A 230,686-nucleotide genomic window follows, 5' to 3' on the forward strand; every position below is an offset into this window, starting at 1 on the left:
TGTGCAGCTTATGACCGAAACGGGTTTGCAGAATGGAGATATAGTGGCGGATATAAGCCAGCTCCTCTGCAAGCTGTACCCTGTCGTCACTTGTGTTCATGGAGAAGCGCATCATTTTGCCCAGATCCTCAATAACCTGAACCGTATCATTTGTTCGGCGCTGCATGGCAAGACTGCTTACCAGTTCCAGCGTGTTAAACATAAAATGGGGATTAATCTGCATGAGCAGTGCTTTATATTCCGCTTGTTGACGGAGCAGCTTCAACTCGAACTCGTTCTGGATATGCTGACGCAATCGGCTGATCATGTAGCGGAAAGTGGAGATGACATAACTGACTTCGCTTTTTACGTTTTTGTCCGGGGGCAGAAGGGACTCTGCCTGATCGAATGCACCGCGCTGTACCTGTCTCATAGCTAGTACCAGTCGAGTTAAAGGTTTGGTGACGCCATAAGAGAGCCATGCAGCGGCAAACAAAGAGACGATAATTAGAACAATTGTGACCACCAAAATGGTACTCTGAAGCTTGTGAAGAGAGGAATATAGCTCTTTTTCCGGTGCCAGACCAGCCAGCATCCAGCCGGTACGCCCCAGCTTTTTGTATACCAGAATGTCACGCTGTCCTTGCTCGTTGTTCAGATACACCACACCCGATTTGAGCGAGTTGTTCCGAATTTGATCGATTTCCGCTAAAGCTCCGGCGCTAAGCTGATTTGTCTGCTGTGAGAGAATAGGGTTTCCTTGTTCACCCAGCAGAAAAATAGTGCTGCTCTCGGCCAGATGGATTCGGTTAAGCGGTTCCAGAAAGTAAGATTCGCTGACATTAATTTTCATCACATTCTGGGCTGTAGCATGGTGAAAGGTCCCAATGGGCATCAGCAGACTAACCACCGGGTTGCCATGATCCCTAATGTTTTCATGTTGATCGGTATGTGCAGGCAGCCAGTGATTCCCTGAGATGAAGAAATTTCTGTACCATGATTCTTGCAAAAAGAGAGGGTCGGTCGCTACTTGATTCTCACTGCCAATCCGCAGCCCATTCCGTCGATAGATGGATACATCGGAGATACTGGTGTAACTGTTCGTAGCCTGGGTCAGAAAACGGCTCATTGCCAGATTGACAAGCATCTTTTCCCCTTCAGGAAGGTCGGGGTCACTCATTGCGTTATCCCAGTTCTTGGCTGTATCGCTGTTGAAGACAAAAGAGGCCACATCATAGATCTGCATTTGAACCATATCGACATAAGAACCGTATTCCTCCATTTTCTCCAGAGCAGAGGATTCAATATAGGAGCGGATCACGGTACGCGACTCCTTGAAGAGCAGGAAGGAGAGCGTGCCAAAACAGAGGACGAAGAGCACAACGATAAAGGCGATCAGGCGACTTTTTAATGAGAAAAACATAGGGTCCTCCTTACGTAAATAGACTTCAGGGGCGACGTCAAATGTGAAAAAAGACTGCGTAATATACGCAGCCTTGGATGGGAATGTGGTTGGAGCGGCCTTGTGTTCCTAGAAACGAACCAGATTGTTGATGCGAACAGGCAAGCCAGTTGCGATGGCGCGATTGGCTGCAATTCCGGTGAGGATAGATCTTGCTCCATCTAATTGATTGGCAGCACGGTGGTATGGATCTTCCGCAGGCTCTCCGAACAGATCATTCAGAAGAACCGGATCGCCTCCGCCATGACCGCCTTCTTTTTCCTCCACTTGAACCTCGTACGGGGCATCAAACATGGGAAGTACTCGCAGTGTTTTCCCAATCAATGCACCTTCGAGACTTTTGTCACCCAGCGAATTAACGTAGGATTGTTCCACAATGTTCATCTCAATCCGGCCTTTGGTACCGTTAATGGCGATACGATAGCCTTCCCACGGCTGGTATGCAACAAGCGAATAGGTCAAAATAGCTCTGTTCTGATACTGAACGAGCACGCCCATCGTATCCTCGATGTTGATGCCATCTCCGAATACGCTTTGATCCCGCTGATAGCCGTCTTCCGGCTCGGCATCCAGATACATGGCTTTGAGATGTGCATCCGAATCCAGGTGCAGGGCAAAAGGGTCCTCTTGTGCAAGTGGGTTGCCTGTTGCGCGAGTGTAAAACTGGGTCAGGCCTCGCTCCTCGGCGTTCTCTCTACCATAGTACATGAGATCCCCGAAAGCGAAAACGGTCTCAGGCTGCGAACCGATCCAGAAATTGACCAAGTCGAAGTGATGGGTGGATTTGTGTACGAGCAGTCCGCCACTATTACGCTTGTCCCGGTGCCAGCGGCGGAAGTAATCGGCACCATGGCGTGTATTCAGCAGCCATTCAAAATGGACCGAAGTCACTTTCCCAATCGTGTCATTCTGAATTAGTTCCCGTATTTTGGTGTGGTGTGGTGCGTAACGGTAGTTAAAGGTGACGCGTATATTTTGTCCGGTCCGCTTGGCGGCATCAAGAATATCCTGACATTTGTACTCATCGATGGTCATCGGCTTCTCAGTTACGACATCACAGCCAAGCTCCATTGCGCGAATGATATATTTGTGATGGGTGCGGTCGATGCTGGTTACTATGACAAAGTCCGGCTTCTCATTCTCAATCATCTGATCGAACTGATTCGCAGGATAAGTAGGCACCTCATTGTATTTATATTTTTCCCTCAGCAGCTGATTGGCATAATTCATGCGGGTCTGATTAATATCGCAAAAAGCTGCCAGCTCGGATGTTTCCCTGAAATTTTGAGCTAATGCTCCATAGAAAAATTCAGCACGGCCGCCTGTTCCGACCAATACGTAGCGTTTTTTGTTACTCATGTCTATCGCCTCCTTGAATATAGCTCTAGACTATAACAAGGGAGCACTTCTTTCGCCGCTTTTTGTGCGTAATCGCTTTCAAATGCCGCTTATTTTGCTATAATTCAAGCAAAGGGGGCAGCTGCATGGCACAGACATTTCGAGCGGATTACAATGATCCCACCGGTTATTTGAATATCGAATATGATCGTCGCATTGGATATTTCTCCATGACGGATGACCACCTGCATGACCATTATGAGTTGTACTATCTGTTATCCGGTGAGCGCATTTACTTCATCAAGGACCGTACCTACCAGGTCAAGGCTGGTGACTTCGTATTTATCAACCGGAATACCGTTCACAAAACGATGGAGAGTGGAAGGCCAGACCATGATCGAATTGTTCTGTATATCAAGCCGGAGCTGTTCACGGAATTGGCTATTTTACCTGAGTTGGCTGAGGGGCTAAAGGAGCCATTCGGCTGGGATACTCCCATTCTCAGACTTCCTTCACAGGTAAGTGAGGCAGCAGATCGAATGGTCAGCGAAATGATTGATGAGATGGTTCATACGAGAGATGGAAGCAGCCTGCTGCTGCGTCACCGATCCATTGAATTGCTGCTGTTCGCTTATCGTAACAAACATCTGGGCACCGTGCATTCGGCCGACAGTGAGCCGGTTCTGCATCCCAAGGCTCAGGCAGTGGTCCGCCATCTTAACGAAAACTATCATCAATCTTTAGCGCTGCCTGAGGTTGCAGCAATGTTCCGAATCAGCCCGCATTATCTCAGCCGTCTGTTCAAACAGACCACTGGTTTCACGTTCAGTGATTATCTTAATCTGCTTCGGGTGAAGGAAGCGCAGCGTTTGCTGCGTGAAAGCGAGGATTCCATAACGGAGATCGCTCTGCAAGCGGGATTCAGCAATTTTTCACATTTTGGAAAGATGTTCAAGCGGACGGTTCAGGTGTCCCCCAGAACATATCGGCAGGAGTACAGAGAAGCAGGTTCGATGGGAGCAGTGAGATAGGGTGAACTACGAGATAGAAATACGTATAGATGTAGATCTGGAACAAGTCGTATCATGTTTATTTCAATCGTTGGAGTTCCTTAATAATGATGTTTGTTTTGTCACTTACCTTTTGAAGTTCTTCTAATGTAAGTTCCGCATAGTCCGGGGGAAACAAGTGCCAGTACTGATAGTAAAAATCACTTCTCTCAGTATATAACCTTTGTGTCGTTCCATCGACCATAATCGTAATGAGCCCATAGTGGTCGAAAGCGTTTTTAATATTGTTTGTATAAAGAGTCAGTTTTGTTTTATCTGTTGTCTTGTTGCTTTTGATATATCGATCAAGCTCTTTTTTATAATGAATACTTTCCAGTATAACACTGCGGTATGCTGAGTCAGCAGAGGACTCGATGGGATGTTTGAGTTCACGATACTTATGAAAAAAGATGGATGCAATAATTAGTATGATGGTGAATAAAATCAAAATAATATGCCGTGTTTTTGTACTCATAAGGTGTCCTTTTTATGTATTTGGGTCATTTCCATTTTGAGAATGGAGTCCTATATTATAACATAAAAGGACACGCTAAGCCTATAGGTAAATACAACAGGTTGGTATTAGATATCTGGGAATCAGAAGCCAAACATATAAAAAAGAACCTGAGAAATCTTGCCTGGGAGACAGTGGATCAGGTCCTTTATTATGTTTCCCTTTTTATATTGCAGTTCAAGAGGAACCGGCGTATATTGAGATTTATCTAAATTAGAAATAAATGGATAGATTGCAAGGACATTTTTATACATAAAGGAGATGCTGATGATACAGACCAGATTGGAAGAATTGGGCATTGTACTACCTCAGGCAAGCGCGCCATCAGCGAAGTATGCGAATGCCGTAATAGTAAACGGAATCATGTATGTGGCTGGTAAAGGGCCGGATACGCAAGAACGCGGTAAACTCGGGGATGATTTTACAACGGAGCAAGGATATGATTTTGCCCGAAATGCTGCCATTGAGGTACTGGCTGTCGTTCAGGAAGTGCTCGGTTCGCTGGATCGGGTGAAGCGGGTGGTCAAAGTGCAAGGATTCATCAATGCCACCGCCTCTTTTCAGGAGCACCATAAGGTGTTAAACGGTTGCTCGGATCTGATGCTGGATGTATTCGGAGAACAGGGTGTACACGCCCGCTCCGTATTTGGTGCTGTATCCGTGAGGGATAACTTGCCGCTGATCATTGATTCGATATTCCAGGTGGAGGAGTAGGTTTCATGACCAATTCGGATTCATTTAATCCGTTAATGCTGTCTTTTCCTGAAAGTTTTGACACACCACGTCTGACCATCCGTGCCCCGAGGTGGGGAGATGGAGCCGCAGTGAATGAGGCAATTCGTGAAAGTGCGGAGCAATTGCGTTTGTGGCTGCCTTTTGCCGAGAACATACCTTCACTGGAGGAATCGGAAGCGAATGCCCGCAAAGCCAGGCTGCAATTTCTGGAGCGGACCGACATGATGCTTCATTTACGTGACAAATTTACGGATGAATTCGTGGGCAGCAGCGGATTGCATCGAATAGACTGGAATGCACGCTGTTTCGAGATCGGTTATTGGATCAGAACTTCACGTACCGGTGAGGGTCTGATGACGGAAGCAGTCAAAGGCATCGAGCAGTTCGCAATAAACTATCTGGAGGCCAACCGACTGGAAATCCGCTGTGATGCACGGAATGTCCGAAGTGCCAAAGTGGCTGAGCGTGCAGGCTATACCCTTGAAGGTATACTGCGCAAGATGCGGCGTGACAGTACAGGTGAGCTGGTGGATATGATGGTGTTTGCGAAGGTGAGAGGCAATGAGTTTGAATAGAATAGTTTGAAATGAGATCAAAATGAATTGGAAAATGGCTTATAAAGAAAGGATGGCTTGTTGAGGAATAAGCGAATGGGCTGTTCTTCCGGGCCATTTTTTGTGTGCACATTTTCTGGTTACTGTCCAGAAGCACATGGGTAACAAAAAATTTGAAATGGAAGCAGGAAGTGTATCATTTTAGGGGGAATGAAAAGTGAGACGGATTGGGCAAGGAAGAACGGCTGAGATCTATGAGTACGCATCAAATCAGATTATGAAGTTATACCATGCCGATTTTCCAGCCGAAGCTGTCCAGAATGAGTTTCGAATTACTGAGGCAGTATTCCAAAAGGGCTTACCGGTGCCACAGGCAAGGTTGTTTATGGATGATGGATTGCGTAAAGGGATCATATTTGAACGGATTGAAGGCAACACGATGTTATCCCTCATGTTTCAGGAGCCCGTGTTGATCGAAGAACTATCTCGTCAAATGGCAATCTGTCATCATAGCCTACACGTCGAGCAGGATGATGCAGGAGCACTCCCCACACAAAAGCAGATTCTTACTGGAGCCATTCGAAATACCTCTCTATTATCGGAAGAGGATAAGACGCAGGTAATTGCTTATCTGTCGTCTCTTCCAGAGCGAAAGCAAATTTGTCATGGCGACTTTCATCCCGACAATGTTATGTTGAATGAAATGAGAGATCAATATTGGGTTATAGACTGGATGACAGGCATGTCGGGTGATCCGGCGGGTGATGTGGCACGCAGCTGGGTAATATTAATGAGCGGCACGTTGCCGGAGGATATGGACCCGGCTGTTCATAGGAAATTTGAATTGGCTCGCCATGTAATGCTGGATCATTATATTCAACATTATATCCAGATTTCCGGGATATCCCGCCAGGAGTTGGATGCTTGGATTCTGCCTGTCGCGGCTGCACGTCTGGACGAGAGGTTACCTGCAGTGGAAGCGGATCAGTTAATCAAGCTTGTGCAGGATCGTATTCGTCTGCTGAAATGACATATTTAGCTTAATAAACAAGGATAACGAGGTGAAGAGATCCATGCTGCACTCATTAAAGTCCATACAATCTTACAAGTCAGGCCAGCTACCGGAGGCGAAGCAACCACAGTGGCTGCAGCTGCTGGCAGCGGCGGAACAGCCGAATATTAACCTGGAACGTATTCATTCCATAGCAGAGTTGGAAGGTACGAACCCGGTACTGGATTATGTAGAACGCACACTTCAGGTGCTGGATCAGCTTGAGGTTTCTTTTTGGATTCGAGAAATTTTGGAGGATGTGCTGGTCTGGTCGGAAACGGCAAAGGCGGGATCACTGAAACAGCGCAGAAGTTGGCAGAAACAGGGGGTTAACCTGTTCGTGCACAATGTGGGTTCAGCACAGTTGTACGACATGTATGGAAGTGTTGGAGATTTGCAAGGCAAGCAAGGTAATTGTGAAGAGAACGATGCATCACGATCGGAATCCCCGAGTGATTTTTTAAATGATCTTCCAAGTGATAGTACACAAATTGCACAATCAGCACATAGTTCACCCACACCACGGGATGAGATCATTCGCACCCTTATTGCCACACACGGGCTTATTGGTCAGTACATAAGAGGAGAAATCCCGTTTGCTGAAAATGCTCCGCTGCATTCGTTCATAACGCAAGGGTGGCTGACCTCTGATGAATTGCAGGCCATCCTGATGGCGCTGAATGAATGCGTCATTGCAGGCGTTGACCCGGCACTGTGGAATCAGGTTCAGCCTGAAGTGCAGCTTATCGTGGGCTGGATCATGGCAGCTCCGGATCATACCGACTGGAATGTGAAGGAGCGGCTGTCACGCTTGCGGAGCTCGTCTATACGTCAAGGAGAGGCGATGGATGAAGCATATGCCAAACTTCAAGCCCAGATTGAGATAGAGAAACTTCTCGCTCCTCTGGCTCATCGGACCTTATGGTATGTGGAGTCAGCGATGCACGATTTTTCGTTGCAGGAGATGGTTAAGATCTTCCTTTTGACGCTGAGCAGTGAAGCTATGGTGCTATCTGTAGATGATTCGATGACGAACAGCACTGGCAGAACAACGGAAGAATCAGACAGAAATTCGACTTCGCGGGAGCAACGATTGGATGTAGTAAGGCATATCAGCTTTGAACCATTAATGAACACGATGTATTACGACTACAAGGGTGTCAAGAAACTGAATATTTACAAGAAACGAATGATCGAAAAGTATTTGGAGCAGTATTCGTGGGCGCAGATTGAAGCAGGTGGGACGATCACTTACCCTCACTTGACACATCGAATTAAACGGCATCCCAATTTGCGGGATACGGTATTTGTAACATTTGAATTTTCCCCGGCGGCGGAGAAGCTCATAGTGTTCTGTATTGAGGCAGAAAAGTCTCCATTATATGAGAAGGCTGTGCTGCTGTTATTTGACCTGTTCGGATTGCGACGGGATGCGTATGATCGGTTCCATAATGAAGAGACGTATCTGGCGGACATGAACAGCTCAGGAGATTACAAGAAAGTGCTGCTGGATTATATGGTTGGCAAACGTGTGCTCGATATCGGTCCCGGCGGTGGAATCTTGCTTGATCTGATTGAGCAGGAACGACCTGAGATGGAGCCAATTGGCATTGATATTTCAGCGAATGTCATTGAAGCGCTGGAGCGTAAAAAGCAGCGTGAGGCACATCGCTGGCAAGTATTGAAGGGGGATGCTCTTCAACTGGATCAATACGTGCAGCCAGGCACGGTGGATACGGTTATTTTTTCATCCATTCTGCATGAACTGTATTCGTATATTGAACGTGATGGCCGGAGGTTTAACAGCGATACCGTCGCTGCTGCACTGAGAAGTTCGTTTGACGTGTTGTCCCCAGGGGGCCGAATTCTGATCCGGGATGGCATTATGACCGAACCCGAAGCACAGAAGCGCCGGGTTCGTTTCCTTGAACCGGATGGGATGCGGTGGCTGGAGCGGTACGCACAGGATTTCCAGGGACGCAGCATTGAATTCGAGCGGATCTCCGGGAATGAGGCGATACTGGATATCAACGATGCGATGGAATTTTTGTACACGTATACTTGGGGTGAAGAAGCATATGTCCATGAGATTCAGGAGCAATTCGGCATATTTACCCCGTCGGCATATAAGGACTGCATTCGCAAAGCGCTGGGTGATCAAGCAGAGATCATTACGTTCCGGCACTTTCTTCAGGAAGGATATACGGAGGCGCTTGGAGAACGAATTATCTTTATGGAGGAAAACGGTCAACCTGCACCTTTGCCAGACAGCACCTGCCTGATCGTCATTGAAAAGAAGAAAGGAATGGCGGACAGATGACGAATGAAGCCAACACGGCTTTATATTTTGTAAGGCACGCGGAGTCTGAATATATGGAAGGGCAAGAACGCGAGCGTGGTCTGACGGAACAAGGCAAAAGGGACGCGGCCACCGTCGCGGGTTTGCTACATCGGGAGCAGATCCAGTTGTTTTATTCCAGCCCGTATAGACGGGCCGTGGATACGATTCAAGGATTGGCCGAAGTGTCAGGCGGCATTGTGGTCACCGAAGAGGATTTACGGGAGCGTGAGCTGTCAGGTCCTGAAGTGAAGCATGAACATTTTCGGAAAGCTAAACAAAGACTCTACGATGATCCTGCGTTTGCTTATGCAGGTGGAGAATCCGGTGAAGTCGCCGTGTCACGGGCAATCACTGTAATACAGCGAATTCTCGATAGGCATCCGGGGCAAAAAATAGTGATTGGCACCCATGGGGATATCATGACGTTGATTTTCAATTATTATGATCCGTCCTATGGTTATGACTTCTGGGTAAATACAACGATGCCGGACATTTACAAACTGGAGTTTGATCGTGAAAGCAGGTTGGTTCAGGTAACACGATTGTGGGAAGAACAGGTTTAGTTTCTCTAGGTAACACGTTCTAACGACGATAGGAGGCGATGATACTGAACCTCAAGTTGATAGGGTCCGTTTTGGAGCAACAAATCCGTTTTAATGACAATAAAAGTTTATTTTATAATCGGGGCAAGTCTGCATTAGGGCCATCTCCGCGAACGTTGTGCTGGATATTGGAATATCGCGCTCAAGTGGCAAAAGCATTAGAACGTATTATTGCAGATGGATTATTGAATCATTATACAAATAAACTAGCAGAGCAAGGAATCCGCCAATTTATCCAGGTGAACCAGTTTATGCAGTTTACGAGCAAAGACAAGTTGCAACTGGCAGAATTATATAAAGATCAATTTATGGGGATCTGGTCTCTTTTAAAGGACGAAGAGGCTGAGGAAGAGGTAGTGCAGCAATTTTTCCAGAAGCATTATCAACAGTTAAGAACATTTCTAATACAGACCAACGGCGAGGAATTGTTTAAAAAATATGCGATGGATCCACATCTGTTCTGGGTGCCTTGTGAGGCGTACTCGGCGGATCTGCAGGTATCCTGGCTCGGCTTGGATGTAGAGGACCTGCATCCGCCTGTGCTTGATCTTGGTTGCGGTCCGCAGGCCAATTTGGTCCAATTTTTACGTGGTAAAAAGATAGAAGCCTATGGGATGGACAGACAGGTGGAGGAATCGGAGGATCGGCCGTTTTTGCGACGTATGGGCTGGATGGAATCTTCTTTTGAAGAGGAACAGTGGGGGACAATAATATCCCATTTGGCATTCTCCAACCATTTTACACATCATCATCTCAAGGCAGACGGCGAGCCAGAAGCATATGCTCAGAAATATATGGAGCTATTAAGAGCGCTAAAACCAGGAGGTTCCTTCTTCTATGCGCCGAGTGTTCCTTTCATAGAGTCATTCGTAGATCAACTACCCCAGTATTTTGTATGTCGAACCTGGATAACACCAACACAGCAAATGACGAGAATTACGCGGCTGGACTAGATGAAAAAGGGGACAAAGCGCCAAATGAAGATTACGTTTATGCCGGATACGTATACTGTTGGTGTGATGAAGCGTTTTGTGATTCCCGAGATGTATTTAACAGCACCGGTTGGAGGAGAGAGGCCAGATGAGTAGGATTGTTATCAACAAGGTACATTGCCCCTGCGATAAGCGGGGGTGACGGTTGTACATCCTTTTCGTTTGTATAAAAAAATAGCCTCGAATGTGTATTGTGAGTCTTACACAGCATAAGGTACAATTCATCTAAGCATTGAGTGAGAATGATAATCATTATTTATAAAAATGTGTTCTCACCGATACAACAACAGATTACATAGGGGTGAAGAGTATTATGGTAAGATCCAGTAGGGGTTTCAAAGGGTGGACGATCATCCTGCTACTCATGGTTGTAGTTATAACAGGATGTGGGGCAAACTCCGAGTCAGAGGCAGAACAGGCTCCTGCATCTGGGACCGCAGTATCGGATGGAAGTACATCTGAAACAACAGAAAAAGAAGCAGAGACGCGTGTCGTTCAGGATGAATTCGGTGATGTGACGATTCCGGTGCATCCGCAGCGGATTGCTGGTATCTATGTGGAGGATTATCTCAAGGCTCTTGATATCGCACCTGTAGTACAGTGGTATAATCCGATGTGGGGTGTGCAGGAATATCTGGACCTGGATGTGCCACAATTTGATACTACAGGTAGCATTGAGGCTTTGCTGCAGTATGATCCGGATCTCATCATTGTGGATGGTGGAGTGGACATGGAGAAATATGAAATGTATTCAAAGGTGGCGCCCACGTACCGTTTGCCAGAAGACATTTTGCAGGATTCCAATCAAATCTTGACGACCATTGCCAATGTTGTTGGTAAACCGGACAAGGGTAAAGAAGTTGCTGCGGCATTTGAGGCCAAGATTGCAGACGCTAAGGCGAAGCTTCAGGAAGCAGTCGGGGATGAGACCGTAGCGGTTGTCCGACTGAATATTAGCAATAATACATTGGCATTGTTCGGCGTGAAAAATCGATTTACCGGATTTATTTATTCAGAGCTTGGTCTAACGCCTCATCCACTGGTCGGCAACATGGAAGAATATCAGGAGATCCTTTCTGAAGAGGCTTTTCCAGAGCTTGATGCGGATCATATTATTGTATTTCCATCCAATGGAGAATGGTCATCCCCCGAGAACAAGGAAGCTTTGAAGGTGCTAGATAGCAAGTTGTGGAAATCTCTTCCGGCAGTTAAAAACAACCAGGTGTACATGATGGAAAGGTCATATTGGCAATCAGGTGCGATTACGGCAAACACAATGAAGATTGATGATCTCTTGCAAAAAATGACACCATAAGCCTTCTCCATAAGAAAGTTCTTCCCTCAGGGTTGAAGAGCTTTCTTTTTTCGTTTACACTAATTCAAATGATAACAATTCTCAATTAAGGAAGATGAATATGTGTCCCACGATTGTACAACTAATTCCCAAGCCCTGGTTATGCTTACTTCGACATATAGAATACGTAGATGGCAATAAGCCCAATATACTGAAACGGCTCGCATACCCGATGTCTGACTCATATTCCTTATTCGTTGTGACGTGTGGAAATGGTTCAATGGCCTGCTCGGACAGGGAAATCCGTATGGAAAAAGGAATGATTATATTTGTTCCCGTTGGAAAATCCATAGTAATCGAAGATTCTACTGGGACTGAAAATGAATTGCAATTTTATAAACTGGATCTGACGGTGGCTGAGGTGAAAGAGGATACTTCGAACCGTATGAATATTGGAGACACTACTGAGCAGCATGGATTCGTTAAAGGGATAGATATCCAAGGATCGTTATCTCTTATCGAGCTGAATTACAGTCCATGGAGTTCCTGTTTGGAACCCTTGGCACAATTATTACGCCAACAGACAACTTGTGATTGGCTGGAACAGTGGGAGGTACAACTACGCTTCCAGGAATGGTTCAGGACCTTGCTTCGGCAAAGTGTTCCCGAGAACGAGGAACCGAATGATCGCGTACGGCTTCAACGTTCCATTCGTTATATTCGCGAACACTATAATCAGGCCATAACGGTTGACGATTTAGCGGCTGATATCCGGCTCACCAGAGCCAGTTATACTCGACAATTCAAAGAAATTACGGGTAAACTTCCGCTTGACTATGTGAATGCTGTTCGGTTGGAACGCTCCAAACAGCTACTGCAACTGACGGATGATCGTATGCATGATATTGCTCAGAATGTGGGATTTAATAACGAGTATTATTTCGGCCGTCGCTTTAAGCAGTATGCTGGCATTTCACCAGGATTGTATCGGCGTCATCATCGTCAAGACGCGCGTGTATTTGCACCTTATCTGGAAGACTTCGTACTGGCCCTTGGAGTAAGGCCGATGTTGCAATATTCCCATCGTTCCTGGGGCAGACAACACTATTTAGGATTGGATGATGTACCGGAATTCGATGTGAGCCAGCACGATGCCCAGTTTAATGTGGCGAATACCCCCGAATTTATTATGCTGAACAAGGGCTTTGAAAGATGGAATCTGGGGCGCTTCGAGCAGGTAGCACCGACGTTTTATCTAGAACATTGGGGTGAGGACTGGCGTTCCATTTTGAAATCCACCGCGGATGTGCTGGGAAAGGTAAGCCGGGTGCAGGATGTAATAGGTGATTATGAGGAAAAGGCGCAGGAAGCCAAGAAACTTTTGACACGACATATGCGTGGAAAAACCGTCGCTTTTTTGCGTATTTCTGCATCGGAAATTACACTCTATGGGAACCAGTTTGGTTACGTAGGTCCTGTATTGTATCAAGATCTAGGATTAACTCCGCATTTCTGTGTACAACAATGGGCAAATCAAAGTAGAAGAATCAGCATTGAGCTGGAGCAGCTGAGACAGCTTGAGGCAGATCATCTCTTTATCACATTTGACAATATGGATTCTGCCTATCCCCGAGAGGAACGGAAGCTCTTGGAAAGTGATGAGTGGAAGCGGCTGCCTGCAGTGAAATGCGGTCACGTATACGAGGTGGATTTTATGACCTGGATGAATTATGGTGTCATCTCCCATGGGAAGAAAATCGACGATATACTGCGGTATTTGGGCTGAATTAGATAAGACGGGAGGACTAAATTATTCTTAACTGACCTCTTTGATCAATTCCTCGTTATTATTTCGCACATGACCTACTGCAGAATCCACCTTGTATGCTATCATTTCATCGGCCTTATACGGGCTGAGAAACCTCAGAACGCTTTCCTTGTCCGATTCCTTGTTTAGCCAATCCGCTTCATCTTGCGGCCGGAGAATGACTGGCATACGATCGTGGATGTCCGCCATAAGACGGTTAGGTTCAGTAGTAATGATAGTGCAAGTTGAAAGCTTTTTACCTTCTGGATCAATCCAAGTATCATATAGGCCAGCAAGCGAGAAGATGGAGTCATCTTTCATTAGAATCCGCATGGGTTGCTTTACGGATCCATCCTTTTTCCATTCATAAAATCCCGAGCATGGGATAATACAACGCTTGGAATTGATTAGGCGTTTAAAGGCTGGTTTCTCTGTGAGTGTTTCTGCACGGGCGTTAATCATCTTATTGCCTATTTTTTCATCCTTGGCCCAATTAGGAACTAGACCCCATCGGAGCGCCCCCAATCGATTACCGTCTTTGCTACCGATAATTGTGGGGATGAATTGCATAGGCGCAGCGTTGTAATTAGGTTTGTACTCAAATCCTTCAGCAATAGAAGCATAGTACCTGTCCATAATTTCTTCGATTGGATCTGTAATCGTGAATCTTCCGCACATATCGAAGCCTCCTTTAAAACGCTATAGTATGTAATTTAACTCAAATCTTTAACGTTAGAAACGGGTAATATGTGGTGCTGCATAGCCAATAAAAGTGAATATGCAATAAATTAGATGATTTTTATAAATTAGCATAAAACTGGATGCAGGTAGGTTTGCATTTAAGCAAAATATATAGAAAAAAAGCCTGTTCACTACTGAACGGGCTTTTTGGTGTGGCATCACTTCGGTAAGCCAGAAGATTTAGTTTTTCTCCATAACCGCAAAATAATTGTTTTCGTCATCTGCAAAGTTGAATACTCTTCCGCCAGGCATCGTTACAATCTCGCCAACCGTAACTTGTTTATTGGATAAGTGAGTGTAAAGTTGATCCAGGTTATCTGTGAAAAGCATAAGAGATGGCGTGCCAAGGTTTAATTCAGGGGACATTTTGGCAACGAATTCCTTGTCGTGCAGGATGATTGTGGTTTGGGCATCCTTCACAGGAGCAATCTCGATCCAGCGCATGCCATTCCCATTGACTTCATTAACAACATGGAAACCTGCTTTTTCCGTCCAAAATTGAAGAGCCTTGTCCTGATCGTTTACATACAACATAATTTGCCCGACTTGAGTAAACATTGATTTACACTCCTTATATACGTAGTTGAATCATGGGTGAAGCAGGTATATCTTTGGGTGAAGCTTTTTAGATTGAGTCAAGCTTTATATTACCATATATGAGCACCCACCATACAACTTCAATTCAGGCACAAAAAGAGGAAGCAAATGTCCTTGACTGCCGCATTGCGACATACCATTAGATTAAGGATAATTCGAGCGACCGAATTGCCTTTTAAGCACAGCCATGTATTGGCAGATGGGAGCGCTGTAATGACGAAACGGGTAGTTCTATTGGAAGAAGGTACGGCAGAGATGAAAGGGCTGATGGGCAGTAAAGGGGCTGGACTTGCAGCGATGCTCCAGGCAGGTTGGCCCATTCCGGCCGGGTTCATTGTAACAGAGGAAGGCTGTCGCGCGTTCTGTGCCCGTCGTGCACCTCTTTCAGCTGAAGGAGCCCAAGAGATTGGCAGCGCAATTCAGCATCTTGAGCAGCAATCCGGCCAATTCTTCGGCGATTCCTTAGCACCACTGCTGCTTGCCGTCCGGTCAAGTGAAACGTGTTCCCGTAATACAGCTTCTCAGGATTTGCTTCATGTAGGACTGAATGATGTGACGGTGGAGGGGCTCGCAAGGCAAACCAATGATCGTCAGTATGCCCTGAATTGTTATCGGATTTTTTTGCAGGATTATGGTCAGCTGGTACACGACATTCCGTATGCCCTTTTTGAAGAAAAATTGGAAGACATCTCGATACTCGATGAAGCGAACCTGGAATTCGCCATCGCTGAATATAAACGTTTAATAGAAGAGAGAGGATATCATCCTTTCCCTCAGGATGTACAGTTACAGTTAAAAAAAGCGATGCGGGTAATCTCTGATGCACATCGTGTTCTTCGGCCCAATTCCCAACAAGAGCTTCTTCGGAAATCCTCTCATTTCTCGGATGAAACTCAAGGAGCAGCTGTTCTTATACAGATGATGGTCAATGGCGAGTGTGGTGACCACAGCGGGATCGGCACGGTATATTCCCGTCATCCGGGTACCGGGGAACGAGGCATGACAGGTGATTACGTTTCATCTGCTGCATCCGAAGGTTTTAATGAAGGACTGGATGAGTTACGGAGAGAAGAGCCCGAAATGTATGCACTTCTGCAGGATGCTTGCGGTTATCTGGAGTCACGCACGAATGAGGTACAGGAGATCCAGTTTGCTGTGGATTCAGGGGCGCTGTATCTGGTGGAAATTAGTGAAGCGAGGCTAACCTCGAAGGCTGCACTGAGGAGTACTGTAGATCTCGTGGATGAAGGGATTATTACCAAGGAGGATGCAATATTACGTATCCAGCCCTGGCATGTGACGGAAATGATGAAAACATCATCAACTTTATTACCAGAGCTGCAGCTTCTGCTCGAATGGGCTGATGAAATAAAGGCACTTACAATACTATCCAATGTGGATCATCCCAAGGATGCCTTGAAGGCCCGCGCGTTAGGGGCTGAGGGCATTGGCTTGTGTCGGACAGAACAACTGTTGTTGTCTGCTTCGAGATTTCCTTTTGTACAGAAAATGATTCTGGCAGACAGTGAAGCTGAGCGCAAGCGTGGACTGGAACGTCTGCTGCCGATGCAGCAGGCTGATTTTGAACAACTCTTCGAAGCGATGGATGGTTATCCGGTAACGATTCGATTGCTCGATCCGCCGCTGCATGAGCTGCTGCCTGATATTGAAAGGTTAAACGAACGAGGTGAGCATTTGGCTCTCAGCAAATTAGAGGAAAATAACACCGAAGTGCAGGAGCTTGATCGCGTCATCCGCAGAGTGCTGGAATTGCATGAACAATATCCGTTGCTAGGACAGCAGGACTGTCGACTGGGAACCGTGTTCCCGGAAATCTACGATATGCAGCTTGAAGCAATCTTTCGTGCAGCGGTGAAGGGTATCCGCCAAGGGCTGTGGGTGCGGCCCGAAATTATGATTCCTTTGGTGGGGAATGCCAATGAACTTCAGGATATGAGAGAGCTGGTGGATCATGTAGCGGACCAGGTGCTTGGAGAGGAGAAGCGTCACTGTCTCTACAGAGTAGGCGCGCGAATAGAAGTACCACGAGCGGCACTGACCGCAGCACATATTGCCCGACATGCGGACTTCTTCTCGTTTGGCACCGATGACCTGACACAGATGACATTCGGTTACAGCCGTCACAATACGGAGAAGTCATTCCTTCATTTTGCCGAGCAGCAACGTTCAATGCCCAGCAATCCATTTCAGGTACTGGACATCGACGGGGTGGGGCAACTAGTGGAGATGGCTCTCGTTCAGGGCCGAATTCGGAAACCGCATCTAAAAGCAGGCATCTGTGGTGAGAATGCAGCCGATCCGGCTTCCATTGCTTTTTGCCACCGCATTGGTCTGGATTATGTGAGCTGTCTGCCAGAACAGGTGCCGCTTGCCCGTATCGCTGCCGCCCAGGCGGCACTCCTTACCGAGAAGCAGGATCACAACGAAAACAGGCAGGACGTAGATATATCGACGATTGCGTAAGCTTTCTATATCCCCTCATGGAATACAAACCATAAAACTGTTATACTGAAATATGCGTTTTGTAAAATGAACGTAAAAATTTCAGATAAGGGTTGAAAGCGACCATGTTTAATTCCAAAAATGAGCGGACCTCATCACGGACCTTATTTATCGTGTTATTTATTCTTATGCTGCTGAAGTTGTCGCTTTTGCGGTATTTCTTTTTCCAGGGACTGTCCGGCATCGGTTTCGTTACTGACGCATTGGGGGCCCTGACCGTGGTATGTATCCTCGATCTGATCGTGCCAAAAGGCTGGAAGCGTGCAGTGTACGGAGGCTTCAATGTGTTGTTCTCGCTGGTATTGTTCGCGGCGACACTCTATAACGTACATTTCAGTTCGGTTCCCACTTATACGGCACTGAGCGAGATCGGCCAGGTTGCTCAGGTGAGAGGAAGTATCGGACCTTTGGTACGACCTGAGCACTTCCTGTTTTTTGTGGACATCGTACTGGCTGTACCGGTATGGTTTATCCTCCGCAGTCGTCGTACCTCAGGCCGCAATAGCAGCTATCGCGACAGTGGACTCCATTTCGGCAGAAGCCGGAGACGGTACTGGGGCAAGTTGGGAGTAGCCCTGACCGCTGCGTTCTGCATCACGCTGTCAGGCAGTTTCATTGTCAAAGGGGAAACGATTGATAATGAGCTGGTTCGTGCCGAAAACCTCGGTTTCCTGAATTATCAGGTGTCATCAGCGATACTGACGAGCAAAGAGAATGAAGCCATTGCGAATGGCAACATTAATGAAACGATCGACAAGATTAATCAACTGGTTAGCAAGTATCCGTACCAGGAGAAGCCCAGTCAGGGCACGGCGATTAAAGCCAAATATTTTGGTCAGGCCAAGGGAAGTAACCTGATTGTCCTCCAACTGGAGTCATTTCAAAATTTCCCAATCAATGCTTCCCTGGACGGTCAAGTATTAACCCCGGTTCTGAATGATCTGGCTAAAGAAAGCTATTATTTTTCTCATTTTTTCCAGCAGATCGGACAGGGAAATACATCGGATGCCGAATTCATGTCGAACACTTCCATCTATCCAACCGGGGTTGTACCCATGTCAGCAGGGTATAGTGACCGTGATCTGCCAAGTCTGCCAAAACTGCTTGGTAAAGAAGGATATGAGTCGGAGACGTTCCACGTCAATGACGTCACCTTCTGGAACCGGAACAAAATGTATCCGGCGCTTGGATTCAATCGGTATTTCGACAAGCCCAGCTTCGAGAATGATAAGTTTAATGATTTTGGACCATCGGATGAGGAGCTATATCGTGTAGGTATGGAAAAAATGAATGCGCATCAGGCTGCTAATCAGCCATTCTATGCTCAGTTCATTACAGCATCCAGTCACTCGCCGTTTACGGTTCCTGCGGACCGAGCTAGAATTACCATTCCGGCCACAATCACCAATACGTTGCTGCACGATTACTTGCAAGCGATCAATTATACGGACTATGCGGTAGGTCAGTTGATCAATGAACTCAAGGCGAACGGATTATGGGATAACACAACACTTGTGATATACGGGGACCATTTCGGTTTGCCAGCAAACGATGAGATTACAGAGCAGATCCAGACCAATCTGGGCGTGCCATATGACGGTAAAGTAAGTCGTTTCAACATCCCGCTCTTGATCCATACGCCAAAACAGGCAAAAGGGCAAATCATTGAACAGCCTGGCGGTCAGTTGGATATCATGCCAACGGTGTTGAACCTGATGGGAGTTTCCTTGAAGGAAGAGAAATTTACAGCCTTTGGCCACGATCTGCTTAACATGGACCACAATGCGTTCGGTATCCGGTATTACTTGCCGACAGGTTCATTTGTGAATAATGACATTATGTTTATTCCGGGTGCGGGCTTTGATGATGGAACAGCCTACTCGTTAAAAACGTATGAACCCGTCACGGATCTGGAGCCGTACCGTTCGGATTACGAGCACGTGCTCAGCTTGATGAAGCTGTCTGACGAGTATGTGAAGCTGCTGCCCAAACGTGCACCGTAAATAAAATTTTTTATGTATGAAACACCATAACGTCACTGGCTCAGGAGCTGGTGGCGTTATTTGTTTATTCATTGTACATCCTAAACGTGTAATGAAAAAGGAGATGTTCTTTGAAACTGTAATTAATAATGTTACAATGGAAGCTGCAGCCATTAACGCAGATAACGAAAGGAATGAATATAGATGAAACTTAGTGTACTAGAACATGGACATATTAATGAAGGACGGACGGTACAGGATACCCTTCAGGAAACCGTAACTCTTGCCAAGCATGCAGATGAGCTGGGCTTCTCCCGCTTCTGGATGTCGGAGCATCACGGCAGCGGGGCACTGTCATTTTCCAGTCCAGAAGTTATGATTGCGCACGTTGCAGCACATACAGATCGAATTCGGGTAGGTTCAGGTGGCGTGATGCTGCCTCATTACAGTGCATATAAAGTCGCCGAGAATTTTCGTTTGCTGGAAGCGCTGCACCCCGGCCGAATCGACCTTGGAATTGGCAGAGCACCAGGAGGAATGCCTATTGCAAGCAGAGCCCTGAATGAAGGAAAGTCATCGAATGTACAGTTCTTCCCGCAGCAAATTGCCGATCTAGGTGGGTATTTTCATGAACAGCTTCCGGAGGATCATCGGTTTGCTTCCCTGGTTGCCGGACCATCCGTACCCACTGTTCCGGAAGTATGGCTGCTCGGCTCCAGTTCCGAAGGTGCCCGAATTGCTGCGGCACAAGGGACCGCTTATGCATTTGCCCAATTTTTCGGAACGCCGGGTGGGGAGGAAGCGATGAAGCATTATCGCAGACATTTCAAGCCATCCATCCTGAATGACCAACCTCATTCCATGATTGCGGTGTCGGCATTCTGCGCGGAGACTGAGGAAGCAGCCGCTGAACTGGCTCGCAGCAATGAGCTCTTCTTCCTGCGGCTTGGGCGGGGTCTGGAGCAGAACTCCTTCCCATCTCTGGAAACGGTGAATAACTATCCATTTACGGCCATGGAGATGGAACAGATCCGTCAACGTCGTTCTTTTTCCATCGTGGGTACACCGGATCAGGTGAAGGACAAAATTACGGCAATGGCTGAACGCTATGAAGCGGATGAGGTTATTATTGCGTCAGCGATTCACTCCTTTGAGGATCGTTTGCGTTCATTCAGTCTGATAGCGGAAGCCTTTGGTTTAAAGCAGGATTAATTGGTACTGAACGGGAATTAGTATTCTGAACTAGCTGGAGCCTTGTCTTACAAGGTTCCGGTTATACTCTTGCGTGATCAGGGAGAGGAGAGATTCATATTCGCAGATGTGTCATTAGTGATATTCATGGCTGTTACGACGAATTCAATACGCTGCTTGAGCTTGCAGAATACGATCCAGAGCAGGACGAGCTGATTTTGTTGGGTGATTATGTGGACCGCGGGCCGAAGAGCAAAGAGGTCGTGGAACAGATCATGCAGATGCATGAGAAGTACAACATTATTACGATCAAAGGAAATCATGACGCGATGATGTTCAAGGCGCTGAACCATGATGTCGAGGAGTATGACAAACACTGGATTCGTAATGGCGGCTTACAGACGCTGGCTAGCTATGTCGAGGTCTCTTTGGATCATGAGCAGTTAGACTGGGGTGCTTATACTGAAGCCAAGCATAGGCTGCGTACACACTATGAGCATCATCTTCGTTTTTTGGAACAGCTTCCCCTTGTATACGAAATTCCTGGTTATATCTTTGTACATGCCGGAATTAATCCGGAGGTGGAGGATTGGCGGACCCAGTCAGAGCGTGACTTCATTTGGATTCGGGAGCCATTCTATTCAAGACCAACCTCGCTCAAGGAGACGGTGGTATTCGGTCATACGCCAGTCAAAAATTTGCATACTGAGCCAGGTGTCTGGTTTGACCCCAGTGGGGACAAAATTGGCATTGATGGTGGTTGTGCTTATGGTGCTCGATTGAACTTACTGGAGATCAGTGAAGACGGAAGTGTACAGGTCTTTTTTGTGAAAAGAGGAGAGACCCGTCAGGGTCCCGAGGCTTAATCTACGTTGCGAATTTCAAATAAATCATTGGGTGTAATATCGAAGTATACACAGAGTTTCACAATGAGGGATGCAGAAATCTTTTTCTTATCCATATTGGTGTTGTGCAACAGTTCCATAATGGTTGTTCTACGATGTCCAATTTCTTCTGACAATTTGAGGACAGACATGTTGTTGTGCTTTTTCAAGATCTCATCGAGTTTGCAGTGTAGTGTGACTTTATCGAAATCCATAGTGATCCTCCAGCAAGATTATTTAAAAGTTTTAGTTGGAGATGCATATCATATTAAATACTTTGGATCGACGCAATGAGTTTGTCCAGCGGATTCTGGATATAAATGAACATAGCATTTTTATACTGTTGTATGAGTTGAAGGCGGAGTATTTGGTGCAGGACTCGATGCCAGAGATTACCTTTAAACAAAAGTATAAATCAAATCCTTTTGAAGCTCTGACCTTTTACTTTTTGGAGAATGTGGATTGGTATACATACCGGCAATGGATCGAGGCTGGGGGGACGGCAGAGTTGTGCATTCGTTTTCGGAATGATAATCCGTACATAAGCCTAACTGAAGCTATCGAAAGGGCGGAACAGCATTTATGCTCACTGTGAGTATAAAGGCAAGACATTGACATGAATTTGTAATTAATTCGCTGTAAAGGGATTGGAATTAAGCCTTATTAACGCTATAATCAGTAAGGGTATGATTGAAACATTACATTTTATTCATCTAAATCAGAATTGACGGAGGGCTATTAATATGGAAAAAGCATTAATCTTCGGTCACAAAAATCCCGATACGGATACGATCTGCTCGGCCATTGCCTATGCAGACTTGAAAACAAAATTGGGTCAAGACGTTGAGGCTGTTCGACTCGGCGAAGTTAACGGCGAAACTCAATTTGCATTGGACCAATTCAAAGTGGCAGCGCCACGTCTGATTAAAACAGCAGCCAATGAAGTAAACAAGGTCATCCTGGTTGACCACAACGAACGTCAACAAAGTGTCAGCGATATTGAGGAAGTGACTGTTGTTGAAGTTATCGACCACCATCGGATCGCAAACTTTGAGACAAGCCAGCCTTTGTATTTCCGTGCAGAACCTGTAGGTTGTACAGCAACCATTTTGAATAAATTGTACAAAGAAAACGGCGTGGAAATCAGCGCACCGATTGCTGGTTTGATGCTGTCTGCGATTATTTCGGATTCTCTGTTGTTCAAATCCCCAACATGCACAGAGCAGGATGTAGCAGCTGCGCGTGAACTGGCTGCTATTGCTGGTGTGGATGCAGACAGCTATGGTCTGGATATGCTGAAAGCGGGAGCGGATCTGAGCCAGAAAACGATTGCTGAACTGATTTCCCTGGATGCCAAAGAATTCGTAATGGGTCAAGCTAAAGTGGAAATTGCACAAGTGAACGCGGTTGACGTGAATGATGTGCTTGTGAAGCAACCTGAGCTTGAAGCAGCGATTGAAGCGATTATTTCCAGCAAAGGTCTCGACCTGTTCGTATTTGTCGTAACGGACATTCTGAACAACGATTCTGTTGCATTGGCATATGGTGCTTCCACTCAAGCTGTAGAGAAAGCATACAATGTAACATTGTCGGATAGCAGAGCGGTGCTCAAAGGCGTAGTATCCCGCAAATCGCAAATTGTGCCGGTTCTGACCGAAGCTTTCAACTCGTTGTAAGATGAACAAAACCGACGTATAACCATTACGTCCAGATATACGATGAATATTCAGTTACAACATCCAAGCCTGCTCTTGATCTGTCATAGGTCAGGACAGGCTTTTGTTGTAGAGGAGGATGTACCATGATCAAAAATGAAAAGATTAAAGCGACTGAAGTCCAACTGACCGGCTTGAACGGTGAGGATCTGGGCATCATGTCTACCCGTGACGCGCTCGCACTTGCGAAGCAGTACAAAGTGGATCTGATCTGTATGTCCCTGATGAGCATCATTGTCCGACACATAAAAACGTCTGTAGATTCTATACAGGCGTTTTATGTTGTTATAGATTGTACTAGACTTAACTAAAATGAGAACATACATTCCTACTCGTATCGACTATAATTTATAGTTGAGTTGCTGTGAGTAAGTGTTATCACGATCAACTTAGCTACTTAACTCTTTCAGACTGTTATGTACTCCCGTAATTGAATGTAGTAAATTACAAATGAATCCCATCCCGCTTCCTTTTAAATAATAATTGCTGAACTAACGGGCAGTTTAATTGAATAAGAGACACGTTTTGATTAGGCAACTCCATAGTTGCTTACACTTGACATGCAACCCAAGGGTTGCTTATACTCGGTATATGACTTGGAATAAAGATGTTATATTCAAAGCACTTGGCGACTCGACTCGGCGGCTTATATTAGACGAACTTTCTGAACGCAATGAGCAAACGTTGTATGAACTTACGGTGCGTCTCATTATGAAACACGACCTTTCTATTACGCGACAGGCAGTAGCTAAACATATTTCCGCATTGGAGGATGCAGGGCTCGTAAAATCAGAAAAAAAAGGAAAATATCGAGTGCTTTTATTCAACAACGAACCACTTAAAAATTTGTTGAAAGGATGGGTAGAATAATTTTTAGTTTCTGAGCCAGATGGTTAGCAGAGCACTAGCACCGCAAATATCAAAGGAGGCAAAAACATTATGAAAATCATTGTTACCAGTATATTCGTTCAAGACCAAGACAAGGCATTGGAGTTTTATACGCAAACGCTTGGCTTTGTAAAAAAGCATGACGTTCCCGTCGGAACCTTCAGGTGGATAACACTTGTATCCCCCGATGAGCAAGACGGTACCGAGCTTTTACTCGAACCGAATGACCATCCTGCTGCCAAAGAGTATCAAAAGAAGATATTTGCCGATGGCATCCCGGCAACAATGTTCGGCGTTGCGGATATTCATAAAGAGCATAAACGATTATTGGAAGCCGGCGTGAAGTTTACAATGGAGCCGACAAAAATGGGGGAAAACACAATAGCTGTCTTCGACGATGCTTGCGGCAACCTCATTCAAATAATTCAAAAGTAACTTTGTGAAGATTCGGTACTTAAAAAATAGCCATGGTTTTTATGCTAACGGAGAACGATAGTTAAACTAACAACCTTTTCAGAGGGCGGTTTTCTTTTGGGGTAAAAACAACATTGCAGTTTAGGGCGTAACTTGTTTTACAGGTTTAAAATGTTTGAGCATCTGCCCGAAGTAAAGCATTATGAGTATAAAGACATGAGACTGCCATCAGATTATTAGGTTGGACAGAGTAACTTTCATGTCGGGATGTGAATGGGAGGGAAATCCATGTTGATAATGGATGAACAAATCAAAGCGTCAGAGGTTTTGCTAACAGGACTCGATGGTGAAGACTTAGGCATAGTATCAAGAGAAGAAGCACTGCGAATGGCGAAAGAACGTAGGGTTTCGCTAGTATGTACCTCCCTGATGACCAGCCCGCCGCCATGCAAACTGATTGGTGCTGGAGCAGCGAGACAGGAAAAGCAGCAAGAGAAGAAGAAAACTGCGAAATCACCCGACAAACGCAAAGTGAAGGAGATTCGGCTGACCCTGCAGATGGAAGACCACGACCGGGAAACCAAGCAATCTCAGGCAGAGCGCATCCTGACGAAGGGTGACTCGGTGAAGTTCGTCATCCAAGTGCATGGAGCCAAGGAAGGAACAGCAGGCAAGGAATGGGCAGAACAGCTGTGCAAATCTCTGGCTGAGTATGGTAGTAAAACGACGGGGGTTCAGGTAAGCGGCAAACAGGTCGTTGTGCAATTGGACCCCATTGGATAATAACGATGAATGAAATTAGCTAAATAACAATGGAACGGTGGGGCTATCCAGTCGTTAATGAATTGGCTGTCCCAAATGCTCCAAAAACCCCGTGAAGCAACAGTGGAACTGCTGCTTCACGGGGTTTTCAGCATGGAATGTCGTTAAACCCTGCTGAACGAACTTCTAATGACCAATACACTTCAAGCTATGTTAGGTTCGCAAGTAACGGCTGCCGCCAATGCGCACATACAACTGTCCCGGCAAGACCGGGGTAGACGAGGCTGTCTGTGAATTTCCGTTGTTACCGTTCTTGGCATATCGGGACAGATATAAAAAGTCTGGATAAATGACCGTATCCATTAAATAGGCTGATACTGTACTTCCAGGAATACGGTTTTGGTTCAATGAACGAATGATTTCTTCCCTGCTTGCAATCCCGATTCCATGTCCATAATATAAATCTTCACGCAGCATAATGGCATTCTCTCCCTGCCACTCTGGTGTTTCAGGGGAAACGTCCGGATTTTTGAAGTACAATACATCTCCAGGAAGCGCAGAGTTGCTTCCGTTCTTTTCCGTTAATCGCAGATCGCTGTCATAGTGCCAGTCATAGAGCAGCAGGTTGCGAAACAGGGAATTGAAATCCTCTTCCCGAATGCTGTTCAATACACCGCCATACAGAACAATTACAGTCGCTGTTGCGCATTCAAAGGCATACAAATGACCATTCTTCCAAATGTCCCGGATTCCCTGCGCAGGCGTCACCTCAGCCCGTAGCTCAAAGCCTCCTTGAGCATTTCGGTTCCAATAGGCCGGGTTACACCTGGATTTCTCGAATGAGGCAAAGCTGACCCCGCTTCGATCCAGCGCTTCCGCAGCGTCTACCAGAGACTCCCGCAGCGTCCATTCAAAGTGAAGATGATCCATGGATTGATAGGTGTATACTGTGGGACTGTTCTGTAGTCGCTGTAACCAGTGCCATGCAAAAGCAGACCAATCCGAACGCACCAGCTCAATCGGTTGATTCGCAACAATAATCATATTCATAACCTCCAGTATCATTGGGATGTTCAGCCTTGTACAAACGGGGATGCACGCGTTATTCTGTAGTATATGACGCCAGTTGTGCGGTTTTGTATGTCTGCAGGTGCAGACAGCATGAACACACGATAAGAATGTCGATTATGGCCTGGATTTTTTGTTCAACTCGTTTATAAATCATTACATTTGGGGTACATCTCTTATAGATGAAGTTATGTTCAGGTCGATCTGTTCATACGGAATATATTCAGATTCCTAATAAAGGAGGATATGCGGTGTCGAATCTAATTGCAGAGAATCGCTCTCTGTTCGAACAGTTATACACACATGCACCGATCGGCATTGCTGTTGCCTCGCATGTGAACGGACGTTGGCTCCAGCTTAATCCGGCATTTTGCGAGATGCTGGGATTCAGTGAAGATGAATTGATTAACGCCCCTCTCGTACATATGATTTATGAGGAAGACGTGGAAATGGGGGAATTTAGATCCCACTTCTGGGATATGACCAACGGATTAAGTCTGATGTATGAAACCGAGCTACGGCTTAAGCGCAAGGATGATTCTCTTCTGTGGGTGACGGTAAGAGCCTGTATCGTCAGGGACGAAGCGAGCGGTAAGCCGCTTTATTTGCTTGTGCAGGCAGCGGATATTTCGAAGCAGAAGGACGCGGAGAATCGACTGATAATACAGCGTGAGCAGTTGGAGGAGAGCAGCCGAATCTCAAGATTACTGGCCGAATCCTCGCTTGACCTGATTGCCATACACCATGCCGACCCGGAACGAACGTTTAAGTACGTATCTCCAGCCAGCACAAGCATGTTGGGATATGATCCGAAAGAAGTTATTGGTCAATCTGGCCTGTTCTGCATTCACCCCAACGATGTGGCTCTGGTCGAGGCTTACGTGGCTGGTCAAATCCAGGGCCTTGCCCCTGACCGAATCAGCTATAGGCTCCTGCATAAGGATGGTTCGGTTGTATGGGCGGACACCATCTCTCATTATTTATATGACAAACAAGGAAATCTGCAGGAAATAATCGCGGTGACCCGTGATATTACAGCGAGTAAGCAGCAGCAATTAAGTCTTCAGGAATACCAGTCATTGTTTGACTGCAACCCTCTAGGCGTTGCTTCATTAGATTTGGACGGAAACTTGCTAAAGGCCAACGCAGGACAGGAGCAATTGACAGGCCATACCAAGGAGGAGCTGCTCAGCAGACCCTTTGATCATCTCATTGACCCGGTTGACCTGGATAAGACGAGGTATCACTTTGAAGAGACTGTAAAAGGAACCGCACAACGCTATGAAGTAGGGCTGATTCACAAAGACGGGCAGCGCATTGAAACGAGTGTAATTAATGTTCCGATTTTGCTCGAAAATCGCGTTGTTGGCGTCTATGGAATAACCAGCGATATTACGGAGTCCAAAAGGTATGTAGAGGAAATCGAAAATCTCAGTTACGAGAGGGCATTGATTCTCGATGCCATGTCTGAGGGAGTTATTGGCCTGAATCAGAACGGAAATCTGATATTTGCCAATCCGATTGCAACGCAGATGATGGATTTTTGTCCGTCTGAAATGAATGGAAAGCCCCTTGAAGAGATTATGTTACAAATGCAAAGTGAGGGTATTCCTTATCCGTCCAATGGTAATCCGATTCTCCAAGCGGTACGTGAAGGGCGAAGCCTGCCGCGATCAGAGTCAGTATTTTGGAAGCAGGATGGCTCCAGCTTTCTTGCGGAGTTCCAACTGAAACCAATTATGGATCAGGGAGACAATCGTGGGGCCGTACTCGTTTTTCGCGATATGACATCGGTGAAGGACATCATTCGTGCCAAGGAAGTGGCAGAGCATGCGGACCGGGCCAAGTCAGAGTTCCTGGCGATTATGAGTCATGAGCTTCGTACACCATTGAATGGGATCATGGGCATGGCTCATCTGTTAAAAGAAACAGAGCTGGATGAGGAGCAGAACGGATTTGCCGATATCATCATCGACAGTGGTGAATCACTGCTGCATATTCTGAATGAAATTTTGGATTTCAGCAAGATTGAAGCAGGTAAAATGGATCTTGAACGCCAGCCAGTTGATATCAAAGCCCTTCTTGGCGGGGTCATGGAACTATTCGCGCTTAGAGCTTCCGAAAAAAATATTGAACTCTACTGTGAAATGTCAGAAGAAATTCCCGAACGTGTAAGAGGCGATGAAACACGGATTCGTCAGATTTTAATTAATCTGGTAGGCAATGCCGTCAAATTCACGGAGAAGGGAAGCATTCAGGTTCACGCGAACGTTAAGCCAGCGGAATTTTACGATGAGAATCACCTTCTCTTGTCAGTTTCAGTCAAAGATACCGGGATTGGCATTCCGTTCAACAAGCAGCATCAACTGTTCCAGTCCTTCTCTCAGCTTGATCCGGCTATCAATCGCAAATATGGAGGCACAGGCCTTGGACTGGCCATCAGTAAGAAGCTGGTAGAACTGATGGGCGGCGCCATTGGTGTACAGAGTGAGACAGGTGAGGGAGCAGATTTCCATTTCACTTTGTTACTTGAACGATGGCAAGATGAGTCGACGGATCGGATTGAAAAGGTGGTTGATCACGACCTGAAGCTGGATCGAACAAGTCTGGCAGCGGGCATCAAAATACTTATAGTTGAGGATCAGTCATTAAACAGTCATTTGCTGGAGGAAATGCTTCGGAAGCTCGGCGGTGTATGTGATATCGTGGAAAACGGTGCAGAAGCGGTGGAGGCATTGGAAAGGGAATCATACGACCTTCTGTTTATGGACATCCAGATGCCCGTTATGGATGGGATTGAAGCGACCAGCAGAATTAGGCAAACCCATCCTGAAATCCCGGTCATTGCTGCCATCACCGCTTTTGCAGGGGCGAACGACCGTGAAGCCTGTCTGAGATGCGGCATGCAGGATTTTATCAGTAAACCGTTCAGCTCTGCGGAAGTTAGTCGTGTATTAAACACATGGGTTCCGTTCATTCGAGCAAAGCACGAGCGCTGATGAGCTCCAAGTGCAACTTATCGAAAAAAATAACCTGCCCTGAAATTTCAGGGGCAGGTTATTTGCGTCTTTCATCGGTGTTGTTAATCTAATCGTCTGACACAGATGTCAGGACCATCCTCCAATTAACCCCGAAAGGGTTACGCACTCGTCATCTTCCAGTTCTGCAATTAGGGTGAGTTCTTCGTTGTCACTTGGGTCCACCGAGAACAATTCACGGCGTCCGTCTTCGTGGACAACAATGACCAACTTATTACCGCTTTTTGTATCAAACTGGTACTTAACTCCGATACCAGGCAGTGGGCATTCCCGGATATTCATGAAATCTGTCACCTCTTTAGCAATTCCATAGTTAATTTAACCGTTCACACAGTACGGATGTATTCTACTATCCATAACACCGTTTGGCAAGTCGGAAGTGAAATAGTAGTCATATCATCCGAGCTTCTTGAGCTGTGGTTATATTTTCCGCGCCTTTCTGGTTCGTCTGCGATGGACTATAAACCAAATAAGTAATGCAATGAATAGCACCAAGGCAATGCCCCCCGTAATAATGATATTCCGAATATTTGGGACCTGTACGGTTAAATCCAGCTTATTCGTATCCAGTGGGGAGACGTGCCAAATTAGAGTTTTTCCATGATCTTCGACCAGATCTGCATTGGATTCCTGTGCCTTGATTGGAAGAGTCAGCTTGAAATCAAAATTGACATCTTTCAGCAGCAAGTTTTTGAGAAATCCAGGCACCTTGTTAATTTGGTCTTTAACCTCACCGTCGGGAACGGTCTGCAGCAGGTCTACTTCCGCAGCTATATGCAATTTGGAAGTGAAAAAACCTGGTGTGGTGGATTGCTCCACCTGGATTCCATCAGGCAGATCCGACGTGCTGAAGGTAGAGACGGTATTACTTTTCTCATAATGGGTCGTCGCCTTGAGTTCTGTGCGATCTCCTTGGTCCGAGACTTCAGCCTGGAAATTATTCTTTTTCAACGAATCTGCGAGCAGTGTCATGAGATTATCTTGTCCCATCATTCCCAGAGCAGAGTCGGTTACGCTGAGATTCAGATCGAGATCTGATGAACCATCCATATTGACCGTGACATGAGCTTCACCATCAGCACAAGCGGATAGGATAGACAGCATAAGAGTAAGTAAAAAAGCGAATAATAGCTGACGATAATAGGGTGTGCGAGTCGACATTCTGTTCAAACCTTTCTGCGTATAATCCAATTCCAATTCCATTTCATAGAAGTATAGTATACACCGTAAGTATGACGGATGAAACTTTGTACCCTACAAGAGCAAGGCGGGAAAATCAAATATCAATGCAAATCTGTTGAATTAGCGATATGACGATTGAAATTACAATGAAAAAGGACACAATATATGGAGTGAGAATGAAGATTTCGTATTTTTGTCAATGTTCAGTCAACTCAAAAGGGGTTTCACCGTGTAAACTGGTAGTAGTGTGAAGAAAAACGGAGCAGGGGGGTTACATTCATGACATACATCATTATTATGGGGATTATTATGGTTGTGGGAATGCTCGGAATGGGCTGGTTCTATAAGATTATGGACAACGATCAACACTAAGATTATAAAAGAAACATGAAAAGACAAGCTTATAAGCTGACTTCGTAACGTATTGCGAGGTGGGCTTATTTGTATATAATCCCAAAAAGTCTAAAAATAGCATGAAATAATGTCGGATTTAAGTGGTATGCTTGTACATGGAAATGTTTTACACTTACTGTTGTAAGCGTTTACAATAAAATTTACGGGAGGCTACATTATGGGTTTGAAGTTGAAAAAAAGATCAGGCAAGAAAGCATGGATGCTGCTGGTTATGTCATTACTGATTGCGGCCGTTCCCATTACAGCCAGCGCAGCATCGGATTCTACAGCGTATGCCAAACTTAATTTCAGCAACAACAAGTATTATATATTCAACAATAGCTGGGGAAGTTCGAGTGTCAGTGGGTGGTCCCAGTCCGTGTATGTGAACAGTAATACAGATCTGGGTTACGTTTGGAACTGGCCAACAACGTCTGGTGGAGTCAAAGCCTATCCTTCTCTTGTCAGTTGCTGGCACTGGACAGAGGGCTATACACCAGGCAGTGGGCTGCCAACACGTTTGTCTGCAAACAAAAGTATCAATACCGGAGTAGGTTATTCTAAGGCGTCCAACACCAATGGAGAATATAATAATGCGTATGATATCTGGCTGCATGACATCGGGAATGCGACCTGGTCAAGTACACCGACCGAAGAAATTATGATCTGGAACGAATGGACTTCCGGTGTAGGACCCATTGGTTCCAAAGTATTTTCGGATGTATCCATTGGTGGACAGACCTATGATCTATACCGTGGCGAAATTACCGACAATGGGGTGCATCAATGGTGGGTATACTCGTTCCTCAAAAAGTCTCAATCCCCCAACAACTTTAGCATCAACGTCAAAAATTTCACCGATTATCTGATTTCCAAAAGTTACTTCACCAACAGCAAATATGTCAGCAGTGTTGAATATGGAACCGAAATTACGAAAGGCAGCGGCCAGATCAATTACTCCAATTGGTATGTAAACGTTCAGTAACTGCTCTATTTATCACGCATTATTCCTGACTCAATGAGATGCTGCTCGGAGGGAGATCTATTCCCGGCTGATGCAGCATCTTTTACATGCATGTCATACCAGACATTCAAGCGTAATATATGTAACGAGTGATGTTGTTCCATTTGACCGATGGACAAATATTTTTCGTAAAGATGGGATTTTTAGGCTGCTCTTTTGTATAATAGGGTTTAGTTCAACTCGGGGAATCCCGAAATATGCCTAATAGGAAAGGGTGTACATAAATGAAATTTAGTGAGTATACGTATACACGTCCCGATCTGGAACAAATCAAAACGTCATTCCGTGAGCTTCTGAGTGGTTTTGAAGCTGCGAATACGGTTGAAGAACAGAGTGGATATATGGACAAAATTAACGCGCTGCGCAGTGATTTTGAGACTCAGGCACAATTGGTCTACATCCGTCATTCCATTGATACCAATGATACGTTCTATAAAGCAGAAAACGAATTTCTGGATGAAAGCTCTCCGATCATTCAAGAATACATTACCGATTATTATCGGGCATTGGTGAACTCCAAATTCCGTGCTGAACTGGAACAAAAATGGGGTTCGCAGCTATTCCAGCTGGCAGATCTGTCCCTGAAGACTTTCAGCCCGGAAATTATCGAAGACCTTCAGAAAGAGAACAAACTTTCTACGGAATACAACCAACTGATTGCTTCGGCCAAAATTCCGTTTGAAGGGGAAGAACGCACATTACCGCAGCTGCACCCTTTTGAGTTGTCCACGGATCGTTCTATGCGGGAGCGCGCATCGGAAGCAAGATATACGTTTATGGCTGAACATGAAGCTGAATTCGATCGCATTTACGACGAATTGGTGAAAGTACGTACGCAAATCGCGAAGAAGCTGGGATATCCATCGTATGTGGAACTCGGCTATGACCGTATGAACCGTACGGATTACAACGCGGAGATGGTGTCCAATTTCAGAGCGCAAGTCCGTGATTATATCGTGCCTGTAGCTACGAAGCTCAGAGAGCGTCAGCGCAGCCGGATTGATGTGGATAACCTTTATTATTACGATCAAGGATTCAGCTTTAAGACGGGTAACCCTACTCCTAAAGGGGATGCGGACTGGATCATTGACAATGGTAAGAAAATGTACGCTGAATTGTCACCGGAAACGGATACGTTTTTCCAAATGATGACCGACAATGAATTGATGGATTTGGTGAGCAAAAAAGGCAAGCAGGGCGGGGGATATTGTACCTTCCTGAACGATTATAAAGTGCCGTTTATTTTCTCCAACTTCAACGGTACATCGGGCGATATCGACGTATTGACACATGAAGCGGGTCACGCGTTCCAGGTATATGAGAGCCGTCACTTTGAAGTGCCTGAATACAATTGGCCGACGTATGAATCCGCAGAGATTCATTCCATGAGCATGGAATTCTTCACTTGGCCTTGGATGGAATTGTTCTTCAAGGAAGATACGGACAAATACAAGTTTGATCACCTGTCTTCCGGACTGCTCTTCATTCCTTACGGTGTAGCCGTCGATGAATTCCAGCATTTTGTCTATGCCAATCCGGATGCAACACCAGCGGAGCGCAAGCAGGCATGGCGCAACATTGAGAAGACTTATCTGCCGCATATCAATTACAAGGATAACGCCTATCTGGAACAAGGCGGATTCTGGCATAAGCAGGGTCACATCTTCTCGTCGCCTTTCTATTACATTGACTACACACTGGCACAAATCTGTGCATTCCAGTTCTGGAAACGCAGCAACCAGGATATGAAGTCCGCATGGGCCGACTACCTGACTTTGTGTAAAGCCGGAGGAAGTCTGTCCTTCACAGGATTGGTCGAACTTGCTGGTCTGAATTCTCCGTTTGAAGACGGCTGCGTATCCTCTGTCATCGGCGATATTGAAGCCTGGTTGGATGGAGTAGACGATAAAGCACTGTAAGCTATATATATTGAACTAAACATTTACACGATAACGCAGAGGACAGAAATAACCTGAAGAAGCGGAGCGTTCGCCTTTATCCCCGGATTTTCCCTTTAAAGAGGGAATCAAAAAAATCTGGGGATAACAGCGATCGGAAGGTTGTTCTGTCATAGGAGTGGCAAGGGTAAATATACTCTAGTTCAATAAAAATATAGGTCGAAGAGGTGAAAGGGAACGAGGAATAGACCAGACGTTATCGCATTCTGAGGCAGGGCGGATTTGAATGTATTCATTTTCCTACCCTATACAAAGAATGCGAGGTTATACCATGTTGGTTTTACTGAATCAACCGTTCCAAAGGAATCAATTAACACCCTTCATCTCGGGTACGAACGGGCATGTGGTCATGGGGGGAGTGCTTGCTGGACTTCAATGCGGCCGCGTCTATGCAGACCGGCTTCATGCTCCGAAAAGTGCACTGATCTGGGCAAAAAACGAAATGTTCTATCTGATCGGAAGATCGGATAATGAACAGTTCAACAGTCTTGTCAGAGAGGTACTCGTTCAGGAGCTTTTCCCTGAGGCGTTAGGCGCTGGAGAAGACATGCTGAATCTTGAAGTGTACCCCGACCCAGGCTCAGACTGGTCTCCAGTCCTGCATCACATGTTTAATGGGCGTTTGCGAGAAGGGGTGCGGGTTCCTTTTCAATTCAATCTTGCAAAGTATGAACAGTGGCGGGAACGCAGTTCCAGCTCCTTGTTTGTTCCTTCTGGATATGAGCTTCAAGTTATCGACCAAGCTGTAATGGTAGAGGACAAAGGTGGTATCATTGAGCATGAAATTTTGAAATTCTGGCATTCAGTGGAGGACTTCTTCCGATACGGAGCAGGCACATGTACGGTTTATAAGGGGCAGGTTGTAGGTACGTGTATCTCGGTGTTTGTCAGTGGCATTCACCACGAAACAGGTATCAATACCTTCGATCCGATACACCGGGGCAAGGGTCTGGCTACGGCCATGGCAAGCGCTTATGTGCAATTCGTTCTGGAACGGAATTGTGTTCCACATTGGACGACAGAGGATTTTCGTCATGATTCCATCGCGATAGCGGGTAAGCTTGGTTTTGAACAAGGCAGACCCTATCCCGTCTATTACATGCCGATTCAGGAGCTTCTGGATTGTGAATAATAAAGATTGAACGAATAAAGTGTGCCGGGTTCGTTAAACGTTTTTTGCACGTTGAAGATTTGCAGGGGCTGTCCCAGAAGTCATGAAAATGACCTGGGATAGCCCTATTTTTGAATTTGTGAATCCAAGAGCAACTTGTTTTTCTTTTCAAGCGCTGATGAGCAGTTGTTGAAGAGCAGTCGCAATCATTGGATGAATTCGTCCAGATGAAACATTTATCAACTTGGTTGTGATTTATTTCACTATATCTGAAAACGGATTCAGTTACAATAAAGACAGTAAATCAGGGGTAACAGGAGGCTGGTTCAGATGGCAACACATGCTTATTATGTTCCGCCCGTGAACTTGATGGGCAGAGGGTGTTTACAGGAAGCAGGCAAGTTGATACAGAATATGGGGATTCACAAGGCGCTTGTCGTAAGTGATCGGCGATTGATCTCTTGCGGCGTTGCTGAACAAGTGCTGTCTATACTAAGAAAAACAGGGTTAGACTATGTGATATATGATGAGGTTCAGCCCAATCCGACCTGTCAGAACGTACATGACGGACTTCAAGTATTTCAGGATCATGGCTGTGACGCCATTATATCGATAGGCGGAGGTTCACCGCAGGATGCTGCCAAAGGCATCGGCATTGTAGCAACCAACGGTGGACATATCCGTGAGTATGAAGGATTACATCAATCGAAACACAAGTCCGTGCCGCTAGTTGCGATTAACACAACAGCAGGCACGTCGAGTGAGGTGACCATGAACTACGTGATTACAGATGAGGAACGCAAGGTGAAAATGGTGATGCTGGATCGAAACAGTCTTGTCGACTTGTCGGTGAATGACCCGGAACTGATGCTGAGCAAGCCTGCCAGTCTTACTGCGGCCACGGGCATGGATGCGTTGACCCATGCGGTGGAGGCCATGGTGACGCCTGGTGGTTTTACTGTAACGAGCGCCACAGCGGCAGCGGCCGTTGAGCTGATCTTTGAATATTTACCCAGAGCCGTTAAGGATGGCAGTGATCTGGAGGCAAGAGAGCATATGACTTATGCGTGTTTCCTTGGTGGAATTGCTTTTAACAATGCGGGCTTGGGCTATGTTCATGCGATGGCTCACCAGCTTGGGGGAGTCTACGATCTGCCACATGGAGTATGTAACGCGATGTTGCTTCCTTATGTAGAAGAGATGAATGCCAAGCATGTACCCGGTAAATTCCGGCATATTGCCAAAGCGATCGGTATGGACGTGAAGGGCAGAAGTGATGAGGAATGCTCCGATTATGTGATTGAGGCAATTCGTCAACTTTCCAAGGAGGTTGGCATTCCCGAGAAACTGTCTGAATTGGGTGTGAAAGACCCTGATGTTGAATGGCTGGCGGATAACGCCATGAAAGATGCCTGTGCACCAAGCAATCCGTATGAACCCTCCAAGGAAGAAGTGATGGAGTTGTTCCGTAAAATTATATAGAGTATCATAGCAATTCGTATAATGGAATGGAAAGTCCCGCTGAAAACAGGAATGGGGATGAGATTATCCAGTGGATAAAAGGAGAAATAGGCCGGGAGGGATCTCGGCTTTTTTATCATATAGTTTTAAAATTTAATTACTTATTTTTCCAGTTAATGTTAAGAGCAAAACAAAAGGATTTTGAAGACCTATTATCGAATACAATATTTAATAACAGCGGCATAAGGGAGGGAGTGATATCCACTTATACTTTTGTCGAAGTTTTCCAGCAAGATTCCTCAACCCGTTTCGTGTTTAATGTTATATAGGAGTCGTGTATTGCATTTTTCACGGGGTACACCTTAATTTGTACATCCACCTATCACCTCTACACAACAAGTCCAGGCAATTCTGCATGTATCATCTACTTTCAGACACTACAAGAATGACGTTCGGCTGCAATTTCGATGAAACACAGTCTGTACAGCATGCTCCTAATCATGACAAAAGTGTCCACACAACAACATATCGGATTATGGGCTCTGAAATGAATCAGAACGAATGCACATGGAGGAGGCTGTAATGATGGCAAAAAAAGAAGTTGTAGCGATGCTGCTCGCTGGAGGGCAAGGCAAAAGATTAAAGGGATTGACCAAATCACTGGCCAAGCCCGCTGTTTATTTTGGCGGAACTTATCGTATCATTGATTTTCCACTTAGTAACTGCTCCAATTCAGGCATCGACACGGTCGGTGTGTTAACCCAATATGAACCTCTCGTGCTGCACTCCTATATTGGCATTGGCAGCGATTGGGATCTGGATCGGAAAAATGGCGGGGTATATGTTCTTCCTCCTCATGAACGTGAAGACGGCAGTAACTGGTACCGAGGTACGGCGGATGCAATCTACCGGAACCTGAATTTTATCGAACAATTCGATCCTGAGCATGTGCTCATCTTGTCAGGGGATCATATCTATAAAATGGATTACGAGAAAATGCTTCAATACCATAAGGAAAAGGATGCAGATTGCACCATATCGGTCGTTGACGTTCCGTTGGAAGAAGCCAGCCGGTTCGGGTTGCTCAACACCCACGATGATTATCGCATCTACGAATTTGAAGAAAAACCTCCTGAACCCAAGAGTACGCTTGCTTCCATGGGTATCTATCTCTTCAAGTGGGATGTGCTTAAACGCTTCCTGATCCAGGACGAACAACAGGCATCCACCTCCTACGATTTTGGCAAAGATATCATTCCCTTGTTACTTGAAAATGAAAAATCACTATACGCCTATCCGTTTGAGGGGTATTGGAAGGACGTAGGTACGATCCGCAGTCTGTGGGAATCCAATATGGACCTGCTGGATGAGGAGACGCCGTTTAATCTGAACGACCCCGACTGGCGTATCTTTACCCGTAACCCCAATCAGCCTGCGCAATATATTTCACCTTCTGCGAAGGTGCGGAACTGCATCATCAGTGAAGGCAGTGTTGTACATGGGGAGGTTAATCACTCGGTGCTGTTCTACGGGATTGAGGTGGGTGAGAATAGCTCAGTCACGGATTCAGTGATCATGCCAAAAGTGAAGATCGGACAACATGTACGTATCCACAAAGCTATTATTGCCGAAGGACTGGTGATTCCGGATGGAGTACATCTGTCGCCTGCCCCTGAGGATGAAAGTGATATTTTACTGGTTGATCAGGAAGAACTGGAACGTCAGCTTCACGAGGGAATGACAAGCAAAGCCTAATCTAACCCCAAAGGACGGTGCATGCGATGAAACCATTGATCGGAGTTATTAACCTTGACCATGAGCTTGAGGAATTGAAGGAATTGACGTACTTTCGCTGCGGAGCCGCGGTGCCATATGCCGGGCGCTACCGTCTGATTGATTTTGTATTGTCCAATATGATGAATGCTGGCATTGAGAGTATCGGCGTATTTGTCCGTCGGAAGTATCGTTCACTCATGGATCATCTGGGAGACGGTAAGCCGTGGGATCTGGATCGCAAGCATGGAGGCATGTTTATTCTGCCCCCGGACTGGAACGATCCAACCGATACGTCACAAGGGGATTTGCAGCATTTTCACAATAATCTCGATTTCTTTCGTCGGGGTTCCGGGCAATATGTCGTTCATGCAGGCAGTCGGCACGTGACCAAAGCAGATCTGCAGGATGTGTACAGGTACCATATAAGCAAAGGCGCGGATGTGACATTGGTTTGCAAAAAAGTGGATCAACTTCTGCCTGAGCATGACGCCTGTGTCAAAGTTGAAGATGACGGGAACGGCAATGTGGTGGACATTCACCAAAGCGCCGATCACCCGAATATATATACAGAAATTTTCATTATGGAAAAAGAACTGTTCCTGCGCCAGGTGCAGCGCTGCATCGCTCATGGAGAAAGCCATTTCTTCCGTGATGTAATCCAGAAAAACCCGGATGGCTTGAACATTGCTGCATATGCCTATGATGGCTATCATGCCGTGATTAATTCAATCGACAGCTATTACCGCAACAGTCTGGAACTGCTAAATAGCGGACTGTATGAACAACTGTTCAAGGAACAGCCTGTTCAGACCAAGATTAAGTATGAGGCTCCGGCTAAATATTTGGACACCGCTGAGGTGAAGCATTCCTTACTCGCAAACGGCTGTATTGTAGGCGGGGAAGTGGAAGACAGTATCCTGTTCCGTGGGGTGCATGTGGCGAAGGGTGCCAAAATTAAAGGTTCTATTATTATGCAAAAATGCTACATCGGAGAAGGCGCCGTTCTGGAGAACGTCATTCTCGACAAAGATGTGAAGCTAAGCGGCGGCCAGACGCTGATCGGCGACCCGTCCAACCCGTATATTTTGGCAAAGAGTACTATTATCTAATACCAATACTTAACCGATATCATCTATAAATATATATAAAATAAAAATCCTGTAGGATGGATTTAAGGTTCATGCTGCTTCGAAGCATGGGTGCCACAGCTAAAGCTACGGTTATACGTGCTAACGCAGTGGAGGTGACGAGATCGATTCTGAAGAAGCGTCAGCGTTCGCCTTTGTCTCCAAATTTCAACCTTTTATAATGTTCATCAAGAAATTTGAGAGACAACAGCGATCGGAAGAACGATTCGTAACCGGAACGGGCTCTTAGCCGAAAGTGCAGCTTTGAAAGGTGTAGCACTCATGTGTAAGAAACAAGTGTGAACCGCCACGATCCTACAGGATTTCACCGGGAGGAACCTTCTTTTGTTTGACAACAAGGAAACGTTCAAGAGTATTTTTAGGCGGAATCTGGTCAGCAAATTGGGAAAACCGTTAGCAGAAGCGACGCAGGAGGATGTCTATCACGTACTTGGTAGCATGATTCGTGAATATGTGGGTCAGGATTGGGCGGCGTCGAATCAGGGGTTTAAGCAGCGCCAGGATAAACAGGTCTATTACTTCTCGCTGGAATTCCTGATTGGACGTCTGCTCGGCAACAACCTGCTAAATGTGAATGAACTGGAGCTGGTTCGTGACAGTCTGGCTGAACTGGGCTTCTCTTTGGAAGATGTGGAAGAACAGGAGGCGGATGCAGGTCTGGGTAACGGAGGTCTGGGACGACTCGCGGCCTGTTTCCTGGATTCATTGGCATCGCTCGGTTATGCAGGACATGGGTGTGGAATTCGATATAAATATGGCTTGTTTGAGCAAAAAATCATCAACGGCAATCAGGTGGAATTACCTGATAATTGGCTCGATAAGGGAAATGAATGGGAAGTCCGCCGTCCGGACAAAAAGGTGGAGGTACAATTCTGGGGCCGGGTGGAAGCCCATGAACAGGATGGACATTACCAATTTGTCACCAAGGATGCGGAATCCGTTGTAGCTGTGCCCTATGATGTACCCGTCATTGGTTATGGTCAGCCCCATGTAAACACATTACGGCTGTGGAGTGCGGAGCCGAAGCGGGAAACATCGCAGGATACCCCTTCGAACTATTACGGATATCTCGATTACAGTCGTTCGGTTGAATCCATTTCAGAGTTTTTGTACCCCGATGATTCCCAATACGAGGGTAAGCTGCTCCGATTGAAACAGCAGTACTTTATGTGTTCAGCAGGTGTACAGAGTGCCTTGCGTACGTTTAACAAATTGGAGCTTTCCTATGATCGATTGCCGGATAAAGTGGCGTTCCATATCAATGACACCCACCCAACAATGGTCATTCCGGAGCTGATGCGGATTCTAATTGATGTCAAAGGCTATGGATGGGATGAGGCTTGGGATATCACGACCCGTACGGTATCCTATACGAACCATACAACATTAAGTGAGGCGCTTGAAAAATGGCCTGTAGCCATGATCAGTAAGCTGCTGCCACGCATTTATATGATCATTGAAGAGATCAACAAACGATTCTGCGGCATGCTGCTTGAACGTTATCCAGGAGACCCGGATCGTATTCAGCATCTGGCGATTGTTGCCAATGATCAGGTGCGGATGGCTCATCTGGCGATTGTGGGCAGTCATAGCGTCAACGGTGTGGCGGCTCTGCATACCGAGATATTGAAGGAACGGGAGATGGCGCCGTTCTATGCACTCTACCCGGAGCGATTCAACAACAAAACCAATGGCATCACTCATCGCCGCTGGTTGATGCATGCCAACCCGAAGCTGTCGGATCTGATCACCCATACGATTGGTGGGAAGTGGATTACAGAGCCGGGAAGGCTGAATGAGTTGGCAGGAGCTGCGGATGATGCTTCATTCCAGCATCAATTCCAATCCATCAAACGCCACAATAAGGAGCGGTTGGCTACATATATCCTGGATCATACAGGAACAGCTGTCAATCCGGATTCCATTTTTGATGTACAGGTGAAAAGGCTTCATGGTTACAAACGGCAGTTGCTGAACATTCTGCACGTCATGCATTTGTACAACCGGCTCAAGAGCGATGCTTCATTTGATATCGTGCCACGTACATTCATCTTTGGAGCAAAAGCAGCGCCAAGTTATTATTTTGCCAAGAAAATTATCAAGCTGATTAACACGGTGGCGGATACTGTAAATCGGGATACGGCCGTGAACGATCGTTTGCAAGTGTTTTTCCTGGAAAACTACTCAGTCTCTCTTGCGGAAAAAATCATTCCGGCAGCGGACGTCAGTGAACAAATCTCGACTGCAGGTAAGGAAGCTTCCGGTACCGGTAACATGAAGTTCATGATGAACGGTGCATTAACCATCGGTACGATGGATGGGGCGAATGTCGAGATGGCAGAGCAGGTCGGGGAAGATAATATGTTTATCTTTGGTCTGCGGGCAGATGAAGTCCTTGAGTATTATCGTTCCGGCAGCTATCGACCGGGTGAGATTGTACAGCAGGATGAACGGATTCGCGAGGTGGTGGAGCAGTTGGTACATCCAGGTGCGTTCTGTGAACGTGACGGTGAATTCTGGGATATTTATGACTCCTTGCTGGCGCATGGCGACGAGTACTTTGTATTACGTGACTTTGCTGCCTATGCCGATGCCCATGCAGCCATTGATTCGGCATATCGCGATGTAGCGGGCTGGACACGCAAGGCGGTGCTGAATACGGCTCAATCCGGCATCTTCTCCAGTGATCGCACCATCAGTGAATATGCGACGGATATCTGGGGCATTCATCCGGTGTCCGGACACTGGAAAGGTTAAAGAATTATTGTTTAACAAAGAAAACCCCTTGTACACTAGGTTTGATCTCTGTTGGATTCATATACATTCATCAGAGAGCGCTCCTTGTTGTACAAGGGGATTTTTGTATGAATTAGCCGACTGGTCGTGACACGCTTTGGGCCTTATCGTGCCGCTTTTCACGACGGAGGATGATCGGAACCGTGATCACTGCAGCGATCACCAACAACGGAGCTAGTAAACCAGCGATGGGTAATGCCGACGCGCCATTCGCTGAGAAAACGCTCAAGTCCCAGAACCCGTGCAGGAATATGGAGGCCACGAGCGAACCGGTAGACCGCCGGGCGAGGTAGAAGATCGAACCGAGGCCGAAAGCGACCACTACCTGGAACAGGGCTCCCGCTCCGATGCCCCAGAACATGTTTGGCAGATGGAAGACTGCGAACATCGCTGTTGAGAGCAGCCAGACCCCGGATTCGCCGAATCGGCTGCGCAAAGCAACGATCAACTGACCTCGGTTGATCATCTCTTCATTGAAGCCGACCATGATACTGCCAAAGATGAGATACAGCCACATGAGGGGCGTGACACGCGTGAAATCGCCGGTCAGCATGTTCACGATCGCGACGACCATCATGATGATCGGGAGAGTCATTGTCCATTGAGAAAGACGCCGTCTTTCAACCAGGCTAGGGCGCCACCATCCGTAGATCGTGACCATTGTTATGGTCAGCACGGCACCGCCGGACAGCGGTGCTATGTACCAGAGAAGAAGGGTCCGCTCACTTTCACCCACTCGTGTGTAGTCGATGCCGTTGAGCAAGAAGATTGCGTAGAAGACTGCGCTGTAGAGGAAATAGGTGAGAACACCCCATCCTACGCGGGCACGAACCCGAAGGTCAGGATCCAAAGATTCTTGCAGCTTGTCCCTATTGATTGACATTATAAACACTCCTACAATAAATTATTTGCTAAGTGACGAGGAACATATTTGAATTGCTCCCTCATATACAATTCTAGTAGACCAAGTTGAATAGAAGCTAAACAAATGGATGAAAACCAGCTAAATTTATGCTGCTGTCATTTAGGTTCTGTTTAGGTAACTATGTTTTACGGTGACCAGGGTGATCATGGTCTTTCCTACTTTGGACTTGGTGAACAATAGGGATGTAGGGAAGTGTATGGAAGTCTACCCCTAAGCAACTGGACATGAAGATCTAGATCCCGGTAAAATAGACCTTACCGCTCCGCGGAAAAAAAGGACGGAGGAATTCAGATAATGAACGAAGGCTCGTGGCTCCACTCCAGACGGATGCTCGCTATCGTTGCCTGCATGGCAGTGCTGTACATGTTGATTATGGGGAACTTGCTCTTTGTCAACGGGAGAACGCCTGGCGTGAATTATCAATATAATTTAGTACCTTTAGAGACAATCAAGCCTCTACTTTTTGAAAGAGACAGATATCATACGGAAGCCTGGGTGAAGAACCTGTTTGGCAACATTGTCTTGTTCATCCCGCTTGGCATATGGATACCCTGGTTATTCCGCAGGTGCCGAAAGTTCTGGCCATTTACAGGGGTTGTCGTCTTACTTTTGTTCGCTGTTGAGGTTACACAATTGATTACCCGCCTGGGTTCGTTTGATGTCGATGACATTATGTTGAATACCGTGGGTGCCTGGATTGGATACATAGGGTTTGCCTTATTCCTATACTCACAGGGAAAGACTCGAGATTGAACTGCAACTAGCGGTCAATGATCGGTTTTTTTTTGTGTTCCGGCACCTTCTTGAGTCTTTCAAAGTGTTTATAATAGGGGCATTTCGGATAAAACATACTAACGGGTTATATAGTAATGAAGAATGAAGTAATGAAGGCGAGGTGGGCAATATCGTTTGGTGGAAAGAGAGTGTGGTGTACCAGATCTATCCCAACAGCTTCAAAGATTCGGATGGGGACGGTTTGGGTGACTTGCAGGGGATATATGACAAGCTTGATTATTTGACTGGACTGGGCGTGGATGTGATTTGGATCTGTCCAATCTACGATTCACCTGGTCATGATAACGGATATGATATCCGGGATTATTACTCTATATTACGCAAATATGGCACGATGGAGGATTTTGATCGTTTGCTGGCCGAGGCTCACAAGCGTGGTCTCAAGATCATGATGGATCTGGTGCTGAATCACACGTCAGATGAACACGCATGGTTTGCCGAGTCACGTTCATCGAAAGTGAATCCGAAACGGGATTATTATATTTGGCGCTCAGGCAAAAATGGCCAGGTTCCAAACAACTGGGAGTCCTATTTTGGGGGTTCAGTGTGGAAGCATGATCCTGAAACGAATGAATATTATTTGCACCTCTATTCTGAACACCAGCCCGACCTGAACTGGAACAATGCAAAGATGGCAGAAGAGATGTATGAGATGGTGCACTGGTGGTTGCAAAAAGGTGTGGATGGTTTCCGGTTCGATGCGGTGGCACATATCGCCAAGGCAGAGGGGTTACCCAGCGCGCATAATCCGGATAATCTGCCAGTCGTTCCAGCGTACCAGCTGTTTTCCAATCTCGAACAGGTGCATTCGATTCTGAACAAACTCAACGACATGATCCTGAAGCCATACGGTCCAATGACCGTTGGAGAGACTTCGGGGCTTGGACCGGAACAGGCGCTGGCCTATGTTGGGACAGATCGGAATGAACTCAATATGGTGTTCCAGTTTGAGCATATGTTTGTGGACGCCCAATCGTCCGGAATCGGCAAATGGAACTATCGGGAGTGGAAGCTGCCCGAGCTGAAAGAAATTATGAGCCGCTGGCAAACCGTGCTGCATGACAGAGGCTGGAATGCCAATTATATGGGCAATCATGATCAGCCGCGTCCGGTATCCCGCTTCGGTGATGATGGAAGGTACAGGGTGCGATCTGCCCAGATGCTGGCTACATGGATGCTTACACTGGAAGGTACGCCGTACATTTATCAAGGAGAAGAGATCGGCATGACCAATGTCGTCTTCTCGGATATTGAGCAATACCGGGATATCGAGACGAAGAATTATTACAATCATTATATTGGTCAAGGTAAAGCGAAGCATGAAGTCATGCAGGCGATCTGGCGCAAGAGTCGGGATAATGCTCGTACGCCGATGCAGTGGGATGATACGGAGCATGCCGGATTCACCGATGGCCAGCCATGGATTCAGGTGAATGAGAATTATACCGAGATTAATGTGGCCGATGCCGAACGTGATCCACAGTCCATTTTACATTATTACCGCAGGCTGATTGCACTTCGCAAACAACAAAAAGTGCTCATCTACGGGGCATATGAGCTGTTGCTGCCAGACGACCCTGATATCTATGCCTATACCCGAACACTGGATGGTGAGCAGATATTGGTCATCCTGAATTTCCGTGAGCATGAGCCTGAGATGCACTGGCCGGAAGGCTGGCAAGCTGAGCATGCCAAACTACTCATCAGCAATGTAAGCAAACGTTATTCCACTGATGAAGATGCAATTCTCCTTCAGCCGTATGAAGCAAGGGTTTATCAAATGCAGCGATAAGAGCACAATTTTGCTTTGGCGAAGAGGTTTGATTTATAATAAATGTTGAAATCAATCGAAAAGAACACATATGTCAGGAGGACAACAAGTTGCTGAATATTACCTTCCACGGACACTCCAGTGTACAACTGGGAACAGAAGAGAAGTCGTTGATTATTGATCCTTTCCTGCGTGGCAATGAACTTGCTGTCACCAAACCGGAAGATATCAAGACCGATGCTGTTTTGCTGACACATGCCCATATGGATCATATTCTGGATGCTGAACCGATTGCCAAGGCCAATCATGCCAAGGTGGTTGCCATTGTCGAGCTGGCTACATATATGTCATGGAAAGGTCTGGACACCATAGGCATGAACATGGGTGGAACGGTGGATCTTGGTTTTGCCCAAGCCAAAATGATTCAGGCTTTCCATACATCCGGCATCGTGCTGGAAGAGGAACAACGGATCATGTACGCAGGATTGCCTGCAGGATATATTATTAACATAGGTGGCAAAACCATTTTGCATGCCGGGGATACCAGCTTGTTTGGTGATATGAAAATGATTGGTGATCGTCATGACATCGACGTAGCGTTCCTGCCTATTGGCGGACATTTCACCATGGGGCCGGAGGATGCACTTCAAGCCGCTGAGTGGTTCAATGCCAAGCTGACGATTCCGGTGCATTATGATACATTTCCGGTCATCCGTCAGGATGCGGAACGTTTTGTTCAGCAACTGGCTGAGAAAGGTCTCGAAGGTCGTGTCCTGGCACCAGGACAGTCCCTTACTCTCTAATGATCTTTTATTAAGCACTGTTCAATACTAAAAGAAATAACAGCTAAAGACGAATATGACGTCAAGATAACTGACGTGGTATTCGTCTTTTTTCGGTTTCAAGTTCAATTTCGACCTGAATAGTTGGTACGGATCACAAAAAAATGCAATAGGCATTGTTGAAAACCTCCCCCGAATGTTATAAAAAATTACACGGAAATTAACCGGAAATCCGAATTGACCGAAAACAGGGGGAGCGTTCATGTCATTTGTGAAATCATTATTTTTTCAAATTATTGTAGCGGTTATCATCGGAATTGGTGTAGGCATTCTGTGGCCTGATCTGGGCAGTCTGCTGCAACCGCTCGGAACAGGTTTTATCAAGTTGATCAAAATGATCATTGCACCATTGATCTTTATGGTGATCGTGACAGGCATTGCCAAAATCGGTGATCTGAAGTCGGTTGGCCGCATTGGACTCAAAGCGATTCTGTGGTTTGAGATTGCAACGACGGTTGCGCTTGTCCTTGGACTTGGCACTGCCAATCTGCTTCGTCCCGGCGCAAGCATGAACGTGGACCCTTCGACTCTGGATACCAGCGGCATCGAAGCCAAAACTAATGGTTCCGAGCTGCCGCATGTGGTGGACTTTATTATGAATATTATCCCGACAAGTGTTGTCGATGCTTTTGCACAAAACGCATTGCTGCAAGTACTGCTCGTTGCCTGTTTATTTGGGGTAGCTTTGGCGGCGACGGAGAGTAAGGCAAAAGAGAATGTGCTGACGCTGATTGAAAATGTACTGGGTATTCTGTTCCGCATAATCGGATACATCATGAAGCTGGCGCCAATCGGTGCATTCGGAGCTATGGCTTATACGGTAGGAGCCTATGGTGCTTCCACACTCTCATCCTTCGGGTTGCTGATTATTGCATGTTATGGAGCGGCGTTGTTATTCCTGGTGATGCTTGCGCTGGCTGCCTGGTGGATTACAGGACTGAACTTTCTGCAATTTGTAAAATATACCCGCTCCGAAGTCATGCTGGCGATTGGCACAGGTTCCTCGGAGGTCGTTATGCCCCGAATGATGGACAAGCTGACCAAAGCAGGCTGTGATCGTGCGGTCGTCGGGCTCGTGGTTCCAACAGGCTATTCGTTCAATCTGGACGGAGCCTCGATCTACCTATCGCTGGCAACCGTGTTTCTGGCTCAGGCGGTTGGTATTGATCTGACACTGGGACAGGAGATTACGATTTTACTTGTATTAATGCTTAGCTCCAAGGGCATGGCAGGCGTGCCTGGCTCAGCGTTTCTTGCATTATCTGCTACTGCGGCGGCCCTGAATGCCTTCCCGGTAGCTGCAGTTGCCTTACTGCTCGGTGCAGACCGCTTCATGGATACCATGCGAGTATTCACGAATTTGATGGGCAACTGTGTAGCGGCATTTGTAGTGGCAAAATGGGAAGGGCTGTTGGACCAAAAACGTATGCGGGCTGTGCTCTCTGGAGAGATCAGTGCCGAAGAGCTGGAAAGAGAAGATCAAGCGTCCTTGTCCTCGGTGAATTTGAACAAAAGAGAACAGGGTAAAGGAATCATTTCGACAGAAATGCTGTAAAAAACAGGAAGTGACCGGGCTTTGCTTGATATGTTAACTCATCCAATTTTTAAATCTGAATCGTCTGTTTACCCGCATGAAATGGTGGGGAGACAGACGTATTTTTTTGTTTTGAATACAGATATCATGGAGTTCACGAACGTATGCGGCAAAATAATTGTTACAGAGGAATCATAAATGGGGAATGTGTAAAAGAGGCAAAAGATAGCATATTTAAGTTTCAACTTGTATATACATGTTTAGTTATGTAATATATAAATGAAGTTAGGCCAAGAGAACCATATAAGCAATACAATTTATTGGAGGCGTTAACATGAGTTCAACGAACACAACTTCATCATCGTGGTGGAAAACCTCCACGGTGTATCAGGTATATCCCAAGAGCTTCAACGATACAACCGGATCGGGTACCGGAGACATTCGGGGATTAACCGAAAAGCTGGATTATTTGCAGCATCTCGGAATTGATATCGTGTGGCTGCAGCCGGTATATGTATCTCCGCAGCATGATAACGGGTATGACGTAGCGGACTATTATCGGATTAATCCTGATTTTGGTACGATGGAGGATTTTGACGAACTGCTTAAAGGTCTGAAGGCACGTGACATGAAGCTGATGATTGATATCGTGGTGAATCACTCCTCTACGGATCATGAGTGGTTCCAGCAATCACGCTCTTCCAAGGATAACCCTTATCGTGATTATTATATTTGGAAGGACCCTGCGCCGGACGGTGGTGTACCGAATAACTGGCAATCCAAGTTTGGCGGACCTGCGTGGCAGTATGATGAGCAGACAGGACAATATTTCCTGACGTTGTTTGACAAAACACAGGCTGACCTGAATTGGGAGAACGAGCAGGTACGCAAGGCAGTACGGGACATGATCAAGTTCTGGGCGGAGAAGGGTGTAGATGGTTTCCGCATGGACGTTATCAACCTGATCTCCAAGGACCAGCGTTTCCCTGATGATGATGGTAGCGTTTCCCCAGGCGACGGACGCAAGTTCTATACCGATGGCCCACGTGTGCATGAGTACATTACGGAGATGTATGAAGACGTGTTTGGACCACACAATATGGTAACAGTTGGGGAGATGTCCTCTACAACACTGGAGCACTGTATTAAATATTCGAACCCTGCTTCCCGGGAATTCTCGATGACGTTCAACTTCCACCATCTGAAAGTGGATTATCCGAACGGACAGAAGTGGGAGCTTATGCCTTACGATTTCGAAGCGATGAAGCAGCTGTTCAGTGAGTGGCAGACAGGCATGCAGGCCGGTGGTGGATGGAACGCGTTGTTCCTGAACAACCATGATCAACCCCGTGCGTTGTCTCGTTTCGCTGATGATGGCGATTATCGTGCTGAGAGTGCCAAAATGCTTGCTACAACCATTCATGGCATGCAGGGAACACCATACGTATACCAGGGCGAAGAGATCGGGATGCCGAATCCGGTCTGGAACGACGTTAGCGAGTTCCGTGATATTGAATCGACAAATATGTATCGACTGCTTCAGGAAGAACGAGGCAAATCTGCTGAGGAAGCATTCCAGATTGTGAGAGAGCGTTCCCGTGACAATTCCCGGACACCAATGCAGTGGGATGGAAGCGATAATGCCGGATTTACTACAGGTACACCGTGGATCAAAGTGGATGAACGATATCCGTCGATTCATGTGGCCCAGCAAATGGCTGACCCGAATTCGATCTATTATCACTATCGCAAGCTGATTGCTCTGCGTAAACAGGTTCGTGTGCTGACTGATGGTCTGTATGAACGTTTGGACGATGCACATCCGGATGTATTTGCATATGCGCGGACCAATGGAAGCGAGACGCTCATTGTAGTATCCAACTTCAGCAAGCGGGACGTATCTTTTGCTTTCTCGGATGCTGTCTGGAATGATCACATTGCGGGTAAATCAGCAGAGTTGCTGATTGGCAATACAGAAGCATCGCCTGCACTGGAGCAAGAAATCTCTCTTAGCCCGTATTCATCCTATATGTGGCTTGTACCGCAACAGGACTAATTCACATCATATAAATGGGAAGTGACAATATGGCAATGGATAAAAAACAGGTTGAGGAGATCGTACGAGCGGTCGGCGGCAAAGAAAATATTGAAGCTGCAACACATTGTGTCACACGCCTCCGGTTCGCCCTGTACGACGAAAGTAAAGTAGATACGGAAAGTCTGGAGCAGAACGATCTCGTCAAAGGCCAGTTCTCCTCTCAAGGACAATTCCAGGTGGTCATCGGACCTGGGCTTGTAGATAAAGTGTATGATGAAATGATTCAGATTACCGGAGGCGAACGCGCTTCCAAGGATGACGTGAAGGCTGTTGCGGGTAAAAAGCAAAACCCAATCCAGCGTGCGATCAAAACGTTATCGGACATCTTCATTCCGATCCTGCCAGCCATCATCACGGCCGGTCTCTTGCTCGGTATTAATAATATTTTGACAGGGCCGGGCATTTTCTTTGATGGAAAATCACTGGTGGATGTATATCCAGCATGGAAGGATCTTGCATCAATTATCAATACCATCGCGAGCACAGCCTTCACCTTCCTGCCAGCATTAATTGGTTGGTCCGCTGTAACAAGGTTCGGCGGCAGTCCATTGCTCGGGATTGTGCTTGGTCTGATTCTGGTTCATCCGGATCTGCTGAGTGCTTATGGTTACGCCAATGCAGTGAACGAAGGCACCGTGCCTACGTGGAATCTGTTCGGCTGGCATATTGAGAAGATCGGTTATCAAGGGCAGGTTCTGCCGGTATTGGTATCCGCCTATCTGCTTGCTGGAGATTTTCCTGAACAAAAGGGTGCATGATTCGATCAAACTGTTGGTCGTTGCTCCTGTCACCTTATTGATTACCGGGTTCCTGGCATTTACAATCATTGGTCCGGTTACATTTGCGATTGCGAATGGAATTACATCCGGCTTGATCTATATTTACGATTCATACGCGGCTCTGGGCGGTCTGATCTACGGTGGACTGTACGCATTGCTCGTTATTACAGGCATGCACCATACGTTCCTGGCGGTAGACGTACAACTGATTGGTAGCCAGGGCGGAACGTTCCTGTGGCCGATGCTGGCGCTGTCCAATATCGCGCAAGGTTCAGCTGCACTTGCCATGATGCTCGTGCTTCGTGAGAAGAAGATGAGAGGACTTGCGGCGACTTCATCCGTGTCAGCTTTCCTCGGGGTAACCGAGCCGGCGATCTTCGGGGTGAATATCCGTTATCGTTATCCGTTTATCTTCGGTATGGTCGGTTCTGCGATTGGCGGCGTACTGCTCACGATAAACAATGTTCAGGCCACCTCTATTGGTGTAGGTGGCGTACCTGGATTCCTGTCGATTTTCCCGAACAAATGGGGAGTATTCTTCATCGGCATGGCGATTGTACTGGTTGTTCCGTTTGTACTGACGGTTCTTTTCGGAAGAGCGAAATTGAGAAAAGAAGACCGCAATGCAGATCAAGCTACTGTAGCAGGCAGTCAAACATCTACAGCTAATTCAGCGTCTAGCACAACTACAACAAATACAGATACAGAGCAACGTACACGCAGTGCTGCTCAGGTGGCGGATGAGCCAGTGAATACGCTGGAAATCATGGCACCCTTAACAGGTACAGCCGTTCCGCTTGAACAAGTACCTGATCCGGCGTTTGCTGAGAAACAAATGGGTGAAGGCGTCGCGATTGAGCCTTCCGGCAATCAGGTGGTTGCTCCGTTTGATGCCCAGGTTGCCCATGTGATCAAAAGCAAACATGCGGTCATTCTTGAACACGCGAGTGGCTTGCAGATTCTGATTCATGTCGGGATCAACACTGTATCTCTCAAAGGCGAAGGGTTTAACATGCATGTTGAAGCTGGAGAGAAGGTAAGAGCCGGACAAACGCTGCTTGAATTCGATCGTAAAGTGATTGAAGCTGCGGGATATCCGCTTATTACGCCAATCATTATTCCGGACGGTCAGGATATGGTTGAGCGGGTGGAGGTCACTACAGGTGATGTTACATCCAATCAGAACGGCGTGCTTAAGGTTCATTTGAAAGGCTAATTTACGAACAATGGGGGAGCTGCGAATATCGCAGCTTCTTTTTTCATCTTGAGATTCAGAATAAAAGCTGAACGCATACCACTTGTGTGGTATGACTCTTTATGCAGTTCTTTTTTTTATTTGTATCGTGGTAAACTGTAACTAGAATGTATGTGCAAAATCTCATGTTCACAGCGATCGGAAAGCATGTTCAGGTGAAGAAGTTCATATGGTTCAAAGAGAGTGGCTAGTCAATGGACGGAGGAGGAGAGCCATGACTCGTGTTGCGGTAATGGTCATTCATGGTCTGGGTATGCAAAAGGAAGATTATGCGGATACACTGATTTCGCGTTTGCATAAGGAATTGGATCAGGTTATGGTGTTGCCGGGAGCAGCCAAGCAGGTTCTGGATATTGAGCCGGTATTTTGGGCGGATGTATTTGAGGAACGGGAAGAGGCGCTGTTTCAGCAGCTTGTCAGCTCTCAGAGATTGAACTATCAAGTGCTGCGTCGATTTGTTATCCATTATCTGGCTGATGCTGTCGCGTATCAACCCGTGGAAAATCAAGGTCATAACTATGATGCGGTACATCGTACGCTGAATCGGGCGATGCATGCACTTGCACAGCGGAATGGGCCAGATGCTCCCCTCTGTATTATTGCTCATAGTCTGGGGGCAGTGATTGCAAGCAATTTCTTCTATGATCTGCAATATCCGTCTAGTCGCACGCCATCCATCGTGGATGTGACTTCTGCATTGGAACGGGGAGATACCTTAATGAACTTTTATTCCTTTGGAACGACGTTGCCGTTATGGAGCTTACGATACCATGATTTTAGCCGGCCAATTCAGGTGCCTTCCCCGCTGGCGGAGCAGTACTTCCCCGGGCTGGAAGGCGAATGGATTAACTTCTATGATCGGGATGATATTCTGGGTTACCCGCTGCGCCCCATTGATCCGGCATATGAGGCGGCGGTCAAAGAAGACATGGAGATTAACTCTGGCGGGATAATCGGGAGCTGGAATCCGTTGAGTCATGGCGGGTATTTCTCGAATGGAACCATGAATCGGAGAATTGCACAGGGTTTGGCCCGGACGTGGACATGGGTGAATCGTGGATCAGGTTCAATGCCAGATATGGAGGGAGGACAATAATTATGGAATGCAGGACAGGCTGTGCCGCATGCTGTATCGCGATTTCGATCTCATCGCCGATACCCGGGATGGCTGACGGCAAGCCGGCAGGTGTACGTTGTGTACAGCTGACGGAGGACAATCGCTGTGGGATCTTCGGTCAGAAAGAGCGCCCCGCTGTATGCAGCGGATTGCAGGCTTCGGAAGAGATGTGTGGCAGCACAGATCAGGAGGCGTTTGAACGATTGAGCTGGCTCGAACAGGAAACTGCCCCGATTTCAGCGTGACAGAGTTGTTTTGAGATAAAAGGATAATTATACTTAATATGGAAGGGGTTTGAGATAAGAAAGGGGTATTGGATGAATGGAACTTGCCAGACGGTTTGTAATGATCGTTGTGAATATGATTGGAGAACTGTGGATGGGATTCTACAGGCGAAACTCAGACTTCTATGACAAGCAGACATCAGGGGTAAAAAGCAAACTTGGCTATTATGCATTTATTATTGTGGCGGCCGCTGTAACCGTGGGCATTATAAGCTGGATGTATAGTCGGGTTTATTCATAACTTGAGCAAACATATTAAAGAGAGTATCCGCAGGCTGGAAATCAGGCGGATACTCTCTTTAATATGTACATTTCGTTTTACGTGACCGAAGAGCGGGTACTCGCTTCTTTTTTCCTCAACATACGCATGAGAATCATCTTTAGGAGCGAAGAAACGATAAAGAATATAAATAAGATGCGAAACAATTGATATCCAGACACAACCGAGAGGTTAGCATTGACTTCATGAGCCATGATGCTCATCTGATCCATTCCGCCAGGTGCCATGCTCAGCAATGATGTAGCGGCCGAGAGGGAGAACAACTTCATTAATATATAGGTCAAGCCAAGCGAACCTGCAATGAGGAGAACACTGCTCGTGATTGCGAGTGTTACGGTCTGCATCTTGCGTTGCAGCTGCTGAGGACGAAGCATCAGACCCACATGGCTGCCAATCATTAATTGCGAAATGTTAAGCAGGGAAGACGGCAGATTGGGTGTTTGCATCGTTGTGCTTAATTGAATAACACACATGACGATCATTGGTCCGAGCATAAATGCGGTGGGAAACCGAAGCTTACGTGCAACCCATGCACCAGCGACACAGAGCGGGGCATAGAGCAGGATTTCGGGGAAGAGTGCTGACCAAGTTGCTGGTTCGATCATTGGCTGATCCGTCCCCCCACCTGTTGTTCCTCCGATCCATAGACTAAATAGCAGGAACGGAACACAGAATACAATCATGATCAACCGCGTGACCTGCAAAAAAGTAACGAGCGTCAGATTGATGGATTTCATCTCTTCCGCAAGGGAGACCATCTGGGACAGTCCGCCGGGAATGCTGCCAACCAGCAGGGAGGGAAAGTCAAAGTCTGTCAGTTTAGAAGCAACAAAGGCGGTCAAGGTACATAATCCGATTAAGAGCAAGGTCATGAGCAGCATCATGGGAAGCTGGTGCAAAATGCCTTGAAGCGCTTCTCCCGTCAGTGTTAATCCGATGGAGTAACCGACGATTAGAATGCCATAGTCCCGAATGGAAGTGGGCCACAAGAGTGGCAGCTTGGCAATCTGTGAACCAATCAGCATAAAAATCATTGGTCCAAGAAGCCAAGGGATGGGGGTATGGATCGCTGTAAATATGAACCCGCCAAGGACAGAGACACCCAAACTCAGAAAAAACCGAAAGACAACGTGGGAACCGAGCTTGTGCATCAGTTCCATCTGCGTCGTCTTTCGGCTGCATGGGGTAGATTGAAGTACATGTAAGATCACTCCTGATGATAAGATACAATGATTGATCCTTGAACGGTGAAATGGCACATTACGAAGCAGAACAGGAGAGCAGGTCGATCCCGCTATCCTGCTGAATTGTTGTCATTTATCTGTTCGCCGCAATTACACGGGCAGAAGGCTTCGGTTCTTTGAACATCATATAGTACATCAGCGATGAAATCACGTATAAACTGCCTGTAATGCTGAACGTGATTGCATAACCCCAATATGTGCCATAAGTGGTCACAAGATAGGATTGAACAGGTCCCATGGTGGCCCATCCGATCATAAAAGCGGTTTGCATCAGAGAATTGGCGATTCCACGGCGTTTATCCGATACTCTGTCCACCAGAATGGCGGATTGAATCGGATTGGCCGCATTCATCAGTGCTTGTCTGAATAGGAAACTCACCGAAGCGATGAGCAGCAGATTCGTGAAGCCAGTTAACAGCAGGAAGGGCAGCGACATGACCTGGAAGATGACGACAGCCCGAACACTTCCCACCTTGGCCGCAAGTGTGGGACCAATCAGCATCGATACAATGGTCATGATCTGACCCAAAGAGATTAGCAGACTCATGGCACTTAAGGATACCGAAAAACGGTTGGTAAAATACAGGTTGAGATAAGGCACAACCAGTCCGGAACCAAACCCGATTAATAATTGGGTGATGACAAATTGTCCAATCAAACGGGAATCTTTCTTTTGGCTAAGGGTATCGTTCTTGCTGTCTTGTTCTGCAGAATGAACGACACCCTGTTTACCATCAGCTGCAGATGGTGCAGATTCAGTAACAGGTTGCACCGGTGTATCCGCTTGCGGTGCCTTCTTATCCTCGGATACAAATAACATCGGAATAAACGCAACCAGCGTGGCTGCCCCACCCACAAACAATACGGTTTGCAGACCCGTGACTTTGGCAAGTCCTGCCGTATGAAGCAAGTCTGCAAACACGCCGCCACCCAAGCTGCCAAGAACCTGAGAAGCAAGCACGAGGGAGGAATAATAGCTGAACATCTTCAGTCGTTGACTCTTCTTCACATTCTCAGCGAGGAAAGGAATGGCCAGTACCTGAAATACGCCAGCGAAAAGTCCCGAAAATACAGCAAACCAGATCAGTCCGCTGGCAGAATAATCGAAGGAACGGCCAATCAGGAAGATTCCGCTGAACAAAGCGCCGGTAATCAGGAGCCGCTTGCGGCTGAAGAAATCGCCGCATAGTCCGATGGGAACAAACATAATCGCTGTCGCAAGTGATTGTATACTTACAATCTGGCCGTTCATTGTATCATTGTAGCCGAGACCCTGAATGTACAGATTGTACAAGACAGAGAACATGCCATTTCCGATCTGATACAAGATACTTGCCAGAAAAAACAATTGAATATTGCGGGACCAGCCCCGAATTTCAGCTTGAATCTGTTGTAGAAGTCTCAAGTGGTTTCCCCCAGTCTGCCTGTGCAGTAATTTCAGTTTAACAGGAATGGGGGATTTGCGGAAGAATTGACCATTGTTTATTTTGTCATAGGAGATTCCAGCACACGGGCAATCACGAATCCATCATAACCTTTACTGCCTACAGTCTGAAGTGCTGTCGCTTCAAGACGCGGGTTGTCCGCAATTAATTTCAGGAAAGATTGAACGCCCATAACTCTTCGGTCCGTACTGTCTGCATTGATAACTTCACCGTCCCTGACGATGTTGTCACCAATGATCAGACTTCCCGGGCGAGCCAGACGCAGCGCCCATCTCAGATAATCAGGATTACTTGGTTTGTCAGCATCAATGAAGATAAAATCAAAAGGCTCCCTGTATTCTTCCTGAACGTCGGGAAGAGTAGTCAGAGCCGGACCTACTCGAAGATCAACCTTGTGCATAAGTCCTGCACGCGTAAGATTGGTTCGTGCCATATTTGCATGGTGTGGCTCAGCCTCCAGTGTAACGATGCGTCCGTGTTCGGGAAGGGCCCTTGCCATCCAGATCGTACTGTATCCGCCAAGTGTCCCGATTTCGAGCACACGTGTTGCGCCTTGTATTTGAAGCAGGAGCTGAAGGAGTTTCCCTTGATTGGGCGTTACATCATGGGCGGGCAAGCCGGCTTCTGTATTTGTACTTAGAGCCTGCTCCAGAAGGGAATCTGAGGGAATTAATAAGGCGTTCAAATAGTCGTCGACCTCACTCCAGGTTTGCTGTTGAGCAGAAACATTCAGATTGTTCATCGTCATCTGTTCCTTTCCGATTGCATGTATTGGATTTCATATTTCAACTATAAAGTGAACAGATATATAAATAAAATATATATTATGTATGTTACTATAACTTTAGATTATACATTTCAAGTGAAGGAGGTGTAAGATTTGAATTTGCACGGATTACGATTGTTTCATGCCATCGTTAGATTTGGCGGAGTTACGCGTGCGGCAGAAGAACTCAACATTAGCCAGCCAGCGGTATCCTCCCAGGTGAAGAAATTTGAGCGAGAACTGGGCATTCAATTATTCGCTTCGGAGGGGAGAAGACTGGTCCTTACCGATGCAGGAACACAGTTAACAGGTTATGCGGAACGTCTGTTCATGCTGGAACAGGATGTCGAGAACTTTGTAGAGGATTTTCGGGCGGGCAAAAAAGGGCTGATTCGTCTTACCGCAACCTATTTACCCTCGAATTTTCTGCTGCCGGGCTGGATTGCCCGTTTTAAGCAGATGCACGAGGATGTGGAGCTGGTGGTGAGTACAACCAATACCCGGATGGCTTTTGACCAACTGCTGCGTTATGAGGCCGAGATTGCGGTGTATGGTGGAAGTGGCATTACACATTCAGGTATCCATTGGGACGAATTGTTTGAAGATGAGATGTGGTTTGTCGTCCATCCTGATCATCCTTATGCGGGGAAAGAAATTGAGCTTCGGGAAATGGTAGCGGAGCCCTTCATCATGCGCGAAGAGGGCAGCGCTACACGGGAGCGTCTGGTTTCTCTTTGCACCACAAATAACCTGGCTGCTCCCCGTATTGCGCTTCAGTTTAATGGATTGAACGAAACGATCAGTGCGGTGAAAGCAGGGTATGGAGCCAACTTTATTTCTTCTCTGGTCGTAAAGGAAGATGTCCAAGAAGGCAAGCTGGCACGTGTATTCGTTCGAGGTGTGCAGTTGAAAAACACGGTAGCCGTATGTACACGAGCTGGGGAAGTGTTATCTCCTGCCGCACAGCATCTGGTTGAACTTATCAGACAGGAAGCATCATTAATGTAATAAAATAGTAGAATAATCGGATAAGAGCTAGCTTTGCATGTCATCTGTCGCTGTTTTGGCAGTTCTTCTGGAGTATAAACGGGCGTATAGGGTGACACCACCAACGATGAGAACAGGGATCCAGACTGCCGTCATAGGTACGTGGTGGAATAGAATCGCAGCTAGAATAACGCCGCACAAATAGATCACCACGGCGCCTGCGCGAAGGTACGCATCTGCTGACAGTGCTTTGACCAGTGAGCGAATATTGGCATGTCTCAGCCGTTGAAGAATGCTTACTGCATCTTCAACCACGGCGGCCAGATTGTTGGTGAGCACGGTGGTTGAGATACCGGCAATCCCAATGCGGCGCGCAGCAGTCGTTTGCATCCCCATAGCCGCGGCCAGGATGGCAATTAGCATATAGGACAATTGTTCCGAATAAGGACTGATCATCGTGATGGCAAAGAGCAGAAGCAATATACTTTCTACAGTGAACACCGTTGTAACCCGGGAAGACCAGCCATTTTTCGTCTGCACCCGTCCGATCATATGTGCCGCTATGGCATTTCCGGCAATAAAACCAATGAGGGCAAGCAGTGCGCGCAGCACAACAAATTCCTGAGCACGGGCAATCGCAATCCCCAGCAGCACAATATTGCCCGTCATATTGGCTGTAAGCACATGCCCCAGTCCCAGGTATCCGATCACATCGACCATTCCGGCAGACAGGCACAGCAGCAGCATCGCGTACTTTTGGAGGGTATTTTGATTCATGAATATCCGTCCTTTCCAAAAAACGTAGCCCCTCCAGTATACATCCACAACGCATGATCCTTCAAAATGAAGTTCATGATGCAATGTAAACTTCCCATATCAGCAAACATGTTTAAATCGTCTCTAGCTTGAAGCTAAGGTGCGGCAAGCCAGTCAAACATATTGTTCACCGCCGCCTCATGCACCCTCTCCTGAAAACGATGATCCTGTCCCCCATAAGCGTGAAACGTAACACTCACGCCTCTGCGTTTCAGCCAATGATACATCCGGGTTCCATGACTGTAATTCACCTGTGTATCCGACGTGCCATGCATGATCAGCACAGGACAGTGAAGTTTGTGTGCCTTCGACAAGGGAGAACGGGCGAGGTAAGCTTCCGGAACGGAACGTGGTGAACCGCCAAGCACTCTTTTCAATGTACGTCTCAAGTCGGTTCGTTCATGATAGGTGCGTTCCACATCGGCGACACCGCTCCAAAGCACCAGTTTATGTATCTGCCCAGGCCCTTCATTGTAGGTCGTTGCTGTATGTACGGCATTAATGGCTCCACGAGAAAATCCCATTATTGAAATTCGCTTCGTATCGGCAAAGGGCCACTCCTGAACGAGCCGGTAAGCGGCATGCACGTCTTCGGCATCTCGACCGCCATACTCGTCATGCCCTTCGCCACCCTCATTGCCACGATAGGATGGAGCAAAGACGATATAACCTTTATGGACAAATTGCTCCAGCCAAGCAGTATTTACCCCACCATAGTTGCCCAGCCCGCCGCGACAATAGATCAGAACCGGCCAACGTGCACCATTGCCGTCCAAGGTGTGTTGTTTTGCAGGAGGATAGCGGCTTGTGAGCTGTTGTACTTGCATGGATTGTTGTGCTAAGGCGAAGCCTGAAAGGGCAGAGCTGGTATATGCTTTTTCATATGCTGAGAAGGCGGGGAGGGGGCAACCGTCCGGCAGGCCTAAATAGCCTTTTACCCGGAGCGCATCGGACGAATACGTCACATGATAGAGCAGGGAGATCGACCTCTTTCATCGGAAATGGGATGCCAATGGATAATGATCCTTCTTTAGGATGCGCCTAAACGAGGTTCCCATACCTTCCAGTCAGCAACGACAATTCATTGCGAGAAATTCGTTTATTGGCTCCATATGATTTATAATGGTTCAGGAGACATTTGGATTGACCGATGTCCTCTTATTCATAAAACTAACTTTAGTGTGCACGAAGAAAGGAAGAAAACCATGATGAACGCTCCACATCCGATTGATCAATTCAAGAAATTCAAATACGAAATTACAAGATTTATGATGATCTATAAATTTGCTTTGGATCAAATGGAGACCAAAATTGAGGTGTTGAAGGAAGAGTTTCAGTCCCTGCATGATTACAGCCCGATAGAACATACGAAATCCAGATTGAAGTCACCTGAGAGCATTATGAACAAGATGTTCCGCAAAAATCATGAGTTAACCTTTGAAAGTATCAAGAATAATATTAAGGATATCGCTGGCGTACGCATTACCTGCTCCTTTATCTCAGACATTTATCGCATTAAGGATATGTTGTGCAACCAAAGTGATCTGCGTGTGCTGGAGGTAAAAGATTATATCCAGAATCCGAAGCCAAACGGCTACCAAAGCCTTCATCTTCTGGTGGAGGTGCCTGTTTACATGTCTAATGGAGAGGAACGGGCGTGTGTGGAAATCCAGATTCGTACGATTGCGATGGATTTCTGGGCCAGCCTGGAGCATAAAATCTTTTATAAATACAATAAGGATGTTCCCGAGCGTTTGACCAAAGAGCTGAAAAGTGCAGCGGACTCTGCGAATGCACTGGACCAGCAAATGGAGAGGCTGCACCGGGAGATTCAGGAAATCAAGGATGCCGAGAACGATCGGGATGAAGAAGAGCTGCGTCGTATTATCATTAACAATCAACAGTTCACACTGCCTTCCAACCTGCTCAAGCTGCTGGGAGACGGAGAACACTAAGGAAAAGAGAACTACCGCAGGGAAAGGAATATGTTATTCATATGAAAAGTACACCAGCCTCAATAAGCACCCATTCTACATCCCGGGTACGTATGGCACTGATTCTGGGGACACTGTCGGCCTTTGGCCCGCTGTCCCTGGATATGTATTTGCCGGCACTGCCCACACTGGCCGATGAATTCCAGTCTTCCACTTCTTATGCCCAGCTCAGTCTTACGGCATGTATGGTCGGGCTGGCGGCAGGACAGCTGCTGGCAGGACCTCTAAGTGATGTGCGTGGTCGTCGTATGCCGCTTATTGCGGGTCTTATTCTCTATACAATCGCTTCCATACTCTGTCTGGTCAGCCCGACCATGGGTTCTTTTGTTGTGCTTCGGTTCATTCAGGGGGCAGCGGGAGCGGCGGGAATTGTCATCTCACGTGCGGTGGTAAGGGACGTGTATTCCGGACCGGAGCTGACACGATTCTTCTCGCTCCTAATGCTGATTAATGGCGTCGCACCGATAGCTGCACCGATTATCGGTGGACAATTGCTCGCGTATACATCGTGGCGCGGCGTATTTATTTTGCTGAGTATCATCGGTATTTTGACTTTAATTGCTGTGGTGATTGGTCTTGGAGAGACCCTTCCTCCAGAACGCAGATCCAGCGGTGGGCTCAAGCAGACCCTGGTTACATTCCGCAAAATTGCGGGGGATCGCCAGTTCATGGGATATGCTTTAACCCAAGGGTTCGTCGCTGCTGGCATGTTTGCCTACATATCAGGTTCGCCATTCGTACTTCAGAAAATATATGGCATCTCCCCGCAGATGTTCAGTGTCTGCTTCGCCATTAACGGTTTGGGCATCATATTGGCAAGTCAGATCGCCGGAAGACTCGCAGGTAAAGTATCTGAAACCCGTCTGTTGATCGCAGGGCTGCTCACTGCTGCGCTGGGAGGAACATCTTTGCTCATTGCCATTCTGGCCGGAGGCAATCTGATTGCAGTCCTGATTCCTTTATTCCTCGTGGTATCCAGTGTGGGGTTGGTTAATACGGCTTCCTTCGCCCTGGCGATGGCCAATCAGGAGAAATCGGCAGGCAGTGCCTCTGCTCTTATTGGGGTAATGACGTTTCTCTTCGGCGGCATTGTCGCTCCGCTCGTAGGTCTGGGAGGAGAAAATACGAGCTGTGCCGATGGGCATTGTTATCGCTTGTGCGGATCTTGGCGCGTTGCTAATTTACGTTGTAATGGTAGGCAAGAGCGGCAGACGTCAGGATAATCAGCGATTGGTGTAAAAAAGTATTGTGTTGTTGCTTGGCAAAAAAGCGCTCCAAGTGGAAGGTTCTGTCCTTCAGCTGGGGCGCTTCTTCTATGTCTGAACGAGTTTTAGCAAAGAGCAAACAAAATTTGTGTATTGAGCAGGATACCTGGAGTCAGAAAAGGATAGAAGTAACCGATGACAAAACCGAACAGATTGGTGGAAGGCCACATTAAGTATACGTCATTGTACGTAAATACAAGAGACCAGCGGTTGTAACAGAAATTTTGCAGTACACGTTGCTCGGGATCACGAGGCGTTGCTACTCCGGTTTGGGCAAACTGCACGGCCTGAGTCAGATTCTGTGGTTGTTGCTGGATGAATAGCGGTAGAAGGCCGGGACTGCTTTTGATCAGGTTATATAGAAAGACCATCTCTGAAGGGGGCTGACCTACAGGGCGAGGATAGGCGCTAAGCAAGGTGGGCAGATTGCTCTGTGACAGCTGAGCAGGAACACCCGGCGTCGTCCCAGGTACGCCTCCAGGAAAGTAGGGAGGTTGACCGCCTGTGCCTCCGCCTCCACCTGGAATATAAGGGGGGTAAGAACCCGGTCCTCCCGGAATACCTGGCACGGGCTGACCGCCTGGAGCGCCACCTGGAAACAAAGGAGGGAGCTGATAGGAGCGATCTTCTCCATAAGCTGAATATGTGTTATATACGTAATCCATGTACGAACATCCTTCCTGTCGTCGTATTCTGGAATTAGCATATGGCGGCATTCGCCCAAATGTGAATCGTTCAAATGAATGCCATTCGGCCTTATCGGGCAAAAACTGCATTGACAACTACGTTGATAACAATTATCATTGTCAATGGAATTGGACAAAAGTACATACAAGTATAATATGCATGAATAATGTATAAACGTCTAAGTCTGTCATAACAACTCAATCCATTGAGGTGTTCATTTCGAAAGGGGATAGTCACGTGTTTAAACAAAATAAAAAAATGATCATGCTTCTGATCACGGTAATGGTCATGTCTATTTGGCTGGCAGCATGCGGATCGAAGCCAGCAGAGAACGGTTCAGCAGCAGGAGAGAACAATACTGCAACGGAGACAGAGACACAAACAGAAGCTCCGGCAGAACGTACTCTGACAGATGCAATGGGCCATGAAGTGAAAATTCCGGCGAATCCCGAGCGTATTATCGCTTCCTATCTGGAAGACAACTTGGTTACACTTGGCGTTAAGCCTGTTGCCCAATGGTCTGTAGCCAACGGAATTCAGGAGTATTTGCAAAAGGATCTGGACGGTATTCCTACCATTGCCTTCGATCTTCCTTTTGAAGCGGTCGTAAGTTTCAACCCGGATCTGATTATTATCGGTTCGGAAAGTGTGGTTGAAGGCGAAAAATACGCGCAATACAGCAAAATTGCACCTACGTATGTACTTGGTGATGAGATCAATAACGACTGGCGTAAAGCGTTGCTGAAAATCGGTGAGATTTTGAATAAAGGTGATGAAGCACAAAAAGCGCTGGATGATTACGAAGTCAAAGCCAAAGAAATCAAAGGAAAACTGGACACAGTTACAGGTGGAACGAAATCTGCTGCAGCCATTTGGCTGGTGAGTGGCAAGTTCTTCATCGTAAGTGACAACGTATCGAGTGGAGAAGTAATGTACAAGGACCTTGGGCTTGCAGAGCCTGAAGTGGTGAAAGAAATCTCTGCCAATGCGACGGGCAACTGGTCTTCCATCTCGCTTGAAAAATTGGCGGAAATGGATGTTGACTACCTCTTCTTTGTGAACAGTGATGAAGGTACTGGCGCAGAAGCACTCAAAGATCCGGTTTGGCAGAGCATCCCTGCGGTGAAAAATGGTAACTTGTTCGAATTTACCCGTTCAAGCAGCTGGTTGTATAGCGGAGTCCAAGCAAACCTTCAAATTATGGAAGACATCCAAAACAGTATCGTAAAATAACAGATATCAAATACGAAGTCGAATATTTATACTCCATGGTGCGATGAGCACCATGGAGTTTTTTTGTGATTTCAACATTTTACGATATATAATATTAATGAAGAGAAGCTCTTGAGAGATGAGTATCGCTTCATGACAAGGAAGGGGACATTCTGAATGTTTACACTAGATCCACGCGAATTAACCGGAAGAGAAAACTATAAATTGATGAGCGGTTCGGTGGTACCACGCCCAATCGCATTTGTGACAACACTTTCTCAAGATGGCAGCGTCATTAATGCAGCGCCCTTCAGTTTTTTTAATGTAGTCAGCTCTGACCCGCCGCTATTATCCATATCCATTGCTCGCAAGGAAGGGGTTATGAAAGATACGGCACGCAATGTGCTTGCCATGCAAGAACTGGTTGTACATATTTGCGATGAAGCAATCGCTCTGGATATGAACGAGACAGCAGCGATGCTGGAGCCCCACGAAAGTGAGCTGGAACGGACCAATCTGACGACTGTGCCAAGTAGCGTGGTGTCCGTACCGGGGATACAGGAAGCGCTTGTTCGGATGGAGTGCACACTCTATCAGCATATTCCGATATCGAACGATGAGGGGAAACCCGTGAGTGATCTGCTTCTGGTTCGCATTGTACAGTATCATTTCAGTGAGAACGTGTATGATCCTGCCACCAAATATATATTAATGGACCAGCTGAAACCAATCAGCAGACTGGCAGGAAATGACTATGCCAAACTTGGCGAGAGATTTACAGTGGTCCGCCCGGAGTAGCATCGGTTCAGGCTGAACAGCCTGTAGATGGATAGGTCTATATAATAATCTTCGTCTAATAAGGCGGACAACTTATGTGTAATTCGCATATGTTGTCCGTCTTTGCTTGTTTCGTGAACATAAAGGGGGCAAGCCCTGAATAGACTTGTACTATATCCTGCACATGTGACATGAACCTATTTTATATATAAGGGGGTTGGAGCCGATGAGCCAACTTGATGGAACAGTAGCCGCAAGTATCATGGGAATAGGAACGGCATTGCCTAGTCACCGCATTGACCAAAAGGATGTGTCTGCCCGGCTCGCACAAGCGCTGGAACATGAGCCGGATTCCAGACGATGGGCTAAGCGAATATTCAACCAGTGCGGTGTCGAGACACGTTATACATGTGAACCGAACCTGCTGGAGCCTGTAGAGTCTTGTCGTTATCTGCCCTTTACCCAGGCGGAGAACGTTCCGACTACAGCCGAACGTATGACTAAATATAAGGCGGCTGCCGTTCCTCTTGGTATCAAGGCAGCACGTCAGGCACTTGAGGATGCCGTCGTTTCAACTTCGGAGATTACACATCTCATTACCGTCAGTTGTACCGGACAGTTTCTGCCCGGGCTCGATGTTCGGCTGATTCAGCAGCTTGAACTATCGCCGCGTGTAAACCGGATTCCGCTTGTATTCCAGGGATGTGCCGCCGGTCTGAAAGCTATACAGTTGGCGAATTCGATTGTGACGAGTGAAAAAGACGCAACGGTTCTTATCGTATGTGTGGAGCTGTGCACCCTTCATTTTCAGCCCTCTGCCAAGCGGGATGACCTGTTCGCAGCGTCCTTCTTTGGGGATGGGGCTTCGGCCTGTGTTGTCGGCCTGCCCGGAACAGGGCGCAAGGAACTGTTCCGACTGGGGGAAGGACAATCCGTTTTACTGCCAGACTGTTCGGAAGAGATGATCTGGGAAGTGGGCAATACCGGCTTCGATCTGTATCTCTCGCCACAGATTCCGAAGCTGCTCGGCTTGCATCTTGGTCCAGAAGTGGAACAATTGCTGAACGGCAGTGATCTACCTGAAATCTGGGCGATTCACCCCGGAGGCAGAGGCATTGTGGATGCGGTGCAGAAGCTTTACCAGCTCTCGGATGAACAGGTCGAATACAGCCGAAGCATTCTACGGGATTATGGAAATCTATCCTCCGTGACCATTCTATTTGTTTTACAAGCTATCCGAGAGGATTATAGCAAAAGGGAAGAGGCTTCCAGCGGAATTGCGCTTGCTTTTGGACCGGGAATCACAGCGGAATTGCTTCCTTTTACTTATGTTCCTGCATCCGTTGAAGAAAGAGAGCCCGTGAATCAAGGCGTGATCTGAAAAGAAACTGAATTACCAATCTGATATCAGAGGAGCTTGGGTATGGGTTATCGCAGCCTTGCTGTCCTCATTAGCCGATATCCGCGATTCATCATTCTCTGCTGGGTGTTTGTCATCGGGATGTCAGCCGTCTGGGCGTGGAGATTGCCCGGTAATGTTCAGGATCATGGATTGAACTTCAACCAGGGAGATGCTCATGCTGTAGAGCTTGTGCTTGAGAAAGAGTTCCATGTTCCTGCTGATCCGGTTATTCTTCTTTTTGAAAAAAAGACAGGCACTACCCTTGCCGAATTCCGAGGCTGGATTCAAGATCGACTGCAACAGGTTCGCACACTTTCAGGTGTAACGTCCATAATCTCTCCCCTTGAAGTACCTGGAAGCCAGATGCTGCGGGGGGATGTAGCCTATGCCTTGCTAGGGTTTGATGTACCCTCTCACAAGATGGGTCCACCCCTGGAACAGCTGCAATCCATGCTAACAACAGACGATTTGGGAATGATCCGAATAACAGGGAAATCCGTTGTACAGCAGGATGTAAACCGTCTCAGTTTCCGCGATTTGGAACGGGCAGAGGTTGTGGGTCTGCCGCTTGCTCTCGTTATTTTGTGTTTTGCGTTCAGAGGTCTTTATGCGGCTCTCCTTGCTGTCATTATGGGGGTATCCGGTGTTATAACGGCAATGGGGGTTACTTCCCTCCTGGGTTACCATCTGGCGCTCTCCAACTTTGTGATCAACGTGATTCCAATGGTGGGAATGGCCCTCAGCATCGACTTTGCCCTGATTATTCTCAGCAGATATAGGGAGGAACTTCAGCAAGGTCAGAATAGTGGTGAAGCGGGTGCAGGGGAAGAGAAAGTTCTGCAGAGAACGCTGCGTACAGCGGGAAGAGCGGTATTCTTTTCTGCGGCATGTGTGCTGCTGGGACTACTCGGTCTGCTATGGATTAGACTGCCGATGTTCCTGAGTGTATCCCTGGGAGCCATTATTGTGCTCGTTATATCGGTCCTGCTGAATATAACACTACTGCCAGCGATTCTATCCCTTAATTCAGCAGTGCACATCTTTAGACAAAGGTTCGGGTATTCCATTTCTTCAAAGCAGGTTAAGCACCAACAAACGTTGCAGTCACGTTCAATCTGGGCAGTCTGGTCAGGCATGATTATGAAACGCCCAGTTCGCATGGCGCTGCTTGGAACGGGTGCACTGCTTCTTTTTGTTTTACCGGTTACCCGGCTGGAGCTGGCTATTCCAGATGCGTCATCCCTGCCTGCCAGGATGGAGTCACGTCAGACGACGGAGCAGTTACAGCGCATTTTTGGACAAAAGAACGTCTCTGCTGTCGAGATTGTGATTGGTGGAACGGCAGAGACGTTGAGTGCTTCCCACTGGCGGGTTGCGTTGAATAAAATGCAAGAGCTTCAGCAGGATTCGAATGTGATGAGTATTGAATCCGCATGGGGAATCATGCTGCCGGACAAGTTTTCCTCCCAAACCCAATTAAGCATGAACATTCTATCGTCATCTCTGCTTGAAGCGCTGAACGAAACCCAATCTCAGCAGCCTTCATGGCTGCGTTTATATGTGTCTGACCATTCCATTCGTATGGTAGCTACCATACACGGAGCACCCGGCTCAGATGAGGCTGCTTCCTGGCTCGATCAGATGAGGGACAAGGACGCCGCTAACCCCATTTCCTCAATACCGCTGCGTTATGGGGGAGAGGCAGTCAAGCAGTATGAAATCATGCAAGAAGTTTCAGGCCAACTACCCAAAGTGCTGGTGTTTGTTATAGTAACGAATTATCTCGTATTGCTCGCAGCATTCCGGTCATTACTCATTCCCATCAAAGCCATTCTGATGAACCTGCTCAGCCTGGCTGCTTCATTCGGCGTCCTCGTACTGGTCTTCAATCAGGGACATTTGGGTATGGAACAGTCCGCCATTGCGATCATGATTCCCGTGTTCATTGCCGGGCTCGTATTTGGTATCTCAATGGACTATGGCGTATTCATGCTGTCCCGGATCCAGGAGGTATACAGACGAACAGGCGATAGTGATCTGGCTGTACAGCAAGGACTCGCTTCAACCGGACGTCTGATTACATCGGCGGCGGCGATTCTGCTGGCAGTGACCGTGCCGTTTGCCTTTGCTGACGTGGCGGGTATAAAACAGCTGGGAATCGGAATTACGGCGGCGGTATTCATTGATGTTACCCTTATCCGCTTGGTACTGGTACCTGCGCTTATGAAACTGATGGGCAGATGGAACTGGTGGCTACCTGGGTTCAGGGAATAAAAGGCCAGATCAAGAAGGATGTTCTCGGAGCCTGAAGTTCAGGTATGCGAGGATATCTTTTTTTCATCAAAATAGTGTGAATTCAAGCCCAAAACAGGCAATAATGTTCAATTCACGGGCTGTACGGTGATTTATAATAGACTGGACAAGCCCAACGGAGAGGACAGAAATAACCTGAAGAAGTGGAGCTATAATATATATTATTTGAATGGACAGGAGGGATGAACGGCATGTCGGATATTGAATCCTATTTGCAAAAACAAACAAGCCCGCGCGGACGTTCCGCTTATCAGGCGGGTCAAGCCCTTGACCCATGGCGCAGTCAATTGCGCACACGGATTAAAGAGCGGCTGGGCGGTTTCCCAACCGTGGCTGCGGAGCTGAATCCCGTACTGCTGGAAAGCACGGCATGTGACGGCTATATCCGGGAGCGGGTTGAGATTACAACCTATGCGGGGTTGCGCATGCCCATCTACATGTTGATACCGAATGTGGTAAGCGCTACCAAAGAGCCGCGTCCAGCTATTATAGCTTGTCATGGACACGGGTATGGCAGCCGGGAGATCTCCGGCATGGAACCCGACGGTTCACCGCGTAGAGGAGAGCCCGGCCTGCATAAAGACTTCGCCGTCGCTCTTGTACAGCGTGGATATGTGGTTGCTGCGCCTGAATTGCTTGGGTTTGGTGACCGAAGGCTGGAGGAGGATCGGGATGCACCCCCAGGGGCAAGCTCCTGTACCAAAATTGCGGCTCATCTGCTCATGACAGGGCAGACCCTGGCCGGACATCGAATCTATGAGACGATGCGTGTGCTCGATTACATAACCACCCGTCCTGAAGCTGCCTCAGCGCGTATCGGCAGTATGGGCATCTCGGGTGGTGGACTCGTGACGTCATTCACTGCTGCGTTGGATGAACGGTGTCGTGCGGCTGTTGTGAGCGGTTACGCCAATACATTTCAGGGCAGCATACTGGACAGAAATCATTGCCTCGATAATTATATCCCAGGAATTTTGAGGGAAGCAGAGCTGCCGGATATCATCGGTCTGATCGCACCCAGGCCGCTATTTATTGAAGCCGGAAGTGAAGATCAGGTATTTCCGCTGCCAACAGCAAAAGAAGCTTATGCCCGATTGACCAAAATCTATGAGCAGGCGGGCGCACAGAAATGGCTGGATGCGGATTTTTTTAGAGGTGGACATGAAATTAGCGGAGCGAAAGCCTATGATTGGCTTGATTACGTTCTATAAGGAAACTATACAAATAGAATTCTGAGAGGAGTGTTTAGTCATGAAATGGTCAAAATCCGTGCGGTATTTGCTCTGTCTTACCCTGTTTGCTAGTCTGATTGGGGGGATTCTGGCAGCTAATGGCGGACAGGTCGCCGAAGCTGCAGCGAATGAGTACAAATTTGATTTTGGTGCCGGTGCAGTTGAGAACGGTTACACAGGTGTATCGGCAACGGATGCCTACACTTCAGCGAAAGGCTATGGATTCAATACACCTGCCAATATGCGAAATGTAACTGCCTCTGGAACGGGCGCTGCAAGCGATGCCGTACAGTTTGTTACCTTTGGCACGAAGAGTACGAATACGTTTAATGTGGATATGTCCAATGGCCTTTACGAGGTCAAAGTGATTCTGGGCAATACAGCCAGGTCGAGTGTGGCGGCAGAAGGTGTATATCAGATCATCAATATGACGGGTAACGGGGCGACCGATCAATTTCAAATTCCGGTGACGGATGGACAGTTAAATCTGTTGGTAACAGAAGGTAAGGAAGGCACGGCATTTACACTCAGTGCACTTGAAATCCGGAAAATATCGAATCAGACGGTGACGAACCGTACGATCTATATTGGAGGCGATTCGACGGTCTGCAATTACTATCCGCTTAACAGCAGTGTGCAGGGTGGCTGGGGACAGCTATTCCCTTCCTACGTGAATACGAGTACATTTCAAGTTCGGAATATGGCCTCAAGCGGTCAATTTGCAAGAGGTTTCCGCGATGATGGACAGATGGAAGCGATTCTGAAGTATATTAAGCCAGGAGATTACTTTATTTTGCAATTAGGGATTAATGATACGAATGCCAAGAATAATACAACGGAAGCGGAGTTCAAGGAGATCATGCGTGATATGGTTCGTCAGGCCAAAAATAAAGGAGCCACCGTTATTTTATCAACGCCTCAGGGTCGGGCAACTGATTTCAATTCAGCCAATGTGCATACTGCGGAGAATCGCTGGTACAATGCATCTACACGTGCACTGGCTCAGGAAGAGGGTGTGGCACTTGTAGATCTGAACAAACTCAGTTCGGCCTATTTCACTTCCATTGGACCGGCTGCAACACTGGCCTTGTACATGACAGGAGACACGCTGCATCCGAATCGGGATGGTGCTGCCCAGCTTGCACGAATCGTTGCTGCTGATCTGAGAAGACAGGGACTTGATGGATTCTGATTCGGTAAACTATAGTTTACTTCTGCTCCACGAATATGGATTGGACTAAGCTGAGTCTCATACAATCCAAATACCCCCGGGACGGCCACATCATGTGTGGCATGTCCCGGGGGTATTTGATTATGGACCAAGCGACTATTCCATCATGTCCTTGGCTTCATGGTTGACCTTTTTCCCCTTCAAGAGCGGTTCAAGTTCATCCTGCACACTCTGTTCCCATAGAGGGACATCCGTTCGATAGGCAGCCCGTCCGTTCAGATGTCCGGCTACCGGTGCCGTGATAAAGACAAACATAATGCCAAGCAATACCCGGGCACTAATATAGTTGTCGAAATACCAGAAGAAAAGAAACGTTCCGCTCAGTACACAAAGTACGCCGAGTGTAGTGCTTTTGGTGGCGGCATGCGCCCGTAGATATACATCTGGCAGTCGGATCAGTCCGAACGCGCTAAATGCACTTAGTAGGGCGCCCAGCAGGACAATAAGCCCAATGACAATTCCGGCGGTTCCATCAACGATCTCCTTCATTTTTGAACACCGCCCCTCGTTCAATGTATCGTGCAAATGCAACTGTGCTTAGAAAAGCGAGAATGCCAATTAACAGAATAATATCCAGATAAGCTTGGGTATGAAGCATCATGGATAGTACCGCAACGATGGCAATGACATTAATACCGATGGTATCCAGTGCCGTAATCCGGTCGGCCATGGAAGGTCCGCGCAGCACCCGGTACAGACAACCCAGGATTGCCAGGGACAGAATAAGCAAGGATATGAACAATAGTGAGGATAACATTAACGTGTCACCTCCATAATGGCTTTTTCGAACGTATTTTTGATATCATCACTCATTTTCTGTTGATCTTTGATATCCAGCGCGTGAATATATAATTTACGTTGATTGCCCGAAATTTCAAGTGGAAGGGTACCTGGCGTTAGTGAAATGAGCAAGCACAGGAGTGTAACTTCCCAATCGGAGGACAGCTGAGTCTGATAGGTAAATATACCTGGCCGAATATCAAGCTTCGGCTTCACAATCTGGCGAATAACTTCAATGCTGGCCCGTACCAGCTCCTTGAACAGCAAGGCAATCAGCTTGATGATTGCCCAGAGACGAACGATGTAGAAGCGCTGCGGAAAGAACCGCCGCATGCTCCCAATCAACAGCAGACCCAGCAGATAACCCGTGAGAAAGCCAACGCCATTCCACGCATTATTCAGAAACATCCATACAAAAGCAATGATCAGATTCAACACAATCTGAAAGGCCATACGCATCTACTCCTTCAATACTGCATCAATATAAATATTGGGATGCAGCAGAATGTCGCCTGCGCGGGAGGTCAGCTGGAACATGCCCTCAGCCCCCACACCCATCGCGATGATGAACACAAACAGAATTCCGGCAGGGATGAGCAGGCCGTTCACGGCATAAGGTCTTCTCACTGCGCCTGCTGGCGGTTCACCCCAGAACGCCTGTATGAAGATGCGCAGTACCGAATATAACATCAGCAGACTGGAAAGGACGGCAATGCCTGTCAGACCGTACAAGCCAGCCTGAAATCCGCCTTCGAACAGTAGCAATTTCCCAGGAAATCCACTGAAAGGCGGAATACCTGCCAAGGCAAGTGCACTGATGAAGAACATCCAGCCAAGCAATGGATAGCGATGGATCAGACCGCCCATATTGTCGAGCTTGGAGGTTCCTGCGACCGCGATCAGAGCACCCCCGAGCAGGAAGAGCAGTGTTTTGATCAGCATGTCATGCAGCATGTAGAAGAGCAGACCTTCCAGTGACGGACGACTCGCTGCCGCCATGCCGAAGGCCACAAATCCCACACCTGCGATAACATTGTAGATCAGAATCTTATTGACGTCACGATAGGACATAGCCCCGATTACCCCGAGTACCATGGTCGCTCCCGCCATCCAGCCGATAAGTGCATGGAAGAAATCCGGATCATGATAGAAAATGAGTGTGAATGTTCGCACAATAGCGTACAAGCCAACTTTGGTCAGCAATCCGGCGAATAGGGCGGTGACAACTGCCGGAGGGGCTGCATAAGAGCCGGATAGCCAGAAGAACAGGAACAAGCCAGCCTTAATACTGAATACGATCAGGAAGAGGACGGCAATCAGCGTGATGACTCCACTCTGTCCGACCTCGGCGATCCGATTGGACAAGTCGGCCATGTTTAGTGTGCCGGTAACCGAGTAGAGAAAGCCAATAGAAGCTACAAATAACGCAGAAGAGACAATGTTAATCAATACATACTTGATTGTTTCCCGTAATTGTCTCTCCGTACCTCCCAATACAATCAGTGCATATGAAGAGATGAGCATTAGTTCAAAGCATACAAACAGGTTAAACAGGTCTCCCGTTAGGAATGAACCGTTCACGCCTGCTATCAGGAAATGAAAGAACGGGTAAAAATGATGTTCTTCCCGTTCCTTATTCACGCTGCGAAAGGCATAGAGCAGACATGCGAACCCAATAATTGAAGCGGCAACGACGAGCAAGGCCGATACCATATCTGCAACAAGTACGATACCGTAGGGTGGTTCCCAGCCTCCCATATTCAGTGTTTGTATCCCGGACTGTGCCACTTGGGTAATGAGCACAGTTGAAGCGGCTGCCGTCATCAGTAAGCCAATGACACTTACAACCCGCTGGATATTTGTCCGTCGGAAGAACAGAAGGGCAATAACCCCGGTAATCAGTGGCAGCAGAATGGGCAGAACAACGAGATTATTCATAAGGACGCCCCCTTACTTCTTCCATATCGTCTGTCTTTAGCTTCAAATAGGAGCGATAGGAGAGCACAAAGAAAAAGGCGGTTAGTCCGAAATTAATGACGATGGATGTTAAAATCAGAGCCTGGGGGAGTGGATCGACGTACCGTTCAGCCTGCTCCCCGAGCAGTGGTGGTGCACCTGTTTTGAGACGTGACATCGTAATTAGCAGCAGATGCACCCCATGGGTTAGTATGGACATACCGAGCACGATACGGAGCAGGCTCCGCGATAAGATTAAAAAGACGGCGACTGCGAACAGAATGCCAACGGCCACACACATCAATATTTCCATATCAGCGATCCTCCCCGATCTGTAGAATGATATTCATGGTGACTCCCAGGACGGCAAGATACACGCCGAGGTCAAACAGCATCGCGGTTGCTAGTTCCGTTTCTCCCAGTATTGGAAGATCGAAATAACCAAAGGTCTGACTCAGGAAGGGTGCGCCGAACAAAAACGAGCCTGCTCCGGTCAATAACGCAATGCCCAAGCCAATGGCCGTCAAGGTGCGAAAATCGATAGGTAAAGCTTTGCGTACGGTATCCGTACTAAATGCCAGCGCTAGTAACACCAGTGCAGCAGCCGTCACCAGGCCGCCTATGAAGCCCCCACCCGGGTTATGATGTCCGGCGAAGAACAGATGGAGCGCGAAGGTCAGAATGATAAAGACAACAACCTTGGTTGTCGTTTGCAGCAATACATCGTTGCTTTGAAGGGGGACGGTATCCCATGTTGACGAGTTGCGTTCACGGTTGCCATACTTTTTCGTATTGTCTGCTTCGTCACCCGTCTCATTATCGGTTTCTTCAGTTTGTTCTTTCTTGCGGAATTTCAGTCTTGCACCGAGGTCCCTCGCTTCGAGATTGAGATTAATCATGGAATAGATGGACAATGAAGCTACCCCAAGCACCATAATCTCCAGTAAGGTATCGAATCCTCGGAAGTCCACCAGCAGCACATTGACGACATTTTTACCGCCAGCCAGATTGTAGCTCTCCTGAATGAAAAAGTCTGAAATGCTTTCCAGTGACGCAGTTCCGCTCGCTGCCAAGGCCACAAAGGTCATGACGACCCCGACAGCAATCGCAACGATCATATTGACACTAAGATAACGTCGGCTTGATTTGCCCCGTTGCAGCTCAGGCAGATGGTAGAAACAAAGCAGAAATAGTGCAACGGATACCGTCTCTACAATCATCTGAGTCAATGCGAGATCCGGTGCTCGGAACAGCACGAACAGCAAAGTGACGAGGTAACCAACCGCTCCTGTCATAATGACTGCCGATAGTCTGTTCTTGGCAAACGGAATTGAAACCGCAGCGGCAATTAATGCCAGCAGCAGTACTGCCTCATAGAAAGAGAAGGGCGCATTGCCCTTGAAGTTCCAGGTGATATTTTCCCCTGAGCGGAAAAAGGCATAAACCAGCAACGCAACGGTGAACGAGAAAATGTATACCAGATAATTACGAACCGAGCCATTCATATAGGCTTCCGTCCATTTGCGTGCATAATGCTGAAGATTATCGAGCACGACATGGTACATATTGTTTATCGTTAAGCCTTGCGGATAGTGCTCATAAATCGTTCTCCAGCGCGGCAGCAGTTTGTACATCGTTATGCCGAGGGCAATTACACCGATAGTCATAATCAATTCAGGAGTAATGCCATGCCATAGGGAGAAATGAACATCAAAGTGTTCTTTTCCGTTCAGCAGAGATGGAAGTACTGCGGCCATCGCCGGTTCAATCAATGATTCAGCCAGCAGATTCGGGAATAGACCGAATATGATCACAAGTATCCCGAGAATAACCGGAGGAATCAACATGCCAACGGGAGCTTCATGCAGCTTCTCAGCAGGAATCTCGCTGCGAGTTCGTCCAAGGAACGTTTTAAATACAATAATAAGCGCATAGATCAAAGTGAACACACTTGCGAGCCAGGCGAACACAGGCAAGAGTACGCTCCATGAACCGAGTCCAAAGATTCGGAGGTGTGTCACTTCCACCATGGCCTGGAAGAACAGCTCCTTGCTCAGAAATCCGTTGAACGGCGGAATTCCGGCCATGGCGAGTGCTCCGACGAGCGCTACCGTAAAGGTCACTGGCATAAACGAAGCAAGACCGCCGAGTTTCCTTATATCCCGCGTACCTGTTTCATGATCCACAATCCCAACGACCATGAACAGTGCCGCCTTGAAGGTAGCGTGGTTGAACAGATGAAGCAAAGCTGCCGTAATGGCAACCGTGTACATCGCGGAGGATTCGCCATATCCGAAATAGATGGCCGCTGAGCCAACGCCGAGCAGGGACATGATTAGACCAAGCTGTGAAATTGTAGAATAGGCCAGAATCGCTTTGAGATCATTTTTTTTCACGGCGAGGAAAGATCCATAACACAGGGTGAGCAGTCCTACGCCGGTGACAAGCCAGAACCACAACCCCTGTCCACCGAAAATCGGTGTGAACCGGGCGACAACATACAGTCCCGCCTTAACCATCGTAGCCGAATGCAGATAGGCGCTGACGGGAGTTGGAGCTTCCATGGCGTCTGGCAGCCAGATGTGGAACGGGAACTGTGCGGATTTCGTAAACGCCCCGACCAGAATCAGCACAAGAGCTGGCAAGAATAGTGAACTATCCTGTATCTGCCCCCACTCTGTAATGGTTGCCCGGATGCTGAACGTGCCAGTCATGAGATACATCAGCATGAAACCGGCAAGCATGGCGAATCCGCCAAATACGGTAATAAGGAATGATTTTTGTGCACCTGAGGTGGACGCTTCGCGTTTGTAATGAAAGGCGATCAGGAGAAAGGACGTAATACTGGTCAACTCCCAGAATCCGTACAACACAATCATATTATCTGACAGCACCACACCAAGCATGGCTCCCATAAACATCAGCAGGTACAGATAGAAGCGGTTCAAGGCTTCTTTAGTATCCATGTAGAAGATGGAATACAGGACCACCAGAGTTCCTATTCCGGTAATTAACAGTGTCAGCAGCAGACTTAGACCATCCAGATATAGATTGAATCCAATGTCCAGTGAAGGAATCCAGGGGATATACCCGGATACCATATTTCGCTGGGACACGGCGGGTAAGAGACTCGCAAAATAAACAAATAATAGGGCCGGGACAAGTAAAACCAGCCATCCCATATGTATTTTACGGAAGAAACGATGCAGCATGGCAAGTACAACACCAGCGGCAAATGGCAGAATTACAGCAACATGAAGCAGGCTCAACATTACACCCCCAATGACTGAATTTCGAATGTTCTTCGTTGTGACAAACAGTGCTCGCTTGGCTCATACGAGCATGCTTGCTCTCTATATTCATAACCCAAGTATGTATATACAGAATCGTGACTATTCTTTGAATGGAAGAAACACGGTGCGAATATCCATCCAACATTGTAAGGACATGTATAATAAAAAAAGACGTGATTTCCGAAAGCTGCTGCTCAATCAGCTTCAAGATAGCTTTCCCACATTCTCATGGGTTGGATTCATGAATCCGAAAGGAAATGTGCTGGCATCCACAGACGGCATATTGCGCGGGGACAATTTATCGGAACGGCCCGTGTATCAGGAGGGAATTAAAGGTAAGTTTATTGGAGATGTCCAAGATGCAGTCCTTCTGGCGAAGCTGCTTCCCAACCCAACCGGTGAACCGTTGCAATTTGTAGATATCAGCTTTCCATTGAAATACAAGAACGGAGAGATTGCTGGCGTGCTTGCCGCGCATTTAAGCTGGGCCTGGGCGAAGGAAGCAGAGGAAAGTGTCCTGGAACCGTTGAAGCATGAGGAAAAGGACATCGAGATGTTTATCGTCAGTCAAAAGGGAAATACGGTGCTGCTGAAGATATCATACAGAACCTGAATAAGCCTTTTACTATTGAATATGAGCGCATTCATATTGGATGCAGCATTGGAGGCGCCGAATATCCTGCAAACAGTGGCAATCCGAGTGAAATTATTCGCATGGCAGATGAGGCGCTGTATGAATCCAAGCGTGCGGGCAAAAATAGAATGACATTCTATCCTGAATTGAAGAACACACCTAAAGGATAATATAATATAGAGTATAAGGTAACTGATCAGTAAACAGGCAAGGAGCGATGAGATGTCCGGAAAATATACCAATGTACCCTATGGCTATGAACCGCCCCCAGCTACCCGGAAAGGCACCCTGATTTTTTATGATTCATTTGAGCACGTAAGTGATGAACAGCTTGAACGGGCCGCTGCTATTGCGGACACACGTGCTTTTGTGCAACTTGTGCTTTATCCTCTGCATGAGAATACGATGAAGCGAATGAGCAAGGAGGGGGTGCAGCCCTTTTACAAAAGGGAGGACCGCCTTCATGACTGGAGAAGGGAGCATGCATCCTCCCGCGTACGGGTCGAGGGCTGGGAAGGCAAGCGTAAGAAGTATACGCCGATCGAAGCAGCTCTGCGCCATATGGCAGAAGAATACCCCGCTCCTCATTTCCTGTATCTCACGGTGGAGATGGCAAATCAGTTCGCATCCTTTGACTCGTTCAAAGATTGGATTAAGGAAGTACGTCTGATTATTGATGGAGAGCCCGCTAAGCTCCACCCGAAGCTGGAGCAAAATACACATCGCTGGGAATGGGTAGAGTAAACCTAAATGCTTTATAAAGACTAATAAAGAAAAGTTGTGCTGTTACACCGGCGTTCGGTGAGCAGCACAACTTTTTTAATTTTTTTCTTCAACGATTAAAGACGATTCGAGGGATGTTACCGTTTTATTTTTCCCTGTCCGTTTGGCGGTATACAGGCACGCGTCCACTTCTTCAAACAATTTGTCCTTGGACAGGTGGGGGCTGTAGCTTTGGAGTCCGACACTTACCGTAATATAAGCTCCTTCCAGCTCCGGATGAACAAGACGGGCGATTTTCTTACGGATCTGCTCCACTAATGCATATGCCTGCTCAAAAGACTGTTCGAACATCAGCAGTGCGAATTCCTCGCCACCATAACGCGCAGCAATATCGCTTGATGTGACGTTCTCCTGAATGACCAGAGATACTCTCTCCAAAATGACGTCTCCAACCCGATGACCATATGTATCATTAATGGATTTGAAATTGTCAATATCAATCAATGCCAAATAAAGACTCATGCCATTCTTGGCATACTCAAACGCTTTTTCATAGTAGTCCTTAAAGGAGCTTTGATTATACAGATTGGTTAACCCGTCTGTCTTGGACTGCTTGCTCATAATGGCGTTTCGTACAATCAGATCCTGCTTGGCAAGCATACTGGCCTGAAGATCATCCAGTACCTCGACCCCGCTAATAACAATGAGTTGCGCAACATATGTACCTACAATGAGGAAAGCCGGAATGGAAACCATATCAAACGAAGACAAGTACAGCCGATAGGCCGGGTCGAAGAGCACGATGACATAGCCAATCATCTGCATGAGGCATACCGCCCATACTCTTTTTTTGTTGAAGAACAGAACCGAAGCAAAGATTGGCAAAAGACATATGGCCAGTATAATGCGAATATCGTAATTGACATGAATGATGGTCCAGGCAATCACTGTGCTCGCCATGGACATGGAGTAGAAGGAAAACGAACTGAACCGGCGTTCCACCCAACTGGCGACCAGAATGGCTAAAGCGCTGGCTAATGTAGGCCAAACTAAAACATGGATTATGAAATCTTCCGGAGTTCGATCATAATCCAGAAACAGAAAGCAGCCGATTTGAATGACAACATGCGTTAGAACGACGATCCAGTAAGCACGAAGCATTTTTTTAATCCATTTGGAATGCTTGAATTCGTACTCTGTTGGGATATGGCTGTTATGCGTATGGAAACTCTTCAATATATCACCGCTGACTGCATCATAATGATACGACAGACGCCGCTCTCGTATTTTTTAATTATAAAACACATTGCATGAAACGCAAATTATTTAATTTGTTATATGAGAAAAAAGCTTACATAAGTGCAAAGTGCATAAAGTTCTTTTTATGGGACAAACAAAAGTCCGTATTAGGCTCATAGACTGTGTATAAAAGCTCCAATTCATATGATTGCAATTTTGATGAAGGGGAGGTGAGATTCATTCCTCTTGTCGTTCGTTCAACCGTTAATGCTACGGGAGCAATTACATTTACAGGCAATACGCTTGGACTAAGTCGATCGGAAGTAGCGGGGGCTCCTGGAACACAGGACAGTATAGGAGCTTTTACGACAACCAATGCCACCGTCCAGTACGGTACCTATCCTCTGGGAACCACGAGCCTTTATCAGAGCAACAGTTCAGCGGCTATACTCATTCTTCCTGTTGGCAGCACCGTCTTGTATGCAGAGTTGATCTGGGGTGGAAGTTACATCAATGGAACAGTCAATTTAAGTACTGCAATCAACAATCCGGTTACGTTCATTACACCCGCAGGAACTTTCAGTGTTACCCCTGACCCGGCTACTTATAATCAATTCGATCTGGGGAACGGCGCTTCCGGCTATGTTCGTTCAGCCAATGTTACTTCGCTTGTACAAAATGGGGGAGCCGGTACATATACCACCGGAGCAGTTGTAGGAACAATTGTCATTACTAATGATGCTACAGCCAATCATGCGGGCTGGACGCTCGGCGTCATTTACCAGAACCCCAGCCTGCCTTTTCGCAACATGTCCTTGCGTGCAGGCGGTGTACTCGTCCAATCCACCTCGGCGCCAGTTGTTACCACACTGACTGGATTTGCCACTCCGCTTTCGGGTGCTTTAGGTGGGAGGGCATTGTTCAGTGCGCAGGAGGGGGACGCAAACCGGACCGGTGATCAGGCGCTATTCGGGCCGACCTCGGCAACTTCAGTTGCCTTGTCCGGACCAAACAATCTGGCTGCGAACTTTTTTGCTTCTCAAATCAACGGAGATACCGGAGCACTTAATACAACAGGGACTTTTGGTACACGAAACCAGACGAATGGCGCCCCAGGCACCAATATTATCGGCGGACGTCAAGGCTGGGATATTACCAACGTGGATGTGTCAGCCAGACTGATCAACAATCAGTCTTCTGCGGTATTAACGTTAACGACTTCCGGGGACGCCTATATTGTCAACGCCAATGCGATTCAGGTTGATATCAATGCCCCCAAAATTACAGTGGCGAAGGCATCCGTTGCCTCGGGTGCGGTAGCGGGAGATAGCATTCTCTATACCGTTACCGTCAGCAATGCAGGTACAGCCAGTGCGGCGAGCGTTGTGTTATCCGATTCGATGCCTGCAGGGCTTACCTTTATTCCCGGAAGTGTAACGGTCGCTGGTGTATCTCGGCCAACACTCGATGTGACCATCGGCATTCCGCTTGGTTCATTAAACCTATCCAACAGCATTGTTGTAACCTATCGTGGGCTCATTGGCCAGGATGCAAACATATTGCAGCTGGTGAATTCAGCGAATGCCGCGTTTACCTTTCAAAGTGTGGCAGGAGGGGCAGTGATTACGGGAGTTATTCCATCCAATAACTCTACACTTACTGTTTATTCACCCAATCTGTCCATTTTGAAGTCGGCGAGTACTACCAACGCCACAGTAGGTGACCAGGTTACGTATACGATTCAGGTGAACAACGGGGGAAATGTTGCTGCCAACGTTACATTTACGGATAATATCCCTAGCGGAAGCTCGTATGTGGCAGGCAGCTTCCGACTGAATGGGAATGTGATTGCAGGCGCCAACCCTGCGACTGGTGTCAATTTGGGCAGCCTCGCGGCAGGAAGTACCAATACCGTAACCTTCCAGGTACTCGTAACAAGTCTGCCCACGCCTCCGACCCTCGTGGATCAAGCCACGGCCTCCTATTCCTTCAACTCGCCTGACGGTCGGACTATTAACGGAACAGTAGCGTCGAACACTCTGACCATTCCCGTTACCTTGCCTAATGTAACAACTGTAAAATCGGCATCTGTCACTGATGTTGCAGTTGGTGAGACGTTTACGTATACAATCGTTACGACCAACAGTGGCATCCAAGTGATTAACAATGTGATACTTACGGATTCTCTCCCAACAGGTACTACATTCGTACCCGGCAGTGTGACCGTCAGAGGAACTGTGGTACCCTCGGCCAATCCGAGCAGTGGAGTTTCGCTGGAATCGCTGGCAGCCGGGAGTTCTGCGTCGGTGACGTTTCAGGTTAATGTGCAATCCCTGCCTGCTTCAGGTTCGTTAGTCAACCGAGCCGCAGCGTCGTATAGCTCTGGTTCGTTCACGGGGATATCGAGCTCCAATACCCTCACAACCCCTGTATATCAGGCGGTAATCGGCATTACCAAGTCCGCGAGTCAATCGAATGCGACACTGGGAGATCAGCTGGCATACACACTTGTGGTAACGAACAGCGGGAACATAGCAACTCAAGTGATTGTAACCGATACGATTCCGACAGGTCTGACGTTTGTCCCGGATTCAGTAACGGTAAATGGTAATGCGCGTCCCGGGACCAGCCCATTAACCGGAATAACGCTGGGCAGCCTCCAGCCAGGAGGAACAGCAACGGTTGTGTTCCGAACTACACTCACTACACTCCCATCACCGCCAACGCTCGAGAATCAGGGGAGTGCTAGTTATACGTACCAGCTTCCGAGTGGACGTAATCTCTCGGGAAGCAGTGTATCCAATGTTGTTCGCATACCTGCATCAAGCCCCAATCTATCCATTAGCAAAACAGTAAATACGCCAGACGCCACTGTAGGAGATGTACTTACCTACACGGTGAATGCAACAAATGCAGGGAGCAGTGCAGTACAAAATCTGGTTATATCGGATTTACCAACTGGTTCGGAATTTGTGTCAGGCAGTGTCACAATTAATGGAACTGCTGCAAGAAACGCAAGTCCAATTTCGGGCATTGCTGTCGGTACATTGAATAGCTCGAGCAGCGTAACAGTGACCTATCAAACAAGAGTAACATCCGTCCCGTCAACAGGTTCAGTCAGCAACCGGGCAAGTGCAGCATTTACGTCCGGCAGTTTTAATGGCGTTTCTTCGTCCGTCACGGTGAATACACCCATATTCCAACCCGTAATCCAAGTGGTGAAAACAGCTAGCACATCAAATTTGACAGTAGGGGATTCCTTTAATTACTCCATCCAAGTCAACAATTCAGGCAATATTGCCGCAACGGTTACCATAACCGATCCGATTCCTGCGGGAGCTGTATTTAGTACGAACAGCGTCATTATAAATGGGATACCTACACCGGGCGTTAGCCCGGCAACAGGAATTAATTTGGGATTGATTGCTGCAGGATCAAGCGCAACAGTCACATTTGTTGCAACAGTCACAAGTTTGCCGGATCCAAGGCAGTTGACTAACCAGGCAGTTGCATCATTCGCCTACACTCTTCCAAGTGGGAGAACGGTCTCCGGGTTCTCATCATCGAACACGATTACCATTCCCGTATCCCTGCCCAATGTAACGATTGTAAACAGTGACAATGTGGATTATGGCGTAGTCGGGGATGTCATTCGATACAGATCTGTTATTCGCAACAATGGAACAGTAGCAGTGAATAATGTGGTTTACATCAACCCTCTTTCTTCGAATACCCCATTTGTACCCGGAAGTGTCATTGTGAACGGGACTTCTTTCCCGCTCTCCAATCCGACCGCCGGCATTCCAATCGGTACTTTGGCTCCAGGAGCCGAAGTAACCGTAACTTTTGAGGTGACGATTACTATGCCGATTCCTTCACAGATTAACAATCAGTCGACGGTCAGCTTCACATCCGGTTCATTTTCGGGGTCATCATCTTCCAATACAACACAGACTCCGGTCATTCAACCGCAAATTTCACTCGTCAAAACAGCGAATACAGTGAATGCGACCGTAGGTGATACGGTTGTATACACAGTGTCTGTCAGCAATACAGGCAATCTGGCGGCAAATGTCACAGTGACGGATACCATCCCTGCTGCGACTACATTAGTATCCAACAGCGTTGTGGTTTCAGGAATACCACAGCCGGGAGCGACACCTGGAGCGGGCATACCCGTAGGAAATGTAGCTGCAGGAACGACAGCTGTCGTCACGTTCGCGGTTGTAGTGGATTCACTTCCATCTCCGCAGCAACTTAGCAATTTTGCTACGTCTTCTTTTACATTTACACCTCCTGACGGGCGCACGTTAACAGGAACAGCTACTTCAAATACGCTGACATTTCCAGTCTCATCACCAAACGTAGCCGTAGTTAAAAGTACAGTTTCGACTGCGGCTGCCGTAGGTGATACAGTCACTTACTCCATTCTGGTAACGAACAGCGGAATAGTGCCGGTCAACAATATTCAGTTCTCAGATCCGATCCCTCCTGGAGCCTCCTTTGTTGCAGGCAGTGTCACGGTGAATGGGGTGGTGCAGCCCGGCTCCAATCCGGCAGGGGGGATATCGCTCGGTACGTTAGCTCCGGGAGCGTCCGCTACCGTCACTTTTAGTATCAATGTCAACGCAATCCCGACAAGCGGCCAATTAAGCAATCGATCCACAGTCAGTTTTACCTCGGGGGCTTTCTCCAACACAACGTTCTCCAATACTGTAGTTACACCCGTCTTCCAGCCTATACTCACAGCACAAAAAACGGCCAGTACACAAAACGCTACCGTTGGGGACACCGTTAGTTATACGGTTACCGTGACCAATCAGGGGAACTATGGTGCCCAGATTAACCTGACGGACAATATCCCTGCGGGAACCATTCTTGTTCCGAACAGTGTCATTGTGAATGGTCAGCCATTACCTGCCGCCAATCCCGCAGCAGGCATTCCGGCAGGCACAGTCGCTGCCGGGGCTACAACAACGATTACCTTTTCCGTAGTTATTGATACATTGCCGACCCCGCAACAACTGGTGAATCAGGCTTCGGTCGCTCTTTCCTTTACGCTGCCTGATGGACGCAGCATCACGGGTTCAGTTTTGTCTAATGTACTTACCATTTCAGTGTCGGCTCCAGATGTTGATGTGGTGAAATCGACGACATCTACGGCTGTATCTGTTGGTGATGTCGTAACGTACAGCATTGCAGTAACCAATAACGGAATTGCGACGGTCAGCAATGTGGTCTTCACGGATGCAGTGCCGACAAGTACTGTTCTTACAGCAAACAGCGTGTTTATTGATGGTGTTCTTCGACCAGGTGCTAACCCATCTACCGGAATAACGCTTGGTTCCATCGCACCTGGTGTTACCGTGACCGTTGTTTTCAGTGTGCAGGTTACAGCGCTCCCGGCAAGTGCAGTTCTGAATAACCAGTCCACGGTAAGTTTTACATCAGGTGCGTTTTCGGCAACAACATTTTCCAATACAGTTACAACACCCGTCTATCAGCCGATTCTGTCCGCAGTCAAAACGGGCGACCAGACTATAGCTACGGTAGGGGATACCGTCGTTTACAGCATCGCGATCTCCAATGCAGGAAACTATGGGGCATCAGTCACGTTAACCGATACGATCCCTGCAGGAACAGAGCTCGTGCCGAATAGCGTCATTATTAACGGGGCATCTGCACCGGGTGCCAATCCTGCTTCAGGCATTCCGCTTGGCGTCGTTTCTACAACGACCTTGGTCATGTTCTCGGTCGTTATTGTTACCCTTCCGTTGAGCCAGTCCATTTCGAATCAGGCATCTGCGACATATTCTTATACATTGCCTGACGGAAGAACTCTGGGGGGCAGTATATCGTCCAATACACTCAATATTCAGGTATCTGCGCCGGATGTACGTGTAGTGAAGACGACAGCTGCAGTGGATGCTGTGGTAGGAGATACGATTGTATATGAGATGGTTGTGACCAATAACGGAATTGATCCTGTTAATAACATTGTATTAACTGATCCAATCAGTTCGGCTGTTACCTTTGTTACTGGAAGTGTCCTGGTAGACGGTGTTCCGCGTCTCTCGGCAAACCCTGCACTTGGCATAGCGCTGGGTTCCTTGGCACCTGGAGCATCTGTAGCGGTATCGTATGCGGTTCGGGTCAATACGCTGCCTGCACCGCCGCAAGTGAGCAGTCAGTCATCGGTAAGTTTCACATCAGGTATCTTCTCGGGAGCAGCCTATTCGAATACGGTGGTTACGCCAATTTATCAACCGATTATTGCCGTAACCAAAACAGCAAGTACGTCCAATGCGACAATCGGTGACACCATCGTCTACTCTTTTTCCATCTCGAACAGTGGCAATCTGGCAGCGGATTTGACACTGACGGATAACATTCCGGATGGAGCAGTACTCCTTCCCAATAGCGTCCTGATTGATGGTGTTCCACAGCCAGGTGCGAATCCGGAATCAGGAATTGTGGTTGGCACGATACCTCCAGGAGGTTCCGTTAATGTGACAGTCACCCTTGAAGTTACTGTGGATTCTTTGCCGCAGAATCAGCAGCTGGTCAATCAGGCTGTGGCCAATTATACATTTAGTCCGCCGGATGGCCGTCAGTTGACCGATACGGTATCCTCCAACGTTCTGGTGATTCCTGTCTCTGCACCAAATGTTGTCGTTGTCAAAAGCACAAGTGCAGTTGATGCTGTTGTCGGCGATGTGATCACCTATACGGTTGTGGTAACCAATACTGGCATCGAAGTGGTCAATAACGTGGTCATGGTAGACCCTGTACCAACAGGCACCGTATTTGTACCTGGAAGTGTTACGGTGGATGGCGTGGCAAGGCCTACCGGAAATCCGAATACAGGAATAACGCTCGGATCGATTGCTGCCGGTGCTTCAATTACCATTACATTCCGAGTAGAGGTTGTGGTGATATGAGCCATTCTTCCGGTCCGTTGTCCCACACGCTAAAGAATCAGTCACTGGTTCGATTCAGCTCGGGTGCGACTGAACTGGAACAGGTGGCTTATTCCAATACGGTAGTTACACCATGGATCGGCCCCAGGCTGAAAGTTCACAAGTTTTGCAACGTTGCTGAGGCTGCTCTGGGGCAGACGCTGACCTACCTGATCGAAATTATGAATTCCGGTAATTGTCCTGCCATGGTCCATTTGTTGGATTCGCTTTCATCGGAAACTTCACTTCTTCCCAATAGTGTGCTTCGGGATGGGACTCCGCTACCGGGAGTATCACCGGAGATAGGAGTTCCGGCACAGGAAGTGGCACCCGGAATGACGTTGCGAATTCATTTTCAGGTGATCATCGTCGGTCTCCCGCCGGCCCTGAAGCTGGTGAATCAAGCGAGGGTACATTATGAGTTTTTGACGCCGGAAGGGCGAACAGTTAAGGGAGAAGAGAAATCCAACGTGGTAGAAGTAAACCTGGTCTCGTCAAGTCTGTCGTTGGTTTTGAATGCAGATCGTGTTCAGACCTTTGTCGGGGATATCGTCACTTATAAGCTCTTGGTGAGCAATCCGGGTTTTATCATAGGAAACGATGCAACTGTAATGATCCCATTGCCCAAAGGCATTGAATTTCTACCGGGAAGTGTCATAGTGAATGAGATTTTTGTTCCAGAGACGACGCCTGATTCCGGAATTTGGATTGGTGAGGTATTGCCGGGAAGAACAGTGCCAATTCAATTTCGAGTACAGGTAACAGGAGGCATCGTAGCCGAGACCTTAACAATCCAGGCAGTGTTAGAGTATGTTTCAGGTGAAAATTTGGAGACTGTATACTCAAACGTAGCAACTTTACAAGTCGTTCAGCCCCGAATTTCGATTGCAAAAAGTGTAAATCCGCCCCTTGCTATTCCTGGGGATACCGTTCAGTATCAGATAACAGTACACAATGAAGGTTCATTTGCAGTGGATGCTGTCGTGACGGATTTTCTTCCGTCAGGCATGCGTTATGTCGAAGGAAGTCTCGGGTGGAATGGTGTAAAACGGCCTGGAACAAGTCTAGTCAAAGGCATCAATCTGGGAACGCTGAATGCACGATCTGCGGTTAATATCCAATTTGAAGTGATCCTTACAAAGCAGGAGCAGGATGCACCTGCAATCTTCGAGCTAATGAATCAGGCTCGCCTGATCTATACATTTCGCTTGCCCGATTCCCGTTCTGTGCAACGAATCATTTCCTCTAATTCGACGTTTATTCAGTTGAAGTATCCTATCATCTCGGTCCATGTGGAAGTGAAGCCTGATCTGATTGAAAGGGGAGGAAATGTAACCTTTCATATACATGTGACCAATACAGGGTCCTGGACTGCGAGGGTGCAGCTCGCTGATGTCCTTCCTCCAGGAGCCAAGTGGATTGGGGAAGCAGAAGTACGGGATCGAGCGACCATATCAGAGTATTCTTCACCAAAATATTTACATTTGGGTGAGATGGAACCTGGAGCAGAGAAAAGGGTCACTTACGTTGCACAGATATCCTCAGCCGAACAATTGGGAATCCAGCAGGGGTCCTTAACTGCAATGTATACTTACGAGTGGAACGGTCAAAGGCATTCAGGACAATCCACTTCGAATGTATATACTATTATTGTCGAAGATAGCGACGAATAATGGGAGACAATAGCTTTTACCTGTAAATGTAAGGGTTTTTTCGCTTCATTTTGGAGTCATGACATTACACGAACGTGAATGAATGGTATACTTATAATATCTGACTTCGGCAACACCCTTCGGAATAGGGGGCGCCTGATTAGCTGTAGAGGAGGCCGCCAAATTGGCAAAAGCAAAAGTGGCAAAAAGACCAACGCGGGATGAATTCGAGCTGGAAGAGCTTGGAAACCAGCTGGTCGAAGCATTTCGTGAACGTTCGGAAGTATTGCTGACGGTATGGGGCAAGGAAGACCAGGTTCATGGGGTCATCGTCAAGCTGGATTCACGTACCCGGCTTGTGCATGTGGAGTATACGGAAGAGGAATTTACGGCCAAAGTGCCTTTCCTGGATATTATGCGTATTGATTCTCCCCGATACTGAACGGAGATTAAGAAACAAATTTGAACATTGGGGGCATCCGCCCTGTCAAATCCGTACTCCCTGCATAAGATAACCCATACCAGTTGCAGAGGAGGTACGGTCAATGAGCGAAGTATTAGGTGGAGAAGGAAGAGGCTACGGATACGGAGGTTTTACTTCTATAGGTGCCATTCTGGTTCTGTTCATCCTGTTGGTTATCATCTCCAAAGCGTTCTTGGTATAATACGTTATTCCCAATGAATGAAAGAAGCTCTGCCATTATGGCAGAGCTTTTTTTGATTCAGGATTGCCGTTTACGGCTGAAGAGTCCGTAGAGGACAACAATTACGACAGGATATAGAACGGCCCACCCGGCAAAAGGGAACACGATAGCTGTGGCCACAAAGGAAATCCAGCTGATGGTTACCCCAGTACGACTGCCCTTGAGTAATCGGATTCCTGCTGCGCATCCGCCAAGATAGGTGAGAATAAACGTTGCATTGGGCAGCTGAATGAGCGTGGTTAGCGACACCAGACCAGATCCATAGATACCCAATACGAGAGTGAAGCAGATGGCGAGGAAGCCGATTCCAGCAATTGGAGTATGGTACCGACTGGATAAACGGGACATCCATTGCGGGGCAGCCCCTTGTCTTGCCAGGGCATAAGCGACACGTGAAGCGGCACCAGCGTATGCAATGACCGTAGCGGTGCAAATAAATATGCCAGTCAGCCCGGCAATTAATCCGCCCCAGGAACCGAGAGCCTGACTAATAATCCATACAAGGGAGACATCTGCCCCGCCATGAAGATAGCTTTGCGTTCCGACTGTCGCCAGAGCAGTCAGAAAATAGAGCACACCTACAATGATTGCTGCAATCGTTACGCCTTTAATAGCTGCCTTGCGTGGATCAGTAAATTCTTCAGACAGGTGAGATACAGCTTCCCAACCAATAAAACACCAGAACAGAATGGCGCCAGCCTGACCGACACTTACCCAACCGTTCGGCATGAATGGTGTGTAATGTATGGATTCCATATTTGGAATAGCGAACACAAACGCCATGACGAGCACGATAATAATCGCCAGCACCACGCCGATCTGTACCTTTCCGGCGACCTGCATGCCCACGATGTTAATGATCAGTCCAGCCGCGAGCATGGCAGCTGCGATCGCTGTTCGATATCCGTCACCAAGTCCAAGTGCTGCTGTCATATAACCTGCACCTGTAAGGGCAGCCACGGGAGCACCAATGGGAACGGACATCAGAAAGAACCAGCCAACTAAGGCTCCTGCCCGTTGTCCGAAAGCGAGAGTAACGAAATGGGACACGCCTCCTGCGTTGGGGTAGCGTGCCGAGAGTAGCCCCATGGATAGGGCAAGCGGGAGAATCAGCAGAACCATGCCTCCCCAGGCGAGGAGTGAGGCCGGGCCTGCCAGTTCGGCAGCAAGTCCGGGTACAATGAGGACACCTGAACCAAGAACCGCACTTATATAAAGCGCAACAGCTTGCGGCATGCCTATGGTTTTTTTGAGCTGCGTAGATGTGTTCATGAAATAAAAAGGCCTGCCTTCCAGAATGAAATGATTTTAGAGCGAGAACTATGTAATTATATAGGAAGAGAGGTAATCAGTCATTGGCGAATTTTGTAGAAAAATCAATGTAAGTCCAGTTGTTGTTATGGTAGAATAGGACCATCCCTAGAGAAAGAATGAGGTGTATTCCTGATGAGTAAAGAGTTGACAGAATCTCTAAATGAACAGATGAACTTCGAGTTTTATTCAGCGCATGTATATCTTGCGATGGCTGCCTACTGTTCGAGCAAAAGCCTGGATGGATTTGCGAATTTCTTCATCGTGCAGGCGGAGGAAGAGCGGTTCCACGGGATGAAAATATACAAATTTCTGAATGATCGCGGCCAGCGTGCAACCCTCGCTGCATTGCCTGAACCCAAAAATGAGTATTCCTCAATGCTGGATGTGTTTGAACACGGATATGCACATGAGCAGCAAAATACGAAGAAATTCTACAATCTGGCTGATATCGCCCTGAATGAGCGTGAACATGCCACAATGTATTTCCTGAAATGGTTCATTGATGAGCAAGTCGAAGAGGAAGCTCTGTTTGACAATATCATTCAGAAGTTACGCCGCATCGAAAAAGACAGCAATGCTTTCTACATGCTGGACGCCGAATTTGGCAAACGTTCCTTTACTGCTCCAGCAGAGTAATAAGAACGTTGCAATTGTAATCAGGATTAATCTGAACGAAAAGAAAATCGATCTACATATGAAAGGTCTGCTCTCGGGCAGGCTTTTTTGTTATATCATTTTAAGATTCCCTCGCTGGTTTCATATAAATTCCAATACTAAATCTATCAGAAGCCACAATCTGGGTTAATAGAATATATGTCAACATTGATCTATCCCGTCGGATGTTCCTTTTCGAGCAAATCTATCAAATTCGTTTTATTTTTTTGGTTAATCTGACAAAAGTGTAACTCGAACGTAGCATTTGAAACGAGAATGGGACGCACTCTTTTTGATAGTATTAGGATTATCGCCAAGGGCTGCATTGAGAGAAACATCGACACCCGGGGAAATACAAGACATAAGGGAGACTTTTATTATGCTACATATTCGCAAAACGTTCATCACCGCACTTGCTATTCTATTTATCATTCCATTGTTACTGCCGCAATCGGCTTCAGCTACATCATCCGCATCCAAGAATGCTGGAAATAAAGCGAGCTCCAAGGTCATATATCTAACTTTCGATGATGGACCGACCGCCCACACGGGACAATTGCTGGATATACTGGATCAGTACAATGCCAAAGCAACATTCTTCATGCTCGGACCTCAGATGGAGAAATTTCAGAAGGCCACCAAGCGTATCGTTGCAGACGGACATGGACTGGGCTTGCACGGTGTAACGCATGTTCCTAGCAAATTTTATAAATCCGCATATAGTGGTTTGAAAGAAATGCAGAAGGCAAATGAAAGTCTGAACAAAGTGGCAGGCGTCAAAACAAGTCTCGTTCGCACTCCGTACGGTAGCAAACCGTATCTCAAACCTGCATACCGCAATGTTCTATTAGGTCAGGGTGGATTCCATCTGTGGGATTGGAATGTGGATTCCGAAGATTGGAAATACAAGAAGGATCATCAGAAAGTGTACAACAGCGTGATGAAGCAGATCCATAATGTGCAAAAAAGCGGAACCACCCCTGTGGTATTGATGCACGATCAGGAAGCGACATTAAAAGTACTTCCGCAAGTGTTAAAAACACTGAAAGCAGAAGGATACCATTTTGAAGTGCTGACGAAGAAAGTGCAGCCCGTGAATTTCTGGAATGACAAACGTTAATATACTGGCTGGACAACAATGTAGTTAATCTCAATAACAGCTTCAAGGAGGACAACAACATGAGTAAACCTAAATTATGGATGACGATTCCTGTGACAACAGCAGTGCTGCTTGCTCTTGCAGGGTGTGGTGGTCAGGATACCAAAACATCAACAGCGGATAACACATACCCTGCGGTTGGCGAACAGACTCAGTCAGGAAGTGGAGGAGCGGATTTCTCCGGTGGAACGAAAGATAGCGGAACTGATACAACAGGAACAACGGGCACGGAAGGTTCGGCAGGCAGCGGGACATCAACATCGAATCCGGAAACGGTCAGTAACGGTCAAGCCCAGCAAAGCTCAAACGACATCATTCAGGACATCCGCAGTCAGCTGAAGATGAAAAACGCTTCGTTCCCTACTTCATTTTCCTTGGAAAAAGGAAAACATCTGACTGCATCGATTACATCGAATACCTCAGATGCGTTCCATATTAACTTTTATTCTACTGACCAGCCTGTTGCGGTGAATGATGCTTCGTTGACGGCCTCTGGCAGCAAGGTGCCTGTTCTGGCATCCTATGAAGTGAAGACGTATAAGGATCCGAACAGTACGGATATTTCCCCTGATACAGACTTGAATGACGTGCCGAAGGATATGACAGTGGATCTGGGACATGGCATCAAGGGCATGACTGAAGGCGCGGCGGGCAGTCAGTATCTCACTTGGACAGAAGGGAGATGGACGCTTCAGATTCGATCTGTTTCCCAGGATAACATGAACAATCCGGGGATTGCGAAGAAAATGGTGGAATATTTGGAGTCCCATACACTGCCTGTACCAAAGGAAAAAGGATTCGTCAATGTGGAGTACCCAAGCGGTGGTAAAAGCGTCAATGTAACGATCTCCTGGCAAGAAGGCAAGCAGAATCATCAGCTCCAGACCGAGCAGGTGCCTCTGGAAGCTTTGGGCATGGTGGTTTCTGTAAAATAAATCGTATGGCTTTAAAATGAAGCTTCAAAAGGAAATAGGCTGGCCTGGAGTGAGTGCTCCAGACCAGCCTATTTTTGTATTAGCAAGGTACATCGTTCCATCGTCGTACCTTATTTATTTATGTTTCAGTGGGTTAAAGCGGTACTTTCATTTAAACCACCCTTTTTCTTTTGAGCGGGTAATGGCTTCAATGCGGTTACTCGCATTTAACTTATTGAGGATAATAGAGATGTAATTCCGCACCGTGCCGGTTGTAATAAATAGATGTCCGGCAATTTCCTTTGTATTTTTGCCATCGGCCATCAGGCCGAGAACGGCATTTTCACGTTCGGTTAGCGGATTCTCTTGTACATAAGCCTCATCCACCAGGTCGGGAGCGAAAATACGTCTTCCATTCATGACCTGACGGATCGCTTCAGCCAGTTCTTCGATGGGGCTATCCTTTAACAGATAACCGCGTACACCGCCTTTCAAAGCTCGTTCGAAATAGCCAGTCCGGGCAAAGGTTGTCAAAATAATGACTTTACAGTTCATACCCTTAAGTTCCTCAGCGGCCTCCAGGCCACTTTTGACGGGCATTTCAATGTCCATCAGACAGATGTCAGGCATATGCTCACGGACAAGAGCAAGGGCTTCCTGTCCGTTACTTGCACGCCCAACCACCTCCATATCCTCTTCCAGGTTGAGCAGGGAAGACAAGGCCCCCAGCATCATACGCTGGTCTTCGGCGATTACGATCCTGATCATTCTTCAACCTCCTTAATTGGTTTGCGGACTAGCTTGGGAACATGGATGACAATGCTTGTACCTTCCAAGCCTGTTCCGGAGCGAATATCCAGACATCCGTTAACAAATTCAAGTCGTTCTTTCATACCCAAGATTCCAGTACCACGCCGTTCTTGTTTGCGGGTACGTTCGATTCCGACGCCGTTATCCTGAACCGTCAGCACATTATCGGACGGTGTTTCCTCAATACGGATGGTGCATACAGCTGCCTGACTGTGTTTGACAACATTCGTGACTGCTTCTTTCAGACACATGCCGAGCACATTTTCATTCAGCTGGGACGTATCCTGCAATTTCGGATTGCCTTCCAGTACATATTCAATCGAGGCCGCCTTCAAAATCTGTTCGGCACGGAATAGCTCATCTACTAATTGTGTACCACGCATGGTGGTTACCATCTCTCGAACTTCCTTCAGGGCCGTGCTCGCTGTTTGTCTCAGGTCATTCAATTCGATCTCGGCCTGATCGGGATTGGTGCGAAGCAGACGCCTCGCCAAATCGGTTTTTAGACCGATAAGGGAGAGCTTCTGTCCAAGTGTATCGTGCAGATCTCGTGCGATGCGTTGCCGTTCTTCCATTTTCACCAGATCATCCAGCCGTTTGTTGGCATTCTCCAGTTGGCCTTCCAGCTGTTCCCGTTTGTTTTTGTTATACGTGCTGATCGGGAGCAGGATGGATGCCATAAGACTGATGAATACAAACGGAAACTGACTGAGCAGCAGGGTGCTCTGCTTGATGAAACTATAGTTAATGGTTAGAAAACTGGCTGCCAAATTCACCGAATAGAGGGTGAAGAAACCGGCTTTATTTTTAATATTCCCAATAAAAAAAGCAAGAAACAACGAGAAGTAGGCATAATCATAGGCGATGGTCATCGTAATTGATATGGCGATCAGCAGTCCGATCCACATATACACCTGCCAGCCCTTTGTGATGAAGGCAAGCAAATAACAGACGAAGAAGAACAGAATGATGAAAATTCCCGCCACCATGGGCCACAATTTGGAATATTGCGAAATATAATAGAAGGGCAGGATGAAAAAAACGAGCCATACATATGGATTTAAACCTGTATTTTTATAAAAGAGCTGCATCCACTTTTGAATGAAAATTCTCCTCCTCGGACTTGCAGTGTACTCAAACTTAGCCTGACTGTAGCATGACTTTAGCCTGAATACAAGAAAACGAATCCGACAGAGTTAAGGCTTCTCTGTCAGACCCGCTTGGTTGTTTAATCGGATAGGCGGTTGAACGTAAGGCTTGCGGGATAAGGTTTTGATCTGACCAAAGCTGATAAATTGCTTGGATTCTTCGTCCCACAGACGGAAGCGAAGGGCAGCCAGACTGGAACGAAGCGTAATCGTTGTAGCATTCTGCAATGGCGGTGTTGCGTTATGTGCTTCTTCCAAATAATAGTTGGGTACACGTGGGCTCAAGTGATGCACATGGTGGAACCCGATATTGCCGCTAATCCACTGCAACAATTTTGGCAGTTTATAATATGAACTACCTTCTACCGCAGCTTTTACATAACTCCACTCATCTTCATGTTCAAAATACGTATCTTCAAATTGATGCTGTACGTAGAACAGCCAGATACCGAAGAAGCCGGAGAAGAAAAATACGGGTGCTTGCACCAGTACAAAAGCCTGCCAGCCGATTAACCAGCACATAAAGGCATAAAGGGCTACAATCAACACTGTAGTCAGGTGAGTATTCATACGTTCTTTACGTCTTGCACCTTTACGGTTAAAGCGGTAAGCGAACAAAAACACATAAATGGGTCCAATACCAAACATGACAAACGGATTACGATAAATACGGTAGAAGAGACGACCCCAAGGGGAAGCGGCTTTGTATTCATCAACGGTCATGACCCAGATATCACCTACACCACGTTTATCGAGATTGCTGCTCGTTGCGTGATGAATGGAATGTTCGTTTTTCCATTGCAGGTAAGGCGTCAGGGTTAATACCCCTGTAATGGTGCCGAGAATGTCGTTGGCACGTTTGCTTTTGAAAAATGAACCATGACAGCAGTCATGGAAGATAATAAATGTTCTAAGGACAAATCCCGAGGCTACGAGGGCAATCGGAAAAGTCAGCCAGTAGGACACGGACAGGCTATAGTACGCTGCGGCCCATAATAATAATAGTGGCAGTATGGAATTCACTAATTGTTGGATACTCAGGCGAAGATTATTTTTCTCATAAGGGGTTACTTCTTTTTTAAGCGCCATCTCTTTGGTTCTGCTCATAGACGTACGTCCTCCTTCAATGGTCGATAACTGTACTCAGTCATAACCTAACGCTTCCTGGGAAAATGTCTCCGAGTGAGGCGTTTTTATCATTGTATAAGAATGCGTCCAGTGCAGTAAGTCATAAACGTCAGCACTTTGTAATGATGAATATCAATGATGACCCATGACAAATGTCATGTGTGAACGATGGGAATCCGCTTTGTAGAGCTAAAAAAGCAGTATTTTCAGAATCCTTTGTACAATTCGCGCAACAATTTGTATTATGTATACAAATTTTGCTCATGGCATGGTAGAATCTATCATTGAGTGGTTAGACAACTTATGAAATTGGTTGATAGGTTGATTTTCTGATGGATTGGATGGAGTGAATGATGAAGAAAAGAATAACGGATATTCTATTTATTATGGCGGGTGCCTTTCTGTTCGCACTTGCAGTAAACCTGTTCGTCATCCCGAATGATTTGGCTGAAGGTGGCGTTACCGGGATTACCATTATTTTGTATTATCTCTTTGAATGGTCTCCTGGACTAATGAACTTGCTTCTGAATGGTATTTTGTTGCTTGTGGGGTACAAGTTTCTGGACAGAACGACTACGGTGTATACCATTATTGCGGTGGTATTCAACTCGCTGTTCCTGCACTTGACCGAGAGCTGGACGATCGCCTCGGACGAGCTTTGGATCAATACTATTTTTGGTGGATTATTTGCCGGTCTGGGTATCGGCTTGATTGTTAGAGTAGGAGGCACAACGGCGGGGACGGTTATTCTGGCCCGACTTGCCAACAAATATCTGGATTGGAACATCAGTTATGGACTGTTATTCTTCGATCTGATCGTGGCGTTCTCTTCATTCTTCATTATAGGGCCGCAAGGGTTGATGTGTACGATTGTCATGCTGTTCGTTGGGACCAAAACGATGGAGTTCATTATTGAAGGGCTCAATCCGAAAAAAGCAGTTACGATTATATCTGCCAAACAGGATGCCATTGCTCAGCAGGTCATTGAGAAGATGGATCGGGGAGTCACCGTCCTGTCTGGTCATGGCTATTATACGAAGAACCCGAAAGAGATCTTATATATTGTCATTAGCAAACAAGAAGTTCCGATGCTGAAGAAGATTGTGCGAGCAGAGGACGAAATTGCGTTCATAACGATTCATGATGTGCGTGATGTATTTGGTGAAGGATTCATTGAATTGTCCAAATCGTAATGAATGAAGCGTGTATATAAAGAAGAAAGGGAGCTGCGGTGTTTATCACTGCGGCTTTTTTGTTGTACATTTTGTAAATTCAAAATTGAATTATGAAGATGAGATCAGCCCATGATTTTGAAGATATATCTTCCAATACGGACACAAGCTGTACACCTTATGGAACCCGATGTTTTGAATATTGTCCATCATCAATGAAGAATGCGTTAGAAAAACCTATAATGACCTAAACTATAATCATGACAATGAAGGCATTCATAACTTGTTTTATTACTAAGTCGGACGAAAAGGGAGATGAAAAATATTTTTACATATGGACAACAAGTTTGGGGATCTATAGATATCAATAAACAGGTCACAATTACTACTAGCAACAACACTTTTACATTCAGTGTGGACGGCATTTCTTATACAATTACAGTGCCTGTTGGTACGTACACTACAATTCGCGAGAAGCATGAATCAGATCTAATTAAGGCCTTATCGTCGGCAGTAGTTTCTCAGAACATTCCAGTACAATTTAAGTTGGGTGGCATGCATTATGATCAGAAATATAACGTATTGATTTTGGAACATACAGACCAAAATAACGCACATGTAATGGATGATTTTACTGGGAATGCAAACACAACATTGTTTGGTAATGTTAAATTTAATCTCACACCGAGGAATTAAGGTGAATATAACGACTTTGGAAGGATCCTTTTATGAGTTGGTATGATATAACTGACAATGATTGTATACAAGACACTTTCAAGAGTAATATTTAATCCTTACGCTGCGCTCTTTCCGATGTGATATTCTCTAATCTGCAAATATAAGATATAATATGCATTAATCAGGCTATGGTATCCCTTCCTTCTGAACTCTTAATAGTACTAGGGGTACCGCTTCCCTGATTTTTTTAGTTTTTGGACCGCTTTATACATATGAAGAATCGTCACGAGATAGGCCAAGTATACCAATGCTGAATATATTATCGTCATGTGGGAGAGTACAAGTAATGGACTTATTCTCAATCTATTTCAGCAGGGATTTGAAAGTGATCATCGCAGAGCGCAAGGGCAAGCTGCCTGTGCGTATATTGGCGACTGCACTTAGAAATTTGGAATCGCTGGGATATACGTTTTCGACGAAATTAATAGATGTGCTGCGTACCTGGGAACGGAGCACATTTGTTTCCTGGTTTGAGCGACTGATGAGTGAGCTTCAACAGATGAAAGAAATCGATTTACAGGAAACCATCATGTATCCCAGATTTCCCAAGCAAAAAATGAATATTCAGGAGAGTCAGCTTTATCTGAATGTTTTGATGCACTCATGGAAACAGCAGTTTCCTGAACATGAAAATGAACAGGAGCAGCGCATATTATGGCTGGACAAGCTGCGCCTGCGTGTAATTCAGCTCGGCAGTGAAGCGGATTTTTACCAAGTGGGAATAGACCTGCTTGCAGCGAAAGCTGCGTTAAAGCCAGCAGCAAGAGATCAGTTGATCTGGTTTGCAACAGAGTATGAGGGCTGGTCCGCATATGAGCCAGAGCCGGGGCAAATACCTGTGAGGGAAAATGCTGCCGTTTATTGTGCGGCTTTATTAAAAGCGGGGCGTGCTTCGTTGGAGCAATTCCAGCGGCATTTGCGGACAGCAACAGATATATTGTGCTTGGCTGTGGCCTGTTCCGATGGAGATGTCACTTTGAAGGAGAATACCCGCTTCCGTTCATTTAAGCGATCTGAACGTCGGGTAATACTCGCTTTACTGGAGGCCGCTTCGGACCCGTTGGAGGATTTGTTTCGATATAAAGGGCGCTGGCTGAGATTGGCCGAGCGATTGCATCCGGGTGAGTATCAGCACCGTTATCCAAGGGCAGTAGCGGCGCTGAACCAGCTGCGACGCGGTGAACGACCGCTTACCTTTCATGGCAGGGTGGAACGGGCATTTGAACAGAAGGATAACCAGCTTATTCTGGAGACGCTCACAGAACGTCCAATAGAGATGGTCGGTCAGTTGGACCGAATGATTCGTTCCGGTGTTCCGGTACAGCATGTGATCGGCAAATTGGAAGTTGTGGAAGAAAAGGTCTCGACTCAGGCGCTGATTCGGGTGTTGGCCCACTTCAGCACAAGGAATGAGTTCCAGGCCAGGAGGAGCTTTTTCCAAAATGGCAACACGGCAAATCTGTATGTCTCCACTAAACCGTTGCAGCCTTTATCACTGGAGGATATTCATACGGTAATTTCGTCGGTAGAGCATATACTGTTGAAACGATTTGCCGGGCTTCCCCCGCTTGGTAATGTCTATATTGATGAGAGACTTCAAGACTTTACGGTTCCATCGGGGAAACGCCGGGCAAGCGAATCCATTCGAGCTCTATCGCGTGCGTCATGGCTATCGTTGCCCACAGGAGATACGGTTCGCTTGTTCCTGTGGTGGAAAGAAGGCATGATGGGCGATGAACCAACCGGTCGTGTGGATGCCGATCTGTCGAGTGTACTTTTTGATCCGATCTGGCGTTATATCGACCAGACATCCTGCACCTATCGGCAAGCGGATGAATATCAGGCTGCACATAGCGGAGATATAGTGACGGCATCAGATGGAGTGGCAAAGTATATGGATGTGCACTTGCCATCGGTTTCCAGGTTGGGCGCACGTTATATGGTGATCATGGTTGACGCATTCAGGGCAGATGCCTTCAAGGACCTGCCGGAGTGTTATGCTGGCTGGATGATGCGTCAGGCGCCACAGTCCGATGAGATGTTTGAACCTTCAACGGTGCAGGAGCGAATTGAACTGACGGTGGATGCCCGTATTTGTATTCCGGCCATTATTGATGTAGAGGAGCGCCGCATTTTATGGTGTGATCTCGGCCTAAAGAGACATCCTAAAAAGCATCATACTGAGGAGAACAACAAGGCCGATTTGGCTTGGATAGCGCGGGCAATGACGGAGTTGAAACGACCGGATTTATATACCTTATTCATGCTTCACGCTAGAGCTAGGGGAACATTGGTGGAGACACTAGGGATGGCCAATCTCGTATTTACAGCAGAGCTGGAATCCAATCGAGTGGCTGAAGTGGCAGAGTATCTGACAGAAGGGCCGCCCGTGGATCGCACCGTGATTACACCTCTGGAGCAGGATTATATTACGAAGCATTTTTTGTAACGAGGATGGAGACTGGATGTAACGTTTGGATTGTAAAGGGGTATTTGTCACGTTAGACCTGTGCGGGTCATCATGACATATACCCCTTTTAAGTGCGGATTAATGAGCGTATAAGCTAAGCATGAGAGTGTATTGAACGGATGGGTTCAGGGTCATTCCATGTTTATTCGTATATTCGTTGTTCGACTTCAGCAAACGCGATATCAGGGCTCTCATCGGAATTATCGATATAAGCCACGGCTGAAGCGGGCAACGGCCAGGCGACTTGTTTTCGGGCAAGTGAGGCTGTGAAGGCATCCCAGTTTTCCAGCTTCCACTCATCCAGCGGAGATTGTCTGTCTGTAATCCGCTCACGATACAACGCTTCATTTGCCAGATAAATATAGGCTACACGTACATCCGTATCGTCGAGGGAACGTCCGATCCGTACGAGTTCCTGCTCGATCCAGTCCGGAGTTCCGATTTCTTTGGTAAAGGGTCCAACAACAACTGTATCGATACCCAATTGCACGTTGTCCAGTGCAGCATCCATCGTAATACGGTATCCCAGGTCACGGCATAACCGTTTGTATTCCGGTGAATCGCGATCGGATGGATCGAGTCCCTGTAGGGTCATTATTGCTTCGGCAGCAGGACGCAGCAGGATATCCATATCAAAAAAAGCAGCTTTATATTTACGGGAGAGAGCTTTGGCAAGGGTTGTTTTGCCGCTCCCGGCCCCGCCGAGAAAGAATATCAATTTGCTCATGGTTTGGATGGCCTCCTCATAATGGTTAGAACGAATATGTAATATGAAAACAATGAAAAGAGAGATCCAGTATAGTATCTCAGATGTGAAATGACTTGTTTATTTTATCATAAACGTATCCAATTCATAGCTAGACAGAAAAGGAAGAATCAGGTAATATAATACCTAGTTTTACTATGCATAGGTTTCCGATGTATGAAGTTGAAGTCGAATGATTTTATTAGGTTCACGTTTATTTTTAAGAAGTGGTAAAAGTGGTTGATGTTATTGGACGGTGAAGCATGAACAAAAGGGAGTGACAGCTTTGCAGGTAAACAAACAAATGATTAAAGGCAGTACGGAGACATTGATTCTTACACTACTGAAGGAACAGCCTCTTTACGGTTATGAATTGATTAAGGAACTCCATCGCCAATCCGAAGGTGTGTTTAATTTGAAAGAAGGTACGTTATATCCTATTCTGCACGCGATGGAGCTTGAAGGATGGGTGGAATCCTACTGGATGGAGGTTGAAGGTAGGAAACGTAAATATTATTCCATCTGTGATAAGGGTGTGGAAGCGTTACAGCATAAAAAAGCCGAGTGGCTTTTATTTCGTGGAGCCGTGGATCGGGTGCTTGGGGAGGGGGGCTTAACATGACGGATCGACATGAGAAGGTTAAACATTATCTTGATCAAATGTGTAGTCAGGTTAAGGCACGTGAAGTACATACGGATCTGCGTGATGAGCTTGGCAATCACATGGAAGAAATGATGTTGGACAAGCAGCAAGAGGGACTGAGCCAGGAAGAGGCAGCTGTATACGCCATTGAGCAGATGGGTGATCCCGCAGTTGTCGGCAAAAGTATGCACAGATTGCATCGTTATCGTATGCATTGGGGGCTATTAGTTGGATTACTTGGTTTGGCTACAGTAAGCCTGTTGTTAATGTGGATTTTTACGACCAATGTCGCAGATATAAAGTATCAGTTCTTATACCGCGGTCATGTGGTGTACACCGTTATAGGTGTAATAATGATGTTGTTCTTTATTTACTTTGATTATCGTAAGTTGAAAAGAGCGGCCTGGTGGATCTATATTCTGCTTAATATCATGTTGTGGATCAGTCCAATGATAACTACGGATATTCATGGTAATAGCAGGTATTGGAGCTTATTTGGCTTAACGATAGACCTTACCTCAGCTTCAGTGTGGATTGTACCACTTGCTATAGGTGCCATTATGCTGGACAAGCTTCGTTCAAATTGTAATATCCCATCCATATTGGCCTACATTGCAATGGTAACGATCCCCGCGGTACTATTGTTTCAAACGTTGGACTGGGTTCGCTTGTTTATGTTTGGCATAATCTCCATTATTTTATTTGGTTGGCTCACGCGAAAATGGCTTTATACGGTCGTAGGTGCTGTTATAACAGGAAGTATTTTTGTATTGTTATTGTTCTTTGCAGATCAATACGGACGCCTGGAGAGGCTCACTGTCGTTTTGAATCTTCAGGATAACCCTTCCGGAAGTGGCTATAGCAACTATTCCATTATTGAAGTTATTCGATCAGCTGGCTGGTGGGGGAACGGGATTGATACAACGTTCGACAGGTTTAAAACGAGTTATTTCAATTACCCAGGTGTGCTGCTCATTGATGTGTTTGGCTGGTCAGCCGGGATCCTGTTATTGGTGGGGATTATCTGGTTTGTTGTCAGTATGATGAAGATGCTTCCTCGCATTCGGGATGGTTTTGGTCGTATGATTATTGTCAGTATCACCGCTATGTTTGCAATGCAAATCATCTATTCATTGGCGATGACCACCGGTAAGGCTCCAATACTAAGCATTTCTTTTCCTTTTATAGGATACGGAAATCACTTGATGTTTGATTATGCCATGCTTGGTTTACTCCTCGGTGTGTACCGCCGGAAGGATACTATCTCCAAGAAAAAAGAAAAAATGCGGCAGAAGGTGGATGCTGATCCAATGATCAGTTCATAGGCATCCAAAATCATTACCGCATCTTGAAAGTAAGATATAGTTATTCTTGTTAAATGATTAATCACGGGAACCAGATGTGACGGAGGTTTACCCAACCCTGGCTGTTAAAGGAGAGGCCGCGAACGGAAGGCAGGTAGGCGGTCTCCACCGGTTTTTCAGTTAAATGGAACAGTAGACTCTGCTGCACCAAAAACCGTTCGATCCGATCCAGTTCGCCAGTTCGGTCTGCGGATATTTGAGAAGCAACAACGGTTTGCAGCATCTCTTGAACGCTTTTCTTGGAAGAGTCCTCCAGATGCTCGGATAAGGTGAGATAAAGATCGTATCTGCGCAATTCTTCGTCCCGATCCCGAATCAGGGAGAAGAGAATCAGATCAGATTCCAGTCTCAGGTTCCCTTTGAATTCCTCCATCGTGCCTGTGCGGACAGTACATGAAAATCCACATATTTCCAATGAAGATGCCAAACGTTTAGCATCCATCCGATATTGCGGAATGGTTGCGATGTGCAGGGAGATAGGGGGTGCTATAGTGGGAGGATGAGACGATTGAGACATCTCTTCCACATGTATCAAATTTTTATCAGCATCTCCTGGATCACTTTCATTCATGCCATTCCCACTATACAATTCAGCAATACATGCCTGAACATGTGCTCTTACATCCGGATCGCTTAGCGGTCCGGTTTTTTGCGTATTACAAGTTAGTAATTTGCACACCATCACGCCTGCACTAATCTGCGTCCAGTCCCTACCTGCAGACGAAGATGGATTATGAACAAGGTGAAAGAAGGGAGATTCGATCTCTTGCTTTTCATCCACATGTGCAGGGGCACTCCACGGAATTTGTAGAATGTCTACGCGGTCCAGATGGGCTCGGCCTTGAAAATACATCGGAAAAGCTTCTAGTTTGCACAGGTGATCATCCCAGGCAGTGACCTTGAAAGGCCCCGTTCCTATAGGTATCTGCATGGTATTCGATACGTTAGGGTCATCTTCTCCATCTTTATGTTGCCCGTAAGGGGCTTGTGAAGCAACAATCGCTGCACGGCTCGTAGAAAGAAACGGCAAAAACAATTCGTGTGGGGCTCTGAGCTTGAAACATACGGTCAAGGGATCTACTGCTTCAATCGTTAGAATTTGTTTGCTCACATCGCGGTATAATGTCCGTCGTTCTGTGGATTGCAGTCGTTCAAATGTATACACCACATCCGAGGCTGTCAGCAAGCGTCCATTGTGAAACGTAATCCCTTTTCGCAAATAAAAGAACCATGTCTTCCGATCTGGACTGATATCCCAGGTATGAGACAGACAAGGGACAATTTCGCCATGTTCATTACGCTGAACCAACCCGTCAAACACATGACTGGTGACAAAAGATTCGGCCAGTAAATTGATATAAAGGGGATCAAGCGCGTGCAGCTGTTGGCGGATCGGTAATCTTAACGTATCAATCCGCTCATTATGAGTACCAGCTTCCGTATGGTGTCCGGAATAACCAAGCAACCACTGGTTCAGGTGATCCTGCATTGTCGTAGAACTGGAGAAAGCACCAACTTGTTCGGCCGCTTGCTGTAACTCGCGGCGATTCATGGCCTGCATCATGTATTCTGCCGCAATTAGATCAGCTGGAACAAGCAGGGTCAACATAGAACGCCGTCCACGTCCGCGCTGGGACAACCACCGAATCCATTCATGGGCAACCATTTTTTTGACGATCGTTAACGTGTTACGGTGTGTACAATCGAGCAGTTCCGCGAGGTCAGAGAGCGTTACTTCATGTTCTAAAAGTTGACCAAACCGGCTATGGAGCAGCAAATATTGCTGATGTAATTTCAAAGTTTTGGTCCCTCCTGGAGGTTATATCTGATGCAATATATTAAAATAAGAAGTTTTATCCACTTTAGTTTCTATTTATATTCTTATTTTATCATCTAAAATGAAGCCTAGAAAGTTTAATGGAGGTTTTTCCCATGATTGATAAAATAATGACTTCACCCAACCGCCCTGTAATTACGCTACTTTCCTCATTCATGTTGGCTATCATTCATCAGTATTTGTTCTATGGCAAGGAGGTTGGTGTTTCCTATCCCATCTTTGTTATCCTCTTTTATGGCTTTATGGTCTTGTTTACCAGGGACCGCGTGCGGCCATTGACAATGATTGATGCTTTTATGGCTGGAGTGGTGTTGATGCTGGCGCTAACGTTTCTGTTATACGACAATGAACCGCTGCGCATACTTAATTTTCTGGTCGTACCGGGGCTTATAATCTTACATATGACTTATCTTGTCGGCAGAAAACAGAGACAATGGTGGGACATGGGTTTAATCGGTACCGCTATAGATCATTTGCTGCCACAATCCATCCGTCACTGGGGAACCGTCGCAAGAATCACTGCGAAAACTGGGGGACGTGGGTGGGGTAAAACACAGAAAACGGTTGCGTTCAAAGTGTTCATTGGTATTGTGGCATCTGTTCCCATCCTTATCGTGGTCGTAGCACTGCTCTCCTCAGCAGATGGAATTTTTAATGAGTATTTGTCCGGTTTTCCGGAGTGGTTGAACCAACTCACACTTACTCCAGGACTTCCCAGAGTGATCTGGATTCTCATCGCCGGTGTTTTATTGTTCGGGTACGTATGGGGATTTGTACAACCGATGCAATATGAAGCAGAGAAGAGAGAGAATGCACATTGGAAAAATGGAAAAGTTTTTGTGGCTGCTTCAGTCATCGAAAAGCAAGGAGACCCTTCCATAAACCCATTAATGGAGGGTCAGGTAGAGAATGAGATCATACCTGAGGTAATTCCTACTCAAGCTCATCGAGAACCTTTTAGTTTGGACCCCGTCATTGTAGGCACGATGCTGCTGGTCATCAACTGTGTGTACGTACTGTTTGTACTTGTACAATTTTCTTACCTTTTTGGAGCGGGTGAGGGACTGCTTCCATCAGACTTATCCTATGCAGAGTATGCAAGAAGTGGATTTGCGGAGCTGGTTCTCGTTACAGGTATTAACTTTTTTATTCTGATTATTGCCCTGCAGTTCACACGTTCAAGCAGCAAAGCAGGTTCTGTTGTACATCAGGTATTACTCTTTGTCCTGGTCGGTTGTTCCGCAATCATGCTGTATTCGGCGTTTATACGCCTCAACCTGTATGAACAGGCTTATGGATATACCTACATTCGGTTTCTCGTGCATGCATTCATGATTTTTCTGGCACTGCTGCTTCTTATTGCAGCCCTTCGAATCCGTTATACGTCCATACCGTTGATCCGATGGTATATCGTACTGTCCCTTACAGCCTATGTAGCTATCAACTATGTGGGCATGGATCATCGAATTGCAGCGCTTAATATTGAACGGTATCATCAGACAGGCCATATTGACGCATCCTATTTGGCAAATTTATCTTCAGATGCAGTTCCGCTGCTGCGTGAATTTGCCGAGGAGTATCCAGAATTAAAAGATATTTTGCTGGAGCGTTATGCGTATGTACATACGGAAAAGGTAAACCATTCATGGACATCCTTTAATCTGGCAAGATATCGGGCCTCAAGAGTATTAACACCGTTGAGAACAGAGTGAATTCATGCAATTATCGTTTCCACAATGAATTTATGCAAAATCAATATGTAAGTGTTATACTATAAAAACTAACCTATAAAGGGGGTGAATCCCTTGTTTGAACTTCATGAATTGATACCCTATATATTTACAATTGGACTCATTTTCACAGTAAGCTATGCCTATATTGCCCATCTTCACTGTGGTGTGACCGAGTTCTGGATGGAAGGCGGAGCCGGAGGCGGCCTGGAACCTGGCTTGCCAGCCTTGTCCTTGGACGGACAGCACAGACCTGAAGCTTTAAGTCGAATCGTCAGACGGCGAGAATCACCGGATGAAGATGAACCAGATTGCAAATCCTCGTTGAATCCATTTTCTACAAATCAACGAGGAGGATATATATGGAACATAAGACAAGCAAGGGGTTCACTTTTACATCTGGCAAGGGACGGATCTATGGGCTGATTGCAATTCTATTTGCAGTTATGCTACTGGCTGGATGCAGTAACAACGTCTCGGAGATTAATTCATCAACACCGGGGTTCTTTAATCATTATGTGGTATTTCCGTTGTCGTATCTCATTCAGCACATCGCAACGATATTTAATGGAAGTTATGGGGTAGCTATTATAGTGATTACCCTCGTTATCCGTCTTGCGTTGTTGCCATTGATGATGCGGCAAGCCAAATCTCAGCAAGGTACCCGAGTGATTATGAATGCTATGAAGCCGGAGATGGATGCGCTCAAGAAAAAGTATGAGGGCAAAAATGACCCAGCCGATAAGCAAAAGCTTTCACAGGAAACGATGGAGCTGTACAAGAAGCACAAGTTCAATCCGCTGAATATCGGATGCTTGCCACTCCTGATTCAGTTGCCGATTCTGTCAGGTATCTACACAGCTATCCGGCTTACGCCGGAGTTGTCATCCCACTCATTTCTGTGGTTCAAATTGGGAGCGCCTGACTACGTGCTTGCCGTTGTGGTTGCGGTAATTTACCTGATTCAAGCCAAGGTGTCGCAAGCTAATATGGCGCCTGAACAGCGAAAACAGTTCGCGATCATGGGATATATCTCTCCATTAATGATGGCCTTTTTCTCTCTTTCGGCACCGGCAGCGATGCCGCTGTACTGGACGATTGGCGGTTCATTCCTGGTCTTGCAGACGTTATTGTTCCGCAAATTGTACCCGGTTGAACACCCGCAGGAGCCTGTTGCTGTACAGGTGAAGAACATTAAACCGGCGAAGAAGCCTGCCAAACCGGCCAAGTCTTAATTGTTCATTGGTGAAAATGGTATGTAGGTTCACATGAATTAACGTATGTGTTGATATAGCTGATATTTCCTTCACCATCCTTTCGCGCAAAGATGCCTTGTCCCATCGGACAAGGCATCTTTTTTTCACGTCATAATCAGCACTTAAATCGCAGGTTCATCGGACAACTGGAAACGGGATACAAAATACCAGATGAGTTCACGGCGGGAGGATACATCTGTTTTGGCAAAAATGGATTTTAAATGATCCTGTACCGTGTAAGCGGAAATATGCATCGCTTCAGCAATTTCCTTGGAAGAGTAACTACGCAGCACATAACCCAACAGCTCCAGTTCACGAACGGATAACCCATGACTCTCGGCAAGCAAAGGCAGCAAGTCCTGCGGCATGGCCTGCTCAAGCCTAATTGCAATCTGGTCCGGACCTGAATACTGTTGCATGCGGCTGGCATGAAGCACGAGGTAGCGACCATCCAGGAGTTGAATACAGACTTTGGAAGGAGAATGGTGCAGAGGAACTTGCGCAACCATCGAATCGGGATATGTACGAGTCTGACGCTGGAGGTGGGAACTGACGGCACGGACGGGGCGTGGCAATATATCTGGCCCCACATGCTCCAGCAAACGTAATTGTGATAACCAATATTGAGCGGGAGCGTTCACGGATAAGAGCTCGAAAGCGCCCGATGTAATCATAATACCTGGTTCCACGGGACTTCCGCTCTTGATCTCGTCCATAAGAGTCAGACTTGTGGATCGTAACATCAATGCAATAGAGGGAGTCCATGCCTGGATGATTAGTCGCTCCTCTTCTGTGAATACCAGTTGTCCAGTCTTGCGATACAGGGTCAGATACCCCCAACAAGCGCCACGACTTACCAGTACGGCCCGAAGTTCATCGCCGAAACCTGCTGGTTGAAGAATGTTATCATAGCGAGCGCTTGGTACAGTTTTTTTGCTAAGCGATGCATGAAGGGTCGCTGTATGCTCACCGCTGCGAATCAAATCAGCATACTTATGTATGTCTTCTTCCATGTATTCATTAACGAACAGCCGATCGTGAATGGCCTCAATACCATCTTCTGTCACGGCACCCGATGAGAGAAGGGTCTGTGGATCAACCGTTGTGAAGCAATACGCATCATAGGCAACGCTGTTCTGGATTTGTTTCAGGACAGCTTCCCGGTAGGTGCGCGAGGTCCATGTTCCTTTTTCGAGAGAAGTAATGAGTCGTTGGTTTCGTTCCATACGTGATGTCATATAGCTTTCTCCTCTCCCCATGCAGATATCCCATTGTTCTGGGATTGTTCGCTCTGCGTATCCTTCTATAATGAAATTAGACAAACGAAGAGTCAAGTCTAACTTGAATTGATGAGGAGTGTAGTATCGATGAACCACAATCAACTACCTATGAGCTGGGATACGGCGGATGAAAACCGTTACGAACAATCGATAGCCCTGAAAATTCCGGGTTATTCTCATATGCATGATCTGATGGAGCGACTGCTTGCCGCTTCTATCACAGGTAACAACGAAGCTGAAATACTGATTGTTGGAGCAGGGGGAGGCAAGGAGTTGGCTCTGCTTGGAACTCGCCATGCGGGATGGACGTTTACTGGAGTAGATCCTTCCCAGCAGATGCTTCAGTTAGCAGAAAGAAGAGTCCAAGAAGCCGCTATCATCGGCAGAGTGCAGCTTAAATGCAAGACACTTGAAACGCTGCCGGAAGAAGGTATATACGATGGGGCGACAAGCATGCTAATGCTGCATTTTATTCAGGGGATGGAGTCCAAAAGAAGATTCCTGTCCAACCTTGCAGCTAGACTCAAACCTGGAGCACCACTCATTATTGCAGCAGTGAATGCCGATCTTCGTTCGCCTGTATATTCAACCATGATGCAAGCCTGGCAGGATCACATGTTAAGTAATGGTGTCCAGCCTGAAGAATGGGAGCGGTTTGCAGCTTCCCTTGGCCGAGAGTCGGACCCCATCTCATCTGAACAGATGATAGAGCTTTTGGCAGAATGCGGATTCTCCCACATTACACGTTATTTCGGAGCATTCTGGGTGGAGGGATATTATGCGAAACGAATCTAAAGTGGAGTCAGTTAAAGACCAGATTTGGGTTATTGGTGGATATGGTCAAGTGGGGAAAATGATATGTACAGAGCTGGCACACTCGTTTCCAGGTAAGGTATGGGCGGCAGGTACGCGGATGAACCGGGCTGAAGAATTCAGCCGATCTACAGGTGGTATAGTTCAGCCGCTCCAATTGGATGTACGAAAAGCGATTGATCCTGTTCTGCTTCAATCCGTCAAGTTGGTGGTCATGTGTGTAGACCAGACGGATACCCGATTTGTTGAGGCTTGTGCGAAAGCAGGGACAGATTATATCGATATTTCGGCCAATTATGATTTCCTGGGTCAGGTCGAACAATTGCATTCCAAAATGCAGCGTTTCAAAGCTACAGCCATGCTCAGTGTGGGACTGTCGCCTGGTGTGACCAATCTGCTTGTGCGTGAAGCGGGAGCTCATATGGAACAAGTGGACGAAGCAGACATTACCGTTATGCTGGGCCTGGGTGAGAAACACGGGAAAGCCGCTGTAGAGTGGACTGTGGATCAGATGAATGCTACCTATCAGGTCATGAAAAAGGGTAAACCAGCCGAAGTCCAAAGTTTTCACGATGGTAAATGGATTGATTTTGGCGCAGACCTGGGTCGCAGGAAAGCATATCGGTTTAACTTTTCGGATCAGCATGTTGTTGCTCGTACACTTCGTATTCCCACGGTGTCCACCAGGTTATGTCTTGATTCCCGTTGGATAACCAGATCCATGGCGATCTCGAAACGTATGGGACTGTTCACACTGCTGCGTATTCCTTCCTTTCGAAATGGTACCGTCAAGGTATTTGGCGTTATTCCCGGAGGGGAGCCGATGTTTGCAGTCAAGGTAGATGCAGTAGGTTGGACAAAGGGCAAGCCGATCCATGTCGAACAGCTGCTGGTTGGCGAGCGTGAAGCAGATGCGACAGCAGCCGTTGCTGCGGCAGTAGCAGATCGAATGTATCGGACGGAACTGCCGCATGGTGTTTTCCACATTGAACAGTGCTTTTCTATGCAGAACATTCAGGATGCACTTCGTTTTCCATTGAAAGTAACAACGAAAATCAGCTGAATCATATATGCTGTTGGATCATTTTTTTGCTCAGACGCTCTGATCTGCTATGATGGAACAAATAATTATGGCTAGAACGGAGGGAGATCATGAACTGTATTGCTGTATTGCCTTATTACAAAATACAGAGAGAAGTGACGGGTCTCGCACAGGAAGTACTGCAGAGTGATCGGTCCATGATACTGTATTCAGACAAGATTGTTACGAAATACCGCGAGTTTCATATTACGGAAGTGTTCGACATGTCTTTTCGGAGAATGGGCAATGAAGGTGGCTTTTTCTATCTCCATACAAGCACGGGAGTCTATCCTTACATGGTCAATATTGATCCCAAGCCTTTTATCCAAACGTTCAGAACAATGACGACTCAAAAATTAACTTAATCTTGACCTTGCCGTTACGTGAAGGCTTATCCTCGAATTTGGAAGTATGGCCATCCAAACCTAGAGGAGTTGTGAAACGAATGAGTATGTTAATCCAGCAAGCCACAGTTTTAACGATGAAAGACGCCGATTCCCCTTTCACGGGGGATATTCGCATTGTAGGCGACCGCATCGCGGAGATTGCCCCCCAGATTCAGGCTCAACCGGGTGATGATATCCTAGACGGAAAACACAAATTGGCAATGCCCGGCCTGATCAATGCTCACCAGCATACTCCAATGAGTCTGTTGCGAGGATTTTCGGATGATTTGAAGCTCATGGACTGGCTTGACCGTAAAATGCTGCCCGCTGAAGCGCGGATGACTCCTGAAGATATATACTGGGGGGCACAATTATCCATCGCCGAGATGATCCGTTCAGGAACTACAGCTTACGCCGATATGTACATTCATATGAATGAAATCGCAGAAGCGGTAAAGGAAACAGGTATTCGGGCATCACTCACACGTGGAATGGTGTTCATAGAGGATGATGGGGGACGCAGATTACAAGAAGCGGTGGATTTGGTTCAACGTTGGTCTGGCAAGGCAGAGGGCCGAATTACGACGATGTATGGACCGCATTCTCCCTATACTTGCCCAGTAGAGCCTTTAAGGGAAGTAATTGAAATGGCGGAGCAAGAAAACGTACCCATCCACATTCATCTGGCTGAGACCAAAGAAGAAGTTGTAAAAATTCGTGAGCACTATGGCATGACACCTACGGAGTATTTGCAAGAGGCAGGCATGTTCGAACGTGCACACATATTGCTCGCCCATGGTGTACATCTGAATCGTAGAGATATTGGCAGACTGAAAGGCATGCGTGGCGGCGTAGCGCACAATCCGGTCAGCAATCTGAAGCTGGGCTGCGGAATCGCTCCGATTACCGAGATGATTGCACAGGGAATTAACGTGGGTCTTGGAACCGATGGAGCGGGGAGTGCGACAACCGTCGATATGTTTGAAGAGATCAAGGCTGCGACCTGGCTGCAGAAACTGGATCATGGTGATCCCGCCCGGTTGCCGGCACAAACAATCCTCCGAATGGCTACCCGGGGAAGTGCAGAGCTTCTTAATATTCAGCACGATGTAGGGGTTCTGGAAGTTGGACGTAAGGCGGACCTCATTTTGATAGATCTGATGAAACCGCATTTGCAGCCTGTTCACGAGTTGGAATCATTGCTCGCATACAGCGCGAATGGTGCAGACGTAGATACCACCATTGTGAATGGTCGTGTATTGATGAGGGGAAGGCAGCTGGTGACGATTGATGAGGAGGAGCTTTTCCGTCAGGTAAAGGTTCGGGCCAAGCGTATTGTTGAAGGGATATAATGAGAACCGGACGGATCTGAATTAAATTTAAGCAAAACAAACAAACTGAGTCCTTACAAATAGGGCTCAGTTTGCTATGTTTACATATTGCTTTTGACACCTTCAATTACTTGAAATAAGTCACTTCAAGCAGCCGAAGTGTATTTTGCAGGCAGGCGTGGGCAGCCAGTTCATTATCAGTTCACACAAATTTGTTAGAATGTGAAAAGTAAATCAAACTAATAGATAGAGTGTATGACTTGGAGAGGAAGAGATCAAGATGAGCATATTAGAAGTTAAACATGTAAAGAAATCATATACGTTGTATGGTAAAGAAAAGGTTCCCGTGCTCCATGATGTGAATTTGAGCTTTGAGACAGGAGAATTCTTCTCGATCCTTGGTGAATCGGGTTGCGGAAAGTCGACCCTTATGAATATTATTGGTGGAATGGACTCCGATTTTGAAGGGGATATTCTCGTTCGTGGAAAGAACCTAAGTGCTATGACTGAGAAGGAAATGGATGATTATCGGAAAAATAATATCGGCTTTGTGTTTCAAAATTTCAATCTGATCCCGCATCTGTCTGTGCTGGAAAATGTTACGATCGCTATGCAAATGACGGATACAAGTGAGAAGGAACGTAATAAGCGCGCTATAGATATTTTGACCGAGGTTGGACTGAAAAATCATCTGAATAAACGCCCCAATCAGCTGTCGGGTGGACAGAAACAAAGGGTATCCATTGCGCGCGCATTATCAAACAATCCAGACATTATTTTGGCCGATGAGCCAACAGGAGCGCTGGATAAGGAAAATGGAGATCAAATCCTGGCTTTACTGGACAGCATTGCGCAAAAAGGAATGCTGGTAATTGCCGTAACTCACTCGCAGAAAGTAGCTGATTCCGGTACACGTATTGTGAAGGTAGAGGAGGGACGGATTAAGGATGATATTCATTTGAAAGATCGTTCCTTGACGACCTATGAGGGTAGTAATGGGGTTTCCAGAAACCTGGGCTTATTCGCTTCTTTCAAAATGGCTCTCCAAAATATGAAACTCAACGGCAAGCGTAATGTACTGGTAGCATTGGGTGGATCGATAGGTATATTAAGCGTACTGCTGATGTTATCCTTGGGAAATGGAATTACGAGTTATATGAATAACGAAATTAATGCAAGCATGGACCCATTACTCGTGGACATCACTAAACCGAGTGAAGAAGCAAGTGACCTGCGCGGCCCGGAAGCTCTGATGGCAACAGGACAGGCATTTACAGATGCTGATATCGAAACCATTCGTAATCTTCCGAATGTGGATCATGTGGAGACGATCACCTCCGTGGATGGAAAATCGACTCTGGTGTACGAAGAACAGTCGGAGGGGCTCACTCAGTTAACGACCCTTACAGATGCTTTTGATAAAGAAACGATTACTGCAGGAACTTTTCCAGAAGGCAATCAAATCCTGTTACCATTGAAAACGGCGAATAAATTAAGTGGAAATGATCAACCTGATTCTATGATAGGCAAATCCATCCATCTATATATTAATGAAATGGATGCTAACCACAAACCGATCATTTTAGAAAAAGAAGTTACGATCTCCGGTATCTATGAAGCGGCGGGTAAACAATCACCGATGCAGCAGACTCCAGGGTATCTTCCTTCACAGACGCTGGAACAGATGTACACTGATAATGGAATGACCATTGGCCCGATTCAAGTTAATGCTTATGCAACCGATATGAAATATGTGAATGATATTAATGCCGCAGCTGTGGATGCAGGTTTCTCAGGCTCCCAAACGGCGAAAATCATGGAGCGTATCACGACCTATGTAAGCATGGCTACAATTGTTCTGGCTGGCATTGCCGGAATTTCATTAATCGTATCAGGGATTATGATATTGGTGGTGCTGTACATTAGTGTAGTGGAACGGACGAAGGAAATCGGAATTCTTCGAGCGATTGGAGCAAGGAAAAAGGATATTAAGCGAATATTCTTTTCCGAATCTGCCTTATTAGGTATATTCAGTGGTGTTATTGCCGTTATCCTTGCAGCGATCATCAGCTATGTGCTAAACATCTTCCTGGACAATGCTTTTGGAGCAAAATTGATTAATCTATCTGGATATTATATCGTGTTTGGCGTCGCTGTAAGTACATTAATCAGTATCATTGCGGGTTTGATGCCTTCATCCAAAGCTGCCAAGCTGGATCCAATGGAGTCCTTACGATATGAATAAATAAGATTAGTGAAAGGATAATAGATGAATGAACACGATTCTTGTGGTTGATGATGATTCCCATATCCGCAAATTAATTCGTATATACCTTGAAACGAATCAGTTTTCCGTAGTGGAAGCGCCAGATGGTCAAGAAGCACTGAACATCTTATCTCATACGAAAATTGATTTGGTGATTGTCGATGTGATGATGCCACGTGTAGATGGTATTGAGCTGACCGAAGATATTCGATCTTATATGGATATTCCCATTCTGATGGTGACGGCCAAAGGAGAATCCAAGGATAAAGTCAAAGGATTTAATGCAGGGTCAGACGATTATTTAGTAAAACCTTTTGATCCTGTAGAGTTAATTTTACGTGTGAAATCTTTAATGAAGAGATACAACAAGGTATCCTCGAATGTGATTCATATAGGCGGTGTAACGATTGATCTAAGCAATTTGACTGTCGCTGCAGGAGCGCAAATGGTTGAATTGAAAAAGAAGGAATGTGAATTGTTGTTTGCTTTGGCGAGTCTGCCAGGGCAAATATTCACACGCACACAGCTTATAGAAGATATATGGGGACTCGATTATGAAGGTGATGAGCGTACCGTTGATGTGCATATTAAAAGGTTAAGAGAACGGCTGGAACCCATCCCGGAACTGATTATTTCGACGATCAGAGGACTGGGATATCGTCTGGAGCTTATATGAAAATAGTGAGTAAAAGCCTGCGCCTACGAATCGTAGCTACCTTTATTGGTATTGTGATCATCAGTTTGATTCTTTCCTTCATACTAAACATGCGACCTCAGGAAAAGACACCGAATCATACCCTGGTTACCGTTGCTGAAGATATCGCTGCGATGATAAACCTGATCGATGATCCGGAAAAGGTGAAAACCGGCTTGAATATTTTTTCGCGTTACGGTTTGAATATAAATGCTGTGAATGAACAAAGTGAAGTGCTTGCTTCCTTTTCGGATGATAAAGTTCATGAATTATTCGACGAAAATACCACGAAAGCGTTTATTCTTTCCAATAAAGATGAAACAGCGTTCGTTGGTGTTCCCAGGCTGAATGATGAGAAAGATGCGCTCCTTATCACCATTAATTTTTCATCGATTTTTCATAATGTGAAACGCACACTATTTATATCACTATTAACTGTCCTGGTTATAGGAAGCTTATTAATCATGTTTATGTCAGGGTACGTGGTGAGACCTATCAAAAAACTAACGGCTGCGGCCAAGAAAATGGCATCAGGCGATCTAACGGTACGGTTGAAGCATCATAATCAGGATGAGTTTGGTGAGCTGATGGAGAGCTTTAATCACATGGCTAGTGAGCTGCAGAAAATAGACTCGGTTCGGGATGATTTTGTCAGTAACGTCTCTCATGAAATGCAGTCTCCACTTACATCGATTAGAGGATTTACAAGAGCGCTTCAAGATGGTGTCATTCCGCTGGAAGAGCAGAAAGAGCATCTGGATATCATATATGAGGAAACATTACGCCTGTCCAGGCTTAGTGATAATTTACTCCGGTTAGCCTCACTTGATTCGGAGCACCATCCGTTTAATCTCACCACATTCCAATTAGATGAACAATTAAGAAGAACGATCGTATTAGCGGAACCTCAGTGGGCGCGCAAAAATATCAAGATTGAACTGGATCTATTGCCTTGTGAAATCACGGTGGATAAAGATCTGTTTGAGCAGGTCTGGCAGAATCTAATGAACAATGCTATAAAATATACGGGTCCTGATGGGTACATCCATGTTGAAATTGAGAAGTCTACTTCATTCGTGAAGGTAACGATTAGAGATTCAGGACAAGGAATACCGGAGGAAGCCCTTCCGTATATTTTCGATCGATTTTATATGGTGGACAAAGCACGGAGCAGCGCTCTAAGAGGGAATGGATTAGGGCTTTCCATCGTAATTAAAATTTTGAAATTGCATGATTGTACAATAGATGTGGAGAGCAGGGTTGGAGAAGGAACGCAGTTTACGGTTACGATCCCCAGACCTTCGACTACACCATAAGTAATTCAATTAGCAATATTGAAGCAATTGTGGTCCTTATGAATACTGGACTCGGGTTGCCTAAATATTGCTTTTTGGTGAGTGCTTCTTGATAAATTATATATATTGTTTTGTTAAGCGGCAGATCATTTGATAATATAGAAGAGACGCTACATCAATCATTTTTTAGGTGAAAAGTAGACAAGGTAGATTCAACGTTATATTCAACCCGCTACTTCACACCTATGTGAATATATGAACATAATAATTGATTATACAAAGAATGGAGCCATCCAATGAAATATCACAATATGGAAGATTGCATTAACGATCTGGAGCAGCATGGACATTTGATTCGAGTGAAGGAAGAAGTGGACCCTCATTTGGAGATGGCAGCATTACATATGAAGGTACATGAGGCGAAAGGCCCAGCATTGCTTTTCGAAAATGTGAAAGGCTCGAAGTTCCAGGCCGTTTCGAACCTGTTCGGTACGCTGGAGCGAAGCAAATTCATGTTCCGTGGAACGCTTGAAGGTGTACAACGTGTCATGGCTGTCCGGGACGATCCAATGAAGGCACTCAAAACACCATTTCAGCATATCAGCACAGGACTTGCCGCCTGGCAGGCTCTGCCCAAGCAGAAGTCGATCAGTCTGCCAGTAACCGCACAGGAGATTCAGATTTCGGATCTGCCATTAATCAAGCATTGGCCCATGGATGGCGGAGCATTCGTTACGCTGCCTCAGGTCTATTCCGAGGACCCGGACAAGCCAGGCATCATGAACTCCAATCTGGGCATGTACCGTGTACAGCTAAGCGGAAATGATTATGAACTGAACAAGGAAATTGGACTTCACTACCAGATCCATCGCGGAATCGGAATTCATCAGGCCAAAGCAGTCAAAAAGGGAGAACCCCTGAAAGTGAGCATTTTCATCGGAGGCCCTCCGGCACATACGCTCTCTGCAGTGATGCCTTTGCCTGAAGGACTCAGTGAGATGACTTTCGCTGGCCTACTTGCCGGGCGTCGCTTCCGTTACAGCTATAAGGATGGATATTGCATCAGCAATGACGCCGATTTTGTCATCACGGGTGATATTTACCCGGACGAGACGAAGCCTGAAGGACCGTTTGGCGATCATCTGGGATATTACAGTCTGACGCATCCATTCCCGTTAATGAGAGTGCATAAAGTGTACGCCAAGCCGAACGCGATCTGGCCCTTTACCGTGGTGGGTCGGCCTCCGCAAGAGGATACCGCATTTGGGGATTTGATTCACGAAATTACGGGTGATGCCATTAAACAGGAGATTCCGGGGGTAAAAGAAGTCCATGCAGTCGATGCAGCAGGGGTTCATCCGCTTCTGTTCGCAATTGGCAGTGAACGTTATACGCCGTATCAGACGGTAAAACAGCCAACAGAGCTGCTGACGATTGCGAGTCGTATTCTGGGTACAGGCCAGCTCAGTCTGGCGAAGTATTTGTTTATCACAGCAGAGGATCAGCAACCGCTGGATACACATCGGGAAGTGGAGTTCCTGACGTATATCCTCGAACGAATGGATCTGCAGCGGGACATTCATTTCCATACCAATACAACGATTGATACGCTGGATTACTCGGGAACCGGATTGAACAGCGGCAGTAAGGTTGTATTTGCAGCCTACGGGGACAAGATCCGGGAGCTGTGCCGGGAAGTACCGGAGACATTGAAAGATATTCGAGGTTATAACAATCCACAGCTCGTGATGCCAGGAATTGTTGCTGTTCAGGGTACGCCGTTCACCAGTTATGCGGATACAGAACAGGAAATGAAGGCATTAACAGACATGCTGAAGGAAAAAGGAGATTTGTCCTCCTGTCCGATGATCGTATTATGTGACGATAGCTCTTTCCTGAGTGTGAATCTCAGCAATTTCTTGTGGGCGACATTTACCCGCAGTAACCCGTCCCATGATATGTACGGTGTAAATAGCGGCTACAACTATAAACATTGGGGCTGTGACCAGATCATTATCGATGCCAGAGTGAAGCCGCATCAGGCGCCACCGTTAATTTCGGACCCATCTGTTGAGAAGAGTATTGAACGCTTTTTTGTACAGGGAGCGAGTCTGAGTTCGATCAAAATATAGTGAAATTCAATAAAAGCCCAAAGATTTTTTTGGGCTTTTTGGTTATATATGTGTAAAACAAGATACCAGTGATCTAAATACGGATTCAAACCGGGACTTTTTTGAAAATGGGAGTGAGAATAAAGTCTTATACGTTCGTATTTCCTTTTGCGATTAAGGTCGTTTGGACTATGGAGAAAAAGAAAGATTATATCGATATAAAGTAGTATAGGGATTTATAGGACCCGATCTAACGGGTACTGTTGACTATAAATGATTGTTCAGGGGGAATACCGATTTGAGAATCCATATTATGAACCTGCAAGATGGAGACCGTCTGACTGCGGATACTTTCAGCGAAGCGGGATTACACGTTCTGGGTCAGGGTACTGTGATCAAAAGTGAAGATATCACCTTGCTGATGCAGCACCGCGTGGACTATGTGGATATTGAACCACGCGAGGAAGAGATCACGGAAGCGGAATTCTTTGCTGCTGCGGCAAAATTTGCATCTGGAGCAAGCACAAGCACCAAGGAAGAACCGCCTGAAGAAGAAATGAAATCCCAATTTATACAAACCGTACATAACTATCAATCTGCATTTCTCGAAGCGCTGACTGTAGGCAAGTTCAACGCAACAATGGTGGATGATGCACTTCAACCAATGGTGGAGGGACTGGACGAGCAAAAGGATGTCGTACATCTCCTGATGATGCTGGAACGGGATGATGTCAATAACTACACGCATTCCATTCAGGTTGGACTGTTGTCATTTTACCTGGCCAACTGGCTTGGTTATTCTCAAAAAGAGAGTTACCAGATCAGTCGTGGTGGCTATCTTCATGATATTGGCAAGTGCAAAGTATCCCACCGGATTCGCAACAAGACGGAACCGTTAACCGCAGATGAACAGCTTGAATTGCAGCGTCATACGATCTATGGGCATGATATTATCAAAAGTTCCATGACGGATGAAGCCACTGCGCTGGTAGCTCTTCAGCATCATGAACTGGAGGATGGTACCGGTTATCCGATGCAACTTAAAAAAGAAGAAATTCACCCATATACACAGATCGTATCTGTCGCCGACATATACATCGGGATGAGATCCGGCAGTCACGGAACCAGCAATCCGAATCTGATCAACAACCTGCGTGATATCTATGCGATGGGATTTGGCAAATTGAATGAAAAGCCGGTTCAGGCCTTGATGCAGCATCTGCTTCCTAATTTTATTGGTAAACAAGTGCTTCTGAGCAACGGCGAGCGGGGCGTGATTGTCATGAACAATACATCCGATATTTTCAAACCACTGATCAAGGTGGAGTCGGAACAATATCGTGATCTGTCCAAAGAGCGCACGCTTGCCATTAATGAGTTAATCATCTGAGTTTGAAAATAATTGAATTCATACGAAAACGGGCCTCCTGTACGATGACAGGGGACCCTTTTTTTATCCTACCCCTGACGTTGTTCTTCACGGGGACCAGGAGTATACTTTGCAAAGACCTTAATTTTCCTTTTTAGGAAAAGGAGAGATAGTCCTTGATTGAAGTGGTAACCGAGATTACGATACATGCTCCCATTGAGCGATGCTTTGACTATGCAAGGGATATTGATATTCATACCCGGACGGTCTGGAAACATACCCGTGAGCGGGCTATAGCAGGTGTTATAACGGGAAAAATTGGCGAAGGCGATACGGTAACTTTCGAGGCAAGCCATTTCGGGATAAGGCAGAAGCTGACTTCCCGGATCGCCGAGTACAATCGGCCGCATCTTTTTGTGGATCAGATGGAGAAAGGCGCCTTCAAGAGCATGAGACATGAACACAGCTTCAGTAAGCTTGGCGAGCAGACCACTTATTGTGAGAGACACACTGAGATTTGAAGCTCCTCTTGGTGTTCTGGGATGGGTTGCAGAGCGTTTTGTACTCAAGAGGTACATGCAGGCTTTTCTGGAGAGTCGTAATTTGAAACTTAAGGCGTTGCTTGAGAGCCACAGGTAGAGCCGATCTGTTAAGAGGAGATGATAGGTGATGGATAACGAATACGTTGTAGGTTGGGGCACGCTTGCCCTTATTAATGCCGGACTTGCTCAGGGAAAAAACAGAAGTGGACGTAACTGGTTTCTGATTTCCCTGTTATTTGGTCCGTTTAGCCACTCTGTTTATCGTTGTGTGGAATAAGCTGGATTAATTTAGTGCCCCGTATTCCGATGGCTGTAACGATCAAAAACCCAGAACAGAAGCGCAGCGGCACTAACGCCTGCACCCAGCAAGCAAACACCAGTCCAACCTGCCCAGGCGTACACTTGAGTGGAAGCGATGGAGCCGGTAGCACTGCCTATCGAATAAAAGATCATATAGGCGCCCGTTAAACGGCTCTGCGCCTCAGGTCGAACTTCATAGATCAAGCTCTGGTTGGTGACATGCACGGCCTGCACGGCAAGGTCCAGCATAATTACCCCGGCTACAAGCAGCCATAAAGAGTGGTGAACATAGCCTATAGGAAGCCAGGATAGAAGCAATATGACAAGGGCGACGCCCGTCGTCTTTTGTCCAAGTCCCCGATCAGCCAGTTTTCCTGCACGTGCAGCAGCCAGTGCGCCAGCAGCTCCCGCGAGACCAAAGGCTCCAATAGCAGTATGTGAGAGGGAGAATGGTGCAGCACTTAGGGGTAAAACCATGGAAGTCCACAAGGTGCTGAAGGCTGCGAAAATCAACATGGCAAGAATGCCGCGTACTCGAAGAACAGGCAGTTCACGGTACAATTGCAGGACAGAAACGATCAATTGGGTGTAGCTTAGTTTTTCTCGCTCCGGTTCGTGTTTGGGGAGTACAAGAAACAGGGTGATAATCCCCAGTAACGTCAGACTGGCAGAGAAGAGATAGACCGATCTCCAGCCAATCCAATCATTTAAGGTACCTGCAATGGTTCGCGCCAGCAATATGCCGATGACAATCCCGCTAGTGACCAGACCGACGATGCGCCCTCGTTCAGACGGTGCAGCGAGGGAGGCGGCAAAGGCAACAAGTGTTTGAGTAATGACGGCGAGCAGCCCGATAGCCGCCATTCCAATGAATAAAATTCGGCTGGATGCTGAGGTACCGACTGCAATCAGGGCGATTACGGATAAAAGCATCTGGATGATGATCAGCTTGCGCCGATTCAACAGATCACCGAGGGGAACGAGTAATAGCAACCCGAGGGCGTAACAGACCTGGGTTACGGTGATAACGATCCCAATGGATGAATGAGCGAGACTGAACTCCTCAGCAATGGAGTCGAGCAAAGGCTGGGCATAATAAATATTGGCTACTGCCAGTCCACTGCAAAGGGCAAATAACAGCGCCACAAGCCGGGACATGCTCGGACGTCCTTCGTTGGAGGGATGTGTTAGATAAGATGGATTTTGCATGAATGATTCACCTTTCGTATTCGAATGTGGTACGTTAGGAGCGGAATGAATACTGTTGGATTTAAATATACTGATCAGTACATTATGATTCGGAATAAACATACTTCATGCTTTGAGATGATGTCAAGAGTTGAAGGGATAAGACTATATTCTTTTTAGTATATTGAGATGGGTTTGACACGGGAATTCAGTATAGCTTAGAATTGTTTTATACTGATCGATACACAAAGAGGGTGATTGCATGGTTAGACAACGGGAATTTGATACGGATAAGGCCTTGGAAGCAGCAATGCAGACATTTTGGGATAAAGGATTTGAAGCGACATCCTTAAGTGATCTGACGACGGCCATGGGTATTCAGCGCCCCAGTCTATATGCGGCTTTTGGTGACAAAAAGGAATTGTTTGAAACGGCACTTCGCAGGTATACGACTTTGCATGCCGCTCAGGTCAGATCCAGACTTCAGCATACATCCTCTGTAAAAGAGGCCTTCCGTGCATTGTTTGAACATATTGGAGCGGAAGGGGATGTAACAGATCCTCGTCACGGCTGTTTTTGCATCAATACGATGGTTGAACTGGCTCCGCATGATCCTAAATTGGCTGTTCTTACACGGGAGCACCAGATGTATCTGGCGGCGATTTTCAAGGAGACGATTGAACGGGGACAGGAAACCGGGGAATTGTCTGATGATCTTGACGCAATTGCGCTCTCCAAGTCTCTGGTTGTATCGATGATTGGATTAACCGTTATGATGAAATCGGAGCCGGACCGTTTATTTGTGCAGCAGAGTATAAAGGTTACGTTATCGTTGCTTGAGGCATAAGTGGAGGATTTCTTCTATAGAAGGGGTGTTCATATGGAACGTTATGAAGGCAAGAAGCGGGAGCCTGCTCCTGCTTTTTTTGTGTCTGAGGGCATTGGGCAGATGGGGGCTGAGTTGATACAATACAGATAGGGTATAGATTAAATTAGGAATGTATATTATGAGTTACATATGCGGGGTAACATTTTCAAACATTGTTCGATGATGCACATATATGAGGAGGAGATTCAACCATGCAGACGAAGTTGCGTTGTGCCATATTGGATGATTATCAGAATGTTGCCCTTTCTTCAGCGGATTGGACTCCGATCCTGGATCGGGTTGAGGTTCAGACGTTTAATCATTACCTGGGATCAGAAGAGAAGGTTGTTCAGGAACTGCGGGATTTTGAAGTGATTGTGTTGATGCGTGAACGTACACCTTTCCCTGAATCCGTGATCACTCAATTGCCGAAACTCAAGCTTCTGATTACAAGCGGCATGCGTAATGCCTCCATTGACCTCCAAGCTGCGGAAACAAACGGTGTCATCGTCTGTGGCACGGAAGGAAGCTCCAATCCCCCCACCGAACTGACATGGGCGCTGATTCTGGGCCTGTCCAGACAGTTGGTGACCGAAAATAACGCGCTGCGTTCGAATCGAAACTGGCAGAGTACAGTGGGCATGGACTTGTACGGAAAAACATTGGGACTGCTCGGATTAGGCAAGATTGGCAGCCGAATGGCACAGATTGCACAAGCCTTTGGCATGAAAGTGGTCGCCTGGAGTGAGAATTTGACACAGGCAAGAGCAGAAGAACAGGGAGTTCAATGGGCAGAGACCAAGGAACAGCTGCTTGAACAAAGTGATATAGTTTCCATTCATCTGGTGCTCAGTGACCGCACTCGTAATCTGATTGGACGAGCCGAGTTCCAACGGATGAAAAATACTGCTTTATTAATCAATACGTCTCGTGCAGGCATTGTGGATCAAGAGGCGATGGTCGAGGCTTTACAGAATGAGTGGATTGCTGGGGCAGGTCTCGACGTATATGAACAGGAGCCTCTTCCTGTAAATCATATTCTGCGCACATTGCCTAATCTCTTGGCAACGCCGCACATTGGTTACGTAACTCAAGGTAACTATGCTATTTATTTTAACCATACTGTAGAAGATATTGAGATGTTCCTGAAGGGTACACCGATTAGACAACTGCTTCCGAAAAAGTGATTGCTCGTAGGTGGGGCTGAGCTATAAATGTGTGGTGTTTGAAGATGAAAAAAGGTGTTTCTCAGGACTGAAATTCATTCCTGGAGAACACCTCTTTTTGTGTTATTCGAATGTTGTCAAATAGATCCGTGTCTTTACGACAATGCTTAGGCTTGTGGTTCTTGTGATGATGAACGGATCATGGCAACACTGGACTCGCGCACAATTAACCTTGGCTCGAATTGAATATGCTCGTAATCGGTGGTACTCATCTCTCGAATTCGCTTTAACAGCAATTCCGTTGCAAGTCTGGCCACTTCTTCGCCCATAATCGAGACTGAACTGATCTGGGGAGACGAAACGGTAGTAAATTGGTTGTTGTCAACGCCCACAACAGCAATATCTTCGGGCACACGAACGCCCAGTTCTTTAAACCGATTGACCAATCCGATGGCAACCATATCATTAATGGCGTATACGGCATCTGGCATGTGAGTCAGCCCATGAAAGTAATCCGCTGCATTGGCTCCCGTATTCAATGAAAAATCTTCTCCGAAATAAACGAGGGAGATATCTACATGACCTACGGCCTTCTCATAAGCCCGATAACGTTCTTCGATAATGTCTTTAGGGGCACCGGCGTAGGCGATGCGGGTCCGCCCAATTTTAATCAGATGTTCCATAACCAGTTTCCCTTCGGGTTGTGAAAGAGAAACGACATCTGCTTTCATGCCAGGCTCCAGCTTTTTACCGTAATTAATCATGGAAATGGGAAGGGGCGCTTTATCAATTAGGCCAGGCAATGTTTTGGGATAGGCCAAAGGCATGAAAATAAGCCCGTCCACGTGCAGTTTTTTGATGTTACGAATGGTTTCCAGTTCCGTTCTTGCATTGCCCGCCGTATTGATTTGAACCACATGATAGCCATGCTGCTTCGCTGTTTGTTCAACAGACCAGGAAATCTCGGGAATAATGGCGTTGCGTATGTCAGGTACAACCAGTGCAATCTGATGCGTCTGGCGTATTTTTAGACTCTGGGCAGAGGTATTGGGGACAAAACCAAGCTCCTCAATGGCCTGCATGACTTTCTCACGTGTTTTGCTGCTGATACCTTCCGAGTTGTTGATGGCTCTGGAGACGGTAGCAATGCCTACACCTGCAAGTTCTGCAACGTCCTTGATCGTAACCTTCTGATCTTTATTCACGTTTAGTTAACCTCACTTCAATCGGAAACGATTCCGAATTTTGAAAATATGTACAAATGGAATGACCAAACTATACCTTGATTATAACATTTGAGCAAACAAGTATCCTGTGAATACGATTGAAAGATCATAGTTGTCTATTGTTCCAAAAGAGCTGATTATTCCTTTTGAAAAAAAGTATCCCAAAAAATCTGGGGATAATAGCGCTCGGAGGGTGTTTTGTTCTCGGAGTGGCAGGGGTATTGAAGGCTGGCTTTACCCCAGAATTATCGGCGTAAAATTCATAATATAGACATAAGTGTGACAAATTATGTTTGACAGTCTATTTAAAATGTGACATATTTGATTTACGGAAACGTTTCCGATTATATCAAAACTTATGATCTGGGAGATGAAACAAATGAAAGCATTGCGTTGGCACGGAGTAAAAGATTTGCGTCTCGAAAATATTGATGAACCCCGCCCTGAACAGGGAAAGGTTAAAATAAAAGTGGAGTGGTGTGGAATCTGTGGCAGTGATTTGCACGAGTACACTGCTGGCCCGATCTTCATTCCGGCTCAAGCACCGCATCCGCTAACAGGGGAACAAGCACCTGTTGTGATGGGGCATGAGTTTTCAGGACAAGTCGTTGAAGTAGGCGAAGGCGTGACACGTTTTCAGGCAGGTGATCGCGTTGTGGTTGAACCGATCTATGCATGCGGTCATTGTGAAGCCTGCAAGCAAGGAAAGTATAATTTATGCGATCAGATGGGTTTCTTGGGCCTTGCTGGGGGAGGCGGAGGTTTCTCGGAGTATGTAACGGCTGAGGAAAATATGGTGCATGCCATTCCGGATTCCATCTCGTACGAGCAAGGAGCTTTGGTGGAGCCTTCCGCAGTAGCTCTTCATGCTGTGCGTCAGAGCAAACTGAAAGTCGGCGACACTGCGGCTGTTTTTGGTGCGGGTCCGATCGGTTTGCTGGTTATTGAAGCGCTGAAAGCTTCTGGTGCATCGAATATTTATGTCGTTGAATTATCCGAGGAACGTAAAGCCAAAGCGGAAGAACTTGGCGCTATCGTTATTGATCCTGCACAATACAATGTTGTGGAAGAAATTCATGCACGGACTCAAGGCGGGGTGAACGTAGCTTATGAAGTGACCGGTGTTCCACGGGTACTGCAGCAAGCGATTGATTCAACACGTATTGGTGGTGAATTGATGATCGTCAGCATTTTTGAACAGGAAGCACCGATTCTGCCAAACTCCATTGTCATGAAGGAGCGTACGGTCAATGGCATTATCGGTTACCGTGATGTATTCCCGGCTGTCATTAGTCTGATGGCTAAAGGTTTCTTCCCGGCAGACAAGCTGGTAACCAAACGAATTAGCCTGGACGAAGTGGTAGAGCATGGATTTGAAGCACTGCTCAAAGAGAAAAACCAGGTTAAAATTCTGGTGAAAGCAGAGTAAATTCCAGGCCAATAACATCAGAATATAATAGAGTGGAAGTCAGCAAATGGAGATAGGCAACCCAGTTGGAGTTCAACTGGAGCTGATGCTCACTTAGCAGGCATGCACTTGAATTATGACGAATAGACAACGCATCTCTGGATGCGATTGTCTATTTTTTTTGCACAAATCGGGCGGAATTGATTGCAAGTAGGTTTCGTTTTACATAATATGAAAAGATACAAATTGTATCATTTCGGTGTAAAGGTGTTATTTACTAAATGAAGGAGGAAGCGGACATGCAGAGGAATACGAAATGGGCAGCTGTGATTTTGACCCTCGTTGCAGGTATGGGGTGGCTGCTTATGGGCAATTCGAAACCCAAGAATAATACTGTAACAGAGCAGCCGACTGCCGAACGGATGCTTGCCAAGGTGTCCAATGCGCCTATCACATCCGCCGATGTGACGTCCAAGATTGAGCTGCTTGGAAGGCCTTTTAAGAAAGCGCCTTATGCCAATAATGTCTGGGATTTGCAACTGTACAGAGGAAAAATATATATGGGGCATGGGAACAGCAGTAATTTAGGTGTTTCACCCAATGCGGGCCCAATTCCGGTCATTTATTACGACACAGCCACTCCCAAATTTGTAACCCAATCCGTTACGAATAGAAATCCGAGCATCGTTCCTTCGACCAAAAAGTTTGTGGATGAGGAACAGATTGACATTTACAAAGTGCTAAATGACAAATTGTATATTCCCGGAAATGATTCGGATGGCGAGCAGTGGGATATGGGGAACTTCTACCGATTGGATGGAGATGTATGGACCAAGTATCGCAATCTGCCGCTGGGTGTACATGTGTACGATTTGGCGTCCTATCAGGGCAAACTGTTTGCAGCACTGGGTACCGAGCAGAAACCTACCGTATTAATCTCTCATGATCAAGGTGAAAGCTGGCAAAAATTCGCCACCATCAATACATTTGGCTTCAGGGCGTATACTCTGTTTGAAATCAAGGGCAAATTATATGCATCCGGTATGATGTATCCTGCCAATAATATTTGGGGCGATAAAACGAATATATTAGAGATTAATGAGAAGCTTGAAAAGAAAGACGTGCTCATCTATGGCAGCAAAATGCTTCCAGGGCTATCCTATCAAACGGGAACAGTCCCCTATAATAAAATCGGAAAAAATATTAATTTCAAAAATAAGCTGCTCTATATTGCCGGAGGGGTATTCAATGACGGGCAGCTGTTACCCAAATCCTTGAATATCATGACTGATATTAATCAGGCAAAGCGCGTCATTTTGCCGGATACCCAGGCCCTTCCTACTGATCTGCTGCTGAGAGATGGTAAAGTCTATGTGCTTACCTACACACGTAAAAGTGCGAATCTCTATATAAACCGCGTATATCAATCGACGGATCTGAACACATGGAATGAAATTCTCCGTTTCAACCAGGACACGTACGCCAGGTCTTTTGAAGAACACGAAGGTGATTTCTACTTTGGGCTAGGCACGGACCCCGATGTTCTATCCACTTCATCAGGCAAATTGCTAAGAGTTAATCGCAATGATATCCCTGCTAATTCTAAGTAAACGTAAGGAAGATTATGGATATTATATACTATGCTGCATCCACATTTTTGGTTACAGCGAGGGCAATTTAGAATAAAAGTAGGGCAGGCCGAAATGGTAGAGCTTCTTAGAAGAAGCTACATCGAGCTTGCTCTATTTTTGTGTTCAAAAGGCCATTAATTTCTTTCAAAAATTTGAAAATAAAAATCAGAAACTATAATATAGAAAGGAGATATCTTAATCGACTCGCTGAAAAACATCTGTGGTAGTTATACAATAGCATGTGCTAGAACGTGTACATGTTTTCTTCCAATCTGATCGTAAAGGAGCAATACACAATGAATGTACCGACCGCTTTGTTTAAACCATTTACCTCGGACAAGCTCACCCTGTCCAACCGGATCGTCATGGCGCCCATGACTCGTGGATTTTCACCCGAAGGCGTACCCGGACCAGAGGTCGTGGAATACTATCGTCGCAGAGCAGCCGGAGGTGTAGGGCTGATCATTACCGAAGGAACAGGAATTAACCACCCTTCATCCATTAGTGGCGCAAGCATTCCGCTGTTCCATGGCGAAGAATCGCTGGAGGGTTGGGCGAATGTAGTCAAGGCAGTCCATGCAGCAGGTGGCAAAATTATGCCACAATTGTGGCATGTGGGCACAGCTCGTCGTTCGGGCGATCTGCCTAATGCAGAAGCTGAGCCAGTAGGTCCATCGGGACAGAGTATGGCAGGTGAACCGGAGAGAGAACCGCTGACAGAGGACGAAATCAAGGGTCTTATCCAGGCGTATGTACAGGCAGCAGCCGATGCACAGCGCATCGGTTTCGATGGTATTGAACTTCACGGAGCTCATGGTTACCTGATTGATCAATTTTTCTGGGAACACACCAACCGTCGTACGGATAAGTACGGAGGCGATCTGGTGCAGCGCACGCGTTTTGCTGTCGAAGTTATTGAAGCATGTCGAGCTGCTGTAGGTCCTGACTTTCCGATCATGCTTCGTTTCTCCCAATGGAAAATGGGGAACTATGACGCACGTTTGGTGGAATCACCAGAACAACTGGAGCAGTTCCTTGCCCCTCTGACGGCTGCAGGCGTAGATATTTTCCATTGCTCAACACGTCGTTTCTGGCTGCCGGAATTCGAAGGCTCAGAGCTGAATCTGGCAGGCTGGACACAGAAAATAAGTGGCAAACCGGCGATCTCTGTTGGATCAGTAGGGCTTGAAGCGGAATTCGTTGATCGAGCGAATGAAAACCAGGGGGCTGGCGATGCTCACCTGGATCAATTGAACGAGAAAATGGAGAAAAATGAATTTGATTTGATCGCATTGGGGCGTGTACTGTTGAGTGATCCGGAATGGCCGAACAAAGTTCGCGAAGGACGCCAGTCCGAAATCGTACCCTTTACAACAGAAGTGTTGCAAACACTCTATTAAGAGAACTTTCAGAAAAGGTTTGTAAGAACAAACGCCATTGGCAACGAAAACTGAAAACAAACGTGAAGCCGCCGAAGGGTGGCTTTTTCACCTTCCTACAATAATAATTTCATCATATGAAAAATTCATAATAGAAAATCGTTTTTCGCACCGCTGACACCTTTTCTCATCTCCTTCAATCACACACGCCCAAAGTAATAACACCATGAAGTACCACACTTTAACCCCAAAAGGGGAATTTTTTTCGTTATTCCGACTACATTATCTTTTTTTGTGCGCGAGCTGTCTCCATTTTGAAAATGAAGCACCTTATGATAAGGTTATGCCTGAACCATATTCAGTCGGAATGACAACAACGCTTAAGGAGGATGACATCCTTGTATATCCATAGTCGCAATTCAAAAAACAAACACATAAACACGCTTCATACGCTGTTCCTTCTATTCGGAATACTCCTGCTTTTATCTGCATGTGGGCAGTCGCAGAAGCCTTCCTCGTCAGAGCAAAGCAACCATAATACCGGAACGAAGACAGATGCGAATTCAAACGCAGGCGCAAATGATCAGGATGATCAGCAGAATACAGTGCCGCCGCAGGAGGAAAAAGATCCGGTACAAGAGCAGCTCAATCAATTGTCTTTGGATGAGAAGGTCGGACAAATGATTCTCGCAGGTGTTCAAGGGACCACTTTGGATGCCCAAGCGAAACAGATGATCATGGATCAGAAGGTGGGAGGCATTATTTTCTATGCCAATAACGTCTCAACCCTTCAGGGGACAGCAAAGTTTGTGCAATCCATTAAGGATGCCAATCGTTCCAATCCGGTTCCGATCTTCATGAGTGTGGATCAGGAGGGTGGCAAAGTGAGTCGTATGCCGGAAACGGTAGAGTCCATCCCTTCCAACGGGAAAGTCGGTAAGACGAAGGATGCTGATTTGGCTGAAACGATGGGTAAATTGTTGGCAAGACAAATTCAGCTTGTTGGCTTTAACGTTGATTTTGCTCCGGTGCTGGATATAAACAGTAATCCGAATAACCCGGTAATTGGGGATCGTTCATTTGGAAGCTCAGCCAGTCTGGTATCCAAAATGGGTATAGCCGAGATGAAGGGGCTGCGCAGCGAAGGGATTATTCCTGTGGTGAAGCATTTTCCTGGTCATGGGGACACGTCCGTGGACTCCCATCTGGATCTGCCTGTCGTGAACAAAACAGAAAAGCAGCTTGCCGAGCTCGAATGGATTCCGTTTGAGGCTGCGGTGAAGGAACAGGTGGAAGCGGTTATGGTAGCTCATATTCTGTTTCCGAAACTCGATCCCGACCATCCGGCCTCCTTGTCGGATGTCATCATTGGTCAGCATTTACGTGGCAAATTCAAGTATGACGGTGTGGTCATCACAGATGATCTGAGCATGGGCGCAATCGCGAAAAATTACAAACTGGACGATGCCGCCGTGGCTACGGTTCAGGCAGGGAGCGATATTCTGCTGGTAGCTCACAGTTATGAGAGTGCCAAGACTATTTTTGATACGTTGAAGAGCGCGGTGAAGTCAGGGAAGATTTCCGAATCTCGCATTGATGAAAGTGTCTATCGAATTCTGGCGTTGAAACAGAAGTATAACATGTCTGATGAGAAGCAGTCGTCTGGAGATTTGAAGCAGCTGAACGCTGACATTCTGGATTGGCGCAAGCAGGTCGATGCCCGATAGTACCCACCTGTGTTATGATTTTGGAAAGAGAATCGCATATTCCATTATGACAGGTTAGAGGTGAGACCTTTTTTATGTATACAATAATGATTATTGAAGATGATCCGAAGATTGCGGGTCTTCTCAAATCCCATATCGAGCGATATGGAGACCGGGCTGTAACGGTTGAGGATTTTGAGCAGGTTGTCCGGCAGTTTGAACAACTGAAGCCTCATGTTGTGCTGCTGGATATCAACTTGCCGAGTTACGATGGATTCTACTGGTGTCGACAGATTCGCTCCATCTCCACTTGTCCGATCATTTTCATCTCGGCCCGGAGTGGCAAGATGGATCAGGTCATGGCGCTTGAGAATGGTGCGGACGATTATATCACGAAGCCGTTCGAGCATGAAATTGTCATGGCCAAAATTCGTAGTCAGCTGCGCAGGGTGTACGGCGACTATGCTGCAAGTCATGAAGAACGCAAGGTGGAATTGGATGGACTGACGGTCTATCTGGAACGGTTGGAGATGCAGTTGGGTGACCGCAAGATACAACTGACCAAGAAAGAAACCATTTTGCTTGAGACGTTACTGCGTCGCAGTCCAAAATTAGTTAGCCGTGAAACCATCTTGGAAAAGCTGTGGGATGATTCCTTTGTGGATGATAATACACTTAGCGTGAATGTGACCCGAGTGCGTAAACGATTGACTGAGCTGGGAATTACGGATGCGCTGGAGACGGTACGAGGTTCGGGTTATCGACTCAACAGTAATTGGAAGGCATCGTCGCCCTCATGAAGTTGTTTATCAAAGAACATATCGTATTGACCTGTTGGGTAATCGTTGTGCTGCTTACTGTCGTTGCAGTCTTCTGGTACGACGGCTATGACCACTGGTTAACGGCCACGTATGCGGTATCTCTGGGGTTATGCCTGTACGCAGGTTATCTCATTTATCGTTATCTGTCCCATCGTATGTTTTATTCACGGATGTCCCAACGAATGAATGATTTAAAAGAATTTGTTCCACTGAATGAGCCCGCACCTTTGCCGCAGGCTCTGGCGGAACTGCTGGATTCGCAGTATGGTCATTACCATACCCATCTGCATCGTCTGGAACAGCGGCAGCAGGAATATCTGACATTTATGAACCAATGGGTACATCAGATGAAGACACCGTTGTCCGTCATTGAACTGACGGTTGAAGATCAGGAGGATGAAGATCCACGGTTCATTAGCATTCGAGAGGAAGCAGACCAGATGAGGCGGGGCTTGGAAACCGTGTTGTACGTGGCGCGGCTGGAGACATTTGAACAGGACTTCATTGTGGAGCCGGTATCACTCAAGGCTGCCGCAGAAGAGGCCATTCATGAACTGAAACGCTTCTTCATTCGTAACCATGTGTATCCCGAGATGGAAATTAACTCTGCGTTAATGGTGCACTCGGATGCCAAGTGGATTCGGTTTGTCCTTGTACAGCTGTTATCCAATGCCATCAAGTACTCTTCTGGCAGCCACGGGCAAAAGGTCACCATTCAGGCTTACGAATCCGCACGGTCCATCATCCTTGAAGTGAAGGATCAGGGTGTGGGCATTCCAAAGTCTGATCTTAACCGTGTATTCCAGCCTTTCTTCACGGGAGAGAATGGACGTCATTTTAAAGAATCCACGGGTATGGGACTGTATATTGTAAAGGATGTACTGACACGGATGAATCATCGAATTGATCTGGCATCGGTTCAGGGAGAAGGGACAACCGTAACCATTATATTTGAAACATGAAAACTATATCAGCAGGATGCAAAACAAAACGGGAAGACGTCTGGTACCCCTCAACAGGTATCGGCGTCTTTCTCTGTTCTACATAGAAGAGGGCTTTTTTAATCATGAGTGATAACGTAACCTTACAATAATGTCATGAAGATGAAAGGTTAATCCATAGGAGAATAGTCGAAACTTCGATAGACTGAAGTCAGAAAGTAAGAGAATGACATCGATTGGCAATGATGTTCAGCCCAACTTATTTTAATTCAAATTCAAATTCTAAAAGGAGCCATCAACCTATGGAGATATGTTCAGTGAAACAGATTAGCAAAATTTATAAAGGAGTCGTGTCCTACGAAGCCTTATCAGGTATTGATCTCAGTATTCAGGAGGGTGAATTCGTTGGCATCATGGGTCCATCAGGCAGTGGCAAAACAACGTTGTTGAACATGATTTCAACTATTGACCACCCAACTTCAGGGGAATTGCAGATTGCAGGAAAGAATCCCTTTGAACTGAATCATGATGAACTGGCCTTGTTCAGACGCCGAGAGCTGGGATTTGTATTCCAGTCGTTTAACCTGCTCAATACACTCACCGTAAAAGAAAACATTGTCCTGCCGCTCACGCTCGACGGAGTATCGGTTGAAGAGATGAATGAACGTGTTGATCGGCTCGCAGAGAAGCTCGGTATTGCAGATCTTCTGAACAAACGTACGTATGAAATTTCCGGCGGTCAGGCCCAGCGGACAGCAATTGCACGAGCTCTGATTCATTCTCCCAAGCTGGTGCTGGCAGATGAGCCAACAGGAAATCTTGACTCGAAGGCAGCGCGTGATGTAATGGAGATGCTGGAACGCCGCAACCAGGAAGATCGGGCCACCATGCTGCTGGTCACGCATGACGCTGTTGCTGCAAGTTATTGCAGCCGGGTTGTATTTATTAAGGATGGACGACTGTACAACGAAATTCATTATGGCGATAACCGATCGACGTTCTATCAGCGAATCATTAACGTATTATCCCTGATGGGAGGCTCGGGTCATGAATTTTCGCCAGTTCGCCATTAATAATGTTGTTCGCAACAAACGAATTTACCTGGCCCATTTTCTGAGCAGTACGTTTTCGGTCATGATCTTTTTTACGTATGCACTGCTTTTGTTTCACCCGGATCTGAAGGAAGGATTAAAGGGTTCAAGTAATACAGTAACCATGCTTGCGAATCAGGGGTTTCTGATTGCAGAGATTATTATTTTCATCTTTTCGTTTCTGTTTCTGCTCTATTCCGTAGGTTCATTTCTAAAGACACGTAAAAAGGAATTTGGCATATTTCAAATCATTGGCATGACTCGCAAACAGATGAACCGACTGTTATTTATGGAAAACATGTGTATTGGTTTGGCTGCCATTGTGACAGGCGTTGGATTAGGAATGATCTTTGCCAAGCTAATCCTTTTAATCTGCGGTTCCATGCTGGCTGTGGAAGAAAGTCTGCGTTTCTATTTTCCAGGAAAGGCTATTGCACTTACTGTCGGAGCATTTTTGCTTCTGTTTTTTGTGATTGCGTTGACCTCATCCCTGCTGATGCGAAAAGGGTCATTGATTGACCTTGTAAAATCAGAGGAAAAACCGAAACCTGAGCCTAAGGCTTCACGTCTATTAGCACTACTCTCCGTCATACTCATTGGGGGTGGATATGCGGGTGTATTTACCTTTGTATGGATCACATTCTCCTTCCCTTTGCTGGTCGGCAGCGTTGTTTTGGTTATTGCAGGCACGTATCTGTTATTCACCCAACTTAGTGTATATGCCATTCGGGCGCTCAAAGGCAATAAACGGTTGTTTTTCCGCAAAACGAATTTACTGTTTCTGTCCGAACTTACCTATCGAATGAAAGATAATGCGGTCATGTTTTTTATGGTAAGTGTGATCTCGGCCTCAGCCTTTACGGGCATTGGCACAATGCTGGCGATCGCTGATCCGGGCTTGTCATCCATGACGAATCCATATGCGTTTACTTACCAGAATTCATGGGATACATCTAGTGCAGAACGCCACATCAGAAAGATCGAAGAGACACTCATTGATAATGAAGTTCCGTACCAGAAAGGAAGTTATATTCCGCTGACGGATAACGAGGGCAACTATATGATCAAACTCAGTGAGTATAATCATCTTGCCAAGGCTTTAGGTTATAAAGAGCGAACGTTGGAGAATACCAATGACTCGTTTATGACTCCAGGTAATCTTACAAGTCGTAAAGCATTACGTGCAGAGGCAGGAGAGGGTTCCTCTCAGAGTAACTTCGATTTGTGGGTCGGAGAAGCTCATGCAAAGGTTCGGTTAACAACACCTGAAACCGAGATCGTGATCCCGGCTGAATTTACAAGGGACGTATATGTGGTATCCAATGAGCTGTACGATAAAATGAATAAGGAATTTAAGAATGCAATCCAAGCGGATGAAAATTTTTATTTCGATAGAAAAACTCAATTTGTTGTGACCGATTGGATGGGAACGCGGAAGATTGCGCCTGATCTGATCGAATCCATTCAAAATGACTCGGGTAGTCAGGGCTACTTCGAGCTCAGCGCTCTCGTACTGGATTGGCTTAATTCCAAACAAACCAATGGCATCATCCTTATTCTGAGCGGCTTGATTGGCATCGTCTTTTTCACCTTTGCTGCAAGCTTTACCTACTTCCGGTTATATGCGGATCTGGAACGGGATGAAGAGCAGTATCGCATGATTGGCAAGATGGGACTGAGTCGCCCTGAGCTTCGTAACATCGTAACCAGACAGCTGCTGTTAATGTTTTTCCTGCCAATCGTCTTGGCCATTATCCACAGCTCCGTTGCCTTTGTTGCATTGCAGCAGTTGGTAGATTTCTCAGTCATGGGTTATACCTTGCGTATTTTCTTGGTATTTGCATCCATGCAGATTCTGTTCTTCCTGCTAGTACGCTGGCGCTATTTACGCAACATGTATGCCAAATTGATCTGATATAAATCTAATACAAAAGGCACCGGACCTTAGGTTCGGTGTTTGTTGACTTTTTCCTCCAAAGCAAAGTACTATTTCAATAGATACAATATGTATCGTTCTGGCTACTGAGAAGGAGGATTACATTGAGCATAACGATGTCTCGTGGACAAGCTTATCTGCAACGGTTGAATGACGAACGCAATGTATGGCTGGATGGAGAACGTATTCGCGTTACGGAGCATCCTGCCTTCCGTGGAACCTTGCATACGATTGAAAGTTTGTTCAATCTGGTGGACGATGCGGATACGCGAGAAACAGTGGCTTATTGGGATGAGCAGACGGGGGGATATGTACATCAGGCTTTTCGTGTACCTCGAACTTCGCTGGATATCAACAACAGGGCGGCAGCCTTTCGATTGTGGTCCGATCGCACCTATGGGGTCATGAGCCGTCTATCGGATTACGCTCGATCCCGCCTGACCGGATGGTATGCCACGCGTGACGCCATGGCTGTATACGACCCGGCATTTGGAGGTAAAATCGCTGCCTATTATGAAGAAGCTAAACGAAAGGATGCCTTCCTGACCATTGTTCAGCGTGACCCGCAGATTAATCGCGCTCTGCCTGTAGGGGAAGATGAAGATGCCATGCTCCGAATCATGAGTACCAATACAGAGGGGGTTGTCCTCCGGGGCGCCAAGATGGTGGCAACTGCGGCACCATATGCGGATGATATCATTGCATATCCAATTCAGCGCATTCCCGGACATCGCCCAGAACTGGCGCACATGGTTATTGTTGCAGCAGGCAGTCCAGGTTTACATATGGTATGTAGAGAATCTTTTGCTGTATCAGACTCAGATACCGCTCATCCGCTCAGTATGAAGTATGATGAGATGGATGCTGTATTATTTTTTGATGACGTATTCGTACCTTGGGAGCGTGTACTGCTGCACAACAATCCGGAAGCGGTATGGCAGATTCGCTGCAACGCCGCATCCTCCAGTCTGGCTTATCATCAGAGCATTATTCGGCTGCATTCGAAGCTGGAATTCATCACAGCCATCACGTCTTCCATTGCCAAGGAGATTGGAGTGGATTCCTTCCTGAACGTACAGGAACAGCTTGGGGAAATGATTAGTCAGATGCACACGATTGAAGGACTCATCATTGCCTCCGAGGCACAAGCTGCGCCGGATGTTCATGGGAACTGGCTCCCATCATTCAAATATATCGAAACAGCCCGCAATTTGGGGAATCGTTATTATCCACGCGCTGTTGAGATTTTGAAGACAATCGCCGCCGGTGGTCTCATTCAGATCCCTTCCGGGAATCTGGAGCTGCAAAATAGTATCAGCCCCATGATGAACAAGTATCTTGGCGGTGTAACGATGCAGGCACCGGAGAAAATTCGACTATTCCAGCTCGCCTGGGAGCTGACGGGAACTCCTTTGGGAGCTAGACATGATCTGTATGAACGTTTCTACGCCGGCGACCCGGTACGCAATCGGGCGAGTCAGTATATGCAGTATGACAAGGACCGATTATATGCACGGGTTGAACCATGGTTACATAGCAAGGGATGAATGGAACTGAAGGAACGCTGCTTATTTTTCTTTGGATTTAAAGCTCTGGCCTGATGCCCGGGCTTTTTATTTAGGTTATCTTTAGAAATGGTTTAGATTGAATTAAGAGACGTAGTATATAGTAGTAACGTATAGACATGTGAACCATAGGAAGCTGAAGTACGGTTACGAATTCGAATGAGAACTGAATTTATTGAATTAGGAATGAGAGGATTCGCATGAGATACACACTATTAATTGCAGATGACGAGCCCGAAATTGTGGAGCTGCTTCAGCTGTATCTGGAGAAGGACTACAACATTGTGACAGCCGTTAATGGCGTCGATGCGCTGCAGTGTATCCGTTCAACTCAGATCGATCTGGTCATACTGGATATTATGATGCCCGTGATGGATGGACTGCAATTGATCAAACAAATCAGGTCCACACACCATATGCCTGTTCTGTTCCTGTCGGCCAAAAGCCAGGATCATGACAAAATCCTTGGACTCGGATTAGGTGCCGATGACTATATCTCCAAACCTTTTAATCCCTTGGAGATTGTCGCCAGAGTGGAAGCTTTGCTCAGAAGAGTCAATCAATTTGATGCACCGGACTTGCCTGCTGCCAAAGAGTTAAATCTTGTGCTCGGCGAGCTTAGGCTTGATCGATCTCAATGTATCCTTTTCCGCTCCGGGAAGCCTGTGACGTTGACCTCTACAGAGTACAAAATCGTGGAGCTTCTGTTGGAGCAGCCAGGCCGTGTTTTCACGCGTAAAAAAATATACGAAGCCGTCTGGGGAGATTATTACGCGCACGAGGACAGCACGATCATGGTACATATCAGTAACATTCGGGAGAAGATCGAGCGTGACTCCAGGCAACCGGAATATTTAAAAACGATAAGGGGACTGGGATACAAAATTGAAGCGCCCATGGAAAGCTAGAGAAAAGAGACTATTGCAAACGTCCCTGACCCTGGACTTTTTGCTGTTCAACTTCTTTTTATTACTACTGGTAGCCATCGTGTACATTATCATTACGCTGGATGTGGTCGATTTCCGCATTTCGGACCAGGTGGTTGATCCCGATCTGAATGTGGAGGCGCATGTGTATGTGACCGAACTGGAGAACGAAGAGCTGTCCGGTAGTTCCGATGAGGCCAATAATACCGAGATTCAGCGTCTCAAGGATAGCGGAGGATGGATTGAAGTGCTGGATGCGGATCGCAGGGTCATTCGTTATATCGGGGACAAGCAGGATACGTTCACTCAATACAGTGAAGCCGAGCTGTATGAAGGACTCGAAAACCGAAATGAACAGCCGTACTACTACTCCATTAGTCCGCTATCGACAGATGGAACTGCTGAGTACGTTTTGCTAAAGATTCCGCGTGAGTTGGTCAGTGTGCGAATTAACGATAATCAACTGATTACCAATTTGAAGCATCCGTTATCGTTTTACATTATGATTGGAATCGGGTTGGTTTTGCTGCTGATATTTGTATACAGTTATTGGGTCGCCCGAAGAATCAAAAAACCGCTGAGTATTCTTTCTCTAGGTCTTACCCAGATGATTCAGGGGAATTATAGTACACGCATGTCTATCTCGGCTGAGAGGGAATTTGTCCAGATTGGTGAAACCTTCAATTATATGGCGGACGTTATTGAGAATACATCTGCGGAGAAACGATATGCGGAAGAGAGCAAACAGCGACTGATTGTGGACCTGTCACATGATCTCAAGACCCCGATCACGAGTATTCAGGGGTACGCTCAGGCTTTGGTGGAAGGGCGGGGGGAAGACAAGGACAGACAGCAGCGATATCTGGGATATATCTACAACAAGTCCGTCCAGGTCGCGCGTATGATTCAGAATATGCTGGAATTGCTCAAAGTGGATTCACCTGACTTCCGTATGCACATTCAGCAGCGGGAAATCGGCGAATTCGTACGTGAAATTATGGCGGATACGTATGGGGAGATTGAGCAGAACCATTTTGGCCTGCATGTGCTCGTCCCTGATGAAGAGATCTATGCAAGATATGATCCGGAACTGTTGTCCAGAGTGATTCAGAACCTGATCACGAACGCTTTGTCCTACAATCCACGGGGAACCGAGCTGCGTGTGGAGTTAATTCCACTGGACAACCATGTGGTTATTGAGGTCGCTGATACCGGTGTAGGTATCCCTCAGGAATTGTGGGCAACCATCTTTGATCCATTTGTCCGAGGGGATGAGGCGCGTTCGGGAACCGGAGGGACAGGACTTGGACTGGCGATTGCGCGGCGGAACACCGAGAAGATGGGTGGGCGATTAACACTTTCCCGGCGCGGACAGGAGACGACAGTGTTCACTATACAGATTCCGAAATAAAGAGCCGACATAAAGGATAAGGGTGACATAAACATTCTGTCATGCTGATCGCATTTTGCAAATTACTCATATAGAAAAGGTTAAGTGGAGGGGAAACTTTTTGTTCAAAGTAAATTCGTTTGTACGTTTCAGTATTGCACTGGCACTGATACTGATTAATATCTACCTGTTATCACGTGTCAGTTTCATTTTCCAACCGCTTGTTACCATGATTACGGTGATTACCGTGCCGATGATGCTGTCCGCATTCTTTTATTATCTGCTGCGGCCACTCGTCAATTACATGGAAAAAAAGAAGCTGAATCGCACACTTAGCATTTTGCTGATCTATCTGGTGTTTGGTATACTGTTCGCCCTGTTTATTATAGGACTATGGCCTTCTTTACGTGAGCAGCTGGTTAACCTGGTAGAAAACGCACCAAATCTGCTTAATTCACTAAGTTTACAGCTCAAAGAGCTCGAACAGAACGGTGCCATTACGGCTTTGTTCCCGGAAGGGTCGACCCCGTTTTCTCAGATTACGGATTACATTAACAAAGGCTTCACTTTTGTAACGAACTATGTAAGTGGATTCTTCTCACTCATATCCAGCTTTGCGATTGTTCTGTTCACCTTCCCGATCATTTTGTTCTACATGTTGAAACAGGGAGAGAAGTTCGGTCGTAAGCTGGTGCACATTGCACCCAAACGCTTCCAAAAAGACAGCCGTGAAGTTGTACTTGAGATCGATCAGGCGTTAAGTGGCTTTATCGTGGGACGAGTGCTCGTGAATCTGGCTCTGGGCGTGCTGATGTATATCGGTTTTCTGATCATTGGTCTCCCGTATGCACTGTTGTTAACCGTGATTGCGGTCATTATGAACTTTGTTCCGTTTATCGGGGCGATCCTGTCTTCCGTTCCTATTGTCATTATGGGACTGGTGGTATCCCCTTCGGTTGCAATCTGGTCACTCGTTATTATTCTGGTAGCGCAGCAAATTCAGGATAATCTGGTTGCACCGTATGTATTCGGCAAAAAACTCGATATTCACCCGCTGACCACCATTATATTGGTGCTGGGTGCAGGGGATCTGGGTGGTATTATTGCCATTCTGATTATCATCCCTGTCTACATGATCGTTAAAATTATTTTGGTTCGAATCTACCAGCTATTCTTCAAGGACAAATGGCAGAATGCTTAAACATGGATAACTTATATAAAAGGAGTGGAAATCATGTCTGAAATCATCCCACAACCATACACTGAACCTGAGTATATTGAGCCACAATCTGTTCAAATGGGCGCCATTCATATTTCCAACGATGTTGTATCCAAAATTGTCGGCATGGCCGCTCAGACGACCGTAGGAATATCCTCCATGTCGGTTGGTCTTACCGAAGGAATCGCCAAGAGCATCAGCGGAAAGAGCTTGCAAAAAGGGATTGATGTGGCGATCAAAGATGACCAGGCATCCATCCAGCTGCGAATTAATGTTCAATATGGCAGCAAGATGCATGAAGTCTGTCAGGAACTTCAACATAATGTGCAGCAAGCTGTGGAGCAATTAACAGGCATTATGGTCAATGAAATTAAAGTGCAAGTGGTAGGCGTGACCATGCAGGAGCAGATTTAAAGCAAAACGAGTAGAATGAATGGAATTCAGTTATAAGCAGGTCATCATATCCTGTGTAAAAATACAAAAACAGCACCTTTCCATTAGCTGCATAAATGGGAAGGTGCTGTTTTGTGTTTGCGATAATACGTGGGGGCTTCGCCCATGACTTTTTTGAACATTTTCGAGAAAAGAAGCTGATCGGCGTATCCAACGGAACGGGAGATATCCCCAATGGTCAAAGCCGGGTCCAGCGTCAATTCAGCCGCCCTGCGCATTCGGTAATTGACCAGATAAGACTGAATGCTGGTGCCCATCTTGTCTTTGAAGAGGGAGCACAAGTAACTGCGCTGTAACCCAACATGAGACGCAATGGATTGTACGGTTATGGCGTTGGCATAATTAATTTCAATGAAATCCATGACCTGAGTGACATAGTTTTCTTTCGTGTAATCTTGAAACGGAATAGGTCTGTCCTCACTGGCCCGATCAATCAATATGGAGAAAAACTGAAACAGCAATCCCGTCATGCTGATCTCCCATCCTTTATGGGTATTACGAGAGCTGATCATGCGGTGCAGACAGGAGCGCAGCTCGTCATCTTCATTGCCCAGCTCAAAGATCGGATGGTGCTCAGACAGGCAGGCCTGCTGCAATAGTGAAGGGCAGGTGCTTCCTTGGAATGCTACCCAGCTGTACTCCCATGGGTCGGCCTGATCTGCTTCATAATGAACGACAGAATGGGGGACGATGAGAAATCCCTGTCCTTTGCGCAGCTCAACCTTGTTGCCTCCAACTTCAAAGGTGCCTTTTCCGTCCAAAATGTAATGGATTTTGTAGTAGTCCCGCATGGCCGGACCAAAGTAGTGACCGGGTGCGCAAGCTTCTGTGCCGTAATGAAGGAGCTGCAGCTCCTGAAAGTGATTATTTTTGCACAAATATGTAATCAAGGCTATTCACTCCTGTTATGAGGTCGTTATACCTTGCATTTTAACATATAAAAGGTGAAAAGGGATCGTTTTATGAATATCATTTGCTGAAGATAACAATCATTTTTCCATATCGTTGTAGTGAAATGCCATATCGTTTTGCTTTGAAACTGTCTAAGATGAAAGGGTATTCAATAACTTTTACAGGAAAAGAGAGAATAACGATGCCCTATACTGCGAATGAACAACGATACAGTGAAATGAAGTACGCACGCTCCGGCAAAAGCGGAATCAAGCTGCCGCAAATTGCTCTTGGCCTATGGCAGAACTTTGGTGGAAATCGCACCCTTGATATTCAGGAAGAGATGATTTTGCGCGCATTCGATCTGGGAATTAACCATTTCGATCTGGCAAATAATTATGGTCCACCTCCAGGATCAGCTGAAGAGAATTTCGGTGTCATTTTCAAAAAACATCTGCGTCCTTATCGCGACGAACTGCTCATCTCGACCAAGGCAGGTTATCATATGTGGAATGGTCCTTACGGCGAATGGGGTTCCCGCAAAAACCTGATTGCCAGTCTGGACCAAAGCTTGGGTCGTATGGGATTGAATTATGTAGATATTTTCTATCATCACCGTCCAGATCCGGATACACCGCTTGAAGAAACGATGACTGCGCTGGATCATATCGTTAGACAGGGCAAAGCGCTGTACGTAGGTTTGTCCAACTATGATGCTGAACAGACGAAGGAAGCCGTTACTATTTTGCGTCGTCTCGGTACGCCTTGTCTCGTTCACCAACCAAACTATTCAATGCTGCATCGCTGGATTGAGGATGGATTGCAGGATGTCCTGGATGAGCACGGTGTAGGCTCGATTGCCTTCTGTCCGCTTGGCCGCGGGCAGTTGACGAATAAATATGTGGACAAGCTCAAGGAAGAGCGTACCAACCCAACAGGCAATCTGAGAAAAGAAGCCTATACGGACGAACGAATCGCCAAGTTCGAAGCACTTCAGACGGTTGCCGAGCGGAGAGGCCAAACGATCTCCCAGTTGGCGCTGAACTGGATTTTGCGTGACAACCGGGTTACCTCAGCCCTGATCGGTGCCAGTCGTGTGTCCCAGATCGAAGAAAATGTAGCCGCCCTTCAAGCACCAGACCTGACAACGGAAGAGCTGAATGAAATCGAAAGCATCTTGGATGGCATCGGAAACTATGCTTGGTAACTTGTAACGGAGAGATATGAATTTGGAGATTCAGAGTCATGTCTACCATGGGAAAAGATTAAAACTATGCTATAGATATATTGGGATAACTAAAAGTGTCTTCCTGTAGTCAGGAGGACACTTTTTTGTCTTACGAATCATTCTTTATTTTAGGAGATGTACTTTAAAGGGCATCATTTAATTGACCTGTGTTTATTTTTTTCCTAAACTAGTTCATATCATAGCACCAGGTCCTAGGATTTAGGGTATAATATATAGATGCTATACATTTGAAATATGAAGGAGAGGCTCCATTTGAATTTTCAACAGTGGATTTCGCCTGAAACTTATAACCTGACATCCGAGATGGAGAATCACCCGTCGGATCGGGTTGCACTTAGATGGCTGAGCGATCATAAAGAATTGGAAGAGATCACTTATGGTGAGTTATTAAAGCAGGCAAATCGTCTTGCTGGAGGCTTGCGTGATCTTGGTTTGGAGAAGGGCGACCGGGTACTGGTCATGGTACCACGCCGGATTATTGCCTATGTCATTTACATTGCCTGCCTGAAACTGGGCATTGCAGTTATTCCTTCTTCCGAGATGCTGCGTGCGAAAGATCTGGAGTATCGTCTCCGGCATTCCGAGGCGCGGGCTGCCATTGTCTGGTCCGAGACTACCGCTGAAGTTGAAAAGATAGATGCAGATTTGCCAGCATTGGCACACCGCATCGTTGCTTCACCAAATGGTGATGATCGCATACCTGGAGAAGGCTGGGTCAACGTACACCAGTTAATGCAAGGCCAATCCGAAACGATGGCTGCGGTGGAAACGCATCGTGACGATATGGCCATTCTCGCATATACCTCGGGTACAACAGGGAATCCAAAAGGGGTAGTACATAGTCATGGGTGGGGATATGCCCATTTGCGGATTGCTTCATCGTTATGGCTTGATATTCAGCCTTCGGATACGGTCTGGGCAACCGCAGCACCTGGATGGCAAAAATGGATCTGGAGTCCGTTTCTGTCCGTACTTGGAAGAGGGGCGACCGGACTCGTCTACAATGGATCCTTCCAACCCAAGCGGTATCTGGAACTGATGCAGGAGCATCATATCAATGTCCTCTGCTGTACGCCGACGGAATATCGCTTAATGGCCAAGGCAGACGATCTTGGTAAGCATGATCTGTCCGCGTTGCGCAGCGCCGTGTCCGCAGGTGAGCCGTTGAATCAGGAAGTGATTGAAATTTTCCAACGTCACTTTGACCTGACAATCCGGGACGGATATGGACAAACAGAGAGTACACTGCTGATCGGCAGCTTGAAGGATGCTCCCGTACGAATCGGTTCGATGGGGCAGTCGATTACACCGGGCCTCATTGAGATCATCAATGAAGAGGGACAACCTGTACCTGCTGGTGAGGTAGGAGATATTGCAGTGCATAAAGACATGCCAGCCTTGTTCCGTGCCTATTATCAGGATGAAGGACGGAAGGAAGCGAATCAGCGTGGGGATTATTTTGTAACTGGGGACCGCGCACGCAAAGACGAAGAAGGCTACTTCTGGTTTGAAGGACGCAGTGATGATATCATTATCAGTTCGGGATATACGATTGGACCGTTCGAGGTGGAAGAAGCGCTGATGAAACACGACAGCGTGAAGGAATGTGCGGTTGTGGCAAGCCCCGATGAGATCCGTGGTAACGTAGTGAAAGCATTTGTTGTACTGAGAGACGAGTCTCTCGCTTCACCAGAACTGGCGCGTGAACTGCAAAACCATGTGAAGGCATGGACAGCACCATACAAATATCCACGCAAAATCGAGTTTGTAGCCGATCTGCCGAAAACAAACTCCGGTAAAATCCGCCGCATTGAGCTGCGTGAGCAGGAAAAACGTAATGCTTAAATCATTGTGTGTAATCAAAGAGTTGGAAATATCAGCATAAGTAGTGAAGGGGAAGGAATCGACTAAACATTCAAAATATGAATTAGGAGTGAACACAACCATGAGTAATTTTGAACAAACCTTTGAAAAGTCGTTGGAACAATACGCGGAGCTGGTTGTCAAAGTCGGTGTGAATATTCAGAAAGGGCAGGATCTGCTCGTAACGGCACCTATCGAAACACTGGAATTCACCCGCCTGATCGTGCAAAAAGCGTATGCGGCAGGCGCCAAGTATGTACAGGTTGATTTTGATGACGACGATATTACACGCAGTCGTTTTCAACATGGCTCCGATGACAGCTTCGACTATTACCCGGCCTGGAAGGCGGAAATGATGGAGAAGTTTGCAGAAGCAGGCGGCGCAACCCTGACGATCAAAGTACCTGACCCTGAATTGTACAAGGGCATCAATTCTGATAACGTTTCGCGTGCAACCAAGGCGGCGGCTCATGCACGACGCGGATATTCGAAATATACACGTAACCACGAGATTAGCTGGTGTCTGATCAAAGCCCCAACCAAGGCATGGGCGAACAAAGTGTTTGCCGACATTCCTGAGGAAGATCGGATTAACGTTATGTGGGAAACCATTTTCAAAATGAACCGTGTCGATGGCGGAGACGCAGTACAGAACTGGAAAAAACATCTGGACACCCTGAATGCCATGAGTGATTTGCTGAATAAGAAAAACTATAAAAGCCTGCACTACCGCGCACCAGGAACAGATTTGAAAATTGAGCTCGTGAACAATCATATCTGGGGAGGCGGCGGTGGCGAGAACAAGCAAGGTGTGTATACCGTTGCGAACATGCCTACAGAAGAAGTGTTTACGATGCCGAAGCGCAGTGGAGTGAACGGATTCGTCAGCAGCACGATGCCGCTCAACCTGAACGGACAGCTGGTAGACCAGATGAGAATAACATTTAAGGATGGACAGGTCGTTGCTTTTACAGCAGCTTCGGGTGAAGAGCACTTGAAAAACCTGTTTGCCACGGATGAAGGTGCACGTTATCTTGGTGAGGTGGCCCTCGTGCCGCATGATTCCCCGATTTCCAACTTGAATCGTATTTTCTATAATACCGGTATTGACGAGAATGCATCCTGCCATCTGGCTGTCGGAAGTGCATATCCGTTCAATATGAAAGATGGTACGACGATGTCTAACGAGGAATTGCTGAAACATGAATGCAACGTCAGTCTGACCCATGTAGACTTCATGATCGGCTCCGCAGAGCTCGACATCGATGGCGAGCTGCAGGATGGTACGGTGGAACCTGTATTCCGCAAAGGAAACTGGGCATTTTAATTGGTAAATCATCTGTAAAAAGACAAAAAAGTGACTTCAACATTGAAGTCACTTTTTTTGCGTAGGCGTATTGCACTAACTTTGCATTAGCTTATTGTAACTTTACGGGTACGCATATTTCGCAAACATCCAGAGGAAGGAGATCACCCGTATATCTTTCCAATATGGGTTTGTTGTCCATTGTGTAACCGCTACTCTCCAAATACGGGAAAATCTCGGTCCACGCTTGCTTCACATCTTCTGCGGTATGTTTGACTTTGCAAACCAGATATGGTCCGCCAGGAAGCTCAGCTTCTTCAAGTTGGGGAGTCGATTCATCCAAGGGGTCATCCTTCGATATAACAATACAAGCATCGTATCGACAATGTACGGGAGGCGTGGTTTCCGGGTTGTCCTGGGGAATGCCAAACAGTATGGTGGACTTTGTAAGCAGGTTTTTGGATCTGGCCCAAGTCTTTAACGTCTCCATCGCGTGGCTGTTCGCAGGGCCATAAGGACCCACTTGTCGTACATAGGCAATTCGGGTTGTTGGCAGGTTTTCAATGTGGAATTCCATTGGTTTTCCTTCCTTTCGTTACGGTTATGGGGTACATTTCGAATGCTATCATGGTATAAAAAAATATTCATATGTATTTTTGGGAAAAGAAAGATCGTAGGACTTTATGTCTGGGGAGAATAATTGTAACGGATATTACCCGAGATTTTACCGACGAACTTTTTAAACAATGGGTTCTGGTGCATCTCTGCGATTATCGAGGTTATATTCAGTCTAGCGACATCGATACCGTTACATCACTGTCAATCGCGTTATGCATCGTTTGACGATAAAATTGAAATGTCTGAAACGCTTCATATATGAAACGTATAAAAGCCACGAGATCGTGGCTTTTTGGTTTGCATCTTTTCGTTATTCGGCATGCATTTTGTTAAAGCTGACATATTCGTTAATCGGTTTGCGGTATCCGCGCGGACGTTGTTTGGCGTCTGATTTTTTACCGATCGTAATTAGCATGGCAGGTACATAATGGTCGGGAATATCCAAGCTACGTTGCAACTCTTCAGCGTCGAAGCCAATCATGGGGCAGGTGTCCCAACCACGATCCTGAGCGATCAGCATCAATTGCATCGCTGACAGGCTGGCATTACGAATTGCATCTTCCCTCTGGAAGAACCTTCCCCGCGTTTCGTAAAATTCGATGACGCTCTGCGATTCTTGTTCGTATTGGAACGGAGTAAGCGCGCCAAGGTTCAGCAGGCCCTCATTGATTGTGCGGATATGATGGTGTGCGTTGATATCGCCGAGGACAACGATGACCGCAGAGGCGGTTTTCACTTTATATTGCTGTGAAGCTTCGTATACTTTCTCTTTCTGGGTCGGGTCCGTCAGCACCAGATAGTGCGTATGCTGGAGGTTAAAGGCGGAAGGTGCGAATTTGTTCAGGGCAAACATTTCTTGCAGTTCCGATTCTGGAATCTCAATTCCTTCTTCAAAAATAATGGCGGATCTACGGTTTTTAACTAGGTTCTCCAGTTCACTCATGGTTGTTTCCCTCGCTTATGTATGATTTATAAACTGACTATAACACACTTAGTTACTTTATGTAAGTGTTATTTACTATTATTTTTGAATAAGACAAGATCTGCCTGCCATACGATAAAAATAAAACAGTAGAGGTGATTCATGAAAACACTCCTTACAAGGTATAGGGAGGGGAAGTCCAGAAATGAGTTTCAGGTCTATGTCATCGAATCCTCCACGCTAAAACGTTTTTTAGTGGTGGAGATGGTGCTGGGTACCCTTGCGTACAATGTTGCACTTTATCTGTTTCATAATGCACTTCTTGCTGGTATGGGTTCTTGGGCCGGAACGGAAAGCGTAAAGAGACTGCCAGTCGTTTTCAGGAAAATTGTAGGTCCTTAATCTAAGGAAATATGATTTTTTCTGCTTATTTATGTAGTGTAGATGTGGTACAGGAACGAAAGGCCCGATCCCGGGCCCCATCCTGTAAGTTCATCTATTCGTTTACATACTTATAGTCATATGAGAGCGGAACGAATGTTACTTAATTGTTCAGGTTCCTGGTTTTTTATTTGGCGCGCTCCAGATATTGCTCAAGTGTAAGATTTTGGCTCGTAATTTCCCCAGCAATATACACACCAACATAACGCACATGCCATGGCTCATAAGAGTAGCCTGTCAGTTTCTCCTGATCTTTGCCATAACGTATGATGAATCCGTATTTATGTGCATTGGCTTTCAGCCATTTGCCTTCCTTGGTGTTCCCAAAGCTTTGCTGCAAGTCATATCCCGCTGATGCGCTGGAGATATCCATTGCAAGGCCGGTCTGATGTTCACTTTGTCCAGGACGAGCACTGGTTTTATTGGCTACGGCTTCGCCTTTGATACTCGCATTTCGATCAAAAATGGATTTCTGCGTCGCATAAGAGCGATAGCCGGACACAGCCTTGATATCAATGCCGTCTTTTTTTGCTGCTGCGAACAATTTCTCAATCGCGGTAGCAGCCACTTTACGCATTTGCTTTTTCGGACTGGAGCCAGAGAAGCTGAATGGAATGTTAGGAACAACCAGATCCTGAGGGGCATAGGTCGAAGGCAGATTTCTCTTTTTATTCACAAGCACAACTGTACTTGATAGATTCGTCACTGTTGCCAGACCACCGCTCGTTTTGATTGTACGTCCAGGTGCATTATCGTGCAGGAATTGAGTGAAGCTAGAGCTGGCAGCATATGCGACCGGGTTCATCCCATTCGTGAAGGGCAGTGTTGTGAATGCTGAGCCTGCTACGACAGATCCTATGAGTATCGTGGATACGATAGATTTACGTGTGAAAGATTTCATGATGTGTGTTCCTCCTCGGGTTATATCAATCTCGTGCTTTGCTATATACCGAGTATACTAGAGGATTATATCCATAGGTTCTCCAATTGTTTCCGAGTTGTAAACAAAGTTTGCGAGATTCATAGTTTTTAATGGTCTGTCGAGAAAAAAACACGAAAAAAGACTCTGCTCCTTGGGTGCAAAGTCTTTGTGTGTACATAGATGTGAATCAAGTTCTCGTCTTACTAGAAAAGAAACTGTGAATTACAGCTCGCACGAAACAGAATTGCGGGAGCTTCCAGCAGCCAATGCGCGGGCATCCCGAACACGGACATTGCTGCTGAGTACGCCGGAATCACTGCTTAATTTGAATGAAGGGTAGTTGGGTTCCGTGTCCAGCTTCATGTGCTGCTCCAGGTTCAACTGTTGCTTCGGATCGACATAGAACGGCACCAGATTGGTTTCAATCTGTACATCCAGAGCTTCGGGTTCATCCACGATGAGTATGGCAATAATTCCGTTACAGCCACAACCTTCCATGTCATAGATCACTTTGAAATAACCGGGCTGATCATTCAGACTTTCAGTCAATCGCGCAACAGCCAAATCTGTAATTTGAATATGCATATCGCTACACTCCTTTATATGTTGGCATGATCGTAATGGTAATTGGATAAATCGAACTTCTATAATCATTATACCACTCTGTCAAAAACCAAAGCATTTATTTTCTTGACTGATCAGTCTGAAAAAGTGTATTCTTTACTTAATCAAGCGGGAGGTGAGGTCTGGATTGGGAAGAGCCAAGGAGTTTGACACCGAAAGTGTTCTAAGGAAAGCCACGGCTGTATTTGGAACCTATGGTTATGAGGGTACTTCGTTGACCGTGCTGCTGAATGAGCTTGGTATTGCACGGCAAAGTTTGTATGACACCTATGGAACCAAGCATGATTTATTTGTCTCTGCCCTGAAATTCTATATTCAGCAGAAAACAGAAGCGGGTATTCGGCTGTTGAATGAATGCACCAATGTGCGGCAGGGGATAGAACAGCTTTTCAACGAAGCCGTTAATGTATTGACGGACGAGGAGCGTCGCAATGAATGTTTTATTATCAATAGCGCCGTCGAACAGGCACCCCAAAATCATGAAATTGCCGACTTTATTCAAGCCAACAATAAACGAATGGAAGATATATTTCTTGCTGCACTTATCCGCGGGCATAAAAACGGTGAATTTAACCATGCCGAAGATGATTTGCCCGGTATTGCCCGATTTCTGAATTATTCCCGCCTGTCATTGACCTTCACGGCCAAGAGCGGTGCCAGTACAGAAGTGCTGCGGGAGCTAGTGCGTACAACATTAAAAGTTATGAATTAATGGCAGTATATGAGCAAGGATTATTGTTGGATTTCTGAAAATGAACGCATAAGGCGTTTATTTTTTCACTATTTTAGACTGATCAGTCTGGAAAATGGAACGCAAAGCAAACCGAAGGAGGAGTGAAATATGACACATTCTTATCAGATGGAAGCCGGCAATGATATGCCACAACGTATTATGCACGGATTTACTCAATTACTGCTGGATGGAGAGCTGGCTCAGTGGGTGGAGTTATATGCGACAGAAGCTGTCTTCGAATTCCCTTATTCCCCGCCAGGGTACCCTAAAAAGTTGGAAGGCAAAGCTGCAATTTCGAATCATGTACATGATCTTATGAGGATAATTGAAATCCAACAGTTTTCCGAACCGGTGATTCTGGCTGATCGAGCGAAACAACAGTTTGTGGCCGAGTTCACGTGTGAGGGACGTTTCCTGGTCACAGGTAAACCGTATAATCAAACCTACATCTCTGTAGTGAGCCATCAGAACGGCAAGATTACACATTATAAAGACTATTGGAATCCGATGGTAGTTCTCGAATCGGATTTAGGAGGAAATGAAAATGATTAACAATAAACCTTTAACACTGATTACAGGAGCGAATGGAAAGACAGGAAGCCGCGTTGCGGCCATGCTTCAGAAACAACACTATCCGGTGCGTCTGGCAGGGAGAAAAAAACCATTTTCTTCTGATTCTGCCGACAACCGCGTCTATTTTGATTGGTATGATTCAACCACTTATGGTCCAGCGCTGAAAAATGTGGATCATGTGTACCTTGTCGTGCCACTCATGGACATGAGTCCGGAAGCCGTAATGATTCCGTTCATCAAGGAAGCGTTATGGAGCGGCGTTAAACGATTCGTCTTGCTTGGCAGTGCTTCCGTTGATGAAGACGGACCTATATTTGGCAAAGTACATCAAAGCTTGAAGGAGCTTGCTCCCGAGTGGACTGTACTACAGCCTTCCTATTTTATGGAGAACTTTACAGAGGGACCGCATCGGGAGACGATGAAGCAGTTCGGGAAAATCTACAGTGCTGCTGGAGACGGTAAAATTGGATTTGTCAGCGCGGACGATATCGCAGCGGTTGCCTTCCATGCTTTGACAGATGTTGTCCCCCATAATACAGCCCATATCATTACGGGGCCAGAAACATTGTCCTATGGGCAGGTTGCAGACGTCATCAGCCGCATTTTGAATCAGCACATACAGCATGAGTCTTTGTCCGATGAAGAACTGAGGAACAGTTTGATTCAAGCGGGAATGCCGGAAGACTACGCAACGGTTCTTGCAGGACTGGATGTATTCATCCGCGAGGAAGGCAGAGAAGATCAAACGACGGAGACGGTGCTGAAAATTACGGGGCAAAACCCGGTTTCTCTAGAGCAATTTTTCAGGCAGCAAATGCAATAAGGGGAGTGCTCAATGCAATAAGGGGAGTGCTCGAAGAATTATTATAAAAATATTGGAAGGGAATACTGCATAATAATAAGAAGACGGTGCCTGGATGCCCGTCTTTTTTGTTGATTGTTCAACCTTTGGAGGTATCCGTACATAATCGATTTTTATAGAAACAACAATGCCTCAGTTCAGCACCGTGATTATATGTCTATAATTTTGGGGAAATAGATGAGAATGAATGTTTGATAAAGGAGAGAAGTGAACGGATGATTCAGTTCGAAAATGTATCCAAGCAATACCCTGATGGAACCCATGCTCTGCGTCAGGTGAATCTCAACATTAATAAGGGAGAGCTGTTCGTCATGATTGGTCCGAGCGGTTGTGGCAAAACCACGATGCTCAAAATGATCAATCGCCTAATCGACCGGACAGATGGAACCGTGCGGATTAACGGACGACCCATCGATGAATATAACATTCATGAATTGCGATGGAATATCGGATATGTGCTGCAACAGATTGCACTGTTCCCACATATGACGATTGCCGAAAATATTGCGGTTGTTCCTGAACTGAGAAAGTGGAAGTCAGAGCAAATCAAGGAGCGCGTACATACTTTGCTGGACATGGTCGGACTGAAAGGAACCACATACAGTGATCGCAAGCCTGCTGAGCTATCTGGTGGACAACAGCAGAGAATCGGTGTATTGCGCGCACTCGCTGCCGATCCCGAAATTGTACTGATGGATGAACCGTTCAGTGCACTCGACCCGATAAGCCGCGAGAAATTACAGGATGATATTCTGGATATTCAACGTCAGATGAAGAAGACGATTGTATTTGTTACTCATGATATTCAGGAAGCGATGAAGCTGGGGGATCGCATCTGCATCATGAAGGATGGGCAAGTGTTACAGGTGGGAACCCCGGAAGAACTGATCCAGCAGCCGATCAATGAATTTGTACGTGACTTTGTTGGCAGTCCTGATCCGGATAGGAGTTCACAGCCTGCATCAGGTGGGGGCACAATGTATGAACTGCAAAAGGCTTCCGGAGAACAAGAACGACTAACTTCTTTATTTGATCTTGAAACAATCATGTCACCACTCGCACCCGGGCATGTACCTAAGTCAGTCAAAACGGCTGTTCCCGTATCGATTACACTGCCGGATTTTGTGGAGATCATGGCTTTACATGATCATTTGCTGGTCGAGAAAGACCACCAGATTATAGGCCAGGTCAGTCGAGCCGATCTGATTCGGTATTGGTCCGGTCAGCTGCAGGAACGGGGGGAAGGACATGAGTAAATTTACGGAGGTGTTTAGCGAGCGCAAAGGACAATTGCTGTCTGCTCTCCTTGAGCATATTCAGATCTCATTTATCGCGTTGTTCTTTGCCGTTCTGATCGCTATTCCGCTCGGCATTTATCTAACACGGAAACCGAGAGTGGCTGAGCCGATAATTGGGGTTACGGCAGTACTGCAAACGATCCCGTCCCTGGCGCTTCTCGGATTGCTCATCCCGTTATTTGGCATCGGTACACTTCCTGCGATCATTGCACTAGTGGTGTATGCATTGCTTCCGGTACTGCGCAATACATACACGGGCATATCCGAAGTCGATCCTTCCATGGTCGAGGCAGCGAATGCCATGGGCATGAACAGTCGTCAACGTCTGACCAAAGTGGAGCTGCCACTCGCGATGCCTGTTATTATGGCAGGGATTCGTACTGCCATGGTTCTGATTGTAGGTACAGCAACGCTTGCTGCCCTAATTGGTGCGGGTGGCCTGGGTAAATTGATTTTGCTCGGCATTGACCGAAACGACACTGCATTGATTATTTTGGGAGCCATCCCGGCCGCATTGCTTGCGATTTTGTTTGATGTGCTGCTGCGTCAGTTCCAGCGTCTATCGTTCAGGAAAACGATGATTACTCTCGGAACTCTTGCTCTGGTGGCCGTTTTGGTGATCACGATTCCCTGGCTCTCCCGTGGAGGGCAAAAGGATCTCGTTATTGCTGGCAAGCTGGGTGCAGAACCGGAGATTCTCATTAATATGTACAAATTGCTGATTGAGAAAGATACCGATCTGAAGGTTGAATTGAAACCCGGATTGGGGAAAACCACATTTCTGTTCAATGCCCTGAAATCAGGTGATATTGATATTTATCCGGAATTCACGGGTACCGCCATTTCGGAATTTATGAAAGAAACCGCAGTCAGCACCGATCGCACAGAAGTGTATGAACAGGCAAAGGACGGGATGCTGAGCCAGTTTAATATGGTTCTTCTCAACCCGATGGATTACAACAATACGTATACGTTGGCTGTGCCTCAAAAGGTTGCGGATCAGTATAATCTGAAGACCATATCGGACCTCAAGTCGGTACAGCAGCAGATTAAAGCAGGATTTACACTGGAATTCTCAGATCGGGAAGACGGATATGTTGGCATTCAGAAGAAGTATGGCATCAAATTTCCGAACGTAGCTACGATGGAGCCGAAACTGCGATATGCGGCCGTTCAGCGTGGGGACATCAATTTGCTGGATGCGTACTCCACAGATAGTGAACTGAGACAGTATAAACTCGTTGTGCTGGAGGATGATCAGGAATTGTTCCCGCCATATCAGGGAGCACCGATGCTCCGCAAAGAAACGGCAGACCAATACCCGCAGCTGGTGGAGGTACTGAATCAACTTGCAGGTCGTATCACGGACGATGAGATGCGCCAGATGAATTACGAAGTAAACGTTAATGGAGCAAGTCCACAACAAGTGGCAACGGATTATCTGCAAAAGGCAGGATTATTATAGTTTGATATTCATGCGTTTGTATTTCACGGTTACACATGAAGAGGAGGAGTCAACATGACACAACAACCTTATGATTTGATCGCGATTGGAACCGGGAGTGCCGCAAGTTCTGTGATTAGCCGCTGCGCCGAAGCTGGATGGAAAATTGCCGTAATTGATGAACGAGAGTTTGGCGGAACCTGTGCATTACGGGGCTGTGATCCCAAAAAAGTACTTGCAGGAGCAGCTGAACTTATCGACTGGAATGAACGAATGAAGGGCAAAGGAGTGGAAGGTAACGCCTCTATTCGGTGGTCGGAGCTGATGGCGTTCAAGCGAACATTTACCGAGAGTGTTCCGAGAGCCAGTGAGGATAAGTTCAAACAGGCCGGGATGGATACGTACCACGGCAAGGCTTCTTTCGTCGACGAAGATCACATTCGTGTAGGGGACGAAGTCCTGCAGGGAAAACATATTTTAATCGCAACAGGTGCGCGTCCAGCCCCACTTCCTATTGATGGTGCAGAGCATCTGATATACAGTGATGATTTTCTTGATTTGGAACAGCTGCCGGATAAATTGGTTCTGGTGGGTGGCGGTTACATTGCTTTTGAATTTGCACATATTGCGGCCAGAGCTGGCACGGAAGTCCATATTATTCATCGAGGCGAAGAGCCGCTGAAACAGTTTGATTCCGAACTGGTGCACCTTCTGCTGAAAAAATCCGAAGAAGTAGGCATTCACGTGCACTTGAATGCGGAAGTGAAGGTGATTCGTCAGCAGGGCAACACGTATGTGGTTAGCGGAACCCGTAATGGGGCGGATCATCAATGGCAATGTGGACTTGTTGTCCATGGAGCCGGACGTATTCCGAATATAGAGGGGCTTGAACTGGAAAAGGGCAATGTGAGCTATACGAAAAAAGGTATTATCGTTAATGAGTACTTGCAAAGTGAAAGCAACTCAAGAGTCTTTGCAGCTGGTGATGTGTCCGCCACGGAAGGACTTCCACTAACGCCGCTTGCAGGCCAGGAATCACGCGCGGTATCCTTGAATCTGCTTGAAGGCAATCATCACAAACCCAATTATAAAGTGATGCCCTCGATTGTATTTACCGTGCCATCCCTGGGTTCTGTAGGCCTCGATGTCGAGCAGGCCAAGAAAGAGGGCTACGAGGTGAAGGTAAATGACATGTCGAAATGGTATACTTATAAACGTACGAATGAAAAATTTGCCATGGCTAAAGTTATTACTGATAAGGCAACGGGGCGTATCCTGGGTGCCCATGTATTGGGTGGCAAAACAGAAGAACTGATTAACCTGTTCGCGATGGCGATTCAGTTTGATTTGACGACCGATCAGTTAAACACCATGAATTTTGCATATCCTACAGCCGCCTCGGACTTGGGCTCTTTAATTTAGATGAACTCACGTGTTGTAATTTGTGTCTATATAAAGTAGAAAGAAGACTAGACGAAACGGAAAGTGCTGAACCAATCTGAAGAAGCGGAGCGTTCGCCTTTATCCCCGGATTTTTCCATTTAAAAATGGATCAAAAAAATCTGGGGATAACAGCGATCGGAAGATGGTTCTGCAATTGAAGTGTCAGAGTGTCATAGACTTCAGTTCATTTTATATGGTAACGAAGATACAAGACGTGAAAGTGGAAGGAAGGGAAGAAATCATGTCAGCTAATTTTCATCGGATTCATGATGCCGAGTGGACAACTGAACCTGCCCAGGCACGAACGGAAGGTGACCGTCTGATTGTGGAGGCACAGGAGGGCAGTGACTTCTGGGAGAAAACCTTTTATGGTTTCTGTCATCAGAATGGACATGCCATGCTTGCGCCATGGGATGGAACCAAGGCAGTTGAAGTCTCATTTGATCTGAGTTCATTCACGGAATTATATGATCAGGCCGGATTGATGCTTTGGCACAGCCAGGACCAATGGATCAAGGCGGGGGTTGAAGTAAACGACGGCGTGGCTCATGTAGGAGCTGTCGTAACGGATCGATTTTCCGATTGGTCGCTCTCACCTGTGCCAGAGTGGGGTGGGCGTATCGTTACCATTCGGGCTTCATATCATGACGAAGCGGTGGTCATTCGCGCCCGTACGGACGAGCATCCTTGGCGCACGATTCGTGTAGCGAGGTTTGCCTATCCGACGAACAAGCAGGCCGGACCGTTTCTCTGTTCTCCGAAGCGTGCCGGGTTCGAAGTTGCGTTTACGAAGTGGAAAATGACTGAACCGGATCAGGATCTGCACACCGACCCTCCCATTGCCGATTAAAATTGGTTCGATGTTGGGAAATGTGGTGAAAACGCAATAAACTAAACAAGCCAGTCTTCCTTGGTGGAGGACTGGCTTGTTTAGTTTTCCTTTAAAGACAACGACATAGCCGCTGTATCAAAGCTACAACGGATGAGGGAGCAGCTTATTAAAGTCTTGTTCACATGAAGTAGACCTACTGCTGTAGTTTATCATCAAGATCTTATTTGCTTGAGTCCTTGTCCTGGGACGCTGATTCAATGTCATCAGCATCCTCGTCGCTATCATTTGTTTCGTTCAACTCACGCATACGTTCTTCGTAATCATCCAGAAACCAAAGCGGGTCCATATTGTCTTCCTGGCCGTTATAATTGATCAGTACTTCTTCACCGGCTTTGATATCTGTATAGGCATAGAAGTCAAAGGTATGGTTTTCGAAGTTGATATCATAGGTGGCATTGGGTTGGTAGGAATGGTTGATCAGACTGCCATAACCCAACAGGATAGCCGTATGGTTGGCTCCGTATTCAAATACGTAATCTTCGAGAATTGTTTTCTCCACATGCTCGTGGTCTTCATTGGGATAAGGGACAACCGGAGCCTGATGGATCAGCTGGCCTTTTGGAATGTCTACGGTCGCAAATACGCCGCGGTTAAATTCCCCATCACCCAATTTGGATTGTTTCACTTCAATCATCATGTTCACCTGATGCTCTCCAAGAGAGCTCCATTCTTATAGTAGTAAGTCGTTTAAGGAAAAATTTTAACCCATCCATACATATAAGGCAAATGCCATCGGTTTCAGTTTGAGTGGATCGAGAGTCGAAATGCAGGACATTTCATTGAAAAATGGTGCTAAATTTACAATATGGCGTTGAGTTGTGCATGATATAACGATTATAATATACAAAGAATTAAGTCTATATAGAAAAGGTGTCATGAATGAGCATATTAAATGTCGAAAAATTAAGTCACGGTTTTGGTGACCGTGCTATCTTTAACAACGTTTCTTTCCGCCTGCTGAAAGGCGAACACATTGGACTGATCGGGGCCAATGGTGAGGGTAAATCGACCTTCATGAACATTATTACTGGTAAACTCCAGCCGGATGAAGGCAAAGTGGAGTGGTCCAAACGCATGCGTGTCGGATATTTGGATCAGCACGCCGTGCTGAACAAAGGACAATCCATTCGTGATGTACTTCGTGGTGCGTTCCAGTATTTGTTCGACATGGAGCAGGAAATGAATGATATGTATGGCAAGATGGGCGATGTAACTCCTGAGGAACTGGAACAGCTGCTTGAGGACGTAGGTACGATTCAGGATACGTTGACCAATCAGGATTTTTACATGATCGATGCCAAAGTGGACGAGACAGCACGCGGTCTGGGTCTAACCGATATCGGTCTGGACAAGGACGTTAATGACCTTAGTGGTGGACAGCGGACGAAAGTACTGCTCGCCAAGCTGCTGCTTGAAAAACCGGATATTTTGCTTCTGGATGAGCCTACGAACTATCTGGATGAATTGCATATCGAATGGCTGAAACGCTATTTGCAGGAATATGAGAATGCCTTTATTCTGATCTCGCATGATATCCCGTTCCTGAACAGTGTAATTAACTTGATCTATCACATGGAAAATCAGGATCTCACGCGTTATGTGGGCGATTATGATCACTTCCAAGAGGTTCATGAGATGAGAAAACAACAACTGGAGTCGGCGTATAAGCGCCAACAACAAGAAATTGCCGATCTCAAGGATTTTGTGGCCCGGAACAAGGCCAGTGTGGCTACGCGCAACATGGCGATGTCCAGACAGAAGAAGCTGGACAAGATGGATGTCATCGAAATTGCCAAGGAAAAACCGAAACCACAGTTTAATTTCCGTGATGCCAGAACGTCCGGCAAGCTCATTTTTGAGACGAAGGGCCTTGTCATTGGATACAATGAGCCGTTGTCGAGACCACTGGACCTGCGAATGGAGCGTGGACAGAAAATCGCCCTCGTTGGTGCGAACGGTATCGGTAAAACAACCCTGATGCGCAGCATTCTGGGCGAGATTCAAGCACTGGAAGGAACCGTTCAGCGTGGTGAACATCTGGAGATTGGGTATTTCCAACAAGAGATGAAGGAAGCGAATTACAATACCTGTATCGAAGAAATCTGGCAGGAGTTCCCGTCCTATACCCAATTTGAAGTGCGTGCTGCACTCGCAAAATGCGGACTGACTACCAAGCATATTGAGAGCAAGGTTGCGGTACTGAGCGGTGGCGAGAAAGCCAAAGTACGTCTCTGCAAACTGATTAATAATGAAACGAACCTGCTTGTACTCGATGAGCCGACGAACCACCTGGACGTTGACGCCAAGGATGAATTGAAACGTGCGCTCAAAGCATACAAAGGCAGCATTCTGCTGATCTCTCACGAACCTGAATTCTATCGCGATGTGGTTACAGAGACATGGAATTGTGAGTCGTGGACAACGAAGGTGTTCTAATTTCAAAGCCCTCACTGGATGAAATATGAACCAGCATACAGAAGACAGCGCCATGGTTAAATGGACGCTGTCTTTTTGCATTGCAACGGTTATTGGTAATGTCTGCCGAGTTGATACGCTTGCTCCAGCAAGCCTTCAATATGTTCTTTGGATTCCGATAACGTCTCGTAGAGGAATTCCACTTGTGACTCTTGTAATTTGGCATAGCCAGCAATCCCGTTATTTAAATAATTCGTGATCATGTTGTAATAATCGTATTTATGGAATGAAGCCTCTGTACCTCCAGCTAGAGCAATCCAGAGTACCTTTTTGGAGTTAACCCTGTTCAGCAGTCCCATGTTCCATACCTTGTCCAGATAGGCTTTGAGCATGGATGGGACGTTGTACCACCATATCGGAAAAACAAATACAATGGCATCAGCCGCAAGCACGCGATCCAACTCTTTGCGAATCACAGGGGCATGCTGCTTGTCGGGATTTTGCCAATCTCGCTCATCTTCTACGCTATATAACGGATCAAATCCATCACGATACAGATCGAGAATATCAATTTCGTGGTGATTCTCCTTCATTCCTTCTATAAAACGATTCATCACGGCAAATGTTAGGGAATTCTGTCTTGGGTGAGTAACGACCAGTTTGACTTTCATGTAGGAGTAACCATCCTTTTTTCTTCATTTTTGGTTTAACGTTCTGACCAATGTTATTATAAGGTTCATGACATCTTATTGAGAAGTACGCACCTTCGAGTGCTGTAGAAACCTTGAGGTTCTTCGGTTACTAATAATAAGGGATATACATATATGTGATTTAAGGGGGATTACGAGTGGAACATGAACTGAAAAAATATGAAAGCGGAGTGCAGGCAATGCTGGAACTGGTCGGTGGAAAGTGGAGGATTCTAATTCTGTATCAGTTGATATCAGGTAAAAAACGAACAAGCGAACTTCGCAGAGCCATTCCCGGCATTACTCAAAAGGTCCTTACCCAGCAGCTGCGTGATCTTGAAAAGAATGAAATTATCCACCGGATTATTCATCCCCAGATTCCGCCCAAGGTAGAGTATGAGCTGACCGAGTATGGCCTTACTCTGCAGAATATCATCGATCGCATCTGTCTGTGGGGAGAGAATCATCTGGACAGAGTATATGGAGATAAAAGCAAAGTGCTGGAGAATCATTTTAGCGAATATATTCCGCATTACCCTTCTACCTAAGCTTGCGGCCAAATGAATATTAAAAACAACAACCGTCCTGAATTGAAAAGGAGGGTATTTGTTGTTTATTTGTCCTTTATCAGCGAAACTGATAAATGCTATAAAATCATCGAAATTGACCCTTACCACCGGGTATGGTAGGTTCAAGAGAGTAGAAATTAATATGATCATTTTAGTAGGAATTAAAATTGAAGCAATGCGCGAGGTGGCAAATGGTGGAACTTCAAGTGACAAACAGCCCTTTTAATCAGGAACAGGTTGAGCTGCTCAATCGCCTTATTCCTACATTGAACGATGGACAGAAAACATGGTTAAGCGGATATCTGACAGCCATTCAGGGAACTGCAGCTTTAACTGTACCTGTTGGTGTTGCACAAGTGCAACAGACTGTACCTTCAGCAGGGATAACTCCTGCAAATACACCAGCGGTGTCCAGGGAAGTTACAGTACTCTTTGGATCACAAACGGGGAACTCCAGCGGACTCTCCAAGAAACTGGCGAAAAAGCTGGAAGAGCAGGGGCTTCAGGTGACCCTGTCGGCAATGGGAGATTTTAAACCGAACGGACTGAAAAAAATAGAGAATCTCCTCATTATTGTCAGCACACATGGAGAAGGCGAACCGCCGGATAATGCGATACCATTGCATGAATTCCTGCATAGCAAACGAGCTCCGAAGCTCGAAGGATTGCGTTACTCCGTATTGGCGCTGGGAGATACTTCGTATGAGTTCTTCTGCCAGACAGGAAAAGATTTTGACAATCGTTTGCAGGAGCTAGGCGGAACAGCGCTTGTACCACGTGTGGACTGTGATGTTGATTTTGATGAAGCAGCCGCAGAGTGGATGAATGCTGTACTTGCTTCACTCAGCAGCTCATCGGATGCTGCAGGTACGATAACCAGTGAAGCGGTTGTAGCTGCAGTAAGCAGCGGGGAATCGGAATTCAACCGCACGAATCCATTTAAGGCAGAAGTGCTGGAAAATCTCAATCTGAACGGAAGAGGATCGGACCGGGAGACGCGTCACATTGAACTGTCCCTGGAAGGTTCCAATCTGGAGTATGAACCGGGTGACAGCCTGGGTGTATTCCCTGAAAATCATCCACGCTTGGTCGATGAGCTGATTGCAGCCATGGAATGGAATGCGGATGAGCGCGTTACGGTGAATAAAGCTGGGGACCAGGTATCGGTACGTGAAGCATTGCTGCGTTATTTTGAAATTACAGCGGTAACCAAACCGGTTGTTGAACAGCTTGCGAAGCTGAATCCGGAAAGCGGGTTGCCCGCTCTGCTCGCAGATGATTCGGAATTTCGCAAGGTGATGAACAGCTGTGACTTGCTCGATCTGGTACATGACTATGGGCTTAAAGGTATTCCGGCTGCATCATTTGTAGCGGTGCTTCGTAAAATCCCGGCACGTCTATATTCGATCGCCAGCAGTTCGAAGTCTTTCCCGGATGAAGTTCATCTGACCGTTCGCACAGTACGTTATGATTCACGTGGCAGAGAGCGCTACGGTGTATGCTCTGTTCATCTGGCTGAACGAACCGAAATCGGTGATACATTGCCTGTCTTTATTCAGCAAAATCCTAACTTCAAACTGCCGGAGAACCCGGATGCTCCAATCATTATGATTGGGCCAGGTACAGGTGTTGCTCCGTTCAGATCGTTCCTTGGAGAACGTGAAGAGACGGGTGCAGGAGGCAAGACATGGCTATTCTACGGGGATCAGCATTTCTCCACCGACTTCCTGTACCAGACCGAATGGCAGCGCTGGCTTAAAGACGGCGTTCTTACGAAGATGGATGTGGCTTTTTCCCGTGATGCGGAAGAGAAAGTATACGTACAGCATCGGATGCTGGAACACAGCAAAGAGCTGTATCAGTGGCTGCAGGAAGGTGCAAGTGTATATATCTGTGGTGACGAGAAAAGAATGGCACATGATGTTCATGCTGCACTCGCAACAATTCTTGAACAAGAGGGTGGTTTAACACCTGAACAGGCAGCAGAATACTTGACACGGTTGCAACAGGAAAAACGTTATCAGCGGGATGTGTATTAATTTCAGAGTATATGCCAGATAAGGCATTCCGTAGATACGAGAGGAGAAAGCAGCATGGCTTATAATAACTTACTTAACCCGCAGCGCACGAACAGCGATGTGGAAGATATAAAGATCAAAAGTAACTACTTGCGCGGAAGCCTGACTGAAACACTGGCGGATCGAATCAGTGGAGCAATTCCCGAGGACGATAACCGCCTGATGAAACATCACGGAAGTTATATGCAAGATGACCGTGACTTGCGTAATGAGCGGAATAAATCCAAGCTGGAGCCTGCTTACCAATTCATGCTGCGTGTGCGTGCTTCCGGAGGGGTTGTTACACCCGAACAATGGCTGATGATGGATCGCGTTGCGCATAAATATGCGAATGAGACGATTCGTCTGACGACACGCCAGTCATTTCAACTGCATGGTGTTCTCAAATGGGACCTCAAAAATACCATTCGTGAAGTGAATGATTCGTTACTCAGCACCCTTGCTGCGTGTGGCGACGTCAACCGGAACGTGATGTGCAACCCGAATCCGGATCAATCGGATATTCATGCTGAAGTATATGAATGGGCATGCCAGGTGAGCAATCATCTTGACCCGCGTACCCGTGCTTACCACGAGCTGTGGCTGGATGGGGAGAAAATTATTGATTCACAGGATTCGGATGAAGAAGTGGAACCGATTTATGGCAAAGTGTATTTGCCGCGTAAGTTCAAAATCGGAATTGCCGTTCCTCCATCCAATGATGTCGATGTATTTTCACAGGATCTGGGCTTTATCGCGATTGTGGAGAACGGCATGCTGCAAGGCTTTAACGTTTCAGTCGGCGGTGGTATGGGCATGTCTCACGGTGATCCGAAGACTTATCCTCAGGTGTCCAAAGTCATTGGTTTCTGTACACCAGAGCAAATGATTGATGTCGCGGAGAAGACGGTTATGATTCAGCGGGATTATGGGGATCGTGCAGTCCGTAAACATGCCCGGTTTAAATATACAATCGATGACCGCGGCCTGGCCTGGTTCGTGGAGGAATTGACCAGTCGTCTCGGCTGGAAGCTGGATGCGGCGCGCGAGTTCCATTTTGATCATAATGGAGATCGTTATGGCTGGGTGAAAGGCAGCAATGGCAGATGGCATTACACCTTGTTCATTCAGAATGGACGAGTGAAGGATGTGGACGGTTATCCGCTCATGACGGGTCTGCGTGAAATTGCCAAGGTTCATACTGGAGATTTCCGTCTGACAGCTAACCAAAACCTGATTATTGGTAATGTTAGCAGCCAGAAGAAGAAAAAGATTGAAGCGCTGATTCAGCAATACAATCTTACCGATGGCGCTCATTACTCTGCGCTCCGGAGAAGTTCTATGGCTTGTGTGGCGCTTCCGACTTGTGGTCTTGCCATGGCAGAATCCGAACGTTATCTGCCTTCCCTGATCGACAAGCTGGAGCCTGTACTGGACGAAGCGGGACTGAGAGACGAAGAAATTGTCATTCGTATGACGGGTTGCCCGAACGGCTGCGCTAGACCAATGCTGGCTGAGATTTCGTTCATCGGCAAAGCTCCGGGGAAATACAATATGTATCTTGGCGGAAGTTTTACAGGGCATCGTTTGAACAAATTGTACAAAGAAAATATTGGCGAAACCGAAATTTTGGAAACTTTGACTCCAATGGTGAATCAATATGCCAGAGAGCGCAATGATGGTGAGCATTTTGGAGATTTCGTCATTCGTGCCGGTTATGTGCCTGAAGTGCTGGATGGTCAGCAATTTCATGCTTAATTAGTTGAATTCGTGAAGAGAAGCATTCCTTATGGAAATGCTTCTTTGGCGTTTTTGGGTCGTTTTCTTTTGGGATTTCTAAACGTGGCAAGGTGGAATTGACTTGCCTTTTACCATTATTTCGTGAGTCTAAACTTGTTGAAGTACGCTCAACAAGATATAATGACTAGGTAGAAAGCAGATTATATGTTGAAAGTGAGCGGAAACGATATGGGTCGTAAGTGGAATAATATTAAAGAAAAAAAAGCTTCAAAAGATGCAAATACTAGCCGGGTCTATGCCAAATTCGGCGTTGAGATTTATGTAGCTGCCAAGAAGGGCGAACCGGACCCGGAAGCGAACCGCGCACTGAAAGTCGTGCTGGAACGTGCCAAGACGTATAACGTACCCAAAGCCATTATTGATCGCGCCATGGAAAAGGCAAAAGGCAGCGGGGACGAGAATTATGAAGAATTGCGTTATGAAGGATTCGGGCCTAATGGTGCCATGGTCATCGTGGATGCCCTCACCAATAATGTGAATCGTACTGCACCGGAAGTGCGCTCCGCATTTAACAAAAACGCGGGTAATATGGGTGTGAGTGGTTCAGTTGCGTATATGTTTGATCCTACCGCGGTAATCGGGGTTGAAGGCAAAACTTCAGAAGAAGTGCTTGAGCTACTGCTTGAAGCGGATGTGGATGTACGTGATATCGTGGACGAAGATGAATCGGTTATCGTATACGCTGAGCCAGACCAATTCCATGCGGTACAGGAGGCGTTCAAAGCTGCTGGCGTTACCGAGTTTACCGTAGCCGAGCTGACGATGCTGGCGCAAAACCATATTGAACTTCCAGAGGACGCTCAAGCCCAGTTCGAGAAGCTGATCGATGCGCTTGAAGACCTTGAAGATGTGCAGCAGGTGTACCATAACGTAGAGTTCGTTTAATGTGAATTAACGATACTTACTTGTATCAATTGCCAAAAAGAGTGTCTGGCCAATCAACGGGATTGGACAGACACTCTTTTTATTGTTCTTCTAGGAGTCGGATTGCAACGCACCAGGAGATTTTTTCGATTTTGCAGACTTGCTGCCGCCAAACTTGAACAACAAGATACCGCCCACGATGACCAGAACCCCGAGAAGCTGGTTCCACGAGAATGGAATTTGCTCCAGTCCAAGCCAACCCATGGAATCAAACAGCAGGGCAAAACTTAACTGGGAGGTGAGTACGATAGAGATGGCAAAGGTAGGACCGAGCAGCTTCATTCCCTGTACGAGACAGAAGACCACCCCAACACCGATGGCTCCGCTAAGCCAATACCAGGGCTGCATGTGCTGGAAGCTGAACGTATTTTTCCCCTCCACCACCAAAGAAATCAGAAACGATGCAATAAACCCGGTGAAAAGCACCATCGTTGTTGTGGACCACGAGCCGGTACGTTCATTTACTTTACTATTAAAGATGGTCTGCAGACTGACAAGAGAGCCTGCCAGTAACGCAAGCAAAATACCTGTAATAATCATAGGATATAGATCTCCTTATTCATAGATGTTATGACCCGCCACTTCTGCCAGACCCGCTCGATCTTTGACCATAATAAATCCCTGATCCCGGATAATTAATCCATCCGCACACAGTTTCTGAATCACCCGATTCAAATGCCGATAACTTGTGCCGATGAGATTTGCGATATCTGTCAAATTGAAAGCGTCCAGCTCTTCGTGGACAACGGCCCCCGCTTCTTCTGTAGAGATGGAGAGCAGGTAGCTGGCTAATCGAACCTCAACGGGATACATCAGGTTGAAGTTGGAGAAGTTCGAATCAATATAAAACTTGTGAGAAATAATTTTGAGCAGAAATTTCAACAGGGGTGCGTAATCGCTGGCGAGTTCAGCTAACCATTGATAATGAATACGCAGCATCACGACAGGTGAGACCGCTTGTACGGTGTTCACGATGTCGCTCTCCCGAACGTACTCGACATCACCAACGACTTCAAGTGGTGTTTTGAAACAAAGAACGAGTGTTTTATCCTGTGGTGAGGTCGTGAAGATTTTGATTTTCCCCTCGACCAGCACGTATAAATATTCGGAAGTTTCGCCTTCACGGCAGATCAATTCGCACTTCTCGAAATGGCATAACGTCATATGCGTACGCAGGGGCTCGTGAAATACCGATTCGAGTTGATACTGCTTCAAATAGTGCAATAATTGATGCTCATTCTGGTATTCTTCCATAATGTATTTCACCCCCGACTATATACTCGACACCAGCTACAGTTTCATAATAATGACGCCCGTTACCATTAATGCTATACCCAGAAACTGCGGTAGTTTCATTTTTTGCTTCACGACGCCGAACCATCCGTTACTGTCGACCAGAAAGGTCAGGAACAGCTGTGCAATCAACAGGGCTGAGATCGTAAAGGTTACTCCGATTTGCTGGATTGCCGTGACTTCGCTGAAAATAATCACTGCCCCAAATGCGCCCCCCGCCAGGTACATGGGCTTCACTTGCTTCAATCCTTGCAGGTTGATGTCACGTACAAATACCAGGATCAGAGCCGCCAGTATGAACCCGGTGAGCTGTGTAATGGTTGCGGCTTGCCACGTTCCTATGTCCGTACTGATTCGGGTATTGGCAACCCCTTGCAGGGTAATGCATGCACCGCCTAATAGTGCAAAAATAATTCCTCTCATGGTTGTACTCTCCTTGTCGCGTCATTACTTCTTCGATTTCTATTAAATGATATATCCACTCGAAAAGCCAAGGACAAATGTCCTCAGCTCAGAAGTTATAGCATTTAGAGTACAACAAAGGCTCCGCAAAATCCACACGGAATCCTGTTTAGAGCGTTATTCTGAAAATCAAAGTACTTGATATAACGGTTGCTCACCTATAAAATGAACAGCCAATTCCGGGAAAGCCGCAGCCAATCTATCAGACAGAAGCTTCATTCCCGAAGCCTCACTCTCGGCATGGCCGATCATAAGAAGAGCCTTTTGTTTTCCTTGCTGCACGGCATCACGTATGTACTCCGGTGTCTCCCATTCGAATCCTTCACCTGCAATAATGAGATCAAGATCTTCCTGCCCAAGAAGAGGAATGGTCAGATTGCCGTTGCCTCGAAAACCTACAAGCACCGCTGCGCGTCTGCATGCCATCTTTGGATCACCAGCTAGGCGTACATATGTGATCCCAAGCGAACGTTTAATATGTTCCGCAATAAACTGAACTGTCATACCTTCTGGAAAGGATAGAAGGTCCGCTTCCGGTTTACGCTGTACCACATAAGAGGACCATCCTAATGAATGAATCAATCCTTCCGTAATGCCATCCGGTTGAAAGCGGTGAATTGCATCATGGCAGCGATAGATTGCAATTCCACCGTTTTCGATTAGTTTTCTCTTGGTTTCATAGACCGGATCATCAGTCAGCCAATCGTTATGACTATGATGATTATAGAAGGGAGGCTCATGAGCGATGATCAGGTTGGCACCGCGTTGTATAGCTTGCTCAATCACATGTTGTGTAGGCATAAAAGTTACAAAGATGCCTGTGACCGTCTGGTTGGGAGAGCCCGTAATTAGGTGATCCACGGTGTTTTCTGGTAGATTAACTTTGGCTGTGAGATGGTTTATAACATGTTGAATGGTTATACTCATATGTATCATTCCTCCAATGACAGGTATGCAAACAGTGTATCATTTTGAGGGATGAACAGCAGTATCTACCTGATTCATATAGTTTTCTCTTACAAGAGAAAGTATACTTACATAGAGTCTTTATCTAGATTAAATGAAGTATCCATTCAAACCTGCACTGAACATTTAGTTAAGTATACGTTTTAATTCTGATGAAGAGATCCGACATAGAAGGGCGATGATTACATGACAGCCAGTACGATTATGGAACGTCTGAAGAGTGAGACAGCTCATTATCACAGACAAGTGGAACAGAACGATTATGCCAAGGCTATTATGAATCAAACCGTTAGCTTGGAAGATTACAAGACATATCTGGAGAAATTCTACGGGTTCCTGAAACCATTGGAAGATCAGGCTGTACAGCAGCCTTTCTGGGAAAGTACGGGACTGGATTTCGAGATTAGAGGAAAAACGAATTTACTTGAAAATGACCTGCGAAATCTGGGCGCCAGTGAAGAAGAAATCAGCCAGCTTCCTTTATGTAAGGAGCTTCCGGATATCTCGACTCCAGCAAGGTTGTTTGGCTATCTATACGTCATTGAAGGATCTACGAACGGAGGTCAGATCATGACGAAGCGCTTGTCACAGTTCCTGCCGATTGAAGCAGATCGGGGGCTGGAATATTTTAATGCCTATGGTACGGAAACCAGAACGAGATGGGCAGAGTTCACGGAGCTGCTGCGTCAATCCATCACAGCGGAAGAAGATCACGATATTATGGTGCACACGGCTTCGGAAACGTTCCGATTACTCGATCAATGGATTAATACAAATACAGATCATTTATAAGTTGAAATAAGAGTTATCACATCATGAGAGGGGATTTTTCAGGCTATGCCCGAATCGAAATCCAGGAAAGAAAATAATATGCTTAACCGTACATTGCTCAATCAGGGTACGTACACCAATGATCCAATTGATTTAAACAATTGCGACAAAGAACCCATTCATATCCCCGGCTTCATTCAACCTCATGGTGTGCTCTTGGCTGTGACCACCAACAATATCCCGACGATTGTACAATGCAGCCAAAATACAGAAGAACATCTCGGTCTTACTGTGCAGGAAGTGATTGGTCTGCCACTTGAGCATCTGATTGGCAAGGATAATATCAGGCAGGTGCTGGCATGCAACTTCAGTGCATCTGTAACATCAGACCTGCAATATATGGATCTCACGATCAACGTATCTGGAAAGGCTAAGGTCTTCACTTCTGTCATTCATGAAAGTGAAGGCTTGTTGATTCTGGAGCTGGAGCCTTCTTATGAAAAAGGGAACATGGAAGGTAATGATTTTGAGTGGATTTCCAGATTCTTCAGCCGCATTAAGAGTACGGACAATCGGGTGGAAGCGAGTCAGATTGCAGCAGAACAAGTGAAAGAAATGCTCGGCTATGACCGGGTCATGATCTATGAATTTGACGAACAATGGAATGGGAAGGTCATGGCAGAAGCACGCGAGAAAGATCTCGAACCGTTTCTCGGACACCATTACCCCGCGTCTGATATTCCCAAACAGGCGCGCGAGTTATACCTTCGCAATTGGTTGCGCACCATTGTGAACGTGAATTATCAGCCTGTGGAGATTGTTCCCTTGCTGCAACCTTTGACGGGCAAACCGCTTAATCTGAGCTTGTCGGTTCTGCGCAGTGTATCCCCGTTACATATTGAGTATTTGCAAAACATGGGGGTAGGCGCAACCGTAACCATTTCCCTGATTCATGACAATCAACTGTGGGGCCTGATTACATGTCATCATAATTCAGCCAGATATATACCTCATCGTGTTCGGAACTTGTGTAACTTCCTGGGCTCCTTCTTCTCAAGTGAACTGTTCCAACGTCAGCAGTTAGATGACTATCAGGCTGAGATCAGGTCACGTGAAGCAGCTACCCAAGTTGCAAATATCTTTATTGGCAATACAAGTCCAGCGAGAATTATTGAAGAGCTGCAGGGTGAAGAGCAGACCTTACTGAGCCTGATGGATGCTTCGGGAGCTGCGATCTGCTATCAGGACAAGCTGTTGTTATATGGCGATACGCCAGCAAGAGAGCAAGTGCGGGAACTGGCGGCATGGTTGGCAGGCAAGTCGGAAGATTACAGTTATCACACCTCCAAACTGAGTTTGGAATATGATCCTGCTAAAGCTTACAAGGAAAAAGCATCAGGTATTGTGTATGTTGCCATATCCCCTGGGCAGCATCACTTTATCATCTGGTTCCGTCCTGAAGTGGTTCAGCTTGTAGATTGGGCAGGGGATCCGGCCAAAGCAGTGATCAAAACCGATGATGGCATGCGTTTGTCTCCCCGGAAATCCTTTGAAAAATGGAGAGAGGTCGTTCAGTCTACTTCTTACCCATGGACAACGAAGGAACTGAATGTGCTGCCATTGCTCAAAAGCATTGTGCGCCGTCAAACGGAGAACCAGCTGGCTCAGGCGGAGGAACAATCTTTACAGAATGCACGTGTTTTGCGGCAAAATGAGCAGCGCTACTTGCAGTTGATGGAGTTTTCCCCGGTGGCCTTTTTTACGTTGACGGATGGATTCATTATTTATTGCAATAACAGGGCAGCTGAACTGCTTGGCTATGAAAACTCCAAAAATCTCACCGGCAAGGACTTTAGAGGGTTTGTGCCTGACAAGACAAGAACGATTTTGCAGCAAAATCTGGAGGAGCTGAAGCTCAATAATACTCGTTTGTTTACCAACCAGGCGTACTTCACCACAGCAACGGGCACGTCTTTGCTGCTAGAGATTACACTGGCTTCTGTTACGCATGCAGGCAAACCTTCAGTGATGGTCCTTCTGAACAGTGGAACCTCCCATCATGATCAGGATTATTATACGGAGACAACCAGTCAGCTCCAGAACTATCTCAACACAGATCCGTTAACAGATATGCCGCTTCAGACGATATTCAAATCCCAGCTTCAGGATGATTGGGACGAATGTTTGCAGGAGAAATGCAGTTTGGGTCTATTTATTATTGATATCGATGATTTCCGTTCATATAATGCATCTTATGGACTTCAAGGCGGCGATCTGTGCCTGCAATGGATTGGAGATGTACTTACGGTTGTTAGTGAACAAAATAATGCCGTCATTTCACGTCTTGGGGGAGGAACCTTCATGATGAAACTGAAGAGTGCGACCTCGGAACGTTCAGCGGAGCTTGCCGAAGAAATTAGACAACATGTGCTTGCACTTCAAATTCAGAGGGATCTGTCCAGTCCAAGTGAAGTAGTCACTGTTAGCGTTGGCGGTGCAGTAATGGTTCCCGAAGAGACGCTGATGATGTCGGATCTAATGGAAAAAGCCAGTCAGGCCCTTGCTCAAGCCAAGAGTGGTGGGAAAAATCGGGCTATCGTGGTTTGACACGAAGTTGTACCAGGTCTTGCTGTAAAGAATACAGCTAAATGGTAAAGAGGGAAGGGGTTTAAACTGGATATCAGTTTGAATGTCTTTCTTTTTTTCTGCTCAAAAGGAAAGTATTATTTTCATCACCGCAGGCAAAGGACAAGTGTTATAATGTTCAATATGGATACACTTGTTCGCATTCACACGTAGAGGACGGTGAAACGGAATTCAATGAAAGAGGATTCAAGACAACTGGAATTTATGGAGATAGATCTGAGCGAAGAGCCCATCACAGCGGCAGTCCCGGTTCCTGATCGTTCAACGATTGTCCGTGCTGATTTTGATATAAGATTGCCTGGCGGCATATTGTCTTCGGAGAAAAGGTTTGTCGAGGAAGCAAGGCAGCTCATGGAAGTGAAAGGCGAGCAGGCTCCCTGGATTCCATTCATGAGTTATTGGCCGACCTATGGTGTAATGAACGAACCCCAGCGAAAGTGGTATATGTATTGGAGGACGGAAGTCCGGCAAGGACGTTTCCCTGATACGGATCTGTCCTATCTGTTTGTTCATATTTATGAATTGATTAACGGAATTGGTTGGCAGGAACCCCAGGAAGGTTACGACCAATTAAAACAGCTATGGATGAACTATCGTGAACGGCTCCCGCAGTTGGATGTATATATGCAGGAGTGGATCATTGATTATGGCTTGGTACATGAGTTGAACATATCATTATCCGAGATGGTGGAGCTTTCGAGCGGGTATTTGCCACCGGAGATTCTCGACATGGAATTGAAGCGGCTGTTAAACGGCAATGTATCAGATATCTCATTGAAGCTGTTACAGAGATACTATGACTATGACATTACGCTTAGCAAATTTTACAGGGATGGCGGCAAGCAAGTTCTGGAACAATACATTCCCCGAGTTATGGCTTTGGTGGATACCTATCTGCTGCGTACACGCAAGGCAGGCATACTGGATCAGTTTCAGCTGAATCGTGAAAGGACTATGGAACGCACGCTGTTTCGAAAAGCCGTATATGACGACTCGATTTATGGAAAATCGGTTCGAATGTCATATGTTCCGATTGGAGAGCATGCAGATTTTGTCCAGTTTGTAACCCGGGTTTTTCGATGCACGGAAAATAAATGCCGTGAACTGCTCGGTTTCAGAGGGCGGCTCCGCGGAAAGACCCTTGAACCTGAGCTTGCGGACGTGATTGAACGTTACCTGGACAAGGTCTTTGCCATCGAGCAAATGCCAGAAGTAGAGCAACCGATAGTCCGAATTGATACAGAGAAACTTGCTTCGCTGCAGCAGGAAAGCGAATATGTGCGGAGAGCACTCATGATTGAGGAAGAGCATGTGACTGAAGATAGGGATACAAACCATGCGACCGATGTGAGTAACAGATCTGATGGGTTGGGAACCTTGGCAGAGAATGAACAGAATAAGGGCAGTCAAGGCCCTATGATCATTCAGAACTCAGTGGATAAAGCTGAAGGAGAAGATGCTAAGCGATCTAACCAACTGGAGGCTGACGTCGAGAAGAAAATTAATTCTGACCGAAGACAAGGAAGCGGAGATTCGGAGTCATTAACCCTTCAATGGGAAGAAACCGTTTCAGCTAATCTGGATGAAGAATGGAAATTTTTCTCGAAGCAGCTTTCTCCAAGGCATGTAAGGACAATTCATGCCCTGCTTGGAGATAATCCGGATACGGAGCTGATGCAAGTGGCAGAGCAATACGGTACGATGCCTGCACTCCTGTTGGATGAAATTAATGATATAGCCATGGAAACGATTGGTGACCTTTTGATTGAAGGCGATCGGATGGTATCGGATTATATGAATGTGTTTGAACATGTGAAGAGGTGATTGGGCAGTGGCAGAACTTAAAATACCAAAGCGGCTGACTACCGCACTAGTGAATTCGTTGACAGCGGGCGTTGTGCCACGAATCGGACTGGAGCAGATTGCTGTTGGCCGGAAGTCTGAAGTGGACGCGATCTTGCGGGATATGGACAACATTGCAGAAGGCGGGGCAGCCTTTAAGCTGATTACAGGAAGGTACGGGAGCGGGAAAAGCTTTCTGTTGCAGATGATTCGTAACTATGCGATGGACCGGGAATTCGTTGTGGCGGACGCCGACTTGTCACCTGAGCGCAGACTGGTGGGAACCAAAGGTCAGGGGCTTGCAACATACCGTGAGCTGATGACTCGCCTGTCCACTCGTACACGCCCGGATGGCGGGGCACTGGAATCAATGTTGCAGAAGTGGATCGCAGGTCTTCAGCAGCAAGCGATGCAGAGCCAGGGCTTGCGCCCGGATGATCCCGCACTTCCCGCTGAGGTGGAGAAGCAGATCTATGCGGTGACGAACGAAATGCAAAATTTGGTGCATGGATTCGATTTTGCCAAGGTGCTGGCTTCGTACTGGAACGGGTATAAATTGGCGGATGATGACCGCAAACAGGCGGCACTTCGTTGGTTAAGAGGGGAATTTTCGACGAAGACAGAAGCCAAAAAAGAGCTGGCTGTCGGCGTCATCATTGACGATGATAACTGGTATGACTACTTCAAATTGTGGTCCGAATTTACGGCACGGATCGGATATAAAGGACTACTGCTGTTCATTGATGAAGCGGTAAATCTGTACAAAATTACAAACAGCATTTCCCGGCAAAGCAACTATGAGAAGCTGCTTACCATGTTTAATGATACGATGCAGGGCAAAGCAGAACACCTTGGCATTTTTGTAGGCGGCACACCACAATTTGTGGAGGATGAACGGCGAGGACTTTTCAGTTACGAAGCACTTCGCTCCAGACTCATTGATGGTCGCTATGCAGCAAGGGAATATGCGAATTATACCGGACCTATCCTGAAACTTTCGATGTTGTCCCATGAAGAGATTTTGATACTGCTGCAGAAGCTGCGTCAGATTCATGCCTTGCATTTTGGATACAGTGCAAGTCTGACGGATGAGGATTTAGTTGATTTTATGCAAATAGCTGTGAACCGACTCGGTGCGGATGAGCTACTGACCACACGTGAAGTGGTACGGGACTTTATGGATGTGCTGCATACGCTCCATCAGAATCCCGAAGTAACCTATATTCAATTGCTTGGAGAGCGAGCCAAACCATCGGAAGCGGGAAAAGCAACAGATTCTTCAGCATCTGGCGATGATCTGGATGATTTTCTGGCGGAGTTTGAATTATGAGTGAGAACCCTTTCTATCGACTGGCTCCTTTTGTACAGGAATTTATTTATAAAAAAAGATGGGAATCGCTTCGGCCTGCCCAGATTGAAGCTTGTAATATTTGCTTTCACACTCCGCATCATATGCTGATTGCGGCAGGTACAGCCTCCGGCAAGACGGAGGCGGCTTTTTTTCCTGCGCTGACCGAGCTGCATGAACGGCCCTCCAAATCCGTCGGCATCTTGTACATTGGGCCGCTTAAGGCACTGATTAATGACCAATTCGAGCGACTAAAGGACTTGTTGTCCGAGGGGAGTATCCCGGTATGGCACTGGCATGGGGATGTACCTCAGGCAGAGAAAACACGTCTTATGCGAAGTCCCTCTGGTGTGCTTCAGATTACCCCTGAATCGCTGGAAGGTTTGCTGATGAATCGTCCCAATGCCATTCCAGCACTATTTCATGATCTGCGGTATGTCATTATTGACGAGGTTCATTCTTTCATGGGGGCGGATCGAGGCATTCAGGTATTGAGTGAACTGGCCCGAATTGAGCGCATGGCAGGATGTAAACCGCGAAGAGTGGGACTGTCTGCGACACTGAGTGATTATGATGCAGCTACAGCCTGGCTTGCTGCCGGAACAGGGCAGGGTGTCGATGTGGTCGCTTCTCCCGGTGGTCGCAAGCTGCGTCTGCGGGTAGAGCATTTTTCGTTTCCTGATGCGCGGGATGAAGAACAGGCGGAGCATCTGCATAATGCACGTAAAGTCTATTACGACTTTATCTATGAAAGTACACATCGTAAAAAAGCGTTGATTTTTACTAACAGCCGGACGGATGCCGAAGTCACCATACTTGAGATGCGGCGTGTCGCCGCACGGAGACAGGAGCGGGATGTTTTTCATGTTCATCACGGGAGCATTTCCGCTATGCTGCGAGAAGAAACAGAAGCTGCCCTGCGAACCGGAGCAGGGCCAGCAGTAGCTGCGGCTACCGTAACACTGGAACTGGGTATAGACCTTGGTGAACTGGAGCGGGTTGTGCAGCTTGGCGCGCCTTATAGTGCATCAAGCTTTGTTCAGCGTCTTGGACGATCAGGCAGGCGTGAGGATATGGCTTCCGAGATGCTTTTTGTATGTCCGGAAGAAGAGGATGAGGAAGCTCAATTGCCTGCTCGTATGCCATGGACACTGATGCGGGCCATTGCTGTTATTGAATTGTATGTAAAGACCAAATGGGTTGAACCGCTTGAAGCTCGTAAAATGCCGATGGGTGTGCTCTATCATCAGACGATGAGCATGCTGAAAAGCATGGGGGAGGCTGAACCGAAAGAATTGGCTGAAGCCATGCTTTCACTCGCACCATTCGCGCACATTCGTGCAGAGCAATATCAGCTTTTTCTAAATTATCTGATTGAGACAGATCATCTGCAGTGGACGGAAGATCGGACATTAATCATCGGGCTTACCGGTGAGAAAACCGTGAATAACTATCGCTTTTACGCGGTGTTCAAAGATGATGAAGAGCACAAAGTGCTGAACGGTTCCGAAGAGATAGGCTCCATTACAACGGTGCCACCCCCAGGTTATTGCTTCTCGCTTGCAGGCAAACTGTGGAAAGTGGAAGAGGTGGACCACAAGCATAAATCCGTGTATGTAAAGGCGGCCAAAGGCAAGGTGGATACATTATGGCTTGGAGCGGGTGGGGACATTCATACGACGGTCGTCCAGAAAATGCGTGAAGTACTGTCAGACACGGTGATATATCCCTATCTTTCCCCTCAAGCGGTAAATCGCTTGGAACGTGCTCGTCGACTTGCACGTGAAAGTGGATTACTGAAACAGGTGGTCATCCCAGCTGGTGGAGATTCCCTGTATGTATTGCCCTGGGTAGGAAGCAAGTCTTTCCGCACACTGGAGCGTTTAATGAAGCACAACTTGTCTGACAAGCTTGCCTTGCGTTCTGTTGTACCGATGGAGCCTTATTATTTTGTCGTGTCAGGCAAGGTGGATGGTCGCACACTTTTGGCCGAGATCATGAGCGAATGTCGAACAGCCGAAGACGCATCTACGTTGCTTTCAGAAGATGAAGCACCGTATCTTGGTAAATATGATGAATTCGTGGCTCCTCCTTTGATCCGAGAGGCTTTTTCAGTGGATGGATTGGATTTAAATGGACTCAAAGAAGGATTGCAGCAAACGTTAACATGGGATTCTTCATCTGCGAAATGACGTAATTACGCAATTCATTTAGTTTGAATTTGAATTAGAAAAATTTAAATTGTGAATCAGGGTTGACACCCCCTCACCTGCCATGTAATATATGAAAAGTCGTCACATACGAATCGCAAACAACAAATGCATATTTCATCTCGTATAACCTCGCAGGCCGAAAGTGTACACAGGGCGAGGGTCTCTACAGGAAGCCTATACTTCCTAACTACGATGCCAGGGAATCATTGTATCCCTTGCTCGTAGTTAGGATTTTTTGCATTTGTTTGGAGTCTGTGACCTTGGCATGGATCAAACATGCGGACGCATTTTTCGATCATCAGGAGGTTTATCTAACATGAAATATTATCTGTCCGTTCTCGCAGGAGCGATGAGCTATGGCATATTATCCACTATTGTGGTTCTGGCTTACGGCGAAGGGTACAAACTCGGAGAGGTTGTGGGTACACAGCTGATCACGGGCTTCATTCTGTCCTGGATGCTGGCATTATACTCGAAGTTTAGAATGAAACGGAAATCACAGGCAGATGGAAAACCATCAGCAGCTGTGGCAAAAGCGTTACAGAAATTAACGTGGAAGCAGCGTTTAATATTGATGGCTGCAGGCACACCGACGGTCATTACCGGCCTTGTCTATTATCAGTCTTTGCGGTACATTCCTGCATCCCTGGCCATTATTCTTTTGTTTCAATTCACTTGGATTAGCGTATTGATTCAGGCTGTTAGCAAACGTCAGCGTCCTGACAAAGTAACCTTCTTGACGTTGATTATCCTGTTCGGCGGAACATTGCTGGCAGCAGGTTTCCTGGAACAGGGACTCGGGGAGTTTAACGGCTTGGGCATAGCGCTTGGGTTGATGGCGGCTGTAAGTTACTCGCTGTTTGTACTGTTTAGTGGTAAAGCGGTTCCATCGGCACATCCGGCTTTTCGCAGTGCCTGGATGGTCACTGGGGGTCTGGTCTTGCTGTGTATCCTGTTCCCGCCGACGTTCCTGTTTAACGGATTAATTTGGAGCCAGCTGCTTGTTTTCGGATTGTTGCTTGGATTCTTCGGAGCTTTTATCCCGCCAGTACTGTTCGCAGTAGGTGTCCCTCATATTGGTGGGGACATGGCCGGCATTCTTGGTGCGGTTGAACTCCCAATCGCGGTGCTGCTCTCATCCATCGTGCTTCACGAGCATGTGAGCCCATTGCAATGGATTGGGGTTATCGTGGTGCTGATTGGTGTAGCGCTGCCAGAGATCTATAAGTTACGGATGAAACGAAGTCGAAATACACCCCTATATTCCTGAGTGGGGAATAAGATAGAGTTATAACGATCATAGCTATAGCTGAAAGAGTAAGAGCCTGAATAACGCAGGCTCTTTTTTATGATTACATTTAACTCAGTGACGCCCAGTCAATATGGCCCATATGAGTCATTTTCATTTTTAACCGGATGGGGTATGCTGAAGAAGAGTTGCAAGAGAATGGGAACATAGAAAGAGGAGCGTTGAGATGAAAAGCTGGATTAGCAAAACCTGGCCTTGGCTTACGCTGGGAATTACCGTAGTTGTACTGCTAGGATCTTTTATGGTGTATTTTATGGGCAAGGACATGTCACCCGGTTCAGGAAGTGCCGTAACGGCCAAAGCCGAGACGCCGGAGGATTTGAAGGGATATGAAGTTATTGATGTTAACGTAAGTAATGACGGTTTTGAACCAGATGTTATTGAAGTTAAATCCGGGGTCCCCACCAAAATCAATTTTATTCTTACCCGGCAAGTTACACACGTGAAATCAGTAGCGGCTGACAAGCTCGGCATGGATCTTTACATGCAAAAAGGAAACAACTACTATACTTTAGACAAGGATGTCCAACCTGGTGAATATGAAATTCACTGCGGTATGTACATGATCTATGGAACGATCAAGGTCATATAATGGTGAGGAGCAAAGATTCGTTAATTGCTCCTCTTTGGTGTGCGTGATATCATGGACTAGTGATCAAATTCATCTGGAGGTGGGCAAATATGAAAGCGCTTTTTATTGGAGGAACAGGTACCATCAGTACAGCAATTACCGATCAGCTTGCCAAGCAAGGCTGTGAACTTTATTTGATCAACCGGGGAAATCAAAACGATAATTTGCCTGCGCAAATCAAAGTGCTGCAAGCCGATATTAACGATGAAGCACGGGTTGCAGAGCTGATTGCCGACCTGGAGTTCGATGTTGTCGCAGACTTTATCGCATTTGTACCTTCACAGTTGGAGAGAGATTACCGTTTGTTCAAGGACAAAACGAAGCAGTTTATATTTATCAGTTCGGCATCTGCTTATCAGACACCACTTGCTGATTATCGAATCACCGAGGGAACGCCATTATCCAATCCGTATTGGGAATATTCACGTAACAAGATAGCTTGTGAAGACTATCTGATGAAACAGTATCGTGAAGAAGGTTTTCCGGTGACTATTGTACGTCCAAGCCATACGTATAGTGAACGATCTGTTCCCCTCGGTGTGCACGGAGCCCAAGGCAGCTGGCAGGTCCTTAAGCGCATGCGTGAAAATAAACCGGTACTCATTCATGGAGACGGCACATCACTCTGGACCATAACGCATAACCGTGATTTTGCCAAAGGGTTCATTGGCCTTATGGGCAATATCCACGCCATTGGTGAATCGGTACATATTACCTCGGACGAGTCGGTAACCTGGAATCAGATCTATGAGATTATTGCAGGAGTGCTTGGCGTCAAGCTTCATGCGGTTCATGTGTCTTCCGAGTTTTTGGCGGCGTGCAGTGATCAGGATCTTCGAGGCGGTTTGCTGGGGGATAAGGCGAACACGGTGGTATTTGATAACAGTAAATTAAAGAGACTGGTTCCGGAATTTGTGGCAACGATCAGGGCTGATCAAGGAATCCGGAGCACCATAGAATACATTCTTGCACATTCTGAATTGCAGACCGAAGATCCCGAGTTTGATGCTTGGTGTGATAAAGTGGTCGGAGTGCTGGACGAAGCATTGCTGAAAATTAGAGATGAGAAATGAGGCGAGCTTATGTCCCAGAGCGGCCATCGGCTGGTAAAAGAAATCACCAAAACCGTTACATTGGACTATCTGCTGCACATTCCTGAGAGGGAGGAGCCGCTTTCCAATAATGAAAAGTGGCCTGTCATTATGTTTCTTCATGGTGCTGGGGAACGAGGGAATGACCTGGAAAAGATTAAAGCACACGGGGTTCCCCTTATTGCCGAGCAGGACAAAAGTTTCCCTTTTATCGTAATTTCACCGCAGTGCCCGGTAGATGAATTCTGGGGTATGCATCGCGAAGCTGTTATGGCTCTTCTGGAACATGTGTTGGAAACCGAAGCAGCTGACCCGCAGCGGGTGTATCTTACTGGTATGAGTATGGGTGGATATGGTACATGGGATCTGCCGCTGTTTTACCCGAATACATTTGCAGCATTAGCTCCTGTATGTGGAGGAGCGGATCCATCCAAAGCGGAAGAATTGCGTAATATACCCGTCTGGGCATTTCATGGCGCCAAGGATGACATCGTTTATGTCTCTGAATCTGAGAAGATTGTTCATGCACTCGAAGCACTGAACGCGGATGTGAAGCTCACGATATACCCTGAAGGTGACCATGATGCCTGGACAGAAACGTATGATAACCCAGAGTTGTACAAGTGGTTTCTGAGCCATACGTTATAATCATTCATTCGTGAATGAAAATATTTTCAGCATTCCTAAGTATTTACTTTCGTTATTCGAATCGTTATAATCAAGAAAAAATGACACTTGTTAGGGGAGGCACCCCAACAGAGGACTTTGTTCCTTTGTTGGGGTGCCTCCTTTTTTGGTGTGCAGAAAAGGAGAGCAGACGTTGAAGAAATCGCGAAAATCTATTAAAAAACAAGCCGAGCAGCTCACCAAAGTGGTACTGGCATTTGCATTGCTGTCTCCCCAAGCCTTGTTGGTCGAATGGAGTTCCACGGCCGTTATGGCTGAAGCTATGGAGAGCATCAGTATTGTATCCGATACGGCCAGCATGAAGGCTGTTCAATCCTCCAAGGTGAAGGTGGAGATGAATAGTGATGGCAAATATAGAATTGTGTTGCTTCCAGACACCAACGTATTCTACGGTGGCGATACCGGGAATGTATCCACCATTATTGATCATAACGGAACGCCTGTTAATTTTAAGTCATTGCCTCTCAATTATTATCGAATCAATAACAACGTAATCGAAATGTCCAGGCAAAAAGACAATGTGGAGTATATTTTGCGAGTGTCCATCGTTAATGCCACATCTCAGGGAGGGTATATGAAGGTGGAGCTGGAGGCTGTTAACCGCAGCGGCTCTACACTAAATCTGGGAGGCACATTCTACTGGGATACGATGGTGAATGGTAACGATGCTTCTCCGTTTGAAGTGATTGAGAACGGCTGGCGCAATTACAGCGGTGGCGTTCAGGTGACGGCTTTTTATGCCAATACGTATAATGTTGTGGATGCGGATCGTATTTTCATGGGGCAGTATAGTAGCCCGGACAGTGCGCAGCTAACAGGTGGTTCTTCACCCTCTTCCTTTACGCCAGGACAGACGGTGACGGCGACGGATACCGCTGCGCAATTCTGGTGGAACGGAAAAGTAACCGCCAACGAGGCGTCACGCAAATTTTCGACGATTGTAGGAATTGGTCCCAAAAATGCACCGCCCTCGTTTGCACTATCAGCCCCCTCCTCGGGTCAGACCTATTATAAAGGGGAACAGCTTCAAATTTCCGGTACAACCCGGGATACGGATGTGGGAGATCTTCTGACCGTCAAATGGTCAATCGACGGCGGGTCGGAGAACATTTTGACACAGATGACAGCTACAGGTTCCAATCAGTCGTTTAATACGAATTACACATTGCCGGATACACTCGCAGATGGCGCACATACGCTGCAGGTGTGGGTTATGGATGACAAGGGTGGGGTATCTTCAGCGGGCACCGTGAACTTCACGGTGAAAAGTTTCGTTGTTCCGGGAACACCGACATTTACATCGGTTAATCCTAATAATCTGACGGTGAACTGGGACAAAAAGGCGAATGATGCTTCCGTGACGTATGAACTGAAAAATGTAACGACGAATCAGATCTTTAATACAGGTATATCAAATAGTCGGCAAGTGACCGGACTTACACCGAATACATCATATTCCTTTGCCGTGCGCGCCAAAAATGCGGTTGGTTCTTATACGGGATATTCAAGTCCAGCTAGCAAATTTACACTGGCAAATACACCTAATGAGGCAGCTGTGAGCCAGTCGGGTAACTCCGTTACGGCGAGTTGGAATAACAATGACAATCCTGCGGGAACGAACTACAAAACGGAAATACGTAACTCGGTCGGACAAGTACTTCAATCCGGTACCACCTCATCAACTCGTACTGAACTCGCATTAACTGGACTTGCAGACGGATTGTATGACGTATATGTAGCAGCACTGAATGGAGAAGGCATACAGACTCCTTTTACCTCAGCGGGTCAGATCACGAAGGATTCGACTGGTCCCACCGCTCCCTCTATAGTGGTTAATCCTTCCTCTTGGACCAAGGAAGATGTGCTGGTTACGATTACAGCAGGCACGGATGCCTTAAGCGGTGTGCAGAAGACACAGTACAAGCTGGGGATCGGAGGAGAATGGCAGGAGTACACAGTTCCTTTTAAGGTTGCTTCTGAAGGAAACACACTCATTGTTGCACGTAGTATAGATACATTTGGCAATACAGGACAGGAAGCGTCTGCCACAGCACGGGTGGACCGTACAGCTCCAACACCTCCAGTCCTTTCGTTGAATCCTCCGGAATGGACCAATTCGGCAGTGACGGTAACGTTAACTGCAGGTACGGATGAAGCAAGTGGAGTGGGGCTTACACAATATAGGTTAGGAGGTGAAGGGACTTGGACCGATTATCGAGAGCCTTTTCCCATCCATACGGAAGGAGTAACCGAGATCCAGGCTCGAAGTGTAGATCGGGCCTCAAACGTCAGTGCGTCAACTTCAGCTACTGCCCGGATCGACAAGACAGGTCCTGAGGAGCCTAAAATTACGCTCAGTGACGATGAATGGACGAATCAGGATGTGTCTTTTGAAATAACGAGCGGTGAAGATACAGGCAGCGGGCTTGCCAAAAGCCAATATCGTCTAAACGAACAAGGGCCCTGGATCGATTACACCGGAGAAGTGAAGGTAACCAAGGAAGGACAAACCACACTGTATGCACGCTCGCTTGATCGGGTAGGAAATGTAAGTACTGTAGCGAAAGCATTCATTCGATTGGATAAGACCGCTCCAACAGAGCCAGTTATTACATTGAGTCAGTCCGGCTGGAGCAAGGAAGCTGTACAATTTACGATTGCTGGCAGCGTAGATGAGCATGCCATATCGTATGAATATAGTTTGAATGGCGCCCCGTATATTGTAGGAAACTCAGGTACAGTGAGTTCAAACGGACCCACGGTAATTCGAGCCAGAGCGCGAGATGCTGTCGGAAACGTTAGCCAGGAGGTTAGCCGTATGGCTCATGTCGATCAGGTTGCTCCAACGATTACATTTCCACCGAATGGACAGGGTTGGAGCGACACGGATATAACGGCTACAGTGCAATATGCTGATTCTGATTCAGGTATCAATGAGAATTCGCGATGGTATAGAGTGACCAACAGTACCACATCACCTGACAACTGGAATGAAGCTCATACCAATGAGCACATTGTTTCAATCGAATCGGAAGGCATTTGGTACATCCATGCCAAAACAATGGACAGGGCAGGAAATACATACGAGACGGTATCAGCGCCTTATCAGATCCAGCGCAAACCACAGCAACCTGGAAATGTGAGCATTATACAGATTAATGAGACCTCAGCAGAACTTACGTGGGATTTGCCGACAGGAGAATGGTATACCGACGGGTATCAATACGAAATTATTAACCATACGACAGGCCAGTCGTGGACAGTAGATTATCCCAAACATACGCTCAATGATCATTCCCTAAGTGGTGGTCAAGTCTATGAGTATGAAGTAAGGGCTCGAAATCATGCTGGCTTAAGTGATGCAGTAATTGTCCGTGCACTGACGATTCCAGCCGCACCGGGATCATTACAAGTTCGAAAAGTGGATTCCCAGCCTGAGCTGGCAGAAGTGCATTTCGATTCGGTTCAAGGGGCTACTGCATACCGCATCATGGCTGCGACTTCGGATGGGAGAATCGTTTATGATCAAACATTCTCCGATTCTTCCAGCATTCCGTACATTACCAATCTAATCCCGGGAAGCATTCATACGATTTCGGTCACCGCGCTGAATGAGAGTGGTGCGGGAGAAAGTAGCAGGGCCGGATTCCTGACATTGCCTGCGGCACCTGGTGAATTTGCGGCCGTTCAGATTCGGGAGCATGAGATCTCTCTGGCATGGGAGACGGTAACTTCAGCCACGTATTACAGCCTTTTGCGCAGTGAATCAGGAGTGTACGAAGGATTGGAAACGGAGTTTGTGGACACAGGTCTGGATAGTGGTACAGAGTACAGCTATGAATTGCTGGCTGCAAATGAGACAGGAGAAGGTCCAGTAGCTAGTTTGCAGAAGCTGGTGACATTGCCCGGGTCCGTTGAAAGCTTGAGTATAGATAATGCTACTACTACGAGCCTGCGTCTAAGTTGGAATCCGGTAAGAGGTGCAGAGCAATACGAAGTCTTTGTGAATGGAGAGAAAAGGGAGACATTACCTGCGGGAACGCATGAATGGGTCATCACGGGATTGACTGCGGGAGTGATGTATCAGTTGGAGGTTCAGGCAGGTAATGGAAGTGGGCAAGGTCAAGCGAGTCGAACATCTGGAACGACACTTCCCGAGAGTCCTTCGGGTCTTCACTTTGTTCAGCCGACTGAAACAGGAGCAACACTCCGATGGGATGCAGTACCTGGAGCCACGAAGTACCGGGTTGTTCTTGATGGACAGAGTTATGAAATATCAGATACACGGCTTGAAGTGCAACAGTTATCAGGCAGCCGCCGTTATACGTATCAGGTGGAGGCCGGAAATGCTGCCGGTTATGGTGCAGCCACAAGCGGTGAACTGCTTACTTTACCAACCAGACCTGAAGGACTCACGGTCACGCGTACGGATGAAACAAGCATTGGGGTGGAATGGGAACCTGTAAATACGGCCGAGTCCTATATCGTAAAAATTAATGGGACGGAAGCGGGTCGAACTTCGGGACTTGCCTATACGGTTGGAGAATTGGTGCCAGGCATGGAGTATCTCGTGGAAGTACAGGCCGTGAATGCGTCCGGAACCGGTCAGTCCGCCAGCTTGATTCGATTATCCAAACCAGCGCCGCCTTCAGGAATCGTTGTTGAACCGGGGGTACATAAAGTCACCATGTCCTGGTCCTCGGTAGCAGGTGCTTCGGAGTATGTAATTCAACAGGGGAACAAAGAAATATACCGTGGAACAGAGCTGACTGCCTTTATATCAGGACTTCAGGATGGAACGATGCATCACTACACACTAGTTGCAGTTAACCGACAAGGGACAGCATCCGAAGCGACGAATGTATCCGTACTGACATTACCTGAGAAACCAGTTGAAATTCAGGCATTGGAAGTGTCGGAAAAAAGCCTTAGTCTGGATTTCACCAAAACAGGGGTAAAAGGTGCAGATGAATACATCATTGAACGCAATGGGCGAGAAATTGCTCGCATGGATGCGAGTGAAACCCGATTCGTAGATGAGAATTTGTCGCCGGGCACGAAATACACGTATAAGATCCGTGCGGTTAATGCAAGTGGTACAGGGGCGTCTCTAACTTATGGTATAACGACTCAGACCCTGCCTCTGTCCGCAGATGGGATTACTGTAATCAAGGGAACGCATGCATTTGATGTGACGTGGGAAGCAGTTAAGGGCGCCGCCGCATATGAAATTCGCAATCAGACAACGGGGGAAATACAGACTGTGTCCGAACCATCGGTCCATCTCGCCAGTTTACTGGATGGCACCACGTATGAGTTTGAACTTACTGTTATGAATGAAGATGGACACCGTTCTTCTCCTGTTCAGGTTCTTTTGTTGACCAGGCCCATATCCCCACAAACGGCAAGTCTCGCTGCCGTAACCGATCAATCGGCAACGCTGGATCTGAGTGGCAGCGCCACCCGAGGCGCAGATCAATTCATTATTTTGCGGAATGGTATTGAAATTGACCGTATTCCGGCGGCAAGTAATTCTTATGAAGACAAGGATTTGAAGCCAGGAGAGAGATACACCTATACGGTTAAGACTTCGAATGCTTCAGGAGATAGTGATACGGGATTTGATATTCAAGTGCGTACGCTGCCTGCAACAATTACAGAAACGCTGCATCCAGATGTGATTGAAGAGACGAAGGCAGTGATGAAGTGGAAACGGGTGCAGGGAGCAGATGGGTATATTGTAATGATAGCGGATGACGAAGTTACTACTATTACAGAGAGTGAAGTTACTGAGGTTACCCTTAATGGACTTACCAGCGCAGCCCAATATGAACAAGTACAGATTGTTCCATACAATACGGCGGGTAACGGAAGTCCCATGGTAGTTGCTCCATTTTTCACGCTGCCTCATGTTGATTCTGTTGAGATGAAGCTATATCCAGAGACCGATCATGCCAGATTGGAGTGGGCTTTCCCTTACTTCAACGAAACATTTGTGGTCTTAATGGATGGTAAGGAGCTGTATAGAGGCAAACAAAAAGAGTATATCGTGAATCAGCTTCAGGGCGGAACCAACTACTCCATTGAACTGTATACCGAGAACGAGCAGGGAGATACATCTCATAAGCTTGAATATACGGTGTTAACCAAACCGGAAGCTCCCAAGGAAGTGGAATATCGTTCGACACAGGAGAGTATTCAACTTCAGTTCAAAAAGAGCCATGTCAAGGGGGCTGAACAATTCATTATTGAACGTGACGGTGCAGAGATTAGCCGAGTGTCTTTTGACGAGCCTTTTTACGAGGACAAGGGGCTTGAGCCTGGAGTGAATTATGTGTATACCATCAAAACCGTAAATGCGTCTGGTATTAGTGAAGCCGGGTTCAATCTAAAAGCAATTACGCTGCCTGGCAAAATCCCTTCTCCACCTCAACCGGAAGAACGCACTCAGCATGGTGCAGATATTGTATGGGATATGATTCCTGGAGCAGCAGGCTACCGCATCTATCAAGGAGACGAGCTGATTGCGACAACAACGGAAACGTCGATACATGTAACTGAATTGAAAAGTGCCCAGCGCTATCCTAACTTGTCTATTGTACCTTTCAATGAGGCAGGAGACGGAGAGACGGTCAGTGTACCGGAATTCGAGACTTTGCCCTCCGATGAATTCACCGTTTCAGCAATCGCACAGAGTACAAGCAGCATTGTATTGAACTGGAAGCTGGAATCTTCGAATGAAACGATCGTGCTTTCTAGTAGTGGACGGGAGATTTATCGTGGAAAAGATCGAAGCTACATCTGGACAGGATTATCGGGTGGGCAGCGCTATGATGTACTATTGTGGACTGAAAATTCAGCCGGGGAAAAAAGCGAAAGCCAGCAGGCCACGGCTGTGACTCTGCCCTCTCCACCTCCAAGCGGAAGTGGAGCTGCTTCACCATCACCTTCCTCCAAACCAGAGGATGCTCAACCTGGGGTGTCTCAACCAGAGCTAAATGAGAAATCGGAAACAACAGTCAAAAAAGAGGTCAAATTCATTGATATTGGCCAAACATTCAATAAAGATCAGATTATATGGCTGGCCGAGCAAAACATTATTCAAGGTGTAAGTGATACCCGCTTTGAACCGCGGCGTCCCATTACAAGAGCGGAGTTCACAGCACTAATTGTGCGATTAATGGGTGTGGACACATCTGCCGATTATCAGCATGCTTTTCGGGATGTGAACGATCAGGATTGGTTTGCTCCAGAAATAGAAGCAGCCGTAAGCCGTGGAATGGTACATGGCATGGGAAATGGTAAATTTGCTCCACATGCGCTCGTAACCCGGGAACAGGCATCGAAGATTATTGCGAATGTTATTCGCAAAATTAAGCCGGAACCTGCAACTTCACGTCGTGCGTTTACGGATCAGATGGATGTGTCCGATTGGGCCAAAGAAGAGGTGGAAGAGCTTGCAGGAATGTACATGCTTACCGGATACGAAGACGGCAGCTTCCGTCCCTTGCAGCATCTGAGCAGATCCGAGGCGGCAGCCCTGATCTTCCGACTGAACAAACTGATTCGTATTATTGAAGAGAACCAAACTATGGACAACAATGGAACGAGTAAAGACGCCGATACTAACACGTCAAAAACGGAGTGAACGACGTAGATAGAATCACATGTAACTTCATCCTTACATCATCTTCAGTAGCTACATTATCGGTTGTTCGACTTTAATGTTATAATAGGTAGCTAATATGACAAAAAAGGGTAATGGACAGTGGTGATGAATGATGAATAATAAATTTATCCGAATCTATGAAGATATTGCAGCTCGTATTCGGACTGGAGAAATTGAAGCAGGTACATTGCTTCCATCGGAACTGGATCTATCGGAAAGCTATCAAACGTCCAGAGAAACAATTCGCAAGGCGCTGAAAATGCTGTCTGAAGAAGGTTATATTCAGAAGATTCAAGGCAAGGGCTCCATTGTACTGGATATACGTAAAATCGATTTTCCTATTTCGGGTCTTGTAAGCTTCAAGGAACTGGCTAAAAAAATGGGACATCGGGCCAAAACGTACGTTAAGGTTTTTGAAGAAAAAAAGGTTGATCAGGCCTTGTTCAAAAAAATCAATTTTGGTCTGAATGAAAAGGTCTGGGAGATCAGACGTGTGCGCCAAGTCGATGGCGAACATGTCATTCTGGACAAGGACCATATAAGCCAGCGACTTATTCCCGGTTTGAGCAAAGAAATATGTAATGACTCCATCTTTGAGTACATTGAAGAAGAGCTGGGTTTAACCATTTCTTTTGCGAAAAAGGAAATATTGGTGGAGGAGCCAACTGCTGAGGATAGGGAATTTCTTGATCTGGAAGGGTTTCACAATGTAGTCGTAGTTAGAAGCCAGGTTTACCTGGAGAATGCCAGTCAGTTCCAGTTCACAGAGGCAAGGCATCGCCCGGACAAGTTCAGATTTGTAGATTTTGCCCGGCGCAGATAAGGTTCATTGACCTTCCATAGAACAAAGAGAGTACCTTTTCACTTCTTTTATCGGTGAATGAGGTACTCTCTTTGCTGTGGAGCTAAAATTAATTCCTTATCATGGTAAAAATAACTTGACCGGTAAGCGTTTTCATTTTATTATATGTCCATAACCTTAACGATAAGGTAAATAAATTTAAAATATTTGTATTGTATTAAGTTATTTATTTGTCTTTATAACCTTTTGCGACTGTGAGCTACTTTTGATTTTAGTTAACTTATTGCTTTGAGCAGGGTTAATTGAAATAAACAAATAAATGTGGGAGGTTCAAACGAATGGTCAAGTTGCAAAAGTGTACAGTCTTCGCCGTAATAGCTGCACTTATGTTAGTGTTTTTGGGGAGTTCTGCGCCCAAAGCGTCTGCTGCTACAGGATTTTATGTAAGTGGGGGCAAACTGTACGATTCCACTGGTAAGGCATTTGTTATGAGAGGTGTCAATCATGGACACTCCTGGTTTAAAAATGACCTGAACAAGGCTATCCCTGCGATTGCCAAAACAGGTGCCAACACCGTACGAATTGTGCTGTCCAATGGTGTACAGTACACGAAAGACGATCTGAACGCCGTTAAAAACATCATTAATGTTGTAAGCGCAAACAAAATGATTGCGGTGCTTGAAGTACATGATGCAACAGGTAAGGATGACTATAATTCGTTGGATGCAGCGGTGAACTACTGGATTAGCATCAAGGAAGCACTCATTGGCAAAGAAGACAGGGTTATCGTAAATATTGCGAATGAATGGTATGGAACATGGAACGGCAGTGCCTGGGCTGATGGATACAAAAAGGCGATTCCGAAGTTAAGAAATGCCGGTATTAACAATACATTGATTGTGGATGCAGCCGGCTGGGGGCAGTACCCACAATCCATCGTGGATTATGGACAAAGTGTATTTGCAGCAGATTCACAGAAAAACACGGTATTCTCCATTCACATGTATGAATATGCCGGCAAAGATGCGGCAACCGTCAAAGCCAACATGGAAAGCGTGCTGAACAAAGGATTGGCCCTGATCATCGGTGAGTTTGGTGGATATCACACGAACGGGGATGTCGATGAATATGCGATCATGAAATATGGTCAGGAAAAAGGCGTAGGCTGGCTCGCTTGGTCATGGTATGGCAACAACTCCGATCTGAGCTATCTCGACTTGGCTACGGGTCCTAACGGAAGTTTGACAAGCTTTGGCAACACGGTCGTTAACGACACCTATGGAATTAAAAATACATCCCAAAAAGCAGGGATCTACTAGGATCTATCTTTCCATACAAGCTTCACACAATCACCGAGAAGCATTCAAGCTTCTTTGGAAGATACAATCTCACCCAAACACTCTGACCAATACGTCAGGGTGTTTCTTTAATAGTGAATCATTAAAACAATTCCCTTTTGAATTTTTCCGTTTATATTTAAAAAATTTTGTTTTCAAAACAAAACAAAGATGATAAACTCACATTAGGAATAAAACAAACATTATCGGAGGGGAACCAATGGTACAGAGTTTATGGAATTCATCACAGGCTTCGGAGAAAACAACGGGACTGGAGCAACTGGTCTATCGATCCAATCTGATTGGTGCAGATCGTCGTGTATGTAACATTTTCGGAGGCAACACGTCTACCAAAACGACGGTGAAAGATTTTCGCGGCCGTGATATAGAAGTGATGTATGTAAAAGGCAGCGGATCTGACCTAGCTTCTATGCAAGCTAAGCATTTTACAGGCCTTGGTCTTGAAGACATTCGTCCATTAATCGAACGTGAATCCATGTCGGATGAAGAGATGGTTGAATATCAGGGACATTGCATGATCGATTCCAAACATCCACGTGCATCCATTGAGACGTTGCTGCATGCGTTCCTTCCATATAAACATGTGGACCATACCCATCCGGATGCAATTATTAGTCTGTGTTGTGCAGATAACGGAAAAGAACTGGCGAAAGAGATTTACGGGGACCGATTTGTATGGGTTCCTTATGTGCGTCCCGGATTCACACTATCCAAGATGATTGCTGAAAGCGTATTCTCAAATCCAAACGCCGAACTGGTTCTGATGGAGAAGCATGGACTCGTGACTTGGGGAGAAACCTCCGAAGAATGTTACGCGCAGACGATCAAAATAATTAATGAAGCGGAAGCCTTCATCGAAGCACATGTTGATGAAGAAAGCCTGTTTGGCGGAGAAAAACATCCCGCGCTTGAGGCAGAAGTTCGTCGTCAGATCGTATCCAAAGTAATGCCGACCATTCGGGGAGCGGTATCGGATAGCAAAAAAATGATTTTGTCCTTTGACGATCAGGAGGATGTGCTTGCCTTTGTTGGAGGAGTGGACTCACCAGAGCTGTCACAGGTGGGCGCGGCGTGCCCGGATCATTTGGTTCACACCAAAGTGGTACCTTTATTCATTGATTGGACACCGGACGCGGAGGATATCGAAGGGCTGAAATCCAAGCTGGTGGAAGGCGTAGCCGCCTACAAAGAACAATATCAAGCGTATTTTGAAAGTAACAAAAACGAAGGTGACGTGATGTTCGAAGCTGGACCTCGTGTCATTCTCATCCCGGGTGTGGGCATGATCAACACAGGCAAGAGCTGGGCGCTGTCCCAGGTAAGCGGGGCATTGTATCATAGAGCCATTGCCGTGATGCGTGGTGCGACAAGTTTGGGCCAATTCGTATCCCTCAGCGCCAATGAATCCTACAATGTAGAGTACTGGCCGCTTGAGCTGTACAAATTATCGCTTGCTCCGGCAGAGACCGAATTTTCCCGCAAAGTGGCGTTCATTACCGGGGGTGCCGGTGGAATTGGAAGTGAAACAGCACGCAGATTAGTATCTGAAGGGGCGCACGTCGTTCTCGCGGACCTTAACCTTGAAGGAGCGCAGAAGGTAGCTCAGGAAATTAACGACCAATATGGTGCGAATCGCGCATATGCATTGAAGATGGATGTAACCGATGAGGAAGCTGTGCAATCAGCATATGCCGAAGTTGCTGTCCAATATGGCGGAGTGGATATCATCGTGAACAATGCGGGCTTGGCCACCTCGAGTCCATTTGACGAAACCTCGTTAAAGGAATGGAACCTGAATATGAGTGTGCTGGGTACGGGGTATTTCCTTGTGGCGCGTGAGGCCTTCAAATTGATGAAACAGCAGGGGATTGGCGGCAGTATGGTATTTATCGGGTCCAAAAACTCGGTGTATGCGGGTAAAAGCGCCTCTGCTTACAGCTCGGCCAAAGCACTTGAGGCTCATTTGGCTCGCTGCATCGCGGCGGAAGGTGGGGAATACGGTATTCGTGTGAATACCATTCTTCCGGATGCCATCCTGCAAGGTTCAGCGATCTGGAACGGTTCATGGAGAAATGAACGTGCAGCAGCCTACGGCATCGAACCGGACCAACTGGAAGAGTACTATCGTAAACGTACAACTTTGCTCGTCAATATTTATCCAAGAGACATTGCGGAAGGCATTGCCTTCTTCGCATCTTCCAGATCGGAAAAAACAACTGGATGCATGATGACCATTGATGGCGGTGTGCCGGCAGCATTTACACGATAATAAGGAGGGTTCTCGCACATGGAAAATCAAGTCAAGCAAGCATATGAAGCAGCCAAATCATTATATGCGCAGCATGGAATTGATACGGATGAAGTGTTGAAGAAACTCGCAGAGATCAAAGTGTCTGTCCACTGTTGGCAAGGGGACGATGTAAAAGGCTTTCTGAATAAAGACGGGGAACTTACGGGCGGAATATCCGTTACAGGACAGTATCCGGGGGCTGCAACGACGCCTGCAGAGCTTCGGGCAGACCTGGAGCAAGCATTCTCCATGATTCCCGGCAAACATAAAGTTAATTTGCATGCGATTTACGCGGATACGGACGAACAAGTGGAGCTGGATCGGATTGAGCCAAAGCACTATGAGAACTGGGTAAAATGGGCCAAAGAACAGGGGCTCGGTCTGGATTTCAATCCAACCTGCTTTTCTCATGAAAAATCAAGTGACGGATTCACGCTAAGTCACCCTGATCCGGAGATTCGCAAGTTCTGGATCGATCACTGCAAAGCATCCCGCCGCATTGGCGCTTACTTTGGTGAGCAGCTGGGTCAGACCTGTGTAACCAATGTGTGGGTACCGGACGGTTTCAAGGATAATCCGATCGATCGGATGACACCGCGGAAGCGGCTGAAGGATTCGCTGGATGAAGTATTTGCTGAGAAACTTGATCCGAAGTATCATCTGGATGCAGTAGAGAGCAAGCTCTTTGGCCTTGGTTCCGAAGCGTATGTTGTGGGTTCGCATGAATTCTATATGGGCTATGGACTGCAAAATGATACGTTAATCTGCCTTGATGCTGGACATTTTCATCCAACGGAAGTGATATCCAACAAATTGTCTTCGCTGGCCCTGTTTACCAGCGGTATTCTGCTGCATGTCAGCCGTCCAATGCGTTGGGACAGTGACCATGTTGTCATTATGGATGATGAGCTGCTGGAAATCGCCCGCGAACTGGTACGTCATGATCTGCTTCCAACGACACATATTGGACTCGATTTCTTTGATGGAAGCATTAATAGGGTTGCTGCGTGGGTGGTCGGCACACGTAATACGATTAAAGCACTGCTACGTGCAATGTTGGAACCTGTGGATGCCCTGAAATCAGCTGAACTGGCCGGGGATTATACGCTTCGCCTTGCTTTGACGGAAGAGTTCAAGTCCTATCCTTTTGGCGCGATTTGGGATTATTATTGTGCTCAACAGCAAGTGCCTGTACGTGAACAGTGGATTGCTGAGATCAAAACGTATGAGCAGGAAGTTCTGCTTCAGCGCGATAAGTCTCTCGTTTAGCATGTCATCATATTAATCATGAATCAGATAATGCAGGCCACAGTGGAGAACCCTTCGCTGTGGCCTTTTTGTATGAGAAAAAAGCTGCGCGATGCATAACTGGGCTCAAAATTTCCATACTAAAAATACATAAAAAATGCAACGCATTATTGTCATTATTGCAACGCAGAGGAGGATCAATCCGATTTGAATCTCACCCAAAACAAATTGTATATTGCTGCTCTTGGCGGATTGAATGAAATTGGCAAGAATATGTACCTTATCCAGTATAATCAGGACATTATTGTCATCGACTGTGGTTCCAAATTTCCGGATGAAACCCTGCCGGGGATCGATCTTATCATTCCGGATGTAACGTATCTGCTGGAAAATCAGGACAAGGTGAGAGCGCTTGTGGTTACTCATGGACATGAAGACCACATTGGAGGCATTCCTTATTTGTTAAAGCAAATCAATATCCCTGTGTATGCGTCCAGACTGACACGAGGATTAATTGAGCTTAAACTGAAAGAGCATGGGCTGCTGCGCAAAGCGGAGATCCACACGGTTGACTCCAAATCCAGTATTACGCTGGGTGCCATTGAGGTTTCTTTTTTTGCGACCAGTCACAGCATACCGGATTGTCTCGGCATTTTCTTTCAGACTCCAGGCGGCAATGTCGTCCATACCGGGGATTTCAAGTTTGATTTGTCACCTGTTAATGGGCCATATCCCGATCTGCATCGTATGGCCGAGATTGGCAAACAAGGTGTTCACGTGCTGCTGTCCGAAAGCACCAATGCAGAGAGACCCGGATTCACGCCTTCCGAGCGTATCGTTGGTGATCACATATTGGATGCGTTCATTCGTGCCAAACAAAAAGTATTTATATCAACCTTTGCGTCCAACGTAAGCAGGGTACAGCAAATTGTAAATGCAGCATTCGAAACGGGACGCAAGTTGGCACTGCTGGGCAGAAGTATGATCAATGTGGTGTCCGTTGCCAGTGAACTGGGATACCTGGATGTTCCTGAGGGGCTGCTCATTGAAGCAATGGATTCGGACCAGTTTCCACCTGATGAGGTCGTTGTGCTCTGTACGGGAAGTCAGGGTGAGACGATGGCTGCATTATCCCGCCTGGCGGCCTCCAAACATCCTCATGTGAAGATTGCACCTGGAGATACTGTTATCATTGCCGCTGGTGCGATCCCGGGAAACGAGCGCAATCTTGCTCATGTCATTGATAATCTGTATGTGCTCGGTGCACGCGTTATGTATGGTTCAAGCGGCGCAGCAGGCATGCATGTATCAGGACATGGTAGCCAGGAAGAACTCAAACTGATGCTGACCCTGATGAAGCCTGATTATCTGATTCCTGTTCACGGCGAGTTCCGTATGTTGTATCAGCATAGACAGCTCGCGGAATCTGTGGGGATTGAACGAGATCATGTATTTATCGTGAATAATGGAGATATGATTCAGTACAATGATGGCGTTGCTTCTCCGGGTCCCAAAATTGCTTCAGGCAACAGTCTGGTTGATGGTCTGCTCATGGGCGATGTCGGTAATATCGTGCTGCGTGACCGCCGGCAACTGTCCTCCGATGGAATGTTGGTGATTGTGGCTACGCTGAGCAAAACGGAGAAGCATATGGTTACATCACCTGAAATTATCTCCAGAGGTTTTGTATTTGTGAAAGACTCCGAGGAATTCATGAAAGAGCTTCATGAGCTGGTTCAAAACAAGATGAATGAACTAACCGAAAGCGGAGCGAATCAATGGAATGTGATCAAAAGAAAGCTGAAAGACGAGATCGGTCATTACATCTACGCTCAGACGAAACGAAGACCGATGATCCTGCCCATTATTATTGAAGTATGAGGAAAGGGAGAATACTGTCAAAGCTGCAGCGTGTCATGTACTGGAACAGAGACTCCTGCTAGGAAATTAAGATGATCAAAAGCCTGAGAAATGTGTGTTCATACAGCATTTGTATGACCACACATTTTAGTCAGGCTTTTATTGTTTGTTAATTAACTTATTGATCCTTCAGCAACCCCGATTGTCTCACAGATGTGAGGAACTGGTTGAATTGCTCGATGTTTAATTGCTGTGCGCTATCCGAGAGGGCCACCGCCGGATTTGGATGAACCTCAACCATAACACCATCTGCACCCGCTGCCAGAGCTGCCTTGGCACAAGGAGCGAGAATGTCTTTGCGACCGGTAGAGTGGGTGACATCCACAAGGACAGGCAGGTGGGTTTCCTGTTTCAAAATCGGTACAGCAGAGATGTCGAGTGTATTTCGGGTTGCTTTTTCATACGTGCGAATGCCTCGTTCAATCAGCATAACTTGTTTGTTACCCCGAGAGACAACATATTCCGCAGCATGCACGAATTCATCAATGGTTGCAGACAACCCGCGTTTCAGCAGAATAGGGATGTTTACATCTCCCGCAGCCTTGAGCAGTTCAAAGTTTTGCATGTTACGGGCACCGATTTGGATCACATCAATATATTCGCCAGCCAGTTCAATATGACTTGGATGCACAATCTCACTAATGGTCTTCAGCCCGAACTCATCGGCAACTTCCTTCAGAATTTTCAAACCTTCGATTCCGAGTCCCTGGAAGTCATATGGAGAAGTACGAGGTTTGAATGCACCTCCGCGCATCACGGTAATGCCGGCTGCTTTCAGCGCTGCGGCGACCTCGCGTACCTGCTCGTAACTTTCAACCGAGCACGGTCCAGCAATCATGATCGGTTTGCCTGCACCTACCTTGACGTTTCCGATGGAGACGACCGTATCTTCCTGCTGATTTTTGCGGCTAACGAGTAGTTGTTTCTTGTGTTCGTCGACCTGAAGGTTCAGGGAGGCTTGGAAAATTTGTTTGAAAAGGAGCTTGATGGCATCGTCTTGGAAAGGCCCCGGGTTAGCCGCAGTCAGTTCCTCCAGCATTTCTTTTTCGCGAACCGGATCAAACTTGGGTACACCCTGTTTTTCCTTGATTTGACCAATTTCCTGTGTAATTTGGGCCCGTTCAGACAACAAGTGCAGGAGGTTATGGTTAATTTCACTCAATCGGCCTCTTAATTGTTCCAAGTTCTTGCTTTGATCCATTCTGATCCACTCCTTCAATATAGGTTTATGCAAAAAACACAAAAAGGCCCTTCATCCGTAAGGGACGAAGAAGCCGTGGTACCACCCTAATTAGAAACGGTCCTGCTGATTGAATACAGCCGATCTGTTTCTCACTTTGACCTTTTAACGCAAGGAACGGATTGTCCTAGAAGCTGTACCTTGAGGAGCAGCTCTTCAGCAATCGGCTCGGGAGTGAACTTCGGCGGCATGTTCCTTTCGGGTGCTCTCAGTCTTCGGCACCGCGTCCCTGTAATGAACGATAACTCCGCGTACTCTTTCCGTCATAGCCTGTATGAATAATGATGTTCTGTGCTGTATTTCATGATGCACGTTACGAATTGAAGTTATACTAGCATCTCACGTTCCTTGTCTGCAAGAAGCTGAATTAATGCCATGCATCAATAACGCTTTACCGTGACGCATTATACATCTTCTTCCAGTGTCCTGTGTGATTTACTAATAGCTTCATGGGAATAGTATTCGCAAGGGTCTGCCATTCGAAGTATAATATAAGTGAATGCATGCGAATGTGAATAAGAGGAGAAATTATGAATAAAACGATTTCGGATATCGCCCAAATGGCAGGCGTAGCGAAGAGTACAGTCTCTCGTTTCCTGAATGGTGGTTCTGTTAGTGAAGATACACGGCAGAAAATTGAGCGCATTATTAAACAATATAATTACGTACCCAATACGTTTGCACAGAGTCTTAAAGCCAAAAAAACCAGTATTATTGGAACGGTTGTTCCTCGTCTGGATTCCTTTGCAACCTCCCAGACATTGATTGGCATCGATGAAGAATTAAGAAATAATCAGTATCAGATGCTGATCGCGAATACGAGCCAGGATATGCAACGCGAGATTGATGCAATATATGATTTTGCCAGACAAAAAGTGTCAGGCATTATTCTGCTAGCCGCCGAAGTGACCGATGCACATCTGAAAGCCGTTGAAGACATCGGGATTCCGGTCCTCTTAGTAGGACAGCAGCATAAACAGCTGCACAGTCTGGTTCATAATGATGATCAGGCGGGGTATGAGATGGGTAAGCATGTTGTGGAAAAAGGCCATCGGAAGATCGTCTATATGGGTGTGACCGAGAAAGATCAGGCGGTGGGTATCCATCGCAAACAGGGGTTCAAGCGTGCAATTGACGAATGTGGCGGATGTGATGTGACGTATTATGAGACAAGCTTCAAAATGTCCGAAGCTATAGTTACCGCAGAAGCGATTATGAAAGAAAGCAAACCGACCATTATTGTGGGCGCAACGGATAATATCGCACTGGGTGTGATGAAAATTGCTTTTTCCAACAAGGTACGAATTCCCCAGGATCTCTCGGTTACCGGATTTGGTGGTTATGAAATTACCGAGATGATTCATCCTACGCTAACGACGGTGAAATATCATTATTTTGAGGCAGGTCAAGTGGCGGCCCAGCACATTATTCGTCTGGTAAAAGGCGAGCCAGTGGAACAGTGCACGATCCTTGATGTGGAGATTATTCCACGAGAAAGCGTTGACAAGATATAAATGAATCCTATATGATAATTCCATCGAACCGGTTCCACACCAAATATCCAATACGGATATGGGAACACGGTGCAGGCGACAAAGCCATATGGAATTATTTTTTTAAGTACATTGGAACCGGTTCCTCTAATTTAGGTTTTACTTTTCGCGAGGATGGAGAACACTTTTTATGAAAATGACTAGAGAGCAGCGGTACAGACGAATCGAGCAGGCAGAGCCTGGAGAAATAGGCAAGCTGGAAGCTTTGATCTCAGCATGTCCGTGGAGACAGAGTTACCATATCCAGCCTATAACCGGACTGCTTAACGATCCTAACGGATTCTCTTATTATCAGGGGTATTATCATCTGTTCTATCAGTGGTTTCCACTCGGGACCGAGCATGGAATGAAATATTGGTATCATACCCGTTCAACGGATCTGGTGAACTGGGAAGAAGTCGGAATTGGAATTCAGCCGGGTGACACATACGACTCACATGGGGCGTATTCAGGCAGTGCTATTGAAAAAGAAGGTCAACTGTATCTGCTGTACACAGGCAATACAAGAGATCAAGAGTGGATCAGGCATCCGTATCAGTGTTTGGCGATTATGGATGAAAGCGGTTCAATAGCCAAAGTGGATCAACCTGTAATCTCCGATGTACCTTCTGGGTACACAGAGCACTTCCGAGATCCAAAGGTATGGCAGCAGGGGGACACGTATTATTGTGTGATTGGAGCCCAGCGCGTGGATGAGACCGGGTGCACAGTATTATATCGCTCGTCAGATCTCAGAAACTGGACGTTTCTTGGAGAGATTCATACTGGGCTACCGAAGTTTGGCTACATGTGGGAGTGCCCCGATTATATGGAGCTGCAAGGTCAGGGTGTGCTGATCTTTTCTCCTCAAGGAATAGAAAGTCAGGGAGATGAGTATCAGAACATTTTTCAGTCGGGCTATCTGATTGGCGAACCACTGGATCTTCAGACAAGACATTTCGAACATGGTCCGTTTCAGGAGCTGGATCGCGGATTTGACTTTTATGCCCCGCAGACGATGCAGGCGCCGGATGGACGACGAATTCTGGTGGGATGGATGGGGCTCCCGGATTTGGAGTATCCGACAGACCAGAGTGGATGGGCTCATTGCCTGACGATTCCGCGGCAGCTGACACTTCGGGAGGGCAAGTTAATTCAGCAGCCTGTCTCTGAAATGGTGAAGCTTCGCGGGGATGATGAAGGGAATCATATGCAATTCACACTTAATAATGAGACCCGATCTTTCGCGGATTTTGCTGGAATTGCTTATGAGTTGGAATGTGAGATCCGTGATTTTGACGCAGAGACCGTAGGCATTGAATTTCGGGCAAGCGCAGAAGAGAAGACCGTGTTGCAGTATGATCGCTTGGCACAGAAAGTAATCCTGGATCGCTCCAAATCAGGCGCCCCGCTCGCGGAGCCGAATGGAAATGTGCAGCGCTGCGCACTGAATGCAGACGTGCTTAAGATTCATATGTTTGTGGATTCTTCTTCCGTTGAGATCTTTGTCAATGATGGAGAAGAAGTATTCACAAGCCGTATCTTCCCTAGTAAGGAAAGTGTGGAGATTCGCTTCTTTGCACATGGAGGCAAGGCAGAATTTCAGGCATCAAAGTGGGATTATTAGAGATATAACGTGAGAGGAATGAAGAACCATGTCGGATAATCAGCAGATTGCCCAGGACGTTATTCGTGCCATCGGGGGCAAAGAAAATATCGCGTCATTTGCACATTGTGCAACACGTCTTCGGATCATGGTGAATGACAAGGACAAGATCGATCAGAAGCAGGTCGAGAACATCGACAAAGTGAAAGGGGCTTTTTTCAACTCGGGCCAGTATCAGATCATTTTCGGAACAGGAACCGTAAACCGGATATTTGAAGAGGTAGAGAAGCTGGGGATCGAGGGAACTTCCAAGGAAGACGTGAAGAGTCAGGGCAAAAAGGAAGGCAATGCTTTTCAACGGGCCATTCGTACGTTTGGTGACGTTTTTGTACCGATTATTCCTGTGCTCGTGGCAACGGGGCTGTTCATGGGGCTGCGGGGGCTGCTCACTCAGAATGAAATTCTTTCGCTGTTTGGTGCAACACCTGAAGACATTTCGCCCAATTTCCTGCTATTTACTCAGATCCTGACGGACACAGCATTTGCATTTCTGCCTGCACTTGTAGCCTGGTCTGCGTTCCGCGTATTTGGCGGGAGTCCGGTTCTGGGTATCGTTTTGGGTCTGATGCTTGTGAATCCGGCGCTGCCAAATGCGTACGCTGTGGCCGATGGATCGGCACAACCGCTGCATATGTTCGGGTTCATACCGGTAGTCGGGTATCAGGGCTCCGTGCTGCCTGCGTTCTTCGTGGGGTTGATCGGAGCGAAGTTTGAGAAAGTTCTGAGAAGACGTGTACCGGAGGCACTGGACTTAATTCTTACCCCTTTTATTACGCTGACGGTCATGATTACGTTGGGACTCTTCGCGATCGGCCCGGTATTCCATTCCCTGGAGGAGTGGGTGCTGCATGGAACGACTGCCGTATTGGGACTGCCATTTGGTATTGCGGGTATTATTATTGGCTTCTTTCATCAAATTATTGTCGTTACCGGTGTTCATCACATCTTTAACTTTCTGGAGATACAATTGCTGGAAAAAACGGGCTTTAATCCGTTCAACGCGATTATTACCTGTGCTATGGCTGCACAAGGAGCGGCTTGTCTGGCGGTGGGGTTGAAAACCAAAAATACAAAGCTGAAAGCACTCGCACTTCCTTCGTCATTTTCTGCATTTCTTGGGATTACCGAACCTGCTATCTTCGGGGTTAACTTGCGGTATATGAAACCATTTATCATGGGGCTTGTTGGAGGCGCTGTTGGTGGATTTCTCGCATCCTTGTTCCACTTGCAAGGTACTGGTATGGCGGTGACGGTTATTCCGGGAACTCTGCTGTATTTGAACAGTCAATTGCCTTTGTACATTTTGTCCAATGTGGTGGCTATGGGTATTGCCTTTGCACTTACCTGGTTCTTTGGATATAAGGATCAGCCCGTTGCGGAGGAAGTATCGAGCCATACAGAAGAAGAGAACAAGTCGGAAGTTCCGGCGCAAAAGTCAAACCCATCTGCCAGCCAGGCTGTGAACCATCGTACAAAAGTAGGTATCCTGGAGATTGCCTCACCGATGACCGGCACAGCCGTTGCTTTGGAGCAGGTTCCTGATCCTGCATTCTCGGAAAAGCATATGGGAGAAGGGATCGCTATCGAGCCTTCTGAGGGTAAAGTATTTGCACCTTTTGACGGCGTCATCGCTCATGTGATGAACAAGAGCAAACATGCAGTAATTCTGGAACATGAAACGGGTGTTCAGATGCTAGTGCATATTGGAATTAACACGGTTGGATTGAAGGGGGAAGGTTTTACCGCACATGTGAATAGCGGCGACACCGTAACCGCAGGACAACTGTTGATTGAATTTGACATGGAAGCCATTCAGGCTGCAGGACTTCCATTGATTACACCTGTGCTCATTCCCCATGGGAACGATCGGATTGAACAGGTGATGGCTAATTTCACAGGCCCTGTTCAAGCTAATGGGGAAGCACTAATCATTGTGAAATTTACTGAACCGCAATAAGAGAAAAATTAAAAAAAAAAACAGGTCAGAAATGCAAAAAGACCCGGTGTATATCACCAGGGTTTATTTGCATTTTTATGTATCTTTTCTTTGAAACGGAAGGTGTCAAAAAGAATAATACGTCAGGGCATATTGCATCAGAAAGGTGCGGATTTGCAATCACCGTTCCAACCTCCATAGGCAAAATCACCTTATTGTTATCACTATACTGCCGATTATGTTACGGAAATGGAGATGTTTCATTTTTATTATAAACCGCCCAAAAGGCAGGGGATAAACCGCAACATGAGACTGAGGCAACGAAGTCGCCTGATCGTGCTCTCCTATCGCCAGTGGGATTTAACCACGTAAAAATGAAAAACGTTCTGTCCAGAGCCCTGTGCCCTGGACAAAACGTTTCGTGAAACCCAATCTGTTATAGATTGGGCTGTAAAACCCTATTAGGAAGAGATTCCGACAACACTGGAACCATTCTTTGTAATTTTGTACGTAATGATGTCTCCGCTCCAGAAGTGGAACTTAAGAATGACTTCGCCATTATTCGTTTCGTTGAAAAAGTTTTGTTTCAGTTCAATCACGTTACTACTGTAATTCGGACTGAAGGTGTAGGAAAATTCTTTGAATGAAGTCCAGTTTTGCGGACCTGCGTTTCCGCCACTTGTATACGTTGCTTCCATGGTGGCCAATTGATTGCCATTAAAGGTAGTCGGAATCGCAAATGAGCTCGTTGTGCCCGTTACATTACTCAGTTTAGGCGTATCATACTTGATGATATTCAGGTTCCAGTTTGCGCCTTTGTTGAATTTGATGGTCAGCTTGGCATTGACGCCAAGATTGCCGGAAGTGGTCAGTCTGGTCAATAGACTGGATTTCAATGTCAGCACATCACCACTGATGGTGTAATCCGTTCCATTCACAAGGGTTGTATTACCATTGACAAGAGAACTAAATGTATTACCATTGAGATTCAGTTTTACGGTTTTATCCTGAATTGCAGCCCCTTTTTTCAGATATACCAGATCGGATTCAGCAGTGGACGAACGACCTGTCCAGCTTGCTTTCATCGTGTTATACAGGTCAGGGTCAGACCAGGTGAAGCTGGTACGGCCGAAATGCTGTCCATTATCCCATAACATGGTGGTCATTTGCTTCGAACGGAGGTATTGGCCAATGAATTCAAAGAATTTCAACTTCTCACCTTGCTCAATGACGCCTGTGTGCTGATCAAAGCCGAGCAAGCCATACTCACCGACGATAACCGGAATGCCTTTGGCAGTAAAAGCATTGTACACACGGTCGAAGGTATCCGTAATATCCTTTTGCACTTCAGCATTATATTTCGTATACCCTGCAATATTCACGCTGAATGGCCAGAAGCCATAGTAGTGGACTGTAGCGATAAGGTTAGGATCATTCAATTTCGCAATCGTCTGGGATAATGCATCCAGATCTGGTTGAGCGGAAGAGGTATGCAACGTTGGGAGGACCAATGGACGTGTTGCATTATTTCCCCCCGATGCTCTCACGATTTTATGAAAAGATACATTTAACTCATCCAGCAACGCGTATGCAGTAGCGGTATTCGTTGTACCACCTTCGGTGAAGCGTGGTTCATTTACACTTTCGAACATCAGCTTGGTGGAGGCATTTTTGAATTTGTTTGCAATTTGAGTCCAGGCAGAGTTGTACCGTGCAAGAACATTGGCATGGTCATTCTCCATATAGCTGATCCACTGCCATGAATCGTGATGGATGTTGATCATGACATACAGATTGGCATCAAGAGCCCAGTTTACAACCTGTTGTACCCTATTCATGTAAGCGGTATCAATAGTGTAGTTGGGTGCTCCACCCATGTGAGCTTGCCAGGTCACTGGAATACGAATACTCTTGTAGCCTTGATTGGCGATACTTTGGATCAGCTGCTGAGTGATTAGCGGGTTACCCCAGGCCGTTTCATCTGCACCAACAGCATCCAGTGAATTACCGAGATTCCAGCCCGGCTCCATCGCAGTAACGTAGGATTGAATATTAGTTGGAGCGGCGGCAGCACTTGTCTGAACCGTCTCATCTGTAGCTGCAGAGGCGATGGCGGATGAGAACAAGGACAGGATCATTGCTGTTACGATAGTGAGTGAGAGGACCGATTTGCGGTTTTTGTTCATTAACATAATCTCCTTTGTAATTATAATCGTTAAACTAGGAATAGAGCGCTTACAAAAATGGGTGATTTAAGCTCAATATCGAACAAGACCCTAGATTGATTTAAATGGAATCACCACCAAATTAAGTATTGAAAACGTTTTCTGAAATGCAAATATATCATGATTTATTCAAAGAAAATACCATAATAATTGGATGATAATTCATGTGAAAATTAGTGATTATGACAGTTATGGAATATCGTAGGGGAATGCATTATCTCACTTCGAGTTACTCGGTTGCTTCAGGAGCAATCGATACACCCAGGTTGCGTGGTGCTTTGAATCATCTTTGGCTGGCATCTGACGCCGCCTCCTATATCACAGGCACTACGATTCACGCGAATGCGGGATACTCGTCTCGATAAACGTTAGGGGAAGAATTTGAAAGATCTAATCCGGCTTCTACAGCCCAAGTCACAACAAAATTGACAATTCAGCTATTCCTTGCTAAAGTTTTATCCAATCCGCATAATTGTGATCTGGGAATGTTACCGATATGGGCATAACCTGAGCTGGCTTGTTTACACTGCAACGTGTATCCAGGCTGGTTCGGGTTTTTTCTATTTTGTCTTATTAGTGTTTCTTGCGATTGGAGCGGATATCTGAATTACATATTTGGAAGGAGAATGAATGATGACTAATTTTAAGTTTCCCAAAGACTTTTTGTGGGGTGGAGCCATTGCTGCCAATCAGGCAGAGGGCGCTTATCTGGAAGATGGTAAAGGGCTGAGTATTGTTGACTTGCTGCCGACAGGAGAGAATCGCAGAAGCATCATGAAGGGCAATGTTCCTGCATTGACCCCGCTGGAAACCGAGTTCTATCCTTCACATGAAGGGATTGATTTCTACCATCGTTATCCTGAGGATATTGCTTTATTTGCCGAGATGGGATTCAAAGCGCTGCGTGTATCAATTGCATGGGCACGGATTTTCCCGACCGGAGAAGATGCACAGCCAAATGAAGCGGGATTGCAATTTTATGACCAATTGTTCGATGAACTGTTGAAGCATGGTATCGAGCCAGTAGTAACACTTGCTCACTTCGATGTACCGGTTAATCTAATTGAGAAATATGGCAGTTGGAGAAGTCGTGAACTGGTGGGTCTTTTTGAAACCTATGCCAAAACCGTATTCAGCCGTTACAAGGACAAGGTGAAATACTGGATGACCTTCAATGAAATTAACATGCTGCTGCATCTGCCATTCCTGGGGGCGGGTCTTGTCTTCAAGGATGGTGAAAATGTGAAGGAGATTCAGTATCAGGCAGCACACCATCAATTGGTGGCAAGTGCTCTGGCTGTTAAAGCCTGTCATGAGATAATTCCCGGCGCAATGATCGGCTGTATGCTTGCGGCAGGCAGCTTCTATCCGTATACATGTAATCCGGAAGATGTATTCCAGGGCATGGAGAAAGACAGGGAGTCCTATTTCTTCATTGATGTTCAGTCGCGAGGAGAGTATCCGGGCTATGCCAAACGTTTCTTCAAGGACCATGGATTGAATATTGCCATGCAGCCAGGAGATGCTGAAATTCTGAAAAACCATACGGTTGATTATATCGGATTTAGTTATTATTCAAGTCGTACAACCTCCACGGACCCTGAAGTGGTCAAAAATATGACGACTGGCAATGTATTTGGTTCAGTAGCCAATCCATATTTGGCAAAATCGGAGTGGGGTTGGACAATTGATCCCAAAGGTATCCGTATTACAGCCAATCAACTGCATGACCGATATCAAAAACCGCTGTTTGTTGTGGAAAATGGATTTGGAGCCAATGATGTGGTTACACCTGAAGGTGAGGTTGATGATGTGTACCGCATTGATTATCTGAAACGCCATGTTGCCGAGATGGGTGAAGCTCTGCAGGACGGTGTAGAGATTATCGGTTATACAAGCTGGGGACCCATTGATATTGTCAGTGCTTCTTCGGGAGAGATGAGAAAACGCTATGGTTACATCTATGTGGATCGTGACAATGAAGGTAAGGGTGACCTGAAGCGAATCAAGAAGAAAAGCTTCCACTGGTACAAAAACGTTATTGAATCGGATGGCAGCAATTTAGGTGAAGAGTAAAAAGTGCATTATCGGGATAATTCTCCCTCATATGATCGGAAGGACCATCCTTCATGGAACTTCCGATTGTTCCCTCATTGAAAGCGTTGACATCTATGTCTCTTCGCGCTATACTTGACGCAATTATATCGTTTTGGGATTGTTACTACTTGAAGTAGGCAAAACCTAAGCACCAAAAAACAGACGTACATGTCTTGTTTATTTTGTGATGCTTCAGGTTTTTTTTGTATGCCCAAAAGGTGATATATGACTGCCAAGAGAGTGGATCGTGACGGGGGGATTGAAGTGAAAATAGCAAAGGTTATCAACAATAACGTCATTAGCATCTATCAAGCGGATGGAGCAGAGCTTGTCGTGATGGGGCGTGGGATTGCCTTTAAGAAAAAGCCGGGGGATAAAGTAGACGAGACCCGCATCCAGAAAGTATTTGCGCTTAAAAACAAGCAGACATCCGACAATTTCAAAATGCTGCTGCGCGAAGTGCCGATGGAACTAATCGAGATAGTGGAGGAAATTATTACCTACGCCAGAGAGAATCTCGGCCGCAATTTGAATGAAAATATCTATGTTTCCCTAACAGATCACATTAACTTTGCGATTGAACGATATCGTGAAGGGGTTGAAATCAAGAATGCACTGATGTGGGAAATCAAACAGCTGTATAAGGCTGAGTTCGGATTGGGTCTGAAAACGCTGGAGCAGATCAAGTCGAGATTGAATATTGAGCTTCCACCGGATGAAGCAGCTTATATTGCCCTGCATATTGTCAATGCAGAGATGAATGAAGAAGTCATTACAACGATGAACATCACGAAGTTTATTCAGCAGATTATTAATATAGCGAAATATCACTTCAAGATGGAATTCGATGAAGAGTCTCTCAGCTATTTTCGCTTCATTACGCATCTGAAATTCTTCTCCCAGAGGGTATTAAGCGGAACGCATTATGACAACAACTATGACCACTTCTATGACATGATCAAAGAGAAGCACCCGGAAGCAGCGGCATGTACGGAGAAAATCGAAATGTTCGTTAACAAGGAATATAACCATCAGCTAACCAACGAAGAGAAATTGTATCTGACCGTCCACATTGAGCGTGTCGTTAATCGTTAATAATTAAAATGTTGACAAATTTGGTTAAATCATAATAATATGAGATTAACAGGAATTGAATACGATTTAACTGGGATTGTTACTGGTTATGCAGGCAAAACCTAAGTCATGAGAAGACAGGACCCGATGTGTGTCCAAAACTTACTCAAGGCTTAGGTTTTTTGCGTGCAAAAAAATCGGTAAGATGCCTGTTTTAGCAAATATGGGGGTGCACAGCATGAGTCAGGAAAAACTCGCAAAAGAAATTGTCGAGCTGGTCGGCGGCGAAAAGAATGTGGTATCACTCGTACATTGCGCAACACGTTTGCGGTTTGTATTGAAGGATGATGCCAAGGCAGACAAAGCCAAGCTGGAGAAGACAGAGGGAATCATTGCAGTCAAGGAAAACGGGGGTCAGTTCCAGGTGGTCGTTGGCAATAAGGTGCCTGAAGTTTACAGCGCCATTGGTCAGATCAGCAGCATTTTGGATGACTCTTCCGATAAGGAAAAGCCGAAGAAATCCGCAAAAGGCCTAGGCGGCATTATTGATGTGATTTCCAGTATTTTTGCTCCGCTGCTAGGGGTTATGGCGGGGGCCGGTATCCTGAAAGGATTGCTGCTCATTGCAAGTAATGTCGGCTGGCTGGAAACGACGGAAACCACGTATAAGATCTTGTTTGCAGCGGCAGACAGTCTGTTTTATTTCCTGCCTTTGCTGTTAGCGGTTACAACCGCCCGCAAATTCCAGGGTAACATGTTTGTGGCGATGACGATCGCAGGCGCATTAATCTATCCTTCCATCGTTACACTCAAGGCGGAGGGTACGCCAACTGATTTCTTCGGGATTCCTGTCATTTTGATGAACTATTCATCTACCGTTATTCCTATTATTCTGGCAGTGATCGTCATGAGCAAATTGGAGAAATTCTTCAATAAAGTTCTTCACGAAAGTGTGAAAAATTTTGTCACTCCATTATTTTTGCTTGTCATTATGGTTCCACTTACTTTGCTCGTATTCGGTCCATTTGGTGTATATGTAGGTAATGCTATTGCATCAGGACTCGTGGCCGCCTTCGGATTCAGCCCGTTATTGGCAGGAGCCGTTATGGGTGCAAGCTGGCAGCTGCTCGTTATTTTCGGAATTCATTGGGGTCTCATTCCCGTATTCATTAACAACGTTGCTGTGTATGGACGTGATGGCGTCAAGCCAGCTGCGACAGCTTCCATCTTCGCACAGACCGGAGCTGCCTTCGGTGTTATGCTGAAAACCAAAAATAAAAAGCTGAAAACGCTGGCAGGTTCATCCACGCTGACAGCCCTATTCGGGATTACCGAGCCTGCCATCTATGGTGTGACACTTCCACTCAAACGTCCATTCATCGCAGGAGTTATCGGTGGTGCGGTAGGTGGGGCCATCATTGGTCAAGCAGGTACTCAGGCATTCGCTTCGGGCGCTCCAGGCCTGCTGACTTTACCGATCTTCTATGGACCGGGTGGAGAGGGCTTCCCTGGACTGATCCTTGGGATCTGCGTATCCTTTGTTGTTGCGGCTGCACTGACCTACATTATGGGGTTCAAAGATCCGGTTGAAGAAGAAGAAAAAGAAAAAAGCACAGAAACCACCAAGCCATCCGAAAGAACAGCGGCTTCATCGGATCAAGAAGTACTCAGCCCAATCGAGGGAACCATTGTGGATCTTAGCGATGTACCTGACCCGGCATTTTCGTCGGGCGCGATGGGCAAAGGCATTGCGATTGAGCCGGCAGTCGGCAGAGTCGTTGCTCCTTTTGATGGTACAATTACCGTAGCTTTCAAGAAGAAACATGCACTGGCTGTTGTATCGGATACGGGGGCTGAGATTTTGGTCCATGTCGGGGTCGATACCGTGAAGCTAGATGGTCAGCACTTTACATCACATATTCAGGAAGGTGATCGGGTGAAAGCGGGAGACTTGCTGCTGGAATTCGATATCGCTCAGATCAAGGCAGCAGGTTATCATACAGTAACACCTATCATTGTAACGAATTCTACGGATTATGAGGAAGTGGTTCCTTTGATTACGGGACAAGTTCGGGTTCAAGAACCGTTACTTACCCTGTATGGTGGTAAGGGACCGGAACAAGAGTAGGAATAGGAACAAAAGCCGTGTCCAACGTAGAACAGAATGTTTTCTGTTTACGTGGACACGGCTTTTTGGCTGTTAACCAATCAGATTCAAATTCACCAGATCCTGAACCTGTCCCATCATGTAGATTGGATCTTCCCGAAAGCAGTCTTCCGTCATGCGGTAGACCTGGATGTTCTGTACTGCCGGAAGCTGCTGCCAATACATGCTGCGTTCAACTCAATGAAGTCCTAAGAATCTGCTCGTACAACCGTTGAGTTCATGTTGCCAGTCAGTCGCTGTGGAGGGAAGACCATGCGAACAGGTGCGATGATAATTGCAGCGAACAAGGCTTTGATCAGATCACCGATGATGTAGGGATAGAATCCTTGAATCATGGCCTCGGGTAACGACATTTTGTAAGCATAGGCCAACCAGGGCACGCCCGAAACATAAATCAGCATTGAACCAAACACCTCAAATACGATAAAGGCGAGGAAATAACCTACAAAACCGTTCAATTTGATTTTACTGAGCAGCAATCCAATGATCAATGCGGAGAAGGGCCACATCATGACATATCCCCCGGTAGGCCCGAGGAGTACAGCCAGTCCACCTGCGCCATGCAGAAGCGGGAAACCAATTGCAGTCAGGATGACGACCAGAGCGATACTTAGAAAACCATATAATGGACCAAGCAGTCCGCCTGCCAGCATAACCGCAAGAGTTTGCAATGTAATCGGCACAGGAGAGAAACCAATGGGAATACTTATGTATCCAAAAATAACAAGTATGGCTGCCATGAGTGCGCTAAATACAATACCTCGCAAAGACAATTTCATGTTTGAACATTCCTTTCAATTTTGGTAATCTTATTGTTAACCGATCAAACGAATGTGGTTAACGATTTGGATCGTACCACAAAAGATTCAAAAGGGAAAGGACCAATTTAAGATGCAAGACGTTACACCTTTGATAACACTAGAAAATGTCCGGGTTCATTATGCGTCCGAGTCAGGTCGTGTTCGTAAGGCAGTGGATGGAGTTTCACTGAAATTGGTTCCCGGAGAATGGATAAGTATCGTGGGAGCCAATGGTAGCGGCAAAAGTACGCTGGCTGGGCTGCTGATTGGATTCATTCCGTTATCCGGCGGAGAAAGAAAGGCTTCTCCAGAACTGGTTGTTCGTGGAGTACTCCAGCAGCCTGATGCCCAGGTACTTGGAGATACCATTGAGGAGGAATTTCATTTTGCCTTAGCCTCGTTGCTTGAATCTCCTGAGGAGCACTTACGACGAAGAGAGCACGCTTTACATACGGTAGGACTTGAGCACCCGCCAGAGGCGGCCATATCTATGCTGTCTGGAGGACAGAAGCAGCTGCTTAATATTGCGGTTGCGCTGGCGGCCAAGCCGGATGTACTCATTCTGGACGAGCCTACGGCCATGCTTGACCCTGGAGCCAGAGATCGAATGGAAGCTGTAGTTCAAGCCATTGTTCAGCAAGGGACAGCAGTAATCTGGATTACGCATCATTTGGAGGAAGCGACGCTGTGCGATCGAATTATTGCCATGGAACAGGGACGATGCGTTTACGATGGAACGCCTGAGGTTTTCTTCTATGGAAGGGAGAGGCAGGAGACGACGGCTGAGGCTGGAAAAGAAGCACAACAACCATCGCCCTGCGAAAAGCTTGGGCTTGCTCCACCTTTTACGGTGCAGACAGCTCTACTCCTGAAACGAAAAGGTCTGCTCCAACATGCGACACCTCTGCGACCTGAGCAGTTGGTTAAGGAGGTAGCCCTTTGGCAATCGAACTAGAACATGTAGGCATTGCTTCGTCACAATCGGACAGAAGACCGCTGCTTCAAGATATCACTGTCCAACTGAACCGTGGAGAAATCACTTTGTTGCTGGGCTGCACTGGATCAGGTAAAACCACACTGCTGCAAACAATTGCTGGCCTAAAACCTCCAGATGAGGGTAGCCTCAAGCTGGACAGAGAGCCTTACTGGCAGAAGGGGAAAGTACCACAGTCCATTCTGTTGCAAATGGGATTGGTCTTCCAATTTCCCGAGCAGCAGCTATTTGCCCGAAGCATTGGACGTGAATTTGCGTATTCCCTGCGTCCATATCGTCTAACCGAAGAACAAAAGAAAAGGCAGATAAATGAGGCGCTTGAGCGATGGGACTCCCCGACGGGGGGGCATGAAAGGGAAGAACGATTTCATCTGGACAGATCACCCTTTGCACTAAGTGGAGGCGAGCGGAGAAGACTGGGGCTCGCCCTGGGAACGGCTGCGCAGCCTCCATGGCTATTGCTCGATGAACCGAGCGCCGGATTGGAAGCACAAAGTGTAGTCACGCTGCTGGACGTATTGAACCAGCATCGAAATGCAGGTGAGGGAGCCATTGTGGCTACGCATGATCTGGACACTTTTTTACCTCTTGCGGATCGTGTTCTTTTGTTGCAGAAGGGACGTCTGGTTGGTGATGTTTCACCAAAAGAACTTCAGGCCAGGCCAGAATTACTGGAGCTTGCCGGAATTGGGCTTCCACCTTCCATGCAATTGGCACAGCAATTCGGGGCGGCGGGCATGCATTTGCCTTTTACTGCCTTGACCCCGGAGGAAATGGCTGAAAGTATTGTTCAGTTCGTTAATGAACCGTTAGAGCCAAAGGCTGATACCGTTGATAATGAGGAACAATTCAGGGATGAAGAGAGACTTGCCTTATCACGCTTCGACACTTCGGAAGGAGAAGGCAGACAGGAGGCTATCTACTCCCACGCTGAATCAGGTTCAAGCAGAGGAATATATGGAGCCATGGACCCACGTCTGAAATGGGTTTTATACATTTTGCTCGTGACTGCGACGATGCTACAACACCACTGGCTAGGTTTGTCACTCACGTTGGTTCCGGTATTGCTGGCCCTTGTTGTGCTGCCTCGTCACACTTTGGCTGGATGTATGAAGTTAATGAAGCCGCTGGTACTGTTTTTTCTCGTATCAACAGCGTTATCGGGGACGACTCTTTCTACAGAAGGAGGCGGCCTTCAATTCGGATTTTCCCTGATGCAGGCGGAAGCGACGTTACTGAATGTGTACCGTTTGTTTATCGTCACGTTGGCAAGTCTTTGGTTTTCACTGACTACGCCTTATGGACGCATGGTGGAAGGACTGAACTGGGTGCTTGGCATCGGCAAAAAAATCAAACTGCCCGTGTCATCGTTTGCACTCGCTGTGTCTTTAATCTTCCGTTTTATCCCGATGATCTGGAGTGAATGGCAGCGCTTCTCGCTGATCGTCCGGGCACGCGGCAAAGCTGCATTACGACCAAATACGGTACGGGTACGTGATCTTGGTCCGATGGTCATTCCTTTGCTCATGGCGCTGTTTCAGCGTGCAGAGGACATGACGATAGCGATGGAAATGCGGAAAGTCAGAGAGAATTCCATGCTTGGAGCACGCTCCTCCTTATTGGTATGGTCCAAACGGGATACGTGGATTTGTATGATTGGACTTATTATTTTTGTATTTTATATCTGGATCAGAGATTGAAGAATGTACTTTTCTTTTGCCAATGAACATGCATAAATGCTTTCATTCCCGTTCAAACTAAACATGCTTTGATCACCACGAAGCAGATATGGAGGGACGAACGATGAAGGATAAATTTTTGCAAGAAGATAGGAAAGAATATACCGATGTGTCCACGGTGGAGTCGCAGCGAAATGATATCACACTCGAAGAGTTCCCTGAAGGTCCTTACGGCTCATCTCTGATGTCTGAATCTCTTGGCAAAAGCTCGCCGTGGCGAGTGGATCAAAGGACTGCACACCGTTTCGATTATGAAAATCATGAACTGCACGAAGGGGAAGTACGGGATTATCCCGGTCAGGACGTCTTCGATGAAACGGTCCCCGATAGTGTAACCAAACCACAATACCCGGAAGAAGAAGAATCGGAATGACGTTATATATAAAATAGATGATAGCCTTCGGCAGGATCGTTCTGTCCGGGGGCTATTTTTAGTTGTATCGAAAAAGAAAACAAATCTCCTCAAATTCCACAATATGGGTTATCATAGGCGTAGATTATATTATTTTGAGAAACAATTCATTGCCAAACGGGGGATATCAGAATGAGAGAGATTAACTATAACGATTATTTTTGGCAGGATGATCAGGTTAGATTGCGGGCTCTTCGTGAGGAAGATTGGGAAGATCATTATTATAACCGCTTTGATTCACCTGCTCGCCGTTTACTTGAATGTGCAGTGGAACTGCCCCCTACGAATGCTGAGGCGAAGAAATTTACAGAAGCCTTCTCCGATTTCTCTCTAGACAGAGGACGGATCATGTTTACGATTGAAAATATGAATGGTGAGAATGTCGGGGGCGTTAATTTGAACAGCATCGATGAGAGGAATGGTACCTTTAGCATTGGAATTCAAATTGACAGGGATCATCGCGGAAAAGGATATGGGACGAGAGCCATTCGAATTTTGTTGAAATATGCCTTTTTCGAGCGCAGGCTTAATAAATTCAATGATTATGTTCTCGAAGGCAATGAACCTTCCGCAGCTATGATGAGAAAACTTGGGTGTGTGCAGGAAGGGGTGCGTCGTCAGGTGATTTATACCGATGGAAAATACCAGGATCTGATCCTGTTCGGATTAACGAAAGACGAGTTTATTGATAAGGAAGGACTTGCGTGAGTCTCATTTTAAATTAGAGCGACATGGTGTTTATGATCTGCCAATGTTAGCTGTGTAAGATGAATTATAGGAGGCATTATGAAACAAAACATACAAAGTGATGAATTAATCATTGATTGCAAAGATATTTATTTGCGCGAGTATCGAGCTGAGGATTTGGAGAAATTGCAGGAAATCACCTGGCAACCCGAGGTTTACGAATTTTTACCGGGATGGAATGCTGCGGTTGAAGAGAGAGCCCTCTGGCTCACTCAATACGAAATTCCCGAGAATCAGAATTTTAAACAAGCTGTTTTGGCGGGTGGAGACATTGGGGACCTCTATTTACGTTTGGCTATCGTGCTCAAAGAAAACGATGAGTTCATAGGATGGTGCTGTTCGGGGATTAAGGACGAGCTGCCAGCACCCAATCGGGAGATTATGTACGGCATTTCGAAACACTTCCGGAACCGTGGCTTTACAACGCAGGCAGTACAAGGAATAACACAGTATTTATTTGAAAATACAAACGTTGAAGTGTTGAATGCCATCGCTTTATTAACAAATCAGGCATCCAATAAGGTAATACAGAAATGCAATTTTGAATGGCTGAATTTGATCGAAATCGAGAATGAACCGTACAACCATTACCTATTGCGGAAACAGTAACGATAATTTTCGATACAAATGCACAATGTACCAATACACCAATCCGATACTAAACGAATAACCCTTCCCATTTCTCCGTAGAAATGAAAGGGTTATTCGTCATTTGATAGGAGCCGCAATAAAACGAAAAGCTGCATCTTGTGACCCTCGTTCAGCTTAGGTTTCACCCTCTACCAATGGCAGTAAAATCGTAAATTCGGTTCCTTCGCCGATCTGGCTGCGTACTGTGATTTTCCCGCCATACGACTCCACAATTGAACGGGTGATGGCAAGGCCAAGACCCGCGCCACCTTGTTTTCTCGAACGGGAAGAGCTTGTGCGGTAGAAGCGTTCAAAGATGTGAGGGAGATGCTCCGGTTCAATCCCTGAGCCATTATCTTTTATGGTTAACTCGGCTTTATGCTGAACGGCATATAAAGTGATGCTGATGGCTCCCCGATCTGAATCGGTGTGCTGTACTGCATTGTGGAACAAATTGAGCACAACCTGCTTTAATTTGTGAGCATCAGCCATGACATGGACTTCAGCTGTCAGGTCAAGATGAACCTGTCTTTGCTGAGCCATCATGACAAGCTGTGACTGCATTTCGAGCAGCAAACTATCGAGTTGAATGACCTCCTGCTCCTGCTGGGGCGCCTGGTCCAGCTTGGTCAGCATCAGCAGATCCTCTACGAGTTTGTTGATGCGGACGGATTCACCATACATGCTGTTCAAAGCGTTATATAATTGCTCGCTATTGGAGGCTGCGCCGCGCTTGAGCACCTCAATAAATCCGTGAATGGAGGTAAGAGGGGTACGCAGCTCATGGGAAGCATCGGACAGAAAACGCTGCATCTGCTCCTTCGACTCCCGCTCTGCTTCAAAGGAGTCTTCCAGCCTTTCGAGCATGCCGTTAAATGAAAGCGCCAGTTGATCCACTTCCTGTTGTCCCTGCACCGCAGGAAGGCGTTCGGCCAGACTGCCTGCATCGATTCGTTGCACCGTGTCTACCATGCTGGATAAGGGAATCAGTGTCCGGCGAAGTGCCTTGGTGTATAGAATAAGTCCAGCGACCATAGCCAGCAGGGATAACATCAAGAAGATCAGAAGCTGTTTCACGATCAGATCTTTTAGCGGTTTCGTAGGGGTGCCCATTTGCACCATGGGTAAGCCGCGATTACGTGGTCCCGGTGAGGAGAAAACGATTAACTGCTCATTGCCCTGGTTATCCGTTACAATCCGGTATGGAACATGATGCTTATCGTTGATCTGATCTGTAATGTTCTCATATTCAACGGATGTCAAGCGAGGAGCGGTTAGACCGTCTTCACCAAAAATGTCCTCGAAGCCACTTTGATTATCAAATAAGGCCAGTGAACGATCCGGAATGTACAAGAAACGATTGCCTGATCCTCTTGGATCTGATCCGGATTGCCCGCCAAAAGGATTATTTGTCGCACCACTTCGTGAAGACGTTCCGAGCCAAACAGGGGGCATGGACATGAGCTGCTCTTCCATCGTTTTCGCCTGGTTGCGATACAGAAAGCTTTCCATAATCCAGAATTGAAGAATACCAATTAACAACAACAGAGCAGCCAGAATGAACAGGGAGCGCGCGAGTAATTGAGAGCGAAGCGAACGTGGCGATACCCAGCGATGCAGCCATGCCCAAGGAAGTTTATCCTTCAATGGTAAAGACCCCATTAGAGATCCACCCTGTATCCGACACCTCGAAGGGTACGAATGAGTTTATGCTCTTTATCGCCCAATTTGTCACGCAAGGAGCGAACGTACACCTCCACAATGTTTTCTTCTCCACCAAAATCATACCCCCACACACGGTTCAGAATGGTCGCTTTACTCAGGACAATGCCATGATTAAGCACGATGAATTTTAAAAGTTCATATTCAGTAGGAGACAACTCCAGAATCTGATCGTGATAGGTAATCTCTTTGCGTTGATCATCAATTCGGAATGGCCCATGAGTCACCGCACCGATTAATAATGGAAACTGATTACGAAGCCTTGCCTGAATCCGTGCAAGCAATTCGTCGAACGCAAATGGTTTAATCATATAATCGTCGGCACCAAGCCATAGGCCTTTGACGCGATTCTCGACTTCATCTTTGGCTGTCAGCATGATCACCCCGATCTGAGCCCCGCTCTTGCGCAGTCGCTCAACAACCTCAAACCCATCCATCTCTGGCATCATTACATCCAGAATGGCCATATGTGGACGGAAATCAAGTGCCAATTCAAGCGCAGCGGCTCCATCGGGGGCTGTACGTACATCAAAGCCTTCATTGCTTAGTCCAAGCTCCAGAAATTGCAAAATATGTGGTTCATCATCTGCCAAAAGTATTTTAATGCCAGTACTCAGCTTCATAAGCAGGCGTTCCTCCCCGTTAAATCCATCTATTACATACCCTCAATTTTACAGGTCTATATGCTATATTATCGCTCGCCAAACTGAAAATTAGCTGAAAAGTTTGCAAGTTATCCTCAGGCAACATTCAGCGGGCACTCATCCCAGTTTTACTTTGGCATGCCACAATAGTAGACATGAAGAACTTGAAGGAGTGATTGAGATTGAATATCGCCAAACGAAGGATTGATCTTATCCTTCTGCCGATTGTTTTACTGGCGGCATTTCTGAACGGGTATGGCATCTGGAACGATCAATATGCCAATTCCTATTATACGACCGCCGTTGGGAGCATGCTGAGAAATTTCCATAACTTTTTCTATGCATCGCTCGACTCGGCTGGTTCGGTTACCGTAGACAAACCACCCGTTGTCTTCTGGATTCAAACCGCTTTTGCTTACGTTTTTGGATTGCATGGATGGAGTGTTATTTTACCGCAAGTATTAGCGGGGATCGGTTCGGTGCTGCTGATATATTTCATGGTCAAGCCTACATTTGGACTTGGCGCGGCGCGAATCTCGGCACTTGCGATGGCAACCGTACCAGTAGTGGCTGCGGTGAGCCGTACCAACAATATTGACAGCATGTTGGTGTTTACGCTGCTGCTGGGTTCATGGTTTTTATTCAAGGGAAGCAAGCAAGGCAGTACTTGGCGCATTCTGGTAGCCTTTGCGCTCATTGGACTGGCTTTTAATATGAAAATGCTGCAAGCCTATATGATTCTTCCGGCTTTCTACTTGTTCTATCTGCTTGCATTCAACGCCAAGTGGAGAAGAAAAATCATCTTGTTAATTGGAAGTACGGTAGTGCTGGCCGTTGTTTCCTTATCCTGGGCAGTCACCGTGGATTCTATACCGACAGATGAGCGGCCTTATATCGGCAGCAGTGAAACCAATTCGGTGCTGGAGCTGGCTTTTGGATATAACGGTTTATCCCGTCTCACGGGACAACAGAACAGATCAGCGAATGCAGGTATGCCAAATGCCTCTGATGAAGGTATTGTTCGTGGCAGCTCCAATTCCCAGGGTTCAGGAACAGATCAGTCGGGCAGCGGCTCGGCTCCAACAGGCAATCTACCTGGAAACGGTGAAATGGGTGGCATGAACGGAATGACTTTCCCGGGCGGCCAGATGCCAAACGGTGGCGAGATACCTAATGGAAGGAATTTCGGAGGCGGCAATGGTGGCGGTGGAGGCATGGGCGGCATGTTTGGCACGGGGGAAAAAGGTCCTCTGCGGTTATTCCAGACTGAACTGTCCGGTCAGGCCAGTTGGCTGTTGCCGGTAGTATTGCTTGGCTGCATCGCCATTTTTGCAGGATTAAGACGAAGAAATATAACCGATAAGCATAAGGAAGCTTTGTTCTGGCTGGCTTGGCTGCTTCCGGTAGCTGCTTTCTTCAGTGTGGCAGGCTTCTTCCATCAATATTATCTGATTATGCTCGCACCTCCGGTAGCGGCATTAACCGGAGCAGGGTTTGCCGCCATGTGGACGGCATATCGTGAACGCAATGGCTGGCAAGCCTGGCTGCTTCCGTTGTCCGTGCTGCTGACGACCATCTTCGGCTGGTATATCATGCAGGTGTATAACGAGACTATCGGGGCAGGTTGGTCCATAGGTGAATTAATTGCAGGCATTCTGATCACGATTATCCTGATTGTGCTGCTTAATCGTTCACACCCATGGAAACAGGGTTTGATTATCGCAGGTTTCATGGTCATGCTGATCGGTCCGATCTATTGGGCATTCACACCTATTACGTATGGAGGCAACAGCATGATTCCGGCGGCTGGACCTACAGGTTCCAATGGGATGTTCGGCGACATGGGCATGGCTATGGGAGATAGACAGGGTGATCGCAATGGTGGCGATATGGGTATGACTCCGCCGAATGCATCAGATGACACCGCTCAGGATATCCCATCGTCCGATGATGCTGACCCGAACAATGCGGGCATGGGAACACCTCCGAATTCAGGAGGAAGCATGAATGGTGGCGGAGGAATGCCTACGACAGGTGGGCGAGGTGGAGCAGGGAACCGCAACGAAGAAGTGGACACCACAACCCTGAATTATCTGAGAGAGCATAACACAGGTGAAACCTATCTCTTCGCAACGACGGACTACAACCAGGCCGCCCCTTATATCATTGATGAAAATGAAGCAGTCATTACGCTTGGCGGGTTCTCGGGTTCAGATCCGGTGTATACCACGGAAAAACTGGAACAACTCGTGAAGAGCGGACAAGTGAAATACTTCATGGTAGGTGGCATGGGTGGCCGAGGTGGAAGTTCTGATATCGGCGACTGGATCAAGGAGCATGGTACGGAGATTCCAACGTCAGATTGGAAGACGGGAACAGATAGCGATTCCGGTTTCGGCGGTCAAACGACTTTATATGAAGTGAAATTATAAGTGTGATCCAAGTGATACACGATATGAACTTGAACAATTCGAACGAAAACAACGGAAAAGGGAGGGAACGAACATGGCTCAAAAGTACCGTTACAGCATTATCATTCCAATGTATAACGAAGAAGCGGTGATTGAGGAGACCTATCGGCGTCTGAAAAAAGTCATGGGCAGTACGGGAGAGAGTTACGAGCTGTTGTTTGTCAATGACGGCAGTGTGGACCAAAGTGCACAGATGATCCGTGACTATGCCCGCTGGGATGAAAGTGTGAAGCTGATTGATTTTGCACGCAACTTTGGTCACCAGATTGCGATTACGGCAGGTATGGATTATGCAGCAGGCGATGCAGTCGTCATAATTGATGCGGATCTTCAGGACCCTCCCGAGCTGATATTGGACATGATCGACAAGTGGAAAGAGGGCTACGAGGTTGTCTATGCCCGTCGGACCAGCAGAAGCGGGGAGACCCGCTTCAAGAAATGGTCAGCAAGCCTGTTCTACCGCGTACTGCGAGCGTCGACGGATACGGATATTCCAGTGGATACCGGGGATTTCCGCTTGATGGATCGCAAGGTATGTGATGAGATGAAGCGTCTTCCAGAGAAAAATCGATTTGTTCGCGGATTGGTTAGTTGGGTGGGATTTCGTCAGACAGCCATTGAGTATGAACGGGATGAACGTTTGGCAGGTGAGACCAAATACCCGCTGAAACGCATGTTGAAGCTGAGTCTGGACGGCATTACATCATTCTCACACAAACCGCTCAAGCTTGCGGGATACGTGGGTGCTGTCCTGTCCATCGGCGGCTTCATCTATATGCTAAGTGTCATCGCTTCGGCGATATTTACAGATTCAACGATCAAAGGATGGCCTTCAATGGTCAGCATCATGCTGATCTTTAACGGCTTCATTTTGATCATGCTGGGCATTCTTGGCGAGTATGTTGGCCGAATCTATGATGAAACCAAGGCGCGCCCGCTATACATCGTGAGAGATGTGTATCAGATGGAGAGTCAGTCGGGTCAGTCACGGTTAACGGGTAGAGTTGCTAATCATGACTAATCGTTTGGTCACGCTGTTTAAGTTCGGAATTGTGGGCGTCCTGAATACGGCAGTGGATGGAATGGTGTTTACGTTGCTCGCTGCCGCAGGCACACCAGCTCTGATTGCCCAGGTGATTTCCTACTGCTGCGGGGTCGTAAACAGTTACTGGTGGAATGGCAGGTGGACTTTCCAGGATGCGGGAAGACAGGGCAAAAAAAACGAAATCATGCGTTTTGTAATTACTAATCTCTTGGTTCTGGCGCTATCCTCCCTGATTCTGTACTTCTGCAACAGCACATTAGGTTGGAGCATTGTAATGAGTAAAATACTGGCGACCCTCTCGGGCATGGTTATAAACTATATTGCCAGTCGGTATTGGGTGTTCCGGGCAGATCCTGCTCAAAGGTCTGATTCGTCATCTGATGCTAATGAAAGGAGTGTTTCATGATATGAGAATTAAAAAAGCAGTCATTCCGGCAGCGGGGCTTGGTACCCGATTCTTGCCGGCAACCAAGGCACAACCCAAAGAAATGCTGCCCATTGTGGACAAACCGGCCATTCAATACATTGTGGAAGAAGCGGTACAATCGGGCATTGAAAATATTATCATCGTAACCGGACGTAATAAGAAATCGATTGAGGATCATTTTGACAAATCAGTTGAGTTGGAGCACTCCCTGTATGCCAAAGGCAAGCAAGCACTGCTGGAAGAAGTTCAAGCGATCAGCGAAATGGCCAGCATTCATTTTATCCGTCAAAAAGAGCCGCTTGGATTGGGTCATGCGATTGGATGTGCACGTCAGTTTGTAGGAGACGATCCGTTCGCCGTATTGCTTGGAGATGATATTATGGTATCTGATCCACCGGCGCTCGCACAGATGATTCATTTATATGAAAAAACAGGAAGTCAGATTGTTGGCGTGCGGCAAGTGCAGGCTGCTGATGTGAGTAAATATGGGATTATTGATTCACAGGGGGCAGAGGATCGGGTTCACCGAATCACGAATCTGGTAGAAAAACCTTCCATTGCAGCAGCGCCTTCCCGAACAGCCGTAATGGGGCGCTACATTCTGAAACCTTCCATCTTTCCCATTCTGGATCGAATCGAGAGAGGGGCTGGAGGGGAATATCAGCTAACGGATGCCTTGAAAGAAGTGAGCCAGGTGGAAGAACTGCTGGCCCTTGAGCTGGAGGGACGCCGTTACGATATTGGTGATCAGTTCGGATATATTCAGGCCATTTTGGAGATCGGACTGATGCGTAAGGAATTGCAGCCCATGCTGACTCCATATCTTCAGCAGCTTGCAACACAGTGGGGATAAGACGTGACCTGTGTTAAAGATTAAGGCAAGATTAACAATTTCCAGTATTGTACAATGGTTCCTGTAACGCTACAATGAGCAGGAAGTTCAAGCTGCTCTTTAAGGAGTGAGGAATCATGAGTGAGACGATCATCAGGGATCTGATTAAGTATATGGACGTGGAGGACAACGCTGCTATTCAATACATTCAGACCGAGCACCGGATGCAACTGGGACTCTTTTGGGGAATTCAGAAAGGCAGCCGCGTTCTGGAAATCGGTTGTGGTCAGGGCGATACAACGGCCGTGCTAGCGCATCTGGTGGGGGAGCACGGATACGTTCATGGGGTAGACATTGCACCAGAGAGTTATGGTGCACCGCTAACTGTGGGTGAAGCGGCAGCCAATCTGCGGAAATCTCCGCTAGGTAACCGAATTCGAATGGATTATGATTTCGATATTCTAAGTGAGCAGGCCCAATTTGCCGAGAATGAATTTGATGTGATTGTACTTTCTCATTGTTCATGGTACTTGAAATCTTTTGACGAGCTCGCCCAGATTCTTAGCAAGGTAAGGTCGTGGGGGCATCAGTTATGTTTCGCCGAATGGGATGCACGCGTTACAGATGTGAGCCAGCTCTCGCATTGGTTATCCGTTCTGATTCAGTCCCAGGTCGAATGTTACAAGGAGAACAGCTTCTCCAATGTGCGCACGCTGTTTACACCGGAGGATATCCGAGAGCTTGTCTCTTCGGCAGGCTGGACGATTAAGGAAGAGGTTTCGATCCATTCTCCCGAACTGCAGGACGGTCAATGGGAAACCGAAATGACTTTGGCAGAAGCGCCTATAGAGCTGAAAATGCTTCCGATCCCTGATAAGGTAAGAACACTCCTGCTTTCCGAATTGAAATTACTTAGGTCACATCATGCCGCGGGGCCTGGAAGTCCATTGGGAACGTATACGATTGTTGCCAAAAAGCAGTAAAGAAATGGCCATTTGCAGCAATCCAAAAAAAATGTGTTTACTTCACGATGGTAACTTTGATATTATAATCGCAATATCAAATGCGATGAAGAGATGAGTAGATAAAAAGCATTCTTTCACAGAGAGCTCCGGCAGCTGAAAAGGAGTAAAGAATTTTTTGTTGAATAAAGACTCAGAGCAGCACATCGGAACTGTAAGAATTGAGGGATGGTGTGACAGGAGCTCCTGTTACAGAGCAAGAGTATAAGCGGATGCGCATGAATGAATGCGGTAATCCTTAACTCGAAGAGGCTGGTATGGCGACATATTGGCGAATCTGGGTGGTACCACGAGTGTAACAATCTCGTCCCTGAGACTTTTGTCTTGGGGATGGGATTTTTTGGTTTTCCGGGATGTTGGCTACACGCTTTGGAAATGCCTGAATAGTGTTTAATAAGGAGAAACTCACACCGAAAGGAAATGATGATTTTATGTCAGCAAAATTGAAAGTCGGTATCGTCGGAGGAACGGGGATGGTAGGTCAGCGCTTTGTAGATCTGCTTAATGGACACCCATGGTTTGAAGTAACTGCAATCTCAGCTAGTGCCAACTCGGCAGGCAAAACCTATGAAGAATCCGTACAAGGCAGATGGAAGCTCGCTGTTCCGATTCCGGAAGCAGTGAAAAACATCGTTGTGCAGGATGCTTCCCAAGTGGAAGCTTTTGCGAGCCAGGTTGATTTTATATTCTGTGCTGTAGATATGAAAAAGAATGAAATTCAAGCGCTAGAAGAGGCTTATGCCAAAACGGGAACTCCGGTTGTTTCCAACAACTCGGCTCACCGCTGGACGGCTGATGTGCCAATGGTCATTCCGGAAATTAACCCAGGACATCTGGACGTAATTGAAGCTCAACGCAAACGTCTCGGAACCAAAACCGGATTCATCGCGGTTAAACCGAACTGCTCGATTCAAAGTTATGTGCCTGCACTTCACGCCTTGCGTGAGTTTAATCCAACTCAAGTGGTAGCTTCCACATACCAAGCGATCTCTGGCGCAGGTAAAAACTTTACGGACTGGCCGGAAATGCTGGATAACGTAATTCCATACATCGGTGGCGAGGAAGAGAAGAGTGAACAGGAGCCGCTGCGTATCTGGGGAAGCATTCAAGATAATGAGATTGTAAAAGCGTCCTCACCATTAATTACAACACAATGTATTCGTGTTCCGGTAACCGATGGTCATCTGGCGACCGTATTTGTATCCTTTGAGAAAAAACCATCCAAAGAAGAAATTCTGGATCGTTGGCTGCAATTCAAAGGTCGTCCGCAAGAGCTGGGTCTGCCAAGCGCTCCGAAACAGTTCATTACGTATTTTGAAGAAGAGAACAGACCACAAACGAAACTGGACCGTGACATCGAGCGCGGTATGGGCGTATCAACAGGAAGACTGCGCGAAGACTCCCTGTATGATTACAAGTTTGTAGGACTGTCTCATAACACGTTGCGTGGAGCAGCAGGCGGTGCAGTTCTGATCGCTGAATTGCTCAAAGCTGAAGGATATATTCAGCCGAAATAAACTGGCATTGTGGAAATAGGAGTAGAAGTAATAAAATATGACTGACAGGCTACCCCTTTTAGTAGACGAGAGTAAAGAGACATCTGTGAAGATGAATTTTATTTTTGTTGAACAGAGGGGTATCTTTATGCTTATACAAGCCGCTTTGCTTCGGTATTTGGATAACATCTTGGAGATTCGAGATAAGTTATAAAAAATATATGTCAAAAAACTAATATGGTAAATATTACATTGTAAATTCATGAGATTTCCGGTATTTTTATTAACGGCAAACGTTTCTTCTTAAATTAGAAGTAGATTGTCTTAGCAGGTAGCAATTGAAATGGAGAAGAAAAGAGGAAGAAATACGATGTCAGAAGTTGCTAGTCAAAGAGTACATAAGCCAGGACCACCGCCAGTAAGTTTCGGTAGTTGGATGCTTACAATTTTCCTTATGATGATTCCGCTTGTAAACATAATTATGTTGTTTGTTTGGGCATTTGGAGATTCCAACCCTTCGAAAGCCAATTATGCCAAAGCATCGTTGCTGTGGGCAGCGATCGGAATTGTTGTGTATATTCTTGTGTTCGTACTTATCATAGGAGCTGGAATTTCGCTCTCAGATTACTAGGTTTATGAATATGTAGCTTGATAAAGTTCCATCTCGAACGCCGACAATAATGTCGGCGTTTTTTAATTTGATTTTCCTCATGTTCGTTGATTAGGTACACTTTTCGTTAATTGAAGTTCTATTCCATGAAGAGGATTGGGATTACGATAGAAATATCAAGCGACGAAGTGGGTGAAGAGGTAAATGAAAAAAGTAAATATGTCAGACCACCCACCATTGTTGGGAAAGGGAGTTACGCAGACTGAACCAATTTCAGGGTGGAAGAGGTTTACAGGGCAGTGGGAGTTTCAGGTTATGATCTGGCCTGCTCTGTTATTCTTGCTGATCTTCAGCTATGGACCGATGTGGGGCATTTTCATTGCCTTCCAGGATTACAATTTGTTCGCAGGAATGAAGAATAGTCCGTGGGTAGGATTCATGCATTTTCGCATGTTCTTTGAGTCTCCGGAATTCTGGAGCGTGATGAGAAATACATTTGCCATCAGCTTGCTCAAGCTGTGTATCGGTTTTCCCGCGCCGATCATTTTGGCCCTGATGCTGAACGAAGTCGCAGGCAAGTTCAAACGAGTCGTCCAAACGGTTACTTATGTTCCGCATTTTATGTCATGGATCGTAATCTCTGGGCTGGTATTCTCTATGCTGGCGGTGGATAACGGGGCGGTTAATGAGCTTCTGCTTGCGCTAAATCTGATTAATGAACCCATAAACTGGATGTCCACACCGGAGTATTTCTGGGGAATCCTTGTATCCCTAAATGTTTGGAAAGAGATTGGCTTTGGTTCAATTGTTTATCTTGCGGCCATTATAGGCATTGATCCTGCCCAATATGAATCTGCATCCATCGATGGGGCGAGCCGGTTCCAACAGATTTTTCGGATTACGATCCCGAATATGATGCCGATTATGATGATCTTTCTGATTCTGGGGATCGGTAATATTCTAAATGCCGGTTATGAAGATATTCTCGTACTGACGAAAAACCTGAGCAATGGTATCGTTCTTCCAGTTGCCGATGTGATTGACACCTATGTCTATCAGATGGGGATTGTTAACCAACGATTCTCCTATGCAACCGCGGCAGGATTATTCAAATCGTTATTAAGCGTAACACTTTTGGTCGTAGCGAACACTTTGGCAAGAAAGTTTGGAAAAACAAGCTTGTGGTAAGCCGCGAGTGAAAGAGTGGGAGATAATCTATGAAATTGTCTACAGGAGATCGCATCCTCAAAATCGTGATCTATGCCTTGTTGAGCATGCTGGCATTTGTTACGTTTTATCCGTTCTGGAATTCCCTTGTCTTGTCGTTGAACGTAGGTTCCGATACCTCTTCAGGTGGGGTGACCTTTTGGCCAAGGCAATTCACGTTGGAGAATTATGCGGTTGTATTCCAGGAAAAAAATATTTATAGTGCGTATCTGATCACGATCCTTCGGACGGTAATTGGCACTGTACTTGCACTGCTGTTCACCTCTTTGTTCGGTTATGCGATGTCCAAAAAAGGGATTATGTTCAAGAAGGCGTACATGATTCTTGCCGTGATTACCATGTTCTTCAGTGGGGGAATTATTCCGTACTTTATCCTTGTCTATCATCTTCAATTATATGATACTTTCTTGTTCCTCGTACTTCATGGCATGGTAAACGTGTATAACATGGTCATCTTCCGCACCTTTTTTATGGAGCTTCCGGACGGACTGGAGGAGTCAGCCAAAATGGACGGATGCAGCAATTTCGGTGTCTTCTTTCGAATTGTGCTGCCCGTGTCTGGCCCTGTGATGGCAACCCTTGGACTGTTCACTGCCGTATTTTTGTGGAATGACTGGTTCATTCCGGCCGTGTTCATCAGCAATCAGAATTTGATTCCCCTGCAAACGCTGCTGGTTCAGATTATTAACGCAGGAACGACGGCTTCACTGATGACCAATCTGAACAGTTACGCGCAAAGTATGGTGCAAAATACGGTTACCGTAAAATCCTTGCAGATGGCCACGATGATGGTAGCCACGCTACCTATTCTCATGATCTACCCATTTTTACAGAAATATTTTGTAAAAGGGGTTCTGGTCGGCTCACTTAAAGAGTAGCTGCTCGCAAAATGGTTATGAAGCCTTCTTGTCTGATCGACAGGAAGACGTGTAACATACAACTGTACAAGAGAGGGGTACGGCAAAAATGGAACAAAAACAACAAAAACAACAAAAACAACAAAAACGACGAAAATCACTGCACTGGCTTCACCTTTCGGCACTAAGTGCAGCACTTATGATCAGTGGATGTACCGGAGGCGGAGCGGAGCAAAGTCCTTCTGTTAATGAAAGCGCAAACACAAAGGAACAGATAAATATAAGTGAGGGCGTCTCGCCAAATGCGGAACCAAGATCCAAAATAAGACCCGTCAGCTTCACCCAATTCGTTAATTATGATTGGTACACAGCTCCGACCTGGGAAGAACGACCGCATGGCCAATGGATAACCGATGAGCTTGGAGTGGTAATGGAGCCCGTACAATCCAATGGGGCAGCGGCAACCAAACTGAATTCCATGATCGTTGCCAAAAAACTCCCGGATGCGATTGTACTTGACCGGGGCAAAGATGTCGAACGACTAGTCAGTGCAGGTCAGCTTGTGGCGCTTGACCCCTATTTGGAGAAGTATCCCGAGTTTGTAAAAACAATAGGGGAAGAGACCATTAATATGCTTCGCAGCGCGGACGGTAAATTATATCAAATTCCAAACTGGTTTATTAGTGGGGATAACGGAAACGGCAATGCTGCCTATCTTGTGAATCGTAAAATATACAAAGAATTGGGATCACCTAAGGTGGAAACCTGGAATGAGCTTGAGGCTTATCTGGAACAGGTAAAGGAAAAGTATAACGGCAGTATCGTTCCGATTGATTTTGGCGAAATGCGTGACAGTGAGTCTCAGATGATCAGTATGCTGTATAGCGGAGCAGCGGAAGATCGCACAGGTGGATTTATTTCGCCGGGTTCTGGAGGTGTATTTGGAGTACCGCAGGGAGCGCAGTTAACTTCTATTTATACAGATCCTGCTTTTGAACAAACCGTCATGTTTGCAAGTCGTTTATTCCGCGAAGGATTAACTTCCAAAGATGCCTTTACCCAGACCCGTGATCAAATTCTGGAGAAATTGAAAAATGGTAAGGTGGCTGTATTCAGTGCCTTTGATTCTGTGGTCGAAGGGATTGGGCGTGAAGCGAATAATCATCTT

188 protein-coding genes, 3 pseudogenes, 1 riboswitch and 1 other annotated feature (2 of these 193 only partly in view) are annotated in these 230,686 nt (G+C 46.5%); of the genes and pseudogenes, 142 read left to right on the forward strand and 49 right to left on the reverse strand.

The window, feature by feature from the left end; genetic code table 11:
• Both QP794_RS11450 and QP794_RS11455 read right to left on the reverse strand, forming a co-directional pair.
• On the reverse strand, nucleotides 1–1,402 hold the 5' portion of the coding sequence (locus QP794_RS11450; RefSeq protein WP_285076606.1) for a cache domain-containing sensor histidine kinase. It extends 416 nt beyond the left edge of the window; the window shows 1,402 of its 1,818 coding nt (coding positions 1–1,402); its start codon is at nucleotides 1,400–1,402; the stop codon falls past the left edge of the window.
• Between the two features lie 108 nt (nucleotides 1,403–1,510).
• Nucleotides 1,511–2,800, reverse strand: a complete 1,290-nt coding sequence (locus QP794_RS11455) for a Gfo/Idh/MocA family protein (protein ID WP_285076608.1) — start codon at nucleotides 2,798–2,800, stop codon at nucleotides 1,511–1,513.
• A 125-nt stretch (nucleotides 2,801–2,925) separates the two neighbouring features.
• Between QP794_RS11455 and QP794_RS11460 the strand changes: the two genes are divergently transcribed.
• Nucleotides 2,926–3,810, forward strand: a complete 885-nt coding sequence (locus QP794_RS11460) for an AraC family transcriptional regulator (protein ID WP_285076610.1) — start codon at nucleotides 2,926–2,928, stop codon at nucleotides 3,808–3,810.
• A 58-nt stretch (nucleotides 3,811–3,868) separates the two neighbouring features.
• On the opposite strand, the gene QP794_RS11465 is transcribed toward QP794_RS11460, so the two are convergent.
• A complete protein-coding gene (locus QP794_RS11465) occupies nucleotides 3,869–4,303 on the reverse strand; it encodes a hypothetical protein (protein WP_285076612.1) in 435 nt (144 codons plus the stop codon).
• Between the two features lie 306 nt (nucleotides 4,304–4,609).
• Between QP794_RS11465 and QP794_RS11470 the strand changes: the two genes are divergently transcribed.
• The 9 genes from QP794_RS11470 to QP794_RS11510 all read left to right on the forward strand — a co-directional run bounded on the left by QP794_RS11470 (nucleotide 4,610) and on the right by QP794_RS11510 (nucleotide 13,697).
• Nucleotides 4,610–5,056 (forward strand): RidA family protein, encoded by a 447-nt coding sequence (locus QP794_RS11470; protein ID WP_285076614.1) that lies wholly within the window; start codon nucleotides 4,610–4,612, stop codon nucleotides 5,054–5,056.
• 5 nt (nucleotides 5,057–5,061) lie between these two features.
• A complete protein-coding gene (locus tag QP794_RS11475; RefSeq protein ID WP_285076616.1) occupies nucleotides 5,062–5,652 on the forward strand; it encodes a GNAT family N-acetyltransferase in 591 nt (196 codons plus the stop codon).
• A gap of 196 nt (nucleotides 5,653–5,848) precedes the next feature.
• Complete coding sequence (locus QP794_RS11480) at nucleotides 5,849–6,661, forward strand: phosphotransferase family protein (protein ID WP_285076617.1); 813 nt, start codon at nucleotides 5,849–5,851, stop codon at nucleotides 6,659–6,661.
• A gap of 43 nt (nucleotides 6,662–6,704) precedes the next feature.
• Entirely contained in the window at nucleotides 6,705–9,002 is a 2,298-nt protein-coding gene (locus tag QP794_RS11485) for a class I SAM-dependent methyltransferase (RefSeq protein WP_285076619.1), read from the forward strand.
• Nucleotides 8,999–9,586, forward strand: coding sequence for a histidine phosphatase family protein (locus QP794_RS11490; RefSeq protein WP_285076621.1), 588 nt, complete (start codon nucleotides 8,999–9,001; stop codon nucleotides 9,584–9,586). The genes QP794_RS11485 and QP794_RS11490 overlap by 4 nt, the downstream gene beginning before the upstream one ends.
• 38 nt (nucleotides 9,587–9,624) lie before the next feature.
• Nucleotides 9,625–10,578: a class I SAM-dependent methyltransferase gene (locus QP794_RS11495; RefSeq protein ID WP_285076623.1), complete on the forward strand. Its 954-nt coding sequence runs from the start codon at nucleotides 9,625–9,627 to the stop codon at nucleotides 10,576–10,578.
• Nucleotides 10,579–10,713: a hypothetical protein gene (locus QP794_RS11500; protein WP_285076625.1), complete on the forward strand. Its 135-nt coding sequence runs from the start codon at nucleotides 10,579–10,581 to the stop codon at nucleotides 10,711–10,713. It abuts the gene before it with no gap.
• Between the two features lie 217 nt (nucleotides 10,714–10,930).
• A complete protein-coding gene (locus QP794_RS11505) occupies nucleotides 10,931–11,932 on the forward strand; it encodes an ABC transporter substrate-binding protein (RefSeq protein WP_285076627.1) in 1,002 nt (333 codons plus the stop codon).
• 286 nt (nucleotides 11,933–12,218) lie between these two features.
• A complete protein-coding gene (locus tag QP794_RS11510) occupies nucleotides 12,219–13,697 on the forward strand; it encodes an AraC family transcriptional regulator (protein WP_285076628.1) in 1,479 nt (492 codons plus the stop codon).
• A gap of 30 nt (nucleotides 13,698–13,727) precedes the next feature.
• On the opposite strand, the gene QP794_RS11515 is transcribed toward QP794_RS11510, so the two are convergent.
• Together QP794_RS11515 and QP794_RS11520 are read right to left on the reverse strand one after the other, a co-directional pair.
• Nucleotides 13,728–14,396, reverse strand: a complete 669-nt coding sequence (locus QP794_RS11515; protein ID WP_285076630.1) for an SOS response-associated peptidase — start codon at nucleotides 14,394–14,396, stop codon at nucleotides 13,728–13,730.
• Between the two features lie 243 nt (nucleotides 14,397–14,639).
• A complete protein-coding gene (locus QP794_RS11520) occupies nucleotides 14,640–15,017 on the reverse strand; it encodes a VOC family protein (RefSeq protein ID WP_024631833.1) in 378 nt (125 codons plus the stop codon).
• A gap of 252 nt (nucleotides 15,018–15,269) precedes the next feature.
• Here QP794_RS11520 and QP794_RS11525 point away from each other — a divergent pair, with 252 nt between their 5' ends.
• The 4 genes from QP794_RS11525 (at nucleotide 15,270) to QP794_RS11540 (ending at nucleotide 21,618) form a co-directional block, all read left to right on the forward strand.
• Nucleotides 15,270–17,540 (forward strand): putative PEP-binding protein, encoded by a 2,271-nt coding sequence (locus tag QP794_RS11525; RefSeq protein ID WP_285076635.1) that lies wholly within the window; start codon nucleotides 15,270–15,272, stop codon nucleotides 17,538–17,540.
• 104 nt (nucleotides 17,541–17,644) lie between these two features.
• Nucleotides 17,645–19,582 carry an LTA synthase family protein gene (locus tag QP794_RS11530; RefSeq protein ID WP_285076637.1) on the forward strand — a complete coding sequence of 646 codons (1,938 nt, stop codon included), beginning with the start codon at nucleotides 17,645–17,647 and terminating at the stop codon, nucleotides 19,580–19,582.
• Nucleotides 19,583–19,765: 183 nt separating this feature from the next.
• Nucleotides 19,766–20,773, forward strand: a complete 1,008-nt coding sequence (locus tag QP794_RS11535; protein WP_062324576.1) for an LLM class flavin-dependent oxidoreductase — start codon at nucleotides 19,766–19,768, stop codon at nucleotides 20,771–20,773.
• Between the two features lie 113 nt (nucleotides 20,774–20,886).
• Nucleotides 20,887–21,618 (forward strand): metallophosphoesterase family protein, encoded by a 732-nt coding sequence (locus QP794_RS11540; protein ID WP_350338867.1) that lies wholly within the window; start codon nucleotides 20,887–20,889, stop codon nucleotides 21,616–21,618.
• Here the strand turns inward: QP794_RS11540 and QP794_RS11545 are convergent.
• The gene (locus QP794_RS11545) at nucleotides 21,615–21,851 is read right to left on the reverse strand and encodes a helix-turn-helix domain-containing protein (RefSeq protein ID WP_285076642.1); all 237 of its coding nucleotides are present in this window, start codon (nucleotides 21,849–21,851) and stop codon (nucleotides 21,615–21,617) included. The genes QP794_RS11540 and QP794_RS11545 overlap by 4 nt on opposite strands.
• 62 nt (nucleotides 21,852–21,913) lie before the next feature.
• On the opposite strand from QP794_RS11545, the gene QP794_RS11550 reads away from it, so the two are divergent.
• The 6 genes and pseudogenes from QP794_RS11550 to infC all read left to right on the forward strand — a co-directional run bounded on the left by QP794_RS11550 (nucleotide 21,914) and on the right by infC (nucleotide 25,436).
• A complete protein-coding gene (locus QP794_RS11550) occupies nucleotides 21,914–22,231 on the forward strand; it encodes a hypothetical protein (protein WP_285076644.1) in 318 nt (105 codons plus the stop codon).
• Between the two features lie 148 nt (nucleotides 22,232–22,379).
• On the forward strand, nucleotides 22,380–23,312 hold the full coding sequence (locus QP794_RS11555; RefSeq protein WP_079344186.1) for a manganese-dependent inorganic pyrophosphatase: 933 nt from the start codon (nucleotides 22,380–22,382) through the stop codon (nucleotides 23,310–23,312).
• A 125-nt stretch (nucleotides 23,313–23,437) separates the two neighbouring features.
• A pseudogene (locus tag QP794_RS11560) lies at nucleotides 23,438–23,581 on the forward strand (translation initiation factor IF-3); the annotation flags it as partial.
• Between the two features lie 361 nt (nucleotides 23,582–23,942).
• The gene (locus QP794_RS11565; RefSeq protein WP_285076648.1) at nucleotides 23,943–24,221 is read left to right on the forward strand and encodes an ArsR/SmtB family transcription factor; all 279 of its coding nucleotides are present in this window, start codon (nucleotides 23,943–23,945) and stop codon (nucleotides 24,219–24,221) included.
• A 69-nt stretch (nucleotides 24,222–24,290) separates the two neighbouring features.
• Complete coding sequence (locus QP794_RS11570) at nucleotides 24,291–24,674, forward strand: VOC family protein (protein ID WP_285076650.1); 384 nt, start codon at nucleotides 24,291–24,293, stop codon at nucleotides 24,672–24,674.
• Between the two features lie 267 nt (nucleotides 24,675–24,941).
• Nucleotides 24,942–25,436 carry a translation initiation factor IF-3 gene (gene infC / locus QP794_RS11575; protein ID WP_285076652.1) on the forward strand — a complete coding sequence of 165 codons (495 nt, stop codon included), beginning with the start codon at nucleotides 24,942–24,944 and terminating at the stop codon, nucleotides 25,434–25,436.
• Nucleotides 25,437–25,628: 192 nt separating this feature from the next.
• Here infC and QP794_RS11580 read toward each other — a convergent pair whose 3' ends face one another.
• The gene (locus QP794_RS11580; RefSeq protein ID WP_285076653.1) at nucleotides 25,629–26,459 is read right to left on the reverse strand and encodes a protein-glutamine gamma-glutamyltransferase; all 831 of its coding nucleotides are present in this window, start codon (nucleotides 26,457–26,459) and stop codon (nucleotides 25,629–25,631) included.
• 275 nt (nucleotides 26,460–26,734) lie between these two features.
• Between QP794_RS11580 and QP794_RS11585 the strand changes: the two genes are divergently transcribed.
• Entirely contained in the window at nucleotides 26,735–29,482 is a 2,748-nt protein-coding gene (locus QP794_RS11585; RefSeq protein WP_285076655.1) for a PAS domain S-box protein, read from the forward strand.
• Between the two features lie 108 nt (nucleotides 29,483–29,590).
• Here the strand turns inward: QP794_RS11585 and QP794_RS11590 are convergent, their stop codons facing one another.
• Together QP794_RS11590 and QP794_RS11595 are read right to left on the reverse strand one after the other, a co-directional pair.
• A complete protein-coding gene (locus QP794_RS11590) occupies nucleotides 29,591–29,803 on the reverse strand; it encodes a cation:proton antiporter regulatory subunit (protein ID WP_029881135.1) in 213 nt (70 codons plus the stop codon).
• Nucleotides 29,804–29,941: 138 nt separating this feature from the next.
• Nucleotides 29,942–30,691 (reverse strand): hypothetical protein, encoded by a 750-nt coding sequence (locus QP794_RS11595; RefSeq protein ID WP_285076658.1) that lies wholly within the window; start codon nucleotides 30,689–30,691, stop codon nucleotides 29,942–29,944.
• A 583-nt stretch (nucleotides 30,692–31,274) separates the two neighbouring features.
• On the opposite strand from QP794_RS11595, the gene QP794_RS11600 reads away from it, so the two are divergent.
• The 7 genes from QP794_RS11600 (at nucleotide 31,275) to QP794_RS11630 (ending at nucleotide 42,331) form a co-directional block, all read left to right on the forward strand.
• Nucleotides 31,275–32,081, forward strand: coding sequence for a glycoside hydrolase family 12 protein (locus tag QP794_RS11600; RefSeq protein ID WP_285076660.1), 807 nt, complete (start codon nucleotides 31,275–31,277; stop codon nucleotides 32,079–32,081).
• Between the two features lie 263 nt (nucleotides 32,082–32,344).
• Nucleotides 32,345–34,039, forward strand: a complete 1,695-nt coding sequence (locus QP794_RS11605; protein WP_285076662.1) for a M3 family oligoendopeptidase — start codon at nucleotides 32,345–32,347, stop codon at nucleotides 34,037–34,039.
• Nucleotides 34,040–34,349: 310 nt separating this feature from the next.
• Nucleotides 34,350–35,210, forward strand: a complete 861-nt coding sequence (locus QP794_RS11610) for a GNAT family N-acetyltransferase (protein WP_285076663.1) — start codon at nucleotides 34,350–34,352, stop codon at nucleotides 35,208–35,210.
• Nucleotides 35,211–35,519: 309 nt separating this feature from the next.
• Nucleotides 35,520–36,671, forward strand: coding sequence for an iron-containing alcohol dehydrogenase (locus QP794_RS11615; protein WP_285076664.1), 1,152 nt, complete (start codon nucleotides 35,520–35,522; stop codon nucleotides 36,669–36,671).
• 564 nt (nucleotides 36,672–37,235) lie between these two features.
• Nucleotides 37,236–38,405, forward strand: a complete 1,170-nt coding sequence (locus QP794_RS11620; protein ID WP_285077410.1) for a glucose-1-phosphate adenylyltransferase — start codon at nucleotides 37,236–37,238, stop codon at nucleotides 38,403–38,405.
• A 26-nt stretch (nucleotides 38,406–38,431) separates the two neighbouring features.
• On the forward strand, nucleotides 38,432–39,535 hold the full coding sequence (gene glgD / locus QP794_RS11625) for a glucose-1-phosphate adenylyltransferase subunit GlgD (RefSeq protein WP_024631848.1): 1,104 nt from the start codon (nucleotides 38,432–38,434) through the stop codon (nucleotides 39,533–39,535).
• Nucleotides 39,536–39,898: 363 nt separating this feature from the next.
• Entirely contained in the window at nucleotides 39,899–42,331 is a 2,433-nt protein-coding gene (locus QP794_RS11630; RefSeq protein ID WP_285076667.1) for a glycogen/starch/alpha-glucan phosphorylase, read from the forward strand.
• Nucleotides 42,332–42,443: 112 nt separating this feature from the next.
• Here the strand turns inward: QP794_RS11630 and QP794_RS11635 are convergent, their stop codons facing one another.
• A complete protein-coding gene (locus QP794_RS11635) occupies nucleotides 42,444–43,253 on the reverse strand; it encodes a CPBP family intramembrane glutamic endopeptidase (RefSeq protein ID WP_285076668.1) in 810 nt (269 codons plus the stop codon).
• A 336-nt stretch (nucleotides 43,254–43,589) separates the two neighbouring features.
• Between QP794_RS11635 and QP794_RS11640 the strand changes: the two genes are divergently transcribed.
• The 9 genes and pseudogenes from QP794_RS11640 to QP794_RS11680 all read left to right on the forward strand — a co-directional run bounded on the left by QP794_RS11640 (nucleotide 43,590) and on the right by QP794_RS11680 (nucleotide 54,011).
• Complete coding sequence (locus tag QP794_RS11640) at nucleotides 43,590–44,048, forward strand: VanZ family protein (protein WP_285076670.1); 459 nt, start codon at nucleotides 43,590–43,592, stop codon at nucleotides 44,046–44,048.
• Nucleotides 44,049–44,190: 142 nt separating this feature from the next.
• A complete protein-coding gene (locus QP794_RS11645; protein WP_285076672.1) occupies nucleotides 44,191–45,882 on the forward strand; it encodes a glycoside hydrolase family 13 protein in 1,692 nt (563 codons plus the stop codon).
• 89 nt (nucleotides 45,883–45,971) lie between these two features.
• On the forward strand, nucleotides 45,972–46,664 hold the full coding sequence (locus QP794_RS11650; protein WP_024631853.1) for a metal-dependent hydrolase: 693 nt from the start codon (nucleotides 45,972–45,974) through the stop codon (nucleotides 46,662–46,664).
• Between the two features lie 241 nt (nucleotides 46,665–46,905).
• Nucleotides 46,906–48,258 carry a C4-dicarboxylate transporter DctA gene (gene dctA / locus QP794_RS11655; RefSeq protein ID WP_285076674.1) on the forward strand — a complete coding sequence of 451 codons (1,353 nt, stop codon included), beginning with the start codon at nucleotides 46,906–46,908 and terminating at the stop codon, nucleotides 48,256–48,258.
• Nucleotides 48,259–48,571: 313 nt separating this feature from the next.
• A complete protein-coding gene (gene treC / locus QP794_RS11660) occupies nucleotides 48,572–50,293 on the forward strand; it encodes an alpha,alpha-phosphotrehalase (protein WP_285076676.1) in 1,722 nt (573 codons plus the stop codon).
• A gap of 29 nt (nucleotides 50,294–50,322) precedes the next feature.
• Nucleotides 50,323–52,330 (forward strand): annotated as a pseudogene (gene treP, locus QP794_RS11665) (PTS system trehalose-specific EIIBC component).
• Between the two features lie 253 nt (nucleotides 52,331–52,583).
• Nucleotides 52,584–53,465: a chemotaxis protein gene (locus tag QP794_RS11670; protein ID WP_285076678.1), complete on the forward strand. Its 882-nt coding sequence runs from the start codon at nucleotides 52,584–52,586 to the stop codon at nucleotides 53,463–53,465.
• Between the two features lie 2 nt (nucleotides 53,466–53,467).
• A complete protein-coding gene (locus QP794_RS11675) occupies nucleotides 53,468–53,731 on the forward strand; it encodes a YkgJ family cysteine cluster protein (protein WP_285076680.1) in 264 nt (87 codons plus the stop codon).
• A gap of 76 nt (nucleotides 53,732–53,807) precedes the next feature.
• Nucleotides 53,808–54,011 (forward strand): hypothetical protein, encoded by a 204-nt coding sequence (locus QP794_RS11680; RefSeq protein WP_285076682.1) that lies wholly within the window; start codon nucleotides 53,808–53,810, stop codon nucleotides 54,009–54,011.
• Nucleotides 54,012–54,088: 77 nt separating this feature from the next.
• Here QP794_RS11680 and QP794_RS11685 read toward each other — a convergent pair whose 3' ends face one another.
• The 3 genes from QP794_RS11685 to QP794_RS11695 all read right to left on the reverse strand — a co-directional run bounded on the left by QP794_RS11685 (nucleotide 54,089) and on the right by QP794_RS11695 (nucleotide 57,481).
• On the reverse strand, nucleotides 54,089–55,261 hold the full coding sequence (locus QP794_RS11685) for an AbrB family transcriptional regulator (protein WP_285076684.1): 1,173 nt from the start codon (nucleotides 55,259–55,261) through the stop codon (nucleotides 54,089–54,091).
• 106 nt (nucleotides 55,262–55,367) lie between these two features.
• Entirely contained in the window at nucleotides 55,368–56,699 is a 1,332-nt protein-coding gene (locus QP794_RS11690; protein WP_285076686.1) for an MFS transporter, read from the reverse strand.
• 77 nt (nucleotides 56,700–56,776) lie between these two features.
• On the reverse strand, nucleotides 56,777–57,481 hold the full coding sequence (locus QP794_RS11695) for an O-methyltransferase (protein ID WP_483311899.1): 705 nt from the start codon (nucleotides 57,479–57,481) through the stop codon (nucleotides 56,777–56,779).
• 138 nt (nucleotides 57,482–57,619) lie between these two features.
• Here QP794_RS11695 and QP794_RS11700 point away from each other — a divergent pair, with 138 nt between their 5' ends.
• Complete coding sequence (locus QP794_RS11700) at nucleotides 57,620–58,513, forward strand: LysR family transcriptional regulator (RefSeq protein WP_285076690.1); 894 nt, start codon at nucleotides 57,620–57,622, stop codon at nucleotides 58,511–58,513.
• 27 nt (nucleotides 58,514–58,540) lie between these two features.
• On the opposite strand, the gene QP794_RS11705 is transcribed toward QP794_RS11700, so the two are convergent.
• Entirely contained in the window at nucleotides 58,541–59,269 is a 729-nt protein-coding gene (locus tag QP794_RS11705; RefSeq protein ID WP_285076692.1) for a YoaK family protein, read from the reverse strand.
• A 134-nt stretch (nucleotides 59,270–59,403) separates the two neighbouring features.
• Entirely contained in the window at nucleotides 59,404–60,273 is an 870-nt protein-coding gene (locus QP794_RS11710) for an alpha/beta hydrolase family protein (RefSeq protein WP_285076694.1), read from the reverse strand.
• 243 nt (nucleotides 60,274–60,516) lie between these two features.
• Between QP794_RS11710 and QP794_RS11715 the strand changes: the two genes are divergently transcribed.
• Nucleotides 60,517–61,263 (forward strand): GTP pyrophosphokinase, encoded by a 747-nt coding sequence (locus tag QP794_RS11715; protein ID WP_024631866.1) that lies wholly within the window; start codon nucleotides 60,517–60,519, stop codon nucleotides 61,261–61,263.
• A gap of 41 nt (nucleotides 61,264–61,304) precedes the next feature.
• Nucleotides 61,305–62,541 (forward strand): annotated as a pseudogene (locus QP794_RS11720) (multidrug effflux MFS transporter).
• Nucleotides 62,542–62,632: 91 nt separating this feature from the next.
• Here the strand turns inward: QP794_RS11720 and QP794_RS11725 are convergent.
• Complete coding sequence (locus QP794_RS11725; RefSeq protein WP_285076696.1) at nucleotides 62,633–63,232, reverse strand: hypothetical protein; 600 nt, start codon at nucleotides 63,230–63,232, stop codon at nucleotides 62,633–62,635.
• A 259-nt stretch (nucleotides 63,233–63,491) separates the two neighbouring features.
• On the opposite strand from QP794_RS11725, the gene QP794_RS11730 reads away from it, so the two are divergent.
• The 6 genes from QP794_RS11730 to QP794_RS11755 all read left to right on the forward strand — a co-directional run bounded on the left by QP794_RS11730 (nucleotide 63,492) and on the right by QP794_RS11755 (nucleotide 71,382).
• A complete protein-coding gene (locus tag QP794_RS11730) occupies nucleotides 63,492–64,487 on the forward strand; it encodes an iron-hydroxamate ABC transporter substrate-binding protein (RefSeq protein WP_285076698.1) in 996 nt (331 codons plus the stop codon).
• Between the two features lie 156 nt (nucleotides 64,488–64,643).
• Entirely contained in the window at nucleotides 64,644–65,264 is a 621-nt protein-coding gene (locus QP794_RS11735) for a flavin reductase family protein (RefSeq protein WP_285076699.1), read from the forward strand.
• Nucleotides 65,265–65,469: 205 nt separating this feature from the next.
• A complete protein-coding gene (locus tag QP794_RS11740; RefSeq protein WP_285076701.1) occupies nucleotides 65,470–66,624 on the forward strand; it encodes a type III polyketide synthase in 1,155 nt (384 codons plus the stop codon).
• 42 nt (nucleotides 66,625–66,666) lie between these two features.
• Entirely contained in the window at nucleotides 66,667–68,919 is a 2,253-nt protein-coding gene (locus tag QP794_RS11745) for an MMPL family transporter (protein ID WP_285076703.1), read from the forward strand.
• A 230-nt stretch (nucleotides 68,920–69,149) separates the two neighbouring features.
• The gene (locus QP794_RS11750; RefSeq protein ID WP_285076705.1) at nucleotides 69,150–70,169 is read left to right on the forward strand and encodes an alpha/beta hydrolase family protein; all 1,020 of its coding nucleotides are present in this window, start codon (nucleotides 69,150–69,152) and stop codon (nucleotides 70,167–70,169) included.
• A 40-nt stretch (nucleotides 70,170–70,209) separates the two neighbouring features.
• Entirely contained in the window at nucleotides 70,210–71,382 is a 1,173-nt protein-coding gene (locus QP794_RS11755) for a rhamnogalacturonan acetylesterase (RefSeq protein ID WP_285076707.1), read from the forward strand.
• A gap of 135 nt (nucleotides 71,383–71,517) precedes the next feature.
• Here QP794_RS11755 and mnhG read toward each other — a convergent pair whose 3' ends face one another.
• From mnhG to QP794_RS11785, 6 genes are read right to left on the reverse strand one after another with little or no spacing between them, the layout of a single operon-like run.
• Nucleotides 71,518–71,910, reverse strand: a complete 393-nt coding sequence (gene mnhG, locus QP794_RS11760) for a monovalent cation/H(+) antiporter subunit G (RefSeq protein ID WP_285076709.1) — start codon at nucleotides 71,908–71,910, stop codon at nucleotides 71,518–71,520.
• Entirely contained in the window at nucleotides 71,894–72,178 is a 285-nt protein-coding gene (locus tag QP794_RS11765) for a Na(+)/H(+) antiporter subunit F1 (protein ID WP_053782045.1), read from the reverse strand. The genes mnhG and QP794_RS11765 overlap by 17 nt, the downstream gene beginning before the upstream one ends.
• Entirely contained in the window at nucleotides 72,178–72,654 is a 477-nt protein-coding gene (locus QP794_RS11770; protein ID WP_285076716.1) for a Na+/H+ antiporter subunit E, read from the reverse strand. Before QP794_RS11770 ends, QP794_RS11765 begins: the two co-directional genes overlap by 1 nt.
• Nucleotides 72,655–72,660: 6 nt before the next feature.
• Nucleotides 72,661–74,139 carry a Na+/H+ antiporter subunit D gene (locus QP794_RS11775; RefSeq protein WP_285076718.1) on the reverse strand — a complete coding sequence of 493 codons (1,479 nt, stop codon included), beginning with the start codon at nucleotides 74,137–74,139 and terminating at the stop codon, nucleotides 72,661–72,663.
• Nucleotides 74,132–74,470: a Na(+)/H(+) antiporter subunit C gene (locus QP794_RS11780; RefSeq protein ID WP_024631879.1), complete on the reverse strand. Its 339-nt coding sequence runs from the start codon at nucleotides 74,468–74,470 to the stop codon at nucleotides 74,132–74,134. The genes QP794_RS11775 and QP794_RS11780 overlap by 8 nt, the downstream gene beginning before the upstream one ends.
• Before the next feature lies 1 nt (nucleotide 74,471).
• The gene (locus QP794_RS11785; RefSeq protein WP_285077413.1) at nucleotides 74,472–77,426 is read right to left on the reverse strand and encodes a Na+/H+ antiporter subunit A; all 2,955 of its coding nucleotides are present in this window, start codon (nucleotides 77,424–77,426) and stop codon (nucleotides 74,472–74,474) included.
• 178 nt (nucleotides 77,427–77,604) lie between these two features.
• Here QP794_RS11785 and QP794_RS11790 point away from each other — a divergent pair, with 178 nt between their 5' ends.
• Genes QP794_RS11790 through QP794_RS11795 form a run of 3 tightly spaced genes read left to right on the forward strand, consistent with a single transcriptional unit; the run spans nucleotide 77,605 to nucleotide 78,828 of the window.
• The gene (locus tag QP794_RS11790) at nucleotides 77,605–78,063 is read left to right on the forward strand and encodes a PDC sensor domain-containing protein (protein ID WP_350338862.1); all 459 of its coding nucleotides are present in this window, start codon (nucleotides 77,605–77,607) and stop codon (nucleotides 78,061–78,063) included.
• Nucleotides 78,064–78,092: 29 nt separating this feature from the next.
• Nucleotides 78,093–78,254, forward strand: coding sequence for a GGDEF domain-containing protein (locus QP794_RS33155; RefSeq protein ID WP_350338868.1), 162 nt, complete (start codon nucleotides 78,093–78,095; stop codon nucleotides 78,252–78,254).
• A 52-nt stretch (nucleotides 78,255–78,306) separates the two neighbouring features.
• Nucleotides 78,307–78,828, forward strand: coding sequence for a hypothetical protein (locus tag QP794_RS11795; RefSeq protein ID WP_285076722.1), 522 nt, complete (start codon nucleotides 78,307–78,309; stop codon nucleotides 78,826–78,828).
• 75 nt (nucleotides 78,829–78,903) lie between these two features.
• On the opposite strand, the gene QP794_RS11800 is transcribed toward QP794_RS11795, so the two are convergent.
• Nucleotides 78,904–79,968, reverse strand: coding sequence for a GGDEF domain-containing protein (locus tag QP794_RS11800; RefSeq protein ID WP_285076724.1), 1,065 nt, complete (start codon nucleotides 79,966–79,968; stop codon nucleotides 78,904–78,906).
• A 308-nt stretch (nucleotides 79,969–80,276) separates the two neighbouring features.
• Here QP794_RS11800 and QP794_RS11805 point away from each other — a divergent pair, with 308 nt between their 5' ends.
• The 4 genes from QP794_RS11805 (at nucleotide 80,277) to QP794_RS11820 (ending at nucleotide 89,322) form a co-directional block, all read left to right on the forward strand.
• On the forward strand, nucleotides 80,277–86,987 hold the full coding sequence (locus tag QP794_RS11805; protein WP_285076726.1) for a DUF7507 domain-containing protein: 6,711 nt from the start codon (nucleotides 80,277–80,279) through the stop codon (nucleotides 86,985–86,987).
• On the forward strand, nucleotides 86,984–88,678 hold the full coding sequence (locus tag QP794_RS11810) for a hypothetical protein (protein ID WP_285076728.1): 1,695 nt from the start codon (nucleotides 86,984–86,986) through the stop codon (nucleotides 88,676–88,678). The genes QP794_RS11805 and QP794_RS11810 overlap by 4 nt, the downstream gene beginning before the upstream one ends.
• A gap of 163 nt (nucleotides 88,679–88,841) precedes the next feature.
• On the forward strand, nucleotides 88,842–89,099 hold the full coding sequence (locus QP794_RS11815) for a YolD-like family protein (protein ID WP_285076730.1): 258 nt from the start codon (nucleotides 88,842–88,844) through the stop codon (nucleotides 89,097–89,099).
• Between the two features lie 103 nt (nucleotides 89,100–89,202).
• A complete protein-coding gene (locus QP794_RS11820) occupies nucleotides 89,203–89,322 on the forward strand; it encodes a YjcZ family sporulation protein (protein WP_285076731.1) in 120 nt (39 codons plus the stop codon).
• Between the two features lie 57 nt (nucleotides 89,323–89,379).
• On the opposite strand, the gene QP794_RS11825 is transcribed toward QP794_RS11820, so the two are convergent.
• Nucleotides 89,380–90,633, reverse strand: a complete 1,254-nt coding sequence (locus tag QP794_RS11825) for an amino acid permease (RefSeq protein ID WP_285076732.1) — start codon at nucleotides 90,631–90,633, stop codon at nucleotides 89,380–89,382.
• A 174-nt stretch (nucleotides 90,634–90,807) separates the two neighbouring features.
• Between QP794_RS11825 and QP794_RS11830 the strand changes: the two genes are divergently transcribed.
• From QP794_RS11830 to QP794_RS11840, 3 genes are all read left to right on the forward strand, one after another.
• Nucleotides 90,808–91,311 carry a ferritin gene (locus QP794_RS11830; protein ID WP_024631888.1) on the forward strand — a complete coding sequence of 168 codons (504 nt, stop codon included), beginning with the start codon at nucleotides 90,808–90,810 and terminating at the stop codon, nucleotides 91,309–91,311.
• A 397-nt stretch (nucleotides 91,312–91,708) separates the two neighbouring features.
• On the forward strand, nucleotides 91,709–92,449 hold the full coding sequence (locus QP794_RS11835) for a polysaccharide deacetylase family protein (RefSeq protein ID WP_285076734.1): 741 nt from the start codon (nucleotides 91,709–91,711) through the stop codon (nucleotides 92,447–92,449).
• A gap of 59 nt (nucleotides 92,450–92,508) precedes the next feature.
• Nucleotides 92,509–93,423: a hypothetical protein gene (locus QP794_RS11840; protein WP_285076736.1), complete on the forward strand. Its 915-nt coding sequence runs from the start codon at nucleotides 92,509–92,511 to the stop codon at nucleotides 93,421–93,423.
• A gap of 147 nt (nucleotides 93,424–93,570) precedes the next feature.
• On the opposite strand, the gene QP794_RS11845 is transcribed toward QP794_RS11840, so the two are convergent.
• The 3 genes from QP794_RS11845 to desA form a co-directional block, all read right to left on the reverse strand.
• Nucleotides 93,571–94,170 (reverse strand): response regulator transcription factor, encoded by a 600-nt coding sequence (locus tag QP794_RS11845; protein WP_024631891.1) that lies wholly within the window; start codon nucleotides 94,168–94,170, stop codon nucleotides 93,571–93,573.
• On the reverse strand, nucleotides 94,167–95,315 hold the full coding sequence (locus QP794_RS11850; RefSeq protein ID WP_285077415.1) for a sensor histidine kinase: 1,149 nt from the start codon (nucleotides 95,313–95,315) through the stop codon (nucleotides 94,167–94,169). The genes QP794_RS11845 and QP794_RS11850 overlap by 4 nt, the downstream gene beginning before the upstream one ends.
• A 93-nt stretch (nucleotides 95,316–95,408) precedes the next feature.
• Nucleotides 95,409–96,467, reverse strand: a complete 1,059-nt coding sequence (gene desA, locus QP794_RS11855) for a Delta(5) desaturase DesA (protein WP_285076739.1) — start codon at nucleotides 96,465–96,467, stop codon at nucleotides 95,409–95,411.
• Between the two features lie 374 nt (nucleotides 96,468–96,841).
• Between desA and QP794_RS11860 the strand changes: the two genes are divergently transcribed.
• The 3 genes from QP794_RS11860 to QP794_RS11870 all read left to right on the forward strand — a co-directional run bounded on the left by QP794_RS11860 (nucleotide 96,842) and on the right by QP794_RS11870 (nucleotide 100,847).
• Nucleotides 96,842–97,681 carry a YitT family protein gene (locus QP794_RS11860; RefSeq protein WP_024631894.1) on the forward strand — a complete coding sequence of 280 codons (840 nt, stop codon included), beginning with the start codon at nucleotides 96,842–96,844 and terminating at the stop codon, nucleotides 97,679–97,681.
• A gap of 294 nt (nucleotides 97,682–97,975) precedes the next feature.
• Nucleotides 97,976–98,356 carry a hypothetical protein gene (locus tag QP794_RS11865; RefSeq protein ID WP_285076741.1) on the forward strand — a complete coding sequence of 127 codons (381 nt, stop codon included), beginning with the start codon at nucleotides 97,976–97,978 and terminating at the stop codon, nucleotides 98,354–98,356.
• Nucleotides 98,357–98,684: 328 nt separating this feature from the next.
• Nucleotides 98,685–100,847 (forward strand): cytoplasmic protein, encoded by a 2,163-nt coding sequence (locus QP794_RS11870; protein WP_285076743.1) that lies wholly within the window; start codon nucleotides 98,685–98,687, stop codon nucleotides 100,845–100,847.
• A gap of 163 nt (nucleotides 100,848–101,010) precedes the next feature.
• Here QP794_RS11870 and QP794_RS11875 read toward each other — a convergent pair whose 3' ends face one another.
• Nucleotides 101,011–101,595, reverse strand: a complete 585-nt coding sequence (locus QP794_RS11875; protein WP_350338863.1) for a P-loop nucleotide/nucleoside kinase family protein — start codon at nucleotides 101,593–101,595, stop codon at nucleotides 101,011–101,013.
• 304 nt (nucleotides 101,596–101,899) lie between these two features.
• On the opposite strand from QP794_RS11875, the gene QP794_RS11880 reads away from it, so the two are divergent.
• Nucleotides 101,900–102,235 (forward strand): PadR family transcriptional regulator, encoded by a 336-nt coding sequence (locus QP794_RS11880; protein ID WP_024631897.1) that lies wholly within the window; start codon nucleotides 101,900–101,902, stop codon nucleotides 102,233–102,235.
• On the forward strand, nucleotides 102,232–103,581 hold the full coding sequence (locus QP794_RS11885) for an FtsW/RodA/SpoVE family cell cycle protein (protein WP_285076745.1): 1,350 nt from the start codon (nucleotides 102,232–102,234) through the stop codon (nucleotides 103,579–103,581). The genes QP794_RS11880 and QP794_RS11885 overlap by 4 nt, the downstream gene beginning before the upstream one ends.
• 61 nt (nucleotides 103,582–103,642) lie before the next feature.
• Here the strand turns inward: QP794_RS11885 and QP794_RS11890 are convergent, their stop codons facing one another.
• Nucleotides 103,643–105,418 (reverse strand): ABC transporter substrate-binding protein, encoded by a 1,776-nt coding sequence (locus tag QP794_RS11890; RefSeq protein WP_285076747.1) that lies wholly within the window; start codon nucleotides 105,416–105,418, stop codon nucleotides 103,643–103,645.
• Between the two features lie 134 nt (nucleotides 105,419–105,552).
• Here QP794_RS11890 and QP794_RS11895 point away from each other — a divergent pair, with 134 nt between their 5' ends.
• From QP794_RS11895 to yidC, 3 genes are all read left to right on the forward strand, one after another.
• Nucleotides 105,553–107,169 carry a DUF4153 domain-containing protein gene (locus tag QP794_RS11895; RefSeq protein ID WP_285076749.1) on the forward strand — a complete coding sequence of 539 codons (1,617 nt, stop codon included), beginning with the start codon at nucleotides 105,553–105,555 and terminating at the stop codon, nucleotides 107,167–107,169.
• A gap of 93 nt (nucleotides 107,170–107,262) precedes the next feature.
• On the forward strand, nucleotides 107,263–107,613 hold the full coding sequence (locus QP794_RS11900) for a hypothetical protein (RefSeq protein WP_285076751.1): 351 nt from the start codon (nucleotides 107,263–107,265) through the stop codon (nucleotides 107,611–107,613).
• A complete protein-coding gene (gene yidC, locus QP794_RS11905) occupies nucleotides 107,550–108,422 on the forward strand; it encodes a membrane protein insertase YidC (RefSeq protein ID WP_285076753.1) in 873 nt (290 codons plus the stop codon). The genes QP794_RS11900 and yidC overlap by 64 nt, the downstream gene beginning before the upstream one ends.
• Before the next feature lie 143 nt (nucleotides 108,423–108,565).
• Here yidC and QP794_RS11910 read toward each other — a convergent pair whose 3' ends face one another.
• Nucleotides 108,566–109,681, reverse strand: coding sequence for a helix-turn-helix transcriptional regulator (locus QP794_RS11910; RefSeq protein WP_285076755.1), 1,116 nt, complete (start codon nucleotides 109,679–109,681; stop codon nucleotides 108,566–108,568).
• Nucleotides 109,682–109,810: 129 nt separating this feature from the next.
• Between QP794_RS11910 and QP794_RS11915 the strand changes: the two genes are divergently transcribed.
• The 11 genes from QP794_RS11915 (at nucleotide 109,811) to QP794_RS11965 (ending at nucleotide 121,888) form a co-directional block, all read left to right on the forward strand.
• Complete coding sequence (locus QP794_RS11915) at nucleotides 109,811–110,518, forward strand: class I SAM-dependent methyltransferase (RefSeq protein ID WP_285076756.1); 708 nt, start codon at nucleotides 109,811–109,813, stop codon at nucleotides 110,516–110,518.
• Entirely contained in the window at nucleotides 110,502–111,599 is a 1,098-nt protein-coding gene (locus QP794_RS11920; protein ID WP_285076758.1) for a saccharopine dehydrogenase family protein, read from the forward strand. Before QP794_RS11915 ends, QP794_RS11920 begins: the two co-directional genes overlap by 17 nt.
• Nucleotides 111,600–111,688: 89 nt before the next feature.
• On the forward strand, nucleotides 111,689–111,982 hold the full coding sequence (locus tag QP794_RS11925) for a hypothetical protein (RefSeq protein ID WP_024633786.1): 294 nt from the start codon (nucleotides 111,689–111,691) through the stop codon (nucleotides 111,980–111,982).
• 80 nt (nucleotides 111,983–112,062) lie between these two features.
• Entirely contained in the window at nucleotides 112,063–113,355 is a 1,293-nt protein-coding gene (locus tag QP794_RS11930) for an amidohydrolase (RefSeq protein WP_285076760.1), read from the forward strand.
• A gap of 259 nt (nucleotides 113,356–113,614) precedes the next feature.
• Nucleotides 113,615–115,579 (forward strand): ABC transporter ATP-binding protein/permease, encoded by a 1,965-nt coding sequence (locus QP794_RS11935; RefSeq protein WP_285076762.1) that lies wholly within the window; start codon nucleotides 113,615–113,617, stop codon nucleotides 115,577–115,579.
• A 28-nt stretch (nucleotides 115,580–115,607) separates the two neighbouring features.
• Entirely contained in the window at nucleotides 115,608–116,276 is a 669-nt protein-coding gene (locus QP794_RS11940; protein ID WP_285076763.1) for a response regulator transcription factor, read from the forward strand.
• Between the two features lie 5 nt (nucleotides 116,277–116,281).
• Nucleotides 116,282–117,610, forward strand: a complete 1,329-nt coding sequence (locus QP794_RS11945) for a sensor histidine kinase (protein WP_285076765.1) — start codon at nucleotides 116,282–116,284, stop codon at nucleotides 117,608–117,610.
• A gap of 275 nt (nucleotides 117,611–117,885) precedes the next feature.
• Nucleotides 117,886–119,721 (forward strand): UbiD family decarboxylase, encoded by a 1,836-nt coding sequence (locus QP794_RS11950; protein ID WP_285076766.1) that lies wholly within the window; start codon nucleotides 117,886–117,888, stop codon nucleotides 119,719–119,721.
• A 277-nt stretch (nucleotides 119,722–119,998) separates the two neighbouring features.
• Complete coding sequence (locus QP794_RS11955; protein ID WP_285076769.1) at nucleotides 119,999–121,090, forward strand: HD-GYP domain-containing protein; 1,092 nt, start codon at nucleotides 119,999–120,001, stop codon at nucleotides 121,088–121,090.
• A gap of 155 nt (nucleotides 121,091–121,245) precedes the next feature.
• Nucleotides 121,246–121,590: an SRPBCC family protein gene (locus tag QP794_RS11960; RefSeq protein ID WP_350338864.1), complete on the forward strand. Its 345-nt coding sequence runs from the start codon at nucleotides 121,246–121,248 to the stop codon at nucleotides 121,588–121,590.
• Between the two features lie 148 nt (nucleotides 121,591–121,738).
• Nucleotides 121,739–121,888 (forward strand): hypothetical protein, encoded by a 150-nt coding sequence (locus QP794_RS11965; protein ID WP_285076771.1) that lies wholly within the window; start codon nucleotides 121,739–121,741, stop codon nucleotides 121,886–121,888.
• A gap of 11 nt (nucleotides 121,889–121,899) precedes the next feature.
• Here QP794_RS11965 and QP794_RS11970 read toward each other — a convergent pair whose 3' ends face one another.
• Complete coding sequence (locus tag QP794_RS11970) at nucleotides 121,900–123,120, reverse strand: MFS transporter (RefSeq protein WP_285076773.1); 1,221 nt, start codon at nucleotides 123,118–123,120, stop codon at nucleotides 121,900–121,902.
• 241 nt (nucleotides 123,121–123,361) lie between these two features.
• On the opposite strand from QP794_RS11970, the gene QP794_RS11975 reads away from it, so the two are divergent.
• Both QP794_RS11975 and QP794_RS11980 read left to right on the forward strand, forming a co-directional pair.
• Nucleotides 123,362–123,946: a TetR/AcrR family transcriptional regulator gene (locus tag QP794_RS11975; RefSeq protein ID WP_285076775.1), complete on the forward strand. Its 585-nt coding sequence runs from the start codon at nucleotides 123,362–123,364 to the stop codon at nucleotides 123,944–123,946.
• 233 nt (nucleotides 123,947–124,179) lie between these two features.
• Nucleotides 124,180–125,154 (forward strand): D-2-hydroxyacid dehydrogenase family protein, encoded by a 975-nt coding sequence (locus QP794_RS11980; protein WP_285076777.1) that lies wholly within the window; start codon nucleotides 124,180–124,182, stop codon nucleotides 125,152–125,154.
• A gap of 146 nt (nucleotides 125,155–125,300) precedes the next feature.
• On the opposite strand, the gene QP794_RS11985 is transcribed toward QP794_RS11980, so the two are convergent.
• Complete coding sequence (locus QP794_RS11985; protein ID WP_285076779.1) at nucleotides 125,301–126,338, reverse strand: LacI family DNA-binding transcriptional regulator; 1,038 nt, start codon at nucleotides 126,336–126,338, stop codon at nucleotides 125,301–125,303.
• Between the two features lie 400 nt (nucleotides 126,339–126,738).
• On the opposite strand from QP794_RS11985, the gene QP794_RS11990 reads away from it, so the two are divergent.
• The 13 genes from QP794_RS11990 (at nucleotide 126,739) to QP794_RS12050 (ending at nucleotide 142,786) form a co-directional block, all read left to right on the forward strand.
• A complete protein-coding gene (locus QP794_RS11990) occupies nucleotides 126,739–127,788 on the forward strand; it encodes a 2,3-butanediol dehydrogenase (protein WP_285076781.1) in 1,050 nt (349 codons plus the stop codon).
• A gap of 278 nt (nucleotides 127,789–128,066) precedes the next feature.
• A complete protein-coding gene (locus tag QP794_RS11995) occupies nucleotides 128,067–129,377 on the forward strand; it encodes a hypothetical protein (RefSeq protein ID WP_285076782.1) in 1,311 nt (436 codons plus the stop codon).
• A gap of 317 nt (nucleotides 129,378–129,694) precedes the next feature.
• A complete protein-coding gene (locus QP794_RS12000) occupies nucleotides 129,695–130,798 on the forward strand; it encodes an NADH:flavin oxidoreductase (RefSeq protein ID WP_285076784.1) in 1,104 nt (367 codons plus the stop codon).
• 377 nt (nucleotides 130,799–131,175) lie between these two features.
• Nucleotides 131,176–132,504 (forward strand): beta-N-acetylhexosaminidase, encoded by a 1,329-nt coding sequence (gene nagZ / locus QP794_RS12005; RefSeq protein WP_285076786.1) that lies wholly within the window; start codon nucleotides 131,176–131,178, stop codon nucleotides 132,502–132,504.
• A 74-nt stretch (nucleotides 132,505–132,578) separates the two neighbouring features.
• Entirely contained in the window at nucleotides 132,579–133,283 is a 705-nt protein-coding gene (locus tag QP794_RS12010) for a response regulator transcription factor (protein WP_024633804.1), read from the forward strand.
• Nucleotides 133,280–134,266: a sensor histidine kinase gene (locus tag QP794_RS12015; protein ID WP_285076788.1), complete on the forward strand. Its 987-nt coding sequence runs from the start codon at nucleotides 133,280–133,282 to the stop codon at nucleotides 134,264–134,266. Before QP794_RS12010 ends, QP794_RS12015 begins: the two co-directional genes overlap by 4 nt.
• 281 nt (nucleotides 134,267–134,547) lie before the next feature.
• Nucleotides 134,548–135,318 (forward strand): ABC transporter ATP-binding protein, encoded by a 771-nt coding sequence (locus tag QP794_RS12020; RefSeq protein ID WP_094936769.1) that lies wholly within the window; start codon nucleotides 134,548–134,550, stop codon nucleotides 135,316–135,318.
• A complete protein-coding gene (locus QP794_RS12025) occupies nucleotides 135,293–137,251 on the forward strand; it encodes an FtsX-like permease family protein (RefSeq protein WP_285076791.1) in 1,959 nt (652 codons plus the stop codon). The genes QP794_RS12020 and QP794_RS12025 overlap by 26 nt, the downstream gene beginning before the upstream one ends.
• A gap of 137 nt (nucleotides 137,252–137,388) precedes the next feature.
• Nucleotides 137,389–138,819 carry a 4-hydroxyphenylacetate 3-hydroxylase family protein gene (locus QP794_RS12030; RefSeq protein WP_285077420.1) on the forward strand — a complete coding sequence of 477 codons (1,431 nt, stop codon included), beginning with the start codon at nucleotides 137,389–137,391 and terminating at the stop codon, nucleotides 138,817–138,819.
• Between the two features lie 218 nt (nucleotides 138,820–139,037).
• Nucleotides 139,038–139,745 carry a response regulator transcription factor gene (locus tag QP794_RS12035; protein WP_285076793.1) on the forward strand — a complete coding sequence of 236 codons (708 nt, stop codon included), beginning with the start codon at nucleotides 139,038–139,040 and terminating at the stop codon, nucleotides 139,743–139,745.
• Entirely contained in the window at nucleotides 139,723–141,174 is a 1,452-nt protein-coding gene (locus tag QP794_RS12040) for a sensor histidine kinase (RefSeq protein ID WP_285076796.1), read from the forward strand. The genes QP794_RS12035 and QP794_RS12040 overlap by 23 nt, the downstream gene beginning before the upstream one ends.
• A gap of 100 nt (nucleotides 141,175–141,274) precedes the next feature.
• Entirely contained in the window at nucleotides 141,275–142,354 is a 1,080-nt protein-coding gene (locus tag QP794_RS12045) for an AI-2E family transporter (protein WP_285076798.1), read from the forward strand.
• A 33-nt stretch (nucleotides 142,355–142,387) separates the two neighbouring features.
• The gene (locus tag QP794_RS12050; RefSeq protein ID WP_079344256.1) at nucleotides 142,388–142,786 is read left to right on the forward strand and encodes an Asp23/Gls24 family envelope stress response protein; all 399 of its coding nucleotides are present in this window, start codon (nucleotides 142,388–142,390) and stop codon (nucleotides 142,784–142,786) included.
• 83 nt (nucleotides 142,787–142,869) lie between these two features.
• Here the strand turns inward: QP794_RS12050 and QP794_RS12055 are convergent, their stop codons facing one another.
• Nucleotides 142,870–143,715 carry an AraC family transcriptional regulator gene (locus tag QP794_RS12055; protein WP_285076800.1) on the reverse strand — a complete coding sequence of 282 codons (846 nt, stop codon included), beginning with the start codon at nucleotides 143,713–143,715 and terminating at the stop codon, nucleotides 142,870–142,872.
• Nucleotides 143,716–143,918: 203 nt separating this feature from the next.
• Here QP794_RS12055 and QP794_RS12060 point away from each other — a divergent pair, with 203 nt between their 5' ends.
• From QP794_RS12060 to QP794_RS12070, 3 genes are all read left to right on the forward strand, one after another.
• A complete protein-coding gene (locus QP794_RS12060) occupies nucleotides 143,919–144,923 on the forward strand; it encodes an aldo/keto reductase (protein WP_285077422.1) in 1,005 nt (334 codons plus the stop codon).
• 345 nt (nucleotides 144,924–145,268) lie between these two features.
• The gene (locus tag QP794_RS12065; RefSeq protein ID WP_285077424.1) at nucleotides 145,269–146,810 is read left to right on the forward strand and encodes an acetate--CoA ligase; all 1,542 of its coding nucleotides are present in this window, start codon (nucleotides 145,269–145,271) and stop codon (nucleotides 146,808–146,810) included.
• A gap of 100 nt (nucleotides 146,811–146,910) precedes the next feature.
• Nucleotides 146,911–148,155 (forward strand): aminopeptidase, encoded by a 1,245-nt coding sequence (locus QP794_RS12070; protein WP_285076801.1) that lies wholly within the window; start codon nucleotides 146,911–146,913, stop codon nucleotides 148,153–148,155.
• A 91-nt stretch (nucleotides 148,156–148,246) separates the two neighbouring features.
• Here QP794_RS12070 and QP794_RS12075 read toward each other — a convergent pair whose 3' ends face one another.
• Nucleotides 148,247–148,711, reverse strand: coding sequence for an AraC family transcriptional regulator (locus QP794_RS12075; protein WP_285076803.1), 465 nt, complete (start codon nucleotides 148,709–148,711; stop codon nucleotides 148,247–148,249).
• Between the two features lie 351 nt (nucleotides 148,712–149,062).
• Nucleotides 149,063–149,695 carry a nitroreductase family protein gene (locus QP794_RS12080; RefSeq protein WP_079344262.1) on the reverse strand — a complete coding sequence of 211 codons (633 nt, stop codon included), beginning with the start codon at nucleotides 149,693–149,695 and terminating at the stop codon, nucleotides 149,063–149,065.
• A gap of 141 nt (nucleotides 149,696–149,836) precedes the next feature.
• On the opposite strand from QP794_RS12080, the gene QP794_RS12085 reads away from it, so the two are divergent.
• A complete protein-coding gene (locus QP794_RS12085) occupies nucleotides 149,837–150,076 on the forward strand; it encodes a hypothetical protein (protein ID WP_285076807.1) in 240 nt (79 codons plus the stop codon).
• Between the two features lie 166 nt (nucleotides 150,077–150,242).
• Here the strand turns inward: QP794_RS12085 and QP794_RS12090 are convergent, their stop codons facing one another.
• Both QP794_RS12090 and QP794_RS12095 read right to left on the reverse strand, forming a co-directional pair.
• Nucleotides 150,243–151,016 (reverse strand): M15 family metallopeptidase, encoded by a 774-nt coding sequence (locus tag QP794_RS12090; RefSeq protein WP_285076809.1) that lies wholly within the window; start codon nucleotides 151,014–151,016, stop codon nucleotides 150,243–150,245.
• A gap of 243 nt (nucleotides 151,017–151,259) precedes the next feature.
• Nucleotides 151,260–151,622, reverse strand: a complete 363-nt coding sequence (locus tag QP794_RS12095; protein ID WP_285076811.1) for an iron-sulfur cluster biosynthesis family protein — start codon at nucleotides 151,620–151,622, stop codon at nucleotides 151,260–151,262.
• Between the two features lie 166 nt (nucleotides 151,623–151,788).
• Between QP794_RS12095 and QP794_RS12100 the strand changes: the two genes are divergently transcribed.
• The 7 genes from QP794_RS12100 (at nucleotide 151,789) to QP794_RS12130 (ending at nucleotide 158,864) form a co-directional block, all read left to right on the forward strand.
• Complete coding sequence (locus tag QP794_RS12100; RefSeq protein WP_285076813.1) at nucleotides 151,789–152,373, forward strand: TetR/AcrR family transcriptional regulator; 585 nt, start codon at nucleotides 151,789–151,791, stop codon at nucleotides 152,371–152,373.
• A gap of 129 nt (nucleotides 152,374–152,502) precedes the next feature.
• Complete coding sequence (locus tag QP794_RS12105) at nucleotides 152,503–152,946, forward strand: nuclear transport factor 2 family protein (protein WP_285076814.1); 444 nt, start codon at nucleotides 152,503–152,505, stop codon at nucleotides 152,944–152,946.
• Nucleotides 152,942–153,790, forward strand: a complete 849-nt coding sequence (locus QP794_RS12110; RefSeq protein WP_285077426.1) for an NmrA family NAD(P)-binding protein — start codon at nucleotides 152,942–152,944, stop codon at nucleotides 153,788–153,790. The genes QP794_RS12105 and QP794_RS12110 overlap by 5 nt, the downstream gene beginning before the upstream one ends.
• 254 nt (nucleotides 153,791–154,044) lie before the next feature.
• Nucleotides 154,045–155,085, forward strand: a complete 1,041-nt coding sequence (locus QP794_RS12115; RefSeq protein ID WP_285076815.1) for an ABC transporter ATP-binding protein — start codon at nucleotides 154,045–154,047, stop codon at nucleotides 155,083–155,085.
• Nucleotides 155,078–156,592, forward strand: a complete 1,515-nt coding sequence (opuFB, locus tag QP794_RS12120) for an osmoprotectant update ABC transporter permease/substrate-binding subunit OpuFB (protein WP_285076817.1) — start codon at nucleotides 155,078–155,080, stop codon at nucleotides 156,590–156,592. Before QP794_RS12115 ends, opuFB begins: the two co-directional genes overlap by 8 nt.
• A 54-nt stretch (nucleotides 156,593–156,646) precedes the next feature.
• Nucleotides 156,647–157,993, forward strand: a complete 1,347-nt coding sequence (locus tag QP794_RS12125; protein ID WP_285076819.1) for a dihydrolipoyl dehydrogenase family protein — start codon at nucleotides 156,647–156,649, stop codon at nucleotides 157,991–157,993.
• A gap of 262 nt (nucleotides 157,994–158,255) precedes the next feature.
• On the forward strand, nucleotides 158,256–158,864 hold the full coding sequence (locus QP794_RS12130) for a DUF1349 domain-containing protein (RefSeq protein WP_285076821.1): 609 nt from the start codon (nucleotides 158,256–158,258) through the stop codon (nucleotides 158,862–158,864).
• A 202-nt stretch (nucleotides 158,865–159,066) separates the two neighbouring features.
• Here the strand turns inward: QP794_RS12130 and QP794_RS12135 are convergent, their stop codons facing one another.
• Nucleotides 159,067–159,540 carry an SET domain-containing protein gene (locus tag QP794_RS12135; RefSeq protein WP_285077429.1) on the reverse strand — a complete coding sequence of 158 codons (474 nt, stop codon included), beginning with the start codon at nucleotides 159,538–159,540 and terminating at the stop codon, nucleotides 159,067–159,069.
• A gap of 245 nt (nucleotides 159,541–159,785) precedes the next feature.
• Between QP794_RS12135 and QP794_RS12140 the strand changes: the two genes are divergently transcribed.
• Entirely contained in the window at nucleotides 159,786–161,342 is a 1,557-nt protein-coding gene (locus QP794_RS12140) for an ABC-F family ATP-binding cassette domain-containing protein (RefSeq protein ID WP_024633827.1), read from the forward strand.
• Nucleotides 161,343–161,431: 89 nt separating this feature from the next.
• Here QP794_RS12140 and QP794_RS12145 read toward each other — a convergent pair whose 3' ends face one another.
• Nucleotides 161,432–161,992, reverse strand: a complete 561-nt coding sequence (locus QP794_RS12145; RefSeq protein WP_285076824.1) for an NAD(P)H oxidoreductase — start codon at nucleotides 161,990–161,992, stop codon at nucleotides 161,432–161,434.
• Between the two features lie 176 nt (nucleotides 161,993–162,168).
• Between QP794_RS12145 and QP794_RS12150 the strand changes: the two genes are divergently transcribed.
• The 4 genes from QP794_RS12150 to QP794_RS12165 all read left to right on the forward strand — a co-directional run bounded on the left by QP794_RS12150 (nucleotide 162,169) and on the right by QP794_RS12165 (nucleotide 167,321).
• Complete coding sequence (locus QP794_RS12150; protein WP_285076826.1) at nucleotides 162,169–162,558, forward strand: winged helix-turn-helix transcriptional regulator; 390 nt, start codon at nucleotides 162,169–162,171, stop codon at nucleotides 162,556–162,558.
• A gap of 215 nt (nucleotides 162,559–162,773) precedes the next feature.
• Entirely contained in the window at nucleotides 162,774–164,618 is a 1,845-nt protein-coding gene (locus QP794_RS12155; RefSeq protein ID WP_285077449.1) for an assimilatory sulfite reductase (NADPH) flavoprotein subunit, read from the forward strand.
• Between the two features lie 54 nt (nucleotides 164,619–164,672).
• On the forward strand, nucleotides 164,673–166,394 hold the full coding sequence (gene cysI, locus QP794_RS12160; protein ID WP_285076827.1) for an assimilatory sulfite reductase (NADPH) hemoprotein subunit: 1,722 nt from the start codon (nucleotides 164,673–164,675) through the stop codon (nucleotides 166,392–166,394).
• A 210-nt stretch (nucleotides 166,395–166,604) separates the two neighbouring features.
• Nucleotides 166,605–167,321, forward strand: a complete 717-nt coding sequence (locus QP794_RS12165; protein WP_024633833.1) for a YebC/PmpR family DNA-binding transcriptional regulator — start codon at nucleotides 166,605–166,607, stop codon at nucleotides 167,319–167,321.
• A gap of 90 nt (nucleotides 167,322–167,411) precedes the next feature.
• On the opposite strand, the gene QP794_RS12170 is transcribed toward QP794_RS12165, so the two are convergent.
• The 4 genes from QP794_RS12170 to QP794_RS12185 all read right to left on the reverse strand — a co-directional run bounded on the left by QP794_RS12170 (nucleotide 167,412) and on the right by QP794_RS12185 (nucleotide 170,042).
• Complete coding sequence (locus QP794_RS12170; protein ID WP_094936803.1) at nucleotides 167,412–167,897, reverse strand: DMT family transporter; 486 nt, start codon at nucleotides 167,895–167,897, stop codon at nucleotides 167,412–167,414.
• Nucleotides 167,898–167,915: 18 nt separating this feature from the next.
• Nucleotides 167,916–168,614, reverse strand: a complete 699-nt coding sequence (locus QP794_RS12175; RefSeq protein ID WP_285076829.1) for a Crp/Fnr family transcriptional regulator — start codon at nucleotides 168,612–168,614, stop codon at nucleotides 167,916–167,918.
• 36 nt (nucleotides 168,615–168,650) lie between these two features.
• Entirely contained in the window at nucleotides 168,651–169,076 is a 426-nt protein-coding gene (locus QP794_RS12180) for a DMT family transporter (RefSeq protein WP_079344274.1), read from the reverse strand.
• 168 nt (nucleotides 169,077–169,244) lie between these two features.
• Nucleotides 169,245–170,042 carry a Nif3-like dinuclear metal center hexameric protein gene (locus QP794_RS12185; protein WP_285076832.1) on the reverse strand — a complete coding sequence of 266 codons (798 nt, stop codon included), beginning with the start codon at nucleotides 170,040–170,042 and terminating at the stop codon, nucleotides 169,245–169,247.
• A 225-nt stretch (nucleotides 170,043–170,267) separates the two neighbouring features.
• Here QP794_RS12185 and QP794_RS12190 point away from each other — a divergent pair, with 225 nt between their 5' ends.
• The 15 genes from QP794_RS12190 (at nucleotide 170,268) to QP794_RS12260 (ending at nucleotide 197,867) form a co-directional block, all read left to right on the forward strand.
• Nucleotides 170,268–170,873, forward strand: a complete 606-nt coding sequence (locus QP794_RS12190; protein WP_285076834.1) for a biliverdin-producing heme oxygenase — start codon at nucleotides 170,268–170,270, stop codon at nucleotides 170,871–170,873.
• A gap of 78 nt (nucleotides 170,874–170,951) precedes the next feature.
• On the forward strand, nucleotides 170,952–173,459 hold the full coding sequence (locus QP794_RS12195; RefSeq protein WP_285076837.1) for a diguanylate cyclase domain-containing protein: 2,508 nt from the start codon (nucleotides 170,952–170,954) through the stop codon (nucleotides 173,457–173,459).
• Nucleotides 173,460–173,657: 198 nt separating this feature from the next.
• Nucleotides 173,658–175,322 (forward strand): TerB N-terminal domain-containing protein, encoded by a 1,665-nt coding sequence (locus QP794_RS12200; protein WP_285076838.1) that lies wholly within the window; start codon nucleotides 173,658–173,660, stop codon nucleotides 175,320–175,322.
• Between the two features lie 7 nt (nucleotides 175,323–175,329).
• The gene (locus QP794_RS12205; RefSeq protein ID WP_285076840.1) at nucleotides 175,330–176,670 is read left to right on the forward strand and encodes an ATP-binding protein; all 1,341 of its coding nucleotides are present in this window, start codon (nucleotides 175,330–175,332) and stop codon (nucleotides 176,668–176,670) included.
• Nucleotides 176,667–178,880, forward strand: coding sequence for a DEAD/DEAH box helicase (locus QP794_RS12210; RefSeq protein ID WP_285076842.1), 2,214 nt, complete (start codon nucleotides 176,667–176,669; stop codon nucleotides 178,878–178,880). The genes QP794_RS12205 and QP794_RS12210 overlap by 4 nt, the downstream gene beginning before the upstream one ends.
• 120 nt (nucleotides 178,881–179,000) lie before the next feature.
• Nucleotides 179,001–179,111: riboswitch (purine riboswitch) on the forward strand.
• Nucleotides 179,112–179,217: 106 nt separating this feature from the next.
• On the forward strand, nucleotides 179,218–180,171 hold the full coding sequence (locus tag QP794_RS12215; RefSeq protein ID WP_285076843.1) for an EamA family transporter: 954 nt from the start codon (nucleotides 179,218–179,220) through the stop codon (nucleotides 180,169–180,171).
• A gap of 205 nt (nucleotides 180,172–180,376) precedes the next feature.
• Complete coding sequence (locus QP794_RS12220; RefSeq protein ID WP_285076845.1) at nucleotides 180,377–180,802, forward strand: cupredoxin domain-containing protein; 426 nt, start codon at nucleotides 180,377–180,379, stop codon at nucleotides 180,800–180,802.
• A gap of 89 nt (nucleotides 180,803–180,891) precedes the next feature.
• Nucleotides 180,892–181,914, forward strand: a complete 1,023-nt coding sequence (locus QP794_RS12225) for an SDR family oxidoreductase (RefSeq protein WP_285076846.1) — start codon at nucleotides 180,892–180,894, stop codon at nucleotides 181,912–181,914.
• A 9-nt stretch (nucleotides 181,915–181,923) separates the two neighbouring features.
• Entirely contained in the window at nucleotides 181,924–182,580 is a 657-nt protein-coding gene (locus QP794_RS12230) for a carboxylesterase family protein (RefSeq protein ID WP_285076848.1), read from the forward strand.
• A gap of 172 nt (nucleotides 182,581–182,752) precedes the next feature.
• Nucleotides 182,753–190,267, forward strand: a complete 7,515-nt coding sequence (locus QP794_RS12235; RefSeq protein ID WP_285076849.1) for a fibronectin type III domain-containing protein — start codon at nucleotides 182,753–182,755, stop codon at nucleotides 190,265–190,267.
• A gap of 133 nt (nucleotides 190,268–190,400) precedes the next feature.
• Nucleotides 190,401–191,111, forward strand: coding sequence for a trehalose operon repressor (gene treR, locus QP794_RS12240; protein ID WP_285077452.1), 711 nt, complete (start codon nucleotides 190,401–190,403; stop codon nucleotides 191,109–191,111).
• Between the two features lie 365 nt (nucleotides 191,112–191,476).
• The gene (locus QP794_RS12245) at nucleotides 191,477–192,409 is read left to right on the forward strand and encodes a glycoside hydrolase family 5 protein (RefSeq protein WP_483311907.1); all 933 of its coding nucleotides are present in this window, start codon (nucleotides 191,477–191,479) and stop codon (nucleotides 192,407–192,409) included.
• Nucleotides 192,410–192,647: 238 nt separating this feature from the next.
• Entirely contained in the window at nucleotides 192,648–194,717 is a 2,070-nt protein-coding gene (locus QP794_RS12250) for a bifunctional aldolase/short-chain dehydrogenase (RefSeq protein WP_285076853.1), read from the forward strand.
• Between the two features lie 18 nt (nucleotides 194,718–194,735).
• Complete coding sequence (gene rhaA / locus QP794_RS12255; RefSeq protein ID WP_285076855.1) at nucleotides 194,736–196,007, forward strand: L-rhamnose isomerase; 1,272 nt, start codon at nucleotides 194,736–194,738, stop codon at nucleotides 196,005–196,007.
• 186 nt (nucleotides 196,008–196,193) lie between these two features.
• Nucleotides 196,194–197,867, forward strand: a complete 1,674-nt coding sequence (locus QP794_RS12260) for a ribonuclease J (protein WP_285076857.1) — start codon at nucleotides 196,194–196,196, stop codon at nucleotides 197,865–197,867.
• Nucleotides 197,868–198,024: 157 nt separating this feature from the next.
• Here the strand turns inward: QP794_RS12260 and QP794_RS12265 are convergent, their stop codons facing one another.
• On the reverse strand, nucleotides 198,025–199,107 hold the full coding sequence (locus QP794_RS12265; RefSeq protein ID WP_024633852.1) for a bifunctional 3-deoxy-7-phosphoheptulonate synthase/chorismate mutase: 1,083 nt from the start codon (nucleotides 199,105–199,107) through the stop codon (nucleotides 198,025–198,027).
• Nucleotides 199,108–199,676: 569 nt separating this feature from the next.
• Here QP794_RS12265 and QP794_RS12270 point away from each other — a divergent pair.
• The 3 genes from QP794_RS12270 to QP794_RS12280 all read left to right on the forward strand — a co-directional run bounded on the left by QP794_RS12270 (nucleotide 199,677) and on the right by QP794_RS12280 (nucleotide 204,301).
• Nucleotides 199,677–200,660: a LacI family DNA-binding transcriptional regulator gene (locus QP794_RS12270; protein ID WP_285076859.1), complete on the forward strand. Its 984-nt coding sequence runs from the start codon at nucleotides 199,677–199,679 to the stop codon at nucleotides 200,658–200,660.
• Between the two features lie 169 nt (nucleotides 200,661–200,829).
• Nucleotides 200,830–202,305 carry a glycoside hydrolase family 32 protein gene (locus tag QP794_RS12275; RefSeq protein WP_285076861.1) on the forward strand — a complete coding sequence of 492 codons (1,476 nt, stop codon included), beginning with the start codon at nucleotides 200,830–200,832 and terminating at the stop codon, nucleotides 202,303–202,305.
• A gap of 28 nt (nucleotides 202,306–202,333) precedes the next feature.
• Nucleotides 202,334–204,301, forward strand: coding sequence for a sucrose-specific PTS transporter subunit IIBC (locus QP794_RS12280; RefSeq protein WP_285076862.1), 1,968 nt, complete (start codon nucleotides 202,334–202,336; stop codon nucleotides 204,299–204,301).
• Between the two features lie 440 nt (nucleotides 204,302–204,741).
• On the opposite strand, the gene QP794_RS12285 is transcribed toward QP794_RS12280, so the two are convergent.
• Nucleotides 204,742–206,466 carry a cellulase family glycosylhydrolase gene (locus tag QP794_RS12285; RefSeq protein ID WP_285076864.1) on the reverse strand — a complete coding sequence of 575 codons (1,725 nt, stop codon included), beginning with the start codon at nucleotides 206,464–206,466 and terminating at the stop codon, nucleotides 204,742–204,744.
• A 672-nt stretch (nucleotides 206,467–207,138) separates the two neighbouring features.
• Between QP794_RS12285 and QP794_RS12290 the strand changes: the two genes are divergently transcribed.
• From QP794_RS12290 to QP794_RS12300, 3 genes are all read left to right on the forward strand, one after another.
• Complete coding sequence (locus QP794_RS12290) at nucleotides 207,139–208,581, forward strand: 6-phospho-beta-glucosidase (protein WP_285077454.1); 1,443 nt, start codon at nucleotides 207,139–207,141, stop codon at nucleotides 208,579–208,581.
• A gap of 285 nt (nucleotides 208,582–208,866) precedes the next feature.
• Entirely contained in the window at nucleotides 208,867–209,697 is an 831-nt protein-coding gene (licT, locus tag QP794_RS12295) for a BglG family transcription antiterminator LicT (RefSeq protein ID WP_090807446.1), read from the forward strand.
• Between the two features lie 217 nt (nucleotides 209,698–209,914).
• Nucleotides 209,915–211,804 (forward strand): beta-glucoside-specific PTS transporter subunit IIABC, encoded by a 1,890-nt coding sequence (locus QP794_RS12300; protein ID WP_285076866.1) that lies wholly within the window; start codon nucleotides 209,915–209,917, stop codon nucleotides 211,802–211,804.
• Between the two features lie 72 nt (nucleotides 211,805–211,876).
• Here QP794_RS12300 and QP794_RS12305 read toward each other — a convergent pair whose 3' ends face one another.
• Together QP794_RS12305 and QP794_RS12310 are read right to left on the reverse strand one after the other, a co-directional pair.
• A complete protein-coding gene (locus QP794_RS12305) occupies nucleotides 211,877–212,008 on the reverse strand; it encodes a hypothetical protein (RefSeq protein ID WP_285076868.1) in 132 nt (43 codons plus the stop codon).
• 23 nt (nucleotides 212,009–212,031) lie between these two features.
• The gene (locus tag QP794_RS12310; RefSeq protein WP_079344298.1) at nucleotides 212,032–212,622 is read right to left on the reverse strand and encodes a biotin transporter BioY; all 591 of its coding nucleotides are present in this window, start codon (nucleotides 212,620–212,622) and stop codon (nucleotides 212,032–212,034) included.
• Nucleotides 212,623–212,752: 130 nt separating this feature from the next.
• On the opposite strand from QP794_RS12310, the gene QP794_RS12315 reads away from it, so the two are divergent.
• The 5 genes from QP794_RS12315 (at nucleotide 212,753) to QP794_RS12335 (ending at nucleotide 217,144) form a co-directional block, all read left to right on the forward strand.
• Nucleotides 212,753–213,598, forward strand: a complete 846-nt coding sequence (locus QP794_RS12315) for an ATP-binding cassette domain-containing protein (RefSeq protein ID WP_285076870.1) — start codon at nucleotides 212,753–212,755, stop codon at nucleotides 213,596–213,598.
• Entirely contained in the window at nucleotides 213,583–215,337 is a 1,755-nt protein-coding gene (locus QP794_RS12320) for an ATP-binding cassette domain-containing protein (protein ID WP_285076871.1), read from the forward strand. Before QP794_RS12315 ends, QP794_RS12320 begins: the two co-directional genes overlap by 16 nt.
• A 103-nt stretch (nucleotides 215,338–215,440) precedes the next feature.
• Nucleotides 215,441–215,749, forward strand: a complete 309-nt coding sequence (locus QP794_RS12325) for a hypothetical protein (protein ID WP_024628740.1) — start codon at nucleotides 215,441–215,443, stop codon at nucleotides 215,747–215,749.
• Between the two features lie 171 nt (nucleotides 215,750–215,920).
• Nucleotides 215,921–216,496: a GNAT family N-acetyltransferase gene (locus QP794_RS12330; protein WP_285076874.1), complete on the forward strand. Its 576-nt coding sequence runs from the start codon at nucleotides 215,921–215,923 to the stop codon at nucleotides 216,494–216,496.
• Nucleotides 216,497–216,574: 78 nt separating this feature from the next.
• On the forward strand, nucleotides 216,575–217,144 hold the full coding sequence (locus QP794_RS12335; RefSeq protein WP_285076876.1) for a GNAT family N-acetyltransferase: 570 nt from the start codon (nucleotides 216,575–216,577) through the stop codon (nucleotides 217,142–217,144).
• Nucleotides 217,145–217,300: 156 nt separating this feature from the next.
• Here QP794_RS12335 and QP794_RS12340 read toward each other — a convergent pair whose 3' ends face one another.
• A complete protein-coding gene (locus tag QP794_RS12340; protein ID WP_285076878.1) occupies nucleotides 217,301–218,827 on the reverse strand; it encodes a sensor histidine kinase in 1,527 nt (508 codons plus the stop codon).
• The gene (locus QP794_RS12345) at nucleotides 218,827–219,510 is read right to left on the reverse strand and encodes a response regulator transcription factor (protein ID WP_079344304.1); all 684 of its coding nucleotides are present in this window, start codon (nucleotides 219,508–219,510) and stop codon (nucleotides 218,827–218,829) included. The genes QP794_RS12340 and QP794_RS12345 overlap by 1 nt, the downstream gene beginning before the upstream one ends.
• Nucleotides 219,511–219,713: 203 nt before the next feature.
• Here QP794_RS12345 and QP794_RS12350 point away from each other — a divergent pair, with 203 nt between their 5' ends.
• The 10 genes from QP794_RS12350 to QP794_RS12395 all read left to right on the forward strand — a co-directional run.
• Complete coding sequence (locus tag QP794_RS12350; RefSeq protein WP_285076880.1) at nucleotides 219,714–221,963, forward strand: glycosyltransferase family 39 protein; 2,250 nt, start codon at nucleotides 219,714–219,716, stop codon at nucleotides 221,961–221,963.
• Nucleotides 221,964–222,036: 73 nt separating this feature from the next.
• Nucleotides 222,037–223,023 carry a glycosyltransferase family 2 protein gene (locus QP794_RS12355; protein WP_285076882.1) on the forward strand — a complete coding sequence of 329 codons (987 nt, stop codon included), beginning with the start codon at nucleotides 222,037–222,039 and terminating at the stop codon, nucleotides 223,021–223,023.
• Nucleotides 223,016–223,453: a GtrA family protein gene (locus QP794_RS12360; RefSeq protein ID WP_285076884.1), complete on the forward strand. Its 438-nt coding sequence runs from the start codon at nucleotides 223,016–223,018 to the stop codon at nucleotides 223,451–223,453. The genes QP794_RS12355 and QP794_RS12360 overlap by 8 nt, the downstream gene beginning before the upstream one ends.
• A gap of 1 nt (nucleotide 223,454) precedes the next feature.
• Entirely contained in the window at nucleotides 223,455–224,327 is an 873-nt protein-coding gene (gene galU, locus QP794_RS12365; RefSeq protein ID WP_285076886.1) for a UTP--glucose-1-phosphate uridylyltransferase GalU, read from the forward strand.
• Nucleotides 224,328–224,443: 116 nt separating this feature from the next.
• Nucleotides 224,444–225,289, forward strand: coding sequence for a class I SAM-dependent methyltransferase (locus QP794_RS12370; protein ID WP_285076888.1), 846 nt, complete (start codon nucleotides 224,444–224,446; stop codon nucleotides 225,287–225,289).
• A gap of 76 nt (nucleotides 225,290–225,365) precedes the next feature.
• Nucleotides 225,366–225,643 (forward strand) — a binding site (T-box leader).
• Between the two features lie 116 nt (nucleotides 225,644–225,759).
• On the forward strand, nucleotides 225,760–226,845 hold the full coding sequence (gene asd / locus QP794_RS12375; RefSeq protein ID WP_285076889.1) for an aspartate-semialdehyde dehydrogenase: 1,086 nt from the start codon (nucleotides 225,760–225,762) through the stop codon (nucleotides 226,843–226,845).
• A gap of 322 nt (nucleotides 226,846–227,167) precedes the next feature.
• Nucleotides 227,168–227,455 carry a hypothetical protein gene (locus QP794_RS12380; protein WP_285076891.1) on the forward strand — a complete coding sequence of 96 codons (288 nt, stop codon included), beginning with the start codon at nucleotides 227,168–227,170 and terminating at the stop codon, nucleotides 227,453–227,455.
• Between the two features lie 294 nt (nucleotides 227,456–227,749).
• Nucleotides 227,750–228,622, forward strand: a complete 873-nt coding sequence (locus tag QP794_RS12385; RefSeq protein ID WP_285077459.1) for an ABC transporter permease — start codon at nucleotides 227,750–227,752, stop codon at nucleotides 228,620–228,622.
• Nucleotides 228,623–228,651: 29 nt separating this feature from the next.
• Complete coding sequence (locus QP794_RS12390; RefSeq protein ID WP_285076893.1) at nucleotides 228,652–229,539, forward strand: carbohydrate ABC transporter permease; 888 nt, start codon at nucleotides 228,652–228,654, stop codon at nucleotides 229,537–229,539.
• An 88-nt stretch (nucleotides 229,540–229,627) separates the two neighbouring features.
• Nucleotides 229,628–230,686, forward strand: the 5' portion of a protein-coding gene (locus QP794_RS12395) for an extracellular solute-binding protein (protein ID WP_285076895.1). 678 nt of this gene lie beyond the right edge of the window; only the first 1,059 of its 1,737 coding nucleotides appear in the window; it begins with the start codon at nucleotides 229,628–229,630; its stop codon lies beyond the right edge, outside the window.

The organism is Paenibacillus sp. UMB7766-LJ446 (assembly GCF_030226665.1).
In the GTDB taxonomy this organism is placed as follows: domain Bacteria; phylum Bacillota; class Bacilli; order Paenibacillales; family Paenibacillaceae; genus Paenibacillus; species Paenibacillus vandeheii.

What these genes read in the sequence shown, in the direction of transcription:
- QP794_RS11455 (WP_285076608.1), bottom strand. Translation starts at nt 2,800, where the DNA reads ATGAGTAACAAAAAACGCTACGTATTGGTCGGAACAGGCGGCCGTGCT.
- QP794_RS11460 (WP_285076610.1), top strand. Translation starts at nt 2,926, where the DNA reads ATGGCACAGACATTTCGAGCGGATTACAATGATCCCACCGGTTATTTG.
- QP794_RS11465 (WP_285076612.1), bottom strand. Translation starts at nt 4,303, where the DNA reads ATGAGTACAAAAACACGGCATATTATTTTGATTTTATTCACCATCATA.
- QP794_RS11470 (WP_285076614.1), top strand. Translation starts at nt 4,610, where the DNA reads ATGATACAGACCAGATTGGAAGAATTGGGCATTGTACTACCTCAGGCA.
- QP794_RS11475 (WP_285076616.1), top strand. Translation starts at nt 5,062, where the DNA reads ATGACCAATTCGGATTCATTTAATCCGTTAATGCTGTCTTTTCCTGAA.
- QP794_RS11485 (WP_285076619.1), top strand. Translation starts at nt 6,705, where the DNA reads ATGCTGCACTCATTAAAGTCCATACAATCTTACAAGTCAGGCCAGCTA.
- QP794_RS11490 (WP_285076621.1), top strand. Translation starts at nt 8,999, where the DNA reads ATGACGAATGAAGCCAACACGGCTTTATATTTTGTAAGGCACGCGGAG.
- QP794_RS11495 (WP_285076623.1), top strand. Translation starts at nt 9,625, where the DNA reads ATGATACTGAACCTCAAGTTGATAGGGTCCGTTTTGGAGCAACAAATC.
- QP794_RS11500 (WP_285076625.1), top strand. Translation starts at nt 10,579, where the DNA reads ATGAAAAAGGGGACAAAGCGCCAAATGAAGATTACGTTTATGCCGGAT.
- QP794_RS11505 (WP_285076627.1), top strand. Translation starts at nt 10,931, where the DNA reads ATGGTAAGATCCAGTAGGGGTTTCAAAGGGTGGACGATCATCCTGCTA.
- QP794_RS11510 (WP_285076628.1), top strand. Translation starts at nt 12,219, where the DNA reads ATGGAAAAAGGAATGATTATATTTGTTCCCGTTGGAAAATCCATAGTA.
- QP794_RS11515 (WP_285076630.1), bottom strand. Translation starts at nt 14,396, where the DNA reads ATGTGCGGAAGATTCACGATTACAGATCCAATCGAAGAAATTATGGAC.
- QP794_RS11520 (WP_024631833.1), bottom strand. Translation starts at nt 15,017, where the DNA reads ATGTTTACTCAAGTCGGGCAAATTATGTTGTATGTAAACGATCAGGAC.
- QP794_RS11525 (WP_285076635.1), top strand. Translation starts at nt 15,270, where the DNA reads ATGACGAAACGGGTAGTTCTATTGGAAGAAGGTACGGCAGAGATGAAA.
- QP794_RS11530 (WP_285076637.1), top strand. Translation starts at nt 17,645, where the DNA reads ATGTTTAATTCCAAAAATGAGCGGACCTCATCACGGACCTTATTTATC.
- QP794_RS11535 (WP_062324576.1), top strand. Translation starts at nt 19,766, where the DNA reads ATGAAACTTAGTGTACTAGAACATGGACATATTAATGAAGGACGGACG.
- QP794_RS11545 (WP_285076642.1), bottom strand. Translation starts at nt 21,851, where the DNA reads ATGGATTTCGATAAAGTCACACTACACTGCAAACTCGATGAGATCTTG.
- QP794_RS11555 (WP_079344186.1), top strand. Translation starts at nt 22,380, where the DNA reads ATGGAAAAAGCATTAATCTTCGGTCACAAAAATCCCGATACGGATACG.
- QP794_RS11565 (WP_285076648.1), top strand. Translation starts at nt 23,943, where the DNA reads ATGACTTGGAATAAAGATGTTATATTCAAAGCACTTGGCGACTCGACT.
- QP794_RS11570 (WP_285076650.1), top strand. Translation starts at nt 24,291, where the DNA reads ATGAAAATCATTGTTACCAGTATATTCGTTCAAGACCAAGACAAGGCA.
- infC (WP_285076652.1), top strand. Translation starts at nt 24,942, where the DNA reads ATGTTGATAATGGATGAACAAATCAAAGCGTCAGAGGTTTTGCTAACA.
- QP794_RS11580 (WP_285076653.1), bottom strand. Translation starts at nt 26,459, where the DNA reads ATGATTATTGTTGCGAATCAACCGATTGAGCTGGTGCGTTCGGATTGG.
- QP794_RS11590 (WP_029881135.1), bottom strand. Translation starts at nt 29,803, where the DNA reads ATGAATATCCGGGAATGCCCACTGCCTGGTATCGGAGTTAAGTACCAG.
- QP794_RS11600 (WP_285076660.1), top strand. Translation starts at nt 31,275, where the DNA reads ATGGGTTTGAAGTTGAAAAAAAGATCAGGCAAGAAAGCATGGATGCTG.
- QP794_RS11605 (WP_285076662.1), top strand. Translation starts at nt 32,345, where the DNA reads ATGAAATTTAGTGAGTATACGTATACACGTCCCGATCTGGAACAAATC.
- QP794_RS11610 (WP_285076663.1), top strand. Translation starts at nt 34,350, where the DNA reads ATGTTGGTTTTACTGAATCAACCGTTCCAAAGGAATCAATTAACACCC.
- QP794_RS11615 (WP_285076664.1), top strand. Translation starts at nt 35,520, where the DNA reads ATGGCAACACATGCTTATTATGTTCCGCCCGTGAACTTGATGGGCAGA.
- QP794_RS11620 (WP_285077410.1), top strand. Translation starts at nt 37,236, where the DNA reads ATGGCAAAAAAAGAAGTTGTAGCGATGCTGCTCGCTGGAGGGCAAGGC.
- glgD (WP_024631848.1), top strand. Translation starts at nt 38,432, where the DNA reads ATGAAACCATTGATCGGAGTTATTAACCTTGACCATGAGCTTGAGGAA.
- QP794_RS11635 (WP_285076668.1), bottom strand. Translation starts at nt 43,253, where the DNA reads ATGTCAATCAATAGGGACAAGCTGCAAGAATCTTTGGATCCTGACCTT.
- QP794_RS11640 (WP_285076670.1), top strand. Translation starts at nt 43,590, where the DNA reads ATGAACGAAGGCTCGTGGCTCCACTCCAGACGGATGCTCGCTATCGTT.
- dctA (WP_285076674.1), top strand. Translation starts at nt 46,906, where the DNA reads ATGTCATTTGTGAAATCATTATTTTTTCAAATTATTGTAGCGGTTATC.
- treC (WP_285076676.1), top strand. Translation starts at nt 48,572, where the DNA reads ATGAGTTCAACGAACACAACTTCATCATCGTGGTGGAAAACCTCCACG.
- QP794_RS11670 (WP_285076678.1), top strand. Translation starts at nt 52,584, where the DNA reads ATGACTCGTGTTGCGGTAATGGTCATTCATGGTCTGGGTATGCAAAAG.
- QP794_RS11675 (WP_285076680.1), top strand. Translation starts at nt 53,468, where the DNA reads ATGGAATGCAGGACAGGCTGTGCCGCATGCTGTATCGCGATTTCGATC.
- QP794_RS11680 (WP_285076682.1), top strand. Translation starts at nt 53,808, where the DNA reads ATGGAACTTGCCAGACGGTTTGTAATGATCGTTGTGAATATGATTGGA.
- QP794_RS11695 (WP_483311899.1), bottom strand. Translation starts at nt 57,481, where the DNA reads ATGAACAATCTGAATGTTTCTGCTCAACAGCAAACCTGGAGTGAGGTC.
- QP794_RS11705 (WP_285076692.1), bottom strand. Translation starts at nt 59,269, where the DNA reads ATGAATCAAAATACCCTCCAAAAGTACGCGATGCTGCTGCTGTGCCTG.
- QP794_RS11715 (WP_024631866.1), top strand. Translation starts at nt 60,517, where the DNA reads ATGAACGCTCCACATCCGATTGATCAATTCAAGAAATTCAAATACGAA.
- QP794_RS11725 (WP_285076696.1), bottom strand. Translation starts at nt 63,232, where the DNA reads ATGGATTACGTATATAACACATATTCAGCTTATGGAGAAGATCGCTCC.
- QP794_RS11735 (WP_285076699.1), top strand. Translation starts at nt 64,644, where the DNA reads ATGTTTACACTAGATCCACGCGAATTAACCGGAAGAGAAAACTATAAA.
- QP794_RS11740 (WP_285076701.1), top strand. Translation starts at nt 65,470, where the DNA reads ATGAGCCAACTTGATGGAACAGTAGCCGCAAGTATCATGGGAATAGGA.
- QP794_RS11745 (WP_285076703.1), top strand. Translation starts at nt 66,667, where the DNA reads ATGGGTTATCGCAGCCTTGCTGTCCTCATTAGCCGATATCCGCGATTC.
- QP794_RS11750 (WP_285076705.1), top strand. Translation starts at nt 69,150, where the DNA reads ATGTCGGATATTGAATCCTATTTGCAAAAACAAACAAGCCCGCGCGGA.
- QP794_RS11755 (WP_285076707.1), top strand. Translation starts at nt 70,210, where the DNA reads ATGAAATGGTCAAAATCCGTGCGGTATTTGCTCTGTCTTACCCTGTTT.
- mnhG (WP_285076709.1), bottom strand. Translation starts at nt 71,910, where the DNA reads ATGAAGGAGATCGTTGATGGAACCGCCGGAATTGTCATTGGGCTTATT.
- QP794_RS11765 (WP_053782045.1), bottom strand. Translation starts at nt 72,178, where the DNA reads ATGTTATCCTCACTATTGTTCATATCCTTGCTTATTCTGTCCCTGGCA.
- QP794_RS11770 (WP_285076716.1), bottom strand. Translation starts at nt 72,654, where the DNA reads ATGGCCTTTCAGATTGTGTTGAATCTGATCATTGCTTTTGTATGGATG.
- QP794_RS11775 (WP_285076718.1), bottom strand. Translation starts at nt 74,139, where the DNA reads ATGAATAATCTCGTTGTTCTGCCCATTCTGCTGCCACTGATTACCGGG.
- QP794_RS11780 (WP_024631879.1), bottom strand. Translation starts at nt 74,470, where the DNA reads ATGGAAATATTGATGTGTGTGGCCGTTGGCATTCTGTTCGCAGTCGCC.
- QP794_RS11790 (WP_350338862.1), top strand. Translation starts at nt 77,605, where the DNA reads ATGTATAATAAAAAAAGACGTGATTTCCGAAAGCTGCTGCTCAATCAG.
- QP794_RS11795 (WP_285076722.1), top strand. Translation starts at nt 78,307, where the DNA reads ATGTCCGGAAAATATACCAATGTACCCTATGGCTATGAACCGCCCCCA.
- QP794_RS11800 (WP_285076724.1), bottom strand. Translation starts at nt 79,968, where the DNA reads ATGCTTCGTGCTTACTGGATCGTCGTTCTAACGCATGTTGTCATTCAA.
- QP794_RS11810 (WP_285076728.1), top strand. Translation starts at nt 86,984, where the DNA reads ATGAGCCATTCTTCCGGTCCGTTGTCCCACACGCTAAAGAATCAGTCA.
- QP794_RS11820 (WP_285076731.1), top strand. Translation starts at nt 89,203, where the DNA reads ATGAGCGAAGTATTAGGTGGAGAAGGAAGAGGCTACGGATACGGAGGT.
- QP794_RS11825 (WP_285076732.1), bottom strand. Translation starts at nt 90,633, where the DNA reads ATGAACACATCTACGCAGCTCAAAAAAACCATAGGCATGCCGCAAGCT.
- QP794_RS11830 (WP_024631888.1), top strand. Translation starts at nt 90,808, where the DNA reads ATGAGTAAAGAGTTGACAGAATCTCTAAATGAACAGATGAACTTCGAG.
- QP794_RS11835 (WP_285076734.1), top strand. Translation starts at nt 91,709, where the DNA reads ATGCTACATATTCGCAAAACGTTCATCACCGCACTTGCTATTCTATTT.
- QP794_RS11840 (WP_285076736.1), top strand. Translation starts at nt 92,509, where the DNA reads ATGAGTAAACCTAAATTATGGATGACGATTCCTGTGACAACAGCAGTG.
- QP794_RS11845 (WP_024631891.1), bottom strand. Translation starts at nt 94,170, where the DNA reads ATGATCAGGATCGTAATCGCCGAAGACCAGCGTATGATGCTGGGGGCC.
- desA (WP_285076739.1), bottom strand. Translation starts at nt 96,467, where the DNA reads ATGAGCAGAACCAAAGAGATGGCGCTTAAAAAAGAAGTAACCCCTTAT.
- QP794_RS11860 (WP_024631894.1), top strand. Translation starts at nt 96,842, where the DNA reads ATGAAGAAAAGAATAACGGATATTCTATTTATTATGGCGGGTGCCTTT.
- QP794_RS11865 (WP_285076741.1), top strand. Translation starts at nt 97,976, where the DNA reads ATGAAAAATATTTTTACATATGGACAACAAGTTTGGGGATCTATAGAT.
- QP794_RS11870 (WP_285076743.1), top strand. Translation starts at nt 98,685, where the DNA reads ATGGACTTATTCTCAATCTATTTCAGCAGGGATTTGAAAGTGATCATC.
- QP794_RS11875 (WP_350338863.1), bottom strand. Translation starts at nt 101,595, where the DNA reads ATGAGCAAATTGATATTCTTTCTCGGCGGGGCCGGGAGCGGCAAAACA.
- QP794_RS11885 (WP_285076745.1), top strand. Translation starts at nt 102,232, where the DNA reads ATGACGGATCGACATGAGAAGGTTAAACATTATCTTGATCAAATGTGT.
- QP794_RS11895 (WP_285076749.1), top strand. Translation starts at nt 105,553, where the DNA reads ATGATTGATAAAATAATGACTTCACCCAACCGCCCTGTAATTACGCTA.
- yidC (WP_285076753.1), top strand. Translation starts at nt 107,550, where the DNA reads ATGGAACATAAGACAAGCAAGGGGTTCACTTTTACATCTGGCAAGGGA.
- QP794_RS11910 (WP_285076755.1), bottom strand. Translation starts at nt 109,681, where the DNA reads ATGACATCACGTATGGAACGAAACCAACGACTCATTACTTCTCTCGAA.
- QP794_RS11915 (WP_285076756.1), top strand. Translation starts at nt 109,811, where the DNA reads ATGAACCACAATCAACTACCTATGAGCTGGGATACGGCGGATGAAAAC.
- QP794_RS11920 (WP_285076758.1), top strand. Translation starts at nt 110,502, where the DNA reads ATGCGAAACGAATCTAAAGTGGAGTCAGTTAAAGACCAGATTTGGGTT.
- QP794_RS11925 (WP_024633786.1), top strand. Translation starts at nt 111,689, where the DNA reads ATGAACTGTATTGCTGTATTGCCTTATTACAAAATACAGAGAGAAGTG.
- QP794_RS11930 (WP_285076760.1), top strand. Translation starts at nt 112,063, where the DNA reads ATGAGTATGTTAATCCAGCAAGCCACAGTTTTAACGATGAAAGACGCC.
- QP794_RS11935 (WP_285076762.1), top strand. Translation starts at nt 113,615, where the DNA reads ATGAGCATATTAGAAGTTAAACATGTAAAGAAATCATATACGTTGTAT.
- QP794_RS11940 (WP_285076763.1), top strand. Translation starts at nt 115,608, where the DNA reads ATGAACACGATTCTTGTGGTTGATGATGATTCCCATATCCGCAAATTA.
- QP794_RS11950 (WP_285076766.1), top strand. Translation starts at nt 117,886, where the DNA reads ATGAAATATCACAATATGGAAGATTGCATTAACGATCTGGAGCAGCAT.
- QP794_RS11965 (WP_285076771.1), top strand. Translation starts at nt 121,739, where the DNA reads ATGGATAACGAATACGTTGTAGGTTGGGGCACGCTTGCCCTTATTAAT.
- QP794_RS11970 (WP_285076773.1), bottom strand. Translation starts at nt 123,120, where the DNA reads ATGCAAAATCCATCTTATCTAACACATCCCTCCAACGAAGGACGTCCG.
- QP794_RS11975 (WP_285076775.1), top strand. Translation starts at nt 123,362, where the DNA reads ATGGTTAGACAACGGGAATTTGATACGGATAAGGCCTTGGAAGCAGCA.
- QP794_RS11980 (WP_285076777.1), top strand. Translation starts at nt 124,180, where the DNA reads ATGCAGACGAAGTTGCGTTGTGCCATATTGGATGATTATCAGAATGTT.
- QP794_RS11990 (WP_285076781.1), top strand. Translation starts at nt 126,739, where the DNA reads ATGAAAGCATTGCGTTGGCACGGAGTAAAAGATTTGCGTCTCGAAAAT.
- QP794_RS11995 (WP_285076782.1), top strand. Translation starts at nt 128,067, where the DNA reads ATGCAGAGGAATACGAAATGGGCAGCTGTGATTTTGACCCTCGTTGCA.
- QP794_RS12000 (WP_285076784.1), top strand. Translation starts at nt 129,695, where the DNA reads ATGAATGTACCGACCGCTTTGTTTAAACCATTTACCTCGGACAAGCTC.
- QP794_RS12010 (WP_024633804.1), top strand. Translation starts at nt 132,579, where the DNA reads ATGTATACAATAATGATTATTGAAGATGATCCGAAGATTGCGGGTCTT.
- QP794_RS12015 (WP_285076788.1), top strand. Translation starts at nt 133,280, where the DNA reads ATGAAGTTGTTTATCAAAGAACATATCGTATTGACCTGTTGGGTAATC.
- QP794_RS12020 (WP_094936769.1), top strand. Translation starts at nt 134,548, where the DNA reads ATGGAGATATGTTCAGTGAAACAGATTAGCAAAATTTATAAAGGAGTC.
- QP794_RS12025 (WP_285076791.1), top strand. Translation starts at nt 135,293, where the DNA reads ATGAATTTTCGCCAGTTCGCCATTAATAATGTTGTTCGCAACAAACGA.
- QP794_RS12030 (WP_285077420.1), top strand. Translation starts at nt 137,389, where the DNA reads ATGTCTCGTGGACAAGCTTATCTGCAACGGTTGAATGACGAACGCAAT.
- QP794_RS12035 (WP_285076793.1), top strand. Translation starts at nt 139,038, where the DNA reads ATGAGATACACACTATTAATTGCAGATGACGAGCCCGAAATTGTGGAG.
- QP794_RS12050 (WP_079344256.1), top strand. Translation starts at nt 142,388, where the DNA reads ATGTCTGAAATCATCCCACAACCATACACTGAACCTGAGTATATTGAG.
- QP794_RS12060 (WP_285077422.1), top strand. Translation starts at nt 143,919, where the DNA reads ATGCCCTATACTGCGAATGAACAACGATACAGTGAAATGAAGTACGCA.
- QP794_RS12065 (WP_285077424.1), top strand. Translation starts at nt 145,269, where the DNA reads ATGGAGAATCACCCGTCGGATCGGGTTGCACTTAGATGGCTGAGCGAT.
- QP794_RS12070 (WP_285076801.1), top strand. Translation starts at nt 146,911, where the DNA reads ATGAGTAATTTTGAACAAACCTTTGAAAAGTCGTTGGAACAATACGCG.
- QP794_RS12075 (WP_285076803.1), bottom strand. Translation starts at nt 148,711, where the DNA reads ATGGAATTCCACATTGAAAACCTGCCAACAACCCGAATTGCCTATGTA.
- QP794_RS12080 (WP_079344262.1), bottom strand. Translation starts at nt 149,695, where the DNA reads ATGAGTGAACTGGAGAACCTAGTTAAAAACCGTAGATCCGCCATTATT.
- QP794_RS12085 (WP_285076807.1), top strand. Translation starts at nt 149,837, where the DNA reads ATGAAAACACTCCTTACAAGGTATAGGGAGGGGAAGTCCAGAAATGAG.
- QP794_RS12090 (WP_285076809.1), bottom strand. Translation starts at nt 151,016, where the DNA reads ATGAAATCTTTCACACGTAAATCTATCGTATCCACGATACTCATAGGA.
- QP794_RS12095 (WP_285076811.1), bottom strand. Translation starts at nt 151,622, where the DNA reads ATGCATATTCAAATTACAGATTTGGCTGTTGCGCGATTGACTGAAAGT.
- QP794_RS12105 (WP_285076814.1), top strand. Translation starts at nt 152,503, where the DNA reads ATGACACATTCTTATCAGATGGAAGCCGGCAATGATATGCCACAACGT.
- QP794_RS12115 (WP_285076815.1), top strand. Translation starts at nt 154,045, where the DNA reads ATGATTCAGTTCGAAAATGTATCCAAGCAATACCCTGATGGAACCCAT.
- opuFB (WP_285076817.1), top strand. Translation starts at nt 155,078, where the DNA reads ATGAGTAAATTTACGGAGGTGTTTAGCGAGCGCAAAGGACAATTGCTG.
- QP794_RS12125 (WP_285076819.1), top strand. Translation starts at nt 156,647, where the DNA reads ATGACACAACAACCTTATGATTTGATCGCGATTGGAACCGGGAGTGCC.
- QP794_RS12130 (WP_285076821.1), top strand. Translation starts at nt 158,256, where the DNA reads ATGTCAGCTAATTTTCATCGGATTCATGATGCCGAGTGGACAACTGAA.
- QP794_RS12135 (WP_285077429.1), bottom strand. Translation starts at nt 159,540, where the DNA reads ATGATTGAAGTGAAACAATCCAAATTGGGTGATGGGGAATTTAACCGC.
- QP794_RS12140 (WP_024633827.1), top strand. Translation starts at nt 159,786, where the DNA reads ATGAGCATATTAAATGTCGAAAAATTAAGTCACGGTTTTGGTGACCGT.
- QP794_RS12145 (WP_285076824.1), bottom strand. Translation starts at nt 161,992, where the DNA reads ATGAAAGTCAAACTGGTCGTTACTCACCCAAGACAGAATTCCCTAACA.
- cysI (WP_285076827.1), top strand. Translation starts at nt 164,673, where the DNA reads ATGGCTTATAATAACTTACTTAACCCGCAGCGCACGAACAGCGATGTG.
- QP794_RS12165 (WP_024633833.1), top strand. Translation starts at nt 166,605, where the DNA reads ATGGGTCGTAAGTGGAATAATATTAAAGAAAAAAAAGCTTCAAAAGAT.
- QP794_RS12175 (WP_285076829.1), bottom strand. Translation starts at nt 168,614, where the DNA reads ATGGAAGAATACCAGAATGAGCATCAATTATTGCACTATTTGAAGCAG.
- QP794_RS12180 (WP_079344274.1), bottom strand. Translation starts at nt 169,076, where the DNA reads ATGAGAGGAATTATTTTTGCACTATTAGGCGGTGCATGCATTACCCTG.
- QP794_RS12185 (WP_285076832.1), bottom strand. Translation starts at nt 170,042, where the DNA reads ATGAGTATAACCATTCAACATGTTATAAACCATCTCACAGCCAAAGTT.
- QP794_RS12190 (WP_285076834.1), top strand. Translation starts at nt 170,268, where the DNA reads ATGACAGCCAGTACGATTATGGAACGTCTGAAGAGTGAGACAGCTCAT.
- QP794_RS12195 (WP_285076837.1), top strand. Translation starts at nt 170,952, where the DNA reads ATGCTTAACCGTACATTGCTCAATCAGGGTACGTACACCAATGATCCA.
- QP794_RS12210 (WP_285076842.1), top strand. Translation starts at nt 176,667, where the DNA reads ATGAGTGAGAACCCTTTCTATCGACTGGCTCCTTTTGTACAGGAATTT.
- QP794_RS12215 (WP_285076843.1), top strand. Translation starts at nt 179,218, where the DNA reads ATGAAATATTATCTGTCCGTTCTCGCAGGAGCGATGAGCTATGGCATA.
- QP794_RS12220 (WP_285076845.1), top strand. Translation starts at nt 180,377, where the DNA reads ATGAAAAGCTGGATTAGCAAAACCTGGCCTTGGCTTACGCTGGGAATT.
- QP794_RS12225 (WP_285076846.1), top strand. Translation starts at nt 180,892, where the DNA reads ATGAAAGCGCTTTTTATTGGAGGAACAGGTACCATCAGTACAGCAATT.
- QP794_RS12230 (WP_285076848.1), top strand. Translation starts at nt 181,924, where the DNA reads ATGTCCCAGAGCGGCCATCGGCTGGTAAAAGAAATCACCAAAACCGTT.
- treR (WP_285077452.1), top strand. Translation starts at nt 190,401, where the DNA reads ATGAATAATAAATTTATCCGAATCTATGAAGATATTGCAGCTCGTATT.
- QP794_RS12245 (WP_483311907.1), top strand. Translation starts at nt 191,477, where the DNA reads ATGTTAGTGTTTTTGGGGAGTTCTGCGCCCAAAGCGTCTGCTGCTACA.
- QP794_RS12250 (WP_285076853.1), top strand. Translation starts at nt 192,648, where the DNA reads ATGGTACAGAGTTTATGGAATTCATCACAGGCTTCGGAGAAAACAACG.
- rhaA (WP_285076855.1), top strand. Translation starts at nt 194,736, where the DNA reads ATGGAAAATCAAGTCAAGCAAGCATATGAAGCAGCCAAATCATTATAT.
- QP794_RS12265 (WP_024633852.1), bottom strand. Translation starts at nt 199,107, where the DNA reads ATGGATCAAAGCAAGAACTTGGAACAATTAAGAGGCCGATTGAGTGAA.
- QP794_RS12270 (WP_285076859.1), top strand. Translation starts at nt 199,677, where the DNA reads ATGAATAAAACGATTTCGGATATCGCCCAAATGGCAGGCGTAGCGAAG.
- QP794_RS12275 (WP_285076861.1), top strand. Translation starts at nt 200,830, where the DNA reads ATGAAAATGACTAGAGAGCAGCGGTACAGACGAATCGAGCAGGCAGAG.
- QP794_RS12280 (WP_285076862.1), top strand. Translation starts at nt 202,334, where the DNA reads ATGTCGGATAATCAGCAGATTGCCCAGGACGTTATTCGTGCCATCGGG.
- QP794_RS12285 (WP_285076864.1), bottom strand. Translation starts at nt 206,466, where the DNA reads ATGAACAAAAACCGCAAATCGGTCCTCTCACTCACTATCGTAACAGCA.
- QP794_RS12290 (WP_285077454.1), top strand. Translation starts at nt 207,139, where the DNA reads ATGACTAATTTTAAGTTTCCCAAAGACTTTTTGTGGGGTGGAGCCATT.
- QP794_RS12300 (WP_285076866.1), top strand. Translation starts at nt 209,915, where the DNA reads ATGAGTCAGGAAAAACTCGCAAAAGAAATTGTCGAGCTGGTCGGCGGC.
- QP794_RS12305 (WP_285076868.1), bottom strand. Translation starts at nt 212,008, where the DNA reads ATGTATTGGCAGCAGCTTCCGGCAGTACAGAACATCCAGGTCTACCGC.
- QP794_RS12310 (WP_079344298.1), bottom strand. Translation starts at nt 212,622, where the DNA reads ATGAAATTGTCTTTGCGAGGTATTGTATTTAGCGCACTCATGGCAGCC.
- QP794_RS12325 (WP_024628740.1), top strand. Translation starts at nt 215,441, where the DNA reads ATGAAGGATAAATTTTTGCAAGAAGATAGGAAAGAATATACCGATGTG.
- QP794_RS12330 (WP_285076874.1), top strand. Translation starts at nt 215,921, where the DNA reads ATGAGAGAGATTAACTATAACGATTATTTTTGGCAGGATGATCAGGTT.
- QP794_RS12335 (WP_285076876.1), top strand. Translation starts at nt 216,575, where the DNA reads ATGAAACAAAACATACAAAGTGATGAATTAATCATTGATTGCAAAGAT.
- QP794_RS12340 (WP_285076878.1), bottom strand. Translation starts at nt 218,827, where the DNA reads ATGGGGTCTTTACCATTGAAGGATAAACTTCCTTGGGCATGGCTGCAT.
- QP794_RS12345 (WP_079344304.1), bottom strand. Translation starts at nt 219,510, where the DNA reads ATGAAGCTGAGTACTGGCATTAAAATACTTTTGGCAGATGATGAACCA.
- QP794_RS12355 (WP_285076882.1), top strand. Translation starts at nt 222,037, where the DNA reads ATGGCTCAAAAGTACCGTTACAGCATTATCATTCCAATGTATAACGAA.
- QP794_RS12360 (WP_285076884.1), top strand. Translation starts at nt 223,016, where the DNA reads ATGACTAATCGTTTGGTCACGCTGTTTAAGTTCGGAATTGTGGGCGTC.
- galU (WP_285076886.1), top strand. Translation starts at nt 223,455, where the DNA reads ATGAGAATTAAAAAAGCAGTCATTCCGGCAGCGGGGCTTGGTACCCGA.
- QP794_RS12370 (WP_285076888.1), top strand. Translation starts at nt 224,444, where the DNA reads ATGAGTGAGACGATCATCAGGGATCTGATTAAGTATATGGACGTGGAG.
- asd (WP_285076889.1), top strand. Translation starts at nt 225,760, where the DNA reads ATGTCAGCAAAATTGAAAGTCGGTATCGTCGGAGGAACGGGGATGGTA.
- QP794_RS12380 (WP_285076891.1), top strand. Translation starts at nt 227,168, where the DNA reads ATGGAGAAGAAAAGAGGAAGAAATACGATGTCAGAAGTTGCTAGTCAA.
- QP794_RS12385 (WP_285077459.1), top strand. Translation starts at nt 227,750, where the DNA reads ATGATCTGGCCTGCTCTGTTATTCTTGCTGATCTTCAGCTATGGACCG.
- QP794_RS12390 (WP_285076893.1), top strand. Translation starts at nt 228,652, where the DNA reads ATGAAATTGTCTACAGGAGATCGCATCCTCAAAATCGTGATCTATGCC.